Source organism: Sphingobacterium kitahiroshimense, from assembly GCF_025961315.1.
In the GTDB taxonomy this organism is placed as follows: Bacteria; Bacteroidota; Bacteroidia; order Sphingobacteriales; family Sphingobacteriaceae; genus Sphingobacterium; species Sphingobacterium anhuiense.
This window is the reverse complement of the sequence record NZ_JAOQNK010000001.1, coordinates 3402621-3633306: the sequence shown is the minus strand read 5'-3', so window position 1 is coordinate 3633306 and position 230686 is coordinate 3402621. Positions and strand designations below refer to the sequence as shown.

Sequence of the window (230686 nt, the reverse complement as noted above, 5' to 3'; positions counted from 1 at the left end):
GAAGTGGGGGATTAGCATATGGAGCCACTTATTCGGGGCCGATCGGTATCATTATCGATCCGACTTTTGATGAATCAAAATTCAGTGAGCTTCCTTTCCACTCATCACTTTGCGGTTCTTGCTCTGAGGTTTGTCCAGTTCGGATTAATATTGCTGAGCAAATTGGGCTATGGAGACAGCGCATGGTCAATATCAATGAATCTTCCAAAGCACTTCACTATGCGTTTGGAGCGGTAGAAAAAGTATTTGCTAATCCCAAATTATTCCGATTGGCAGAGAAGGCGGCATACTATGGTATGAAACTTACACCAAATTGGTTATTATATAACACCAAATTAAATGCTTGGGGTAAACACCGCGAATTGCCGGAAATTAAAAAAGAGACTTTCCGCGATTGGTATATTAAAAATAGATTGAAAAAATGAGTTCACTAGACGAAATATTAGCGGCTATCCGTCAAAATCTTCCTGCTCAAAAGGTTGCTTATCCTGAGTTGCCATCTTTTGAGAAACAGGGAACTAATCTGAAAGATCAATTTAAAGTAAACCTTGGGCTTGCCGGAGGAGAAAGCTATGACGTAGAAAGTATTGCAGAAGCGCAAGAAATCATGCTCAAAAACCTTCCTGATACACGGGTTAGTTGTTCTGCAGCCCCAGAATGGGAGGGTACCAAATCGCTTAATGCGATTGCACATCCTCGAGATCTAGACGACGTAGATTTAGGAATTATAAGAGCAGAATTTGGAGTGGCAGAAATGGGGATGATATGGCTTACTGAAAATTCATTGAAGGTAAACTCTCTGGGATTTCTATCACAGCATCTTGCTATATTACTTGATCCAGATGCGATTACAGAAAATATGCATACAGCATACAGCGATATTGATTTTCAAGCCTCTACTTATGGTTGTTTTGTTATGGGCCCTTCAGCTACCGCAGATATTGGAGCTTACTTGGTACGCGGCGCACAGGGAGCACGAAGTTTGACTGTTTTCTTTATAAAAGAAACGAAATAGTCATTATTTTATCCTACTCTAATCTTGATTTCTAATGTTTATCATTAAAGAATAATTGAATAAAAATCAAGGTACTGTTCAAAAATAATAAACCAGATTCATCTCTGAATCTGGTTTATTATTAAAAATTTCTTATTTCAAGTCTTTCAATATTTCTTGCACTGCGCGTTCCAGTTGCGGGTCTTTATCATTCGTACGATCTGCGATTGTGTTTTTAACCACAATATCCGGTGCTACACCTGATAACTCTAAATCTTGACCAGCTAAAGTATAACATCCCCAGGCTGGCACGCGATAACTAGATCCGTCTACTAAACCTTTTGCTGATGTAAAGATAATCCAACGATAGGTTTCATTTCCAATAATCTTACCTAATTTCAATTCCTTAAACCCTGCTGCGGTCATTTCTGCATCGCTCAGAGATTGTTCATTTATCAAAAGTACAATAGGTTTCGATGCTGGTGCAAAATTACTTTGCGGAGCCCGCTGACCGCCACGATACTGCCACTTCAAATAAGGTCTTTGTGACAGAAAACGTAACACCTCATCGTGCACATTACCTCCTGTATTGTATCGCAGGTCCAAAATAATACCATCTTTATTATTCTCTTGCTCGGCCATATCGATCAAAAAGCGTTGCAACTCCGGCCCTCCCATATTTTTCATATGTGAATATGCAATTTTGCCATTACTCCATTGATCAACTTTCCCTCGATTGCCTTTCATCCATTCGTCATAAATCAGGTCCTTAAAAGCGGTACTAGTTAAGGGCCGAATAAAAACTGAAATTTCTTTACCGCCACGTAGTATAGTCAACTGTATTTCCTCTGCAAGGGACGGCCATGTAAAATACTGATCGCGATCTTCTTTAGGATTTACTTTATTTCCATTAACAGCCATGATCTCATCGCCTTCTTTCAGATCTACTCCTTTACGGGAAGCTGGACTGTTGTCTATAATCTGTGCTATTTGATAAGGATTATCCTGATTGAATAAAACACCAATTTCATTAGTTACGTCCCCAAATGGTTTGCGCTCTTCTGCTCCCATCGAACTAAAGCCCAAATGTGAAGAGTTTAGCTCTCCTAACATATCATTTAATAATATCCGTAAATCACTACGGTCATTAATACCAGAAAGATACAGTTCATACTTCTTCTTCATTGCCGTCCAATCGATACCGTGGAAAGTACTATCGTAATAGTTTTCTTCTAGCCCAGCCCAAGTCTCATAGAACATCTGCTTGAACTCATTTTCCAGATCACGGTTAAATCTAAAATTGATTGTTACTGCATCAATTTTATTTTGGTCAAGGTTATATTTTTGAATTACTCCTCTATTAAGGATAAAATACTTACCTCCAGATTCGATAAACTGGTTAATTCCGTTGTCAACAACTTTTTCGGTTTTAATAACTTCAAAAGGTTCATAGATCGTTCTGTATAATCCGTACTTTCCTTCGTGATTGGATGAAAAGAAAACATAGTTTTTTTCTCCTTTTTGGATAGCAATGGGATCTGATTGCGTTCCAAAAGCAGGGCTTACTTGTTCAATACGGTCACGTAACCCTTTAACATCTATTGTAACCAGCACTTTTTTGTCGGTAGAAGAACTTGTTGCTTTTTCTTCTTTCTTATCCTTCGCCTTTGTTTTATTGTCATTCTTATTGTCCGTAATGGTATCTTTCTTTGCAGGCTGACTAAAGAGTTCATTGAATTTGCTAATGCGATAAGGTTCGTCAAAATTTTCCAATGCCATTCTAAAAATACTGGAGTTCTGCATGCCGGTAGGAAAGGACGGCTTTGTGCGGTTACTGGCAAAATAAATATATTTTCCATCTGGTGACCACGATGGGGAGGCTTCAGTGACACCAGTATTGGTCAGATTTGTTGTTTGACCTGAACCGATATGATGAACAAAAATATCTTGCTCAAAATTTCGAATAGCAGTAAAAAGAATATATTTCCCGTCTGGAGAAAAAGAGGGAGAGGAATTTTGAAATGCCCACAGTTCATCCTTAACAACAGTTTTACTATTTAAAGTTGTCAGATCTAAAAGACGTACTTCATCTCGCCCACTTAAATAAACAGCATGTGATTTATCAGCGTTGAAAGTTAACTCTCTATTATTGCGAAGATCTTGTGTCAACTGCTTTGGTTCTCCCAATCCGTCTGCGCTACGGGTGTACCAGTTCAGGTAACCTTGATGGGTCTGACTGTAAAGTAATGTTTTGTTATCCTTTAACCATTTCACCTCCATAACGCGCTGTCCCTGACTAGGCATCTGACGGATAAATTTACCTTCGCTATCGGAAACGAAGAGCTCGCCTCTCGATACAAATGCCATCTTTTTACCGTCAAGTGCTACATCAAAATAGCTGATGTTACCATTTACATTAAATTCCTTGCTCTTGCCTAATACCTGATTTCTGCTCAATGCGATAGTTGGCTGTGTAACCTTCTTTGATGCCACGTCGTATAAAAACAATTGATATCCTTTTTCAAAAACAATCTTTTTCCCGTTGGCAGCTACAGCAGGTCTCTTGATAGATTCCTTAAATGAAGTCAAAGCCACGGGTTTATCACCGCTCATCTGATACAGGTTATATTCGGCATTTCCTTGATCAGACACGAAATAGATCACACCATTTTGATCAACAGTAGGCCAGAAATCTTTACCATTGTAATCGGTATATTGCTTAAATGTTTTTGTTTTAGGATTATAAGATTTTATATCCGGATTGAATGCTCCTTTATATCGCTTACGGTTTGTTGAACTATATCCTTCCCAACTATCATTAAATAATAGTTCTCCAGATGGTGTGGTTACAACTTGACTTATATAATTGAAATAATGTGGAAATAGTCGCTTTGCAGTCCCCCCTGTAGCATCAACTTGATAACTACTCATCCGATTGTAGCGGGTTGATGTAAAATATAACGTTTTACTGTCCCAGCTCCAACTGTCCACTTCATCAGCACCATCGTGATGTGTAATTTGACGGATATCACCACCAGCTAAAGGCATGATATATACATCCATATTTCCATTCTGATTTACTGAGAATGCAAGCTGTTTGCCGTCAGGCGATATCCGTGGATTGATTTCATTGCCCTCCATACCTGTTAATCTCACTGCAACCCCACCTTCACTTTCAACTTTCCACAGATCACCTTCAAAACTAAAAACAAGGACTTTTCCATCAGGACTTAAAGTCGGATGGGATAAAAATGTGGGTTGTTGCTGCGCAAAAGCATACATGGTTCCACCTAAGGCAAGACAAGTGCCCAATAACAATTTTCTAATCATACTTTTCAAGGAGGCTAATCGATTAAATACCTGTATGCCAAAGTTAATCAGCTACTCGTTAGAAAACAATGAAATAATCAATCGTTATTAAAAAAACCTACCCCAGCATTAAAAACAGTTTTCAATATCACGTGTTCTTTATCAATGTGCACCCATTAATTTTAATATTTTTTGCATAAATACCAAAAGATGAAACATCATCACTGTCATTATTAATTTCTTACATGTACCTTTGCTGACACATCATTACAACAATGAACGCATCCTTAACCTACTCTGAAGAAGAGCTTTACCAAAACCGTAATCGCATTCGGATTGCTGTATCCTTATTTTATTTTTGCCAGGGCCTGGCATTTGCTTCTTGGGCAAGCCGTATTCCAATTATCAAAGAACGTCTGAATCTTACAGAAGGTCAATTAGGCACAATTTTATTGATGCTTCCTGTCGGTCAACTGGTCACCATGGCGTTATCCGGGAAACTGGTTACCACTTACGGCAGTGCTAGAGTACTACGAATAGTCGCGATTATTTATGCCCTTATTTTATGTTTAATAGGTTTTGCACAAAACGCATGGGAATTAGGAGCAATCTTATTTTTCTTTGGGGTAATTGGAAACATGTGCAACATAGCTGTCAATACACAGGGGGTTGCTGCAGAAAAGATTTTCAAAAAATCAATCATGTCATCTTTTCATGGAGCCTGGAGCATCGCCGGATTTACTGGTGCCCTCATCGGGTTACTCACTATGAATATAGCTGTAGACACCATTCCTCATTTTATCATTATTTTTGTTCTCATTGTGATTAATACGACCATCAACTACCGTTACTTGATTCCTGGTGTCGCTACAGAGGCTAAAAAAACATCATTTTTTTCCAAACCGGAAAGCAGTTTAGTACAATTGGGTATCATCGGCTTTTTCAGCATGGCCACCGAGGGTGCTATGTTTGACTGGAGCGGCGTTTATTTTAAGGAAATAGTTCACGCTCCAGAACAATTTATTATTGTTGGTTATGCGTCTTTCATGGTCATGATGGCGCTGGGAAGATTTATTGGGGATGCGGTCATCAGTAGGCTCGGTAGAAAAAGAACCTTACAAATTAGCGGTATATTGATGTTTGTCGGCATGATGACCTCTGTTATATTCCCTCTTTTTTACATTAGCACATTGGCTTTTATGATGGTGGGTATCGGTGTTGCGTGCAATGTCCCGACGGTATATAGTGTTGCTGGCCAGAACAAAAAGGTTACTCCAGGGGTAGCCTTGGCGATGGTATCTAGCATTAGCTTTCTGGGCTTCTTAATGGGACCTCCTTTAATCGGCTATATTGCAGAGCTGACAAGTTTACGATATTCTTACGGTGTATTTGCTTTCTTCGGTGTCCTCATGTTTATTATGGTAAGTAAACTGAAAGTTTTCAAGGAGGGATAACAGGTAAAAGAAAGATTATTCATTAACCATATGGCAGATGTGATAAAAAAAGAAAATGCGAGACTATTTAACAGTCTCGCATTTTTTGTTGTAGCCCCAAGCAGAATCGAACTGCTATCTAATGTTTAGGAAACATCTATTCTATCCGTTGAACTACAGGGCCGACAAAGCGTATGCAAATATTTCAAATATATTGCTTAATCCCAAACTTATTTATTAAAATGTTACTGAAAAAAGAGGAGAGAAAAAATACTGTGGGGGGAGAAGGATTCGAACCTTCGAAACCGAAGTAACGGATTTACAGTCCGTCCCATTTGACCGCTCTGGAACCCCCCCAGTATAATTTGTTGACTTCTAAAGAATTAAGATTTATTGTATCTCAATTTCCTTGTGGAACGCTACAAAGGTAGAATTTTGTCTGATAAATGCAAAATTTATTTAAAATAAACCTATCGAGAAAACTTATTGTACCCTTAATGTAAAAATAGATTTTAACGATAGCTCATTGAAAAAATCAATACTTTTTTAACCTTATTTGAGGTATCTTTGTATCAACAAAAAAAGAAAGATATTATTATGAGTTTCACAGGTAAAAGTTTTCCAAGCATCACAGTAGATGCAATCGATTATTTAGGCGATAATTTACAAATTAACGTTTTCGAAAAAGCAGTTCAAGAAGGTAAAAAAGTAGTATTGTTTTGGTACCCAAAAGATTTCACTTTTGTTTGCCCAACAGAATTACATGCTTTCCAAGAAGCTTTACCAGAATTTGAAAAACGTAATACAATCGTTATCGGTGCATCTTGTGATACAAACGAAGTTCACTTCGCTTGGTTAAATACAGCAAAAGATAACGGTGGTATCGAAGGCGTAACTTACCCAATTTTAGCAGATACTACACGTAACCTATCTTCTGTATTAGGTATTTTAGACATTAAAGAAGTAGAGCACCCTGAGTACGGTACTTTAGTTGAAGGTTCTGCAGTTTCTTACAGAGCTACTTATTTGATCGATGAAACAGGTCGCGTATTCCACGAATCTGTAAACGATATGCCATTAGGTCGTAACGTAAAAGAATATTTACGTTTAATCGATGCTTATGCTCACGTTCAGAATTTTGGTGAAGTATGTCCTGCTAACTGGGAAGAAGGAAAAGAAGCAATGCACGCAACTCGTGACGGTGTAGCTAGCTATTTAGCTGGTAACTAAAAACAATACTGAAAAGACTACATAGGTCTTTTTACAAAGGGGGTAATCCCTTGCCCCCTTTGTTTATTCATCTTTCTCAATAAATAAACAAAAAAATCATGGTACAGGAATTAGAAAACGATAATTTACAAGAAATTGTAAACAGTAATGATATTGTAATGGTTCAATACGCAGCTACTTGGTGTGGTAACTGCAAAATTATGAAACCGAAATTCAAAAAATTGGCGACTGAAAATGAAAATGTAACTTTCGTAATCGCTGATGCAGAAAAATTTCCGGAATCTAGAAAACTAGCAAATGTCAATAACTTGCCTACTTTTGCGGCTTTCAAGAATGGAAAATTGGTAAATCAAGTACAAACAAATAAATTTGACGCCTTAATCGACTTATTCAATGAAGCTTCCAGTAATTAAACATATCACCGAGTTTATCGAACAGAACGATGTTGACTATGTATTAGAGACCATCGAGACATTAGAATCCTTGGTAGAAGCTCCTTTAAAAGATGAAGAGCTTGATGTAATCGGTGAATTGATTTCAAATCTTTATGGTGCTGTCGAGGTTGATAAACTAATTAAAGAAGGAAATAGTAAAAAGGACGCTATGAACATGTTTATGAAACGTGTTTTAGGTTCAATTGATAAATAAATCTTTTAGCCTTTAGCAATAGCAACTACTGCAACAAGAACTTCATTTTTAATATGAATGTGTATAATCCGCTTTTTGTGGAAAACTTGTTCTAATTTAATGCTAAAGTCCAATAAAGATTGTACTATCTTTAGCGGTAATAAAGGTTACCACTTAAAGAATTTGCTATCCTGATGAACAAACTATAAAAGGGTAGATTTTAAGATAATATTTTAATTGTTAGAAACGGAAATTCTCCCTACAGAATTTCCGTTTTTTATTTAACCACAATATTAATTACCTTTAATCTATGTTAAAATCAATCCTATTTACCAACATATTCATTTGTTTAACCTTTCTGCCACAGGCTCAAGCTCAAAAGGCAACAAATAGCTGGAACAGTGCTGACATAAAATCAAAATTAGAAAAATTAAATGTTCTAGGGTCTGTTCTATATTTTGCAGCCCATCCGGATGACGAGAACACTAAATTAATAGCATGGTTAGCTCAGGAAAAACATTATAAAACGGGATATTTGTCCCTAACAAGGGGAGACGGGGGACAAAACTTAATCGGTACGGAACAGGGAATAGAACTTGGTCTGATTAGGACACAGGAACTTTTAGCAGCAAGAAGAATCGATCAAGGAGAGCAGTTCTTTACTTCTGCTTTTGATTTTGGATTTTCAAAAACGTCGGAAGAGACCTTTAATTTTTGGGATAAAGAACAAGTACTTCGAGAAGCGGTGTGGATCATTCGAAAATTCCGACCTGATGTCATTATAACCCGATTTCCACCTGATGCGAGAGGGGGACATGGTCATCACCAAGCTTCTGCAATATTAGCAAAAGAAGCATTTGTTGCCGCTGCAGACCCAACACGGTTTCCAGAACAGTTGAAACAGGTCAAGCCATGGAAAGCAACTCGTTTGCTATGGAATACGTACAATTTTGGCAATCAAAATACGATTAGTGATGATCAAATACAGATTGAAATAGGCCAATACAATCCCTTGATAGGCAAATCCTATGGAGAAGTCGCTGCCGAAAGTAGGTCATCGCATAAAAGTCAGGGATTTGGAAGTGCTGCTCAGGTTGGAAAGTCTACAGAATATTTTGAATACATAGCAGGAGAAGCAACGAATAAAGATCTTTTCGAAAATATTGACGATACCTGGTCAAGAATCCCTCATACCGCTGCTATCAGTACGAAAATAAAACAGATTAATGCTTCCTTTCAGCTCGACCACCCGGAAAAATCCATTCCTGACCTATTCGAAGCTCTGACACTGGTAAAGGCGATAGCGGATAACTACTGGAAAGAAATAAAAACAAATGAAATCAATGATTTAATCCTTGCCTGTGCTGGAGTAAGAATAGAAAGCATCGCAGCAAAGCCGCATTATGCTATTGAAGACACGATAAAGGTTACAAATCAACTGATTGTAAGAGCTGATGTTCCTGCGATACAGGTTGCTAAGATCAATGAAAAAAATATCAATCAAAATCTCGAAAATAATACCCTAACAAGTTTTACTAGTTCTTACCCTGCGCGGTTTAGTACACAACCATACTGGTTGGATGCTCCAAATCTTATAGGTCGATTCCAATTCGCAGACTTTAATAAAACTGGAGCCCCTGAAAATCCAGACTATCCAGCTGTTGACTATGAACTGGTCATCAATGGAAAGGCGCTTAACTATAAAAAAACCATCCAATATAAATTTACAGATCCTGTTAGGGGAGAAATCTACAATCCTATCGTGATTTCACCAGCCATAACCGCATCTACGGACCAGACGATCGTACTAAGTCAAAATAACACCCCACAAAAGGTAAGGGTAACATTTGTAAATGAAGGCAGTACAAAAAATAGAACAGAAAATGTTTCTCCTGTTGTCAACAAAAATTGGATCGTAACTCCAAATCTGGTTAAGCTCGAATATTCAGAAAACCAGCAACAAATAAGTCAGGAATTTACCGTTCAGGCACAGACCAAAGATACACGCCTAGATACACTTTCCTTCCGTTATGGCTCAAAGGAAAAAGTCAAAATAAACCGCGATATACATTATGACCATATACCAGCCATCACGTGGTTTCCTGATCTTACAGTAAAAGTCAGCAATCTGCAACTTCAAGTTCCTATCAAAAAAGTTGGATATCTGGTTGGAGCGGGAGATTTAATTCCTGAGTCTTTAAGAGCAATTGGTATTTCTGTAGATCTTCTAAATGAAACACAGGCTCTACATCAAAATCTCGCACAATATGATGCCGTCATAGTAGGAATAAGGGCTTTTAACGTCTTAAAATCGATGAATCAGATTAGTGCTAAACTAAATGAATATGTTAAAAATGGCGGTACAGTTTTGGAACAGTATAATGTAAACAACAAGTTGCTCTCTAATCAATTTGGTCCATATCCATTCCGTTTAGGCAACAGCAGGGTGACGGAAGAACTTGCTGTAGTAAAATTTGATGAACAAAATCCAATTTTTAACTATCCAAATAAAATCATCAAATCTGATTTCGACAACTGGATACAAGAACGGGGGCTATATTTTGCGGAAGATATCGACAGTCGTTATCAGACACCTATACAGATGCAGGATAAAAATGAACCCCTTCACAATGGATCGCTATTGATTACTAACTATGGAAGTGGTAGATTTGTCTATACATCATTGTCATTTTTCAGACAATTGCCTGCAGGAGTTCCTGGAGCTTACAGATTATTTGTAAATTTGTTATCAAAATCAAAATAAAACATACAATTCAATGGAAAATCAAGTTGAAAACAACGCATGCGCACCTAATCCAAAAGGATTAATCGTATTAATCGGTGTGATATTTGGAGCTTTAATTTCATTCACTGCAAACGAGACTTTTTTAAGTATCATAGGTGGAGCTGTTGTTGGTTTAATTATCGCAGCTTTCTTCAATAGCTTCCTATACGCTCAAACACCGCATGACAGATAGGGGAAATAACCCCTTAACACAAAAATGGAAGCGCTTTTATATTTTAGTAGCGTGTAGCCTGCTTGTGGTCATACTATTCCTTTACCTATTCACGAGCTATTTTTCATGAGTACGATTGATTGGATAGTTCTTGTTCTGACTCTTTTGATTATTGTGCTGTATGGCATGTACAAAAGTAGAGGAATCAAAAATATTGATGGGTATTTACTTGGTAATCAATCCTTACCTTGGTACCATGTCGGACTTTCGGTGATGGCCACTCAGGCGAGTGCCATCACCTTTCTTTCTGCGCCAGGCCTGGCTTACAGTTCAGGAATGAGCTTCGTCCAATTTTATTTCGGTCTTCCTTTGGCCATGATTGTACTCTGTATCACCTTTGTACCAATCTTTCATAAACTTCGCGTTTTTACAGCTTACGAATTTCTAGAGAAACGGTTTGATATTCGGACCCGTGGATTAACGGCTTTCTTGTTTTTGATCCAGCGCGGTATATCAACAGGCATCAGTATTTTTGCTCCGGCACTTATTATAGCCAGCATTTTACATATTAACCTTCCTCTCACCACGCTTTTAATCGGCAGTATCGTGGTGATCTATACGACATATGGTGGTACTAAAGCAGTTTCACACACGCAAATGCTCCAGATGAGCATCATATTTGGAGTGTTGCTTGTCGCCGGAATACTTGTTGTCAAACTCTTACCTACAGACATTGGTTTATATAAAGCGCTTCATATTGCTGGTAAATCTGGAAAAACAAATGCGATCGACTTTACATTTGACCTGAATAACCAGTATACTGTTTGGACAGGTATTATTGGTGGTTTCTTCCTACAGCTATCCTATTTTGGTACGGATCAAAGTCAGGTAGGCCGTTATCTAACGGGTTCATCTATAAAAGAAAGCAGACTTGGTCTACTAATGAATGGCTTGCTCAAAATACCTATGCAATTTTGTATTCTGCTCATAGGCGTTCTTGTTTTTGTTTATTATCAATATCACACACCGCCAATCTTTTTCAACCAGGTTGAAGTAGATAAACTAAAACAAAGTGAATATAACAGCACTTATACGGCTCTGGAAAAGCAACAGGATTTTATTAGTAATGAAAAGAAGGAGACAATCAATCGTTTAACTAAAGCCATTGATGATGAGGATCAATCTACAATAGACGAAGCAAGGCTTACACTCAAGAATTCAAATGAAAAACTAAACGGTATCCGTACAGAAGTTGTCGCATTAATAAAGAAGAATAATCCCGCTGCCGAAACAAATGACAATAACTACATCTTTCTATCTTTTGTAAATAATACTTTCCCTAAGGGCTTAATAGGTCTGCTTATCGCTGTTATCTTTCTTGCATCTATGGGATCTACAGCAAGTGCGATCAATTCTTTGGCTTCTACAAGCACCGTTGATATTTACAAGCGATTTATAAACCAAAATTCTAGCGATAAACAGGATCTATTCTGGTCACGTATATTCACGCTTTTCTGGGGTGTATTTTCTATCGCTGTTGCCTTATATGCGAGTAGACTGGGCAATCTCCTAGAGGCGGTTAATATCCTAGGTTCATTATTTTATGGTACTATTTTGGGCATTTTTATTGTCGCCTTCTATATGAAGAGGATAGGAGGGAAAGCCGTGTTTTATGCTGCAATAATAACTGAAGTGATTATTTTTACGATCTGGAAAATAGATGTCATAGCCTTTTTATGGCTCAATGTCATTGGCTGTATCTCGGTCATGTTCATCGCTTACTTATTAGAAAACTTGATACCAAAAAAAAGCCATTCAATCGAATAGCTTAATAATTTTGATATAGATTATAAAGAATACTTTTATCATAAATCGTGAGTTCTGGGCTCACATCGTTGACAACAAACTTCCTTTTAAATGCAATAATTGCCGCTTTCAAATTGCGTGTATCGTAACCAATGATTCTCAAGGCATCAATTGGGTTGAAGGTTTCTGGAGCTGTTACCAATTCTGCAGGATTATACCATATACCAAAACCGCGATCTGCCAATTTTTTCCAAGGAAAAAATACACTTGGATCATTTTTACGAGCTGGAGCAATATCAGCATGACCAATGAAATTTGCTGCGGGAATACCGTAATTAGCTTTTAATGTATCCAAGACAACCATTAACGCTTCAATCTGGGCATCTGGAAATGCTTCCTTTCCATTATTATCCAGTTCTATTCCAATGGAGATCGAATTCATATCTGTAATCGTTCCCCACTTGGAGAGTCCCGCATGCCAACCTCTTACATAATCATTGAGCATCTGAACGATTACACCATTACGGCTAATCACATAATGTGAACTTACCTTTGTGTGCTCAACCTGAAATGTTCTGATGGTTTGATCCAGACTATTTTGTGCTGTATGATGGATAATAACGTAGTTTGGTTTGCGCACATCATAGTGTATGGCCGTTTCCTGACGTATATTAGCATGTATGCCGGCCTTTCCCAATGTCCATACTTTGTGCTCTCCCAAGCTTAATTTGGGAACGGTATCGTGCACGATCACCTTTTGGATGATCGTATCTATCTTTATAGGTACAATTTGCTCTATAGATCCCTTTTTAGCCATGCCTGACTTACTCTTACATCCAATAATGGATAGAGCAAAACAAAGTATAAACGGAATCCAAAGATTTTTTTTTTCAAACATTATCGAGGTAACCTATAAACCAATCCTAATGCCAATGATTCACTTAACTGAACTTTTGAGATCACATCCGTATCATAAACTAAAATTCCGTTTAAGTTTACATTGATCGCTCGCGATACTTTAGCTGTCACTGTGACATCCAAACGATGTGAAGGGTCCGTTACTTTTTTATAATTCGCAAATAAATTATAACGTGCTTTCACATTCAATTTATCTGTAAAATTTTTATCCATATTTCCGGTGATCTGAAAAGCGAGGTCATTTTGAACAGTTTTACCTCCTTCAACACCATACCTTACTTGATCTTTATCAATTGGTGCACGATCTGGATATTTCTGACTATATTGCTCAACCGTTAGGGGTTTAATACGGTTATCCAAAATCAGAGTTTGGCGTGCAGTACCTGTACCAAAACGAATCGAATAAGAAGCGCTTGGCTTGTATTCAAAACCCAGCGATTCGGTTATGTACGCAGGAGCCATAAATGCATTCTCGATATAATCAATGGTATCTTTACCGTCAACTTGTTTATATTTATATCCTGCATCAAATTGAGATTCAAAGGTTAATGAAGTATAAAGTGCCCATTTAGCAGACAATTTATAAGACAATTTATTATCCCAAAAAATACGGTCGTTATTTTTCTTCGCGATTTGCTTATTATTTTTAATCTTACCATATCGCAAATCGATCTCAGTTACAAAATTGAAATTGTCTCTGGTATAATCTGATTTATGATTTGCAATTAATCCGACGGCTGTTGATCCAACTCCACCACCTTTCCAGTCGCCATTAAAGGCTGCCTGATTAATATTTACTCCAAAACTGGTCCAATGCTTCCAATAATCAACTTGTAATTCTAATTTTGGTACTACTGGACGAATATTTTTTAAGGAGATATTTTCTTGTTTATTCTCCGAAATAACTGAATCTGGCTTTACTCTAAGGTCTTTCAAATTAACCTGAGCGCTAACCGTACCACACGATAAGCCAATAATTAATAAGGCAAATAAGGATTGTAACTTCATATCAAGCAACTCTTTTTTTTCTTTTCTTAATTTAAGGTACTAAAATAGGATTTATTGTTGGTAATGGCTCAATAAAATATCGAGAAGGATTTTTTTGATACTTTTCATAACATTCTTTGATATAATTTGTCAGTTCATACTGTGTACAGCTAATGATGAAAAAGTAACTTGGTTTAAAGATCCGTCTAAATTTATTAAGCTCTTCTCCTTCTAAACCTGTTGTACGACTCACCAGTTGTTCTGAAAACTTATACTCGATAACATTATCTTTATAATCACTCTCAATCAATTTCTTTAATCTTTTTGCATTTTTAGCTTCTCGGCTAAACAGACTATAGATGGAGTTGATACTGAGCCCTGCACCATTTTGCCCTACTGAAAACAGATCTCCTGGATCAGAAAGCCGAAAGGCTTTCTCATAATCATTTCTTGCCTTTTTTAAAATCTCATCTGGATCTTTCTTTGCAACTACAGAAACTTCATCAATATAAATCGATTCACGCTTCAAATGGAACAGTATAACAGGAGAGGTATTTACAATGACGGTATCAGGATAGTATTCTCGAGAAGTCGCGATCAATGCATCTCCTTTGTCGGCCATAATAGAAAATTCCCCCTTACTATTGTTAAAGACTTCTTCGTTGGTCCTGGTGTTGCGGATTGTTACTTTTGATATACGTTGTTTGGTATTAAAATCGGAAACAATACCCTCTATACGCTTTTGTGCAAAAGCATCGGGTGCTAGTGCAAACAAAAGAATGAGTATTACGATATTTTGCAGAGTCTTCACTCTCGTAAAACTACGTTTTAGCTTATCAAAATAGAAATATTTAACATCTTTTGATGATTTACTTTGAAATTACCAATAGCTGCCCGATGGCTAAGTTTGTGTCAGTCAAGCCATTTAACTCTTTTATTTGATCAACAGTGATACCGTATTGTTTACTCAACGAGTATAATGTGTCTTTCCCTTGTACTTCATGAATACGCATTGCTACAGGACTCTTGATTTGCTCTGTTTGTACCACAGGAGCTTCGACTGCATTGTGTACAATCTCCCGCTCAACAACAACTTCTCTTTTCTCCTTCTCAACACGAGTTTCCACACGGTCATATTGGTAGAGTTCGTAACGTTCGATCATATCGATCAATAAATCTGGATATCGCGGGTTGGTGGCATAGCCTGCGACTTTCAAACCTTTGGCCCAGCCTTTATAATCGTTCTTATTGAGCAAGAATAAATCGGAATAACGTTTACGCAACAAGAATTCAGAATGATCTCTAAAAGACTGTTCCGGGCTTTCATAAACGCGAAAGCAGTCATTGATATTATCATCTGGGCGATTAATGGATTTTCCCTTCCATACACCTCCACATTTGATTCCAAAGTGATTATTGGCTTCGGTAGCGAGATAGCTATTGCCATTTCCAGATTCTAATAATGCTTGTGCCAATTTGATACTCGCAGGAATACCGTACTTATTCATTTCTGAAATAGCAATATCTTTATATTTCTCAACATAAGCATTTCCTGAAACAGCTGGTCTTAACTTACTAGGACGATTGGAAGAGGTAGAGCCTTGATGATTTTTGCTTTTATAGACGGTGTTTTTTTTGGATGAGCATGAACTAAAAAAAACAGTAAGGGCAAGTAGGATAAAAGCAATTTTTTTCATTTGATGAGTAGCATTACTTAGAAGCGGTGAGTTTCCTAGATATTGTGGTCGGATTTTTATCAAAACTATCTAAATCATACATTTCAATTGTTTTGATAACCTTAGCAGACCAATCTTTAGTTCTTGAATATCCTGCTTTTGCTAATGCACCTACCCAAGCTTTGTAGTTTTGTCCTCGATTTTCCTCAAATAAGGGAGTCGTGGTTTTCTTTCTTTTAACCAACGATATAAAGTCATTATAAGAATCAAGTACTGATTTATAACCTTTATATGCTGAATTAATCACTTTGCTATTATTTTTTCCTTTAATACCGAAGTGATTATTTAAATTTTTTGCAATCTTACTATTTCCATGTGCACTTTCATGCATTGCAATAGCTAAAATTACTGATGCTGGAACACCATGTTCTTGCATCATCTCTTGTGCTACGGGGCTGTATTTATCAATATAAAATTGATTGCTTTGAGCGGATGCAGTAGCATAACTACTGACGATCAAAATTAATACAGCAACATAGTTTTTTAATGTTTTAAAATTCATAAAGAATCATTTAGTCCACTAATTACTTTTTGCGTAATACAAAAAGTCCATCTCGAATCGGCAATAAAACCTTTTCGATGCGCTGGTCCTGAGCTAATTGTTCATTCAAATCTATGATTTGCTTTGTTTGATTGTCTGGATTTTCATCTAATACTTTGCCTTTCCACAAGACATTATCGATTAAAATCAGTCCTCCAGACGGGACTCTATCTAAAATTAATTCGTAATAGTAATGATTACGTTTTTTATCAGCATCTATAAAAACCAGATCAAAACTACCTTCGATCTTCGGAATTACTTCTGCAGCATCACCAATATGGTATTTAATTTGAGATGCATATTCAGATCTGTCAAAATATCCCTGTACACGCTCCTCCTGTTCTGCATTAACATCTACCGTATGTAAAATCCCCTTTTTAGACAAGCCTTCTGCAAGGCATAAAGTAGCATATCCAGTAAACGTACCGATTTCCAAAATAGTATTTGGAGCAGCTAATTTACTAAGCATAGCAAGCACCCTTCCTTGGTAATGTCCGGATAACATATGAGGCATTGTTTCCTTCAAATAGGTCTCCCTATTGACGCTTTTTAGCAACGGATTTTCTTCGTCACATGTGCGCTCTAAGTAAGATTCTAAATGCTCATTACAAATGTCCATAACAACAAAATTACTGAACATGATTTATAATCAGAAAAAATAAAATACAAACCGCTGATAATTAGGTAATTAATATTTGGTCAGATGTTACATAAAAAATCGCATCCGCCTTTATGAAGCATAATGACACTTTTAAAAAATCGTGATTTTTTAAATTCTTTGAATTTTTAAAGAAAAAAAAGTCCAATCATCATAGGAAGATTGGACTTTAAATTTTGTTATTTTTTTATTGAATTACGTCAAATTTGCAGTAATTAGTTTTAAGAATTCCGAACGCGTTACATCGTTTTGAAAAGCTCCTGTAAATGCTGATGTTGTAGTGACAGAATTTTGCTTCTGAATGCCTCGCATAGCCATACACATATGCTTACATTCGATCACCACAGCCACACCCTTTGCTCCTAAGGTTTCTTGAATACAGTCACGGATTTCATTGGTAAGACGTTCTTGAACTTGTAGTCGACGTGCAAAGATATCTACAACGCGTGGAATTTTGCTCAATCCAACGATATGACCATTAGGAATATAAGCAATATGCGCTTTACCAAAGAATGGCAACATATGGTGTTCGCACATCGAATACACTTCAATATCCTTCACCACAACCATCTGGCTATAGTCTTCCTCAAACATAGCACCTTGTAATACTTTAGCAGGATCAATATCATATCCATGAGTTAAAAACTGCAAAGCTTTTGCTACACGTTCTGGTGTTTTCAATAATCCCTCACGATTCGGATCTTCTCCTAGAGATTCTAAAATATCTGTATAATGAGCGGCAATACGACCAACTTTTTCTTGATTATATTGATCAATTTTCACGTAGCCGTCTAACTCTTCTTCTTCAAATGAGTGATTACTCATAGTAATTAAATAAATTAGTGTATAAGATTAGTCGCCAAAATATTCGACGTAATTATTTTCTGTTTCATGAAGGCGAATGCTGTGCAACTGCACTTTTTGTTCTTCAAATAATGGTTTCAATACCTCAAATATAGCAATTGCTATATTTTCTGTAGAAGCCATCTTATCTTTCATAAAATCAACATCAAGGTTAATATTTTTGTGATCGACTTTATTTACGATATTTTCCAAAATAATGGTTTTCATCAATTTTAAGTCAATCAGAAAACCTGTTGTTGGATTTACGTCACCTTTGACCGTCACAAACAAATCATAATTATGACCATGCCAATTAACATTTGAACAGTTTCCGAAAACATTTTCGTTTTTCTCAATGCTCCAATCTTCGCGGTAAAGCTTATGTGCAGCGCAAAAGCGCTCACGACGAGTGATATATACCATAATACCACAAAGATACGTGTTTGCAACCAAAATATCGCTTTCAACGAAATGATTACCATCACATTTGCGTAAATATTGATTAATATTGTACAAAGGTTATCCCACATGAAAACACTTATAGTAGCAGCAACTCGATTCGAAATTCAACCCTTCCTTGATCGTATTGCTGCATATCCGAATACCGACTATTTAATAACGGAAGTAGGTATGGTACAAACAGCTTATCGGCTTGGAAAACATCTTGCAAATAATCAATATGATCTTATCATTAATATCGGTATTGGTGGCTGCTTTAATCGATCATTACCAATAGGGGCGGTCGTTTCAATCGATCGCGAGATCTTCTCAGAATTAGGAGCAGAAGATGATGAGAGATTCATTCCGATTGATGAACTTGGATTTGGTAACGCTCATTATGTGGCCACACAAAATAAGACAACTAAGGAACTGGTGCATGCATTACCAACAGGGCTAGGTGTAACAGTTAATAAGGTGCATGGAAATGAATTAGAAATTTCGAAATTACTGATACAAATACCCAATGCTCTGATTGAATCCATGGAAGGAGGATCTGTTTTTTTAGTTGCATCTGAAGCAAAAATTCAAACCATACAGATCCGTGGAATATCTAATTATGTAGAGAAGCGAAATCGTGCCACGTGGAACGTACCGCTCGCTATCCACAATAGCAATGCGGTTCTTTTCGAAATTTTGTGTAAAATAGATAAAGTTTAATTTTTGAATTTTATTACTGTTTTCGCCATCCTGTTATTAAAAAATGACATAAAAGCAGATATTTAGCGATGAATAACCTTCAAAATATCAATAATAAATAGTAGATTTGTAATCTAAAATTTGACACTATTTTACAACTGATGAGAGAGATACAATTCAGAGAAGCACTTCGTGAAGCGATGAACGAGGAAATGCGTAAAGACGAAACAATATTTTTATTAGGAGAAGAAGTTGCAGAATACAATGGTGCTTATAAAGTGAGCCAAGGTATGCTGGATGAATTCGGAGCTAAACGCGTGATAGATACACCTATTGCAGAATTAGGTTTTGCAGGTATAGCAGTCGGTGCTGCGATGAACGGTTTAAAACCAATCGTTGAATTCATGACTTTCAACTTTTCTTTAGTTGCGATTGACCAAATTATCAATGCTGCTGCAAAGATTCGTTCCATGAGTGGAGGTCAATTCTCTATTCCAATAGTATTCCGTGGTCCAACTGGTAATGCAGGGCAATTGGGAGCACAGCACTCTCAAAATTTTGAGAACTGGTATGCAAATACTCCAGGATTAAAAGTTGTTGTTCCTTCAAATCCTTATGATGCGAAAGGTTTATTAAAATCTGCTATGATTGATCCAGATCCAGTTATTTTTATGGAATCTGAGGTTATGTATGGTGATAAAGGTCACGTGCCTGAAGAAGAATATTACTTACCAATAGGTAAAGCAAATGTTGTTAAAGAAGGTACTGATGTAACCATCGTATCTTTCGGTAAAATGGTTCCACGTGTTGTATTACCTGCTGTTGAAGAATTGACAAAAGAAGGTATCAATGTGGAAGTAATTGACTTACGTTCTGTTCGTCCAATAGATTACCCAACTATTATCGAGTCTGTTAAGAAAACAAACCGTTTGGTAATTGTGGAAGAAGCTTGGCCATTAGCGTCTATTTCATCTGAAATAACATATTCTGTACAACGTAATGCATTTGATTATTTAGATGCTCCAATCGTTCGTATTACAGCAGCAGATGTTCCTCTTCCATATGCAGCTACATTAATTGAAGCAGCTCTTCCAAGTGTTGCTAAAGTTGTAAAAGCTGTAAAAGAAGTTGCTTACATCAAAAAATAAAAGCATCTAATTGCTTAAATCAAAAAAGACCTTTGGTAATACCAAAGGTCTTTTTTAATTTAGGGGATATTTTACTAACTAATCTTAAATGATCAAGACCCTATCGCTCGCTTTTTTGTCGTTCTTTATTATTACGACATTAATTGCTCAAGACAAAGTTTTATTAAAGCTGAAACCCGATCTTAATAATCCCTTTTCACAAAAAATGCACATGACTATAGATGTCAATGCTGGTGCTCAAAGTACTATGATCGATGCAACCATGTTGTGCGAGACAACAAACACCAATGCTACAGACAGTACATTGACCTATGCAACGAAATATACAGCAATGATCATGGCAATGGATGCAGGAATGATGACCGTCAACTATGATTCCAAGAATCCGGAAGCCAATGAACTTTCCAAACAGATCCATGAAAAAGTTAAAACTTTGCTGGAGACCCCTATCGTGGCTGTGATGGGTTTAAATGGAAAAATAAAAGATGTCGAAGATTTACCTGATGATAATGATCTGTTTGATGCCAATATGCTCAAAGAAGCAGCGTTTGAATACCCAAATAGAGAATTAAAAGTTGGAGAACAATGGAAAGCAACAGCAAATAATAAGTCTCTAGGCCCAATAGAACAAACATACACCCTAAAAAGTATCTCAGCAGAGGGTATATCGATTACTTCAGAAGGAAGTATAACGGCAGAAGGCCAAACTGTCGGATCAATCACTGGCCAATACCTATTAAATCCTAAAACTCATTATTTAAAAGCGCTTACGCTCGAAACAAAAGTAAAAAATGAAGAGGTTGAAGTCACCAGCAAAATAGAAATCCTATAAACCACAAAAGAGCTGTCAATGACAGCTCTTTTGTGGTTTTATTGAACGTAAATGTTAAAATTACGCGTTAATTTCTTCTTTATATTGATCAGCAGTTAATAAAGCATCAACGTCAGCTACATCATTTAATTTGATACGAATAATCCAACCCTCTCCATAAGGATCTGAGTTTACTAATTCTGGTGATGCATCGATTGCCTCGTTAACAGCTAACACTGTTGCTGTAACAGGAATGAATAAATCAGAAACCGTTTTTACTGCCTCGATTGTTCCAAAGATTTCGTTTGCAGCCACTTCTTCACCAATTGTGTTGATGTCTACAAATACGATATCACCTAACTCACGTTGTGCGAAATCAGTAATACCAATAACGGCCTCATCACCTTCAACACGAATCCATTCGTGATCTTTAGTGTATTTTAATTCTGCTGGAAAATTCATTTTACTTTTTTTTAATCTTCTATTTAATTACGCCATGAAGTTACAAAATATATTTATATCACAAAAATCTTGTGTACTCTATCATATTTTGTTCCTACTTTTAAGGTATGAACTCAATGATTGAAAAGCTTTACAAAATCGCAAAAAAAGATAGTCGTTTTATAATAGGACTTATGTCAGGGACTTCATTGGATGGTCTTGATATTGCACTTTGTAGAATAAGTAATAGTGGTAAGTCTACACAAATTAGCGTGGATAATTTTATTACAATGGACTATCAGGATGAGTTTAGAAAATACGTAAGAGGTGTTTTTGCAAAGCGTACAATTGATCAACAGCTGCTCTGCGGACTTCATGCTTACGTCGGAAATGTACATGCAGCACTGATTAATCAGGCTCTTGAAAAATGGGGGATTCCACATTCAGAAATTGATTGTATTGCTAGCCATGGGCAGACAGTATACCACGCTCCACAAAGCCTTACAGATGATCAATTAATGCCCAACAGCACTCTTCAAATCGGGGATGGCGATCATATTGCTGTAAAAACTGGTATTATTACACTATCAGATTTTAGACAAAAACACATCGCTGCAGGTGGTGAAGGTGCACCTCTGGCGGCCTACGGCGATTACTTACTGTTTTCGGATAGGAAAGAAAATCGATTTTTATTGAATATCGGTGGCATTGCTAATTATACATTTATACCTAGCCAAGAAAGTGATTTGAAAGCTTTTGCAACAGATATTGGCCCCGGAAATACCATTATGAATCAGTTTGCAAAAGAAAAATTTGATATAGAGATGGATAAGGATGCAAACATCGCTACACAAGGAACTATCAATGAGGGACTTTTAAATGAGCTTTTAAAAGAACCATTTCTACAAGATGAATTCCCTAAAACAACTGGTCCGGAGCTCTTTAATTTGGATTATCTAAAAAAATGTCAGATAGCATCCAATAATCTTTATATGATTCCTGAAGATATCATGGCCACTTTAAATCAATTTACTGCAACATGCATCATTGACGCAATCCATAAGCTATCAAAAACATTAAGCAATGTACATATCTACATCAGTGGGGGAGGTTTACACAATCCGCTATTGGTCGCTAAAATCAAAGCAGGATTGCCTCATCATAAAGTCTCCTCATTTGGAATACTAGGCATTGATCCCGACGCTAAAGAAGCTGTGTTATTTGCCCTACTGGCTAATGAAACATTGGTTGGCGACCGAGACAATGTAAGTCAAATAAAAGATTCTCCTGCAGTCTGTATGGGTAAAATTAGCTTACCTCAATAACAACTAATCATTATCAATAGCTTCGTGTAGATACTGCTTCAAAGGAAGCATTGTTTTATATAATGCAATGATATTATTCAAAGCATTTTTATCAGTCAGAGCGCTATTGGATAAGCTTTTGTGTGCAACAAAGCTCTTTAATTTTAAAAATTCAATTGAAGGATGTGTTGCCTCATAACCAGCAGGGGGGCGTTTTAGTTTGTCTTCTTCTTCTAAAGTAAGACCACTTTTTTTCTGTAAATCTGCTATAATTGCATTAAATTTCTCTTCGTTATAATCTATTTCCTGACGAATAGCATCTAAATGTTTTTTTTCTGGTCTCCAGTAACCACAGGCAATAAATGAATTATCTGGAGAGATGTGGATATAATATTCTGGTCCGTCCAATTTACGGCCATCTTTGGAAATACCTGCACCGAACCAATTTTTATAGGGTGTTTTGTCTTTTGAAAAACGCGTATCACGATAGATACGAAACAAACATTTATTAGCCTGAATATCGGTCGTAATATGAGGATCAAATTGAGACAGGCTATTAATCAAATCAGCCACAAACAAACGAACATCAGCTAAAGCCGCTTCATAACGTTCTTTCTCTTCTGCAAACCATTCACGGGTATTGTTATTTTGTAAATCTTTTAAAAATTTAAACGTATTTTGATTAATATGTCCCATAAATATGATCTTAATTTACTAAAAACAAAAATAAATATACCAAAGGTCCAGCGATTAATAAACCGTCGAATCGATCTAATAAACCTCCGTGTCCAGGTAATATATGTCCAGAATCTTTCACATTTAAGCTTCTTTTAAGCATCGATTCTACCAAATCACCCAATGTACCAAATACAGCAATTATCATTGCTACAATAATCCATTGCCATTGCGGTATTGTTTCAAAATAATGTGCTAAACATAAAGATACAAGAACTGCCAATACAATACCACCAATAAAACCTTCCCAGGTTTTCTTTGGAGAAATTCGCTCAAAAAGTTTATGTTTTCCCAAGGATCTCCCAGCTAAATAAGCCCCTGTATCACTCGTCCAAAGTAAAATCATAAAACCCAAAGGTAAAAAATGATTAAATGAGCCACCTATATAGCCTAATCTTGTAAAACAATAAAAAGGAAATCCAACATACAGAATACCTAAAATGGTAAAGCCGATATCATTAAAGGGGAAATCACGCTTTTGATAAAGAGCTTGTATATAGATCGCTAAAAGAAAAGGGATGCATAACAAAATATACTTCGCCTCAAAAATGCCTAAACTATATAACGCTGTTGTACTAAATAAAACAACTGTAGTCAATATACCTAAAGCTTTACTTGGTCTACGATCTTCTGAGCTAACAATACCATAAAACTCATACAGACACCAGGCGCTTAATAAAGAAAAAAATCCAAGGAAAACTGCGTCGCCCAGCAGCATAGCCCCAACCATGACGATGATAAAGAAAAATCCTGTAATAGCTCTAGTTTTCATACTAATCTTCGCTTTCTGTCGTAGATTCGATTAAAACTAATGCCTGTTGCTCATCTTGTTGATTCACATAAAGCTCAATCTTACCAAATACAAGGTATGATGAGTCCTGCTTATTTAATACAATAGCAGGTATCCCGCTTTCTTCTAACATTTGTTTAACGATCTCAGCTTCTATTGCATTAGTATAAACTTTAATCTTCTTCCAGCCTTGCTCCATATGGGATTTTTTTAGTTGAACGATAATATAATACTACAAAAATAACAGTAAATATTAAGCTTGCAAGGTAAACCCAAATTGGTTCTTGTTCAAAGTTATTCATTTCTTCGAAAGGTATCCCTTTTCTTGTATAATAAAACGCTGTAATGGTGGCACTTGCATTATTAATAAAATGACCAAAAATAGGCAAATATATGTTTCTACTCCAGACATAAAGATATCCAAAAAAAGCACCAAGAAGCATTCTAGGAATAAATCCAAAGAACTGCATATGAAATGCACTAAAGATTATTGCTACTAACCAAATGACCACGTGCTTATTCCATATCCAACGTCCAAAAATGTTTTGTAAACAACCCCTAAAGACCATTTCTTCACCTACGGCCGGCACCACTGCTAAAATGATCAGATTGATCAATAAACCGCCCCAAGTTGACTCCTCTACAATTTGTTTAGTCATTATAGCGGCACTATCTTCACTAGCACGCATCCACTGCTGTACACCTTGAAGACTATCGGGCAATTGCATAGATTCATTCCAATACGCAAGCAATGACATCATAGGAATGAAACATAGCATGGCCGCAAAGACAAAAAGATATTGTAATGATGAAACCTTATTTATTCTTTCAAAATAGGGATGAATGCCTGATTCGCTACGATATAAGATCCAAGCTGGTAAAATAAATGTTGTAACACTACTGATCAGCAACATCCCTTTGAGTGCCACTGTATTTTCTTGAAAAAAAGATAAACTGAACGGACTCTCGGGAGACAAAATCTTCATAACCAATAGTGATAATCCCATCAATACCAATTGAATACTTACACCCAAAACGATCATGTAAAGCAATAATCTAAATAAAGATTTTCCGGGATTTATCTTTGTCACTAATTCTTCCATGTAGTACTTTTAATTTATTCTATAAATATATTACAATTAAAATTTATTACCTCAAAATCTTCTAAAAGATCTACTTTAAGCTATCATGCTACATCTAGAACAACGTCTATCTGGATATAGAAACCTGTAAACAAAAAAAATCCCGTTTCATTTAAAATGAAACGGGATTTCCATGTTTTTCAATTAATTAACCCGAATTGGATCAGCCGGTTTTTTCATGTTCTTGTAGGGATAATTTTTCATTTCTTCCAACAAGATCTGAACCGTTTTTTCCAATTGTGGATCACGACCTTCTATCAAATCCTTAGGTGTTTGTTCAACGAAAATATCTGGAGCAACACCTTCATTTTCGATGATATAATTGCCTTTCAAATCGTATACACCAAAGTTTGGTGAAGTGATTCTTCCTCCATCCAATAAAGGAGGATAACCGCTGATACCAACTAAAATACCCATAGTGGTACGGCCCACCAATTTTCCTAATCCTTTGTGTCGGAACATATAAGGCATCATATCTCCTCCGGAACCCGCATTTTCATTAATAATCATTGCTTTTGGCCCATAAATTCCATTACCTGGCGTATTGAATCCCTTTCCGTCCCGTATTCCCCATCCAGCGATTAAATCACGGGATAATAAATCGATAACGTAATCGGCAACCCAACCGCCACCATTATTACGTTCATCAATTAATACCGCTTTTTTATCCATCTGCGAGAAATAATAGCGATTGAAAGCAGTGTATCCTTCTCCACCGGTATTAGGCATATAAATATACGCGATCTGACCCTTGCTTAATTCTTCCACACGTTTTCTGTTGCGCTCCATCCACTCGGTGCTTCTTAAACTCATCTCATCAGAAAATGAGATTGGCTTCACCACATATTCTTTAGCTCCAACTAAACTCGGTTTTGTATTGACTTTAATGCTTACCTGTTTGCCTACAGTATTATCAAATAAACTGTACAAGTCCATATCGGCAGTAACTGCTGTACCATTTACTGCTACTAAATACATTCCCGATTTGATATTTAATCCCGGTTCAGACAAAGGCGCTTTAAATGATGGATTCCAATCTAAGCGTGTAAAAATTTTATCAAGCTTATAAAAACCTTTATCAATAGAATAATCAGCTCCTAAAACACCCACACTAACCGAAGGACCACTAGGTTGATCCCCTGGATAAATATAATTATGTCCAACAACCATTTCGCCCATCATTTCGTTCAATAAATAACCTAAATCAGAACGGTGACTTACATAAGGCAAGAACTTCTCATATTTCGTTTTTACAGCATTCCAATCTGCTCCATGCATATTTTCAACGTAGAAATAATCTTTCTGCATTGCCCATACTTCATCGAATATTTGTTTCCACTCAGCAACAGGATCAACTAATTGTTTGATATTATCCAATTTCAATACACCAGTTGTAGGACTTGCCACTTTTTGACCTGCTGTTACAATATTAATACCTGTACTGGTCTGAATAATCATTTTCTTACCGTCGGCACTGATAGCATATGAGCGGATACCTGCGACAAGATCTTTTTCTTTGAAATCTGTAAAATCATAAGCATAGAGTGTCCCATTCTTGACATATGTCAATTGATTGACGACAGATCCATTGATACCATAAATACCATCACCTAATGGAAGCGCAACAATTCGATTATTGATATTATCAAAATCTATTTCTGTAGGCTGTACCGCAGGTTTTGAAGCTTCTTTGTTTGGTTCTTCTTTCTTCTCGTCTTTTTTCTTTTTATTAGCCTTTGCTGTTTCTTTAGGCTTTTCCGACTCCTCTTTCTCTTCTTTTATCGTTTCTTCATCACTTTCATTTTTGAAAATAGATGGTGTTTTACTGGATAAAATGAATGCATATGCTTCATAATTAGCACGACGTTCCGTTGCTGACATATGCAGTCCCGAATTTGTTAGTCCTACATTTGTACTTGCTGTGAAAAAAAGATACTTACCATCTCGACTAAATGAAGTCGATCGAACCGCACTCATACCATCGGTAATCTGTGTGCTTTTTTTACTGTCAAGATTATATAAAAATACTGCCGAAACGGAATTTGGAAGTGTTTTAATGTAAGAAATCCACTTCGAATCAGGTGACCAACTTGGTTGGAAATGATTAAAAACACGTCCAGTCTGAGCACTTTCACTATCCGAATCTACCTTGACTATCTTTTTACTATCGATATCAATGTAAAATAAATTCAAGTGAGAATCGTTATAAAACAATTTCTTAGAATCAGGAGACCAGGTAGGTTCAAAATAAAAATTAGATTCACCTAAAGTATACATTAGAGGTTCATCTTTTCCAAATTGATCGCGTAATTGAAGTACATATTTCCCTTTTTCACTCGAAATATAGGAAACCCATTTCCCGTTCGGAGACCAGCTTGGAAAGCGGTCATGTGCGCCTGGAGAATTTGAAATATTGCGCGCTTCGCCTTTTTCTTTAGGTACAGAGAATATTTCTCCTCTCGCTTCTATAAGAGCACGTTGCCCGGTAGGGGAAATGTTCAAAGTGCGAATATCATCACGCATATTATCATAATGTGGTCTTTTATACAACGCATCATTACTCACATTAATTTTTAATGCTGTAGAAGACTTTGAATTGATATTGTAAATGTGTACTCTTCCTTCTTGTTCAAAGGTCAATTCCGATCCGTTGCCCGTTAATGTTCTGACATCATAGTCAGTAAAATTGGTAATTTTATCGATTTTTTTTGATTTGACATCGTACGAGAAAATATTGACAATTTTATCTCTGTCTGAAAGGAAGTAAACCTTATTATCCAACCATACCGGCTTAACGTCATTGCAGCGCTCTCCAGGGATTATTTCGATTTGATTACTCTTTGTGTCGAAAATCCAAATGGATGGCATACCACCGCCTCTATAGCGCTTAAAAGCAACACGGTCACGTTCCGTAGGATCTGTATTTTTTATATAAGCCCAATAGCGTCCATCTTTAGAGGGGCTACCCTGATAAGCCTCTGGCATAGGAAGCGATTTGTCCAATGTCAATCCAGTAACAAATGAAGAATATAAACGTGGACTTAATGCATAATTGTATTCGCGGGTTGTGGTATAATATACTTCATTATTATTTAGCCAGCCTCGCAGCACATCAGATGCGGGATGAAAAGTAATACGTTTAGGTTCACCACCTTCAATCGGCATGACATAAACGTCTGTATTACCATCATAATTACCCGTAAAAGCAATCTGTTTTCCATCCGGTGAGAAGATGGGGTTTTGTTCAACACCAGGATTTGTCGTTAATCTTCTTGGATTTGCTCCAGATTTATCCGAGATCCAAATATCACCTCCATATACGAAAGCAATATTTTCGGCACTAATACTAGGACTTCTCAATAACAAAGTTTCTTGTGCTTCTACTGAAAAAGCACCCGATAAAGCCATTAATAATCCTAAAAATCGAAGTTTAGGTTTTAACATATATTTAAAGATAAAATAGGGTTTTTATTGTGCTGTAAAAATAACCAATAATTTATCAATAAATTATGTATATCAATTAAGTTGCAATAAAAAAACCCCAATTAAAAAATTGGGGCTTAAATATCAATATAAGGCTGTTTTTTAGAAACCGTAGTCTTGTTCTATTTCTAAAACAACACCTTCGTCTACTAAAACACGTCCACAGTGTTCACAGATAATAATTTTCTTACGTTGACGAATCTCAGATTGTAGTTGTGCAGGAATTTTATTATGACATCCTGAACAGCTATCACGGTCAATTGAAACAACTGCTAGACCATTCTTGAATGAATTACGTAAACGGTAATAAACTTTATTTAAGCGTTCATCAATGTTAGCTTCCGCTTTTTCGGCTTTAGCCAACAAATCATCTTCATCTTTTTGAGTTTCAGAAGTAATTGTTTCCAATTCTTTCTTTTTACCTTCTAACTCACCTTTACTATACTCTAAATTAGATACTGTCGTATCGTAGTTTTCTGTTTTATTGCGAATTTCGAATTCAAATTCTTTAATTCTTTTTTCACAAACTTGGATTTCTAATCCTTGAATTTCAATTTCTTTCGAAATAGCATCATATTCACGATTATTTTTTACTTCGTTCAGTTGACTTTCATATTTTTTGATAGCCAATTGAGCGTCTTTAATCATGTTCTTACGCTTAACGATCGAATCTTCTAACTCATCTAAGTCTGTTCTGATCTTTTCGATACGTGTTTCTAAGCCCGCAATTTCATCTTCAAGATCTGCAACCTCGATAGGTAATTCTCCTCTAATTTGGCGAATTTTATCTACTTTAGTATGTATGGCCTGTAATAACCATAATGCTTTCAATTTTTGTTCTACGGTTTGTTCCATCAACAATAGTGTTTTATAGGATTTGTATCTACTTCTGTTATTAGGACTGCAAAGTTAGGAAATTTTTCTGTAATTATATCGAACAATAATTCTTGCGTAAATTGTTCGCTTTCATAATGACCGATATCTGCAATCACAATTTGATTTTCTGCATCAAAAAATTCATGATATTTATAATCGGCTGTAACAAAAAAATCCGCTCCAGACCGCTTTGCGGTATTTAATAAAAATCCACCGGCACCACCACATACGGCAACCCTTGACACAGGTTTACCTTGTAGAGCAGTATGTCTAATAACCTGCAGGTTTAAATTATTTTTTAAATAGGCTAAAAAATCCTGTTCAGACATAGGACTTTCTAAATTTCCAATAACTCCAGCTCCGACTTCTTGATTTTTATTTTCCAGTTTAAGCGTATCGTAAGCAACTTCTTCATAAGGATGTGATTCATACATAGCCAAAAGAACTTTACGTTCAATAGCTTTTGTATAAACAACTTCAATTCTGGTCTCTTCCACTCTTTCTTGTAGCCCAATTTCCCCAATAGTTGGTTGTGCTTCGCCATGAGGTCTAAATGTACCATAACCGGCAGTATTAAAACTGCATTGATCGTATTTGGTCCCAACTTTACCTGCGCCAGCATCAAATAGAGCTTCTCTAACCAATTCGACATGGCTTCGTGGGACATAGACCACAAGTTTATACAAAAGATTAGATTTAGGTTCTAAAATAGCCTGATTTTGAAGATTTAACAGGGAGGCTATCTTTGAATTAACACCACCTGTTATATTATCCAGATTCGTATGAATAGCATACAGCGCAATATCATGTTGAATTGCTTTTATAACAGTACGCTCCACGTAATTGTTTCCATTAAATTTCTTCAGACCTTTAAAAACAATGGGATGATGAGAAACAATTAAATTACATCCTTTAGCAATTGCATCATCAACTACCTCTTCAGTACAATCTAAAGAAATCAATATTTTTGAAAGTTCTTGATCCGGATCTCCCACGATTAAACCGCAATTGTCATACGACTCCTGTAGATCTAATGGTGCTATCCTTTCCAGATAAGCAGTAATTTCCTTAATCTTCATGTTTATTCTCTAATTCTTCTTGATCCCTAAAAGTATTATGTTGCTCTAATATACGCTTATAATTTTTGATATCAACCCAATAATTAATCATGGTTACAAAATGAAAAATAATAGCAACAACAGATATAAATGGGGGTAATGGAATATTTGTCGCCAAATATATCCAGCCATATAGTGAACCTTTCTTAAATGTCGGAGATTCATCTACAGCGATTTTACGATCAAAAAATTCATTAATTAACGAATCCCGTAAACGTCTTGCTACTTCAAAATTCCAATAAATATTAAATAAAGGAATAGCGATACCAAATACCTGATTAGGTTTTATACATTGATTTTCTTCTGACACCAATAATAATGTCTTTCTCATCGTATTGGCTAAAAACAGCCAAATAACAATACGAATAATATAAATTGCAATTACTGTATAGATAAACTCCGGCTTTGAAATTTCCTTCAATAACTGTTCTTGTAATTCTACTTGATCCATCTGTGCTAATTCTCGTTATGCAGTAAAGATACCAATTCTTTTAAATTCTTTATTCGTCGATTTTGATCAATTACCCTTAAAATGATATTTATATTAAAAGCTTTAACCTATTCCCAAATAGTGAAAGAGTGGGGGATTTATTAGATTATTATCCGACTGTATTCCTGCAACTTAGCAAGTTTTATGAAAAATAAAGTTCATATAAAAAATATATCTAATTAATAATCAGACGTGTATTTCAAAAGCATAGTATGCCGTATACAACTGAGATAATGATTGCAATCTACATGGAATCATTTAATACAACGCGTTTCAAAAACTATTCGTTATCAACAGATAAAATAACAGAGTAAATAAGTACTTACTCACCACATTTCACCCCATTTAAAACACCTCAGTGAGGTTTTTAATTTCAGTATGCGAACTTACCACACTAGGGTAGGGGAGACCATTACTAGTAAAGCAAAAATATAGCAGGTCTTTTATGAAAATCATCGGTTCTCTTTTTCCATTGATCAATAGTCAATGTTTTAATAAATTCAGCATCATCTGTGAGATCACATGCAACACAAAGTTTAGTTTGTCCTTTACATGTTTTTAATAATTCGGCCAGTAATTGATTATTTCTGAAAGGAGTTTCTATAAAAATTTGTGTCTGATCTTCCTTTGATGCCTGTAGTTCCAATTCTTTTATACGTCTTGAACGATCTGTTTTATCAATAGGTAGATATCCTTGGAAAGCAAATTTTTGTCCACTAAAACCCGAAGCCATTAATGCTAATAAAATAGAACTAGGCCCAACTAATGGCACAATCTTAATTCCTTGACGATGTGCTTCACCCACAATATCAGCACCGGGGTCAGCAACACCTGGGCAACCAGCTTCGGACATGAGACCGACATTTTTACCTGCTAATAAGCCCTTGAAAAAATCTTTAATGTTTCCTTTATCTCTTGCATGCTTACCATAATCATAAATGATCAAATCCTTTTGAGGAATCTTAAGACCAGCTTGTTTAAGAAACTTACGTGCTGTCTTCTCATTCTCTACAATATATTCATCCAAGCTATTTATTGTCTCCACTAAATAGGAAGTGAAAGATTTTGCTGATGCTTCCTCGCTAAGAGGAACCGGAATCAAAAATAGTGTACCTTTTTGCATATTTACAAACCTACTAAATTGTCTTTCATAACAGATGCATTTTTCAATATAATGTAAAACCTTATCATTTTTTTGAGTATTTAAACTCATTATTAGTAACTTAGTTGCATAGCAAAAAAACTATATATGACAACTCAAATAACAGAAGGAATAAAAATTTCAGTAGAATGCGTTTTTCAACCTGAATATTCTAATCCAGAAAGAGATCATTTTATGTTTGCTTATCTAATAAGTATAGAAAACTTAAGTGATTCAAGTATTCAGCTCATGAGCCGCTACTGGAATATTTTCGATTCAATCGGAGATCATAATGAAGTATATGGTGACGGTGTGGTCGGAGAACAGCCCATTATTGAACCAGGTCAAATGCATCAATATACATCAGGATGCAATTTAAAAAGTGAGATGGGCTATATGGAAGGTTACTTTAATATGATCAAATTGATAGACGCCTCTTCATTCAAAGTTGACATCCCTAGATTTAACTTGATTGCAAATTACGTATTGAACTAGATCATTATCACCTGCATTTCATCTTATCCAGATCTTCTCCAAAGATTACATATAAAAGGCGAAAATTACTTACTTTTGCGTGATACATTTGTGAGCGGAAATTATTTTCTAAATAATCAAATTCATATATCTTCCTTATTCATCGCAATTGATTTTACATGTGATAAAATCTGCTTGAATAACTTGGACATACTGTTGCTAGGGACCAACATTTAAAATCTCCTATTAAATGACCAACTGTCGTTTTATTCTTAATAAAATAATACGTTAGCAATGTGCTAACTTTTGCATATAATTTACTACCATCAAAGTTATTTATACTAGAGGGTAGACATTCATAGTTTTTAATACATAGAGGTGTATTGAAAAACACAGGAAAAACACAAATAGCTAGTAATCAGTAGTTTATGTTTTTCTTATGTGTAAATTATGCAATTTATTGAACAAGAAAAATTAGGAAATTAACGTGAGTATATTAGCAACTGAACAAGTAAGTCATTCATTTCATGATAGATGGCTTTTTAAAGATTTACATTTTGGACTTCTAAAAGGGGATCGAGTAGCCTTAGTAGGTATTAACGGAACAGGAAAATCAACCCTTCTCTCCATATTAGGTGGCAAATTAGAGCCTACCTCCGGAAAAGTTGTTAAAGAAAAAGGTATCAAGATTGGTTTTTTAGATCAAGATCCTAAATATGATGGATTAACCTCCATTAACGATTTTATATATTCAACTGACAACGAAGAACAGCGATTAATTAGAGATTATGAAGAGCTTTTGGCTATGCCAGAAATTGATCAGAATAAATTAGAAGATCTGACAGAAAAAATAACAACCCTCAATGCTTGGGAGTATGAGTATAATATTAAGACTATTTTGAATAGACTTAATATTGTCGATTTTCATCAAGATATAAAGAGTCTTTCGGGAGGACAACGTAAGCGACTAGCACTAGCAAAACTTTTAATAGACGAACCGGATGTTTATATTCTAGATGAGCCTACAAACCATTTGGATATTGAAACAATAGAATGGCTTGAAAAACTTTTGACAACAGGAAATAAAACTGTATTACTGGTTACCCATGATCGTTATTTTTTAGATAACATTTGTACAGAGATCAGAGAATTGGATAGGGGAAAGCTGTTTACTTATAAAGGAAACTATTCATACTTCCTCGAGAAAAAATCTGATCGCGAAGCGATCGACGCAGTAATGGTAGAAAGAAGTAGAAATCTATTACGTCGGGAACTAGAATGGATGAGAAGACAACCGCAAGCACGTGGTACAAAATCAAAATCTAGAATAGATGCTTACTATGAGCTTGAAGATAAATCCAAAGCTCAAAAAGCAAATGACTCTGTTCAGTTAAGTGTTAAAATAAGTAGACAAGGCTCTAAAATTTTAGAATTGGAACATGTCTCTAAAAATTATGGAGATAAAGTCATCATAAGTGATTTCTCTTATGTTTTCAAAAAAGGTGACCGTATTGGATTAGCCGGTAAGAATGGAACAGGTAAATCTACTTTTCTAAATTTAATTACCAAAAATGAAGTACCGACTAGTGGTAGTATTGCTGTAGGTGAAACGACCGTTTATGGATATTACAAACAAGGTGGTTTAGAAGTAAGTGAAGGAGATCGAGTTCTAGATGTTGTAAAAAATGTAGCAGAATATATTAAGATGGCAAATGGTGAAGTGATCACTGCTTCACAATTATTGACACACTTTTTGTTTCCTCCTGAAAAACAATTTGGTTTTGTAAGCAAGTTGAGTGGGGGTGAGCGTAAGCGTTTACAACTAATGCGCGTGCTGATGTTAAACCCGAACTTCCTAATACTCGATGAGCCATCAAACGATCTTGATATTGACACCTTAAATGTTCTAGAAGATTTCTTAATGAACTATAATGGCGTACTTATATTAGTTTCTCACGATAGGTATCTACTAGATAAATTGACAGAGCAATTATTCATATTTGAGGGAGAGGGAAAAATTGATATCTATAATGGTAATTATGCCGATTATAAAACAGAGCAGGATATCTTACTAAAAGAACAAAAACAGAAAAAAGATATTCCTGTTCAAAAGAAAGAAGAAGTAAAGGAAGAAAAGAAAAAGCTTTCATATAAAGAGCAATTGGAGTACGATAAACTGGAAAAAGAAATACAGCAGTTGGAAGAACTCTTGGTAGAAAAAAACAATACACTTCATTCTACGGGGGACCACGTACAACTATCAAGTATAGCAAAAGAAATAGAAGATATACAAAATAGTATAGACGTAAAATCTGAAAGATGGTTGAGTCTAGCAGAACTGATGTAAAAACAACACAATACGTTTCACGTGAAACGTATTGTAATAAATAATAAAAACTAAACAATCAATTCCAGCGTTTCACGTGGAACTTTGAAATAAAATAAGATGTTTAAAAAATATAACGTTATCGTAGTTGGTGCAGGACATGCCGGTTGTGAAGCCGCGGCGGCAGCTGCAAACCTAGGTTCATCTGTACTTCTCATTACAATGAATATGGGAGTAATCGCACAGATGAGTTGTAATCCAGCAATAGGTGGAGTAGCAAAAGGACAAATCGTAAGAGAGATTGATGCCATGGGTGGATATACGGGTATCATCGCAGATAAATCAACTATTCAATTTAGAATGCTTAATCTGTCGAAAGGACCTGCTATGTGGAGTCCCAGAACGCAGAATGATCGTATGCGATTCGCAGAAGAATGGAGATTACAACTGGAAGCTCTGCCAACATTAGATATGTGGCAAGATACCGTGAAAGAAGTGATCGTTAAAAATGGAAAAGCTTGCGGTGTCATCACTTCTTTAGGAATAGAAATAGAAGCAGATGCAGTAGTCCTAACAAATGGAACTTTTCTAAATGGTGTCATTCACATTGGTGAAAAGAAATTCGGTGGCGGGAGAACAGGAGAGAAGGCAGCAACAGGTTTAACAGAACAACTTGTATCACTAGGCTTCGAGTCCGGTAGAATGAAAACCGGAACACCTCCGCGAATCGATGGAAGAAGCTTAAATTATGCCTTGATGGAAGAGCAATGGGGCGATGATAATCGAGGTCGGTTCTCTTATACAGATACTCCATTACCGACAGAGCAACGCTGTTGCTGGATCACATATACCAATGATAAGGTACATGAAATGTTAAAAACAGGTTTTGAAAGATCGCCTATGTTCACAGGTAGAATTAAAGGTCTCGGCCCACGTTACTGTCCTTCGATAGAAGACAAAATCAATCGCTTTGCAGAACGTGAAAGACATCAGATTTTTGTAGAACCAGAAGGATGGACTACTAATGAAATTTATGTTAATGGCTTCTCCACTTCTTTACCGGAAGACGTGCAACAAAAAGCTTTACAATTGATCCCAGGTTTTGAAAATGCAAGAATGTACAGACCAGGTTATGCTATAGAATATGATTTCTTTCCACCTATGCAACTTGATCTAACTTTGGAAACACTCATTGTAAAGCATCTCTTTTTTGCAGGACAGATTAATGGTACTACAGGTTATGAAGAAGCAGCAGCGCAAGGATTCATTGCAGGTATCAACGCACATCAACGCATTAATGATGATAAAGAACTAATCTTAAAAAGATCTGAATCTTATATAGGCGTACTAATTGATGACTTAGTAACAAAAGGAACTGATGAGCCATACCGCATGTTTACTTCCAGAGCAGAACACCGCTTACTGCTAAGACAAGATAATGCAGATATCAGATTAACACCGATTGCCCATAAATTAGGATTAGTAGGAGATGAGCGACTGAATAAAGTAAATGAGAAAATTAAAAATTCAGATCATATTATTCAGTATCTTAAACAAAATTCAACAACAGTAGATAAGATGAATCCTATCTTAGACGAAGTTGGATCAAGCTTGATTTCACAAAAAACAAAATTGGTTAATTTACTAGGAAGACCACAAATCAATATCTATGACCTCGCGAAAGGTGATTCAGATTTTGGATCCTATTTAAACCAGTTTGACAAAGAGACAATAGAGCAGGCGGAAATCAAAGTCAAATATGAAAGCTACTTCGAGAAAGAAATGGAAATCGTAAACAGAATGAAAAAAATGGAAGATAGAGAAATCAATCCAGATTTTGATTATTCTTCCTTAGTTTCGTTGTCGATAGAAGCAAGACAAAAACTAGCTCAGGTAAAACCAAGAACATTGGGCCAGGCATCCAGAATATCAGGTGTATCACCATCCGATATCAGTGTTTTAATGGTACATATGTCATAATAATCTGATTTACAGTTACTTGTATAATAAATATTATCAATGCAAAATAAAGCGATATAAAGTATTATTATTTCATTTATGAGTCAACATTCAAAAAAAAATAAAACAAGCTTAAAAAGCATTAAAAGCACACTAATCACAAGGTTAGTGCTTTTAAGCTTGTTTTCTTCTCTGATTTTATTAACTGTGCAATGTGCAAGCATAAAGCAGCCAACAGGTGGACCGAAAGATTCAATTGCACCGGTTGTACTCAATGAGTTTCCTAAGAATTTCTCAAAAAATTTCAAAGAGAAAAAAATTAGCATCACATTAGATGAGTATATTAAACTCAATAATCAGCAAAAGGAAATCAGTGTTTCTCCTGATATGGATAAGCCACCACAATTTAAAATTAAAAAGAAAGTACTCGAAATTACCTTACCAGATTCTTTAGAACAGAATACAACCTATACCATCAATTTTGGAAAGGGTCTCGTTGATTATAATGCGAGTAATCCAATCATCAATTACAGTTATGTATTTGCAACAGGAGATCAGATTGATTCATTATCAATATCAGGAAATGTAACCAACGCTTTGACAAAGGAGAAAGAAAAGGAAGTCCGGGTATTACTAATTCCAGTCAGTCAGGATTCTATATTTGGCAAAAAGAAAGCCAATATTTTTGCGCAAACAGATACAATTGGCAATTTTAAAATAAGTAATCTAAGAGCTAATACCTATCGCATTTATGCACTAAAGGAAACAAATAATGACCGTATCTATAACGGCGCAGATGAACTAATCGGTTTCTTAAAAGACTCCATTGTATTGGACAAAGACCTAACGAATATTAATCTTCAAATATCAAAAGGTACACCACTTAAATTTAGAGTAGTTGACAAGAAAATTGAAAACACAGGACGAATACATTTAGTTTTCAATAGGGGTATTAAAAAGCCAAACTTAGTGCTACTAAATGATGATGAAAATGATAAATCAAAAATTGTTAAGTACTCGGAAGCACAGGATTCAGCGTTAATTTTTATTAATAACCTGGAAAGAGATTCTTTAAAATTTGTCTTATCAGAAAACAATACAGTACTTGATACCATATTGGTAAAGAAATCGAATCTGAAATTAGATAGATCAATTGTTCCAACAACTTCTCCATCTACAGGTAAAGTTGACCGCGTAAAACATCTAACAATATCATCTTTAACACCTATAAAATTAATAGATAAAAGCAAAGTAAAATTGATAGAAGATAGCATTGCTAAAACAAATTTTCAACTCCAATTGGATACTAATGTTGCCAATCTTTATCACTTAAGATACAATTGGAGAAAGCAAAAAAACTATGAAATTATTCTTGAAGAAGGCGCAATGCAAGGCTATTTCGGTGAAAAAAATAAAGAGAAAAAGCTGACACTCGCTTATGATGATAGTGATAATTACGGCGATATAACGTTTACTTTTACTGCCATTGACAGTGCAAGACAGTACATCGTAGAACTTATTGATGAGAAAAAAGAAAAAGTATTCCGAAGAGATATTCTCAATAATTCAATCGGGAAAGTAGCTTATAAAGAGTTCCCCGGTGGTAAATATTCCATCAGAATAATACGCGACGATAACAAGAATGGCATTTGGGATCCTGGAGAAGTTTATAAATCAACGCAACCAGAACCCCTAGTATATTTAAACAAAACCTTTACAATACGTGCTAACTGGGAGCAAAATGAATCGTTCAGTTTACAGGAACTGAACGACTTGAATTAATCAAACCAGGAACTATAAAGCACATAATTATGCGGTAACTGCTGTAACAATAACTTTTGTTCATCAGTTATCGCTTTTATTTTTTTAGCCGGCACTCCAGCATATAAATACCCCGATTCACATACTGTATTTTCCAAAACAACAGCTCCTGCTGCAATAATAACATGGCTTTCTAGCACAGCATTATCCATAACAATGGCCCCCATACCTATCAGCACATAATCATGTACAACACAACCATGTACCATCGCCTGATGGCCGATGTTCACATAGTTACCGATCGTTGTACCAGCCTTTTGATACGTACAATGAATAACAACCCCATCCTGAATATTGGTATAATTACCGATACGGATATAATTTACATCTCCTCTTACGACAGCATTAAACCAAACTGAACAATGCTCTCCCAGCTCAACATCACCTACAATAGTACAATTAGGCGCTATAAAGCAGTTATCTTTAAATTTAGGGCTAATACCCTTTACTGGTAATATGAAGGCCATAATTGTTCTAAAATAAAGTATCTGTTAAAGTATCAGCATGTTGCGGATAATCTGTTGTAAAATGCAGTCCCCTACTTTCTTTTCTTAACAAAGCAGATTTTGTCACAATGAAAGCCACCTGTATCACATTTCTAAGCTCACATAGTTTAACTGACAATTTAGTATGCCTATAAAAGTCTTCAGTCTCCCCATACAATAAATGCAATCGATTGAGTGCTCGTTCTAATCTAAAATCTGAACGTACAATACCAACATAATCACTCATCACTTTTTGACACTCTCGCAGATTATGTGTAACCAAAATATCTTCATTGGAAAGCTTTGCTTTTGAATCATCCCATTCTGGCACTCCTACTGCATAATCGGCTGTAGAAATCACTTTTGTAGCATCCAGGTAAATACGATGCGCATATACCAATGCTTCTAACAGGGAGTTGGAAGCTAGGCGATTTGCGCCATGTAAACCTGTCGATGAACATTCGCCACAAGCATATAAATTTTGAATACTGCTACGTCCAAAATCATCAACATAGATACCCCCACATAAGTAGTGCGCAGCTGGTGTAACAGGAATAAAATCCTTACTCATGTCGAGTCCAATAGACAAGCATTTCTGATAAATATTTGGAAAATGTTTAATAATATCCTCCTTCTCACGGTGGGTTATATCTAAATAAACATAATCAATTCCTGACTTTTTCATCTCGGCATCGATTGCTCGAGCCACAATATCCCGAGGTGCCAATGAAGCTCGTTCATCGTATTCAGCCATGAAATCATCCCCATTAATACGTCTTAGAATACCGCCAAAACCACGCACAGCTTCCGAAACCAAAAACGCTGGTGAGTCACTCGGATTATACAAAGCAGTAGGATGAAATTGCATAAATTCCATATTTCGCACCTTACCTTTTGCACGGTAAACCATGGCAATTCCGTCACCTGTGGCAATAGTTGGATTGGTTGTACTTGCATATATATGGCCAGCACCACCAGAAGCCATCACCGTAGTTTTGCTCAAAATCTTATCAACCTGATGCGTATTTGTATTGAATGCATAGATGCCAAAACACTTAATATCGCTCCTTTGCTTATCGACAAATTCACCTAAATGGTGCTGTGTTATTAAATCTATAGCGAAATAATGCGTCAACATTTCGATATTTGGATGCTCGTGTATTTTCTGCAAAAGAGACCTTTCAATCTCATACCCCGTGATATCTTTATAATGCAAGATACGATTGGCAGAATGACCTCCCTCCTTCGCAAGATCATAAAATCCGCTGTCCGATTTATCAAATGAAGTTCCATATGAAATCAATTCGTTAATACGTTCTGGAGCTTCCCGAACTACGTTTTCCACAATATTCACATCACATAAACCATCCCCAGCAATCTGAGTATCAATTATATGCTGCTCAAAGCTATCAGACTTATCCACAACTGCGGCCACTCCTCCTTGTGCGTATTTTGTATTTGATTCATCTTCGTTAGATTTTGTGACAATCAATACTTTACCATGATCAGCAGCTTTTAAAGCAAAGCTTAATCCCGCTATTCCAGACCCAATTACAAGGAAATCTACCTTTTTTTCTGACATAAAATCATATTACATGTGACCAGCACATTTTGACTATTCAAATTAACAAAAAATGTGGAAAACGTGTAAATAAAAAGTTAAATAAAAATGATAACTTTTTTTTTATTGTTGATATCTCCTATTTCTCACAAAATTCTTAAAAGTTATTAGCACAAAACTACTCGTTTATCAACATAAATTAACATCAAAAAAATTCACATTTTTTTATTGAAAACAAAATCAAGGAAAAATCAGATAATTAAAAATCAGGCCTTTAAAATGAAATTAATGTGAATAAATTGTTAATAACTTTATAAAATCTTCATATCAAAATAAAAAATCACACTTTTATCCCCATTTTCCACACACTAATAAACAATAAGACCTTTTTATATAAAAAAGATTATTATTTATTAAAAAAAAAGAATGTGGAATACGTTTGATTTTCTTTGTTTAGTTTTGTCAAGTTGAATTTGAGGCTTTGAGAATTTGATTATTGATTAGGTATTGAAACTGAAATCAAATATTCAATTCTCAAGGGCTTTATTTCTTTTGAAAATATTTTTAAACCCCTTTAGAATGCGATAAATCTTATTTTTTAATTTAAAAATCTAAATAATGAACTGTTAAACAGCTTAATCGGCTATTTTAGTGGCTTTAGATTTCAATATTTTGATTTTATTTTTTTATTATTCTAAATATTGAATCTTAAATACCTGAAATTTGCTTTTTTATAAATTGGTCTAGATTTAAAACGAAAAATTTTAGGTCATTTTACACTGAGATCCCTTTGGTCAGTCTTTTTTGTAATTTTGTATACAGCATTTTCAAAATTTTTAATTGAAATCTCTCCTAGAGATCTTAAATACCATCTTCTCAAAAATCATATTTTTGAAATTTGAGATTGAAAAAATAAATTTTTCAATTTTTTTTTGAAAATGTTATCACGATTAAAGTCGTTTAGCTTTTAATTTTTATAAAATTTTTTGGATTTTGTAAAAATTTGGGCTTTTAAAGTGGTTTATTTTATAAATAAGCTCGCTTAGAATTGAATATACTTTTTTATAAAAAATGAATTATTCTATATTGTAATTTCAAAGCCTTTAATTTGATTTTAGGCGCCTTGAGAATCTCTTATTTACTTCATCAGAATTTTATTTTCAAAAAATTCTATCTATGGGCGCTTTATTTTTTTTAAAAAATTAGCAGTCAAATATTTTTACATCATCTTACAGATCGTAATAGCCGATGATCATAGCCGGTTCCACTTTTCAGTAATTTTTTTTTTCGAACGTTATCTTTTGTATTTAAAAGCGCTTTACTTGCAATATTTGTTTTTTTAAAATTTTTCTGTTGATGTATAGGTTTTCTCAAGCGTTTATATTAAAAATTAAGTCCCTTACATTTAAATATTTGAAAACTTTATGAATAAATTTTGCTGTAATTTATTTGTATAGCTTCAAAATAGTTTAGCTTTGTCCTATTGATTTGCATTAAAATCATCTTTGATTTTTTAATTTATAGCATTTCATTAAAATTCTTTGATATTCTCACCATTCTATATTGTGATCAATACTGCGATATTTGATAATTTTAGAAGTGAAATTCCAAATATTCGATTCTAAGAGCCTTTAATTTGAATTTTGAGGCCTTTACAATTCGATATTTATATTTATGTGGACAACTATATTGAATATTTAAATCTCATATTGCTATACAGTGCTATTTAGATAGGTTTTTGTAGTCTTAAAATTCACCTTTTAAGAAATGTTGATAAGTCTGTTAATTAGCTTTATTGCAAGTATTTACACAAGAATTTTAGCCTTAATTTCAACTGTTATTAACACATAGTAAAAATACGCTTTATTGAAATGTTGATAAGTGTGTTAATTAGCTGAATATTAATATACTATTTGTAACTATCAGTTAGTTACGGTTGGAATTATAAACATCATTTTCTATTTGAAAGATTTATTGAAGAACTATTCTTAATTTTGTAACGTAAATCAAATTAAGAAGAAGAATTAATGGATTTAGTAAATTACGATATTGAAGCTAAGGGCTATATTGATGCTCCTATAGATCCTAGCTTAGATTTGATACAAGAGATCAAACGTCTTAAGGAAGAGAAAAACGCCGTCATTTTAGCACATTACTATCAAGAAGCGGAAATACAAGATATAGCTGACTATATTGGTGATAGTTTAGGTTTATCTCAGGAAGCAGCAAAGACCGATGCTGATGTGATTGTTTTCGCTGGAGTGCACTTTATGGCTGAAACAGCAAAGATACTTTCACCATCAAAAAAAGTATTACTTCCAGATGCTAAAGCAGGCTGTTCATTGTCGGATTCATGTCCACCTCATCTATTTGCTAAGTTTAAGGAGCAGTATCCCGATCATCTGGTCATCACGTATGTAAACTGTACTGCAGAATTGAAAGCGCTATCTGATATTGTCTGTACTTCTAGTAATGCAGTTGAGATTGTGGAGAGTCTACCGAAAGATCAAAAGATCATTTTTGGACCAGATCGTAATCTTGGGGCTTATGTAAAGAAGAAGACAGGAAGAGATCTTGTTTTATGGAATGGTGCATGTATGGTGCATGAGATTTTTTCTCAGGATAAAATAGATCGTTTAAGAGCTGAACATCCCGATGCAAAATTCATTGCTCATCCGGAGTGTGAAGATCATATTTTAGCAAGTGCAGATTATGTAGGTTCTACCTCTGGAATGCTGAAGTTTACAATCAATGATCCTGCGACCACATATATAGTCGCTACAGAGTCGGGAATTATCCATCAGATGCAAAAGGCTAGTCCAGGTAAAACTTTCATTCCTGCGCCTCCAAATAATGCTTGTGCGTGTAATGATTGTCCACATATGAAATTAAATACGTTGGAGAAGCTTTATAATTGCTTAAAGTATGAAAGTCCGGAAATAACACTAGATGATTCCGTGATTGCCCGTGCGCAACGACCTATTGAACGTATGTTGGAAATATCCGCACAATTAGGATTATAAAATAAAAAACAAAGACAGATATGTTAGAATTTGATAATACAGAAAGAACAAATTTAGGAGAGTTGGGTGAATTTGGTTTAATTTCATATTTAACGAAGGCTGTCGAGATTAATGAACCCAGTACCCTTAAAGGTATCGGGGACGATGCCGCTGTTTTAGATTTTTCAAATAAGAAAACTTTAATTTCAACAGATCTTCTGTTGGAGGGTATCCACTTTGATCTGCGTTATGTTCCTTTGAAACATTTAGGCTATAAAGCTGTACAGGTGAATTTGAGTGATATCTATGCGATGAATGGAACAGCATCGCAAATTACATTCTCAATCGGGTTATCCTCAAAATTTCCATTAGAAGCAGTTGAAGAAATCTATCAAGGAGCACTGATTGCTTGTAAAAAGTATAATGTGGATCTTATTGGCGGGGATACGTCAGCTTCAGTTCAAGGATTGGTTATTTCGGTAACGAGTATCGGTTTTGCTGATGAAGATCAGATTGCCTATCGATCAGGTGCACAGGAAGGCGACTTGTTATGTGTTTCAGGCGATTTGGGCGCTGCTTATGTTGGGCTACAATTACTAGAGCGTGAGAAAAATATCTTCTTGGAGAACCCGAATATACAACCAGATCTAGAAGGTAAGGATTATATCGTAGAGCGCCAGCTAAAACCAGAGGCTAGAAGAGATATTGTTGAATTATTAGCAAAAATCGGTATTAAGCCGAATGCAATGATTGATGTATCAGATGGATTGGCATCAGAGATTATACATATTTGTGAGGCATCTGATAAAGGTTGTAAACTTTACGAAGATAAAATACCGCTGGATTCGATGACTTATGAGACAGCTCGTGAATTTGGAATAGATCCAACCGTTTGTGCGTTGAATGGAGGAGAAGATTATGAATTATTGTTCACGATTCCACAAGCTGATTATGATAAAATAAAAGGATCGATGGATATTACTGTTATTGGGCATATTACACAAGCAAGTGAAGGATGTCAAATGATTTCTAAATCTGGAAAGGTCTATCCAATAACGGCGCAAGGTTGGAATGCATTTAAAGACTAAGGGTATTGTTACTATAAATAGAAGAGGCGATAATCCAGATTATCGCCTCTTCTATTTATAATGCTAATTCTTCTTCAATATCGATGTGATCGAATTCATCTTCACGTCTTTTTCGGATACTGAATTCGTTATAGCCGAAACCTATTTCTATTTGCAATAATTTTTGTTGAAGCATTTCAAGGATCGCGAGGAAATTGTAAACGAACTGTACCTTATTTTCAGAGTTTTTTAGAATATATTGAAAATCGAGTTGCCTATTTATTTCTATCAAATCTGCTATTGCCTTTTTTTGTTGATCTATACTATAAGGATGTTTTATAACAGTATGTTTTACTTCCGCAGGTCTATTAGCATATTGAAACATGACACGTTCGTATACCATCATCAATTTATACAGATCAAAACTGTTTAATTCTTCGCCTGTATTTGACTCCGGCCTAGCAAGTTTAATATCGTAATTGATATTACCCCGTTTATAAAGTTTAAGCCGCTCATTTTCCAATAATTTTAAATCCTCACAGGTATCCTTAAACTGCTTGTATAATATTAATTTTTGAATTAAATCTTCTTTAGGATCGATTTCATTTTCATCATCATCCAATTCCGGGCGTGGGAGGAGCATCTTAGCTTTTATACGCATCAGGGTCGAAGCCACAAAAATAAATTCACTGGCCATCTCCATGTCTAAAGCCTGTAATTTGTTGACATATGACAGGAAATCGTCGGTTATTTTTGAGATTGGTATCTCATGAATATTTAATTCATCCCTTTCAATAAAAAATAAGAGAAGGTCAAATGGGCCTTCAAACTGGGGTAACTTTATTTCGTATCCTTCTTCTACTTGCATATCAAGAGCAAATTTACATAATAATACAAACATTTTTATTTCAAACTATTAAAACTAAAAGCTTCTGCAACTGTTCATTTTCTAATACAAAAAGTATGATAAATACGAAAGTTGTGATAAATTAGTTGTTATTTTGTATCAATATTTTAAAGTAATTAGCAATACTATGCAGTTTGATGCTGGAGAATTATTAAGTAAAATCAATGATCCCTCTGATCTGAAAAAACTCAAGGATGACCAACTGGAACAAGTGAGCCAGGAATTACGTCAATATATCATTGATTTAGTTTCGGTTAATGGTGGTCACTTTGCAGCTAGTTTGGGAGTAGTTGAATTGACTGTGGCATTACATTATGTCATGAATACTCCCTATGATCAATTAATATGGGATGTAGGTCATCAGGCCTATGGGCATAAGATATTAACAGGACGTAGAGATTCTTTTCATACGAATAGAATTGTCGATGGTATTTCCGGTTTTCCAAAACGAGGAGAGTCCATTTATGATGCTTTTGGAGTAGGACATTCGTCAACATCAATCTCTGCCGCATTAGGTATGGCGGTTGCTTCTCAGATCAAAGGAGAAAAAGATCGTCAGCATATTGCGATTATTGGCGATGGTGCTATGACAGGAGGTATGGCATTTGAAGCTTTGAATCATGCAGGTATAGAGAAATCAAATCTTTTGGTTATTCTCAATGATAACTGTATGTCCATTGATCCTAATGTAGGAGCATTAAAAGAGTATTTAACCAGTATCACAACTTCAAAACGATATAATCGTTTCAGAGACGATATTGCATCTGTCTTATCCAAGATATCAGAGATGGGACCGAATGCTTTAGGAGCTGTTAAAAAGCTGGAAAAAAGCATAAAAGGGACATTGCTCAAGAATGCTAATTTATTTGAATCTTTAAATTTCAGATACTTTGGACCTGTTGATGGACATGATGTCAAAAAATTAGCAAAGACACTTGAAGATTTGCGCCATATCCCGGGGCCAAAGTTGTTACATTGCGTAACTGTTAAAGGTAAGGGATATGCATTAGCAGAAAAAGATCAAACCAAATGGCATGCCCCAGGTTTATTTGATAAAATAACAGGCGAGATAAAAAAATCTGTCAATGATAAACCGACAGCACCGAAATATCAAGATGTCTTTGGAAATACATTGGTAGAACTTGCGGAGAAGAATGATAAAATAGTGGGTATTACACCTGCTATGCCTTCTGGATCATCGATGAATATTATGATGAAAGCTTTTCCAGAACGATCATTTGATGTAGGAATAGCAGAACAACATGCTGTTACATTCAGTGCGGGTCTAGCAACTCAAGGGCTAATGCCTTTCTGTAATATTTATTCCTCATTCATGCAGCGTGCGTTTGACCAAGTCATTCATGATGTAGCCTTACAGAATCTTAATGTAGTATTTTGTCTGGACCGTGCCGGTGTAGTAGGAGCGGATGGTCCAACACATCACGGTGCTTACGATATTGCTTTTATGCGCTGTATACCAAATATGACGGTTTCCGCTCCAATGAATGAAGAGGAGTTACGCAATTTGATGTATACTGCTCAATTAGAAAATAAAGGTCCTTTTGTAATTCGCTATCCAAGAGGTAACGGCGTGATGGTCGATTGGAAAAAACCGTTTAAAGAAATTGAAATTGGAAAAGGCAGATTAATTCAGGATGGAGAAGCTGTTGCCATTTTAACTTTTGGAGCAATCGGTAACGAAGCCAGTAAAGCAATTTTGCAATTAGCTGAAGAAGGAATATATCCGGCTCACTATGATTTAAGATTTGCTAAACCTTTGGATGAAGAATTGTTACATAAAGTTTTTCAAAAATTTGAAAATATCATTACCGTTGAAGATGGCTGTTTGCAGGGTGGAATTGGGTCTGCTGTTCTAGAATTTATGGCCGATCATCAATACAGTCGTAAAGTTGTAAGATTAGGTATCCCTGATGCTATCATCGAGCATGCCGAACAAAAAGATCAATGGAATATAGCATACTACGACAGTGCCGCTATAATGGCCGAATGTCGAAAATTAGTAAAAGGTATAAAAACGGATACGATGGTTAGCTAAATTCGTTTGGTAAAAAAAATAAAAAAGAGGAATCATATCATCATGATTCCTCTTTTTTTGTTTAACTTTATAAAGATTCATCCGGCAGCAGTTCCCTTTTTTATAGTTTACTAGATTCGATCATTATTTTGCAACGTTATACGGATGGAATATTGCATGAATTATAGACCAAAAACTACTTTTTTTTAAAAAAAATAACAAAAAATTTGGAATGTTAATAAAAAAAAATAAGGCTAAAATTAGTTGCAAAAAAAAGCGATTTTTTTAATGTAACTAGTTGATTAATAATGAATTTAAATTAATTTTAAATTTTAGTTTTTTAGCTGATTTTTTTTTGTCATCTTCGTCTTAAGAGAAAGTTATCAACATTTTTTTGGTCGCTTATTGGAAATCAACTTATTAAGAATTTTAGAATGGAAAAAACGAGTACAAGTGTTTGGAATAATTGTCTTGCAATCATCAAAGACAATATACCAGCGCAAAGTTTTAAAACCTGGTTTGAGCCTGTGAAAGCAGTACGTTTGGAGGGTGACGTTTTGACTATTCAAGTACCTAGTTTATTTTTTTACGAATGGTTGGAGGAGCACTATGTTGGTATCCTTCGTAAGACTGTTAAAAAGTTTTTAGGTGAGCTTGGTAGGTTGGAATACAATATCGTGGTTGAGAAGTCATCAGCTTCAATTCCTTATACAACAAATATCCCTTCCAATGGCAATGGTGCAGAAGGTAAGAAACAATCTATACCTGTTCCTGTATCTTTAAATAAAGATATCAAGAATCCATTTGTAATACCAGGATTAAAGAAACTACAGGTTGATCCTCAATTAAATCAAAATTACACCTTTGATAATTTTATTGAAGGCGAGTGTAACCGTTTGGCGAGATCTGCGGGCTTTGCTGTGGCAAATAAACCTGGAGGTACCTCATTCAACCCATTGATGATTTATGGAGCTGTAGGACTAGGAAAGACTCACTTAGCACAAGCTATCGGTAATGAAATCAAAAGAAATCTACCAGATAAGTTGGTGATCTATGTTTCTTGTGAGAAATTTTGCCAACAATTCGTAGATTCACTTAAAAATAATACCATTAATGATTTTGTGAATTTTTATCAGGCAATGGATGTGATCATCATGGATGATGTACATAACTTCGCTGGTAAAGAGAAAACACAAGATATATTTTTCCATATTTTCAATCATTTGCATCAGTCTGGAAAACAAGTAATCTTAACATCTGATAAAGCTCCTAAAGATTTAGCAGGATTAGAAGAACGTTTATTAAGCCGTTTCAAATGGGGTCTTTCTGCAGATATTCAAATTCCAGATTTGGAAACAAGAATGGCTATTTTGAAAAAGAAAATGTATTCTGATGGAATTGAATTACCAGAAAATGTTGTAGAATATGTTGCAAATCAAATTGACAACAGTGTTCGTGAACTAGAAGGAGCTATGGTTTCTTTATTAGCGCAGTCAACATTAAATAAAAAAGAGATTGATTTAAATCTAGCTAAATCAATGCTTAAGAACTTTGTTAAAAACACGCATAAGGAAATTTCAATGGAATTTATTCAAAAGCTCGTTTGTGAGTATTTTGAAGTTCCAGTAGAAATGGTTAAATCTAAAGTTCGTAAAAGAGAAATCGTGCAAGCCAGACAGATTTCAATGTATCTCGCTAAGAACCATACAAAATCGTCATTGAAAACAATTGGTTCATTCTTCGGTGGTCGCGACCACTCTACGGTAATTTATGCTTGTCAGACAGTAGAAGATCTAATTGAGACAGATAAGAAGTTTAAAACGTATGTAAATGATATTATGAAAAAGCTAAAAGCTTAATATCATCCATACATAAAGATATAAGACAAAAAAGGGATTCTAATTAGAATCCCTTTTTTTATCCAAATTGGATAACGTTTATGAACAAGCTCTTATACTATTGTGTTGTTTCTTCTGTATTTTCTTTTTGCTCTTCCTTGACCGGCTTAGGTGCTACTTCTGGAATAACTTTAGCAGGTCTTTCTGCCACCACTTTTTTGAATAATTCTTTTTGATCCTCTGTTAGTAATGCATCAACCTTTGCATCTGCATCAGCTTGTAATTTAGTAAATTGTTCTGTTAATACTTCTTTAGTAGCCGTAGTATCCTGCAGTAAAGCAGCCTCAGCTTTTGCCTGATCTAGCGTAATTGTATAAGCGGCAGTTTTCTGCTCGTCTGTCAAACTTAATTTTTGCGTTAATTCCGTCGTTACCTGAGTAGCTGTTTCTTCTGGACTAGCTTGTTGGGCAAATGTTAAACTGAGTGCTAATAAAAACCCGATCCCTGTTAAAAATAATTTTTTCATGACTGTTATTTTTAGTGTAAATATTCAATTCTTAAATTCTACTACTAAAACTAAAAACTACTGCTTTTTATTGTATCAAATCTGTTACTTTAACAAAGTTTTAACAAAATTAACGTTTTAAGTTATTGAAAATCAGTTTTTAATAAAAAAAAGGTTCAACCGTGAAGTTGAACCTTTTGTCAATAATTATAATCAAATTAGTTTGATTTTTGTCTTTGTTGCCTACGTTCTAGCATTTCTTTTTGTAATGCGTCGTAAGATTTACTTTGTTCAGCATTTAAAAATGATTTGATTTTCACGTCGGTTGAAGAACGAAGAGGTTGCAATTTTTCGAAAGCTGCTTTACGGTCATCTGTATTCTTAAAAATATCTTGTTGCTTTTTGGATAGTTCCAAGCTATATACATAGATTGAATCTTTTTGACTTTGTGATAATTTTAATTGCTTATCTAATCTTTCTACCATATTTTTAGCTTGGTCTTCAGGAGATCGCTGCTGACCACCATTACGTTGTCTTTCTTGTGCCATAGCTGTTACAGCCAATAACATAAAAGCTCCCATTAAACTTGATTTTAAATTTTTCATATCATTTTATTAGTTTACTTATTTTTTATGTCAACTAGTTTAGTCGCCAATAAGAAGACAAATGATATTTAGTAAAGTTTAAGTGTTGTGAAAATTTAAGATTCATTAACACTTCTGTCACAGATAGATAGAAGTTGTTGTTCAATAATATTTCGATATTCCTGATCTTCAAATGCTATTTCGATGGGAATGTAAGCTATAGGTAAGCTCTCTACTAAAGCTAAGTATTCAGGAGTAAGGATTCTTTGTGCATCCTTTTCTGTAGTTATAATTAATTTACAAGGATTTTTGATCTGATTAAACTTCTGTTTGACTGTCAATATATCATTTGATGTATAGGCATGGTGATCAGAGAAACCAAGATGCTCTATACCTTTTACAAGCCCTGTAAGGAAATCTAATAAAGGTTTTGGGTTCGCTATACCTGTAAGTAATAATACTGTCGTATTGGCGTTCATTTCAATCCTATTTGTATTCAGATATACTAGCTCACCGTAGTGTATGGAAGTGAAAAAAATATTTGAAAGACCACTTTTACGTTCTAGTTTTCTTTTAATAATTGCTTTCTCTTGAAACGTAACTGAAGCAGGAGTTTTTGTAACCATAATCATATCTGCGCGTTTAGATTCTCCCGGAAGATCTCTAAAATTACCCATGGGAAGTACAAACATGGGATTGAGGCAAGAATGATAGTCGAATAAGAGTATTGAAAATGTAGGTTTTAGCTTACGGTGCTGAAAAGCATCATCTAGAATAATAACATCATGATTATCCATTAATTTTTCAACCCCTAAGCATCTGTCTTCACAAACAGCAACTGTAATATCTGAAAATTTATTTTTGAATTGTAAAGGTTCGTCACCTACTTCATCAGCAGTTGAAGAGACGTTAACATATTTAAAACCTTTGGTTTTACGTCCATATCCCCGACTCAAGGTAGCGATACATCTTTTATCTTTAAGGATTTTAATAATAAACTCCGTCATAGGACTCTTTCCTGTACCTCCAATGGCAAGGTTGCCAACAACGATAGTCGGTATGGAATAAGTTTTAGATTTTAGTATCTGGAGGTCAAATAATAGATTTCTCATCCAGATGATAAATCCGTATAGTATTGCAAAAGGGAATAATAGTAATCGAAGAGAATTCATTTTATTTGCTCATAATATTTAATCCAACGTCACTTATTTCTACAAGCGGATTGTCGCGCATATTCTGTTCAAAAGTGAATTGGTAAATACCGGTATCTGGGAACGTATAATTTTGATGAATAAGGCTACGCTGCGTATATAAAGAACCTGCGCTTTTTCCTATCCATTTTCCATCAGCTTCTGCTAATTTGAGCGCTTTTCTATAGCTGTATTCTTTAGTTTTGGGACCTTTTTCATGTACTAAAACAAAAAGGTTAGAATAAGGGTATTTTGCCGTGTGTCGAACATTTAACCAAACGTCATATTTTTTAGAGATATCTGAAATATGTATGTTAAAGCTTGGTTTATCAGAATGGAGCCATTCTTTGTTGTTAATATTGACATTTTTATCAATAATGGTATTGGAATCGCAAGCACCCAATAGTATTATCAGTATAAAGCCAATTAGAAACGCGTTGTTTTTCATTCTTATTTAAGTCTATAAAATTGGCGAGAATAGCTATTCTCGCCAATTAATGCAATAACTTATTATTCAGCTGAAGGATCAGTGTTATTGCCTTTATTTCTATTATTTCGATTCTTATTGAAACGTCTTTTTGGCTTACTTCCTGTACCTTCTTTACTTTGGGCAGAAGCAGTAGTTTTGTCTACATTTAAAACCTTTGTATTTTTATCCTGCTTTTGTTGCGGTTTCTCTAGCTTTACCGGTTGCGTTTTTACATTAGGTTCCGCAACAGTTTTTGCACGATTGTTAGGTTTGGATCTACCTTTATTATTTCTTTTTCTTTTGTTTTTTTCGTCCAGACGGGTTAAGCTATCTTGACCGACTACGTTCTCGTAATCATAATTAACAATTTTTTCCTCTTTGATCTCAGTATCAACAGTTGTAATCAACTCTTCAACTTTAATGCCCTGTTTATTCTTCTCGATTAGTTCTTTGACCTGATCCACAGGAAGTGCAATCCAGCTCTCTGCTCCAGGATAAGAGAACCACATCATTTTCTTGAAAATGTCGGTTTTTTGCAAATATGCATTTCCTTTCAAAGTTTCAATACGGTCTACATTATTAGGAATATCCTTTAAAGCATCCATATAACTATCCAATTCGTAATTTAAACAACACTTCAATTTACCGCATTGACCCGCTAATTTTAGTGTATTAAGCGATAGATTTTGATATCTAGCTGCAGAAGTTGAAACAGTTTTAAAATCTGTTAACCATGTCGAACAACATAATTCGCGACCACAAGAACCTATACCACCTAAGCGGCTTGCTTCTTGTCTCATACCAATCTGTCTCATTTCTATTCGAATACGGAATGACTCCGCCATTCTTTTAATTAACTCACGGAAATCCACACGACCTTCTGCTGTATAGTAGAAAGTTGCCTTTGTTTTATCACCTTGATAATCTACATCAGAAATTTTCATGGAAAGTCCCAATTCTAAAGCTAAATTACGCGCTTTATGCATCGTCTCCCATTCCAGATCTTTTGCCATATTGAATTTTTCAACATCGGCCTCAGTAGGTTTACGGTAGATTTTTTTGGTAACACTCTCTAAACTCACATTGTTTTTCTTTAACTGTAAGCGAACGAGTTCGCCAGTTAGAGAAACGTGTCCTATATCATATCCGCCTGTAGTAGGTTCTACAGCAACCATTTCACCTATTTCTAAATATAGATTGTCTGAATTGACAAAGAAATCCTTTCGGGATCCTTTAAATCGAACTTCTACAATGTCAAAAGGTTTATAGTTGGATGGCATATCCATATCAGATAGCCAGTCATATACATCTAATTTATTACATCCGCTAGTCATGCAAGAGCCATTATTTTGGCAACCTGCTGGAGTACCGCCCACTGTCGTCGTACTTCCACAACCTCCGCCGGATGAGCAACTGCCACATCCCATAGTTTTCTATATATATTGAGTTCCTTTCGGAAACGTTTTGTATTTAAACATTAATACTAATTGCAAAGATAAATCTAAAAATAATATTTTAGGATTTGCATTTCTTTCCACACTATAGTGTGTTGTTTCAAACAAATTAATTGTTTCTTCAATTTGTTCGATGGTATAATGAGTAGCAAACTTGTTTACAAAATCAAGTTCATGCGCGGATAGAAATACTAAGTTTGAAAGATCGAGTTTAATTAAAATAATCTGACGCATGATATTAATAGCATACATCAAAAACGTTTTTTGATTTTCACGACCTAATTTAGCCAATTCCTCCTCGCAAATGCTGATGATATTTAGACCAGAATCCTGAACAATAAGCCGTAACCATTTAACCAATAAATTGAAATGGTTGTTCGTCTGCGTATCGATCATATTTATAGCTTCCTGTACGTTACCGTCAGCTATAAAAGCAATATCTCTTGCTTCAGATTCTTCGAGGTTTTTATTTTCTATTAAATACGATGTAATCGCTTGATGACTCAATTTATTAATTTTAACGAGCTGTGTTCTCGAAATAATCGTGTTTAATATTTTATTCTGATTTTCAGCCACCAAAAGGAACAATGTTTTTTCTGGTGGTTCCTCAATCAATTTTAATAAGGCGTTACCTTCTTTTTCTAAATATTCAGGTAGCCACATAATCAAAACTTTAAATTCAGCCTCAAAAGACTTTAAACTTAATTTTTTGATTATTTCATGCGCTTCAGCAATATTGATGTTAACCTGCTTATTGTCGGCATCAAGTTGTTGTCGCCAATTTTCTAAACTTAGGTACGGATTATTCAAAAATGCTTTTCGCCAATTCTCAATAAATGTCGCAGCATTATCCTCCTTATGCTTCGCAATAAAAGGATAAGAAAAATGCAGATCCGGATGTATAAGTTTATTATATTTCCTACAGGATGAGCATAAACCGCAACTATCAAACTCGGCTTTATTTTCGCAATTAATAAATTGTGCGTAAGCTAAAGCTAAAGCTAGTGAGCCAGAACCTTCTGGTCCAAGAAATAATTGCGCATGACTCACACGGTTTTCACGAACTGTGCTGATCAGATGAGCTTTAACTAAATCATGTCCAATAATATCCCTAAATTGCATATACTACTCCTAGTCTATACAAATGTAATAAATAATAGACAGCATTTATTTATATTCAAAATATAAATGGGATATATGATGTCAATTTTATTGAAATTCAATTATTTACTAACCTGTAGCAAGATAAAGTTTATACAGTTAATTTTCCGCTATTTGGATATACACCTTCTAAAAATGTAGATTCTTTTGCGTAATATTGCAGATATAATTCATAATTTTAGGAAATGAGATTTATAGTATCCACATCGATTTTATTAAAACAACTTCAAGCTATTAATGGCGCTTCAAGTAGTAGTACAGTTCTACCCATTTTAGAGAACTTTCTTTTTGAAATAAAAGACAATACGTTAACGATATCTGCGACAGATTTGCAGACAAGCATGGTTACGTCATTGCAAATTGAGGCTAAAGAAGAAGGAAAAGTAGCGATGCCTTCTAAAATTTTAATAGAGACCTTAAAAACATTACCAGATCAACCAGTTGCTTTTTTTGTTGATAATAATACGCTAGCGATCGAGATCAGTGCCGGTGACGGTAAATATAAGTTGAGTGGTGAGAATCCTGAGGATTTCCCTAAAATTCCAGTAATTGACAATGCGCATACTGTTCATATGCCTGCTCCAATACTAGCAGAGGCAATTAGTAAAACAATATTTGCTGTTAGTAATGATGAGTTAAGACCGGCAATGTCAGGTGTGTTAGTTCAATTGGGAGATAAGGCCGTAACGTTTGTATCTACAGATGCACATAAACTGGTACGCTACAGACGTTCTGATATTGGCGTAGAAAAGCCTGCTTCATTAATTCTTCCAAAAAAAGCATTGTCTTTATTAAAATCATCTTTGCCATCAGAAGATATCAATGTTTCGATTGAATATAATTCGACAAATGCATTTTTTAGTTTTGGTAACATCAATTTAATTTGTCGTTTGATTGATGAGCGTTACCCAGATTACGAAGCTGTAATTCCGCAGGTGAATCCAAATAAGTTAACTGTTGACCGTTTACTATTTTTAAATACGTTACGTCGTGTTGTTATTTTTGCGAATAAAACAACGCATCAGGTACGTTTGAAAATCTCAGGTAGTGAATTGAATATTTCTGCTGAAGATCTTGATTTTTCTAATGAAGCTCATGAGCGCTTAGGATGTCAGTTTGAAGGGGAAGATATGGAAATTGGTTTCAACGCTAAATTTTTAGTGGAGATGTTAAACAATCTAGCTAGCGAAGAAGTAGTCATTGAAATGAGTACAGCCAATCGTGCAGGTTTGCTAATTCCAGCAGTAGCAGAAGAAAATGAAGATATTTTAATGCTGGTTATGCCAGTTATGTTAAATAATATCGGTTAATCGCACTGTTTTGGAAGTTATAGCGCATATCATTGATTTTGTTCTGCATATTGATAAACATTTACTTGAGATCGTAAATGATTATAAAACGTGGACATATCTCATCTTATTTCTGATTATTTTTGTTGAAACAGGAGTTGTTGTGATGCCATTTTTACCAGGCGATTCTTTACTATTTGCAGCAGGAATGCTAGCAGCACAGCCAAATGAACTTAATGTCTGGTTGATGATTGCTATCTTATTAGTAGCCGCGGTATCGGGAGATTCTCTTAATTATGCCATCGGGAAGCGATTTGGAATGCAGATGACCAAATTTAAACTATTTGGTAAGCAGGTAATCAAAGACGAGCAGATTCAAAAGACACATACTTTTTATGAAAAGTATGGTAGTAAAACAATTGTAATTGCACGCTTTGTGCCTATTGTCAGAACACTGGCTCCATTTGTAGGAGGAATTGGAAGAATGCATTATGGCACTTTTATAACTTATAATGTTATTGGAGCAATTCTCTGGGTCGTAGGGATTACATTAGCAGGATATTTTTTAGGTAATATACCGATCATCAGAGATAATTTTTCAAAAGTAGTGCTGTTGATTATCTTATTATCAGTATTGCCGATTGTCTTTGAAGTCTTAAAAGAAAAATTTAAAAGTAAGAAGGAAGCCTAAAAGCTTCCTTTTTTATTACAGGCAATTTTTTAGTATCATATCATAAAATAAGGTATTTGTAACCCAATAAGGTTCGATGATCAAAACAGTAAGTATTTGATTTTATTTAACATGCATTTTAAATGGATATTATCACAAATCTCATTGATTTTATTTTATATATTGATAAACATCTTATTCAAATTGTTCATGATTATCAAGGATGGACTTATCTGATTATATTCTTAATTGTGTTTGCTGAAACAGGTCTTGTTATAACACCATTTTTACCAGGAGATTCGGTATTATTTGCATTAGGAGCTATTATTGCTCTTCCAGAAAGTGATCTTTCTTTGTCTTTATTTTGGTTGGTGTTACTGACAGCGGCAGTTTTAGGAGACTTTGTTAATTATGAAATTGGAAAATATTTGGGACATCGAGTTTTCAGGTCAAAGTCTAAAATATTTAAACCCGAATATTTAATCAACACCCAGTCTTTTTATACTAAACATGGTAATAGAGCTATTATCTATGCCCGCTTTGTTCCAATAGTACGCACATTTGCACCCTTTTTTGCAGGAGTTAGCCATATGACTTATGTTAAATTTGGTACCTATAATATTTTTGGAGGGCTATTATGGGTCACTTTATTTTTATTAGGAGGATACTTTTTTGGACAAATCCCAATGGTTAGGAATAATTTCTCTTTGGTCGTCTTCCTGGTTATCATCATTAGTGCTGTGCCTGTGCTGGTACAGTTTTTTAATCATAAAAAATCTTCTACGGTCTAAACCTAAGATCCTTTTTTGAGTCTATTTTGTGAAAGAATTTCACACGAAGCATCTATTTATTTACATGAAGTACCTATTAATTTTCAGTTTAAGTCTACTATTTTCATTATCATCAGCACAAGTAAGAGTCGAAAAAAAGCAGGCAAAAGAAGCCTATCATCTTCTTAATGAAATCCGTAAAAATCCTGAACGGTATAAAAAGAAGCTCGGTCTATTCAATTTGAATAAAGTGACAAGAAAGTCACTGAATTGGAATAAGAGGCTCGCTGAGGTTGCCGAATCGCGGGCCAAGGATATGGCAAAGCGAAATTATTTTGACCATGTCAATCCAGATGGTATAGGTCCTAATTATTATATGCAGCAAGCAGGTTATGATTTGAATGCCAAATGGCTAAAAAATAAGCGGGCAAATAATTTTGAGTCTATTGCCTGGAATTGGCTAAGTGCTACAGATGCAATAAAAGGGTTAATTATTGGTAAAGAAGCGCCCGGTTATCATCATCGAAAACATCTATTAGGGATGGACGAATGGAATGCCTCTTTATATGATATCGGTATTGGTTTTGTTACTACAGGAAAGAAAGGACATCAAAAAAGTTATTTATGTGTCATTATTGCCAAGCATGATTGGTAAATTAATCAATTTATAGTCTTGATATTATGCATTATTGGAATGTTTCTTACCTTTGCATATGATAAAATCAATGACAGGATACGGCACAGCTGTAAAAGACAATGGAAAAGTTAAGTACAGCGTCGAGATTAAATCCTTGAATTCTAAATTTCTTGAATTAAATCTGCGTTTACCAAAAGCAGTTTCGGACAAGGAATTGACTTTACGTACAGAGTGCAGTAAACTTATTGAAAGAGGTAAGGTGAACCTTTCTGTAAACGTTGAATATTCTGATCAAACGGCAAAAGCATCGACAATTAATGCAGATTTGCTAAAAAAATACTATACTCAATTACAACAAATTGCTTTTGAGCTGGGAGATAAACAAGTTTCTCTTTTCGAATTGGCTCTTAATATGCCCGAAGTAATTGCTAATAATGATAATGAAGTTGATGAAGAAGAATCACGATTATTATTAGAAGCATTTTACGCGGCAGTAGAGCAATTTAATATTTTCAGAGCAGATGAAGGAGCAGTTCTTTCACAGGACCTGACAGATCGTGTTGAATTGATCTTAACTTATTTAACAGAAGTCGAAGCTGTTGAAATGGACCGTATTCCTTTAATACGCGAACGTATAGGCCATTACCTGGAGGAAACTGTAGGTAAGGAAAACGTTGATAAAAACCGTTTCGAACAAGAATTGATCTATTATATCGACAAATTAGATATAACAGAAGAGAAAGTTCGTCTACGCTCTCACTGTACCTATTTTCAAAAAGCTTTGAAAGCATCTGATTCTAATGGTAAGAAATTAGGATTTATTTCTCAAGAAATGGGTAGAGAGATCAATACGCTAGGATCAAAAGCCAACCACGCTGGTATTCAGCAGATCGTGGTAAAAATGAAAGAAGAATTAGAAAAAATTAAAGAGCAATTGCTCAACGTATTATAGGAATGGCAGGTAAGTTAATTATATTCTCGGCACCATCAGGAGCAGGTAAAACAACAATTGTAAAGAATCTATTAAGTAAACATGGTGATAAGTTGGAGTTTTCTATTTCTGCTAGTACACGCGAACCGCGCGGTGAAGAAATAGATGGCAAAGATTATTACTTTATATCAAAAGAAGACTTTCTACATAAGATTGCGAAACAAGAGTTCATCGAATTCGAAGAAGTATATTCAGGTACATTTTATGGAACATTACGTTCTGAAGTAGAACGTATCTGGGCACAGGGTAAACATGTTATTTTTGATATTGATGTGATTGGAGGACTTCGTTTGCGTTCAAAGTTTCCAGACGAAGCCTTATCTATTTTTGTGCAACCTCCTTCCTTAGAAGTTTTAAAAGCACGCCTGCGTGGTAGAGGAACAGACTCTGAAGAAAAATTGCAGGAACGTTTTGCAAAAGCTGAATCCGAATTATCCTATGCAGATAAGTTTGATGTGATTTTAAAAAATTATGATTTGGATGTTGCTGTTGTGGAAGCAGAGAAATTGGTAATGGACTTTCTGAATAAAAAGTAATGGCTAAAGTCGGATTATTCTTCGGGTCTTTTAATCCAGTTCATGTTGGGCATTTGATTATTGCCAATTATATGGCCAACTATACTGAGCTGGACGAAGTTTGGTTTGTGGTATCCCCACAAAATCCATTTAAAAAGAAAGAGAGCCTAGGTAATATGTACGACCGTTTAGAGATGGTTAATCTGGCAATTGAAGAGACCGAAAATTTAAAGGCAAGTTCCATTGAATTTAGTTTACCGCAACCCTCGTATACCATCGATACTTTAACACATCTGGCAGAAAAATATCCCACGCATGAATTTGTTTTAATTATGGGTGAAGATATTTTAGAGACCTTTTCAAAGTGGAAGAATCACGATATTATTTTAAGGGATTATCATATCTATGTTTATCCAAGACCTGGATATAATGGCGGTACAATGAAAGAACATCCGTCAATAACCCTGACACAAACACCGATGATGGAATTGTCTTCTACCTTTCTTCGACAAGCGGTGAAAGAGGGGAGCAATATCAAATTCTATACTCCGGATAAAGTCATTGAGTTTATCGAAAAAAAAGGACTATATTCATAAAAAAGGCGAAACTTAAGTTTCGCCTTTTTTATGAGCTTCAATCTTCTATAATAAATCCAACTTCCTGATCAAAAGCCTTTTTTTCTTCTTCAGATAGGTTCTTTTTCATAACACGGATGGTATATCCACCTTTTAGGACCCCTTTATCTAGATACATCCAATCAGAGATCCGTTGCGGATCTATTGTTACTTGATCACCATATTTTACAACCTTAGTTAGTTGCGGTTCATTATTAACGGTACCACGATATGATTTGCCATCTGAGGTTAGATTACCCACCCAGATATGTTCACCACCCCCATCTTCAGTATCGAATCTTACTTTGATAGCAAAACTCTCGTATCCTTCCTGGGGATCTTTAAAAGAAGTTTCAAAATTCTGAAACGTTTTATTTGCTTCGAGGATGGCCTGATTCATGGCTTGATCATCACCATTGAATTCGATGACATCATCATTCTTTATCTTGTCTTTAATCGTGTTTTGGCACGAAATAAATGAGAACGATACGAGTACGAGTAATAAAAAAAATAACTTGGAAATTGGACTGTTTTTTGAATGTAGCATTGTTTGTTTATTTGTATTAGCTTAGAAATATTATTTTAAGATAATCATAATTTAGTATTTACTGCAAATAGAAGAGAAATGACTAGTACTATGGTCTGTATTTTTATATAACAGTTTATTCATATCTTCAATAAATTTTAAATGGACAATTGGACTAACTTATATTAAAACAATGAAACATCATTTAATATTATTGATTCTCCTTTTTTCAGGCTTTATAAAATCATTTGCTCAGACGAACGAGGATGATGGAAGTTCTTATACTAGGGATGAAAAAGGATACGAATTGCGCACTAAAATGACTATACCGCCGTACGGACTGACGAAAATCAAGACGTTAATATCAAATATTACATTTAAAGAAGATCCAGAAGGAAGCTCTGATGGAGGTTTTGAGGCGATAAGTGCTTCGCAGTTTAATGGACTGAGCCTAAGAGAGAAATTTACTTATGTAATGATCCATGCAGAACTTTCTCAACAGAATTGTGCTATTCCAGAATATCAAAATGATCTTCAGAAACGCATTTTCGGACAGCTTGAAACGGGATTTAATGAGGCGAGCTGGAGCCAGAGACAAGCTGACTTTCTTCTTGAAAATCGAGACTCGGTATTGAGACTCATTCAAGAATCAGTTGGACGGAGCAAATGGATGGGCATTAACTACAAAGAAGCAATTTTAGAAATGAATGCTTGGAACATGATTCCTTTTATCATTACGTATGTTAAAAATACACCAAAGGATAAAGATGCACTAACCTTACTGATGCTATTAATGAAACGTGGCGAATATGAAGAATTCCTCAATTCAGTATCCTATCAGAAATTGTATGGTACAGATGCTGGTTATTATGCCTACTTGAACTATAATAAAGCAAATGAGGATTTAATTTGTGAGCGGGCAAATCGTTACTACAAAGTAAAAAAGAAATAATATGAAGCGAATAATTAGTGTCAGCCTCTTTATGATTTGTCTATGTACAACATTAGTTGCACAAGAGCATGTTTATGTTGAACCGACCCAGGCTGATCGAAACTATAGGGCATACCGCGAGCAGGAGACAAAGCCTGAGTTTGGTTTGAGAAAAGTTGAATCTTTAATCAAAAAAATTAAAGAACCAGAAGATGATGGCATGATTGCAGATTACATCGCGGCTATTTCTAAGGACGAATTTAAGCGATTGAATTTAAAAGAACAGTTTACCTATGTTATGATTCATCCAGAAGTATATAGTCAGGCTTGTATAGATGATATGACAAGTCGGGGTGAAGATCAAAAGATCTTTGGGTTACTTACCTTTCGTCTTTCAGGAGTCGACTGGAGCGCGGATCAATATAAGTTTCTCAAACAGAATCGCGATACAGTACAGACATTGATTTTTGAAACCATAGCTGTAAAGAAACATATGGGTGTCAATTTAAAATCGGCCCTTGTGGAAATATCTGCATGGGAAAGTATCCCGGCTATGATTCGCTATTATCAAACAAATAGGAAAGATAGGGATGTTTTGACGGTATTATCTTTAATATTAAAAAAAGAACAGTACACGCCTTACCTGAAATCTAAGATGTATGGAAAATTGTATTTGGGCGATGCTAATTATATGACATCAGTTCGTTTCAATACAGCAAACGAACAATTTCTCTTATCTACGGCACAGGAATATTATAATCAGAAAATTTCAAAATGATGAAGAGCATTCGGATATTATTGATTGGATTTTTTTTATACATGAATACTTCTTTTGCCCAAGAACAAAAGTTTATTGCGGTGGAGGCAGGTACTTATATTTTAGGTGATACAATCAGTTTGGATAATCCTAAAAGATCCGTTTCAATTCCAGCTTTTGCTATTGCTGAAGCCGAATTAACAAATGAAGCATTTGCTGCATTTGTTTCTGCTACGCATTATGTCACATTGGCAGAACGATTTCGTAATGCAATGGTCTTTGAACCCGGATTAGAAGAATTTCGATGGATACAGGATAGTACGGCATATTGGCGGTTTCCAAACGGAATAAGTAGAGGCGGGATTAAAGATAAAATGAATCATCCTGTTACCTGTATATCCTATCGGGATGCAGTAGCTTACTGCGAATGGGCAGGGGTTCGTTTACCCTCATTGGATGAATGGGAAGTAGCTTCAAGAGCAGGTTCGGAGACAAAGTATTTTGAAGGGGTAGATTTAGAAAAAATCATCAATTATGCCAATATATGGCATGGCAGAAATCATTTGGTAGCCGATACCACGGATGGTTATCTCTATACATCACCGATTAAAACATTTAAAGCAAATCCTTTAGGTTTATATGATGTATATGGTAATGTGTTTGAATTTTGTGAAGGCGCATTAGAACGTGATAAAGGTAGGAAAGTTGCCCATGCACGCGGGGGATCGTGGTGGTGTAGTAAAAATAGTTGCGTATCCTTTAATTCGCAATACATAGGTTCGGTCAATCCAAATGCATCTTTTAGTAATCTTGGCTTTCGAGTAGTCAAGAAAATGTAGAGAGATCTAATAAAAACAAATCTCTCTACATCTATTTGTTATCTACCCATCCAGCCACCATCTACGGTCAGAATTGTTCCATGAACATAGTTAGACGCTTCAGAGCTCAGAAATAATATAGGTCCTTTGAAGTCTTGAGGTTCTCCCCATCTTGCGGCAGGAATTCGACCTAAGATAGAAGCAGAACGCTCCGGATCATCGCGCAATGCCTCAGTATTATCTGTTGCAATATATCCCGGAGCAATAGCATTCACATTGACACCTTTGGAGGCCCATTCATTTGCAAAAGCTTTCGTGAGCGATGCAATCGCACCTTTTGAAGCCGCATATCCAGGTACATTGATTCCGCCTTGAAAAGAGAGTAAAGATGCTGTAAATATGATCTTTCCTGTTCCACGTGAAATCATGTCTTTACCTATTTCTCTGGTTAAGATAAACTGAGCATTTTGATTGATCTCGATAATTTCATCCCAATACTCATCCGGATGTTCTGCTGCGGGTTTGCGTAAGATATTACCGGCATTGTTGACTAATATATCAATGACAGGATGTTGTTCTTTTACCTTAGTAATAAATGCATACAAGTCATTTCGCTTTGAAAAATCACATTGATAGGCATGGAATTTTCTACCTAAAGATTCAATAGATTTTTGAACAGCAGAATTTTCTAGTTCTAATGTTGCAGATACACCAATTATATCTGCTCCAGCCTCAGCTAATGCCTCGGCCATAGCTTTGCCAATTCCTCTTTTGCAACCTGTCACAAGGGCTATTTTTCCTGTTAAATCAAATGATTGTAGTATGGACATTATTTTTTATAGCTAATGGTTAATGGTTTTTGTATTTGTTCTGATGCTTGTTGCAAATAAGCTTTCCAAGCATCCATATTTTCAATTTTTCCGGCTTTGTTGAAGGTTGCGCCAATATAATAAGTCAGGGTCTGATTATTTTTAGCCGCTATATTCCATAAAAATTGAGTTGGAGTATCAATAAAATCTTTCTTTACATGTGGTAAAATGATCGCTGTTCCCGTAATATTGCCTTTATTCTCTGGTTCCCAGTAAGCAAAGAAGTTTTCTTTTTTATAAATCGTGTAATTAGGATTTGCTTCTTTTCGCTTGGCGATACCCAATACGATAGGTGTCTCAGCAGCGGTTGCATTATGCATATTCACATTAATTCTACTTAACTGACTTTCAGCATCAATTGATATCTCTTTTTCAATACTGATCATCTGACCTTCTATTTCTTGAGGCTCATAAATTAATTTGAAAGTACTGCGTATAGGACCATTGTCCAGGACTTCTGATCGACGGTAGTGTTTTGTGTATTGAATTTGACCATTAAAGTATAGTGCCATATCACCTACCCCAAGGGTTTGTCCTACAGAATAATAGTCGAGACCTTTACCGTGATCGGCATGATAATCACCTGTTTTATACCACTCATCAATAATTAGATCGTTGGTCCGTTTTGACCAAAAATCAAAACCTTGTGCATCTTCAGAAGTCCCTTCTAAAGCTTTACCATATGCTCGAAAAGCTACAACATTGTTTTCCCATGCAAAATCATCTTTTCGTTCAGGAACATAGCGCGCATATGTTTTGCTTGCTGTCTTTACAGGTGCAGTGGCGGTAACAGCAAGTTCAATTTTTGCTTTCGGAGCAATGTGAACCGCAATCAGTACATTTTGAGGTGTTGATTTTCCGCGCTTTTCCAGTTGATAGATGACCGGTTTTTTCGATTCTTCTTCCAAAATCGAAAAAACGGTATCTTTTAGTTCAAAGTGCTGTTTAAATTTTTCGTAAGGAATACTCACGACTTCTTTTCTCTCAAAAGAAGAAGTATTGTGGATGAGTAATGAGCTCTTATTTTGGGCAGATAAACTAGATGTAATACCGAGTAATAATGCCACCGATAATAATGATTTCATAGTATTTATTTTAAATCTGTAATTGCAGATTTGTCCATATCGTCGTAGTCGAGGTTTTCTCCTGCCATTCCCCAGATAAAAGTATAGTTACTGGTACCTGCTCCAGCGTGAATTGACCAAGGGGGAGAAATCACAGCTTGTTCATTTTTCATCCAAATATGGCGTGTTTCATCTACTGGACCCATAAAATGTGATACCGCTTGACCTTCGGGAACTTCAAAGTAGAAATAAACTTCCATTCGACGGTCATGGGTGTGTGCAGGCATCGTATTCCAAACAGATCCTGGTTTTAGCTCTGTCATACCCATTTGAAGTTGACAGGTATCAACAATCTTATTCAGTAACATCTGATTGATTGTTCTATGGTTTGCTGTCTCAAGAGATCCGAGTTCAATTTTATTAGCCGACTCTTTCGTTACTTTTTTTGTGGGGAAGGTATGGTGAGCAGGAGTTGAATTTAGATAGAATTTTGCTGGATTCGAGGGATCATTACTATTGAAGTAAACATCTTCTACACCTTTTCCGATATATAAGGCCTCTTTGTAGCCTAATTCGTAGGTGGTACCATCAACTTCTACTTTTCCAGCTCCACCAACATTAATAATTCCAAGCTCTCTTCTGCTGAGAAAGAAAGGTTCTTTCAACAATGCTGGAATCGTTTCCAATTTTATTTTTTCAGCAACCGGCATGGCACCTCCAGCCATGTAGCGGTCATAGTGTGAGTAAGTAAAATGTATCTGATCTGCTTCAAAAATATTTTCTATTAAAAAGTTCTCTCTTAAAGACTTTGTATCAAGTGTTTTACATTCATTTGGGCTAATTGCGTAGCGCGACTCATAATTCATTTTCATATTCTAGCGTATTTAAGAAACATGCTAAAAATAACATATAAATAGATCATAAGCCACAATAATCTTCGCAATCGATATCGGAGACTTTAAATAAATATTGAAATGATATAAGACCAGATGGCTGTTGTCAATAGACTTAAGATAATTCCTAAGCCAATAATGAGATTGATTAATTTCGTGTTTAGCCTAAATTGTTGTACCACCATACTGGCTGTAATTAAAGTCGGCATAGCCGCTTCCATAATACTCACACGGGCGATATCCCCCTTAACATTGAGTAACAATGCGGCGATAAGAACAATCGCAGGCGCTAACATCAATTTATACAATAAGGTCATCGAAATTTGAGAAATCTCTCTCTTCATGCCTTTAAATTGCAACTGTAACCCCACAGAAAATAATGCCAAGGGCGCGACTGTAGATGCGATCTTATCAAAAAATGGTTCGGTAATACTCAAATCCACGTATTGTGCCAATACAAGGGCAAGTATGCAGGCGATAAAAGGAGGAAAAGTAACAAGTCTTATTAATAGGGCACCAACCTTAATCCCTTCATTATTGCTCCGGTCTCCCTTGATGGCACAAATAATCCCAACGGTAGACAATAGCATGAAATTTACCTGATCGCAAATAATAGCAATACTTAGATTCTGCTCCCCATAATAGGCAATAATTAAAGGAAAACCAATAAAAGAGGTATTGCTGTATGCCGACGACAATTCCAACGTACTTCTTGACCGCTGACTATAGCCTTTATAGCGACAATACAGTTCCATAAAGAGCCAACTCCCTGCAACAACAAGTATAGGGGATAGGACAGGGAAAAAAAGTTGCATACTCCAGGTGATCTGGGGAATATATTTAAAAGATACGGCAGGTAAGGCGATATATAAAACCCATATATTAATGCTTTTTGAAGCATTTTCAGGAATTAATCTAAAATGCTTAAATAGCATTCCAGCACAGACACAGAATATAATAAGTATAAAATTGACCATTTTAAATTGGAAAACGATATGAATGGTCGAAGTTACTCAAAAGAGAAATTGACTTTATATTTTTTAGAATATATATCGGATAAAAATCATCTTTTTTTAATGCAGTTCTGCTGGTAGATATAGGGCAATTATATTTTGAACATATTATAATTTCATGTAGTGATACTACAGGAGTAATAGAGGGTTTCTAGAGGGTTCATAGAGGTAAATCTATAGAAACCCTCTATAAAACCTAAATAATATCTGATATAAATCTCATAAAATATTTAATGAGATACCTATATGTGCATCAGATGTCCTTTAAAAAATATGAGTTAAGGTCTTTTTAATGTATAAAAAGAAAAAGCAATAGGTTAAAAGCTAACGCTTTTCTTTTTTTCTTCCTAAATTAGCATCATGACAAAGAAGAAACCAACCATCTTGGTTGTGAATGATGATGGCATTACAGCTCCAGGGATTAAAGTTTTAATTGAAGAAATGCAAAAAATTGGCCATGTGGTGGTCGTTGCTCCCGATAGCCCGCAATCGGGTATGGGACATGCCATTACGATCGGGCGACCTTTGCGTTTAGACCGTATTGATCTTTATGAAGGGGTTGAGATGTATAAATGTTCTGGAACTCCGGTAGATTGCGTCAAATTGGCCGTAAATAAGATCTTTAAGGGGCGTAAGCCTGATGTATGTGTCTCTGGTATTAATCATGGGCTCAATCATTCGATCAATGTTTTATATTCAGGAACGATGTCCGCTGCGGTTGAGGGAGCAATAGAAGGAATTCCGTCTATTGGATTTTCTTTAGATAATTTTGATTACGATGCAGATTTTTCTCATTGTAGATCCTACCTGGTATCAATCACCAAGCAGGTGTTGGCAAATGGTCTTCCAAAAGGTTCTTTGTTGAATGTTAATTTTCCTAAAGATGAAGCCAAAGGTATAAAGATCTGTCGTCAGGCAGGTGGACATTATGTTGAAGAGTTTGATGAGCGTGTCGATCCTAGAGATCGGGATTATTATTGGATGACTGGCAGGTTTGAGTTGGAAGATCGTGGAGAGGATACTGATTCATACGCATTAAGCAAAGGTTATGTTGCTATCGTACCCACACAGTTTGATATGACTGCCCATCATGTTATTCCTGAATTAAATTCTTGGGGATTCGATAGTTAATATGAAAAACAATTTAGGCATAGGGATTTTGTTGGGTGCCATTGCACCCATGATCGCTTATTTACTTTCTACCTATACAACGCTTTTTGAAAAAACGATATCGGAAAAGCCGATGTTAATTTATGCCATAGCGGTATTTATCAACTTATTGGTTATACGTTTTTTGTTTAAAGGAGAAAAAGGTGCCTTAGCAAAAGGAGTCTTGGTCGCTACATTTATAGCAACCATACTTTATATTCTTACACATAAATTATCCATATGAAATTGACATTGGGTTTTTCACCATGCCCGAATGATACGTTTATTTTTGATGCACTTATTCATCATAAAATAGATACAGAAGGACTAGAGTTTGACATTGTATATGAAGATGTCGAAACCTTGAATTTAAAAGCCTTTAAGGGAGACTTGGCCGTCACAAAATTAAGTTACCACGCTTTTGCTTATGCTGTTGAAGATTATGAGCTATTGGACGCCGGTAGTGCATTAGGTTTTGGAGTAGGACCCATGTTAATTACGAAAGATGAAGAGCTGGCTAAAGAGCTTCAAGAAATATTGTCATCCAAAACGGTATTAACGAAAGCACTAGCAGAATTACGGGTCGGTTATCCCGGGAAATATACGACAGCTAATTTTTTATTGGGTTTGGCATTTCCTGAATTGAAAAATAAAAAGGAACTTGTTTTTTCAGAAATTGAAGGTGCTTTGTTAGCCGGCGATATAGATTTAGGATTGATCATTCATGAAAACCGCTTTACTTATCAGGAAAAGGGCTTATTTAAAGTGGTTGATTTGGGCGATTATTGGGAAAAAACGACAAATTGTCCTATTCCTTTAGGTGGTATTGTTGTTAAAAGAAGTATTCCTCAAGATATTAAAGAAAAATTGAACCGCGTTTTGAGAGCGAGTGTCGAATATGCTTTTGCAAACCCGACATCAGGTCTCGAGTTTATCAAATCGCATGCTCAGGAGATGAGCATCGAGGTGATGTATAAACACATTGAACTTTATGTCAATAAGTACTCTGTAGAACTTGGAAAAGAGGGGCGTTCGGCGATTGAAATCATGTTTAAGAAGGCTCAGGATATGGGCTTTATCCCTAAAACGGAAAAGAATTTATTTTTGTCATAAAAAATAGTAAAAAATATAGATATAGTGTGTTAGATATGATATCTAATAACTAAATTTGCCCGATTAGTGTCAATTTGTCTGCAATTTTAGTTTGGAGTCATTATTGAATGAAAGTCATAAATTGAGATAGAAAAGAATATTATGTTAAAATTTTTAAGTAAATTATTTGGAAGTAAATCCGAGCGAGATATTAAGGCGGTCCAGCCAATTGTAGAAAAAATCAAATCGGAGTACGAACAACTTTCGCCGTTAAGTGATGATGAATTGCGTGGCAAAACCGCTGATTTCAAAAATAGAATAAAAGGATATTTAGCAGATATTGATAAAGAGATTTCTACTCTAAAGGCTGAAGCTGAAGATGATAATTTGGACATGTCACAAAAGACAGCGATATACGAAAGTGTAGATAAATTATCGAAAGACCGTGATAAAAAATTAGAAGAGGTTTTAATGGATATTTTACCAGAAGCATTTGCTGTGGTAAAAGAAACATCAAGACGTTTGGCAGAAAATAAACAATTAGTCGTTACTGCGACAGATTTTGATAGAGAACTTGCTGCGCAAAAGCAAAATGTGGTTATTGAAGGAAATCAGGCAACTTGGAAAAATGTATGGTTAGCTGCAGGAACTGAAGTAACTTGGAACATGGTGCATTATGATGTGCAATTAATTGGTGGTGTTGTTTTGCATCAGGGTAAAATTGCACAAATGGCAACTGGTGAGGGTAAAACATTAGTTGGAACCCTTCCTACTTATTTAAATGCATTAGCTGGTAATGGTGTGCATATTGTTACAGTGAATGATTATTTGGCACGTCGTGACTCGGAGTGGAATGCACCACTCTTTGAATTTCATGGATTGAGCGTAGATTGTATTGATAAACACCAACCAAACTCGCCGCAAAGACGTAAAGCTTATGCTTCAGATATTGTTTACGGTACGAATAATGAATTTGGTTTCGATTATTTGCGTGATAACATGACGCAGACACCCGATGCTTTGGTACAGGGTAAGTTACATTTTGCAATGGTGGATGAGGTCGATTCAGTTTTAATTGATGATGCGCGTACGCCATTGATTATTTCAGGTCCTATCCCACGTGGTGATCAACATGAGTTTTACCAATTAAAACCACGTATCGAACGTTTGGTAAATGCACAAAAAGCATATATCAATACGGTTTTGAATGAAGCTAAGAAAGCAGTTAAAGCTGGAGATATCGATCCAGAAAAAGGTGGTTTAGCATTATTTAGAGCTTATCGCGGTTTGCCGAAAAATAAAGCTTTGATCAAATACTTAAGTGAGGATAATCACCGTCAGATTTTGCAAAAAGTGGAAAACTACTATATGCAAGAGCAGAATAAAAATATGCCTAAAGCTGATGCTGAATTGTTTTTTGTAATTGATGAAAAAAATAATCAAGTAGAATTAACGGAAAAAGGTATTGAGCTTATTACTGCTTCGGGAGAAGATCCTTCATTCTTTATCTTGCCAGATGTAGGTTCTGAAATTGCGGATATCGAAAAAGCAGATATTCCTTTAGAGGAGAAAGCTGCTCGTAAAGAGGAGTTATTACGTGATTATTCTATCAAAGCAGAGCGTATTCATTCAATCAATCAATTATTGAAGGCATATACTTTATTTGAAAATGATGTTGAATATATTGTTGACGAAGGAAAAGTAAAAATAGTAGATGAGCAAACAGGACGTATCATGGATGGTCGCCGTTACTCTGATGGATTACACCAGGCAATCGAAGCAAAAGAAAATGTGAAAGTAGAAGATGCTACACAGACATATGCAACGATTACCTTACAAAATTACTTCCGTATGTACCACAAACTTGCGGGTATGACGGGTACAGCTTCTACTGAGGCTGGTGAGCTTTGGGAAATATATAAATTGGACGTTGTAGAAATTCCTACAAACCGCGTTGCTTTACGTGATGACCGTCAAGATTTTATTTACCGTACTGCTCGTGAAAAATATAATGCCGTTGCGGAAGAAATCCAAAAGTTAACTGAAGCGGGAAGACCTGTGTTGGTCGGTACAACTTCTGTTGAGATCTCTGAATTATTAAGCCGTATGCTTCAATTACGTAAGGTAAAGCATAATGTCTTAAATGCAAAATTACACCAAAAAGAGGCCGATATTGTTGCGGAAGCAGGTCAACCTGGACAGGTAACTATTGCGACAAACATGGCTGGTCGTGGTACGGATATTAAATTAACAGATGAGGTGAAAGCTGCAGGTGGTTTAGCGATCATCGGTACAGAACGTCACGAATCTCGTCGTGTTGACCGTCAGTTACGTGGTCGTGCTGGTCGACAAGGGGATCCGGGATCATCGCAGTTCTTTGTTTCTTTGGAAGACAACTTAATGCGTCTTTTCGCTTCTGAGCGTATCTCTAACATCATGGTTAAAATGGGTGTTGAAGAAGGTGAAGTGATGCAACATAGTATGTTGACAAAGTCAATCGAAAGAGCACAGCGTAAAGTAGAAGAAAACAACTTTGGTATTCGTAAGCGTTTATTGGAGTATGATGATGTGATGAACTCACAGCGTACAGTTATATACACAAAGCGTAAGAATGCATTGTTCGGAGAACGTTTAGACGTCGATTTGAACAATATGATTTTTGATGTTGTTGAAGAAATTGTTGTTGATGCTAAAGAAGGCGGTTCATATGAAGATTTTCAAATTGAAGTAATCCGTATATTTGCTGTAAATCCAGAGATTTCGGAAGAAGAATTCACAAGTCTAAAGATCGAAGCGTTAACAGATCGTTTGTTTGATCAGATAATCAATGCGTACCACACTAAATTAAATACGGTAGCGGCACATACGATGCCAGTATTGCAAAATGTATTTGAAGAGCGTGGTAATGTTGTCGAAAATGTTGTTATTCCTTTCTCCGATGGTCTTCGTGGCATTCAAGTTGCTACAAATTTGAAGAAAGCAATAGAAACAGAAGGAAGAGAAGTTTTCAAATCTTTTGAAAAAGGTATTGTTTTAGCATTAATTGATGAAGCTTGGAAAGAGCATTTACGTGAAATGGATGACTTAAAACAATCTGTTCAGAATGCTGTTTACGAACAAAAGGATCCGATCATTATCTATAAAATGGAAGCATTCAACTTATTTAAGTCGATGCTGGCGACCATGAATAAGGATATTGTAAGCTTTATCTTTAAAGGTGAGATCCCTGGACAAAATATGCAAAGTGTTCCAGAACGTTCTGTTCAAGCTGCTCCGGTACAGGTTAAAGCGACAAAAGCAGAGCTGGAATCTCCAATTGGAGTAAGTGCTGAGGATGTAGATACCCGTGATTTGGGCCCTACACAGCCTATCCGCAATGAAAATGCAATTGGCCGCAATGATGACTGTCCTTGTGGTTCTGGTAAGAAATACAAAAACTGTCACGGCGTTAATAGCTAGGCAGTGTTTTAAAAAAATATAATAATGCTTAAGAGAGGATTGATAGTTGTTTTTGCTTTAGTTGCTTTTACTTTTTCGAAAGTAAAGGCGCAACAAAATGAAAATGTAGTTGTCGTAAAAGATACATTAATTACGCTATTACAACACGTTAGGGCAAATATGGGTATCAATCCTGTCGAAAGCAAACCTGTTGCTGTACCAACTAAACCGACTGTAAGAAGCGCGGCTACGCGTACTACGGTTCGTGGTTTTAGGGTTCAGATATTTGCAGGCAGTGATCGTAACAGTGCTTTCTCAGAGCAGGCGCGATTTAGAAATATGTATAAAGATATTGATACCTATATTAATTACGATGAACCTAATTATAGGGTTAAAGTAGGAGATTTTAGGAGTCGATCTGAAGCAAATAATTTTATGAATTTGCTGCGTCAACAATTTAAGAACGTCTTCGTATTCTCTGAAAACGTTTTTGTTTACCAATAATCTTATTAAAATGGCAAGTATTAAAGATAAAGTTAATGCCTTAGCCCAACAGTTTTTTCAAGAAACAGTTCAAATGAGGAGACATCTTCATCAGCACCCTGAACTTTCTTTTGAAGAGTACAGTACTTCGGCATATGTCAAGTCTGTTTTGAATGCTATTGGAATTCCCTTTGAAGAAATGGCTGATACGGGTGTAGTTGCCTATTTAACGGGTGACATCGTTTCTGATGAAGTGATTGCTTTACGCGCTGATATGGACGCTTTGCCTATCCAAGAAGTGGAAGGCAGGACTTACGGTTCTCAAAATCCAGGTGTCATGCATGCCTGTGGACATGATGTGCATACCTCATCTTTGTTAGGTGTGGCCAAAATACTGCACGCATTGAAATCGGAATTTGGAGGAGTTGTAAAATTGATTTTCCAACCAGGAGAAGAACGTCTTCCGGGTGGAGCATCCCTCATGATTAAAGAAGGAGTTTTAGAAAATCCTATTCCTTCAGCCATTATAGGTCAACATGTTATGCCTTTTATTGAGGCAGGTAAAGTTGGCTTTAGAGAGGGGAAGTATATGGCTTCTTGTGATGAACTTTTTGTGACAGTAAAAGGTAAAGGAGGTCACGGTGCCCATCCGCATCAAAATATTGATCCAATTGTTATCACAGCGCATATCATAACGGCACTGCAACAGATTGCGAGCCGATTTGCCGACCCAAGAACCCCTACAGTTCTTTCTTTCGGAAAGATCATTGCAAATGGAGCTACAAACATCGTTCCTGACGAAGTTTATCTTGAAGGAACCTTTCGTACGTTTGATGAAGATTGGCGCGCTGAGGCTCATGAAAAGATGGTTAAAATGGCAACAGGTATTGCAGAGAGTATGGGTGCGGTTTGTGATTTTGATGTACGTAAAGGATACCCGTTCCTAATTAACAATCCTGAACTGACAAAAGCAGCAAGAGGTTATGCTGAAGAATATCTCGGTAAAGAAAATGTTTTAGATTTAGATCTTTGGCCTGCGGCAGAAGATTTTTCCTATTACTCGCAGGAAGTAAATGCCTGCTTCTACCGTTTAGGGACAGGAAATAAGTCGAAGGGTATCCAGTCTGCTGTTCATACGTCATCTTTTGATATTGATGAGGATGCATTACAATTGAGCATTGGTCTTATGGCTTATATGACATTAAGACGTTTAGGTCAGTAAAGTCTATGTCGTCACATCATATTGTTCGAGAAAGGCAAGAGCCGGCACTACTGATAACGGATATTTATAGTATTGACAAAGAGTTGGTTGGACAGCTTTTAGAATGGTCTCCAACGATCGTTACGGATGTCAACTCTTATGAAGCTGTTACTTCTCAGGCCTATAAGGTAGATATCATCTTCACTCCGGGGCTCATGGATTTCCCGCAGGAGCATGTAAAGGCTGTTATTTATGAAAAAAATTTTATAGCCAGTGCTTTGAGTTATCTTATTGAGGAGGGGTACAAAGCTGTAAATATATTAGGATCTGGATTTGATCAGACAGTATTGGAATATTTTGCACCAATGATTGATATTGTATGGTTGCATCACGAAACGAGAACTATCTTTGTTCAATCGGGATTTGAGAAATGGATGCCTGCTGGGGATGAGCTTTTTATAGGGTCTGTACTGAATGACTTGGAGACAAGTGGTTTGCAAGCGATTGGAGAAAATCACTTTAGAACAATTCAAGATGGTTTTTTTAGGTTAGAATTTTCATCACCAAAATATTGTTTATTGACAGAAAAATTATGAGCGCAGTAATTATTAAATCCGCAGGAAAAGATGAAGCGGCATTTATTAGTAAAATTGGACAGCAAAGTTATAATGAAACTTATCCTGCTATTCTAACGCAAGAACAAATTGATTTTATGTTGAATAAAAATTACACTGTTGATGCTATTCAGGCTTTAATGGACAGTGGTCAAGATTTTTATTTACTGTATGAAGGTGCTGTACCCAAAGGATTTGTTGCTGTTCAAAATAAGGAACAATCGATTTTGAGAATAGAAAAACTTTATCTGTTAGCTGAAGATAAGGGAAAAGGTTATGGAACGAAGTTCTTAAATTTTGTAGCTGATCTGGCTAAATCAAGAGATTTAAAGCTTTTAGAGCTAAATGTAAATCGGGGTAATCCGGCTTATCATTTTTATTTAAAGCAGAGTTTTGTTGTAACGGAAGTTGTTGACATCCCTTATTATGGTTATATTTTGGATGATTATGTTATGCAAAAAGACCTCACGCTTTAACGGTTTATTTTCGTAATTAAGTAGTATATTTGATATAAATAGTAATCATCATGAAAGAAGTAACAGTAGAAGAGCTTAAATCAAAAATTGATAATGGCGAAGATTTTCAATTAATTGATGTTCGTGAATCATTTGAATATGAGGTTTCTAATTTAGGAGGATTGAATATTCCTTTATCTGGAATCTTAATTGAAGTAGATAAAATCGCTAAAGATAAACCTGTCGTGGTACAATGCCGTTCAGGAAAACGTTCTGCGCAAGCAGTAATGATGTTAGAGCAACAAGGTTTTGATAATTTAGCAAATTTAAAAGGCGGAATCCTTGCTTGGAAAGAGGAGATCGATCCTGAGATTGATGTTTATTAATATACATCCATCAAGGTTATACTTTTCATATCGATAATCAATAACCGAATAGGTTTACAATAAACAATCGTATTTAATGAAAAACTTAGAGTATCAGACTAAACAAGCTTTTTTGTTTAGTCTTGCTTTTTATTGCATTTCAATAATATCAAAATTCTTTTATTTTGAAATTTTTCCTATTCTCTTTAGTATATCTTTGTTACTCTCTTTAATCTGGGTCGTATTGGTACTGAGAGAAATCATTTTTTCTGGTCGAATTTCAAATACAGAGCGGATGCTCTTGGCTTTATTTATTATATTTTTCAATATAGTAGCGGGTCTATTTTATTTCTTCAAATTTAGGGAGAAGGTAATTGCTAAAAAGTAATCTTATGACAAAAAATTTTATTTTAAATATTCTAATCAACTTACTGATAGTAGGTGCAGTTTATTATGGCTATAAGTCTTATGAAGCAGGAAACATTTTAGTCTGTGGTATTTCGATCGCGCTATTGGTCGTCTTTATTTTCTTTAAACGTGTACTTATTAAGAAAGTTAGGATTGATTTAAAGAAAGAGGAAGAGCGAAGAAGATTAGAAAAGAACAAGCAATAAAAAGGGGGGCTAATTTTTCAATTGCCCCCTTTTTATTATTACTTAACAAATGGTGGTTTTACCACTTTTGCTTTTATACTTTGGTTACGGATACTGATGAAGATTTCAGTGCCTTCTTTAGCGAAAGCATTATCTACATAGCCTAAACCGATTGATTTTTTCAATGTTGGAGATTGTGTTCCTGAAGTTACACGACCAATTTTGTTTCCTTCAGCATCTACGATTTCGTAATCATGACGTGCAATACCACGGTCAATCATTTCAAATCCTACTAGTTTTTTCTTGATACCAGCTTCTTTTTCCGCTTTTAGATTCGCCGAGTTAACAAATTCCTTCGTGAATTTTGTTACCCATCCTAAACCGCCTTCTAAAGGAGAAGTTGTATCATCAATATCATTGCCATATAAGCAGAAGCCCATTTCTAAACGAAGCGTATCACGCGCGCCTAAACCGATTGGTTTAATACCGTAAGCTGCTCCAGCTTCAAATATAGCATCCCAAACTTTTTGAGCATCTTCGTTAGCAACATAGATTTCAAAACCACCAGCACCAGTATAACCTGTAGCTGATACCAGCACATTTTCTACTCCAGCAAAGGTACCTTTAGCAAAAGAGTAGTATTCCATAGATGCTAGTTCAATATCTGTCAAAGATTGTAAAGCATCAGCTGCTTTAGGCCCTTGTACCGCAAATAGTGAAGTTTCGTCCGAAATATTTTTCATATCAACTCCAAAACTATTGTATTTGGAAATCCAGTTCCAATCCTTCTCTATATTAGAAGCATTGACAACTAAGAAATATGTGTTTTCGTCGATGCGGTAAGTTAAAAAGTCATCTACTATCCCCCCAGTTTCATTTGGAAGATAACCATACTGTATTTTACCATCATATAATTTAGATGCGTCATTTGAAGACACCATCTGAATAAGGTCTAGCGCTTTTTCTCCTTTTAGAATGAATTCGCCCATGTGACTAACGTCAAACACACCTACACCTGTACGAACAGTTTCGTGTTCATCATTGATGCCCGAATATTGAACAGGCATATTGAAACCTGCAAAAGGTACCATTTTCGCTCCTAAAGCGATATGCGTATCCGTAAGGGCAGTATTTTTGATCATAATACGATAAGTTTTATTTATTTACAAATTTACAAAATAAACATGGATTTTAGCCTAAAGATTAGCATTTATGCAATCGATTTACTGATCGATTGTCAAAGAATAAATCGTGGTTTCCATTTTATCATCATCTTTATCTTCGCAAAGAAAAAAAGTGATCTGATCTTCTGATTGCTCTTTTAAGGTAATGCCTTCAAATTTGTGCTTTCCCGGAATACGGATAGTTTCAATACTTTGAGAATTTTTACGATTAAATTTTCCAAGTATTGTGCCCGCAATTTCCCCATCTAAATAAGTTGAGTTTGATGCTTCGGCCGCAGCAATGAAATAAACGAAGTCACCAACCAGAATGGCATCGGTAAAACCTGCTTGTACTTGATCTATGAGCGGTAATTTGATCGCATCAAAACTGGATTTTTCAGTGTTGAACTTGTTGATTTTGAAGATTCCGTTTTGAGCTTTTTGACCATTACCTCTATTGAATAACCAAATCTCATCTTCCGTATGAATAACACCTTCAATATTAAAATTGTCCTGATCGACTAGAAATTTCTGCTGTAAGCGATGATATATTTTGGAAAAATCTTCGGTTAGAACCTCTTTTTGGTAGGTAATGCGAAGGTTACGGTTTGGCGTTGATCCTGAACCATAAATATAATATTTATCCTGATCGAAAGTTATGGATTCAAAATCTGGTTTTCTAGCTTTCGCTATATTCTCTAGATCTGATGTGTTTTTGTCAAGTTGAATTCTTGTTAGAAGTCGGTCATTTAGTCCAAAGTCGTACAAGTATTGACTGTTATCAGCGATTAGAAAAAGGTGATTATTTTGATGTACTAACCCTGACGCGGCACTGATACCGGTGATGGTTAGAAAAAAATCCAGTATGATATTCTTCATATTGAGTTCTCCATGTTTAAGATCTCGAGGACACGTTTAAATTCCGGTTGTAGTCCTGCGTTGATGATGATATTATTTTGTGTTTTGGGATGCTTAAATGTTATTTCAGAGGCATGCAACATCATGGTGTCCATTTCAAAATGCTCTTTCCAAAACTTGTTTTGTTTATTACAACCATGAGGGCGATCACCTATAATCGGGTGGAAGATGTGTGCGAAGTGCTTTCTTAACTGATGCATCCTTCCTGTTGTAGGATTTGCTTCAACTAAGCTATAACGAGATGTTGGAAATTTTCCTGAAGGAAAAGGAAGTTCTGTATGAGCGATTGTTTTGAAATCGGTTTGTGCTTCCTGTATTACCCCGTTATCTTTTTTCAGGGGATAGTCAATGTGCATCTCTTCGGGCGCATGGCCACGTAATATCGCTAGATATTTTTTATCGACCTGTTGGTTCTGAAATAACTGCTGCAATTCCTTATCCATATCCTTATTTAAAGAGAATAAGAGGATTCCAGCTGTTTTTCGATCAAGGCGATGTGAAGGGTATACCGTTTGATTAATTTGATCACGCAAGAGCTGAAGGGCAAATTCGGAAGCATCGCGCGCGATAGATGAACGGTGTACAAGTAAACCATGTGGTTTATTAATCGCAATGATATTTTCGTCTTGATATAATATTTCTAACATGTTGGATTAATTGTTCTTTATAGCATCGATTATTTCGGTCGCTTTTTCGTCAATCTTAGGGCTTAACCATATTTTTCCAAAAGCACCGACACCTATGGGGTTCTCCTTACCTTGCCATTTAATTTTTGTTAATGAAAAAAGATAGAAGTTTTCAACGAGAACGTTTTTCGAAACAAAATCTTCGACTGCATTATTTCCGAATAACTGCATGCCGATATCAAATAAGCTCTGTTCTTTTTTACCTAATTGATTTTTTAATAAATATTCGGCTTTTTCCTTCACAACAAGTTCATGTTGTTCCTTTTTCGGATTTGTCCATATTGCTGCAATAACAATGAAAATGATTACTAAAGCAAAAATTCTTTTTTTATTCATTTTTAAGAAATTGTGTATACAAAAATAGCGTTTATACATCCATATAAACGCTATTTTATGATTTTATATACATTCGGTTAAAAAAGTAATTGCCAAACCCATTCTCCGGCAATCCATAAAAGATAGATGGTGCCGACAAAAAAGAGGACAATGATCGATAGAATACCCAGTAGTAACCAAATCGCAGAACCTTGATGTTTGTTTTCGTAGTAATGCTCTTTCATCAATTTGATATTCTTGGTATTTGCCTTGTTAAAGAAATCAAATACATTTCCAAAAAGTGGAATTGCTCCTAAAATTGCATCAATTGAAATATTAATCAGCATTTTGACGACTAATTTAGAGCTCGCTCCATTTCTCCACATGACCATTACCAAAACGAATGACGTTCCAAAGCTGGCAATTGTTCCTGCAAAAGGAACAAAATTAAGAAGTGGATCAAGACCAAAGCGGAATCCAGCTATCTGGAAATTATTATCCATCAGCCAGGAGAGTCTTTCAACCCAACCGAAATCATGATCTCTTCTTTTTTCTTTGTCAGCTAAAGATAAATCTCTTTTCATTATAATATTTCAAAGGATGCATTTACCTCACTTGTAATTTTGATCGGTTTAATATCCAAGTCCAGATCATCAGCTACATCTGCAGCTTCCATGTTACTTGATTTGAATGAAGCCATGGCACGTGGTGAATTGAAATAAATCATTTGTGGACTTTCAGACAATAGAATTGCTTTTCCAACTTTTTGACCAGCAGCTTCAGCTAAAATTTTCGCATTTTCCATCGCATCTTTAACCGCTTTAACTTTTAATGTTTTTTCAAGTTCTTTCTTTTTTGAATAATCAAGTTCGCTGATTGCTGTATTCTGTATTCCGGCAGCATCAACACCATCGAACAAATCATTTAATTTATTCAATTGCGTTACTTTAATACGGTATTGACGAGAAAGTAAGATTTCAGTTTCTTTTTTCTTCTTTGTAGCATAGTTCGTACTGTAGATGTTTTGAATTGTAAAATCCTTTTTTTCAACCCCTACATTTGTTGCTGCTTGAAATAATTGCTTTTCAAGAGTTTCGATTGAAACCTTTTTCTTTGTGTTTCCGTCTTGATAAAATTCCTTTAAAGTAACGTTTATATAAATAATATCGGGTGTTACTTCTTCTTCCGCTCTTCCGATGGTTGTTACCATATCTTTATTTGTCATTTGTTGTGCTTGTAAAGTGTGTACAGATGCAAATAGCATTATTCCTAACAATAAATTTTTCATACTTTTTCTATTTTAATACTTGTTTTCAAAAATCGAACCATTGTTTGTTTCTATTGATGTAGACGCAGTTTGAGCCAAGTAGTTTAATGGAAAAAAAATTAAAAAGATAAAGGATTTTAATTTTTTTTAAATATCTTTAAGAAATTTAATACAATAAAACAATGCAAGAAGGAGTAGTAAAATTCTTTAATGAAACCAAAGGTTTCGGTTTCATCATTCCAAATTCAGGCGAGAGCGAAATCTTCGTTCACGTTTCTGGTTTAGTAGACAAAATTCGTGAAAATGACAACGTTTCTTACGAAGTAGAACAAGGTCGTAAAGGTCTTAATGCGGTAAATGTAAAAGTTATCTAATCAGATTTTAAGATATATTTATTGTAGAAAAGCCCGATTTCAGAACGAAATCGGGCTTTTTTATACACTTCTAATTATGAAATTTAATGAGTTTCGGGAGCCTTTTTATATTGTATGGAATCTAATTTCCATTTGTATGCTTCTTTTTTTAGTAGTACTGTTTGTTTTAGATAGTTCTTTATTACTTGTAGCTGCGCCGATTTGTCCATCAAAGCTAAAAGGGACGGAATGTATGCTATGTGGTATGACAAGGGCATTTTTAAAAATTAAAGAAGGAGATTTCTCACTGGCTCATCAGTTTAATCGTGGAAGCATAATTTTGTTTTCATTGATTATCGTAAATTCTATTATCTTTATAAGTGAAAAAATTATAAACCATAAGAAACTATGAGAATAGCAGGATTACTATTGGGTATTCTATCCTTAATCGGGATGTTAGTGGCATTTATCCCTTGTTTAGGTTGGTTAAACTGGCTTAATATTCCTTTTGCTGTAGTAGGTTTGATCGTTAGTTTGATTGCTTACAATGATGTCAATGTGCAACCAAATAATCAGCCAAAGACTGGCATTATTTTATGTGTCATTGCAATTGTACTTGGTGGGTTTCGTTTGGCTGTTGGTGGCGGTATTTTTTAAGATACCATAATCAAGATATTAAATACAGCTGATAAAGATTGATCTAAGTAATTGATTTAATTTTTATCAGCTGCTGTATTTATTTACGAATTATGAGAAGCGAAGGGGTCATTATTACCTCTGTCAGAAGGAGGGGGCGGAGGAATATGTCCGAAAGGATTCTGGTCTGCAAATGGGTTATCATTTTCGTCAGCTTTTGGATCTTCACCATATTCGTTAGGACCTTTATCTCCTTCTAAAAAGAAAAGATATATTAAATAAAAGTTGACGAATGGTATTAGACACAATAGGATCATCCATCCCGACTTATTAATATCATGAAGACGTCTAACTGCTACTGCTATACTTGGTATTATTAGCGCAAGAGAAACAATAATACTCAGGTAGTAAAAAACATTAGCTATGTAAGCAAGAATTCCAAGAATACAGGAGATGATAAAGTTAAATAACGCGAACATCCAGTATTCTTTTCTGCGGGCTCGACCATCGAAATTTGCATAGTTGTCGCGAACGACTTTCAGAAACCATTCCATAATGTTAAGTTTTAATTAGGTTTTTTTATTAAAGTATATCTAAAAGTAAGGAAATAAATTTCAATTAGATCATTTAATGAAAGATTTCTTCTAAGATATAGAGCGATTTTATTTCTCTGAAATTCGTGAGATGTAGTCTGTAGTAGTCGATTATTTTTTCTAAGAGTATCTGACGGTCTTTAGTACTCATTTTGATATCTTCGGAGGAGTTGAATTCTGTTGCCATCAATTTTCTAAAAAGCGTGGTGTGAGGTTCCTGTAATACATAGGGATGTTCGGGAAGCTGATTGGAGAAAGTGGCAGATTCCAAATTGAAATAGGGATAGTTTTTCGAAGCTTCAACAGGGTAAAAACCCAGAAAACGACTTAAGTTAATAAGAAATACCAAATGAAAATTTGCAAGATTTGTTTCAGAGTTATCAAGCCATAGTATCGCTTGATACAAATATTCGAATAGAAATGGATCTCCAGATTGCTCCCTTAAGATTTTATAGAGCACTTCATTGAGAAATATTGCTAATGAGCTTTTGACAATATCGTAAGGTATACTTTTTAAAGGAGGTACCTGCCTTGCTTCATTTATGCGATGCAGGGAATTGTTATCTTTAAAGGTTACAACCATATCTAAAGGATGTAAGGCCTGTAAGAACCCCGATCTAATTTTAGCTTTGGGTTTGCGGGCGCCATTCACAAGGTATGATTGCAAGCCAAAGTGTTCCGTATAAATTTGAGATACGACGCTACTTTCAGAATAATTGGTGGTTTTTAATACAATACCTCTAGTTTTATGAAGCATATTTATTTATCTTTTTTCTCTTTTCGCATTTCTATCAATGCATTTCTATCAATCTTGCGTATCAGGCGATAAATAATACGAAGAAACCCGACTCCAAAAGAAATTACCCCTAAAATCATAATAGGTTTATACCAATTATTTTGTAATTTCATTAGATAATAACTGACCAGGATGAGTATAATAGCAAGTATGATTTCTAATAGTCCTCTGCGTAAATATTTATTCATGATGTTTACAAGTGTGAATTGTTGAAAACTATTTTCTATGTTTAAGCAAATATAATATAATTAAATACATTATTTTTGCCTTTACCAAGGCCTGGATATTTATTTTTTTAAAAATAAATCCTTAAAATTGTTGCATTTAACAAAATAAATATAGATATTTGCACACTCTTTGCGAAAAGATATATTTAAATTAAGACAACAAAATAACATAATATCATGTCAAGAATTTGTGATTTAACAGGCAAAACAGCAATGAATGGATATAATGTATCTAATTCTAACGCTAAAACAAAACGTAAATTTTACCCAAATTTGCAAACAAAACGTTTCTTCATTCCAGAAGAAGATAGTTGGATTACATTAAAAGTTTCGACTTCGGCGATTAAAACTATCAACAAAATCGGTATCACTAATGCTATCGGTAAGTTCATAAAAAAAGGATCAATTTAATTGATTTTTCGCCTGTTGCATAAAATATCATTCATGAATTTCAATCCTAGCATTTTATAGGATTCAAAATAAAGTAAAACAATGGCTAAAAAAGGAAATAGAGTACAAGTTATCTTAGAATGTACTGAACACAAAGAAAGTGGTCTTCCGGGAATGTCTCGTTACATCACTACTAAGAACAAGAAAAATACAACTGAGCGTTTAGAATTGAAAAAATTCAACCCAGTATTGAGAAAAGTTACTGTTCACAAAGAAATTAAGTAATTCACATCTTAGTTGCTGTGTAAGCACTAAGTTAAAATATTAATACCATGGCAAAGAAATCTGTTGCATCGTTACAAAAAGGTGGCGGTAAAGAATATACAAAGGTTATTATTACTACTAAATCGACTAAAACGGGAGCTTATACTTTCAAAGAGGCGATGATTCACAATGATAAAGTAAAAGATACTTTAGCAGAGGCTGCAAAAAATAACTAGTAATTTTCCTTTTTTAAAGTTTTTCTTTAAAAAGAATTCAAAAAAATAGCCGTTTTGGTATACACCGAAAGGGCTTTTTTTGTTGGTTTCAAATATCTATCTTTGGCAATCGGTATTTTATACTGGTCGGAAGATAAATAATAATGAATTCATAAGCGGAACATATATCAATGGGATTATTCGATTTTTTCAAGAAGAAACAAGAAACTCCTGAAGCCCAAGAAGCTTTAGATAAAAGTTTGGAAAAGACTAAAGAGGGTTTCTTTTCTAAAATTACAAAAGCAGTTGTTGGTAAATCAACTATCGATGATGATGTTTTAGATAATTTGGAAGAAATATTGGTGACCTCGGATGTGGGTGTGACAACAACACTGAAAATTGTTGACCGTATTCAGGCGCGTGTTGCACGTGATAAATATGTTTCAACCTCAGAGTTAAATACGTTATTGAAGGAAGAGATTCAGGAATTATTAGCGGAAAACAACAGTTCTGATTTTGAAAACTTTGAGTACGGTAATCACAAACCATATGTTATCATGGTGGTCGGTGTAAACGGAGTTGGAAAAACAACAACAATTGGAAAACTGGCACATCAGTTGAAAGCAGCTGGCAATAAAGTTGTTTTGGGTGCTGCTGATACTTTTCGTGCTGCTGCCGTAGAACAAATCAAGCTTTGGGGTGAACGTGTAGGTGTTCGTGTTGTTGCACAGGCGATGGGATCTGACCCTGCTTCTGTTGCTTATGATGCAGTCCAATCGGCCTTATCTAACGGTGATGATGTCTGTATTATTGATACAGCAGGTCGTCTTCATAACAAGGTTGGCTTGATGAATGAGTTGGGGAAAATAAAAAATGTCATGCAAAAGGTTATTCCTGGTGCTCCACATGAAATTCTATTGGTTCTTGATGCCTCTACAGGACAAAATGCCATAGAACAATGTACTCAATTTACACAAGCAACTGATGTCAATGCCTTAGCATTGACTAAACTGGATGGTACCGCAAAGGGTGGGGTAGTTATCGGTATATCTGATCAATTTAAAATACCTGTAAAATATATTGGTGTCGGTGAGAAAATCGGCGATTTACAGTTATTCAACAAAAAAGAGTTTGTGGATTCGCTGTTCAAGTAATCCACATCCATTATATGAAAACAAAATATAGTAAGGCTGTAGAGCCAAAGTCAAAACCCCGTGTGAATGTGGTTACATTGGGTTGTTCTAAAAATATTCATGATAGTGAAGTATTGATGGGACAATTAAAAGGTAATCAAATAGAAGTTGTACACGAGGCTACTAATATTCAGGAGAACGATATTGTTGTTATCAATACCTGTGGTTTTATCGATAATGCCAAACAGGAGTCTATTGATACGATCTTACAGTTTTCAGAATTGAAAGATGAGGGCAAGATCAATAAGGTCATTGTTACAGGCTGTCTTTCTGAGCGCTATAAACCTGAGCTACAATCTGAGATTACAAACGTAGACGGTTATTTTGGTACAAATGACTTACCTGATTTATTAAAATCTATCGGTGCAGATTATCGTCACGAACTGTTAGGTGAACGTATGTTGACCACGCCTTCACACTATTCTTATTTTAAGATCGCCGAAGGTTGCAACCGTCCATGTTCATTCTGTGCGATTCCGTTAATGCGTGGTAAGCATGTTTCGAAATCAATTGATGATTTAGTGAAAGAAGCCAAATTCTTAGCTTCTAATGGAACGAAAGAATTGATATTGATCGCACAAGATTTAACCTATTACGGATTAGATATTTATGGAAAGCGTAACCTTTCTGACTTGATGCGTCATTTATCTGATGTTGATGGTATCGATTGGATCCGTTTGCAATATGCTTATCCTTCTGGATTCCCAATGGATATTCTTGATGCGATGAATGAACGTTCAAATATCTGTAATTACTTAGATATGCCATTGCAGCATATTTCTGATCGTATGTTGACTTCAATGCGTCGCGGTACAAGTAAGCAAAAACAGATTGATTTGGTTAATAAGATCCGTGATAAAGTTCCTAATATTGCTTTGCGTACAACGTTAATCTGTGGTTATCCTGATGAAACTGAGCAAGATTTTCAAGAGATGTTGGAATGGGTTGAGGAAACACGTTTTGACCGCTTAGGATGTTTTACTTATTCGCATGAAGAGAAAACACATGCGCATTCATTGGAAGATAATGTCCCTGAAGAAGTAAAACAGGAGCGTGTAGAAGCGATCATGGAAGTACAACAAGGAATTTCTTTTGAGATCAATCAAGATAAAATAGGAAATACCTATAAAGTATTAATTGACCGTGTGGACGGCGATTACTTTATTGGCAGAACAGAATATGACTCTCCAGAAGTTGATAATGAGGTTATACTTGATGCAAAAACAAACTATGCCCGAATCGGTGATTTTGTAAATGTTAAAGTGGACCGCGCTGAAGACTTTGATTTATATGGATCTATTGTCAAATAATAGCGATCCAATCGTTGCTTTTATTCGTAAACACTACATTTGTGCGCAGAGAAAATATTAATTGCTTATTTTGTATAGCAATTATGTATATTACTCTGTTTTTAGTGCAAATGTAATCACGAATGAAAGCAACTTATATAGACTACAGCGAAACCAACAGCTTTTCTAAGACACTTATTGCTTATTTAAATCAGGATGAAGCTTTAGTTCCCTTTATCGGGAATTGGCCAACTTTCGCTGGTTTTGAAAAGCAAATTAATGAAAAAAAACCTTTTCCTTCGCGTACGCTTTTAGTTGATCGATTAAAAGCACAATATGGCGATTTACTAGAATCCGCTCCTCACGTTGCAGCAAACATTGATAAATTACTTGCTGATAACGCATATACCATTACAACGGGACATCAACTCAATATTTTTACTGGTCCATTATATTTTATCTTTAAAATCATAACAGCTATTCGTTTAGCAGATGATCTTAAAGTCAGGTTTCCAGAGAAAGAATTTGTTCCTGTTTATTGGATGGCTACGGAAGATCATGATTTTGCGGAAATAAACCATACGAAATTGTCAGGCAAAAAAATCGTTTGGGATACTCCCGCGGTTTCAGCTACAGGAAGGATGGATACGGATTCTATTGTTCAGGCAGTAAAGCAGTATACCGGTGTTTTAGGGCTTTCTGAGCATTCTTGTAAACTTGCCTGTATTGTTGAGAATGCTTATCTCAAGCATGATAATTTAGCCGATGCTACCCGATATCTTGTACATGAATTGTTTAAGAAATTTGGCCTGCTTATTATTGATGCTGATGACAAAGCGCTAAAAACCGTTTTTAAACCGATCATAACAGAAGATATTTTAACTGAAAAAAGCTTTAAAGCAATAGAAGAGACATCTGAGTCTTTGGAAAAAGCCGGTTTTGCCACACAGGTGCATGCTCGTGAAATCAATTTTTTCTATCTGACAGATGAATTTCGCGAACGTATTGTTTTAAATGCTGATGGTCGTTATGAGGTTTTACATCAGGATATTTACTTTACAAAAGCGGAGCTTGAAAAGGAAATAGATACATACCCAGAAAGATTCAGTCCGAATGTGGTTATGCGTCCTATGTACCAGGAAATCATCTTACCTAATTTAGCTTATATTGGTGGTGGGGCAGAAATGGTTTATTGGATGCAGCTAAAAGCAAATTTTGATCAATATGGAATTGATTTTCCAATTTTAATACCACGTAATTCTGCCATGATTACTGAAGATAATGTGGTGTCTAAGATTTTTAGACAGGATCTTACTTTTAAAAGTATATTCCGGGATAGTGAAATTCTAAAGAAGGAATTTGTGCGTCGGCAAACGAAACATCGTTTAAATCTAAATGATGAATGGATGGAGTTAAATGCCATATTCGGAAAAATAAAGCTTCGTACGCACAAGATAGATCCTAGTTTATCACCAAGTACGGAAGCGATTAAAGCACGGTTAAAAAAAGCTATTAATAATCTGGAAAAGAAATTAATGCGTGCCGAAAAGCGGAATCATAAAGATGCATTGTCTAATATCGACCATATCAAAGAACGTCTGTTTCCCGGTGGTGGATTGCAGGAACGGTCTGAGAATTTTGGTCTTCTCTATGTTAAATATGGAGATACTTTATTCGATGAACTTTATAAGCATTTTAATCCATTGGATTTTAAGTTTACGATACTCTATTAAAAGTCAGCTCAAAGCTGACTTTTTTCATTTATAATTTGATAACACACAGTTCAGTTCTAGTTAACAGGGGGTGGTTAGATTTGTTGCATAACAATGTAACAAAATACTAGATGAAAGAATTTCTACTCACAACATGTTTAACTGTCATTGGTACTGGTTTGTATGCGCAGACAACTCAGGCTGGTTTTGCTGGAAAGATTACAGACGAGCACGCTAAAGGTGTTCAAGGCGCTTCTGTAGAGGTTCGAAATGAATCGACAGGCTTCACCACAAAAACATCTACCAATGCAAATGGCGATTATAATTTTAAAGAGCTACCATTGGGCGGTCCTTATATATTGAAAGTTTCCTATGTTGGATATGGTGAACAGGTTCGGACCGGATATAATTTAAATCAGGGTGATATTGTTCGATTGAATATTTCCATTCAAAATTCTTCAAATGTACTAGAGACAGTAGAGATTAAAGGTACAAATACATTAAAAAATCAGGTTGAAAATTTAGGTGCCGCAACTGCCGTCACGGCAAAGGATATCGCAAAATTGCCGGTTAATGGAAGAAACTTTACCTCTTTAATGGATCTATCACCATTGAGTAAAGGTGATAATATAGGTGGTCAGCTTGGTTCTTCGACCAACTTTACCATTGATGGTATGAACGCAAAGAATCCAACATCTGCCGGTTCAACAACAAGCAGAAGCGGGGCACCATTTTCGATTTCGATTGAAGCTGTCCGGGAATTTAAAGTGGTGACCAATCAATATGATGTGACTTATGGCAGAGCAGGTGGGGGTACTGTAAGTGCCGTGACAAAACAAGGAACTAATAAGACACAGGGTAGTGCTTGGTTGTATTCTCGGGCTGATTGGCTATCCAGTCCTAATGATATCAATGGTAAAAAGCGGATGAATGATTTCTCCACTTACCAATATGGATTCACTTTGGGGGGACCAATCATTAAAGATAAGCTTCATTACTTTGTCGCTTGGGATCATCAACGTGATGCTCGCCCATTAATTATAGCCGATATAACCTCTACTGCAGATGAAGAACGTTTTGGCATTACAAGAGACAATCTGGATAAGTTTGTTGACATCGGACAAAGAAAATATGGTATGGGCCAGGAGGCACAGACAGGTTCTTTTGACAAAATACGTCCATCAAATGCGATCTTTGGTCGTATTGATTGGCAAATTAATGACAAGAACCTCTTGACCATCCGTAACAATTTTACAAACGATATGAATAGGCTTGGCTTGCAGGATAATAAGGATATCATGATGTATGAATCTTATGGAAATGATAAAAATATTGACAATAGCTTATTAGCGACATTGCGTACAACGATTTCTCCTAAAATAACCAATGAATTAAAAGTACAGCACCTTTATACTTATCAGAGTAGTAGTCCAGGGGATCTTTTACCGAGTAAAAATATTCCGCGCGCAATTGTAGAGGATATAAAATCTACCACTGGTACTAAAACACTGCAATTGGGTGGACATCGTTTTGCTCAGGAAGCTTTTAAAAATAATGTATTTCAGCTTGTAGATAATATCTATTACAGTACAGACAATATAAATTATACTTTTGGTGTTGACTTAATGTATACGCATGCAAATTCAGTGTATGGTAGCGAAGTGAATGGACGCTTCCACTTTAGACCAAGCGATAACGGAAATACTGCTTTACAAAATTTTGAAGCAATGGTGCCGTACAATTATTATCGTGAAGTTCCATTGATGGCAGATCCAACGGTTGTCGGCAAAATATTTAATGCGGGTGTTTATGGACAGCTACAGACCAAATTAGCTAAAGGTTTGGATTTAGTAGCAGGATTAAGATTGGATTATGGACATTACCCAACTTCTCCTCTGAACGAAGATTTGTTAAAAGAAGTTGGTGTACGTACGGATCATAAACTGAAGTCTTTTGTAGCTCAACCGCGATTTCAGATGACCTGGGATGTGAATGAGGAACGGAAAGACTTTTTCCGTATTGGAGGAGGTATCTTTGCTTCGGATATCAACAATTATATGACGATCAATAATCTGACCTTTGATGGTAAGCATTTTGCGACTGTAGATGTGCGTGGTAAAGATGTGCCTAATCCTGATTTTATTGGATATAGAAAAGATCCTTCTTCTACGCCAACATTGGCACAATTTCAAACACCGACCATTAATACCTATGGATCTGACGCGAAGATTCCAGTGGTGTATAAGGCAAACGTATCTTATACGCATTTCTTTACAGAAAAACTCAAAGCGAGTCTTTCAGGATATATGAATTTGGGACGTAATAATTATATGTATGTAGATCGTAATATGGTAAATGATCCTTTCTTTAGATTAGCGAATGAAGACAACAGGGGCGTATATGTTCCTGCATCTTCTATCGTTGCTGGTGCTCCAGATTGGAAGCAGGGAAGGATTTCTAATAAATACGGACGTGTTTTGGAAATGAATTCTAAAGGAAAGGTCAACCAATTTGCAGTGGTATTGGATGCCAGTTACCAATACTATAAGGATGGATCTATTTCTGTCAGTTATACGTGGAATGACGTGAAGGATAATACTTCTTTCAATGGAAATGTGGCCAATACAGCAACACTGTCTTTAGCAGTGAAAGATGATCCAAGAGATTTAAGTGAGATGAGTTATTCCAATAATCAATTCCGCAATAAATTGGTTATATATGGTACTTTGCCAACATTTTATGGCGTGAGTGTAGGTGTTCGTTATTCGGGTATTGGAGGAACACGTTATAGTCTGTTGGCAGGAGGTAATATCAACGGCGATTTTGTCAGCAATGATAATGATCTAGCTTATATTTTTGATCCAAATAATCCAAGTACGCCAAAACGTATAGTAGATGGTTTAAATAACTTATTGGATAATGCTGCCAATCAAAGCCTCAAAGATTATATTAAGGAATATGAGGGTAAAATAGCAAAACGTAACGGAGGGATAAATGGTTTCTATGGCTTAATTGATCTTAGGGTCGCTAAAAAGTTCAATTTATACAAAAACCATGCTTTGGAGGTATCTGGTGATCTCTTTAACGTTGCCAACTTATTTAAGAAAACTTGGGGTGTAAATGAAGCCATTGGGAACCAGAGATTATATGCTTTGGGTGGAAAAGATACTGACGGAAATGCTTTACCTCAGTTTGATGCGACATTACAGCAGTATAATTATAGCGTAGCAAATACGGGAGTGATCTCACGTTCTGGAAATCCATATCAATTTCAATTAGGTTTACGTTACTCTTTCTAATATTTCAACTTATAAGAGGGTCTTTTCAAAATGAGAAAAGGCCCTTTTTTTATGATTTTATTTTGGTATGGGTGATAAGCGAACTGACATCGTGCATAACGAGCATTTGTTATCAGGAATTATGTCGGGTAAATTAGAATCTTGCTCTAGATGATGAAATTGAGCTTAAATTTTGTGTGCAGATGAGATCGCAAACGATTGTTTTGTATGGGTATTCTAATAATTATTTTTACAGACATAATCTGCTTTTTTTAGGACTTGAAAAAATGTATCTTTGCACATCCAAAAAGCAGCTGTTTTGCTATTATTTTTAATAAAACCAAAAAAGGTAAGAATCTAGCGAAAGGCACTAATTTTTTGCACACATGAGTAACATACATTTTCAAGAAAAATTTGAAGATCGTCACAACGGACCAAGATCGGTTGAAACGAGAGAAATGTTGGAATTTTTAGGCGTTGACTCGCTTGACCAACTTATTGAGCAAACTGTTCCTGCACAGATTCGTGCAAAACAAGCTTTACAATTGCCTGCTGCTTTAAGCGAAGTCGCTTATTTGAAAAGGGTAAAACAAATTGCAGAAAAAAATAAAGTTTTCAAGTCTTATATCGGACAAGGTTATTTTGATGTGATTTTACCAGGTGTTATTCAAAGAAACGTCTTTGAGAATCCAGGATGGTATACACAGTATACACCTTATCAGGCAGAGATTGCACAAGGTCGTCTTCAGGCTTTGTTAAATTTTCAAACGGTTATTTGTGATTTAACAGGATTAGAGATCGCGAATGCGTCTTTATTAGATGAAGCTACTGCTGCGGCTGAAGGTATGTTTATGCTTTATTCGGCTCGTAAAAACAAAGCGGCTAATGTTTTCTTGGTTTCTGAAAATGCTTATCCACAAACGATCGATGTATTAAGAACTCGTGCATTATCTTTTGGAATTGAACTTCGTATTGAAGCTATTTCTGAAGACAGTTTAACGGATGATGTATTCGCTGCATTTGTTCAATATCCTGCTGCAGATGGTTCAATTATAGATTATAAAGCTTTTACTGCTGTTGCGCATGCCAAAAACATTACTGTTTGTGCCGCTGCAGACTTAATGAGTTTAACGTTATTAACTCCTCCGGGAGAATGGGGTGCTGATGTTGTTGTTGGTAATTCACAACGTTTCGGTGTACCAATGGGTTTCGGTGGTCCTCACGCTGCTTTTTTCGCAACTAAAGACGCTTTTAAGCGTAATATTCCAGGCCGTATTATCGGTGTTACGACAGATTCTAATGGCAATTACGCATTGCGTATGGCATTACAGACTCGTGAGCAGCATATCCGTCGTGATAAAGCATCATCTAATATCTGTACTGCACAGGCTTTATTAGCAATTATGGCGTCATTCTATGCCGTATATCATGGTCCTCAGGGAATCAAGAATATTGCTAGCCGTATTCACGATTTGGCTCAATTGTTAGACCAAGCTGTTCAACAGTTGGGTTATACGCAATTGAACAAAAACTACTTTGATACTGTTCGTTTTGAATTAGGTGGTGAAGTTGCTGGATTAAAATCTGAGGCTTTAAATAACGAAATGAACTTCAATTATGTAGGTTCTGTTGTAGGGATCTCTATTGATGAGTCAACGACTTATGAAGACATTTTAACGATTGTAAAAGTATTTGCTAAAGTAAAAGCTAAAAATTTGGCTGATGTTGATTTCGAATCTATCGAGGCATCTTTAACATCAGCTCTTCCTGCTGATTTGGTTCGTACTTCTGATTACTTAACACACCCAGTTTTCAATAGCTACCACTCAGAGAGTGAGATGTTACGTTACATCAAATCTTTGGAAGCAAAAGATTTATCATTATGTCATTCTATGATTCCATTGGGATCATGTACAATGAAATTGAATGCTACTGCTGAAATGACTCCAGTTACATGGGCTAACTTCGGCGGTTTACATCCATTCGCTCCTGCAGATCAAACTTCTGGTTATATGCAGTTGATCGGTGAGTTGAATGATTGGTTATCTGAAATTACAGGTTTTGCTAAGATGAGTTTCCAACCAAACTCTGGCGCTCAAGGAGAGTATGCCGGTTTAATGGTTATTCGTGCTTACCATGAAAGTCGTGGAGACCATAACCGTAACATCTGTTTAATTCCTGCTTCCGCTCACGGTACAAACCCTGCTTCCGCTTCTATGGCTGGATTGAAAGTTGTGGTTGTTAAATGTGATGATCGTGGTAACATTGATGTTGAGGATTTAAAAGTAAAAGCAGCAGAGCATGCCGCGAATTTAAATTCATTTATGGTGACTTATCCATCTACGCATGGGGTATTTGAAGAACCTATTATTGAAATCTGTGAAATTATCCATGCAAATGGTGGACAGGTTTATATGGATGGAGCGAATATGAATGCGCAGGTTGGTTTAACAAGCCCTGGTCGTATCGGTGCTGACGTTTGTCACCTGAACTTACATAAAACGTTCTGTATCCCTCACGGTGGTGGTGGTCCTGGTATGGGTCCAATCGGTGTTGCAGCACACTTAGTACCTTTCTTACCTAATCACGAAGTGGTTGAAGTTTCTGGTCAAGAGGGTATCACTGCAGTATCTGCGGCGCCATTTGGTTCTGCTTCTATCTTAATTATCTCGCATGCTTATATCGCAATGATGGGTGGAGATGGATTAACGAACGCTACAAAAACTGCAATTTTAAATGCAAATTATATTAAAGCTCGTTTGGAAAACCACTACCCAGTATTATATTCTGGTGTAAATGGACGTTGTGCACACGAGATGATCTTAGATTGCCGTGCATATAAAAATGTGGGTGTTGAAGTTGCTGATATCGCAAAACGTTTGATGGATTATAGTTTCCATGCTCCAACAGTTTCTTTCCCTGTAGCGGGTACTTTGATGGTTGAGCCTACTGAGTCTGAGTCTAAAGCTGAATTAGATCGTTTCTGTGATGCTTTGATCGCTATTCGTCAAGAAGTTGCTGCGGTTGAAGCGGGTGATGTAGATCAGGTTGATAACGTATTGAAAAATGCGCCTCATACTGCATCTGTTGTAACTGCTGACGAGTGGACTAGATCTTATTCTCGCCAAACAGCAGCGTATCCTTTGGCTTATTTAAAAGATCGTAAGTTCTGGCCTTCTGTTGGTCGTGTAAACGATTCACAAGGAGATAGAACATTAATTTGTTCATGTCCTTCTATTGAAGAGTACGCAGAAGCTTAATCAAAAATATAATAAAATAAAAAAGCCTTCATCTAATACAGATGAAGGCTTTTTTTGTAAAAGATAATATTGAGCATGTCATCTTTAGGATCTTGCTCATGATGGATGGTGGACAGTTCAATACCTTAACTTTTTGAGGAAGTAAGATTAAATATAATTCATTTGTAGCGGGAGTAGAGAGAGGATTGTCATAGCTAAATGATGAATCTCAAAAAAGGTAAAAGAAAGAAGATGTCTTATATATGATGCAATTATAATTGTAAATAAAACAAATTTATCTAAGTTTGTTTTGTGTTTTAATGAAAATCCAAGTTCAAGTTTACATGACTTAACTAACGACGCGGATTGTCTTTTTTGTGCAGCATCAATAATGATGATATCATTTTTGTGAATAGCTTGCTGACGGAATGTTTACTGGACGGAAAAGCAAGATGTTGGAATACGTATTTATCATGCATAAATGAGATGAAGTGCTTCTGAAGTAATTATATTAATAATGAAAGTAAAATCAACAATAACTTTTTTAGTGATGACAGCGCTATTTGCTTCCTGTTCGACAGGTAAGTATGCCGCAACTGAGAAAGTCTATAAGAAAAAAGCAAAGTTACTTGCCAAAGAATATGCTACAAGTCCTGTTATCAACCAAGCTATCGGTAAATTACCGCTATCGGTTGAAAAAGAATGGATCGCATCGATAAACTTTGGGATTCGCAAACCAAACTATGTTGTGATTCATCATACTGCTCAGGATTCACTGGGACAGACCATACGTACCTTTCATTCTGAAAAGGCGGGTGTAAGTGCTCATTATGTTGTTGGCCGTACCGGTAAAGTGGTGCAGATGGTCAATGATTATTATCGTGCACATCATGCAGGAATTGGTAAATGGGGTAATGATACGGATCTAAATTCTTCTTCTATTGGAATTGAATTAGATAATAATGGAACAACAGATCCTTGGACAGATGCACAGATTAATGCACTGACCGAGTTACTTTCGTATCTTAAAGTGAAATATAACATCCCTCAAGCAAACTTCATTGGTCATATGGACTTAGCTCCAACTCGTAAAAATGATCCATCACGATTTCCCTGGAAGGTATTAGCAGATAAGGGTTTTGGTTACTGGTATGAAGAATATCTGGAAACTCCACCAATTGATTTTAATCCAAAACTGGCTTTGAGAATTATTGGTTACGATGTAAAGAATTTGGATGCAGCTATTAAGGCATTTAAACAGCATTACATCCAGACGAATGCAAATGTCGCTACGCTGAAGGAAAATGATCTGAAGATATTATATTCGATCTATAAAAAGTTCTTATAACAATAAAGAGCTCCAAATTTTGGAGCTCTTTATTGTTATTGTGACATCTATACCGTCTTAACATATTTGATATCGTAATTCTCAATGTCTATGATGTAGCCATTTTTAATTAAGAAATCAAATAATGGTTTGGCTTCTTCAGAAACGGCCATATTTTTTGTGGTGATAATCTTATTTTCTTTTTTCAATAAGTATGGGTATGCATATAGCTTGATATTCTTATTGAACATTCCCGAAATATAGGAAAGAAGTTCATTGGTGTAATGCTCCTTGTTGTAATTATCCGAATTAAAGATATTTCTTAAATTGGAAACGTTTGTCGCAATACCAATATTTTTTGGTTTGAAATTATTGATAAACTCAGCAAGATGATTATTTCTTCTGAAATTGCTGACGATGATATTATTGCCTGTTGAACATAGCTCTTCGGCACGGTGTGCAAATTCTTCGAGATCTTTATCGGTAATGATATGATCCTCTTCAAGTACATTGCCCATTAATACCTCTATCAGGACTACTGTGTTTTCTGATGTTGCGCCTGTGTTTTTCTTAAATTGATCTACAGCAAGATTGAATAGATCAAAGTTAGGTAGAGATTTTTGTCTATATTTCGTTCTTAGAAGAATGATATTCTTTTTGTAAAGGTAATCTTTGATCTGTGCGGCTTTGCCATCTGGTTTAAAGATTGCGGCCTTTGCAAAACCTTTAGCAATGAGGTATAAATTGATCAATCTTTCATTGACATTTTCAAACAACGGGCCAGTTACTTTTACAAGATCAATTTCTACAGAGCCTACAGATAGATTGTCGACTAATGACTCAATCATCGTCTGCACGTTATCGGTATAATAATTGGCTGCGAAAAGGAGGTTGACTCCAATGATACCCAATACTTTTTGTTGTAGCTGGTTGTCGCTATCTAGCAGTCTTACGTGTATAATGATATCGTTGGTAGGGCCGTCGACTTCGTGTTGAAATCTGACACCAATCCAACCATGAGGTTCATTTGTTTTTGTAAAGTTTAGCGTAGTAACGGTGTCGGCAAAAGCGAAGAACTTTTTGTTACAGTATTTTTCACCATGTAAGCGCTTGGTTAATAAATCGAACTCGTGTTTTAGCATTTTCGTTAAACGCGTGCGGCTTACATATCTGCCATCCTCTTCTTCTCCGTAGATGGCATCGCTAAAAGTCATGTCGTAAGCCGACATTGTTTTGGCGATTGTTCCAGATGCCGCCCCTGCATTGAAAAAGTTACGTGCAACTTCTTGACCCGCTCCAATTTCAGCAAAGGTGCCGTAAATCTCCGGATTCAGATTTATTTTCAGTGCTTTTCTTTTGGTTTCAAATATTTCTCTTACCATGGTACAAAGGTACAAAAAATGATAGCCTGCAGAAAAGGAATGGGAGGGAAGATGATATTTGATCAATTTATAACAAAAGGGTTATTTTGATATCAAAATAACCCTTTTGTTACTGGTCTGTATGAAATTTTAATTTAAATATGCTTAAAATATTTTCAATTTGTGAAAGGCATAAAATAAGGCTGAACTTTGAAGTGCCTGACCAAATTTATTTTGCAACAGCAATTCTTTTGCTTCTTCGATAGAAATCAAATAAACATCTATTTGCTCACTTTCATCTAGGTCTTGCTCCTGGATCTTCTTTCCTCCCTGCATGAGGTAAGTATGTGTAATATTTTTACTTGTAGCAGGGTTGGCATAAAGTTCCGCAATTTTTTCAATCTTGGTAAAAGAATAACCTGTCTCTTCAAGCATTTCTCGCTCCGCTGTAAATTGTGGATCTTCTCCTTCTTCCATCGTTCCTGCCGGTATTTCAAGAATAACCTCGCCTGCAGCGTGTCTATATTGTTTGATGACGATCAACTTATTGTCTTCCGTTATACCGACCATATTGACCCAGTTTGGATATTCTAGCACATAGTAATGATCATTAATACTGCCGTTAGGCAACTCACAGGTATCCCTTCGTAAGGTAGCCCAAGGTGCTTTCGAGATATATTCTGATGATAGTAATTTCCACTTTTCCATTCGTACGATTAAATAATATCGGCCATCATTCGGTCCACTTTTGTGGCTAACTCTTTTTGGAGCTGTTCATAGTGCGATTTAGCTGTTAATGGTGCTTTTACTGAACAATAAAATTTTATTTTAGGTTCTGTTCCTGATGGTCTCGCAGAAATAACATCACCATCTACAGTGATAAATTGTAAGACGTCCGATTTCGGGAGATCAATGACTGTTTTAGTACCGGTGGCTATATCTATGGCGACCGAATTTTCATAATCACGAACTTCTACAACAGCTATGCCTCCTAAAGATTTAGGCAAATTGGCACGCAGGTTACTCATCATTGCTTTGATTTCTTCTGCACCAGCTTTACCTTTTTTAGTTAATGAAACTAATTTTTCTTGGTAGCATCCAAATTCTTGATACAGGTCAAGGAGAACTTCATATAAAGATTTGCCTTTCGATTTGTAATAGGCGGTCATCTCTGCTAAGAATGCGCATGCATTTGGGGCATCCTTATCACGTACAAGACTTCCGACTAAGTAACCATAGCTTTCTTCTCCGCCAACTAAATATGTCGCTGAATCGCCTAATTTGGTCATTAGTTCGCCAATATATTTGAATCCAGTTAAGGTCTCATAGTAAGGTACATTAAAATGGTTGGCAATTTCAGCTTGAAGATTTGTTGTGACGATTGTTTTTACAACATAGGGATTGTTATTAAGTTGATTTTGTTCTTTTTTAGAACTTAATACATAATAAACAAGTAGACTACCGATCTGGTTACCGTTCAGTAATTGAAAACTACCTTTATCGTTTTTAACTGCGATTCCAACGCGATCAGCATCGGGATCTGTTGCTAGTACGAGATCAGCATCCAGCTCTTCACCTTTTCTCTTGGCCAATGCCATAGCATCTTCTTCTTCTGGATTAGGATAAATAACTGTTGGAAAATTACCATCTGGAGTGGCTTGTTCTTCTACAATGGAAACATTGTTAAATCCCCACGCTTCCAATAATTTTGGAACAATTGTAATTCCTGTTCCATGAATGGGAGAAAATACGATTTTAAGATCTTTTTGAGCTTCTACAGCCTCCGGGTGGATACTTAATTTTTTATTTTCATTAATGTAAATTTCATCAATTTCATCACCTACAGGTATAATATTTTCTGGAATTGGCTGAAATGATATTTGCGAAACGCTATGGATAGCATTAACTTCTGTAATGACATTTATATCGTGCGGAGCTGTTAATTGGCATCCGTCGTTCCAATAGGCCTTATAGCCATTATATTCTTTTGGATTATGTGAGGCGGTAAGCATGACCCCGCTTTGGCAGGCAAAGTGACGGATTGCAAATGATAGTACAGGTGTTGGACGCAGTTCATTAAATAAATATACTTGGATTCCATTTGCCGCAAATACATCAGCCACCAGCTTTCCTAGGCTTTGCGAGTTGTTGCGGCTGTCGTAAGCTACAGCTACTTTAATGACCTGATTTGGAAATTGCTTTTTTAGATAGTTTGCCAACCCCTGAGTTGCTTTACCGATGGTATACTTATTTATCCTATTGGATCCTACACCCATGATACCACGTAAACCTCCTGTACCAAATTCTAAATCTTTATAGAATGAATCTGTTAGTTCAGTTACTTCGTTGTTATCAATTAAAATTTGTAAAGCAGCTCTTGTTGCTTCATCGTATTCTGAGCTAAGCCATTGGTTGACTTTTGCTTGTAAATCCTGATCTAGACTATTCATTGTTATTGTGAATTTAAACTGTCAAAGTAAATATTTTTTAGGAATGTAATGCTTTTAATGTGAAATAAATCATTATTGTTAGGCATCACATCCACCATAAGCACGATCAAGTACCGTAAACATCCACTTACCATTTTTATTTGTGATGTGGAAGATAAGTGGAGCGTTTTTATCGGTTAGTATGATGCGGTAACTTTTAGCTTCTAAAGCTTTTAGTTTTTGAATTTCAGCATTTGATATTTTAGCATCCGAGATCTCGTTCATGAATTTTGCGGTATGCGATAGTTCTGTTGGATGTTGTTTGTTATTACAAAATAACCCTTTTTTATTCCAGGCCTCTTTTCCGCAGTCATATACTGGCAATTGCCCTATAGTAACCTTTCCTAAGAAATTGGTATGCGGATAAGGGTAATAATCGGGTATTGGATGATTGAAATCAAAAGCCACAGCATGTGTATAGATGGCTTGCACTCCAGGTCTATAGATGGTGTAATAACCGACCGTTTTGTCAATATAATTGTTTAACGCCTTGGAATCTTGTTTGTTAAATGCTTGAATAATATTCATTATGGCCGCGTCTAATGATTCGCCCTGTGGTGCTTGTTCTTGGATCGTATCTGTTGAATCTGATGGGATCGGCAGTGTATCTTTTGCTATCGTATCGATAGAATCCAGTTGACTTTCCTTTTTTTCAGCAGTTCTATTGCAACTGCTGAAAAGAAAAACTGCAATGAGCCAGACTCCCAATATTTTTTTCACCATGGTTATTATCATCTACTTGTGCGGATTTTAATTAATCCGAGTTAATTACAAAAATAGAACAACGGTTGCTTTATTCAAATACGTTGTACGTTAATCTTAAATTAATTGAATTATTTAGTTTTGTTCGTTAAATTGTGTATGATTGTTTTTAGAATACTACGAGTTGAGGGCTTCCACCATTGCTCTAATATTTTTTCAATCGTTTCTTCCTCTTTTGCGCCGAGGTTTTCTAGAAGTTCTTTTCTGAAGTTCAATTTGCAGGTTTTCCATGTTTCTTTATCAAACTGGGTTACTGATTTGATCTTGCGTAAAGCGGCGGTGTGAATTGCATTTGCTGGCACGACTTCATCAACAAGACCTACTGTAAGGGCTTCTTGTGGTGACAGTAATTTTCCCTCAAGTAAAAAGCGATAGGCATTCCCTTTCCCTAGCCAAAAGCTATAAAGGTGAAATATACTTTCTGGTACAATTAATCCAACTGGAATTTCGTTTAGGCCGATAATAAAATTTCCTTCTGCCATGATCCTATAATCACAACAGATTGCGATAACACATCCTCCTGCAGGGCTATGACCCGAAATTGCTGATACAATTGGTTTTGGAAACGAAGCTAGATCACGTGTTGTTTTGAAAAAGAGTGACCAGAAGGCTCTGATTTCGGTTTCATTGTATTCATATAATGTGATCAGATCTAAACCGGCGCTGAAAAAACCTTCTTTGCCATGAATGATAACACCTTCAATAGCCACATCTGATTTTAAATCGTGTATACAAGCATTTAGTTCTTCAAGCAGCACCGTATCCATTGCATTAGATTTTCCTCGGTCTAAAAATATGTTCGCGATACGGTCTTCCGTTTTGATTTGTATATGTTTCATATGTAATTATTTTTTTTTAAAAAGGCCATATGGAATATCCAACGTATTTTCATTGGTGTTTGTGCAGTTTGTACTATATGGATATTTCATAAGATTTCTGTTCTTGTAAATTTATTCAACCACATTTATATTAATTTCTTTCCTGCCTATCTTTCCATTGAAGTCTATACCTTCCAAAATTATTGTATATGGACCTTTTTCGTCCGAAGTATAAAAATCGAAGCTTGCTTTTCCAACTTGATCGGTAATGATGTTGGGTTCCCAGTGTATTGTCGTTCTTAAATCTGAAACTATTTTTGATACATTTTTTGCTTCGTAGCTGGGTTTATAAAATGTTCGACTCAGGTTAAAGCCTTTCGGTATAATGGTACGAATGCCTGTTGGTTTAAATGCAGTTGTAGCGCCATTGCCTCTTTTTGTTGTAATTACAATTAAACCATTGCCTCCATATGAACCATAGATTGCAGTATGATTAATGTTTCTCAGGACCTCAATACTCCCTACATCCGCGGCACTTAACATCGAGATCTGATCACCTTCTATGTACATGCCGTCGAGGACAACCTGCATAGGTCCGTTGCCTCGGGTATTGTAAGGTACGCCGTTCCTCCACATCACACCTGTGAGTCGTCCGACTAGACATTGTTCTAATGTACTGCAGTTTGACAGATCCTCTTCTGTAAGTACTTGATCGGCATTGCCTGGTCCATTTAAGTTACTTGAATTGGCAACGGCCTTTTTTATTGCTGTGCGGGTAATTTTAACTTCTTCGAGTTGTATGGAGCGCTGTTTGAGTCCAGCGGCTTCTAGCTGTGCAAAGTAGGCTTGTGCATTTTTTATATTTCCTAAGTATTTGGTGTTTATATTGTTCAGTACTTCAGGTAAATTTTTATTGATACCATTTGCTGGTTCCTCGATTTCATCAAGCTCAATGTCCAGTCTATTTTTATCTTTATCGGATTTTGCCGTCATAATGAATTTGATACTGTCGGTAAATAACAGGTCATCAAAAGAAAATTTTCCAGCTTCGTTCGTTAGCGTATCAATAGCGGCAGTCATATTGGTTGTAGGGATCAGAGTAACAGTTGCTTTTGGCACAACCGCTTTTCTACCAAGTTTTTTTATTGTTCCTGATATGGATATATTTTTTTCAAAATTATATTTTGGATCAGACATTTCATCTATTTTTGCCCAGTCTAATTTTCTCCACCCTTGTATCAGCATCAGATTATCCAGATCACTTTTTTTAATGTCTTTACTATCTGAAAAATAATAGTTGGGGTTTTCTATGAATCCATTTATTTCCGAACTTAAGAGCAAGGACGTATATATGCTGGATCTATAGGGAGTATCAATCTGGGTTTTATTGCTATTAACAACTGATGCTGATAATGAACCAACCCGAATGGAGTCTGTGGTGTTTCCGCTTAAAACGCTAATGTTTACTTTTTGACGGGTTCCATAGGTGGGTTTATCAGCGGTTGCTTCGATAGGAAGAATCTTATCAGCCCGATAGTTGAAAATCATTCGTTCTAGTAAAGGCTTTAGGGTTGCATCCAATATGGATAACTGTATAACTCCCTGAGGCAGATTTTGTCTGGGGATGGAAAAAAGGACTTCGTTTTTATTCAATTTTTGCTTGGAAACATGAAATGAATTTCCATTATATTGGGCGATAAGATAAATTTCTTGCTGATTGATTTGATCAGGGCTAGCATTAACCTGTACAAAGACCCTGTCATCAGTAAGATTGCCCACATTCATGTTTAGTCCTGACAGGCTGATTGACGGAAAAGGTGTTTCTGTTTTAGTGCCGTCGGTAAATGTCGCTATGGCTGTATATTTTAATTTTGCATCCAAAACAAAAGGATAGCTGACCATACCGAGCGGACTGGTTTCCATCTCGACTATCTTCTCCTTGTTGCTGTCCATAATGATGATGGTGCACTTTTCTCCCAGTCCTTTACTATTAAGAGCTTTAAAGCCTATTTTAGTGTGTAGTTGGTTTATAATGTTGCCTGATTCGGGTAGTATTTGCAGGCTGTTACTTGATTTATCTGCTGGAACGGTAAATGTTTTACGAATTATTATTCCGTCTATTGATTTAAAAGACAAATTAATGATTTCACCTGCAGGTATATCTTTAAGATCAATCAAAAGCTGACCCTGCTGATCTGTTTTTTCTCGTGAGGATCTTTGTTTTCCATTCTTGAGATGGGTTTTGTAGCTAATATTAATTTCTGGCAGGGGAACTCCTGATAATGTTTTTAGTTTTACTGCGTAGTATTTTTTCTCTCCATCGAAGATGATTTCATCTTCGGTCGTAATATTATCCGATCGACCATTATAGATGGGTAGTGTTTTGTCAAAGAAGTAGGCTGTACTATCATTTCTCATCCATTGTGTATAAGCACGGATACGATAGGAACCCTCGATAAGGGTATCTGATAAGGCTAGATCAGCAATGCCTAAGCCAGCGGTTAGGGGGATTTTTAAGGTATTTACTGTTTTATTATCTGGAGATATTAAATCAATATAGGCAACTTGGCTTACTCCGGATAAGAGGTTGTCTGGTGTAAGTGTGCAGTACAGCTTCATCCAAATATTTTCGCCAGCTGAATAGCTTTCTTTGTCCATATGAACATGGATTTTTTCTTTTGGATTTCTTGCAGCATAATTTCCTAATTTATCGATGAACTGTCGGATATCCGTTTGTCCTAATGACATAAAAGGAATTATGAATAATAAACTAAACAAGCTTGCCTTAAGATTCATACATTGAGGGTCAATAATTTGGAATAAATTACGAAAAATTATTAAATAATCCGTTGTTTAGAATTTGATATCAATGCAATTAGAAATTTTCTATCAATATTAGCTTAAAACAAATATCTTTGTGCTATGAATATCCTAATCATTGGTTCTGGCGGTCGTGAATCAGCCTTCGCCTACAAACTTTCGCAAAGTAAGCGTCTTCAAAATTTGTTTATTGCTCCTGGAAATGCAGGTACAGGTGCGTATGGTAAAAATGTAGCATTAAAAGTGACTGACTTTGACGGTATCGCAAGTTTTGTTCTTGAAAATGATGTTAACATGGTTTTGGTAGGCCCTGAGGAGCCTCTAGTAAAAGGTATTCATGATTATTTCTTGAACCGTGCCGATTTAAAGCATATACCTGTTATCGGTCCACAGCAAGAAGGTGCGCAACTAGAAGGATCGAAAGATTTTTCTAAGCAATTTATGGACCGTCATGGTATTCCTACTGCCGCTTCACGTTCTTTTGATAAAACAAATTTGGAGGAAGGTCTTGCATATCTGGAAACTCAAAAGTTACCAATTGTATTGAAAGCAGATGGTTTAGCTGCTGGAAAAGGGGTACTGATCTGTGAAACATTGGAAGATGCCAAGTTGGAACTGAAGGCGATGATCGCTGATTCTAAATTTGGTGCAGCGAGTGATGTTGTTGTTGTAGAAGAGTTTTTGAAAGGTATTGAATTGTCTGTTTTTGTTTTAACAGATGGTAACTCGTACAAAGTATTGCCTTCAGCTAAAGATTATAAGCGTATTGGAGAAGGGGATACAGGCTTAAATACAGGGGGAATGGGATCAATATCTCCAGTTCCTTTTGCTGATGAGGCTTTTATAAGTAAGGTTGAGGAGCGTATTATCAAGCCAACTGTTGAAGGATTAAAGAAAGATAATATTCCATATAAAGGATTTATTTTCATTGGCTTGATGAATGTTGACGGCGAACCATTAGTGATCGAATATAATGTGCGTATGGGTGATCCGGAAACAGAATCTGTTTTGCCACGTATTGAGTCCGATTTAATTGACTTATTAGAAGGTGTTGCTCAAGGTAATCTAGAAACACGCTCTTATACTGTTACTCCAAAAACGGCAGTAACTGTTATGCTGGTTGCTGGAGGATATCCTGGAAACTATGAGTCTGGTAAGGTGATTTCAAATATTGAAAATGTAAAAGAGTCGATTGTATTTCACGCAGGTACCAGCATGCAAGACGGTAATGTTGTGACTGCAGGAGGTCGTGTTATCGCAGTAACGACATTGCAAGATACGTTGTTTGATGCTTTGCAACAGGCAACTGCTGATGCTGGAAGAATCTATTTCGATGGTAAATATTTCCGTAGAGACATCGGTTTTGATTTGATTTAAAAAATTTTTCAATTTTTTTGGGAAGATTAATAAAAATATCTATATTTGCATCTCCAAACAGGGAAATATCCTATTGGAGATGCCAAATGGCCCGTTCGTCTAGGGGTTAGGACGTTAGATTTTCATTCTAGAAACAGGGGTTCGATTCCCCTACGGGCTACGAAAGCGACTTAAGAAATTAAGTCGCTTTTTTTATGTCCATGGTTTTCTAAAAAAACCTGTATGATTTTTTCTATCTGTATAAATGCATTTTTGCAAAGCGCAAAATGAATAGCAAAAGCTTAATAAATCAACACATAAATTCATGCTCAAAGAGTGTGCATGAACAAAAAATAATGCTGATGTTCAGGTGCTAGATCGACATGTTCCTTTGGCATTTGGTTTGCGTATTTAAAAGTGTGAATGTGCGATGTTCTACAGGTTCAGATCCTGGATTTAGAACCATTATGAGGCGTCAAGAGAAAGTGTCATAGCATTTTAGAATTCGTATTTGGGAATCGATGCTATGAAATATTTAATGGAATTATTTTTGGAATAAAATCAAACTTTTTGGTCATGCAAATGGCGAAAGGGATAGTTAGATTAGATAAGGAGGAAATATGATAGGTATTGTAGGAGGTGTTGGTCCTTTAGGAGGGCTTGACTTGTATAAGAAAATTATTGAGGAAACTATAGCGCTGTCAGATCAGGAACATTTACCCGTTATGCTTTATTCATTTCCGAACTTAATTGGTGATCGCTCAGAATATTTAAAGGGACATTCAACTGTTAATCCGGCTATAGCTTTAGCAGCAATCACAAGACAGATGGAAAGTGCGGGTGTTACTATTGTTGGTATTCCGTGTAATACTGCTCATGCAGATCCAATTTATGGGGTCTATGAACAGGAATTAGCTAAAACGAACCAAAAGATAAAAATACTGCATCTCGTTAAAGAGACGATTTCTTACATGAAGGCGTTATATCCAAAAGCAAAAGTTGGTATCCTTTCTACCACTGGTACGCGTAACAGCGGGCTTTATCGAGATTTGTTACTGAAAGAAGGTTTCGAAATTGTAGAACCAAGTGAAGATTGGCAAGAGCGGATACATGCTGCTATATATGATAAGGAATATGGAATCAAAGCGCAGTCAACTCCTGTGACCAACAAAGTCCGTCTGGAATTGCATAGTGCCATGGACGAGTTAAAAAAAGGAGGAGCAGAAATTATTGTCTTAGGATGTACTGAACTGCCACTTGCTCTTCCAGAAAATGATCATAATGGCATGACCTTAATTGATCCAAACCGGATATTAGCAAGAGCACTTATTTATGCTTTTTCACCGGATAAATTGAAATAATGCTTTATTATTTTGAGTACGGAAGTTTTCCCTGCGTCTTTTAAAGAAATTCTAGGAACAGATTTGTCAATCTGTCATGTCAAATAGTTCATTATTTTATTGATTTCTAGCTTGGTATGTTATTTGTGTGTTTGAACATATAATTATAATCAAATGCAAAAGATAATGCATAAATCAGAAAAACGTGGTCATGTTGACTTTGGATGGTTGAAAAGTGCCCACTCTTTTAGTTTCGGAAATTATTTCGATCAGGATAAGGTTAATTTCGGAGCATTACGTGTTTTGAATGATGATTTTGTTGAAGCAGGAAATGGTTTTGGACGTCATCCCCATGATAATATGGAGATCGTCAGTATCCCGTTAGCGGGTGTTTTGGCTCATCAAGACAGCATGGGAACCAGTCGTGATATCCAAACTGGTGATGTGCAAATTATGTCCGCAGGAACTGGCGTTGCGCATTCTGAATTTAATGGTAGTAAAGTAGATCCGGTTAAATTTCTTCAAATTTGGGTTATCCCGAGTGAAAGACAGTTGACTCCAAGTTATGATCAGAAGTCATATTTGGATTTAGATCGAAAAAATAAGTTTGCGACGATCGTTTCTCCCAATACAGCAGATGCCCAAGCGGTCTTTATTAATCAAGATGCTTATTTCAATTTAGCAGATATCGAGGTGGATACTACCGTTAATTATCAATTGCATAGTGAAGCAAATGGTGTTTACGTATTTGTTTTAGAGGGGGCCATCGAAATAGCTGGAGAGAAGTTAAATCGCAGAGATGCGGTTGGAATTTGGGAAATAAACGAAATCGATATGCTTGCTACAGCGGATGCTCAAGTTTTATTGATTGAAGTACCCATGTTTTAAATTTTGAGATACGTAGTAAAAAAGTGTCTGTATCTAAAGATTCAGACACTTTTTTAGTTCGATGCAACAGGTTGCTATTTGATTGACACCGTGTCAAAAACAATCGTTTCGTAATTATCCTTTTCATAAAGCACGCCGATTTTCTTATTGTTGATCAGAATAATATCTGAATAGGCGGCATAAGAATCTTTATAGCCCACAGGTGCTTTTGCCACTACATGGTTAAAATACCAGGTCTTTCCTTGATCTTTACTGATTCGTAATGTTAAATTATCTCTATCTTTTTGAGAGGCAGCATTGCAAACAGCTAGAATATAATTTTTACCTTTTTTCCAAGATAGGGTAGAACCTTGGTTAACAGGATCTGGTAGATTTTTATCATAGAAAGTGGTATCCCATGTTGCTCCACCATCATTCGAATAAGAAACAATACGGTTTCGTACATTTCCTTGTTGGTTTCTAGTATTCATATACAATCCTGTTTCGGAGATCTGTGCGGCCATCGTTTCATTTCCACCTTCAAAGCTTATTGTATTTCCGATTTTGAAAGTTTTACCATGGTCGTCGGAATAATAACTATGTGCAAAATAATCTTTTCCTGCAGGTTTTGGGTCTCCTTCTGAATGGTTTGCAGGAATGTATATACGGCCTTTATATTTTCCGGAATCAAATTGTAAAGCATGACCAGGTGTATTGGCGTAGGTTCTCCAATCCTCTTTAAAAGTATAATTAGGATTGAACGCGGGTTGATTTGGACGATGCACTGCAGTTGTAATGTTTGTCGGTGCAGCCCATGTTTTTCCTCCATCTGTAGAAGTGATATACCAGCATTCGCGAATTCCATTTCCTTTTCTGACATCTCCTTCGTGATTATTTCCTGTATTGTAGAATAAGAAAATTCGTCCTTTTGGATATTGTGGATCTAATAGATCAACAATAGGTGCGGGGTTGCCCGCCTGTAATTTATCTTGGTCTACAGCTATCTGCAGAGGTCCCCATGTTTTTCCATTGTCAGAACTGACTTTGTAAACGATATCGACATTTCCGTAGTCTCCGGCATGTTCAACACGGCCTTCGGAGAATGCAATCAGATTGTTACTTTTATCTTTGACAATCGCTGGAATACGGTAACTTTTGTAACCGTCATCTCCCGATTTAAAAACAGTCGTTTCTTGTGCTTGGATCATCGTCGATGATAGCAGGATAGAAAGCGTTAAAAATAATTTTTGCATGATATAATGTTTTGGTTATTAATTACTCTGTATAAATGTAAACATCCATTTTACTGGATTTTGCCAATCGGTTCCTTTAAAATCGCTGATCGGTAATTTGATTAAAATTTCATTCCAACCTCTTTTCAATAAAATCTTTGTTGGCGCTCTATAGGTGTAACCTTCATCTACTAGAGGAGTCTCTAAATCTCCTTTTGCACCGGCATGCTTCCAAATAGGCGGTTCGATCGTTTTATTATTGACCCAGACTTGGCTTCCAAGATCATCCCAAGTGTGTAATTGGGGTGTATTGCTTGCATACGATCGGGATAGATTGTTGAATCCGATCCAGAATAATTTGTGCTCGCTTTTTTCACTCCATATCTTGGTACGTGCGTACCAAGTTGTGTTCTCTTGTGGATTATTAAGGGCACCAGGTATGATGTCTGCCCACCAATGTCTCAGGATCACGGTACCTCCCGCTATTGTTTTTGTAACTGTTATATCAGGTGCAAATGGTTTCGATTCTATTGGAAATGTTTTTGCAAGATTGCCCTCATTTAGAAAGGGTCCGATCAGTTCCCATTTTAATCCTATTTGTTTGACATAGGGAAATGGTTTATCAGTAAAATAGCTGTTTTTATGATGGAGCAGCCTAGTTTCAAATGCTTTAAATTCCTGATAAGCAGGAAGACTTTCTTGCACAATATTACATGTCCAGCCAGCTATACCACCACCTCGCCAACTGCGTTCTGCAAATGTGACAAGAGCGGGATATATGGCGTTTTGGACAAACATATCCTGAGGTTCGGCTACTACACGATCTGGCCATGAACACAAGGTTGCTCCGATCAGATTTTTATGTTCCTTATCTTGTTCGCCAATTTTTCTATGAAATAAGGTCGTTACAGTTTCCAAAGGATCCATATGATTTATATAGAGATGTTTGGAATCGATAAATACATGGTCCCCTTGTTCTAGAATTTTTTTGGGGCCACCCATCCACAGTTGTCGAATGGTCTGTGGCATAAGGTTACTGCCTGGATCCCAGCCAATTGTTTTATAACCTAATTCTTCAACGTATTGTGTGATTTCAGGAATGAAGTTTTTGTTGCTGATTTTTACTTCATCACCTCCAATGTGCAGATAGGGGAGATCGGTATAGGTTTCTGAGAATTCTTTTAAAAGCTCCTTAATATATACCATACCAGAGTCCGTTTGCATGCCTACTCCAAAATATCTTTTGAAAGCATCACTGTGTCCTGGCATATCAATTTCAGGTAAAAGCAAAATATGGCGTAGTTTGCAATAATTTATTAGTTCTTTAAACTCTTTTTCTGTATAATGTTCACCTTTACCTCTGGTAATGTAAGATGGATCGGTAAGATCCGGGTATTTTTTGCTGGCTAAACGCCAAGCGATATCTTCTGTAAAATGAAAGTGTAAAATATTTAATTTATAACGTGCCATGATATCAACCTGCTCTTTTAGCATAGCAAGAGGTTGATAATTACGTCCGACATCAACTAGAAAGGACCGCCATGAGAATGCCGGTTTGTCATTGATCTCACAAAATGAAAGCTTTTTCTGTTGAATTGAAAATTGTCTTAATGTTTGTAGTCCGTAATAAATGCCTGCATTATTGTGTGCTTTTATGTGGATTCCTTTCTCATCAATTTTCAAATGATAAGCTTCCTTATTTTCGGATAAACCACTTAATAGCTCAAGTGTTAGGAGCGGCAGACTGTTGTTATGACCAGCTTTTTTAGTTCCTATTTTCCAATCTGCAAGAATGGTGTTGGCCAGTTGATATTCATTCGTTAGTGCTGTATTATTTTCATTTACAACAATCCCCTTCTTCAGATCAAGCATACCTTCCCCCAATTCCATGTTGATCGGTAATGGAATTAAGTTTTCTTGTGCAGACGAAATTGAAAAAAAACTGATGCTAAGAAGTAAAATGCTAAGGTATTTGAGTTTAAGATTCATTTTTATCTTTTAAGAAGTTTTTAAGGATTGTCCAACAATACCATTCCTGACGTGGAAGGTGGAATGGTCCTTTGAATAGATTTCCTTTCGCAGTCTGTGCAATTGAACCATCCCGATGGAGATATCCAAACCATTCGCCATGCTTCTGATCGTGAAATTTTTCATAGCCGTAGTGATGTATTTTTTGATGCATGTCGGCATACTTTTCGTTTCCTGTCAATAAATACGCGAGCAGCGTGGCAATGATAGTTTCGTTTTGAGGCCACCAGAATTTCATGTCCTGCCAATATTCTTGTACAGGTTTATTGTATAAATCTCTAAAATATAAAATACCACCAAATTCTTTATCCCAACCCCTTTCCCACATATAGTCGAGCATCTGACAGCCTAACTCGATGAGCTTTGGATCGTTGTTGCGGTATTGCGCTTCATGCAGAATAAACCAAGCTCCTTCTATGGCATGGCCGGGATTTAAGGTTCTGCCATCTATATGATCGATGATTTCTCCTTTCGGTGACACTTGCTCCATGACCACCTTGAGGTCGTGCTTTACGAAATTGGTTTCAATTTCTTTGATCCAAGTGGAAATGGCTTCATCACAGCGAGGGTCACCGATTGTGTCACGTAGTTGCTGTGCCGTATTGATCATGATCATCGGCGTTCCGATACCTTTTGAAGGCCTTGTGTCTGTAAACTTAGGAGCTAATTTGATTTCTCCGGAAGCATATTGGATGCATTTCCCAAAAATAGCACGAGCTTGTTCCGCAGCTTCTTGACTGCCTGAGGCCTTTGCATAGGCAGCAAAGGCAATAACGGCAAAAGTCTCTGAAAAATAATATCTTCTTTTACGGATCGCTTCACCATTTTTAGTGACATGGAAAAACATTTGACCGTCAGTATCAAAGCAATGTTTTCGGATAAAATCATAGCCTAACTTAGCCCCATCTAGCCATTCTTGTTTGGGTTCTACTGTGTTGTAGAGTGTTGCCAGTAACCAGGTTGCTCGTCCCTGAATCCAAACTGCTTTGTCATCATCAATTAAACTTCCGTCCTGATCGCGCATGAGTAAAAATCCACCGTCTTCATGGTCAAATGATTTTGGAAACCAAAATGGAACAGTATCTTCTAGAAGCTGTGTTTTATAAAATTTTTCGAGTTCTTCGAGTTGTGTTAAAGTATACATCGTTTTTAGTCAATTTTAAAACTGCATGTTGAAGCTGGTACTTCTGCCTCATTTTGCAAATTTGCGGTGCTATAGGGTGAATATGCGTATCGGATTTCAGTTATGATTTTATCGCTTGGCAAATCAATCGATACACAATTTTTTTGAATTGATATTTTTCCAGGCTGCAAGGTATATCCTTTTTCATCGATCAGGGTAAATCCCTGTAAAGGTTGATTATTGTTTGTTTTAAGTGATTTACAGTTTCTAAAGTAGACCTTGATCATATTGTTTTTTATGGTATAGTGGTCGAATGTTGGATAATCTGCATTGATTTTGAATTTGTATTCGTGAGCAAGGGCTAGATTCGCCAATCGGTTTCCGATAATGATCTTATTTTTAGGATGGACATCCGAAAGATCACCTACATCTGATGAAACAGCCATATAGGTGTTTTCAAGTTCTGTATTCAATTTGCGCTGACTGTCTCTGAATCTCGGCCATGAAGGACGTTCAATACTTGATAGTTGCACATAATAGAAAGGAAGGTCTTGCTTAAAATTTTGGCGCCATGAACTGACAAGTGTTTTAAATAATAGCTCGTGTAGTTCAATGTTATGGGCATTGCTTTCTCCTTGATACCACAAAACAGCTGTGAATTGCGTACGTAACCAATGCGACATACCGGCTTCAAAATTGTAGGCGGGTTCATAAGGGTGACGTTGATATTTTGCGGAGGACAGTGCCAGATTTTGATCAGATCTATTGCGGCAAAAATCCTGTATAAAATCGGATTTCCTCCAACTATGGATGTAGCTTGCTAGTAGATTATTTTGCTCTAATGTTGTACGGTCTATCCATGATTCGGTATTGGATCCAGGAACATCCAGTTCGACTATACCAATTGGAATATTGGTTCTAGAAGATACATGGAGCGCAAAAGCATAAGCTATTGCAGAGAAATTTGCCTTATTTTCTTGTGTTGGTAAAGTCCAGTTTCCACTGAAAAACTCTAATTTATTAATCTTTTCAAGTGTATTTAAGTCCCAGGATGTCGGATTGGTCTTGACGAAATTGTTATTTTTAAACAACCTTACTTTTGGTGCATTCATTTGAATTAAACTGTCTCCTCCGCGTGCATTTTTTAGCTCAAATGCCATATTGGACTGTCCAGATGCTAGATATACATCGCCAAAAAGTATGTCGTTAATTTTTAACTCTTCGTGTTCCGTTTGGATCTGAATATCATATGGACCTCCGGCACTTCTTTTGGGAAGAAGAATTGACCAATCACCATTTTTGTCGGACTGAGTTTGATAGGTTTTGTGATCGAATCTTAACGCTATTTTTGTATTGCATGATGCTTTTCCTAAAATAGGGTTTTCTCGGTTTCGTTGTAAGACCATATGATCTCCAAAGTTAGCCTTAACGGAGAGAGGTTGCACGCTTCCCTGTATCGCTTGGTTTACCTGTTTGGCAATTATGGTCGCTCCCTCAACATTTGGATGTATGTTATCTTCGAATAAATCGATTCTGCTCTTTAATTGTTCATTGATGTTGATCAGTTTAACTTGATTATTTTTGGCAATTTTTGGTATCAACGCAGTGATGGCTTGATGCCAATCCCTTGTACCGGACAAGAAACGTGTATGACCGCTGAAAATAGGGGTAAGGGTACAAATATATATGGAGACATCGGGATTTGATTTTCTCAGATTACTGATAAGTGTACTGTAATCCTGTTCAAATTCATCGCCATAGTTGGGCCAATTTCGAGGATCAGTGTCATTTACGCCCAATGCTATAATCGCAATGTCAGGATGAAATGCCAGTGCTTGTTTATATTCCTGGGTTTCGACATAGGGCTTATGTCCCTTGCTCAATAATGTGGCACCACTAAATCCGAAATTTTGGACGATAAAATTTGATCCTAATAACTCTTGAAGTTGTTGGGGATATGTTTTATTCTCCTTTTTTAAACCTAATCCTTTGGTGATTGAATCGCCAATGCATGCCACTCTTTTCTGAGCATACAATGCGATGGAGGAATACACCGTAATAGATGTGATTAAAATTATTTTTTTAGTCCAGCGAAGCATTTGATTTTGGCTTTAATACAACAAGTTGAATGATGACAACGACAAATACAATGACAGCCAAAAGAGCAAAATCTTTTCCTAGTTTACCTTCATCAGCTGACGCCCCCAATACTTTAGTAATAAATGCACCGGCCATAACACCAAGCATATTCATGATCCCATATGCTGTTGCACGGAATTTACTCGGAACAAATTGGCAAAGAATAGGCATATTATTAGCGTCGAACATGCCGAAGCCAAAACCGAACATTAATCCTGCGCCTACAACATGGTAGATATGTTGCCCATATCCGATTAAGAACATAGCCGGAATTGTTAACAATAAACCAATTGCAGATGTATAAATACGGCCCTTTACATTCTTTTGTATCCAACGGTCAGATAATATACCTCCAAAAATAACCCCTAAGAAAGAGGATATCGCGATTGTGATTGTTGATAATGGACCCGCTTGCGACATCGATATATTGAGGTTCTCTGAAAATAAAGTCGGTAACCAGTTTTTTGTCGCCCAGCCTGGTAAGCTTGGTATCGCAAAATAAAACAAGATGACCCAAAACGATATATTGCTCAGGAGCATACCTATAGCTTTGAAACTATTGATGGGTTTTTCTGTTTGTTCTGATTTTTTCGTTCTTACCGGAGCTTCTGCTAGAAAGAACATGAGGACAATAGCATATAATACTCCTATTAAACCAAATATTTTGAATGTACTGTGCCAAGAATAAGAACTTGCTAATGTTGCCCCGAATCCGCCTAATGCCTGGCCTGTATATAAACCAGTCATGTGAATACCAATTGCTAATGAACGCGATTTATCAGAATGAAAATCCGAGATGAGTGATAGTCCTGCTGGAATATAGATGGCTTCGGAAACGCCCATAATACCGCGAAGTATCATTAATTCCGGATAGGTTGTAGCATATCCCATTAATGAGGTGACTAATGACCAAACAAATAAAGAGCCTACGATAAGCCATTTGCGATTAAGTCTATCGGCCAGTATCCCTGAAACAGGGCTCATCAGTCCATAGATCCATAAGAAAATGGCCATTAATTGTCCAAAGACAGTTGCTGACTGTAATTCAGTGATATCGACCTGCATCGTCGGACGCATGGTCGATAGAATCTGCCTGTCCATGTAATTGAGTAATGCGACCACCCAAAGTAGGCCAACAACAATCCAAGGATAATATTTTTTATTTTGTATCATGATTTGGTTTATATTTAGATGTTATCTATTGGTACCTGTTAATATTCCTGCAGATCGAATACCTGCTTTAATTTCCCCCGATGGAATATAAACTTGTTGGTCATGAAAGACAGCAGTTGTGGTAACAGGTGATCCTGTCGGTAAAGTGCTGGCGACATGCCATTTGTTTAGTTGGTCATCATATTGCAATACATTTTTGGTAAAACCTGGATGATTGGATTGCACGATTGCTTTATCTTGTATTAATTTTTCTTTGCGATCTGGAGCTATTTCTTGTGCTATATCTAGAATTAACTGTTCAACTTTGTGAAAGGTGGAACCATTATCACCGCCAATTAAGAATAGGTTACCTTTATTATCTGCGAATCCTGTTCCTGCGGAAAGAGCTTCTGGCAAATCGGCGATCTGGATAATCTCTTTTGTTATTAAGTCAATTTTATAACAGGTTTTATATAATGTACTGATCGCATTAAGCTGTCTGGTACGCCCTCCAAATAGATAAAGAAAGTGATCTTTAACAAGTGCTACAGTATGTGTTAATGGATATGGAAGACGCATATACTCCTGCCATTTTTGATCGTATAGGTATATTTTATCTGAAACAAGCGCCGCATTTTCTCCACCTATTAAGTAGAGCTTGTTATCGTCTGCCACCAGGCTTGCATTGCTTAAAGGAATTGGAAGTTCGGGAAGCTTTTTTACTTGGAAGTTGTTTTGTTCTCCGTTCCAGCTATAGATCTGAAATTGTGAAGAAACTCCCATTTCATTTTCTCCACCTGCGGTATAAATTCCCTCTTCTTGACTGCAATTTGCGGCATATGCAGTAGAAGTGTTTAGCGAGATTGTATTTTTTAATTGTAAATTGTGATCTTTTATAGCATAAATGTATGCTGTATGCTGGTATTTTTTTATTCCTCCTTCCCAAGGCATCTTTTCTGGAAAATTTGCGCCACCAGCGATCAGTAAATGATTGCTGTGGATTCCTACAACAGGTCCTGCAACACCAAGTTGCACTTGACCGGTAATCGTTTTGGGTAGAGAGTCCGAAACAGACCAAGTGATCTCTTCTACATTTTTTGTTGTGCTATATTGCATAAATAAGAGTGTGCTTAAGATAAGAGGAATAGTTTTCATCATGTTATAAAGTTGATTTGAAACTTGAAAAATTTAGCGATGCAACATCGGCTTTAAATCTTTCAAAATCTTTTTCTGTCATATTGCGAACAGGTAATCTAAACGCTCCACAATCTAAACCTATGAGTTTCATGTAAGATTTTCCGACAGCAATACCACCATACTTTCCTAATAAAGTGATCATATCAATTGACTGTTGCTGTAAAGCATTTGCTTTTTCAAAATCTCCCTGATCAAATGCATCAATTAATGCTCGATAAAGAGGAGCAGCATAATTATAGGTGCTTCCCACAGCTCCTTTGGCACCAAGGACTAGTGCAGATAACATGTTTTCATCTCTGCCCCATAGCATATCATATTTGCGATTGGCAAAATTTAGACATGAGAGATAATCCATAAAGTCCTCATGTGTATATTTTATTCCTACAAAATTGGGAATTTTACCATCAATTGCTTTCAATAAATCGATCATTGCAAAATTTCCACCTGTTAATACTGGAATATGATAATAATAGAATGCTGTTTTAGGTGCAGCTGCTGCAATTTCCTCACAGCATTTCGCTAACTGTTCTACATTGGCAGGTTTAAAATAGAAAGGTGAAGTAAATGAAATGCCAAACAAACCGATCTGTTCAGCTTTTGTGGCAAGTAAACAACATTCTCTAATATTTGTTCCACCTACTAGTGTAATTACTTTAAACTCTTTATCACTGGCAGTTGCTTTTGCCCAAGCTTGCATAATAGCTACCCTTTCATCAAAGGTTAATGAAACACCTTCGCCCGTTGACCCACAGATAAATGCACCAGCTACCTGATTTTGTTTCAGTAACTGATAATAAGCAGGGATAGATTCAAGATTTAAATCACCATTTGCCAGCATTGGTGTGAAAGGCGCCGCAATTAAGCCCTGTAATTTGTGATTATTCATGCGTGTAAATATTTTTTTATAATTGGTCTTTAAATTATTTCCTTTTATCATTTGTGTGACATATTCGATAGGCTCAATTAATAACGTATTTTAATTTATTATGAGTTTACCCACGATATTGTTACTCTTGACGTCGTTAGCAACATATACTATTTTGATTAAAAGTACAATAAAGCATTATGTCATACATTTGAATGATTAAAATTATTCTTTTATCTCTACTATAGCAAGTAAATGATAAAAAAAAGTGTAACATTTGTACAGACTAAGATAGATGGTGAGAAATTATAATAAAAAGTCCGATGTTAGAGAAATTTGAGAGCATTGATACTTCAAGTTTAGTAGACAAAGTAGAAAATCATATTATTGATTTAATTAGAGCTCGTAATATTCAGATTGGAGAGTCATTGCCAAAGGAATTGGAGCTTTCTGAAAGTTTTGGTGTATCTAGAACTGTTATTAGAGAGGCTCTTTTACGGTTACGTATGATGGGGTTAATTGAGTCACGAAAAAATAAGGGAGCAGTTTTGACGAATCCTAACTTATTGACTCCTTTAAAAAAAGTTTTTCATCCGGCTATGCTGGATGATGATACGTTGAAAGATATTTTTGAAATGCGGCTCGCTTTGGAGGTCGGAATGGCGGAATTAATTTTTGACAGAGTAACGGCAGCTGATATTGCTGAGCTGGAAGAAATTGTTGAAATGGAGATGGGCAATAGTGACGGACGATCATTCCTTATACAGGAAGAAGTCGCTTTTCATGGAAAGCTGTATAAGATTTCAGGCAATAAGATGCTCATGGAATTCCAGGAGTTGTTACTGCCAATTTTTCAATATGTGCACGATGGTGGTTTATTGAATCAACAATTTTTTTCCAATGATTTTATTTCGCATAAGCAATTGATTGTATTGCTGAAAGAAGGAGATGTTTCCTCCTTTAGAGATGGGATGCGAAAACATCTCGATAATCATTATCATCGCTTATTGAAACACTAGTTATTCTTCTTCATTTTCGATAGGGGTCAGGTTCTTTAATAAAAGATTGACCTCTTCTTCAGTGGATGTTAACTGTGCTCTACAAATTTGAATCAATATTGATGCTCTTTTAATTTTTTCGGAAAGCGCATCAATATTTGTATTACCTGTTTCAATTTCCTGGACGATTTTTTCTAATTCTTCAAATGCGTCGGTATATGTATATTTATTTTCCATTTTTGTTAATTTTTTGAGTTACACTGATAATCTCACCATCCCAAACTTGCGTTGTCAATATATCGTTATTTTTAATCTGATCGACTGATACAAGAAGTTCTCCATTCACCTGTGTAATGGAATATCCTTTTTTTAGAAGTCTGACTGGATCTGCCAATTGGATCATTTTTTCAAGATGATCCAGGGTGGTAAATTTTTGACGGAAGATGTAGGCAATATTTATTTTTAAATCCTTTTCAAATGAGTTTAAATCGACTTTCGATTGCTGAATTGATCGCTGTGAAGACCATTTAATATCTGATGCAAGCGATTTTAATTTTTCATTTTCACCTTTAAAAATCGTTGTGGTGTTTTGCAGTATCCGCGTTGTCAGTTGATCTAAAGGAATGGCGAAATTATGAAATTTTTGAATTAGAAAATCAGCTAATTCACTTGGTGTGATGGCGTTTTTATAAGCAACCATCTCGCTCACAGTTAGATTGGTAGAATGACCGATGCCAGTTAAAACGGGAAGTGGAAAGATTGCAATCGCTTTAGCCAATAGATAGTTATTGTAGCTGGAAAGGCCAACTTCCCCTCCGCCACCACGAATAATGGCAACCGCATCGTAAGCATCGGAGCGCTCTGCAATGACTGATAATTGTTTGATGATTGACGGAACGGACTTGTCCCCCTGTAATAAGGCGGGATAAAGGGTTTGTTCTATTTTATATCCCCAAGGGTTTTGATTGATAATTTTATAGAAATCGGATAAACCCTTACTAGTTTCGACAGAAATAATTGCTAGCCGCTTGGGTAAAGTGGGAAAAGGTAGATTTCTATTTAAATCAAAAATCCCATCTTCTTTTAGTTTATTGATACTATTTATTCTTTCTTTTTCTAGTTCTCCTAAAGTGAAAGTGGGATCGATATCGACAATTCGTAAACTTAAACCATACATCGGATCATAAGAAATACTAGCTTGAAATAACATGGTAATTCCTTCTCGCAAAGGTTCCTGCGCAATTTTGAGAAACTGCGTGTTGATTCTTTGGTAATCTGCTTTCCATAAAATGGATCGGATCTCGGCCACAATCTTTCCTTCAGTCTTTTCGACAAGCTCCGGGTAGCAGTGTCCAGAATGAGAGTAATGATTGAGTTTATTCATTTCTGCTTTGATCCAATACAAACTCTTATAACGCTCAGCAATAGTTTTTTGGATGCTACGCGTTACTTCTAACAATGAAAAAATGGTTCTATTTTCTACTACCTCCGGCATATATCAAAGATAAGATTATTAAATGTAAATATTTTGATCATGCGTTTTTGTGCATGATTGTATTTCTTTTATTTGTACATTTACATATAAACCCTTTTTAAACAGATGATGATAAGTAGAATAAAACTTCTAATTGCAGGGATTTTTGCAGTAGGATTTCTCCAAATGAATCTTGTAAATGCGCAATATAAATCGACTATTAAAAATGAAACCGTTCTTTTTAATAATATCGATGCTGTACTTCCTTTAGGTAAATTGGACAAGTATACGATTACTGTTTGTACACAGGATTCTAGCTTATTCCGTGATTTTAATGATCAGATATCCCGTTATGCTGCTGTAACTTATGCAGGTTTGGGGAATTTTGATGAACAAGTTAAATATAGTAACCTTGTTATAGCGGCTGTTAAAGCTGAAGCATTAACATTTCCATTTATAGAACAGCTTGTTCAAGCAAAAATGAATAATAAGAAGATTATTCTTGCTGTGTTTGGAAAGGGGGATGTATTGTCTTTGCTGAATAATGTGAAAGTCCCAATTTTGTGGAATGATCATTTTTCTCGCGAAACGCAGAATAATGCAGCTATGACAATTTTCGGGGGGCTATCTGCTTTTAATAAACTACAGAAAACTTATTCCAGCAGTTTTATGAAAGGTATGGGTGAAGCGACTAGTCAGACTCGTATCCAATATGGAGTGCACGCGAATGATGAGATCAACATCGATCGATTAAGTAAAAAAATTGATGAAATAGCAACGGAAGCAATCGCTGAAAAGGCAACACCTGGTGCTGTGGTCATGGTCATTAAGAATGGTCAGGTAATATTTGAAAAAGGCTACGGATATCATACTTATAGTAAAAAAGAACCAACAACTATTCATAATATCTTTGACTTGGCTTCAGTAAGTAAAATTGCAGGTACTACTCCTGTAATTATGCGTTTGACCGAACAGGGAATTGTTGACTTAGATAAGCCTATCGGGGACTACCTTTGGCAAGCTAAGGCTACAAATAAAAAGGATATCCGATTAAAGAGTGTGATGTTACATGAAGCCGGATTTACGCCTTTTATTCCTTTTTATAGAAATTTGAAACCTGGCGATTTACAATCTTATGATTCACCGACTCATCATGTAAAAGTGGCTGATAGCTGTTATCTGGTCAATAATTATTACCGGGATGTCATGTGGCCTGAGATGTTACATTCAGAGGTGAAACCTGTAGGAAATTATGTATATAGTGATATCAGTATGTACGTGATGAAAGAGGTTGCGGAGCATCAAACTGCTATACCGATGCAAAAGTATGTGCAGGATAATTTCTATCGCCCATTAGGTATGAAGACAGCTGGTTATAACCCAAGGGATCGTTTTGCAAAACAGGACATTATTCCGACGGAGCAGGATACTTCTTTTAGAAAAGTGCTTTTGGAGGGATATGTTCATGATCAAGGAGCGGCAATGGCCGGCGGAGTGGCGGGGCATGCTGGTCTATTTGCTACTGCAAATGATTTGGCAATTTACGGACAGCTGCTATTAAATAGAGGTGAATATGGCGGAGAACGTTATTTTGAGACAAAGACAGTGGATCTGTTCACATCAAAACAATCCTTAACAAGTCGGAGAGGTTTAGGTTTTGACCGTTGGGATCCGAATCTGAAAAATGAGTATCCGTCAAAACTTTCAAATGCAACTGTTTATGGACATACGGGCTATACAGGTACTTGTATTTGGATTGATCCTGCTAATCAGCTGGTTTATATATTTCTGTCAAATCGTGTTCACCCTCAGGTTTCGACTAAATTATTTAACCTCAATATCAGAAGCAGGATTCAAGACGCTATTTATGAAGCCATAGCAGCAGGTAAAAAATAGTTCTTATGAAAAATTACATTTTACCATTGGCAATCGTGTTATCAGGGATTGAAATTGTGAAGGCACAGGATTATGAAACTATTCATCGAAAGATGATCGTTGTTGACGGCCATAATGATGTGATTATTACATCGGTCTTACCCGGTCTTGATATCAGTCAGCGGTTAACGGTAAACCATACTGATATTCCAAGATTGATTGAAGGTGGTATCGATGTACAGGTTTTTGCGGTATGGTCGGATGATAAAAAATGGAAATCGGGAGCATTTAAACATGCTAATGATCAAATTGATGCTCTTGAAAAAGTGCTGAACAGAAACCCCGATAAGATTGAGCTTGCTAAAAATAGTGATGACATTGAGCGTATTACAAAAAATGAAAAAGTAGCAGCGCTTATCGGTATAGAAGGCGGAAATATGATAGAGGCTAATATTGATTATTTAGAAGCTCTTTATCATCGAGGGGCCCGGTACATGACGCTCACTTGGAATTATAATTTATCTTGGGCTACTGCGGCCGCTCAAGAGTTCAAAACGACATCACAGGATGGTAAGGGTTTATCATCCTTAGGTAAGGATGTTGTTAGAAAAATGAATAAACTGGGCATGATGGTAGATCTATCACATGTTGGTGAAAAGACTTTTTATGATGTATTGGATGTCGCGACCAAACCGGTACTGGTGTCGCACAGTAATGCTTACAAATTAACTCCTCATTTCCGAAATTTAAAAGATGCCCAGTTGGAAGCTCTGAAGAAAAATGGGGGAGTGGTAGGTGTTAATTTTTACTCTGGTTTTCTGGATAAAAATTATGAAAAGCGTGTCAAAAAATTGTACAAGAAGCAATTTGGTCTTCAAGGCGATTATACCCTCTCTGCTTCTGATCAATATGGGATATTGTCTGTGGAAAATAAACATATTGCAGATGTGCCTTTGTCTTTACTCTTGGATCATATTGATTATCTGGTGCAAAAAATTGGTATTGATCATGTTGCCATCGGATCTGACTATGACGGTATAGAGTCAGCCCCTCGAGGATTAGAAGATGTAAGTAAATTACCGAATTTGACAAAGGCTTTACTGAAAAGGGGCTATGATCAGTCGGACCTTGAAAAGCTTATGGGATTAAACTTTTTAAGAATACTAAAAGAAAATGAAAACTAGATCACATAATGGTAGTTTGCATATCCATAGACACCCCCTACCTGTAGAATAACAATAATAAAAAAGGGAAGCAGAAAGCTTCTCTTTTTAGTTTTATGGCGAAATAGCTGCATGCCAAGAAACCCTCCTAAACTACCCCCAATGGCACAAAAGCTTAGCAGTGTTTTCTCCGAGATTCTATCGACTTTATTTACCGCTTTTCGTTTATCAAGATAAAAAAGTAAAAAAGTAAGAAGATTAACGAATACAAGATAGAAAATAATAGTCTGCTGCATAGTTTGTAAAGGTAATAATAGATTTCTTTTTTCTAAGATTCCTCTTCTAAGCGTGTTAACTCTTCGTAGTTATGATTCAATTTTTTGAGCAATCTTCTGTAAACGATTTTATAGTAAAATTTAAATATGGAAATAAAGAAATAGGCAACTAAAGTTATGCAAACAGCAAAGACAATGGTCATAAAGAAATTAGCTCCCCATTTTGTACTTACATCCATTCTACTTATTGTTAATTCTATAAAGGCTATCAAAAAGGAGTAGATAATAAAATAAATATTGAATTTTATGTATTTTTCAACATGTTTTCTAGTCATCATGATGTTGACTAATAAATTCTTGGTATTGCTTGTACTTGATATCGAGATATAGGATTTAAAAAAGTTATAAATGAAATAAGCTATTCCACTATAAAATACGACATCTGAAGCGTAGCCTATAAAATTAAAGAATGCTAAGTGCTCTCGATCTGATTCGGGCAATAGTAGAGATATGACAATGCCTAAAGTCAGCTCAATAAGACTTATAATAAATATCCATTTAACAATCGATTTAGAGCTTTTATGAAGAATAGCTTTGATCTCAGATTGATTGAGTTTCATGAAATTTTCGTTTTCCTTCCACTGTTTTTTAAATTGATCTAACTCATCCATTACAAAGCTCCTTTCTTTTTTAAAATCTCTTTCAATTTTGTTTTTGTTCTGTTCATTTTAACGCGAGCATTCACTTCGCTGATGCCAAGTGTCTCAGCGATTTCTGTGTAATCCCTATCTTCCAGATAAAGGTATATGAGTGCTTTTTCAATATCATTCAAATGGTGGATCGCTTCATATAAATATTTGAGCTGATCATCTTTTTCTGGATCGTATTCCTCGTATGATATTTTTTCTAAATTTTGGTCCCAGGGAATAATTGGTAAAGTCCTTTTTTTGTTTCTAAATAGGGATATCGCTGTATTTAGCCCAATTCGATATGCCCAGGTGCTAAATTTTGCCTCGCCTCGGAATTTAGGATAAGAATGCCAAAGCTGAATCGTTATTTCTTGAAAAAGATCTTTATGCATATCCTCTTGATCCGTATATATTTTACAGATTTTATGTACGATATTTTGATTTTTTTCTAAAAGGATAATAAACTCCTGTTCCAAATTCATATTCGATAAGTCGATAACTTCTGATTCTTGTTACAAAATATTGTAAGATTTTTTAATAACCTAAATGTTGCCGTTTAAAAAGTGGTAAATTCGTACAATGGCAAAGACAAAATCAGCATATTTCTGTCAAAGTTGTGGATTTGAATCCGCAAAATGGCTTGGGCAATGTCCTTCATGTAAGCAATGGAATTCTCTCGTAGAAGAAGTGGTAGAGAAATCAGGATCTAAAGTCCCTGAATGGCGCAGTACATCGGTAACATCGTCACCCAAGCGCGCAAATAAAGCGGCTGTTATTCATGAAATCGTCTATCAGGATGAATCACGTATCCTGACACCCGATCAGGAGTTTAACCGTGTCTTGGGGGGAGGGATTGTTCCAGGTTCTTTGGTTTTAATCGGTGGAGAACCGGGTATTGGGAAATCTACGCTCATGTTGCAACTGGCATTATCCATTCCGCAGGTAAAGACGCTGTATATTTCAGGAGAAGAGAGTGAGCAACAGATTAAAATGCGGGCGGAACGGTTGTCGCAATCATCTAATGCGAATTGTTATATCTTAACAGAAACGTCTACACAAAATATTTTTAAACAGATAGAAGTTGTGCAACCCAATGTAATCGTTATCGATTCCATTCAGACCTTGCATTCGTCGCAGATAGAATCTGCGCCGGGTTCTGTGTCTCAGGTTCGGGAATGTACAGCAGAGTTGTTGCGTTTTGCCAAAGAAACGAGTACTCCAGTTTTAATTGTTGGTCACATTACTAAAGATGGATCTATTGCTGGACCTAAAGTTTTAGAGCATATGGTCGATACTGTTTTACAGTTTGAGGGCGATCGGCATCACGTTTATCGTATCTTGAGAGCTGTGAAGAATCGGTTTGGTTCGGCCTCAGAGTTGGGTATCTATGAAATGCAGGGTTCAGGTCTGAGAGAGGTTTCCAATCCCTCTGAAATTATGATTTCGCAACGCGATGCTCCGGTTAGTGGGGTGTCTATCGCAGCAATGCTGGAGGGAGCACGTCCTATGATGATTGAGGTGCAGGCCTTGGTTAGTAATTCTGCTTTTGGAAATCCACAACGTACTTCCACTGGATTTGATACTAAAAGATTAAGTATGTTACTTGCTGTCTTGGAGAAACGTTTTGGTTTCAGATTGAGTGCGCAAGATGTCTTCTTAAATATTGCAGGTGGACTAAGAGTGGAAGATCCTGCTATAGATCTAGCAGTCATCGTCGCTATTATTTCGTCACAACAGGATATTGCTGTAAAAACAAACATCACTTTTGCTGGTGAGGTCGGGCTTTCTGGAGAAATTCGTGCTGTAAATCGAATTGAGCAGCGCATCGCTGAAGCTGAGAAATTAGGTTTTGAAGGAATCTTTATTTCTAAGTTTAATACAAAGGGGTTAGATCCTAAAAAGTATAATATCGCTATTCGTCCGGTTGCAACTCTTGAGGATGTATTCCGAGCTCTTTTTGGTTAACATGAGTTATAAATAGAAAAGGGAACGATTATTAATCGCTCCCTTTTCTATTTATTTTAATACTTCTTTCAGTTTCTTATTCAACTCCTCACCATGTATATTTCTGGCTATGATTTTTCCAGAAGGATCAATCAGCACATTTTGTGGGATAGCTTTGACGCCGTATAATGTTCCCACATCATTTTGCCAACGCTTTAGGTCCGAAACATGTTTCCAATGTAACTTATCGGTATGAATGGCCTTTATCCAAGAGTTTCTGTCTCTATCAAAAGAAATTCCTAATATTTCGAAGTTTTTATCTTTAAAGGTCGCATAGGTTTTGACTAAGTCAGGACTTTGCACCCGACAATCAGGACACCATGAAGCCCAAAAATCTAGTAGGACAAACTTCCCTCTGAAATCGGTTAATTTAATAGGATTTCCCGTGGTATCATTTTGCGTAAACTCGGGAGCTTGTTTTCCGATTTCGACTTTCGAAAGTGCTTCAAGATATGTTTTAAATTCCTGACCTTCTTGTGAATTTTTAACGTTTTTGCCTAAGGTGTTGTATAAGCTTTGTAATTCTTGATATTCTGGCGTATAGCCACCAACTCTTCTTAAATCTACCAATGTAGAAATAGAATCTGGATTGGCTTTTAAACGAGCGATATAATCCTCTTTAGTTAACTCTTTCTTCTGTGCTGCTGCTATAAGGGGTAAGCAAAATAAGAAGTATATAAAAAATTTTTTCATCATTATTTGAGCATTTTTATTACAAATATAATATAATCTATCGCTTAGGTAGATTATATTTGTTTTTTATACATTCTTTTTACAATTGATTGCGAACTTTTCCAAAATATTATCTTAGCATTTCTTTATTCAGACTATTATGAATTCAACCTTTCAATCTAAGCTTCCACGTGTGGGAACAACAATTTTCAGTAAAATGTCTGCGCTCGCGCAACAGTATGGTGCACTAAACCTGGCACAGGGTTTTCCTGATTATGATACTGATCCACATTTAATCACTCTTGTAAAGGATTATATGAATGATGGGTTTAATCAATACGCATTAATGCCGGGAGCCTTGCCCTTACGTGAAAAAATAGCCTTGAAAGTTATGAATACCCATCAGATAGAGGTCGACGTTCAGGATGAAATTACTGTAACAGCGGGAGGGACTCAAGCTATTTTCACTGCTATAGCTACAGTTGTTCATAAAGATGATGAGGTCATTATATTTGAACCAGCATATGACTGTTATGCCCCAACTGTTGAATTATTTGGAGGAAAGGTTATACCTGTTGTTCTTTTAGCACCTGATTTTACTATTGACTGGGATTATGTCAAAAGTCTAGTGAATGCCAGAACGAAACTGATTATTATTAACAACCCTAATAATCCAACTGGTCGACAACTGGAACTGGATGATATCGAAGCATTAGCTCAGATCGTAGCGTCGTCACAAGTATTTGTATTGAGCGACGAAGTGTATGAACACCTCGTATATGATGGCAGAAAGCCCTATTCTTTATTAGCGCATCCCTTGCTAAGGCAAAGAAGCTTTGTCATTGCATCTTTTGGAAAACTACTGCATGTAACTGGCTGGAAGGTGGGATACTGTATAGCACCCCTTGAATTAACGAGAGAATTTCGAAAAATCCATCAATACAATGTCTTTAGTGTCAATGGTGCAGTTCAAATGGCTATTGCCAAGTATCTGGAAGATTCACAAAGTTATTTAGGTTTAGGAGATTTCTTTGAACAGAAGAGAAACTTCCTGATTGCTGGAATATCATCTTCCAAATTTACCGTATTACCGAGCAATGGTACTTATTTTTTGAATGTTGATTACAGTTCAATTTCGGAGGAACAGGACCTCTTATTTGCTGAACGTATGATTGTCGAAAATAAGATCGGATTAATTCCGATTTCAGCGTTTTATACGGCAGATCCAAATCAGTATATTTTGCGGATTTGTTTTGCTAAAAGATCTGAAACGCTCATTCAAGCCATTGATTTACTTAATAATATTAGATAATACTTCAAATAAACGTTTTAGCAATCGTGTGCATTTGCATTTTTGCTATAAACGATTTAAAATCTTATAAAATATGGTGAATAAGCTACAATATTTTATAAATTTGTAATTCACCCTATCAATACTAATTCTAATAATGGCTAGATTAAATTTATTGGAAGAAACACGCTTTGAAAAAGTTCCTGTAAGTGTGTATCCTGATCCAAGCACAGCTTCCAAAGTTGTTGCAAAGCGTATTGCGGATATCATTCGCAAAAAGCAAGAGAATGGCGAAAATGCAATTTTAGGTCTTGCTACTGGTGCAACACCCGTTAAAGTTTACGCTGAATTAATCCGTTTACATAAAGAAGAAGGTTTAAGTTTCAAAAATGTCATCACGTTTAACTTGGATGAATATTATCCGATGCAGCCAGATGCCGCACAGAGTTATGTGACATTCATGAATAAGAATCTATTTGATCATGTTGATATTGAAAGAGCAAACGTTAATATTCCTGATGGAACATTAGCAGTAGACGCGATCAATGCCGCTTGTGAAGCTTATGAGCAAAAAATTACTGACTTAGGTGGTTTAGATATTCAAATTTTAGGAATTGGTCGTACAGGTCATATCGGTTTCAATGAGCCGGGATCTGCTCCTAATTCGGGTACACGTGTTGTCACATTAGATGATTTGACACGTCGTGATGCTTCTCGTGATTTTGGTGGTAAAGAAAATGTACCTCGTAAAGCAATTACGATGGGTGTCGGTACTATTTTTAAAGCTCGGGAGATCATTTTGATGGCCTGGAGTGGTAACAAAGCTGAAATCATTAAGAAAGCTGTAGAAGGTGAAATCTCATCAGAGATTCCAGCAACTTATTTGCAACTGTCTGATAATGTAGAATTCATTTTAGACACAGAATCAGCTTCGTTATTAACAAGATTCGATTTGCCTTGGTTGGCTGAAGATATTGAATGGACACCTGTTTTAATTAAAAAAGCAGTTGTTTGGTTGTCTTTAGAAATTAAGAAGCCTATTCTGAAACTGACAGAAGAAGATTATAATAATCATGGTATGGCTAAGTTGGTAACCCAATCAGGTCCTGCTTACAATATCAATATCCGTATTTTTAATGAATTGCAACATACCATTACTGGCTGGCCAGGTGGTAAACCAAATGTTGATGATTCACAAAGACCTGAGCGTGCTAATCCGGCTAAGAAAACTTCAATTGTATTCTCTCCGCACCCTGATGATGATGTAATCTCTATGGGTGGTACATTTATTCGTTTAGCAGATCAAGGACATGATGTACATGTTGCTTATCAAACGTGTGGTAATACAGCTGTTTGGGATGATGATGTTATCCGCTATTTAGAATTTGCAGAAGATTTTGCAAAAGAGATGGGAATTGATGCATCAAAAATTTCAACGTTGTATAAAGAAAGCCGTGAGATTTTTGAAACTAAAAAACCAAACCAGATCGATACAGAGATTGTTCGTAAGATCAAAGCATTAATCCGTAAAGGAGAGGCTATTGCTGGCGCTCGTTTTGTAGGTTTACCAGATACAAATATCCATTTCCAAGACTTACCTTTTTACGATAGACAGAAATTCTCAAAAGATGTTTCTTTCGAAGATGATATCCAGCAAACAATGGAATTATTACGTCAGGTAAAGCCACATCAGGTATTTGCAGCTGGTGATTTTGCGGATCCACATGGAACACACAAAGTATGTTTTAATATTTTGTTTGAAGCATTAAGACGTTTAAAAGCGACTGATGAGTGGACTAAAGATTGTTGGTTATGGTTGTACCGTGGAGCGTGGCATGAATACCCAATTCATGAAATTGAAATGGCTGTTCCATTATCGCCACAAGAGGTATACCGCAAGCGTTTGGCTATCTTTAAGCACCAATCACAGAAAGATCTTCCAGTTTTCCCTGGAGATGATCCTCGTGAATTCTGGGTACGTGCAGAAGATCGTACCAGCGAAACTGCAGAATTATATGATCAATTGGGATTAGCTAATTACGAGGCAATCGAAGCTTTCGTAAGATGGGAATTCTAATTATATTAAATAACTAATAAAAGGCTCTCCGTTTTAGGAGAGCCTTTTTTGTTTTATATGTAAGCACTTTTTCATCAAAGCTGATTCGGCCTCTTCATTCATATTTGCAAATTGTATTGATGATATAGCTTTAGTTGTACTGAGCTTATAATTTGCTAGTTTCCAGATGGGGCTTAGGTAAGTATAGATACTATTATGCTGGACTTATAGTGGATTATAGTAGTCAAGATACAAATCGGGATCCTATGGTTATCCTGCACAGGAAAAAGGCCATGATCATTGAAAATTTTTAGTGCATCTAATTGAGATTGCTTAAAGAATACAGAGCAATTCTAATTCTAAATCTAGATAGTAAGGTGATAAGTAGGCTATCCAATTGAATCTGATTGAATTTGGTAAAAAGCCAAAATATCTTTTAAAAGCAGTTGTAAAATGAGTCGCGTGTTTATAGCCGATTTTATTTGCAATGACAGCCACTTTATGATCTCCTTTCAGCAATAGTTCTTTCGCGTGGTTCATCTTATTTTTCAAGATGTAGCTTCGAATCGTCATTCCATACTGCTGTTTGAAATGCTGTTTAAGATATTGTTCATTGGTGCCAATGATTCTTGATAATTCTGGAATGGTATACGTATTGGATATGTTTTCGTCAATCAACTTTTTTGCTTTTTCAACCTTCTTTATCTCTTCTAATCGAAGATTAACGGTATCTTTTTCTTGGAGATTGGAAATGAAAGTAAGCTGTTTGAAAAATATTTCAAGTACTTTCGATTTCTGTTGAATATTCCTTAAGTAAGCAGGGCCATTGACTTGCAACAGTTCAACAACGGAAGAATGGATCGCCACATCTTGTATTGTATGCGGCGTGTAGATTTGAATTAACTGGAAAAACCTGTGCTCTTCAGTCCCTAAACGATCAATAAAGTCTTTACTGTAGATAATAAATAGGCACTTACTATTTATTGCTAATGATTTGATTTCGATTAAGGTATCCTTGGACAAGTATTTCAAAAAGCTGTATCCTTCCTGTAGCTTAAATGATTCAGTAGCTGACGTGGTATAAAAGCTCGTTTCTTTTGTTGCAATTATACTTACATAGACATCCTCATGGATCTTGAATTTACAGCCTTTGTAGGGACTTAACTCATCAAAATGGATATGTTCTGATATTTTTTGAAGATTGTAATTATTATCTAGTACAGTACTAATCATTTTAATTCAATAGTGCTATGATTTTTCGGAATACGTCATCGTTATTTCCAATAACGTCTTTTCTGTATTTAGAAGAGCTTTATATTTGCGACGCTGTATTTATTTAGACTCGTTCTAAGCGAATATTCGAAGTTAAGAATTAATCTCAATTAATGAAAATTTTTTACACAACCTTTGTGCTTTTTATCCTAGCATTATCTGCCTCAGCACAAACAGGTACAATTAAAGGAATTATTTATCTAGCCGACAGCACCGTCGTTTCACATGCTACTATTCGTATAGAAAACAGCAACATTGTGGCAGTATCTTCCGTTAAGGGAGATTATGAATTTAAAAATGTTCCTTATGGTGAGCAAACAATATCTGTAAGTTCTGTTGAATTCCACTCGAAGAGAGTTAAGATCAATGTTCATAAAAAACTACAGAATCTTCATATCTATGTGGACCCTAAAGGTGATCGTTCTTTAGATGAAGTCCGAATAGAAAAAAAGTCAGTAAAAAAAGAGATTGAGACAAGTGGTTTTGCCGTTGCGGTGATTGAAACTAAGGAAGCTTCTTTACGAAATCTAACAACCAATGAATTACTGGATAGAGCAGTGGGAGTGCGTGTTCGCCAGAATGGAGGAGAAGGTTCGCCAATTGAATATAACCTCAATGGCATGTCGGGAAGTACTATTGGACTATTCCTGGATGGTATAGAGATCTCCACTTACGGATCCTCATTCAATTTGAATAATATCCCACCTTCCATGATTGAGCGTATTGAGGTATACAAAGGCGTGTTACCTTCACATTTAACAGGGAACTATATCGGAGGTGCCATCAATGTTATCATGAAAAAAGATGCCTCTTCAAATAATATTACAGCCGCAGTTTCTTATGGTTCATTTAATACCTACAGGGCAGATATTGGTGGATTATATAGAAATCAGAAAAATGGATTTACAGCTAGAGTATCGGGTTTTTACAGTCATTCAGATAATAACTACGAAATGTGGGGCAAATTTTCGAAATATACCAGACCCGGTGGAAGAGTAGACCGTTATTATCGAGTTAAACGTGCAAATGATGAATTTAAAACTGTAGGCGGACGTTTTGAATTCGGTTTTACAAATGTCAAGTGGGCAGATCAATTTTTCTTAGGGTATAATATTTCCGATTCCCATAAGGAGGTTCCACATGGTATTACGATGACCAAACCCTACTTTGGTCGTTTTAATGACTATCAAGCTCACGTATTTAGTTTAAACTATAATAAGAAAAATCTATTTATTGATGGACTATCTCTTAATGTGAATGCTGTTCATAGTAAACGAAATACATATTTGCAGGATACGGTGAGTTTGAGATATAACTGGGACGGAACTTTATTGGTGAAGAATTCGGAAGGTCCACCGGAAACTTATGGATATGAACCCGGCAAGGGACAACAGGGCGACGCTGTTATTTCTGATATCGATCGGAATATTTCTAATGTTCGTTCAAATTTAGCCTATACCATCTTTTCAGGTCAACGGATCTCATTGAACCATAAATTTGAAAAAACGAATAGAGAAGATAAGGATTTGTTAAATCCAGCACGTAGCCGCTGGATCACTAATAATAATACAACAACTAATATCTGGGGCCTGAATTATGAATCTGAGCTCTTAGATGGTAAATTAAGAACCAATATATTTGGTAAATATGCCTTGTATCACACCGATCAGCGTACACCAACTGGCGAAAAGGATGGAACAATGGTGTATGAACATAACAAAATAAAGAGAAACAATAAAGGTTTTGGCGGGACCCTATCATATGAGGCTGTAAAAAGAGGTTTTATTATTGTCTCGGCCGAAAAATCTTTCATTATGCCTACAGATCGTCATGTTTATGGAGAACCTGAGAGCAACGTTTTGGCTAATCCGGATATTTTGCCTGAACGTGCTATTAATTATAATCTGGGCGCTCGATATGGAGCACTTGAAGTAGGTAAACATAAGTTGTCATTATATGGAAATATGTTTTGGCGCAACGGTTATGATAAAATTATTCAGCAGACTAGAACAGAGGAAGTCGTAGAGGGAAGAGAAGAACAGGTCGAGGATATTCAGGTAACGCAATTTGTTAATCTTTCTAAAACGCAGTCAATTGGATATGAGGCAGAGGTTAACTATGTTTTTGATAATCGGTTAAATGTTATGGTAAATTTCTCCAAATTCAATTCATTGTTTAAAGTGAAGTCGGATGAAATGGGCAATCCACATAGTTTGTATGACAAACAAATTCCTAATGAACCATTTTTCACTGTAAATGGTAATGTGCAGTATCGCATGAACAATATCCTTCAAAAGAAATCAGTGGTTAATTTATATTACAATGTGGGCTATGTGGCTCCGTTTAGTACCATTTGGATTGAATCGGAGTGGTTTACAACACCAACTCAACTCGCGCATGATTTAGGAGCAAGTTACCGTTTTCCTAGCGGTAAGCTAGTTGCGAGTTTGGACTGTAAAAATGTATTGAATGCTGAACTGTATGACAACTTTGGTGTTCAAAAACCCGGAAGAGCTTTTTATATTAAATTAAATTATACGATCAATAAATTTTAAATACAAAAATTCACATGAAAACGAAATTTTTTAAGACAGCGGTACTTGGTACTGCAATCGCAATCGGTGCTTTAACCTCTTGTAAAAAAAGTGAGGGTGTTGATGCTGGTCAACAGGCTTCAGGACCAGATGTGGCAGACCGTAAATATATTACATTAACAGGTGCATTTCCAGATGCTGAAGGAACAGCAGGAAATGGTGGTACGATGGCATTTGCGATCACGCCGGAACAAGCAAAAGATGCAAATTTTGAAGTGAATGTCTTTGCCAATGGATATGGCTTAAGATCGCAGCGTACGGCGCGGGTGCAGGGCTCTGTCAATGGAAATTTCTTATACAATATTCAATACACAGGTAATGACGGAGGAATTTTTAATAAATACAAAGTTGAAGGAGGTAAGAGCTTTGTTGATACACGTGAAGAAGTGAATACTGAACCTATTTTGGGTACAGCACCTCGTTGGGTAGTTGCAGCAGAAGGTATTGGCGTTGGTGTATATGCATCTTCTAAAGTTACAGGTTCGAAAGAGGGCGCAGGTGCAGATTTTGTTAATGTTGCAAGTACTGCAAAAATTGCTGTGTTGAATTTGAATGATCCTCAGATTACCCGTCAGACAGAATTTACAATTCCGTTTACTGCAGAGCAAACAAAAGCAGGTTATCAGATCGGTCGTATCGATGTGCCAATTTTGAATGCCTCAAAAACAAAAATCTTTATCGGCTGTAATTTAACAAGAACAGATGTAACTAAACAATCTACGGTTAATGGCGACGGAAATCAGGTATGGACGTCAGGAAAAAATGAATTGGGTACTGCAACTTTAGTTGTGGATTATCCTTCTTTAAACAATCCAAAATTGATTTATGCTGCTAATGGTAAAGCGAACAATCACTCATACCGTACTATGACGCAATACTTGGGTACTGATGGAAATATTTACCAAGCAACGGCTACTTCCGGATCACAAATTTTAAGAATAAACGGCTCTACAGGAACTTATGATAATGCTTATAATTTTGATTTAAAAACAGCTTTAGGAACAAGTAATAATGTTGCTATCCGTGCATGGAGACATGTGAAAAATAATATCGGTCTGGTTTTGTATACAGAAACAGGTGTTGATGGTGGTTACTTGGCTTTAATTGATTTAACGGCTAATACAGCAGTGAAATTGGCTACTGAAAACCAAACTAATATCGGATTCTCTGGCAGATCGGCTGATAAAGTAACTGGTGTAACAGCTATAACAGGAACTTTTGGTCAATTCCAGAATATCGGTGTGATCGGGGATCTGGCATATGTTCCGATGACTCCAAATGGTGTCGATGGTCATATTTATATCATTGATACAAAAACAAAACAGATCACAAAAGGAGCTAAATTAAAAAATCAATCAGGTAGTTTCTATTTAGGAGCTTACTAGGATAAACTGTATTTTAGTTATGAATTAGGAAAGGTATGATTACCTTTCCTAATTTTTTATTTTAAAACCATACCCTAAACAGTAAAATATGAAAGCAACAAAAGCGAAAAAATCTAATTGGCAGAAAATCAGAAAACTATTTAACGATCTACATCTTTGGTTTGGGCTTATTAGCGGTATCGTCGTTTTTGTCGTGTGTTTAACAGGAACTGTATATGTCTACAATACGGAGATTCGAGAGGCAGCAGCACCACAGTATTATCAGGTTGCTTCAGCTGGAAAGCAGAAGATAAACACTGATTCATTATTGCGTATTTCTAAAGATAATATCAAGGGTAAAGTTGTTGGTATTAAAATACCATTTGATCAGGAGCGGACTTTAGCAATTTTATATAATAAACCAAAAAAAGATATTGAAGGTAAAGAGTCTTCTGCAAAGGACAATGGACCGTCTATTTCTGTAGATAAGAAAGCAGGAGAAGGAAAAGCTAGGGTTGAAAAAGCTAATGATAAGTTGGCGGACTCCAAAAAGGAAGAACCGAAGAAAGAGGCTGGACGTAAACCAAGAGCAAATCAAATGATGGTTAATCCTTATACAGGTGAATTAATTGGTGATGTCGGAGAGATTAAAAATGGCACCAATGACATGATGCAGGTGATGTTCGGATTACACCGCTGGTTGCTCTTAAATGAGATCAAAGAACCAATTTTTGATGGGATTGAGAATAGAAAACTAGGTAGCTGGATCACAGGAACTGCTACTTTATTATTTCTATTGGGCGTCATCAGTGGAATGATCATCTGGTTTCCAAATAAGTTAAGAGGATGGAAAAATGGTTTATCGATAAAATGGTCAGGAAACTGGAAGCGAATCAACCATGATATTCACAATACACTAGGTTTTTATAGCTGTATCATTTTGTTTTTGATGAGTGTCACCGGACCATTTTGGTCATTTGACTGGTACCGCACAGGCTGGCAAAAAACTTGGGGGACCTATGAAGCGCCTTCCGAAAAGAAGGAGGAAAAGACTAAGCTTGTCTCTATCTATCCAATAACGGGGAAAAGAATAATAACGATTGATGAAACTTTGATTGCTATCAATAAAGTTCTTCCGTACGATGGTGATGTTACGATTAACTTTCCTAAAGATAGCACAGGAACAATTAGTATATTGAAGAATAAAGTGGGATTTTTTGCACCATCAGCAGGTGATAAACTTACTTTGGATCAGTATACGGGTGAAATTTTGGAAAAAGAAATTTTCGTTGAAAAAACTTTTTCACAAAGGGCTTCGGCATCTGTAAAAGCATTGCATATCGGAGATGTATACGGACCTTTTACCAAAATACTTTATTTTATTTCCTGCTTAATCGCCACCTCATTACCAGTAACAGGTGTATTTATCTGGATTAATAAGATGAAGAAAAAACCTAAACGCAAATAGCTATTATTTACGTATTCATAGTAGAAGCCAATCGATATCGATTGGCCTCTATTCGTTTTTTAGATACATATCGTATTTGTGACTATTGTAACTTTCTTACTTCTAAATGTAGAATTTTCAATAGTGGCACATGATCCTATATTTTTTTAATCTTTGCTAGGAAACATTTTTCCAATGATCATTTCTAGCACCGCTACTACAATTGCAAAGAGCGCCGCTGTCCAGAAACCGGAAACATCAAATTTAGATCCGAGTAATGAATCAGTTAATAATATCATAAGTACGGTAATGATAAAAGAAACTAGTCCCAGTGTTAACCAATTTAATGGAAAAGTGAACAACCTTAAAATTGAACCAACAGTGGCATTAACAAATCCAATAACAAGACCTGTTATGATAGCCCAAAGAAAGCTGGCAACATGTACTCCTGGAGATATGTAGGCTGCTAGTGCAATCACTACACCTGTAATAAGTAGGCTAATAATGAATTTCATGATATTTATAATTTTAAGTTAATCTTACAAAATTATCATCAAATGCGGTGCCAAATTCTACTCCTAAACGATCGTTTGCTATTCGTCTCTCCCAAATTAAACTTTTGGTACTTTAATCTGTTTAATATAATTAATTGCATATATGTTATGCTTGCATAATATAAATTTTGTAAATTCACATAAACAATTATAACAGAGACAATATGAAAAAGATGATCATGACACTGATGCTGGTATTTACGTCAGTATTAATTTTTGCACAATCTGACCCTATTATTGGAAAATGGCAGAATCCTAGTGGAGAGGGTAGAATAGAAATCTACAAAAAAGGTGAAAAGTATTTTGGTAAACTATATTGGTTGAAAGAACCAAATGATGCACAGGGTAATATTAAAAAGGACGTTAAGAATCCCGATAAAAGTTTGCAAAGCAGACAGGTTCAGGGCTTAGAGATTTTGACTAACTTTTCAAAAGATGGTAATGTCTATCAGGACGGTAAAATATATGATCCAAAAACAGGAAAAACCTATAGTTGTAAAATGACCTTACAGGGAACAGATAAGTTAGATATCAGGGGCTATGTGGGCGTCAGTTTATTCGGACGTACTGAATCATGGAAAAGGGTGAACTAAAGCTTTGGTAAAAAAATGGAAAGCGCTACTTATTTATAAGGGCGCTTTTTCTTTTAGGGTCTTTAATTATTAAAAACATTGTAAAATTAATTTAATAGCAGTAATTTCAGCAATCTAAATATTAACGATAGAATTGCTATGGCTGTTAAAATGTCCTATTCAGAGAATATAAAACTTGCTCTCCAATCCATTGTAGGCAATAAGTTGCGCACATTTCTGACAGCACTGATTATCGCAATAGGCATTACGGCACTTATAGGTGTTTTAACATCTATAGATGCGATTAAATCGTCTTTAACAGACTCCTTTTCTTCAATGGGATCCAATTCATTTAATATTCGGAATCGCGGTCTGAATGTCCGCATTGGAAATAGCGGTGAGCAGTCGAAGGTATATTCATCCATTACATACCGTGAAGCGGTCAGCTTTAAAGAACAATATAAGTTTGACGCCGTCACCTCGCTCAACGTGAATGTTTCATGGGCAGCAACCGCAAAATATAAATCAGAAAAAACAAATCCTAATATCGGTGTCATCGGATCAGATGAATCCTATTTAAAAACATCCGGATATAACTTGTCTATTGGTCGTAATTTTACGAATCAGGAAGTTTATAAAGGAAGTCCTGTTGTCATTATCGGTGATGAAATATATCAAAAATTATTTAAAGGCACCATCAATCCGATAGGTGAATTTATGACAATCGGTGGGGTGCGTTATCAAGTAATCGGAGTATTAAAAAATAAGGGATCAAGCGCTGGTATGGGCGCTGATAAGGCCTGTTTGATACCTTTGGTAAAAGCAAGAACAGTAATGGGTGGTGTTGAGCCTTCTTATACCATTACGATATCGGTTAATGATCCGGTCCGCTTAGAAGCCGCAGTAGGGGAGGCTACTATTGTGTTCCGTAATATACGTGGGTTGACAGCTAAACAAACATCTGATTTTGAAATCACGAAATCTGATGCGGTTGCGCAGATCTTACTTCAAAATATGGTTATCATTACAATGGGAGCAATCGTGATTGCATTAATAACATTAATAGGAGCTTCCATCGGTTTAATGAATATTATGCTGGTTTCTGTAACAGAGCGGACGCGCGAGATTGGAATCCGTAAGGCAATTGGAGCAACCCCTTCGGTGATACGTAAACAGTTCTTAATAGAAGCAGTTGTTATCTGTTTAATTGGTGGGGCAGCAGGAATTATATTGGGTATCGTTATCGGCAACCTGCTGGCATTACAATTGGGTGCATCATTTATTGTTCCTTGGAATTGGATCATATTAGGTTTTACTGTATGTGTTCTGGTGGGTATGCTCTCAGGCTATTACCCTGCATCAAAAGCTTCAAAATTAGATCCTGTAGAAGCATTACGTTATGAATAGTAAAATTGTGCAAACGGTTTCACATACTTTTGAGGCATTAATAACATAAACTTCATTTATAAGTGGAGTAAATGCTCTTATAAAATCTTATTATTGTAGAAAATTTTGAATTATTATGTATAAAACTCTTCAACCTGCATTGCAGAAAGAATTAGCAGCTATCAAAGAAGCTGGTTTGTATAAAGAAGAACGCGTAATTACTACGCCTCAAGGTGCTGATATTAAAGTAAGCACTGGTGAAGAAGTCATCAATTTTTGTGCAAATAACTATTTAGGATTATCATCACATCCTAAAGTAACTGAAGCAGCAAAAAAAGCAATTGATTCACATGGATATGGAATGTCATCAGTACGTTTTATTTGTGGAACACAGGATATTCACAAAGAGTTGGAAGCAAAAATTTCTAAATTTTTAGGAACAGAAGATACTATTTTATATGCGGCGGCATTTGATGCCAATGGCGGAGTATTCGAACCTTTATTAGGTGCAGAAGATGCGATCATTTCAGATGAATTGAATCATGCATCTATTATCGATGGTGTCCGTTTGTGTAAAGCACAACGTTTCCGTTATAAAAACGCGAATATGGCAGATTTAGAAGCTCAGTTACAAGCGGCTTCTGGCGCGCGTCACCGTATTATCGTTACAGACGGAGCATTCTCTATGGACGGTTCCGTAGCCCCATTAGATCAGATCTGTGATCTAGCAGATAAATATGAAGCATTAGTGATGATCGATGAGTCACACTGTACAGGTTTTATTGGTAAAACTGGACGTGGAACACATGAATTATATAATGTAATTGATCGCGTTGATATCATTACTGGAACGTTAGGTAAAGCATTAGGTGGTGCATCTGGAGGTTTTACTTCTGGTCGTAAAGAAATTATCGATATGTTACGTCAGCGTTCCCGTCCATACTTGTTCTCCAATACTTTAGCGCCAGCCATCGCAGGAGCTTCTGTAGCAGTCTTAGACATGCTAAGTGAAACGACAGACTTACGCGATAAATTAGAAGCAAATACAGCTTATTTCCGTGAAAAAATGACAGCAGCAGGTTTTGATATTAAACCGGGATTTCACCCTATTGTGCCTGTTATGCTGTATGATGCAAAATTAGCACAAGAATTTGCAACCAGAATGTTGGCAGAAGGAATCTATGTAATTGGTTTCTATTACCCTGTTGTTCCACAAGGAAAAGCACGTATCCGTGTTCAGATTTCGGCAGGTCATGAGATCAGTCATTTGGATAAAGCAATAGCAGCATTCATAAAAGTTGGAAAAGATTTAGCTGTAATCAAATAAAATACACATAGTTATATGAATTTATGATGCAAAATACTTATCTTTGCACCCTGAATTTAAAACAAATTTACTTGCTGGATGCAAAATATTAGAAATATAGCGATTATCGCTCACGTCGATCACGGTAAAACTACGTTGGTAGACAAAATCTTACACTTCACAAATCTTTTTAGAGATAATGATGGTACAGGTGATTTAATTTTAGATAATAACGATCTAGAGCGTGAACGCGGTATTACAATCGTTGCTAAAAACGTTTCTGTTCAATACAAAGGTGTGAAAATCAACGTTATTGACACTCCTGGTCACGCCGATTTCGGTGGTGAGGTTGAGCGTGTCTTGAAGATGGCTGATGGTGTTGTGTTATTAGTAGATGCTTTTGAAGGTCCTATGCCTCAAACTCGTTTCGTTACACAAAAAGCTTTAGCTTTAGGATTGAAACCTTTGGTAGTTGTTAATAAAGTAGACAAAGAAAACTGTCGTCCTGAAGAAGTATATGAAAATGTATTTGATTTATTCTTTAGCTTAGATGCTACTGAAGAGCAATTGGCGTTTCCAGTATTATACGGTTCTTCTAAAAATGGTTGGATGTCAACAGATTGGAAAGAGCCTAAAGAAGATGTATCTGAATTGTTAGATGCTATCATCTCTCACTTCCCACCATCTCCTTTTAATGAAGGTACTTTGCAAATGCAAATCACATCTTTAGATTACTCTACTTTCGTAGGTCGTATCGCTATTGGTCGTGTTGCACGTGGAACAATCAAAGAGAACCAACCTATTTCATTGATGAAACGCGATGGTAAAATCGTTAAATCTCGTGTAAAAGAGTTACATACGTTTGAAGGTTTAGGTCGTCGTCGTGTTACAGAAGTTGCTTGTGGTGATATCTGTGCTGTAGTTGGTATCGAAGGTTTTGATATCGGTGATACTATTGCTGATTTCGAAAACCCAGAGCAATTAGAGGTTATTCATATTGATGAGCCTACAATGAACATGTTGTTCACGATTAATAACTCACCTTTCTTTGGTAAAGAAGGTAAATTAGTTACTTCTCGTCACATCCATGATCGTTTACAAAAAGAATTAGAGAAAAACTTAGCATTACGTGTAGTTCCTACTGAATCTCCTGATGCATGGTTAGTATATGGTCGTGGTATTCTCCATTTATCTGTATTGATCGAAACAATGCGTCGCGAAGGTTACGAATTGCAAGTAGGTCAGCCACAAGTTATCTTGAAAGAAATTGACGGTAAGAAATGTGAGCCAGTCGAAGTATTGGTCGTAGATGTTCCTGCTGAAGTTTCTGGTAAAGTAATCGAATTGGTAACACAACGTAAAGGTGAGTTATTGATTATGGAGACTAAAGGTGAAATGCAACACTTAGAGTTCGAAATCCCTTCTCGTGGTATCATCGGTTTACGTAACAACGTATTGACTGCTACTGCTGGTGAAGCTGTTATGGCTCACCGTTTGAAAGGTTACGAGCCTTGGAAAGGTACAATCCCTGGACGTCAACATGGTGTATTGATCTCTTTAGATAAAGGTACTACAACAGCTTATTCTATCGATAAATTACAAGATCGTGGTAAATTCTTCGTTGATCCAGGAGTAGATATCTATGAAGGACAAATTTTAGGAGAGCATATCCGTGATAACGATTTAACAATCAATATCGTTAAAGCGAAACAATTAACGAATATGCGTGCTTCTGGTACTGATGATAATACGCGTATTGCACCAGCGATCAAATTCTCTTTAGAAGAATCAATGGAGTATATCCAAGGTGACGAATATATTGAGGTTACTCCTCAGTCTATCCGTTTACGTAAGATCTACTTAACAGAAGGTGAACGTAAAGTGAACAAAAAAGTTTAATGATCTCATTAGATTTAAAATAATAGAAAAAGCCTCCGATTTATCGGAGGCTTTTTTTGTAATATCCTTTTTTCATACAGTGATTATAAATTCTCCTTTATCTGTTTTGAAGAATTCTTTTTGGAATTCTTTTTAGATTTTCCAAATCATTTGGATCGTTAATAATCTGTCTTTTTTGTAATAAAATCAATGCAAAGTCGTGAATGTCAATATAAATTTCGATTTTTAATCAACCTTATTAAAAATTCCTATATATTATATTTTATGAAAAGAACTTATCTCACGTATATTTTCTCAAAAAGAGTCTTAGGTTATACCTTGTTTTTTAGCTTTTTTACGCTAGATCATGGATTTGCACAAAATCGATCACAGCAGGGATCGCAGGTATTAGAGCCTATTGTGCAAAAAATTGTAGCAGAAGCCAATAATAACTCTCAGCTGGAATCACTCGCGTTTGAACTGTTAGATGTAGTTGGTCCCCGCTTAGTGGGAACTCCAGGCATGACCCGTGCAAATGAATGGGCAGTTGCTAAATTTGAAAGTTGGGGCATTACAGCTCAAAATCAAAAATTTGGTGAATGGCGAGGATGGGAACGCGGTATTTCACATATCGATATGATTGCACCCCGTGTCAAATCATTGGCCGGAACACAGCTTGCATGGAGTCCGAGTACAAAAGGGAAAAGTATACAAGCGGAAGTTATTAGCCTACCAGATGTAAAGGATTCCTTATCATTTCATAAATGGCTTCCATCTGTTAAAGGTAAATTTGTGATGATTTCAATGCCACAGCCAACCGGTCGTCCGGATCATAACTGGGAAGAGTATGGGACCAAGGAATCCATTGAACGGATGAAAGTTTCTCGGGACTCTCTTGCAGTTTTATGGAACAACCGTATCAAAGCTTCTGGAGTATCTGCAAATTCTATCCCAGCCATGTTGGAAGATGCAGGTGCCGTAGGGATATTGACCAGCAATTGGTCAAAAGAATTTGGAGCGAATAAAATATTTGGAGCACGGTCATATAAGGCGCCATCGCTCGATATCTCCTTAGAAGATTATGGTATGTTATACCGCTTAACTGAAAAGGGAATCAGTACAAAGATCAGTGTCGAGACTGCTTCAAAGGATCTAGGAAACGTACCTTCCTTTAATACTATTGCTGAAATTAAAGGAAGTCAATTTCCGAACGAATACGTTATTCTTTCAGCTCACCTTGATTCCTGGGAGGGAGGTTCGGGAGCAACGGACAATGGAACCGGAACTATCGCTATGATGGAAGTCGCACGTATTTTGAAAAAGATATTGCCAAATCCTAAGCGAACTATACTAATCGGTTTGTGGGGAAGTGAAGAACAGGGGCTAAACGGCTCGCGTTCATTTGTCTTGGACAATCCAGAGATAATAGAAAATACACAAGCTGTTTTCAACTTAGATAACGGTACAGGCCGTGTTGAGCGAATTAATGGCTCAGGCTTTGTACATGCTTATGACTTTATATCCCGTTGGATGTCTGCTGTGCCTGCCCATGTTACAAAAGATATCAAAACAGAATTTCCGGGATCACCAGGAGGCGGGGGATCAGACCACTCATCTTTCGTTGCTGCTGGAGTACCTGCTTTTATGTTAAGTTCATTGTCTTGGGGTTACTTTTCAAATACATGGCACACCAATTTGGATACTTATGATAAGTTAGTGTTTGATGATCTCAAGTATAATGTAATTCTTACTGCTGTAATGGCATATAAAGCCTCTGAGGAAGCTAAGTTGGTTAATCGGGAGCAACGGGAACTCCCAGCGGGAACTGACGGTAAACCGGGTATTTGGCCTCCTATTAGACAGCCAAGGAGAACAGGAGTTGGATATTAGGTAACATTTGAAATAGATTCTTTATTAAGAATTTGTAAAATATTGGGCTTTTCTTAGTTCATGTTATTAATAAGGATTTTTAAATCCTTATTTTTGTTTTTATCTGTATGTCAGATTGAAACAAATTAGATTGGAATTTATAAATGGCGAAGACACAGGATAATAGTCCGAAAAATTATATTCAAATAAAAGGGGCAAGAGTCAATAATTTAAAGAATATTGATGTCGATATCCCTAAAAACAAACTGGTAGTTATTACAGGTATGTCAGGCTCGGGCAAATCTTCCTTAGCATTTGATACACTCTATGCCGAGGGGCAACGTCGTTATGTCGAAAGTCTCTCTTCCTATGCTCGTCAGTTTATGGGAAGGATGAATAAGCCTGAAGTTGATTATATTAAAGGTATAGCACCGGCAATAGCGATCGAACAACGCGTTATTACAAGCAACCCACGCTCTACTGTTGGTACATCGACTGAGATTTATGATTATCTGAAACTATTATATGCACGTATAGGCAAAACCTATTCTCCCGTATCTGGACAACTTGTTACAAAAGATACAGTCTCCAGTATTGTAGATTTTGCAACGGCTTTAGAGGAGGGAACATCTATTACCATTTATGCTCCACTAATTCCTACGAACGACCGTAAGTTAAAAGAGGAACTTTCACTTTTATTACAGAAAGGTTTTGTCCGTATCAAGTATAAAGGTGAGTTACAGAAAATAGAAAGTATCATCGATGACAAGAAAGTAGATAATAAAGCGATTAAAGAAGGTGAAATAGAAATCGTTACGGACCGTCTTCGTATCGACTCGGATGACGATACCTTAAATCGACTTTCTGATTCTATTCAAACAGCTTTATTTGAAGGAAAAGGTAATTGCTCGATAGCCGTAGGAGAGGAATTACATCATTTCTCAGATCGTTTTGAGCTTGATGGGATTTTGTTTGAAGAACCAACTGCTAATTTCTTCAGTTTTAATAATCCATATGGAGCATGTCGCCGTTGTGAAGGATACGGTAAAGTGATTGGTATTGATCCAGATCTTGTTATTCCTGATAAAAGCCGATCGGTATATGATGGTGCTATCGCACCTTGGCGAGGCGAGAAAATGGGTGAATGGTTACAGGCATTGATCAAAGTTTCATTAAAGTTTGACTTTCCTATCCATCGTTCCTATTCTGATCTAACAGCGGCACAAAAGAAATTGCTGTGGACGGGTAATAAATATTTTTCAGGTTTAAATCAATTTTTTCAAGAGCTTGAAGAGCAGACCTACAAAATCCAATATCGGGTCATGTTATCCCGCTATCGTGGTAAGACAGATTGTCCAGAATGTCATGGTTCCCGTCTTCGTCAGGATGCAACCTACGTTAAAGTTGGTGATAGATCCATTACAGATATCGTATTGATGCCTTTGGATAAAGCATTGGAGTTTTTCAAAGGATTAGAACTAAAAGGAAATGATCTTTTAATTGCGAAGCGGTTATTATCTGAAATTGAAAGCCGGTTACAGTTTTTATGTGATGTAGGATTGAGCTATTTAACTTTAAATCGCTTATCCAACTCTCTTTCTGGAGGTGAATCGCAACGTATCAATTTAGCGACTTCTTTAGGAAGTTCTTTGGTTGGGTCAATTTATGTCTTGGACGAACCGAGTATTGGTTTACACCCTCGCGATACACAAAGGCTTATAGGTGTTTTAAAATCTCTAAGGGATATTGGTAATACAGTCATTGTGGTCGAGCATGAACAGGAAATGATGGAGGCTGCCGATTATCTGATCGATATTGGTCCGGAAGCAGGAATAAATGGTGGTGAATTGGTATTTGCAGGCCACTACGATGATATCATTAAAGATAAAAAAAGTTTAACAGGTCGTTATTTAAGCGGACAAGATCAGATCGTCATTCCGGCTCAACGTCGTACATGGAACAATTCCATTACCGTTAAAGGAGCGCATGAAAATAACCTGCAGGGTATTGATGTGACTTTTCCACTCAATAATTTTACTGTTGTAACGGGTGTTTCCGGTTCTGGGAAAACATCACTTGTAAAACGGATTTTATATCCAGCTCTGCAAAAAGCGATCGGGAATTATTCCGGTGAGCAGACAGGAGTTTACGATGGAATTGAAGGAGATATTGATCGCGTTGAACAAATTGAAATGGTTGATCAGAATCCGATCGGTCGTTCTTCACGATCCAATCCGGTTACCTATGTAAAAGCTTGGGATGAAGTTAGAGCTTTATATTCAAATTTACCGGCTGCTAAAGCTGCAGGACTAAAACCCGCCGCCTTTTCATTTAATGTGGAGGGTGGTCGATGTGACGTATGCCAAGGCGAGGGAGAGGTCAAGATTGAGATGCAATTTATGGCCGATATTGTGCTTCCTTGTGAAGCTTGTGAAGGCAAACGTTTTAAACAGCATGTACTTGATGTCCAGTATAAAAGTAAGTCGGTTTCAGATGTTTTGGAATTGAGTGTTGATGAGGCTATTGTTTTCTTTGCTGATCAACCTAAAATCTTATCTAAACTTCAACCTTTGCAAGATGTTGGACTAGGTTATGTGAAATTGGGACAATCATCAAGTACACTATCTGGTGGAGAAGCACAGCGAATCAAACTGGCTTCATTCTTAATTAAAGGAAATAACAGTAAGAAAACCCTTTTTATATTTGATGAACCAACAACAGGTCTCCATTTTCATGATATTAAGAAGCTCTTGAAATCGTTTGAGGCACTGATCAATTTAGGGAATAGTATTTTGGTTATCGAACATAATATGGATATGATCAAATCGGCAGATTGGGTCATAGATATCGGTCCTGAAGGGGGAGATAAAGGAGGGAAATTAGTTTTTGCAGGACTTCCTGAAGATTTGGTCAAATGTAAAGATTCTTATACAGGGCAATATTTAAAGACTCATTTAACGAATTAATTTTACATTTATAGCCTAAACAAAATAAAAGACATGATTAAAAAAATGTTAATAATGATGTGCGTAGGGTTGAGTAGTTTGACAACCTTTGCACAGTCGCCAGAACGTCCGAAATTAGTCGTGGGTCTTATGGTTGACCAGATGCGCTGGGATTACCTATACCTATTCGCTGAACGTTATGGCGAAGGTGGTTTCAAAAGATTGTTGAATGAGGGATTTTCATGCGAAAATACGCTGATCAACTACATTCCAACGTATACTGCTATCGGCCATAGCTCTGTTTACACAGGATCAGTACCTGCTATACATGGTATTTCAGGCAATGATTGGATTATGGAGCAAACTGGTAAACCAATGTATTGTACTCAGGATGACAATGTTGTTGGTGTAGGTACAACAGAGGCTGAAGGAAAGCAGTCTCCACGCAATTTACTTGCTTCTACGATTACAGATCAATTGAAATTGGCGACCAATTTTCAATCAAAGGTTATCGGTATTGCAATTAAAGATCGTGGCGGGATTCTACCTGCTGGTCATTTTGCTGATGCAGCCTACTGGTTTGAATCTAAGTCAGGTAATTGGATTACGAGCAATTTCTACATGGATAAATTACCAAACTGGGTAACAGATTTTAATAAGAAAAAACTTGCTGAAAAATATTTAAAACAAGATTGGAAACCATCTTACCCGTTATCGACCTATACTTCAAGTATTGCTGATGATAATATTTATGAAGGAAAATTTGCTGGAGAGGCAAGTCCAACTTTACCAAGAGCAACTTCCAAATTGATGGCTACTGAAGGGTACGAGTTGATCAAGACGACGCCTATGGGAAACACCTTGACATTAGATTTAGCTAAAGCGGCTATAGAAAATGAAAAACTTGGAAATAACCCAACGAAAAGTACTGACTTTCTTTGTGTAAGCTTATCTGCTACTGACTATGTGGGCCATCGTTATTCCCTTTCTTCTGTAGAAATTGAAGATATCTATTTAAAGCTGGATCATGAACTTGCAGATCTCTTCAACTATTTGGATAAATCAGTTGGTAAAGGTAATTACACATTCTTTTTAACAGCAGATCATGCGGCATCTTATAATTCACGTTATTTCATGGACATGAAAGGGAACGGAGGATATTTTCCAGGTAGACAGATCTTAACAGCTTTGAATGATAATTTGAAAGCTAAGTTTGGTCAAGAAAAAATAGTTAAAAGCTTAATGAACTACCAGGTTCATTTGGATAATGAAAAGATTGAAACTTTAAAACTAGATGAAGAAGCCATTAAAACGGATATCATCAAGTATTTGAAAAAACAAGATGGTGTTGCATTTGTTTTTGATATGTCCAAAGGTGATGTTCTTCAAGCTCCACTAGCGATTCGCGAAAAAGCAATTAACGGATATCATATGAAGCGAAGTGGTGTTATTCAGATTGTTGTTGAGCCACAATGGTATGAGGGATCTCCTCGTTCTACAGGTACAACGCACGGTACATGGTCAAGCTTTGACTCGCATATACCATTAGTATTTATGGGATGGGGTATCAAACATGGCGTTTCTAATAAAGCTGTAAACGTTACTGACATTGCTCCAACTTTAGCCGCGTTATTGCATGTTATGGAGCCAAATGGCAGTATCGGTACCCCTATAGTAGAAGTGTTAGGACAGTAATATCGCTTTTAAATGCTATATTACAGGTAAAATTTGTTAGATTTCTGCTATATAAATTTACTGATTGAAGAGAAGAGGGTGGTAAAATTGTTTTATAAGCAATGCAATAAGATTGTAAATAAAACAATTTTATCTAAGTTTGTAGATAAAATTGAATAAATAATATGCTTTCTAAAAAGACAAAATATGCCATTAAAGCCTTAATGGTTTTAGGTAGGAACTACGGTAAAGATCCCATGCAGATTGTAAAAATTGCAGAGGAAGAAAACATTCCGAAGAAATTTTTAGAACAGATATTGTTGGAAATGCGTAATGCAGGGATTTTGTATAGCAAGAAAGGTGCAGGAGGGGGTTACAGTCTAAATAAAGCACCAGAAGATGTTTATTTATCTCAGGTGATGCGATTGATCGACGGACCTATTGCCTTATTGCCATGTGTCAGTCTCAATTTCTATCGTTCATGTGATGAATGTACCACAGAGCATGCCTGTGGTATACGCGATACTTTTGTTGAGGTTCGTAATGCAATGTTACAAATACTAAACGATACGAGTGTTGCGAGTCTAATAAACAAGGAAAAACAATTAAACCTAGACACTACAGAAGATAGCTAGATAAATTAAACTTTTTACTGAAAGGGCCGAATTATTTGATTAATTCGGCCTTTTTTATTTTTAACGAAAATTTAACAAAAAGCATACGACTTTATCGTATTAAAACTATATCTTTAGTTTTTAATATCATTATAAACCGTACCTAATGGCCAAATTCTATTGGAGCATATTATTATTATGCTCATTTATGCTGACCAATGCAACACATGCACAAACAAAAGTATCGGGAGAGATTGTAGATTCGAAGGATGGGGGGAAACTCGGTAAAGCGGCTGTTGTATTATTAAATGCGAAAGATTCCGTTCTTGTCAAGTTCGTGAGAACAAATGAAAATGGATCCTTTTCCTTTCCTAAAATTGATACAGGAACTTATCGGTTCATTGTCTCCTTTCCTCAATATGTCGATGTTGTCAAAGATGTTACTGTAGGTCAAGAGCCCATTGCTTTTGGAACTATTAAACTATCAAAAGCTGCATTGCTTTTAGAAGAGGCACAAGTGACAGGTCGAATCCCTGTTGTCATGAAAGGGGATACCATTGAATATGATGCAGGAAGCTTTAAAGTCGAAAAAGATGCTAAAGTGGAAGATCTTTTAAAAGTCTTGCCAGGTATGACCATGGATGCAAACGGAAAGATTACGGCTAATGGAAAAGAAGTGAAGAAAGTATTATTGGACGGAGAGGAGTTCTTTGGTGATGATCCGACGCTCATCACGAAAAATATTCGGTCGGATATGGTCAGTAAGGTACAGGTGTATGAAAAGAAATCAGACCTGGCAGACCGTACAGGTGTTGATGACGGCGAACGCACACAGACTATTGATATCAAGTTAAAGGCCGATAGTAAGAAAGGAATGTTTGGACAAGCTACCGTTGGTGGAGGTACCGATAACTACTATGGGGGCAAAGTGATGGTCAATAAATTTAAAGGGAGCCAGAAAATAGCTGTTTATGGTATTGCAGCCAATGATGGTATGGTGGGGCTTGGATTTGAAGATGGGCAGAAATATGGTGTAGGTGGGTCGGGGAACATGGAAGTTATGGATGGTGGCGGTATTATGATCACTTCTGGTGGTGACGGCTCCGATGGAGGTTTTGATGGAAGGTTTTATGGAGGTGGAGTGCCTAAAGCTTTGAATTTTGGGGCAAGTTACTCAGATAAATCTGCGAATGATAAACACAAGATTAATGCTAGTTATAGAAGGAATCAACTAAACGTAAACAACACAAGTACTAATTCTGCCCAAAATAACCTTCCCGAACAAGCGCGTATTGATAATTCGGTAACAAGTTCGGACAACGAGACTAAGACAAACGCAGGAAACCTGAGGTATGATTATAAATTGGATTCATTAACAGATATGACTGTGAAAATGGGGTTCAATAAGTCGCAAAGGGATAATTTTTCAGAAACATTTGCTGATCAAAAGACTTTGGAGGGGCAGGGAATTACGGAAACATATTCAAAAAATAATTCGAAAACAGACCAGGAGCAATACAATCTGGACGTTTTACTCACCCGTCGTTTTAAGAAGGTAAGAAGATCGTTGACTTTAGCGGTCAATACGAATTCGGATAAAAATGATGGCAATATAAATTATTTCTCAAGTACCCATTTCTTTAAAAACAATCTTACCGATACTATAGATCAGTATAAGAAAAATATGAATAGGAATACCAATTTAGGGGCCTCGATGACCTTTACAGAACCTATTTCTAAAAGGTTGACCGCTTCTCTGGGATATTCATTCCTAAATAATAAGTCGGAAACATTAAATCAATCTTTTGATAAGGATTCAATTACAGGAGAATATACGATACTAGATCAGGCAATCCTGAATGATTTTGATTTTACGAGTATGAAAAATGGATTGAGTACTTCACTCAATTATAAGGATAATAAGTTGACGGTCAATCTAAGTAATCAACTGGATTTTGAACATGTGAAGCGAGAGTACAATAATTTGGAAACTGTTCTTCAGCGTAATCAAACGTCAATTCGCCCAAGTTTATCGACTAATTATCAGATTACGAAAAGTAAAAGTATAAATTTCAGGTACTCGGGAAGGACATTGCAACCTTTATTGACGCAAATAGAACCTTTAAAACAAAACTCGCAGCAGCTGGTGACCTATCTCGATAATTTCGATCTAAAAGCTGGTTTTAGTAATAATTATAGTTTAAGTTTCAATTCCTATAAACAGTTGAAAGATCAAAGTGTCTATGCATATGTTAGTGCAACACAGGGAATCAATAATATATCCAGCAGGGTGAGGTATTATGAGGAAGGCCGCCAAGATATTCAGTATGTCAATATCGACAAGACAAACTGGCGCATATATGGACGATCTGGATACCGATTTGTTGTGCAGAAAAAATGGGGACTGAATTTGGATTTAGGAACTAATGTGGAATATAGTAGTCAATATAGTTACTTATCATTAGGAATAGAGGAACCTCGGTTAAATCAGAATGAAACTTGGAGTTTAGCCCCTAGTATTGGATTAAGTCGTTATAAGGCTAATAAATTAGATTTTTACATAGACATTAATCCTGGAGTTGAAAAGCTAAATTCTTCCTTACAGCCCCAATTGAGTAGAACAACTTTTACAATGAATTCGTATGGTAACGTAACCTATTATTTACCAAAAAATTTTAAAATAGGCCTTAACGTTAATCAAAGATATCAGAGTTCAACACAAACCTTGCAGTCTATTAATATCGTCAATATGAATGGATATATTTCTAAGAAATTCTTTAAAGATAAATCATTAGAGGCACAGATCTATGTTAACGATATCTTGAATAAGAACAGTGGTATTAACCGTTATCAGGATGGAACATCTTTTATCCAGTCGAGTAATGAGGTACTACACCGCTATGGAATGTTGAAGGTGATTTATAATTTTACAACCATGAAAGGAGGAAAATAAGATGAAAAAATATATTGTAGTATTGTTTTTATTAGTGGGCTTTATGAGGCATGCGTCTGCCCAGTACGCTTTTTTTCCGAGCAGTGGTGCCGTAACTTTTGAGCGGAAATTTCATTTACATAACTATTTGAAACGAAATTTCTTGAATAAACCCGATCTGGATGGTTGGGATAAAATTAGTGTAGATGCTGCCATAAAATCCGGGCCAGTAGAAATCATCACGCATCATAGTTTGAAATTCTTTGATGATGAAACCGTTTTTGAAACTATTCAAGAGGATTACCCGCCGAATTATCGTAATTACTCCTGGTACAGTCCGTTTATAAATGATTCTAAGACCTATATCAATGTTAAAGATAATAGTTTCTTAAAACTACTTCCTTTTGGAGATGAAGAATTATTAATGAAAGATTCGTTACCTAATGTGAAGTGGAAGTATACGGATGAATATCGAAATATTGCAGGCTACGATTGTCGTAGGGCGAATGGTATTATTCAAGATTCAATTTATGTGGTGGCATTTTTTGCAGGACAGATTCCCATTCCAACAGGTCCAGAACTTATTCATGGTTTACCTGGGATGATTTTGGGTGTATCCATACCGAGCATGAACATTAATATATTTGCAACAAAGGTTGAATTAACCAATACGCCAGTTTCCAATGTGCTTACCAAGAAAAAGAAAGTGGTAGCGGAGCCTAAAACTGCGATTGTCGCAAAACTAAAATCTTCAGTTTATGATTGGATGGACGAAAAGGAATTCAATAAAAAGCTGAAAGCGATATTATTTTAAACAAGAAAGGGAACTCATCGTTCCCTTTCTTGTTTAAAATATAGCTCCTTATCGAATGGTACTACCCGGTTTGATTGCCGAGATTGGATTTACAAAATCCAAACGGCCATCAGCATCCTCAGCCATTAAGATCATCCCTTGAGAGGTGATACCTTTGATATCGCGAGGTTCCAGATTCACTAAAATAGATACCTGCTTACCGATGATTTCTTCCGGAGAGAAGAATTCTGCAATCCCAGATACAACCGTACGTTGATCGATACCAGTATCAATTTTGATTTTTAATAATTTCTTTGTTTTAGCGACTTTCTCTGCTTCTAAGATCGTACCCACACGAATATCAAGTTTCGTAAAATCTTCGAAAGCAATATTTGCTTTAGCCGGTTCAGTTTTTACATTTGCCGCTGCATTTGCAATTTTTGCCTGAGCCAATTTGTTCAATTGAAATTCAACCTGCTCATCCGTGATTTTTTCGAATAATAGTTGCACTTCACTCAATTGATGACCATCAGCGATTAAATCCGCTTTACCTGCATTTGTCCAATTTGTACTTGGGAAATCAAGCATTTCGAAAAGTTTTGTAGCAGTTTTCGGAAGGAAAGGCTGTGCTAATACCGCTAAGTTTGCGACTATTTGTGTGGCCACATTCAGAACCGTTTTTACACGTTCCTCATCCGTTTTGATTACTTTCCAAGGCTCTTCATCTGCTAAATACTTATTTCCTAAACGAGCAACATTCATAAACTGTGCTAATGCCTCGCGGAAACGATATTGTTGTATAGATCCAGTGATCGCATCAGGGAATTTTGCTAATTCAGCAAAAACATTTTGATCTACTTCATTTAACGCAGAACCGCTAACTACTTTACCATCAAAATATTTGTGAGAAAGTACCATGACACGGTTGACAAAGTTACCAAAGATAGCAACCAGTTCATTGTTAACTCTAGCTTGGAAATCCTTCCATGTAAATTCACTATCAGATGTTTCAGGAAGAATAGAAGTCAATACATAACGTAATTCATCTTGTTTTCCTGGAAACTCTTCTAAATATTCATGTAACCAAACAGCATGGTTACGAGAGGTCGATAATTTGTCGCCTTCAAGATTTAAGAATTCGTTAGCAGGTACGTTATCCGGTAAAATATATTCACCATGTGCATGTAAAATTGCGGGGAAGATGATACAGTGGAATACGATATTATCTTTTCCGATGAAATGGATTAAGCAAGAGTCATCTTCAGGATTTTCTTGTTTTTTCCAATAATCTTCCCAGTTTTTACCATGATCAATAGCCCATTGTTTGGTAGCAGAAATGTAGCCTATCGGAGCATCTAACCAAACATAAAGTTTTTTACCAGCAGCCTCTTTAAGCGGAACATCTACTCCCCAGTCCAAATCGCGGGTCATAGAACGAGGTTGTAAACCCGATTTCAACCAAGATTGGCACTGACCAAAAACATTTGATTTCAACACGTCTTTTTTACCTTCGATCAACCATTTCTCTAACCAAGGTTGGTATTTATCTAGGGGCAAGTACCAGTGTTTTGTTTTTCTTAATACCGGTGTTTTTCCGCTCAATGTCGATATTGGATTGATTAAGTCTGTTGGACTTAACGAAGTACCACATTTCTCACACTGGTCACCATACGCACCTTCCGACTTACAGTTAGGGCAGGTACCAACAATATAACGATCAGCTAAGAATTGATGAAAATCTTCATCATAGTATTGTTCCGAGAATTTCTCAACAAATTCACCTTTATCGTACAAATTCGTAAAGAATTCTTGAGACAACGCATGGTGGATAGGTTCGGAAGTACGGTGATAGATATCAAATGCAATACCGAACTCTTCAAAGCTCTCTTTAATTTGTGAATTGTACTTATCAATAATTTGCTGCGGTGTAATACCTTCTTTTTTCGCACGGATGGTAATCGCCGCTCCATGTTCATCAGAACCACAGACATAGACAACGTCTTTATCGTTAAGACGTAAATAGCGAACGAAAATGTCGCCAGGAATATATGCGCCGGCCAAGTGACCAATATGCAAAGGACCATTAGCATAAGGCAATGCAGATGTAATGGTGTAACGTTTTTTGGATAAATTACTCAATGCTATACAGTAAATTAGTAGTTAGCGAAATAAAAAAACACTATAAATGTTTGTTTCTTTGACAAAGATAATTCAATTTGCGGTATTAAAATAAAGATTATGACGAAAATACCTGAATTTCTTAAAGCAGGCGATAAAGTCGCAATTGTCTGTCCTGCAAGTTTTATTCGTGGAAATATAGATGCCGCCGTTAAAATTTTGGAATCATGGGGCCTGGAGGTCCTTTTGGGAAAGACTGTCACAGCCGCTTACCATCAATTTGCGGGCGATGATCATGAAAGAGCTGCCGATTTGCAATGGGCTTTGGACGATGAGACTATCAAAGCTGTTTTTGCGGCAAGAGGTGGATACGGCTGCGTAAGGATTATTGATCAACTTGATTTTTCGCTTTTTCAAAAACAGCCTAAATGGCTTGTTGGGTTTAGTGATATTACTGTTTTACATAGTCATATTCAACAGCAATTTGCCATTCCTACCATACATGGGCAAATGCCAAAATCTTTTGAAGCAGGTACCAAAGCATCTTTAGATACATTGAAGGCCGCTCTCTTCGGGCAGTCGGTAGACTACAGCTATGAGCAGAAAGAATTTCCAAATAGAGTAGGAGAAGCAACAGGAATACTAATTGGAGGAAATTTAGCTATTCTACTATCTGTACTGGCATCTGAGTCAGATGTAAATTACGATGGTAAAATCTTGTTTATCGAAGATGTCGGAGAGACTTTCTACAGTGTCGACCGTATGTTATGGGCATTGAAGCGGGCTGGGAAATTCAAAAAACTGAAAGGGCTGATTATCGGTGGTTTTTCCGGAATGAAAGATGCTGATCCTTCATTTGGACAGTCTGTCTCTGAAATTGTGATGGACAAAGTAAGGGATGCAGATTTTCCAGTAGCATTCGCTTATCCTGCCGGTCATATTGATGATAATCATGCATTAATTTTTGGGAAGAAGGTGAAATTAAAGACCACAAAAAATAAGGTTTCATTAACATATATCGATTAAATATTATGGCACTATTTCAAAATTTAGGAAAATATAAAGATTTCGGTTTATTGATCATGCGTGTTGGTTTAGGCGTGATGATGATTGTGCATGGCTTCCCGAAAATGATGGGCGGAGTAGAGACATGGACCAAGCTAGGAGGATCTATGGGAGTATTAGGCATTCATTTCTTACCTGTTTTTTGGGGATTTATGGCCGCCGTTGCCGAAGGAGTAGGAGGTTTGTTTTTATTGATAGGCCTTTGGACTAGACCAACTTTACTTTTTTTAGCATTCACGATGATTGTTGCGGCCCTTGTTCATTTCGGAAAAGGAGATGGCATTAAAGGTGCCTCCCATGCCATTGAATTATGCTGTGTTTTTATTGGTCTATTATTTATCGGTCCGGGAAAGTATTCTGTTGATAAGAAATAAGACAGTTGAACTTATTGTAACAAGAGAAGAGGCTTAACACATCATGCGTTAAGCCTCTTCTTTTGTTCTGTGAACGTTCTATTTTAGTATGTCGAAACAATCCCCAAGTCTCCGATCGGAGTGATTACTCTAAACTTGTAGGTCGACTTGCTATTAAACGGAATAGCTCCTTTATATTCTTTTGATTTTAAAGTAGGTTCCGTGTTATCTTCACTGTAGTAAATTTTAAAACCTGGGTAGTCGGTGTTGGCTGTTAACTTTCCATCGATCAATTTTACTCCCACAGCAGGTACACGATAATGATACCCTTTATTTAATTTATCTAATTTCTTCAATTCATCATTACCTAACTTCTGCATAAATCCAGCATAGCTTTTTTGGTATGTCTGATGATCAAAATTTTCGCCATTTTCCCAGCTTTGCTCCGGAGCCCATCCACGATCGGCAACTGCCAATAAGCGTGGAAAAATCATTTCTTCAAGACGCGTATCGTTATTTATTTTTTCAGACCAAAGTCCAGCTTTAACACCCAAGAAGTTTGCTTTGCCTTTTTCCGTTAAATGCACCTTATTTTTTGCGAAATCTTTCGGTAACTCGTTTCCTGAATTGTCTTTGAACAGGTTAATAAAATAGTTTTCCGGAGCAAACGAGTATGTTTTGTTAATATCAACCAATCCTACCCAGCTATGTCCCGGCTCAGCAAAGTTATGGTCCCAGGTCATGTCCAGATAGTTGTTATAGGCAGAAGTAAAGACAACTTTGTAACCTGCATTCGCTAGGCGGTACGCTAAATCTTCCTGTCCACCACCGATCAGGTTATTCCAGACGTTTAAGTTGATGTTATGGTCTGCTAGTGCTGGATTTACATCCATTCCCTTTCCGAAATTTTTCATCCCCATTTCTTCCCAACCTGACATGATCAAACCTTTAGAGTGGCATAATTCATTAATACGGTTAATGTAATATGGCCACACATCATGCACGGATGTGATGTTATTTTCTTTCATGAAAGCTTCGATCTTTGGAGATTTTTCCCAGACGCCGGCAGGCGTTTCATCACCACCTAGATCGATGATCTTTAAAGGTACTCCGGCTTGTTCATGCATTTTTTTCACTTCATCGATTACCTTACTTAAGAAATGGTACGAAGAAGGTAAGGCAGGATTTAAAACGTTGTCGTTCCAGTTCTGTGCAGAGTTGTAAACCGATAGGTCTTCCGGATCATGTAATAAATATTCTTCCGCACCTTTAAGGTCTCCTGCTTTTTTAAGTTTATTGTAACGCGCTTCCATTGATTTTATCGCAGCACGTGCATGTCCCGGAGTTTCAATTTCTGGAATGACATCAATATGTCTTGCCGCGGCATAACGTAAAATCTCGATATAGTCCTGCGTGCTTAGATATTGTTTTTCTTTTGCTACCGCTCCAGATCCATAGGCCGGTTGTATGGCTTTTCCATCTTTAAAGTTGGCAGAGCGTACACTACCGACCTCAGTCAATTCAGGTAGTCCTGGAATTTCTAAACGCCAGCCCTCATCATCGATGAAGTGGAAGTGAAATTTATTCAGTTTGTACTGCGCCATTGCATCCAAAATACGAAGTACCTCAGCTTTGCTATGGAAATTACGTGCCACATCCAGCATGAGACCACGATACGGGAAACGGGGCTGATCTTTTACCTGAGCATATGGGAAATTCAATGATTTATTCGTCGTGCTCCATGCTGCGGCAGGAATTAAAGATTTTAATGACTGTAAGCCGTAGAATGCACCCGTTGCGGTACTTGCTTTAATTTCGATTCCTTTGCTATCAATATTCAATGTATAAGCCTCATCTTCAAAGCCTGCAGTTTTAACGATCTTGATTTGAGCGTCTTTACTCGTGCTTTTCTGTGCCTGTATTCCTGTTTGTTCTTTTAAGAACTGTATGAATAAACCCGCTTCATTATTAAAATCATTATCGCTATTGATTGAAACGGTATTTGTCAATTTAAATGACTTTGTTTTATCAAAGCTTGCTTGCGCCGGTAGCGGAAGAATATCTTGCTGCGAGCCTTTAGAAAGAAGTTCATTGCTCGCAAACTTCTGCTCTAAATAGGCTTTACGCTGTTCTGCCGTAAAGGTATTGCGCTGTGCTTCATAGTTTTTGATGTCCGCATAAGTGTCTTTACCATCATAGCTTACGTAAAGCCCGATTGGTCCATCTGTATAATTTATCAGGCCACCGAGTGTTGTAAAATTGATTTCAATGGTATCTTTGGGCTGTAGCGTTAAATTGTTTTTTGCAAATTCGATCTGGAATAAATCTCCATTACGATGTGACAACTTAAAACGGGAATCAACAGATTTTGCGTCTATTCCACGGATGAAATTAAACCATAGTGACCAATCTTTAAGTGCAATTTGCTGACTGTCTGTGTTTTTAATGATTAATTTAGACGTCGGGTTTTTCTTTAAACTTATTCCTGTTGGAACTTCCCAGCGTACTGAAATCTTATTTTCAATGTTTGCAGGAGACTGGGCAAAGAGATTTGCTGTCAACAATGCCATTGTAGTAGACAGCCAAATGGACTTTTTATACGGTTGATAACTCATGAATCTATAAGTTGTTTAGTTTGTTGTGTGATCTAAAGATACAATTTTTAGAGAAATAAATAATTTTTCATTTTTATTTTGAAATATTCAATAACCTTTCTATATTTGCACACCGAAACACAAAAAGGCCCGTTCGTCTAGGGGTTAGGACGTTAGATTTTCATTCTAGAAACAGGGGTTCGATTCCCCTACGGGCTACAAAAAAGCGACTTCAAACGAGTCGCTTTTTTTTATGCGTTTAAAGTTTTTAATTTTTATCATTTAAGCGTTCTAAACCAATGTAATGTTTTTTTGTGCCAATTTTTATTCTCTTACTATTTTTCCTTATATAATTCTCAATAAGCTTATAATATGCGATCAGTTCTTCTGTAGCTTTAAATTCTTCACAACTATTTACATGAATAAATTTACCATATATATCTATTTCTGAACGCTTATATTTAACAGTTGCATCTTCTGAAAATCCACGATAAAAAAATAAATCTATATAAGGTCCTCCTTTACGTTGATTAATACTGTATTTATTGCCTTCTTCTATATATCTATTTTCAGTAACTAGCAATCTCTCAATTTGAAATGAATCACTAATTAGAAAAAAATGAATTGTTTGAGATCTTAAAAATAGAACAATTAACATCGGAAGAATCAGGGAACTAAGAGGTATCAAACAAGAAGTACTTGCCGCAGAACAGGGCATCAGCCAATCGGCAGTGTCCATAATCTAGAAGAGTGAGTCTATTGACGAGAACAAGCTGCAGCGCATAGCAAAGGTACTGGGCGTCAGTGCAGAGGCCATCACAAACTTTAGCGAAGAGGTGTTATTTTGTACAAATTGTGCAAACGGTATTTTATGGTTATTTTTTATTGGTAATAGCAAATATAGCCTCACTAGTTTAATATCGTAAAAATTATGATAATAATAGTTAGTCTAATGATTTTCGCAGAACTTTAAGAAATAGATGTTACACAAATGGAAAGAATAGAGATAGCTGAAACAAATTCACGATATCTGACGTTATCCTAAAATTGGGAGAACGTTATATCCATCTTAAAAAAAACTGCAGATAAATCTAATATACCAGTGACTAAGCTTATGGATTTTTAAAACTGAAACTCTAAAAAGCTTTAAAGTATGCGGGTACTAAAGCGAGCGATCAAATAAATCTTGATCGCTCGCTTTATTTATCAATTTTCTATTTTTGTTTGCTCCAGTTAATCGGGAGGAGGTCAAAGTGATGCTAAGATTTATGATTTAATCTTTACTTATTATTATCAAGTATATTTTGAATAAATGCATCTGAAGCCAAGGCTTTTACTGTATTTTTATTTAAAATTCCCTCATGCATTTTTAATATATATTCAGAAGCTTTAAACCATTGAATAGGTATTCCATCTATTTCTTTATCTGGTAAATAAGAATATGATAAATTCAATTTTTCAATGCTGATAACAAATTTCTTTACCTCATCGGCGTAATTTTTCAATTGAGATACGCTGAGGCTATCTTCAATTTTTTGTGACAGCAAGGGATCTTTATACAGTCTAGACTCAGTAAGCTTGATGACTTCGATAAAAGAAGCGACGGATGAATCATCAAAACCATCCCACCAATAATCACGTAATTTTTCATTTTCAGTGTCAAAATAGACTTTCCGTTCTTCTGTTGACATTAAGAAGCCAGGGCGTTCATAACTTTCTTTTGGAATGTCGCCCCAAACAGAGGACCATCTGGTTGTTTTAGAATAATAAAAATCTCCAGTAAAATCACTCTCCATATATCTGTGAATTGTTAAGCCAAGTGTCAAATAAAAGCCGTTTTCTAATTTTTTCGAAAAGAATCCCTGTGCGCCAGAAATTGATTCTTTAAAGTAGGTATAACCTAATATTTGTAAAGGAGCTTTGACTTTTGAAGTCAATTTTGCTTTTGTTAATTTCATGAATTATTCTTGTTTTTCTTTTTAGGTCCGATATATTTATCGTGCCCTTTTTTATAATCCGGATTAGTAGGGTCATACAATATTGCTCTATGTTTGGTTTGATTGTTTTTATTAAGTATGTCTTCGCGCTTTTTTCCAGAAGCAATGCCCGATTCAGTATCAGACTTAATAATTACAAGTTTCCATCGGCATCTATACCGTCCTTCCTAACATTTGTTCCGTCATCCAGTCTCATTTTTTTCTCTACTTTTTCACCATTATCTTTAATTTTCTTCTGCTCCTGCCGATGTGCTTCTTGACCAATTTTAGCTTTTTCTCTAAGTTCTTTTGTATTGGATCTATCTTTTTTGTCTTTACCGCCGTGAAGGCCTCAATACTTTTTGTATACATCATGCGGCATCTTTTTTTCCAGACTCAGATCGACCACAAGCTTTTTGAATTGGGCATTCTTCTCTTTTAACTGCTGTAGTTTGCTTAATTTAGAAACACCTAAACCACCGTTTTTTCTTACAATTAAAAACGTCTCCTGTGAAACTCACATTTGCCTGCATATTTCTTCCGCTCTGGTACCGTTCTAAACTGTTGGATTGCGGACGCTATCTCTTCTTCAGTAAACTTTGATTTTTTCATGGTTTTTCCTCCTATTTAAAATTAGTAATTCATCACCGAATTCTCTTCTTTTAAAAAGTCCTATTTTCTGGAGAGGATATTAATAAAGTTATAAACTCTGATTTTATCTTTTTTGTTCGTTTTCTTCACTGAAAAATTCTTTTTTTACGGTTTTCATTGGCCTTACTTTAAAATAGATATCGGATATTTATTGCATTTCTATAAAATGGAATCATTCCAGATGGAAGTAGAGCGAAATATATTTATCTTAAATCATCAATTTCAATGTAATTTTAGATATATGGATTATAATTATTTTATTTCTAATCAAGAGTGGATAGAATTTAGTTATCCTAGTAATTTGGTTTATGTTGAAGAGTTAGAGGGAACTTACCTTTTCTATACTGAACAAACAGGAAGTTTTAGAATCACACCATTAGAAATACAATCTATTAATTTTAACACGGACGACTATTTAGTTGATTTATGTAAAGAGAATAATGGGACTATACTGAAAAATGATGTCGGGCACAAATATCTTTATTATATCTCTTCATCGGAAAATAATGATTCTGCTTTAAAAATTTTTAACTGGATCTTCGCAGATGATAATAAGATAGTCTATTGTAGTTACACAATTGATGCTATCAGCATAGCTGCCCCGGAGATAGTCGAAGAACATAAGGAAATTAATAAAATAATAGCAAATTTACAGATCGGAAAAATAATCCGTATAGGATAGTTTTAGATTATTATGTTTTAATAATCACATCTATATAATCGATTATATTTTGTAAATTTAATAATTATGATAAAGATTCTCTTACTTATATTCTTCTTAATAACCACTCCTACTGTTTTTCATTCGAAAGCTCAGACAAAAAAAATCGATAATTGTGATTTTTTTGATACTGTAGTAAACAACCACAACCAAATTTTTCAGTCTTCAGGTATTCCTTCAGCTATCGAAATGGTTCTAAAGAATTGTAAAGCAGTTGGTTTTAATTTTTATGACTTACAAAATGAATGGCAAAACAAAACTGATGGTTCTTTCCGTGACTTTGACAATAAAGAATTTTATGGAATTACGTTTTCCCAAAAATTTAATTTACCTCGAAATGCAGATTTCCCTATAGATAGTCTTTTTCAAACTATAGAAGATGAATTGAAGTCTGGGAAAAAGGTAATTATCGCACTGCAGGTGGAGGCGGGATGGCCTATTTTTGTCATCAATAAACAAACTTCGGATGGAGAATTTGTTTCATACAGCAAACTTGGAAGCCACACATTAATCCTTCGAAATATAAAAGAGATTATAAAAAAGTCAAACGGTACAGAAATCATGACTTATAGTACTCTTCCTTTGAAGTGAGAGGTAAGCATCTTGTACAGTATATACTTGTTGTTAGCTTGATCCAAACAAAAAATAAAAGCAGATATATTTTACAAAATGGAGTAGAAAGATTTTTGTAAAAGACTATAACCAAATATATTTTTTAGTACAAACATTAAAAAGAGTGTGTTAGGGAGGGTACAATATGTACTAGACCAAGATTTCGATTATTTAGCACAGTCTTATTGTGTTTGATGAAAATATGAATTATAAAATAAGTTTTGAATATGAAAAAGATACTCTTTGGTTTAGTTATATTAATATCCACATCTATTAGTTTCCATTCGAAGGCTCAAACACAAAAAAATGATAATTTTGATTTTTTTGATGCCGTTATAAACAACCACGATCAAATCTTTCAATTGTCTTGTATTCCATCAGCTGTCGAAATGATATTGAAGTATTATAAAGTTGTAGATTTTGATTTTTATGACTTACAAAATGAATGGAAAAATAAAACCGATGGTTCTTTCCGCAACTTTGACAATAAAGAATTATACGGAATTACTTTCTCCCAAAAATTTGTTTTGCCTCGCGATGAAAACTTTCCGATAGACAGCCTTTTTCAAACGATAGAAAATGAATTGAAGTCTGAGAAAAAAGTAATTATTTCACTTCCGTCGGATGAAGGCTGGCATATGTTTATCATCTGCAAACAAACTCCGGATGGAGAATTTGTATCATATAGTAAACATGGGAGCCATACATTAATACTTAGAAATACAAAAGAAATTGTGAAAAAGTCTAACGGTACAGAAATCATGACTTACACTGTGTCCACGCATTTGTAGCGAAGAGAAAATGTTACTTTCTGATAATAGATTGCTTTATTGATAAATCCTAATCTCAACGTCTGCATGATAAGGAACTTTAAACGTGATATAAAAAATCAGGTTGCGACAAAAAATTGGGTTTAATTGTTGAAATTTTGTAATGCAAAAGCCTTTTAATTATTGAACGCTTCTTTAGGTATTCTGAGATAAATCCATATTATTTGAGATTGGCTTAGCCTTATTACTTCATTCTGCGATGTCGTATATGTAGCACATCGTTGTCATACTAATCAATTTAAATTTAAGATGCGCGTACGGGGAGTTTGATTATGTAATAAATCACATACATGGAAGTTATATGGGTGAATTATATTATTTTTGGAATTTATGCTATTAATTAGCATAGAAATTAAACTTAATTTAATGATGAATAAAAAAATTATATATGGTTTATTAGGGGCAGTTATTTTAAGCGGAAGTTTAAAATTGGGGTATGCTCAGCAAAAGAATTTTGAAACCGCTACGGTATCAACCCTTCCTTCTATATTTCCCTCACCTGTGTTTATGGAACTTCAAGGCGAGAGCTTCCCTATCGGACAGACCATTACTTTAGTTGCATTACCAGAGGTTAGTGAGTATACTAAGGCTACAGTAGTGAAGATGCTGAACAAGGCAGGAGTGAAGAATGTGAATACAACCCAAAAGATTCCAAAGTCAATTCGAGGTACAGTAGTGGTTTTAGGGGTGAGCAAAAATGGAGAAGGAAAAGCTCTTCTTAACAACAACCAGGCAATTTTAGATGCTCATAAAGAAGGTTACGTAATTTCTAGTGGAAAAAAAGATCAAGGTTTTTTAATATCACTAATGGGGCATGATGCGCATGGTCTATTTCATGCCACACAAAGCTTCGCACAGTTAATCACAAGCGCTTTCTTTCCATCACTATTGATTCAAGATTACCCAGCTCAGCCTATCCGCGGTTCGGTGGAAGGGTTCTACGGGAAACCCTGGACTATGTTAGAGCGCGAGCAACATTTATTATTTTTATCCTCTGTTAAAGCCAATACCTACGTGTATACGCCAAAAGATGATCCTTACGCTAGAGATAGATGGAGACAGCCTTATCCAGCGGACACATTATCAGAACTTGGCCGTATAGCAAAGATTGCAACCGATAATCATATCAACTTTGTTTATGCAATATCGCCTGGTCCAACGATTTGTTTTTCATGTAAAACAGATTTTGATCTATTAAAAGACAAAGTAAATGCGTTAAGAAGTGTGGGTGTGCGTAGTTTTTATTTGGCATTAGATGATATTGAGTATCAAAAATGGAATTGTAATCAAGACTCGATTACTTTTGGAAAATCTGGCCCCGAAGCTGCCGCGGTAGCACAATCTTCATTATTAAATAAATTGCAGGACTATATCAAGGGAGTAGATCCTGAGGCGCCAAATTTAATTATGGTTCCCACCGAGTATTATGATGCCAAAGAAACTCCGTATAAAGCCGCATTACGTAAAAATTTAAATCAAGATATCGTTGTTCAATGGACAGGAACTGATGTCGTTCCGCCATCAATTTCAATAAATGATGCAAAAGCGGCTACTAAGGTTTTTGGAAAACCAACATTGCTCTGGGATAATTATCCTGTAAATGACTATGCAGAATCTAAAGGAAGGCTTCTTTTAGCTCCATATGATAGAAGGGAAGCAGGGTTATCAAAACAGCTTGCCGGTATTTTGTCCAATCCAATGAATCAGGAAGCTGCTAGTAGAGTGGCAATATCGGGAGTGGCTGCTTTTGCCTGGAATGATCAAGATTACGATGCTTCTCGTACTTGGACATTTGCTGCGCGTCAATTAGCTGGAAATAATCCAAAAACCACTCAGGCATTATTGCTGTTTTTCGATACCCAGCACTTAGCCCCAACATTTGGAACACACCCTTGGCAAGTGCAAGCACCAGCATTAAAGTTAATTTTAGATAAGTTTAGAGATGCTCTTTCTTATGGTAATAAAGATGACCGTGCGCAGGCTATTAAAAGTCTAATAAATCATGCTCATGAATTTAGAAATGCTCCAAATATTATTCGTTCAGGAACAATTGATAAAGGTTTTGTCCGTGAAGCTGGACCATGGTTAGATGCGATGGCAATATGGGGAGAGGCTTTAGAATCTGTTGTCCTAGGTTTGCAGGAGGTAGAAATGGGTAAAAGTAATAGTATCGGTTATTTTGATAAAGCTGATGAACTCGCTAAAAAGGCGGCGGTTATTCCATCAACACCAGGTGCGACTCGCTTTGAAGGGCCAGTTAAAATTGCAGACGGAGTGTTGGATGTATTTATTAAGGATGCACCAAAATTACTTTATATAGCAAAAGGTAGTAAGTAGATCATACTTGTTGGTCAGATTAATCAAACGAGAAGATTTTTCATCGGCGCATTAAAAGAACAGCTAAAGTTAATTCCTTTAGCTGTTCTTTTTTAATGAAAGATTTGATGCTATATAGTCATATCACTGCTATCTAGGGAAGTTTACCAGAAGTAGCAATCACGACACATTCAACAGTTCATTAACTTCTCTAAAAAGATAATAAGAATAAATACAGTGTCAATATATATTTCTATCACGAGCTTAACATTTGCTAGACTGTAAAGACTTTAAGAGTTTTATTATTTTATCAATTTTAAGTCTCTGGCTATTTCTTGAGTAAATTTGGACAATGGACGCTTCAGCATATCTTCAGGTTTATCATAATTGCCTATAATCAATCTTTTAATCATGCTTTGATCGGTAAATAATTTATTGAAATTATCAACCAATGTTTTATTGTACGGATTATTGTAAACTTGTTTTTTTTCGATTAGTTCCTGAACAAGATCCTTTTGTGCATTATAAACATTCTTAATATTGAACATTTTGTCATATTCTTCCAAATTGATAGTTTTATTCAAATGCGAAACGGTAATCACAATATCATCAATATTACGGGTTTTTTCATACTTAAGTAAGCTTGAACTATTTACACCAAATGTCAAAAGATCTAGCTGGTCATCCTTACAGTAAAGATTGAAATCAGTTTGATCATCACTCTTCGACATGTTGCAATTGCTACATATCGGATATAAATTATAAAAAGAAGTGCAAAGGAAAGGATATTTCGACTTCGGAAATTTATGGTCCAATTGTAGTAGTCCCTTTAACGAAGTTTTTGTTTTATTGATTATAAGTGTAAGTTGTGAATGGCAATAAACACACGTCTTAATATTAGACTTTTGAAGAAATTGAAGCATCTCTTTATCGCGCAACGCCCCGTACTTCATAGCCTTAACAACAGCTTTCCAAAATTTTTCTGGGATTTTGTCCTCATGGATAACAGTACGAAAATCTAGAATCCATTGCTGCATTTCATCTTCATCAGCAGCTAGGATATTATCGTAATTTATTATTATTTTCTGGATATAGGTTATAGCTATACTATTCTCTATACCAAATTTCTTTTTCTTTCCTCTGATCTTTGACAGAGCAGTTAGTCCAGTTATGGGATCAACAAAATCTGTTCTTCTGGTTTTGAATAGAGCTTTGTTGAACGCAAGTACTGAACTGTGGAACTGCTGATCAACTTTTATTCTTCTCATTTTCCAGTTGTTTTATTCTTTCCATTAAAGTCTTAACGAGGTCATCCTGCGCGGGCGGAAACTTTTCCTTATGTAAGTCAAGAAGTCTATCTCTGATAAGGGGCTCACCAATGCTCTTAATGAAACTTAGCGCTGTTGGCTCAGTCCATAATTCCTTTCTTAAATCCTCGTCATGTTTATAATCTATCAGAGTGTAATAACTGATCAGATCATTAATGTTTTTTCTAATGTAATCACCCATAAAACTTTTGAGAAAAAAACTCTCTGACAGCAGATGGTGAATGTTAGCTCCCAAAGTTCTGATCTTAATATTTTCATCGCTACCTAAAAAAAGAATATTCTCTGCAGGAATGTCCGACAGGATAAAAGGTGAATGCGTTACAAAAAGAATGTTCAAACCAGAAATGCGCTTAAATTTAATCAGTTTCAGATAGCTCAAAAAATAATCTACGTAATTTTTCTGCATTTCCGGATGGAAATAAAGCTCAACTTCATCGAATATGATATTGGCAAATCGGTAAGGAATAAGTCCAGAGTCACTGGTTATTGAATCGATATTCTTAAGATGGTAGATGATCGAGTTTATAGAATAGATTTTTTGCTTTTGTCCCGAGGAAAGCGAGCTGAAAATGATCCCGCCTGTAAGGACGACTTCGGACTTAAATATTGGAGGTGGAAGAAAATGAATAATATCAAGTCTCTCATCATTTGCCCTTGATCTTGAGTTATAGATGTCATTGGATAGAGAATCCAAAGATATTTCAAAACTGGCTAGACGAACTTTTTGATGTTTTTGGACATGATCGTATTCCAAGTAGTGGATTGCCTGGAACAATTTATGAGTTACATGTGTGTAGTTTGTAGCTAAACGATCCAAATAAGTTTTAAGATTTTTGAATTCATTTTTTACGGGATCAAAATAGGAGTTATACTGCGAATAGGTAATCGAGATGGTTATCAGTTTTTTCAGAATATAAACCCATGCCGCCTGTTGGTAGGTCAAAATCCTATCAGGAAGTTCCTTAGGGTAAATTGATTTAATATCGAATGAAATTACGAACTGTGTTAGCACATCTAACCAATACTTTTCCAGATCCTTCCGCATGATCACAGTATTGCCTTGTTTATATATCGTCTGTATTTTTTGCCGATCTAACGATATTTCAATTTTTTGTGCATATTTATCCTTGGTAAGTTTTCGAACGTTTTCTATACCTAAATTTTCGTCTTCCTCACCAGTTTGCATCAAAAGGTTGGCTAGTAGCCTTGATGCCAATAGATCATTTTCCCTGTTAATGTTAATATTTCCTGCATCGCGAAATGGTGTTAAGGTAATTGGCACTTGGTATTGATCATTTTTATCGAACATATTCTTGATCCACTGTCCCACCTGCATGGAATTTAATCCATACTGAGCATAATTTACTGCTATAGTGTAAAAAAACTGTTCGAAGCTGAAATGTTCTAAATTTATCGGTTTCGACGAAATATATTTGAACTGCTTGTCATCATAAGAGAAGCGCTCAATTGTTATTTCAGCTCCAAGCTTGATCTTGTATAGGCTTCCAGATATTACAAAAAGATCCATGTGTAGCCCGTCGACAAAACTTAATCTTCCTGGAATCGCCTTACTCTTGTTTGCCAAATTGTTTAAGGCCATAAAAATCAATTCACAGATCGTAGATTTACCTGAACCATTTTCGCCAACTATTGCAGAAATATTGATGGACAAATCCTGCTGATGATAAATCCGCAAATCTTTTTCAGGAAAAAAGAGAACACTGTTCTCTGTGGGATTGTAGGAAAAAGCTTTATAAAAGAAATATTCGCCTGAATCAAGCACTTTCCGGATTTTCCTTGGAGTCAGTTCATGAAGATAGATTCCAATAATCCTACAGTCAGAAAAATCTTTGGTAGGGGTTTCCGGCACCTGATAATTAATTATTTCAGGTTTTCGCGATTTCGGCTTTGAGATTTTTGAAATTGAAACACGCTGATAAGTATCAACATTTAAGGGAGTGATAAAACCTAAAGCAGTAATGCTTAGCTCTCGGTAACCTTCGATAAGCGGATTATTCAGTAAGGCAAGATACTCATGGAAATTCTTTGGTTCTGTTAAAATCAGCTCCCTTCCCATGAGATAGTTAACTGTATTTTTGTCAAGTGGAAGAAAGGTGTCTGATTTAATCCAAAACAGAAAAATAGTAAAAGTAGGTAAATCTATGCCATACCAAAATTTTAATCGACCAAATAGCTTTTGAGAAAGAGCAGATTTGCCTTTTTGCATAATCTCAAAAAAAACTTTCCAAATTTCAGCGACTATTTTAGTATCCCTTGGTGCGTTGATATAGAACATTGATGGTGTGGGACATCCAAGAAAGTCAATATTATCATAATTGAAGCTAGAACCGAGGATTTTGAAAATAAGATTTAACGTTTTTATACGCTTTTTGTCAGTAAGAGTACTGTCATTGAAGCTCGAAAATAAATGGATTGGATCTATAGTATTGTTTTGACTTTCCGAAATGCGGTCAAGCCAAGATTGGTTTTCTTCTACAAATTCAGGGTGAGATAACAGAATACTAAATAGCGATCCACTAGGCTCCTCATGTGTTTCAAAGATAGTTAAGATTTCTTCGGCCAGCTGGGTATAAACCTCAAACCACTGTGCATTTATCATATAATTTTAAGAGTTTCTCAATTGTCTTGAAAGATAGGTAATTTGTACTAAAAAATATTTACAAAAGTATTTTATCGATACAAAAACATCACACTGTTCACAACCATTGTTTTCCCACGTGACGAAATATGTAAACTCATTCCTTTATACATCTTTCTGGCCCGGCTGGCGCCAAAGAATACAGAATCATATACTCAAAAAAATCGTTCTCTGGACAATTTCTTATAAAAAAATTGGTAGAAATAGGTGTTTATAGAAAATGGATTTATTTCAACGTGTTGATTATAAGTAAATTAAATGTTTGTTTCTTGTTAAACTTTTTTTAACTTTATGCATTCTATTAAAAAGAATTAATATATAAGGGCAGCGTGACAAATTTTTACTATAATGGCAAAATACAGTGATTTTATAACGGAGCTTGTCCAAGATAAATGGGCTATTCTTGGTAGCGATATTTCAGCAGCATTGATAGTGAAATATGGTATAGAGCCGGATAATGCTAGAAAAATTATACAGCGAGCCAAGGTAAAAGGTATAATTGTCTCCAGTACCCCATTGACATTTGGCAAAGGACAGTTTCTTTATATCCAGCCAGGAAACTATTTTGGTTTGAAAATGGTTAAGGATGCCAGTTCGAAAACAAGAAAACCACTTTTTCGATTACTTGAAATATTAGATATGTTTGACATGATCAGTTTTTATGAAGGTTTAAAAATCACAGCCTCTCCTGAAGAAAAAAGCAGTAGCAAAATTTCGCTACTGATCGACATGATCAAAGACCTTGAAAAACTTGGCATAGTATCTACAAAATCTGATGGCTGGGATAATAACTTTGTCTTTAGAAGGGAAGCATTCCCTCCTGGGGTAGATCGAGAAAAGGAAATAGACCTTGCAATGGATAAACATTTGCGCTCGATGAAACTGGATGCCGTTTTGATACCAGATATTATCAGGTGGCTTCGCAAGACAAATCTTATCGATTCTGGTGCTACATATAGAAATGTCATTAGCCCTGCAAATGGCGTTAAGATTAACGAAATATTTTGGGATGCGTTTGCATATACCAAAACAACCGGCATAAATCCGAATCGCGCGTCAGAATCGAACCATATAGAAAAGCAGACACTTGTTATATTTGACGTGGTTATTAGCAGAAAATATCTACAAGCTGATCTAGATGGGTTTCTAGCCCGTATTCAAATCACTCTGAATTCAGTAAAAGAAGGTCAACGAAAAGTACTCCCTATAATAGTTTTCAAAGAGATTGAGGAAATAACGTTGTATAGAGCCAAAATGTTGGGATTCTTAGCATTCGATATCAAAACTATATTTGGAACCAATGTTTCATCTGTAATCGAAAATTTCAGAAAAATTTTTGCTGGGCAGGAGCCAAAATTGACAGACATTGAGCCAGCGCTCCTCGCTATTGACCAGAGTGGACATACTGATGAATTAAGATCCATAAGAGGTGCTTTATTTGAAGCGCTCATGCATCTAGTCATTAAAAGATTTTATCCAAATGCACAGGTACTACAATCTCGAAAACTAAAAAGTGAATGGAAAAATAAAATTAGAGAATTCGACCTGATATTAATTTCTTCGCACCCTAAGGAAATACTACTAGTAGAACTCAAGGGATATACTGGAAAATCATTCATATCTCTTGGAGATTCAGAAACCAAAGATACTCTTAAATATTTTTTCGAAGGAAGTCTTTCTGTCGCTCAAGATTATTACAGTGCCGATAATTCACTTAATGATTATAAAATAAAAACACTCTATATAACTACTGGTAGTTTCCATTCTGATACAAACCAGTTTATCTCCACCATTAATAAAAGCGCTTTCAAGTCCTCTCAATTTGATGTCTGTATTGATGGAAATGGTTTGGAGCAGCTATTAGCAGATGAAGGCTTTGATCATGAAAAAAACATTATCAAAAAATATTTCCTCAAAAACCATGGAAGCGATGAAAATCATTCAAATTTATTAGAGGAGCTTGGTTTATAGTTTTTCTTAATTCTCAATGATTTTAAAAATTACCAATTATAAAAAAGCAATTGTTTTTATTAGAAATTTTAAAATAGCTTTAAACCTGACGGACCTAAAGTTGATGCAAAGAAAATTCCTTACATATTTATCAGAGATCAAATGAAGAACGAAGAAGAGCGTATCTGGACCAAATAAGCAATTGTGTATGGTAGTTATTGAATACAAATTACGAGGTCGCATGCCGATGACATAACATAGCTTATGCAACTTTGATTTACAGTCAATTTTAGCGTTAATGAGTAAAGAAAGCATGATTTCGTACTGTGGAAGAGAGGTTTCGACTGTGGAGAAAAGCATTTAGATAGATGTCGAACTGATTTAGATATGTAGATGGGGACGGTGTAAGTACCCCATTTTTCCTACAGCTAGAATTGGACTTTTCTAATTTACGTTACTAATTGATTTATTTGTTGTTTGTGTCTAATATTTTTTGATAATTCCGTTGGTGTAAGATTGCCAAGTCCTTCGTGAGGCCTGTTGTTATTATATTCATGCATCCATATTTGGGTATGTTCTCGGACTTCTGCCAGGTTGAAAAATAAATAAGCATCCAAAATTTCTTTTCGATAACTTCGATTAAAACGTTCGATATAACCGTTTTGCATAGGTTTGCCGGGCTGAATAAATTGAATCGCGATGCCTTGACTTTTACACCAGAGATCAAAATGATGACTGGTGAATTCGGGGCCATTATCTACACGCAGACAGAGCGGCTTACCTCGCCAGTCTATGATTTGTTCCAGTGCCCGGGTGACCCGTACAGAAGAAATAGAGGTAGCTACTTCGATACACAATATTTCACGGGAACAGTCATCCATCACATTAAAGGTTCTAAATCTGTTTCCGCTTGCCAAGCTATCGCTCATAAAGTCCATGCTCCATTTTTGATTAATGCTGACCTGTTGTTCCAAAGGTTGTTTCTCCCGAACAGGAAGCCGACGTTTGACACGTCTCTTCTTATTCATATTGAGCAGCTTATATACCCTGTATACTTTCTTATGGTTCCAGGGTTTACCTTCTCTGCGCAAGTAGGCATATAGTTTTCGAAATCCATATACAGGATGTTTGGAGGACAGATCATTTAATGCTGCCATCACGGCACTGTCGTCTTTCTTGCTAACATAGTAATATTGTGAACGGCACATACCTGTCAATTTACAGGCTCCGGCGACACTCAAACCGTGATCTAGGACAATTTCCTGAGTTAACTGTTTTTGTTGCCGGAGCCCCAACCTTTTTTTGTGATGACTTCTTTTAGGATATCATGGTTCATACTCAGCTCGGCAAACATCTTTTTCAGGCGTGCATTTTCTTCTTCAAGTTCCTTCAGGCGCTTGACATCAGATGCTTCCATGCCACCGTAACGGCTTTTCCAGTTATAAAAGGTGGCTTTGCTAATCTCAAGCTCCCGGCAGATATCATCCGTCTTTCTACCTTCTTCTCCCTCTTTGAGAGCTCTTACAATCTGTGTTTCTGTAAAACGTGTCTTTTTCATCTTATTACTTAAATCTAAACATTTATGTCCAGTTTTAAGCTGTTTGATTTTTTGGGACACTTACAACGGTATATCGGGTAAATGTAACGGACCAGTGACCGTGTGGTTTCGTACTATGGCGAAAAGGTTGCGACAGTTGACAAAAGGTTTGAAGTTAGAAGATAGTGATTCGGAAGCGTAACGAAATGACGTGGCACCCGGGGAAATGTAGCAAAAAGGTCTTTGAGTGATCTTGTCTCTTGGCGAAATGCTACATGTCTTTGGAAAATTCGTTCATCCATAGTGCGAAATGAGGATTTTTATGAAATTAATCTTGTTCTATTTGATTAAAATGATTTTTTAGCTAAAATCTATTAATACAGACTTACTATTTACTCCAATCGTTCATCTATAAAGAGTTCAAATTTGATCGTTGTTTAATATCGATTAATCTTTTAGTACTAATTGTGACATAATATTTTTTTTAGGTTCAATAACCACAAAAATATCTGATGATTATAAAGGTTTAAGCTAATATATATTTGAGTAGAACAATTTTCTAAATTTAAGATTTGCAATTCGCGATTTGCAAATTTAAGTCTTAAAATTTTGTAATCGTCTGGCGTTGAGCATCCATAAATCATAACTTTAACCTAAGGAAAAGACGTGAATATTTTAATAGGTTCTTATTTTAGACCGCGAAGCTTGAACATTTTTAGTTAGTGGCAAAGCTTAAAGAGCAGGTAAGATTTTGATATCTTACTAATTGTTGAGAGTCCGCCTGTTTTATAGGAAGGATTAGACAACTGCGATGATCACGTTTAAGTGTATCAAATTTCGGAATTTACAATATTCATGGCAAACCCTAATAGAATTTAAATGTCTAAATAATTATTTTTTATTAACTCCGATCTCTTCGATGATATATTTTAGGATATCTATTAAGTTATAAACAAAGAAAGAAAATAAGAAAACTAGGAAAACAGCAGAAATTTTTATATATGTATTTTTAAAACTTATTCCTGATAAAAACTCTTCAAGCTTTCTAAAGGAGAATCGAGCAATTGATAAAACGAAAATTAAGAATAATATAAGGACTATTCCTATGGAAGTGAATATTAGCACTATATTTTTAATGTCTAATTTATTCCCTATGTTAATACTTACGTTAAAAGCGGCAGAGGCAAATATAATTATTGATGAAAAAATTCCTAAAATTTCAATATACTTCGCATCCTTCTTTTCATACTCTTTTTCTATTTTTTCTACATTCTTTATTTCTAAATAAAGTTGGTCTATTTGATGTAGAATAGATTTGTAAGTGAACACTTTCTGGGAATACTCTGATAATTTATCTTTATATTTTTGATTATCTAAGGGTAAACAAAAGCCAGAGCTAATAAAAAGTCCATTTACATTATTATTGGTTATAAAAGACTCTGATATAGTTGCTTCGGAAAAACTCAAAGGAAATAAATAGCTATAATTAAATCCTGACCAACTTATATTTTTCTTATATTCATTGAGAATTTCGTCAGCCTTATCAATATACTTTTTCAATAAAGATACATTCTTTTCGTTTTTTTCTTTTAACAACAGTAAATCAATCTGGGTCGTAATGTATTTAAGCAACCTTGATTCTCCAAAAAAATTATTTACTTTGAAGGTCTTTAGCTTATCCTTAACGTATTCATATTCTTTAACAACTCTTTCAAAACTTAAATCTTCTGATAATAAAATTTTCGAATATCTATTATTTATACAATACAATTTAGTTGATGCTGAAACGTGTTTACTATAAGCAGATTTGTCATTAATTGCTATGCTATCTAATAAAGTTGATAGATTATCTAAATTTTCTTCTATATCTTTATAATATTTGATTTTAGCATGCAAGGCATGATTAGCTCCAATTACATCCAAATTATTATAAAAATTTTCGATTAGCGAAGCATTATTTTCAGGCGTGTAAATATAATGACAACTAGCATAATTCGCATAAACTTTAAGTCTATCTGTCTTTAGTTCATCGAAGGTAGAATCCGCATTAACTATATTCTTATTTTGAATTAATTTAAGTTCATTTCCGTGATCTGAATAGTTTTTTTTAAATCTAAGCAAAAGCTTTGTCTTAAAAAAAATGACCTTTTCGAGAAGAACTGGAATAAATTTGATTTTCTTGAATATTTTTAGATTGTAATACTTTTTTAATTCATTTTCATAAAATTCTAATTTAGAATATGATTTTTTATTTGCTTCTAAGAAAAAGTCCAAAATAAAAACCTGTTTATTTATGCCTAGAATTTCATAACACATTTTTGTTTTTTTAAAATCAAATAACTCATCATCCTTTGAATGTTTTGACAAAAGTGTTAAAGAAAAATTTTCAATCTTTTCTACATCTAGATTTCTATTAAAAAGAATATCATTAGATTTTTTTTCAAAAAAGGAATACACCCTCAATTTAAGGTCTGCAATTTGTTCCAAGCAATTACCTAGAATTATTAAGGAATTGAAACAAACATTTTCATCTATCGGATTAATTATAGTTGGATTATCCAGAGTAAATTCTTGATATAAACTCGAAATATAGTCTAATTCCGAAAAGCAAGATTCTAATACTTTATCAAATTCTAACTCATCATTAATAAAGTCCCCAGCTAATATGGAGCTATTTATTTGTTGGAACAAATAATCTAGTACTCTATTATTATAAATGCCAATAAATTTAGAATTATAACTAGACAACACATATAAAAGCTTGTCTGAAACAAATTTTAAAGATGTGAAAACATTGTTAATATGCATTTCTCTATATGAAATAATATTGATTATCAGTCTTTATTTCAATAAAAGGAATTGCAGTGTTATCATTTGAATAGTGATTGCTCCAGCACTTCCATCTATGAGAAAGTTCTACTAGATTAAATGCTGAATAATTGATAATATTAGGGTTAATAGTCATTAGACTATTTAAAGCAAGATCTATAGATCGAACAATTTTACTGTCCAATCCTTGAGACATTTCACTCTTAATTTCCTCCAAACTTCTATACTCGAAAAAATTAGTGCCTCGATTATCAATTTTCACATAAGTTAGAGTATTATTTTGAGATTTTAAAGTAGAATAGATAGTGTGCTCTACTGGCCCATATTGATACGCTTTAAAATCATTAAATAATGATTCCCCTAAAACAAAATCTGATGGTATATTAGATTGAGCAGCAACTGCAAAAAACAAAAGTTTTTGAGTTTTTAGAACACTAAAATCATTCTTTTGCCCGCCAAATTTAGTTAGGGCATGAATCAAAAAGTATTCAAAATATTTCAATTTAATCTCGCTCATTTTTACATTATATAATTGCTCTACCGCAATATAAGATTTTTTTACACAAAAAAGTCTGCAAAGATAAAAAATAATTAAATAGTTGCAATTAGAAAATAATTATTACTCAATACTAAAGTACAATTGTTTACTTGATTAACGATAATATCTATTTAATTACGCTTAAGATTTATTTTATTTCTTGCTTTATTAGTTATAAAATTCAATTTCTTTTATTTCAAAAATCTAAGAGCTTATTCATTTTAATGTTGGATTTATCTGCAATTTTTTTTAAAATAGAAATTGTGGAGTTTGTTTCTGCTCTTTCTATTCTTCCCAATTGCCTAACATCAATTTCACAAAGCTCGGCCAAAAATTCTTGAGACCAACCATTATCTTCTCTGATTTTTTTTATCTGTTTACCAAGTTCCTTCAAATATTGTTGATCTCTGTATTGTTTTTCACCCATACTAACAATGTCAAGAATTATTTGAAAATATATTAGGACTTATTTGTCCTTTTGGTAATTATTATTATATTTGTATATCATTAGTAATCAGAATATGACATAATGTATTTATAATTATTTTAATAAAGAGTCTCGTAGATCGAAGTTGACACCCAAGGCATCGAGACAGCAAGGTTTTACCATTCCCCTAGTTTTGCTATATTTGAAGATATTGGCAGGGGATGGTCTTGCTGTGAAGCCTTTTGCCCTTGGGTGTCAATCAAGATCGCAAATTGTGGAGCGGACCATCTCCCTGCTATATTTATCAATGAGACTCGTTATCCCAATAAAACGAGTATGAGTAAAAAACAACAATCAAAAAACATTATCACCGCCCCCGAGTAGCTCGGCCGGCTTCGCCAAATATGATTTGGCCCTTACAACTGCGGATTGCGTGACGCCCATTTATAACCTTTTGATTTCTTCTTTCAAACGCGATCTGAATCATTTATTAACTATTAACTAGTCTTTGTGACCATTGAGTCATATTAGACCCTGAAGCATCTGATTTCTATCGGACAGGGGATGCTATGCTTATAGGTTGCGGTTTTAAAACTCTTAAAAATCTTTGATGTTTTTAAGCTGTTTTCAAAAAACCATTAACAAATAAATTATGAAAGCAATAAAATTACTGACGAAAGTCAAAACATATGTACCCTCCATCTACCGGGCACTGGCCAAGTACGCTTGCAACTTATACCGCAAGTGTACTAGCCAAGTGCTAAAACAGAATTCTTTACTTTCTGGAAACTTTATTCTAATCAAATTGACACCAACTTCTAAGTTTCTTCGACTGGGCTTCGACTTGGCCTCGGGATTTCATCGGGCCCAGTCGATGAAATCCCGAGGCCAAGTCGATGAAAACTCAAGTGGAAGGAGAAAATGGTTAGAAGAAAAGGTGAAGAAAGGTATCCCCAATATAGGAATGCCCCTAGAAATGCAAGCATACGATCTTAAGATTGGTACTAAGGCTAACCTATTTGACTATGTGTTCAATATCTGCTGTATACTTTTTCCTAACCGGGTTCGGACCTTGTTTTACCTCCGGCCGTCGTTGCACCGTATGTGTACCGTACCTCTCCCGTCCCTGCACCAGGAAAAGGACGGTGCAGGTGTTTTGCAAGTACTTTGCAACTACAGGGAAACTTACTACAGTGGTAAAAGAAGGTTAAAAGAAAGTCCGAACAAGATTCGAACCGATGGCTTTGCTTTTTTTATGATTTTCTTGAAAAATGTACTTGCTAAAATCGGTCTTGCTGTACTGTCAGTGTACAGGTTATTCACTAACGCCCTACTGAAGTGGTACCGAAAAGGTACTGGAGATGTACTGAAGAGCTACCAAATAGGTACTAAGGCCAGTAGCTTGGCTACGGATGTGACGGCGAAAGCTGGTGAAGTGCTGAACTTCAATGGGCGAAGAGTAGATCAAGCGTCCGTAATGCGTTGCATATGCATAGATAAAGCATGGATAGTGCGTAAAACGGTATCCGTTTACACACTATTAACGCACTATCAACGCTTTATGTATGCTTCATCCATACTTGATCTATACGCTAAAGGTGCTTCATTTCAAACAGGCGTTTTTAAGCGTCTGAAATTCTTAAGCTGCGTTAAGATGTGTTTTTGTTTTAATAAACTGGCAAATCGCTTAAAAATCCAGTTAAATAACATGTTAAGTAGTGTTCACGATGCTGTCAGTGAGTGGGTTGTTTATGAGTTTCGAAAATTGATGGGTATTTCTTTCAACGCATTGAAGAATATAAGGACTTATTCTTTACTAGTCCTTATGTTTTTCAATCTTCTTGATTGTTTTTTAATGGAATTGAAGAGCATCAGAACTTATTCGCTATTAGTCCTGATGGTTTCTATGTTTAGTTTATCAGCTCAGACGCCCCGCAAGGACAGCGGGGCTGATGGGTTATCTCATCTTATGGCGCTAAAGCCCGGAGACAAGATCCCCGATGCTGTTTGGAACCAAACATTGGAACTAAACTATTTTGATGGTAAAAAGAAAACAATCAAGTTTTCAGATCTGAAAGGAAAGTTGATCATATTGGATTTTTGGTCTACAGGATGCCCTGCTTGTATTGCAGGAATGCCAAAGTTTGAATTGATACAAAACCGTTTCGATCAGGATGCAATTGTAATTTTTGTGAACAGTAAGCGCAATAAAGATACACCTGAGAAGATAGAAGCAAGGTTCAAAAAATATAAAGCTGACCATAATTATTCTCCATCGTTACCAACACTTTTGGATGATACTATTTTTACAGCACTGTTTGAGCATAACTCCATTCCGCGTTCAGCTATTATAAATAAAAGGGGTGAATTTATAGGAACATCTTATAGTGATAATCTTTCAGACAGAAATATCAGCAAAATGATCAAAGATGGTACATTACCATTTCAGAGCATGGGTAATATTATAAATAATAAATTCGAAAATATCCCCTTATTGGCTGATACCGCAGGTTTTGACTATATGTCGGTACTCTCAGGTTTTAGGGTAAATTACAATCCTATCTATCCAAATGTACATTATATTAATGGGCAGACCCTTTATCAAGTTGGTAATTATGCCTTGAGATTGATGTACCAGCACGCTTTTTTAGATGAAATAAAAGATTCTGAATCAAAAAACTACGTGTTTGATCCAAATGTGGATGAAATGTCTATCAAGAAATTATTTGACTTACAGAATCAAAAATACTGGTACCAGTATTTTTCAAAGGATTCGATCGCCCAGCAAGTTGTGCACGAGCATTTTCGAAAATCACTTATTGACAATTTCCATTTGGATGTAGTAAGAAAAAATGAAGAAATAGGAGTGTATAATCTTAAAATAGATCGCCATGATAATGCACTGTTAACGAAAGGAGGTATGCCTATATTTTGGGTATATGAAGGTAATAGGAATCTGGTTATACAGAATACAAACCTCAATGGTATTGCAAATTTCTTAAGACCGTATCTGGACCAACCGATCGTAATCGAAGATCCTTACGGTCAGCATGTGGACCTTATTTTGCCAGGCAATTTTATTGACCTAACTGTTTCTGAAAGGATTGCTCTACTGAAATCAAAGGGCATTATCCTCAACTACGAAAAGCGAAAAATGGAGTTTCCTTACTTTTATTTATCAGCCAAATAGTAAATCTAAATTATGAATAAAAATATTTTTATACTGATTCTGAGCCTGGTAAGCTTTCAAAGCATGGCGCAGAAAAAAAATTGGGTACAGGGTATAATTTTTTCAAAAAGTTCAGATAAAGGATTAGTGGGTGCATCTATTAAAAATCATACCCTGAATAATTATGCTGTCAGTACACTTGAAGGGAAGTTTTCAACAGAGATCAGTTCGTGGAATGATTCCTTGACGATCTCATGTATAGGATATTTAGACAGAACGATCACGGCTTCTTATTTTCAAAATGAAAGTATATTGGAAATGGAACCAAAGATAAATTATCTGGATGAAGCTGTGGTTAATACCGGTTATCAGACTTTAAAATCCAATGAGGTTACAGGGTCTGTTGATGTGCTGGATGAGAAGATGTTGAATCAACAGGTCGGTACCAGTATCCTCCAACGTCTGAATAATATAACCACTGCCATTCGCTTTGATAATCAAGCAATCCAGAATACAGATTTACAGAAACTTAATATTTCAGTTAGAGGATTAAGTACCATTAATGGAAATCTCGATCCTTTAATTGTATTGGATGGTTTTATCTATGAAGGTAATATGGATAATATTGACCCGAATGGCATTGCAAGTGTTTCCATATTAAAAGATGCTGCTGCAAGTGCAATCTGGGGGGCACGTGCTGGAAATGGGGTTATCGTGATTACCTCTAAAAAGGGAGTATATAACACAGAGTCAAAAACAGACATATCAGTGTCTTCTAATCTGATCTGGAAGCAAAAACCTAATCTGCATGAATTATATCAGTTGGACAATAGGAATTTTATGGAAGTTGAAAAATTTTTATTTGACAAAGGTTACTATACTTCTAATTTACAATATATGCCACATCTAGCTGTCACACCTGTGATTGATATATTAGATAGAAGAAAGCGTAACTTGATAACCCTTTTAGATTCGACACAGGCTATGGATCTGCTGTTAATGCAGGATGGCAGAGGTAATTTTATGGACGCATTCTACCAGGTTCCATTTGTCAATCAGCATAGCTTGAACATCAGGGGTGGGAGCAACCGTTATACGTATTCTTTTGGAGCAGGCTACACAGAAAATAAATCTGAGCTTGACGATTTTAATAGAAAGCTGAATATCCAGCTTTCCAATAGTTTTAGGCCAACTGACAAGATACAGATTGATCTGAATGTACTCTATACCAATCAACATAGCAATATTGGGAGACCGGACTATGGCGCATTAACTTACAATGGTAAAAAGGTCCCGTATGATCTTTTTTTTGACGAAATAGGAAATGAGATTCCTTTTGAAAAAGATTATAGAAAAATTTATTTAGCTGACAAGTTTAGTAGAGGTTATTTGGACTGGAACTATTATCCGCTCTCCGAAAACAAGTATGCCCAAAAGAATTCTTTGGCAAATGACTGGTTCTCTAGTCTCAATCTCAAATATAAGTTATTTACATTTTTAAACTTAAATGTAGGCGGTCAATTTCAGAATCAACAAATATTAACGGATGATTTGAGTACTGTACAAAGCTATGATGCGCGCAGGCTGATCAATCAATATACGACGATCGGGACTGAAAATATGGCTTCTGTATATAATATTCCTGTAGGAGGAATCAAACGAAATAATTTAGGGGATACTAAAAGCTATACTCTACGGGCACAAGCTGATCTTAATAAAAAAATAGGTTCGCATCATTTGATAGGTATTCTTGGTGCCGAAATCAGGGAGCATAAGGCGACCGGTAGTTCATATACTGCCTATGGCTATCATGATTTGCCTCTTTCCAGCAGTCCTGTAGATTTTACCCGTAGGTTTACATTGATACCGGACCTATCGAGCAGAAGTATACCTGGAGCTCCGCAATTTTATAAAAACTTGAATCGCTTTGTCTCGATGTACAGCAATTTGACTGATAAATTTTTAGATAAGTACGGACTGTCTCTAAGCATCAGAAGAGATGGTGCAAATATCTTTGGTGCAAATGCTAATGATAAATGGTCTCCACTATGGTCTGTAGGTACTTCTTGGGATGTATCTAAGGAAAGTTTTTTTAAGATAAAAGTGATAGACTTTATGAAAATGCGAGCCACTTATGGATTGAGCGGTAATGTGGACCTAAGAAGGTCGCCAGATCCCATTGCTTATGTTGGGGTTGCTAATTATAGTAATTACCCCATGCTTCAGATCAGTAATCTCAACGATCCTAGTTTACGATGGGAAAAAGTTGGAACCACAAATATAGGTGTCGATCTCGGTGTTCTAAAATCAAGGATTTCAGCACGGATCGACTATTATATCAAAAACGGTAAAGATCTTTATGGGCAAACAGAATATGATTATACGACTTGGGGAAAACAGGGAACTATAGTAAAGAATGTTGCTTCTATGGTAGGAAAGGGGATGGATATCGAGATCAATTCGAAAAATCTAACTGGAAAATTTTCTTGGGATAGCAGGTTGTTAGTCAGCATAAACAGAAATAAGACTACTTCCTATTTTGATAAAAATAAGGGTAGCATCAGTTCATTTCTAAGTGCAGGAAATACAATTACACCAATTGTTGGAAAACCATTGAACGCTTTGGCAGCATATAAATGGATGGGATTAAATAATCAGGGAGAGGGGCAAGGAGTTTTGAATGGTGAGCTGAGTACAGATTATAATGCGATCCGCAATGCCGCGAATGCCGGTAATGCGGATAGTGAAAGTGTGTTGTACATTGGATCGAGCAAACCGCAGGTATTTGGAAACATCATCAATACGTTTGGTTGGAAATCCTTGTCGCTTTCCTTAAATATGAGTTACAAAGCTGATTATTATATTCGTAAACCGGTCACATCTTATTACTCTCTTTTTGCTCAAGGTACTGCGTATCCTGATTTTGAAGACCGTTGGCAACAAGCCGGTGATGAGTCCAGCACTCATGTACCGGGTATGAGGTATCCATTAGTATCAGGTTCTGATGAGTTTTATCAAAATTCAGATATTAATGTTTATAAAGGAGACCATTTGCGTTTGGAGTATATAAATGCATCGTGGCGTAAGTCATGTATTATTGGCGGACGAAAAGTAGATATAGGATTATCTTTCAATGCTTCAAACCTTGGAGTTATATGGAAATCAAATAAGATTGGCTTTGATCCTGAATTTCCTTATAGATTGTCACAACCTAAAACATATTCCCTTGGACTCAATATCTCTTATTAAAATCGCTGAAAATGACATTTTCGCCATTTTGCGCGTTTTGCAAACTCGAATTAGTTGTAATTCTAAATGAAAAAGTGAATATATATGATACTTATAAAAAATAATATAATGAAAGTGACGGTAGGATGTCTGATCCTATTGCTCGTTTCTTGCAGTAAATATTTGGATATCCAGTCCAACCATGGACTCGTGGTACCAAATAAACTTGAAGATCTGCAAAAGTTGATGGATGATACGGGTATAATGAATCTTTCCTATTCCTCATTTGGAGAGGCATCTGCCGATGATTATTATTTGAAGCAGCCGATTTTCGATAATCTGATCGACTATGCACAAAATACCTACATCTGGAAAAATTATTACAGAAACTATCCTAATGACTGGTCTTCGGGTTACAATGCAGTCTATAATTGTAATCTTGTGCTGGATCGGCTCAAGTCTATTTCGGTAAATAGTGTAGATGAATCATTTTACAAAGAAGTTAAAGGTTCGGCGCTCTTTTATAGGGCAAGTCATTATCTGTACTTGTTGTGGACTTATGCGCCAGCATTTATAGAAGGAAAATCTGAGGATGATTTGGGTATTGTTTTACGTAATTCTTCTGATTTTAACGAGATCTCGAATCGTTCTACTGTCGTAGCATGTTATTTAAAAATTATCGAAGATTTGAATGCATGCATAGATCTTTTACCGGAGAAGTCTGCACATACCCTACGCCCCAATCGATATGCAGCAATGGGGATGCTTGCACGTACGTATTTGTCAATGCACAACTACGATCAAGCTTTGCTTTATGCTGACAAAGTACTAAAAAAATATCCAGAACTGATGGATTACAATAACCTGTCTGAGGTAAATGTAGATGCCTCCTTTCCATTTACGATATTTAACAAGGAAACTGTATGGTATGGAGAACTGATGTCCAGTAGCAACTTGACGAGCTCTCGTGCTTTGATCGATACGTTACTATACCGATCATTTGATAACAACGATCTTCGAAAGAAGGCCTTTTTTAAAGTTGCACCTGATGGTACAGTAACATTTAAAGGGAGTTATTCAGGTTCAGCAAAGATGTTTACCGGTATAGCTATTAATGAGATGTATTTGATACGTGCAGAGTGTAATTTGAAATTAGGCAATAGGGAAAAGGCTTTGGATGCTTTGAACTATCTGATGAAAAAACGCTACAAAACGGGAATTTTTAAACCTTACAGTTCAATTGATGAAAGGGAAGTGCTAACAATTATATTAAAAGAGCGTAGAAGAGAATTGATTTTTAGGGGCTTGCGGTGGATGGATCTAAAAAGGCTTAATGCAGAAGGTGCAGAAATTGTTATACAGAGGAATGTTAACGGAGAAATACAAACGTTGTTGCCAAACTCCAACGCCTATGCACTTCCATTGCCAGACGATATTATACGCTTGGCTGGGATAGAGCAAAATCCACAATAGAAATATTTGATAATAAAGAAGGAGCCCCTACCTTTGTCACTTACAAAAGTAGGGACGCCCTTCTTACCTTTTTTTAATCCTTATTGATTGGATTAAAAGGACTGCTACTAGATCCTCCTGTCCGGGAAGGAATATAGTTGCTACCCGTTGTGTTTGTCGCTCCAAGTTGTATTTTGGAGGGATCTAACTGATTTGAAGCATTTAGATCTGACTCATCAACAACTTGAGCACAAGCCATAACGTTTTCTGTGTTACAGTCTTGACCATTTGTGGTGGTTGTCCAACGAGACTCGTCCTGCACTTCCGTTGGACTTTGGGAATTTCCATGGAAGAAAATAGTGACAGGGCTTAATTTTTTCCCTGAATAAACCTCAGCACTTTTAAATGCTGAAAAACCGAAAATCATGGCTCCTCCTAATATCATGTAGCCATAATTGTTTAAAAATTTGTTTAGCATATTGCTATCCTCCTTTCTGTATTGCAGACCAATAACTGGTTAGTAATTGTACCGGCCTGCAAACCTTTGGTAAAAAATTGTCGGTACGGTTCTAAGTACCGATCATATGTGGACGCCAGTAAGCCTTTTAAGGGGCTCATGACGGTATTATGCTCTTGATAATATAGGCTGTCCGGTGTATGCCAATGATTTATTGCCCGGATACGGATTGTACTATTGTAGGTATAGGAACCAATGGCAAGAAAGCTGATCAACAGTAGCGCACTGCTGGTTTTACCATCTAAGCCTGTCTGGTGCGTGTGTTTAATGGAAGATTCATTTAAAACCCATCCAAGTATCGATAAAGCTAGGATAACGCTGTTTATCACTAGATGGGTGTTCCAAGAGACGTTGCTCAAAAAGCTGCTGCACATACAGGGTTTCTGCTCATATACATCTAATACACCTAACGCGATATAGACTGTAAAGACTGAAATAAGTAGGATTGAAGCTTTCCAGCCCCAAGACTGTACCTTCTGTGATGGAAATGCTAACAATAAGCCTAGACTTACTTCTAATACCGGCAGTAACCAGAAAAGTACAGGTGCAAAATAGCTGATAATTGGCTGCTGTGTAAGTGCGATCTTAAAAGCATTGAGCTGCCATACTTTGTCTATACCGACATAGATCCAAAAAAGGAGCATAACTATTCGTAGTAGCCCATATATTATATTGATGTTTTTATTAGTGTCCATAGCGTCAATTATTTATTTATGCTGTTTTACTATTTATTTCCTACCCTTTACTATTTATAGCAGTCGTTTTACTATTTATTTTTAAAAACAGGGCGCCACTGTCCTTTACTCCCCGTTGTGACGGGGCGACCTGTTTAAGCGTCAGCTTCTGCTTATTCGTACGCTTCAAAACAAAGATAAATCGGAAAAATGCTGACCGTAGGGGTAGTGAAAGCTTGTTTTTATAAGGTGATGTACGCTTTAAAGGGCTTTTGAATGGGTTGGGGGGTAGTGGATAGGAATTTGGACAATTTTGCCTGCTTGATGATTTCGGGCATCTGGATCAATTAGGCTACTTTTTTCAATAATATTTGGCAAGAATCGTAGGGGTAATGGGGGTATACCCCTACTTTTTTCATTTTTTTTGTATTTAACTGCGTAAATCAGGAAATTTTTTATGTAATTCTTTCCGCATGACCATTAATATTTGATCAATGTTTGCGGCAGCTTCATATTCTGCAGTTTTATCACTTTTAGTTAGGCTATGTATTGAAAGTAATTTTCCATCCTTGGTTTTGATCAATTTAGAGAATTCATAAGCCACTTCTTTTTTTTCTGAAGATTGCGTAATCCCGGCTTTGACACAGAGATCCATCCAGAGCGTAAGCTCTTTGCCATTTAAGTTGCTATGGAGGTATTGTTCAGTTTGATCTGAAGCTAAATTGTTTGTCCGGCTGGTTTCTGTTTGTACATATTCGCACATCAGTTTGAGTAAACTGGTGCTATTGTTATTGTAAGCAAAGCCCCGAATACAGGAGAAATGTTTGGGAAAGCGTAATAGTCCTTCCATAAAGGATGGATCGTCCATATACATTTCTTTCCAGCGGTTGAAAAATCCCATATGGTTAAAATTGAAGTTGATCATCAATACCAAAAAGCGAAATTGCCAGTTTTTATTGCTGCGGTCGTCTTTGGCCAGTTGGTGCAGTGCATCCACAAACTGGATGATATAATCTTGGTGCCGATATTGGATATAAGGGATTTTACCTTCTTCAAAAAGGCTGTTAATCGCGGAAAGGATTTCGTCCAGGTATACCTGAGGGATCTGCTTGTTTGCTAATCTGTCAAATATGCTGTGGATATGGTTCTCGACATATGTCCTGATCTTGTTGCGATAATGACTCGGAAGCGCTGTACTGGGATCTATATCGTTTTTAAACAGAAATTCAATCCGCTCGAGCAGTTCTTCTAGTGCTGATAAAGCACTGCGATCTTCTATATTTCGATCCAAACAGAAGCCATTGAGTTTCTGGTGCAGACGAAGTAATTGCGTGTGGTATAAGCGTACCGCCTGACGGGCGGTATCGACGCTACCCGCCTGACGATAGGCGTGCAAGGACTCAGAAAAATTATCGGAACAAGCTACTGAAATGGAATATAACCGAGATGGTATTTCCTTCGCGTTTAGACGTCCGAGGGTTTCTACCTGTAGTGTAAGGGACTGTAGACTTACGATCATTTATACCTCCTTTTGATATCTTTATGGTACCAGGGCCAGCCATATGCGCCTGGGTGCACCTGCAATATAAGTGTATCACCTTCTTTGCTGCGCTCATGCAACCTGGGATTGACATCCATAGAAACATGATGATCTTTACCTTCAAGATGGAATGAAAACCATAGTTCATGGATATCACAACAGGCTGGGCATTTTTGGATCACGACTGCCGGAATATGTACCGATTTTGCATTTGGTATATGTTGACAGTTATTCAAGATCAGGATCATACGTATATACCAGGTGCAGGCAATAATCATGATCGGAAATTGAATACAGCAGATCTTGATCAGGTTTGTGTTTTTATAAAATAAGAAATATGCAAGGCTGCATAGACCTAAAGCTACGGCTATTCCATATTTTAAAGCGATCCAAAAGGGCTGTGAAACCAATAGCAACTTATAGGGCAGACGATCAAAAACTGAAATACTGCTGATCATCATGCAGATAAAAAAAATAAAGAAAAGCTGCATCACGACCTGATGATTGCGAATCTCCAAACAAGGAATCAGCAAAACAAGGATGCCAATACTGTAAACCTGTAAATAGAATGTTGATGCTAAAAATAGTCCATACAATGTGACTAAGACTGCTAGTGTAATAAGTATATAATTGCGACTGAACAAGCTGAAATTTTTGTTTATTATTCTCATAAGCAGCGATTTATATCATTTGTTTATTGTGAATTAAAATTACCCATAAACACAGCTATTATGTTTAAATGTTATATATATTTCAATAAGAGCATATTTTTTACATTAAGAGTCTTCTTTTCCCAATAAGGACCGGAATTACAACAGCGAAGGGAGTTATTTTTTTGATTTAAGATACTTATTGCCACTTTCTGACAAATAGGTTTGCTACGTTTTCCTAATTAAGTATACTGCTTATCGAAATATTGGCTAAATTTAGATAACGAAAAATTCTTACTGACAAGAAATTTCATAATACACTGATATCATAGCTGTTTAATAATTTAGCAGCTATGGGGCAGTGTGCGATTAAAACTATTAATTATGAAAAGTAGCCAATTGATCATGTATCCCAAGGGTACGGAAGTAGACGTGCATTATCCAGATTTTATTTGGTTATGTATTGCTTCTTTTGCCTTTGGCGGTGTATGCTGGTATCTGGGTTACCTTGGAGCTGCTGCTGCCTGGCTTGAAAACACCTCGGTCGTTGTGAGCTATCTGTTTTATGTATTGATCGTATTCCTAGCTTTCTTTTATATCCGGGCATTGATCATCGTACTTGATAGAAAGCAGAACTGGTTACTGAATCCACAAAAACGTTTTGCTACCCAACTTTTCACTTGCTGTTTACTGCCTACACTATTTTTATTTGGGGTGATTAGACCTGTGGCTATACCGAAGGATGAGTGGCTCTGGCTTCCGCTATTGGTGATTTTTGGCGGGGTCCTGTTCTTGAATATCTTGTATACAAGCTGTTTTTTTGTTGCTCTCGATCATAAAAGGAGGTGCTCTATTCTTGAATTAGAGCGGATGGTACTACATCGGGATCTAAAGATTTCAATTCTAAATGAACAGTTACAAAGCATGTCATCGATTGAAAATGAGGCCGAAGAAATTACTGTGGCAGAGGGGGCTGAAAAGGAAACGGATCTAACGGAAGAAATAGATCTTTCTCGGGTAAAATCAATCGATCCAGAGCAGGAGGAATTTTTACTCAACAACAGATTTCTCACTCAAAAAATTATGTATTCCGAACTGGGCCTATTTGCATTTGAAAACAATAATAATACGCCGATCGTACAGCTTTACCTAAAGACGGATATGGGTGAGCCTATAGCCTGTGAGCAACGGAGCTTAAATGAAGTGGTACGTGACACAAATGGATTTGTACAGAAGATAGGCCGCTATCATGCAGTAGCTGCCGATATGATTCAATCTTGCAATCTCTTAAAAGGGGGAAGGCTTCGGATTGTACTGAAAGTTGCTTTCGAAGGGAAGGTCGATTTTGAGGTATCAGCAAAAATTGCTAGACGTATCAAGGGCTGGGTCATGCTTCAGGTGCCTATTGAAAAGGAATAATTTACTGAAATATAAACGTTTTAAAATAACGGATTATGGAAACATTAAAGGGGAGAAGATGGAAATGCCGTGCAACTGGAAAAGTTGGATTTCCATCAATGATCGAAGCACAGGGGGCAATGCTCCAATTTAAATTCAAATCACGGATTAGAAACAAGACGGACGGTAAGCGTATCAAACATCGGATGGGAAAATATGCTTGCAAGAGAGCTTATTATTGTAAGCTCTGCAGGGGATATCACATCACCAAATGGGATACCACTCATTTTAATAATTACAAAACGAAAGTTGAATCTTGGGAGATAAAAGATATTCATGGAAGTTGGAATTATTTAATTGAATAGTCTTGTGAGCGGGATTTTGTTATAAGTTTGGCAAAAAATAGCGTAAGTTGCCAAACTTATATTTGATTGTTATCAGGGATTTAATTTTAAAGGCTATTATAGGATTATACAGTGACCAAATAAATATCGCCATCATATTAAATAAGCTTATATTTATCGAATGAAAAAATATTTAGTACTTATAAGTCTATTTTTTTTCTCCGTACTCTCAGTAAGAGCACAAAATGCTAAGCTAGTTGGAGAGCGGGAGATTTCAGTTTATAAAGTTATAGCTAAGACATGTGATGGAACTATCAAAGGTATTTTGCAAAAAGCTACACCCGATCAGGTGGAGATAATGACTGATAAAGGGATCAATGCAATTAAGCCAGAGTCCCTTAAGTCCTTAAAAATTAAATTTGACAAAAAGAAAAATGTTCCCGTTTTTAGGCATATAGCACAATCGGCTGTTGACGTAATCGCTGATCCAAAGTATACAAACACAGTAAATAATACTGGAAAGAATGTATATGGCAATCAGATTGCGATTGATGAGCAAGAAACACCATTAGGAGATAGATTATTAGTGGGGAGCGCAATGATGGCAGGTGCAGTTCTTGGGAATGAGCTGGTAAAACTTGTTCCTCCGGCGACCATTGAAACATTCAAAATAGCTTATTCCAAAGAAAAGTATAAAAATCTGTATGACGATCTTTTAATGTATACTGTCGACATACAGTCCTCATATGAGTATGAACTTTTAATGAAGGAAAAGTTAATAAAAGCAATGAATAAAAATATAGCAAATTAAGGATTCTATAGACCTCCAGTGATTAAATTCCTGTAATTATCCCAAAAATGGATATTTCCAAGGTGCCCGATAAGGTCTTCTTAATAATTTGGTTGCTTCAGGATCATCAATGCATATTTTTTTAATAGGGTCGTAGACCAATGGTCTGTTTAATAACATGGATAGATTGGCGAGAATACAACTTGCCGTTGAGATATGTCCTTCTTCAATATCAGCAATAGGGAGATGGTCATTTTCAATCGCAGATAAAAGATTCAGCATATGTTGACGGGTAGCAGGAGCGGTGTGCAGTTCGATTCTGGGTTCATTGAGATCTGCTGGAAATTTTTCTTTCTCATAAACCACATCCATAGCAATGCGCTCTCCTTTACCAACCGGAATAAACTCATATTTCATGACACTGCCTTTTAAAGTACCTTTTTCTCCATAGATAACAAATGCCCAAGGGTATTCTGGATCTGCAGGAGTTCCCCAGGACCGCATCTGCCAAACGCAGTTTAAGTCAGGATATTCAAATATAGCAGTCTGTGTATCTGCGATATTGGATTTTCCGCCTTTTTGTACAAATATCCCGCCTGTTGAAGTAATCTTTTCCGGCCATTTAAGTCCTAAAAGCCAACGAACAGTGTCGAACATATGCATACCCATATCGCCGGTAATACCATTACCATACTCCATGAAAGTGCGCCACCAGCCACCATGTGGTAAACCATCATAAGGACGCAATGGAGCCGGGCCTGTCCACATTTCATAATCCAGAAAGTCAGGAACAGGTTCTACTGCAGGATTTCCATTTTTACGCATATGATAATAACAGCACATCTCGACATGTGATATTTTACCAAGCAGTCCTTGATCTATGATGCTTTTTTTAGCATCTATAAGGTGGGCTGTACTTCTTCTCTGTGTACCTACCTGTACTTTTTTATTGTGTTTTCTTGCTGTGCTCAGTATAGCTTCGCCTTCAAGAACATCAATGCTAATGGGTTTTTGGAGATAAAGATGTGCCCCTGAACGTATGGTGTCGATTGCTTGTTGCGCATGCCAGTGATCGGGAGTTCCGATGAGTACCAGATCCAGTTTATGTGCGTCGAGCATTGCTCTGTAATCTTTGTAAAGTTTTGGTACTTTTCTGGATATTTGGCGTTCACTGATCAATTTTCCAGCTTCTTCCAGATGTTTGCTGTCCACATCACAGATTGCTACAACATCAATATCGCGTACCTGCATGAGTCTAAATAGATCGCTTTTACCGTACCAACCTGCTCCAATCAATCCGACCCGCATATTTTTAAGTGTACTTGCAGAGGAAACCCCTTTTGCTTGTAGAGCAGATAAAGTTAAAACAGCAGTAGCACCTTGAATAAATTTTCTACGGTTCAGGTTGAAATTAGGCATAATTTGTTGGTTTAGGGTTTATTAAGAGAAAACAAAGAACTTATCAAAATGTTTATTTTATTATTATTTCGCAATAAATTTACTGGTAGGTTTTATAGTTGCGGGTTCCGTTTACGATTATAGTTCGCGTTGGATATTTAACGTCATTTTTAAAATGAGTATGGAGATAAAACATTGGAGTTTTAGGTTATGTAAGATAAAAGCTAAAGAGATTTTTTACCTTACATATTCTCTTTAGCTTTTTTATACAGATCCTTAATTAATGTTTATCTTTTATAAACCGTCTTACCTTCCTTGATTGTTTCTAAGACCTGAACAGAGCGTAATTCTTTCGGATCAATGGTCAAAGGATCTTTATTTAATATAACAAGATCTGCAAGTTTTCCTGCTTTTAATGAACCCTTTATATCCTCTTCTTGGTATTGATAAGCGGCATTGATGGTGATCGCTTTTAGCGCATCGATAACCGGTATACGTTGATCTGCACCCAGGACCATACCCGAGCGTGTTATTCTATTGACAGCAGAATATACACCTGTTATCAGATCCGGTGGCGTTACAGGAGCATCATGGTGTATGGTAAATGTGATACCAGCATTTTTTGCAGCGTTTGCAGGACTTATAAAAGCAGCTCTTTCAGGCCCGAAGACACTGCTGTAGTGCCAATCACCCCATAAGTAAACATGCCCAGAGAAGTATGAAGGTATGACACCCACTTCTTTAATTTTGGCAATATGGTCAGGTCTGCTATTTTGCACATGAATGAGTGTGGCACGGATTTCTGGTTTATAAATACCTTCTTCTTTTAATTTTCCTATTATACGCAGTGCCTGATCAATAGCGGCATCGCCGTTCACATGTAGCTGAGCGGTGATGTTTTTTGAGAAAATCGTTTTTAAATCTTCATAAAGAACTTCATCCGTAAAAATTGGGAAGCCTTTATAATCTTTGTTTTGTCCTTCAGGAGGAACTAAGTAGGGTTGTGTCAACCAAGCTGTTTTTCCTTGTGGAGAGCCGTCATCCGAAAATTTGAAACCTCCAAATTTGAGGTTATTTTCATATTTCATGTAATGTGGTAAAAATGATTCCCACTCCTTTTTGTTGGCTTCAAAATCAGGAAAATAAACGATATCTGCCTTTATTAGCTTCTTGGCAGCTGCTTCTCGAAGTAGGGTAAGTCCTACACCCATAGTTCGGCCATCACAAATCGTGGTTTGTCCATAACTAAACCATTCATCCTGTGCCGCTAAAAAATCTTTAAGGGACTGTGATAAACCATCTGTTTCGGTCGGTTTTGGTAAAAGTGAGGTTAACTTTATTAGTGCCGTGAAACTGGCATTTTCTTCCAATTTCCCATTTAGACGATGGGTTTTTGGATCGCGTCCGTAATGTCCTCCCTGCGGATCTTTAGCATCTTCAGGAATCTGTAGTAACTTGAACATAGCCGTATTGATAACGCTGGCATGACCTGAAGTGTGAATCACGATTATGGGATTTGTTGTACTTACAGCATCCAGTTCAGCACGTGTCGGATGTCTATGCTCACTAATAATCGCGTCGTCATATCCATTCCCCATCACTGGAGTAGTTGGATCCAGCTGATGTTTTTTGATATAATCCTTTAGTGTGGTCTGCAGTTCTGCAATACTGTTTACAGTACCGTAAGGAGTTGGAGAAAGGTCAACAGCCTGAGACATGCCTGCTCGCGAAGTAACATGACTATGTGCATCAATAAATCCGGGCATTAACGTTTTGTTTTCTAAGTCTACTTCAGCGGTTTTAGAACCAGCATAATTCATGGCTTCTTTCTTCGTACCTGCAAAAAGAATTTTCCCATCCTTAATAGCAAGTGCTTCCACTTGAGGATTACCGTCTTCCATCGTTAAGATGGGACCTCCGTAATAGAGGATGTCCGCATCATTCTTAGTGCTTTTACAACTTGTAATGATTAAAGCAAGCAAGATGAAACTTATATTGTATTTCTTCCACATAGCGTTGGTATTAGTAAATTAACTTTTTCTAAACCTTTATTGAATTTAATCAATAGTTTCTACTATAAACTGTTTTTTGCTTTTAAAGTTTTAAAAATTATGGCTGAAGCACAATAAAACAGAGGTACAGTTGGAGAAGAGAAGAGGCTCTTAATTTCATGATAAAAAACTATAAAGCAAAGGGGCCTACAGATTAACTGTAAGCCCCTTAATGTATGCTTTTTACCTTAAATATTCATCTTATTTCCAACCCCCGCCAAGGTCACGATAGGTATTTGCGACAGTATTCAACTGATCTTTTTTTGTTTTAATCAGCTCTAACTTTGCTTCTAATGCATCTCTCTGGGTCATCAGTACTTCGAAATAATCAACCCGGGCAGATTTAAACAAATCATTAGAGATATCATTTGATTTTGTTAAAGCTTCTACCTGCTGTGATTTAAGATCATAGCTTTTTTGCAGATTGCTGATCTTGGAAAGATGGTTTGAAACCTCAGCATAAGCACTTAATATCGTTTGCTGATAGTTGTACATCGCTTGTAACTGCAATGCACTGGCCTTGCTAAATTCAGCTTTAATACCATTTTTATTGATCAAAGGCATGGCAAGCTCTCCAGCAAGAGAATATAACATAGACTCGGGCATTTTTACAAAATAGGAGGGTTTGAAGGCCTCTAAACCTAAAGTTGCAGAAATGTTAAAAGAGGGATAGAATTCTGCACGGGCAACTTTAACATCCAATTTTGCAGCCGCTAGATCCAATTCTGCTTTTCTGATATCTGCTCTATTGGCTAATAACTGGGAAGGAATACCACTATGAACTGCAGGTGATATCATCGTTAGAAAGCTGTTCTTATCCCGTGGGATCTTTTGCGCAAATCGTCCCAATAAAAGATTAACCCTATTTTCAGTTTCCTGAATATCCTGCTTAATCTCGTACGCTAAGCTTTGCGAATTGAGCATTTCAGCTTTGAATTTCTGAACCGCAAGTTCGGTTGATCTTGCGGCCTCTTTTTGTGCTTGGATAACCTCTAATGCACTTTTTTGGAGCTTGATAGTTTCTTGTACGACGTCGAGTTGGTTATCTAAAGCAAGTAACTCGTAGTAGCTGTTGGCCACTTCAGCAACTAAATTTGTCAAAACAAAGTTTTTCCCTTCCATCGTGGAGAGGTAGCGGGCTATAGCGGCCTTTTTTTGATCATGCAATTTACCCCAGATGTCTATTTCCCAGCTTCCGGTAAGAGCAGCTTCATAATTCATGAGCGGATCAGGGAATTTCTTTCCGGGTGCGATATCAGTACTCGCATCCCCTGCACCCTGACTTGTATAGCGTCCAACTTTTTCGACACCGCTTCCGATTCTCGCTTCAACAGTAGGAAGTAATTGTCCCTGTTTAAACCGAACTTCGCTCTTCGCAATTTCTATCTCTTGCAAAGTGATCATAAGCTCCTGATTGTTTTTCAAAGCTGTATCAATCAGACTGCTCAGGTAATGATCTGAAAAGAAGTCACGCCATGGCGTAACAATCATGTTTGAACTGTCTTGAGATGAAGCTGTCGAGTCATTAAACGCTACAGGAAGTACCTTGTTCTCTTTTACAATTGGAATAGCGGGTACTTTACAGCTTGCGACTATAAAGCACATAACGGCTATTCCGATCCACTTTCTTATCTTAATATTATACATTGTGATCGATTTCTTCTGATAATGGATTCTCGTCTTCGTAAGACGTTAATTTACTTTTCGACGCAATTTTTCCGAAAATATAGTATAGTCCGGGTATGATGAGTAGACCAAATACGGTTCCTATGAGCATACCGCCGGCGGCAGCACTTCCTATGGTTTTATTTCCAATAGCTCCAGGTCCTGTAGCAAATACCAGCGGAATAAGACCCGCAATAAATGCAAAGGATGTCATCAAGATCGGACGGAATCGCACCCCAGCTCCCTCGATTGCAGCAGCAAGAACCGAGCTGCCGGCATTGTGCTTTTGTACCGCAAATTCAATGATCAGTACCGCATTCTTACCGAGTAAACCAATGAGCATAACCATGGCTACCTGCGCATAAATGTTGTTTTCAAGACCTAATACTTTCAGTAAGAAGTATGCGCCAAAAATACCTGCAGGTAAAGAAAGTACAACTGCAAGTGGCAAGACAAAGCTTTCGTACTGCGCTGCTAAGATCATGTAAACGAAAGTAAGACAGATCAGAAAGATATAGACCGCTTCGTTTCCGCGGGAAACTTCATCTTTTGAAATCCCTGCCCATTCGATACCGTATCCTCTTGGAAGGGATGCTTTGGCTACTTCAGTAACAGCCTTAATCGCCTCACCACTGCTATATCCAGGGGCTGCAGAACCGCTGATCTCTGAAGAGTTGTACATGTTGTGTCTTGTAATTTCGGAAAGACCATATACTTTTTCCAATGTCATAAATGCCGCATATGGAACCATCTCATCCCGATTATTTTTCACATACAGTTTCAGGATATCATCCGGCTGTGCGCGATATTGCGGCAATGCCTGTACCATGACCTTATACTGCCGATCATATTTGATAAAACTGGTTTCGTAATTACTTCCTACCAATGTGGATAGTGTACTCATCGCATTGTCGATCGTAACTCCTTTTTGTTCGGCTTTTTCGTTGTCGATATGCAACATAAACTGAGGGAAACTAGCGCTGTAAAAGGTAAAGACAGATGCCAGTTCGGGGCGTTTACTCAATTCTTTTACAAGATCTTTACTTACAGTTTCCATTTTTTTGAAGTCACCAGAACCTGCTTTATCCAAAAGGCGCAATTCAAATCCACCTGCGGCACCGTATCCGGGTACTGCCGGAGGTCCAAAAAATTCAATCGTAGCTCCGGTAATATCTTTTGACTTTTCTTCGAGTTCGTGCATCACGTCCTGAACAGAGTTTTTACGGTCTTCCCAACTCTTTAAGTTGATCAGACAGGTTCCAGTATTAGCTCCAGTACCTTCAGTTAGAATTTCATAACCCGCCAGAGAAGAAATCGATTTTACACCTTCAATTCCCATACCTATTGCCTGAAGTTTTTCGGCAATTTCATTGGTACGTTCTAGGGTAGACCCTGGAGGAGTTTGAATAATGGCATAAAACATGCCTTGATCTTCATTTGGAATGAAACCAGAAGGTAGGCTATTGTTTAAAAAGAAGATCGCAGAACAAAATGCTGCCAAGAGTACGAATGTGACCAGTCTTTTATTAACAATCTTACGAAGTAGATCTTGGTAACGATTAGCTCCTTTTGTGAAAAGATTATTGAAGCTTGTCAAGAACCTATTTAATGGCGTTTTTTTCTTTGGGTGTCCATGTTCATTTTTTAGGATCATGGCACAAAGTGCAGGTGTAAGTGTTAGCGCAACCACACCAGATAAAATAATGGCTGTGGCCATGGTAATGGAGAACTGCTTGTAAAAGATACCAACAGGTCCTGACATGAATGCTACTGGAATAAATACTGCCGCCATAACCAGTGTGATGGCTACGATAGCCCCGCTTATCTCATGCATCGCTTCTTCCGTCGCTTTGAGAGGTGACAGATTTTTTTCCTCCATCTTGGCGTGTACAGCCTCAATGACGACAATGGCATCATCAACCACAACCCCAATAGCCATGACCAGTGCAAATAGGGTAATGAGATTGAGGGTAATTCCAAACATGGACATAAACGCAAATGTGCCGATCAAAGAAACTGGAACTGCCATGGCAGGAATAAGGGTAGATCTCCAATCTCCTAAAAAGAGAAATACCACAATACCAACGAGGACGAAGGCCTCAAGAAGGGTATGGATGACCTTTTCAATTGATGCATCCAGAAATTTGGAAACATCATAACTGATCTCGTAATCCATGCCTTTTGGAAAGCTCGTTTCTTTGATTTCTGCTAATTTGCTTTTTATGTTTTTAATAACATCACTCGCATTACTTCCATAAGACTGTTTAATAACAATTGCTGCGGAAGGTCTACCATTTAGCGTAGAATAGATATCATACATCGAGCTTCCAAATTCGACATCAGCAACATCTTTTACACGCAGTACTTCACCGCTAGGATTTGATTTCAGGATGATGTTTTCATAACCCTCTTTGGTATTGAATCGACCTGGATATTTAAGTACATATTCAAATGCTTGTGATCTCTTTCCAGAGCTTTCGCCCGTTTTACCAGGAGAAGCTTCCAAACTTTGTTCATCAAGTGCTTTTAGTACTTCATCAGCAGATATTTTGTAAGCCAGCATACGATCTGGTTTTAACCAGATACGCATGGCATATTCTCTGTTACCTAGAATGTCGGCAACTCCTACACCATCAATCCGTTTCAGCTCGGACAGGATATTGATATCACCGTAGTTGAAGAGGAAGTTTTGATCGGCTTTGGGATCCTTACTGAATAAATTGACGTAGACGAGCATGTTAGACTCTTCACGGGTTATTTTTACACCTTCTCGAACGACTAAAGGCGGTAATTTATTGATAACAGAGGAAACTCTATTTTGTACATTGACCGCAGCGAGATTGGGATCTGTTCCCAGGTTGAAAATAACCTGAATAGAAGCCTCTCCGTCATTACCTGCATCTGAGGTAATGTATTTCATGCCGGGTACACCATTGATCGCACGCTCTAGGGGGATCAATACCGATTTTACCATCAGCTCGCCATTTGCTCCGGGATACTCCGCCGTTATGTTTACTTTAGGTGGAGAGATGGACGGAAATTGCGTGATGGGCAGTTTGAGCATCGACAATATTCCAAGAAACACAATAATCAAGGAAATGACGATGGACAGAACTGGTCTATGAATGAATTTATTAAACATCGTTAATTTTTTAGAGGTGAATTATTGAGCGTGTATTTGCAAATGGGACATAACCTCCTGCGGCGCTACAAATTCGAATTTTATCTTATCGTCATCTTTAACCTTCTGAACGCCATCGATCAATATTTTATCTGTGGGCGCCAGTCCCGAAGAGATAACATATAGATCAGGAAGGTCATTGCTAATGGTGATGTTTCGAGATTTAACAACTCCATTTTTGTCAATGACAAAGACATAGGTTTTATCCTGAATCTCATAAGTAGCTTTTTGTGGGATTATCAAGGCATGTTTCAGCGGTACAAGCATTTGTACACGCCCTGTCTCGCCGTTTCTAAGAAGTTTATCTGGATTTGGAAAGCGTGCCCTAAAAGCAATACTTCCTGTTTCATTATTAAATTCGCTCTCTATGGTTTCTACTTTTCCTTTGTATTTCAGTAACTGATTGTTTGCAAGAAGTAAATTCACTTCATTGTTGGCTCTATTTTCCGTATTCGTCTGGTAGTCGAGGTATTCAGATTCCGATACATTAAAATAAGCATACACCTGACTGTTGTCGGATAAACTGGTAAGAAGTTCACCTTCGTCGACCAAACTACCAAGCTTCAAGGGAATCCGGTTGATGGTTCCTGCGAAAGGAGCCCGAATCTCGGTTGCCGTTACATGAAGTTTTGCCAATGACATTTCTGCTTTGGCCTGATCAACTTTCGCTTGTGCCAACGCCAATTCATTTTTAGAAACGATGTTCTTATCTGCTAATGCTTTCGTATTTTCAAGTTCTATTTCTTCCGCTTTAACTTGTGCCTGCGTTTTGAGATACTCAGCTTCGTAGAATTTAGGCATTATTTTAAATAAAAGCTGACCCGCTTGTACAGTCTGGCCTTCATCGACATAAATCTGTTGTAAGTATCCTTTTTCAAGACCTCGGATCTCGATATTACGGATCGATTGAATCTGGGAGACATAGTTTTTAGAGAGGGTGGTATCAATTAATATTGGATTGGTTACTTGATACTGGACGTTCTCAATCTTTTCTTCTTTTTTTTGGGAACAGCTTGTTAGGACCAATAAGGCATACAGACCTATAAGCATGCCTGTGCTAATTCTTTTCATGGATGAAATAGTTATTAATATATTGTAATAAATTGGGTAATATTCCAGGACGGAAGAGGCTCTTCAGAACACAATGCTAAACAACAGTACAGATAGCGATTGGAAAATATACCATGCTATCATGCCTATTTAAGCTATTTTTTTAATGCTGAAGAATGGGAGATATCACAGGCGAAGGACGCGCTGTAAAATGTATTTGTTTGTAGAAGTAAAATGCTGTGTCTTAAAAACCGATAGGAGGTTCTTTAAATTTTTAAGAACAAAAATCAGTGCCAGTGCATAACTGAGCAAAGCAATGTTTTTGAAAACAGTAATCGTATGCGATTCAAAAACAAGTTCATCCTCGACATCATCTTCTGTCATTTCATATGTGCGTTCATTTAACGCTTTACTGAAGATGGAATGGATATTTGAACTTTTTATTTTTGTTTCAGGAGACTTGCCTAGGAAGGAAGAAGCAGACCCTGTGCTAGTATGAAAATGACTGTTGGTCAAAACAATTCCATCTCCCTGTAAGAGGAATAAATTGAAGATCAGGACCAGTAAATACAGCGCTCTCATATTTGCGGTAAAAGTAGTATCAAGAACGACATGTTACACCATATTAACACTTTTTAACTGTCAGCTTTTTGTAAAAAAATAATCTTATGATTTCGAGATAAAGTATAATGTAGGGTTATCCGTTTAATATGCTGTGGGATTTTATTCATGATATCAAGTCAAAGATTGAATTTCAGATTCTATATTTCCGCTTTATCATCATTCTAGATCGTGGTAGCTGGATTTATAAGTGGATCACGATCATGGCTTCAAATAAGGAAGTTTCCAGTAAATGAATTTGTATCGTGTCATTCAATAATAACAGTAAATAATACAAATTTATCTAAGTTTGGTTGAAATGAAGATCGGTAAACGTTTAAAGATAGTTCTTGCTAGTGTAATTATATTAATTGTAATGGGTAATGTTTATTTAATGAGGCCTCTTTTTGGAGGAAAAATCACCGGAACACGTCTGGAACGTGTTATGAAGTCTCCGAATTTTAGGGATTCGCAGTTTCAAAATTTGGAACATACGCCATCATTGAAAGAGGGCGAGAGCTTTGTCGGAGCGATGTATGCTTTTTTATTTAAAGATCGTGCTATTCGAAGCCCTAAGATGCCACTTCCGGTTATGAAGCAGGATCTTAAAAATTTACCCGATGCAGATTTGCTTATCTGGTTTGGACACTCTTCTTATCTCCTGAAGATTGACGGTAAGATCATTGTTGTAGACCCCGTCTTTTCGGATAATGCTTCTCCTGTTCCAGGGAGCAATAAGCCTTTCAATCTATCTTATGTTTATCAGGCTGATGATTTTCCGCCGATTGATCTTTTGTTAATTAGCCATGATCATTATGATCATCTGGACTATAAAACCATGATACAGTTACGTTCTAAAATCAAAAATGTGATCTGTGGTCTTGGCGTTGGCGCCCATTTCGAGCGATGGGGATTTGCTGAAAATCAGGTTACGGAATTGGACTGGTATGATGAGACATCTTTTGAAAAGGAGTTTAAGATAGTTGCCACACCTGCACGTCATTTTTCAGGAAGAAAGTTTAAGCGTAATACAACACTTTGGACATCATTTGTTTTACAGACAGAAAAGTATAAGCTGTTTTTAGGTGGAGACAGCGGCTATGGGAAACATTTTAAGACTATTGGCGATAAATATGGCCCTTTTGATTTGGCGATCCTGGAAAATGGTCAGTATAATGAAACATGGCGTTATATCCATTCCATGCCCGACGAACTTTTAAAGGAGGTTGTTGATCTTCAGGCTAAACATTTTCTACCAGTACATTCTGGCAAGTTTGCATTGGCACTGCACGACTGGAAGGAACCGCTTTCTCTGGTCAGTAAGTATGCGGAAGAGGCAGAAATTCCTGTGTTAACACCCAAAATGGGAGAGATTGTTTATTTGCAACAGCTAGATAAACGATATGATAAATGGTGGGAAGGGCTTAAATAAGCTTATTTCTTATTCTTTTCAGCTATCCACAAGGATAAGTATTTCGTGCTTAATAAAGAATGGTGGAGCAGCAGCTGTCCCATAAAATTCTGTTGTCGATGGGCCTGAAGCTGTGCTTTGATGAAACGGATGGTCATTAGAAAATCGTCTTCAAACCTCGTGCGTGAATAGCGCTGATTAATGATGGTGATACCGCTTTGCTGTGCTTCTAGCCAGATTGTTTTATTGTTATAAAGTTCGATTGCTTTTTCAACAAATAGTTGCGGTTCATTTGCGATAAACCCGTTCCATGGCAGGTCTCCCGACATTGCTTCAGCTCCAATAGTTGTTGTAACGGAGGGGGTTCCTGTTTGCATAGCATCTATAAATTTACCTTTAACACCGGCACCAAATTGAATAGGAGCTAATAGGACACGGTGTCTGGACATGGTATCTTGGGCATGGTCTGCTCTTCCATGAACAAAGAATCGTTCCTTAGGATTGTTAAGTTGAAGTACCTTTTGACTTGGATAGGCACCGTAGATATTCAGATTTACTTTAGGAAGCTGCTTCCTGAGCAAGGGCCAAATTTCGGTTTTTAAATACTGTACGGTGTTCCAATTCGGCTCATGTATAAAGTTGCCGATAAACATAAAGTCAGCACGGTTTTCATAAGTCTTCCAGCTTGCTATACATGCTTCATCAATTTCTTCTTCCAAAAAGGGGAGGTAATAGAGGATGGATGGATTGATCGCAAACTGATTCGTCAATAATTGCATCTCAAGTTCGGAGATAATGAGCGAGATATCCGAGCGTAAGATTGCGGCAACTTCCCTTTTCGCAATATCGGAATACAATAAGGTTTGATCAAACTGTTCGCCATTTTTAGCATTGGACTGGCGGGCGTGTCTTAAGAAGTGTAAATCTTCGGTATCGAGTATTCTGACAGCATCTGGACACTCTTGTGCTACTCGCCAGCTGTATTGCTCCTCGGTCATAAAGCGATCAAAAACAACAATATGAGGTTTAAGATCTCGAACGAAATCATTGAAGCTAGCATCATTGAGTTTGATCTCCACTTCATTAATACCCATAGCGACTAGATCTGCACTATATGGAGATTTAGATGCGGCACTTGCAAAGGTGATGGTGTTATCATTTTTTTGAAAACTTTTTAGTAGCTGTACCATACGAAATCCAGCCGCAGAAGAACTTGGTTCCGGCCAGACTAAACCTATAAAAAGTATTTCTTGTTTTTCCATCGATGGAAATTTACGCAAAAAGCACAATACTCTATTCATTATATTTTCAATTGCTTATTTTTCATCTTGTAATATTATTTACAAAAAGAAACTTAGCTCAAAAGGATAATAAAAGGATGGTGTTGAATATATTTTTTCTACAATGTGATTCTTGCCGTTATCAGGCTATCTGTTGTCATATGGAGATAAATTTATCTACGTTTAAAACAATGGTCACAATTTATTTATTTAAAGAGGGTAAATACTCGTTATATTTATCATAGATAAAATAGCATACTCATATGAAGAAATCATTGCTAAGTGGTATCCAAAAGCTGTCTCCAAAAACGTACTGGAAGGAGCTATTGGCTATTTTTATTGTATTGTTGGCCTTTGTTTTTTTTAGAAGCGAACGTAAAGAAATAGCCTCCATAGGTCCCCAGCTGGCTTCAGCAGATTTTAATTGGTTAATAGTTGGGTTTGGAATCACTTTATTATATATTTTGTTACAAGGAGTGATGTATATTTTTAGTTTCCGATCTATCGGATTGAAACTGAATCTATGGGATGCGGTTGAACTCTTTTTAAAAAGGAATCTACTGAGTGTATTCCTTCCGGCCGGAGGGGTCAGTTCATTGGCCTATACCACTTCGCAGTTACGAAAGAAACAACTTAACTCGACCAAAATTCATCAATCAGGCGCCATATATGGGTATGTCGGGTTACTGACTGTTTTTATTATTGGTGTCCCTATTATTCTGTATACTGTTTTTGATCATAAAAACTTTGATAATGCCTGGATATCTTTGGTCGTACTTGGTTTGTTACTCGGTTTATCCTTTCTGTTTTTCTGGTCGATTAGAGTAAAAAATGGATTGTATAGATGGCTGGAGATTAAATTTCCGAAGCTGATCGGTAATATTCATGAGCTGTTTTCGGCACATATTCACAAAGGATATCTATGGATGACCATTCTGGTTTCTGTCGCTATTGAGTTCTGTGGTATTGCCCATGCATTTATTAGCATGTATGCGCTGCAGACACATGTTTCGTTTGAAGCTGCAGCTGTGGCCTATACCATTACAGTCGTTCTGATGATGGTTTCTCCCTTTTTGAGAGGTTTAGGTGCTGTAGAATTTACGATGTTATATATCTTTACTTCTTATGGTTATAGTAAAGAAGAAGGCTTAGGGCTGACAATTATCTATCGGTCATTTGAATTTTGGTTGCCCTTAATTTTTGGAGTTTTTTCTTTTATCTGGCGTGGAAGGCAGATCATTGCACGAATTTTACCCGCCATTGCTATTTTCTTTTTAGGGATCATCAACCTCATCTCGGTAGCAACCCCGCCATTGGTGGAACGGATGCGGCTTGAAAAATATTACCTTCCTATCGAAGCGATGCATGCATCTAAGTTGATGGTATTGGTTTTAGGACTTGGGTTGATGGTGAGTGCCGCTTATCTGATTAAGGGCTACAGATCGGCTTTTTGGATTGCTCTCATATTTTCTTTTCTATCCTTACTAGGACATATTGGTAAGGCACTAGATTATGAAGAAGCATTGGTGTCCTTGTTTATTATTGTTTTACTGGTTACGAACCAAAAGCAGTACCGGATTAAAACCAATAAAAATTGGATGCGTATCGGTTTTGCGACCTTTTTCATTGCCTTGACAGGGGTGTGTTTGTTTGGGTTTGTCTGTTTTTATGTGATTGACAAAAAGCATTTTGGCGTTGATTTTACCTGGCAGCAGTCTATATATCATACCATGCAGAGTTTTTTGTTATTTAATGACGAACTCAACCCGTTAACAACTTTTGGTCAGGAGTTTTTGAATATTACACACTTTCTGGGTCTGTTTTCATGGATGTTGTTGATCTATACTTTCTTGTGTCCTAGGATTATTCATGAAGAAGATCATGAGCAGAACGTACTGGATAAGGCGAAGCGTTTACTCAAATTGTATGGAGGGTCGCCGATGGATTATTTCAAAATTGCTCCAGATAAACAATTGTATTTTTCTGAGCGGACAGATGGTTTTGTCTCTTACCGTATCAGTCAGGCTTTCGCGATTGTTTTAGATGAACCTGTATGTGCATTTGACGATAAAGATGAAGTAATTGCAGAGTTCGAACTTTATTGTACCTCTTTGGGGTTAAAGTCCGTGTATTACCGCGTTGATGAAAACAGCTTGCCTTATTTTCTGGAGCTTCGAAAACGGAAGATCATTATAGGGCAGGAGGCCTTGATGGATGTTGCATCATTTTCTTTAGAAGGTAAGAATAGAAAATCGCTTCGAAACTCTTTAAATAGCTTAGAAAAAAAAGGGTATGCGACTGTTTTGCTAACCGCCCCGCAGTCGGATGCGATTGTAGCTGAACTGAAGGCTGTTTCTGATGAATGGCTTATGGTGTTCGATAAGAAAGAAATGATCTTTTCGCAAGGACAGTTTGAGGCAGCAACAATTGCTGAACAAGATGTTATAGCGGTAAAAGATGATCAAAATAAGATTGTCGCCTTTTTGAATATTATACCAGATTTTACTGAAGGGGAGTGTACGTATGATCTTATCCGTAAAGTGGAGCATGCTCCCGGAGGATGTATGGATGCTCTAATTATAAATCTGGTTGATTATGCCCGGAAAAAAGGTGCTAAATATATCAATCTGGGAATGGTACCGATGAGCGGTATTGAATCTCCAGATAACCCTGCAGAGCAGATTATGAAATTTGCAGCCGACAAAGTGGGCTCTTTTAAACACTATCAGAGTTTGAGAGATTTTAAAGAAAAGTATGCGACGATCTGGGAAAATAAGTATTTAATTTTTGGCAATGATTTTGACCTATTACAGTTGCCTCAAGCTTTGTCTAAAGTAATGAAGCCAGATAATGAATAGGATACAGATGGTACGCAATAAGTTCGGGTTATTTATCCTCTTGTTTTTGTTAAAATTAACAGTAATGGGGCAGCAGAAAGATATCCCGCTTAAGATTTGGAACAATAATGCGAATAGCCCTATTGTCCTTTATCTAAGTGGTGATGGTGGTCTTAATAGTTTTTCAACGAGTTACTGCGAGCTCTTGGGGAAACAGGGATATACAGTTGGAGCTGTAAACTCGAAGAGCTTTTTTTGGGATAAGAAATCCGCAGATCAGATTGCGAAGGAACTAAGCAGCAATCTTGAAAAATTATTGGTAGGTAAAAAGAATCACCTCGTTTATTTTGTCGGATATTCCTTTGGTGCGGATGTTATTCCTTTTTTGGTTAATAAATTAACCGCAGAATGGAAGGAGCGATTGCAGGCTGTGGCACTTCTGGAACCATCAACTTCTACAGATTTGGAGATCCATGTTTCAGACCTGTTTGGGAGGAGTGAGGTTAAAAGAAGTATGGATGTTGTTGCCGAGATCAATAAAATGGTCAATGTTAGAACGGCTATTTTGCTTGGTGAAGATGGAGTGAGTTTCCCGATTAAGAATATTCGGTTAAAAAATTTAGAAACTATTTATATGAAAGGGAATCATCATTTTGATGGTCATGTGGCAGATGTCGTAAAAGCAACAGTAAAGCATTTTGCATTAAAGTAATCTGTCTAAAAAATGACTTATAAAATGGTTATGCTTATTCACTTTTTTATGTGTTGTCGCTGAAATGGATTCACAAAGATTGTTCTGCCATCTTCTTTAAAGGCATAGTAGTATTATTCAGTTAGCTTCTGGATTCATTTGTAGTAGATTGTTGAACATGTACGCTCATTTTCTTTTAGTTTGATGGCTGTACTGTCATCATGTTTTCAAAAAAGTATTTTCTAGTTTTTTCTTGTTGTAGATCAATTTTTAAGAGATAGAAAATTGATAAGTTTGTTTAATCTTAAAAAAGAATAATATGGAATTAGGAATAGGAATGTTTGGCGATTTGCATATTGATCCCAAAACAGGGCAAATACAATCTTCACAGGAAAAGTTACATCAGATTATTGAACAAATAAAATTGATGGATGAAGTAGGGCTGGATTTTTTTGGAATGGGTGAGCATCACCGTCCGGACTATGCTGTTTCAGCTCCAGAAATTATATTAGCGGCAGCCGCTTCTGTTACTAAAAATATAAAATTAGGGAGTGCAGTTTCCGTGTTAAGTTCTGCAGATCCTGTTAAACTTTTTCAAGACTTCGCGACAGTTGATGTTTTATCAAATGGACGTGCGGAGATTATGGCAGGTAGAGGATCATTTATTGAATCATTCCCTTTGTTTGGTTATAATTTAAATGATTATGGAGCATTATTTGAAGAAAAATTGGACCTATTGGTCAAACTAAATAATCAGGATACGATTAATTGGACGGGTAAATTTCGTCCCACATTAGTAAATCAACAGATCTTTCCAAGACCTGTTCAACCTAAATTACCAATTTGGGTTGCGGTAGGAGGTACAACTTCATCTGTTATTCGCGCTGGGAAATTAGGTTTACCCGTTATGTTTGCTATTATTGGAGGAACGTACGAAGCTTTTAAGCCACTGGTAGAAATGTACCAACAAGCTTATGCCGATAACGGTCATGATATGGCTAATTTTCAGGTAGGTGTACATATGCATGCTCTTTTTGGTGATCATTCACAACAAGTTGCCGATGCTTACTATCCTATTTATGCAGCACAAATGAACCGCATAGGCGGCGATCGTGGATGGCCACCATACCAACGGACTCAATATGACTTTGGACGTTCATCACATGGTCATTTAATTATTGGAGACGCGGACTATGCTGTAGATAAAATCTTAAAAATACAGGAATCTTTAGGATTGACGCGCTTTTCTGCACATATGGATGTTGGTGCACCAAATCATCTTGATATGATGAAAGCAATTGAGGTTTTTGGAACAAAGATCGCTCCTCAGGTTAGAGCTGCTCTTAATAAGGGATAATAAGACCTTGGTTAAAGTAGTATTCAACATTTTTATATCGGAGAGATATGCTTAACTTTGTGTTTTAAAAATAGAGAGGACAAAATGTTAGGATTGAAATTGTTAACGGATCCAAGGTGGGCAAATATTGCAGAAGGAAATTTAGAAGAGATTCTGACTGATCATGCTTGGTGCGAGCAAAAAGCAGCTTCAAATGCTATTTCATTAATTATGTACAATTCGGAACATGAAGAATTGGTACATGAATTGACAGCGATTGCTATTGAAGAAATGCAACATTTCCAAATGGTCATTGATATTATTAAAGAAAGAGGCTATACATTGGGTAAAGAACGTAAAGATGATTACGTGGGACAACTGATGAAATTCAATAAAAAGGACGGTTCCCGTAACATGGCTTTTATAGATCGTTTGTTATTTGCAGCCATGATTGAAGCTCGAAGCTGTGAACGCTTTAGAGTATTGTCTCAAAATATAAAGGATGAGGAATTAGCGAAGTTTTATCATGATCTAATGGTTTCTGAGGCTAATCACTATACAACGTTTCTTAATTTCGCACGTCAATTCTCAACGGATGTCGATGTTGATAAGCGTTGGAAAGAATGGTTGGAATTTGAAGGAAATTTGATCCAATCGTATGGAACGAAAGAAGCCATACATGGATAATAAATAGTAATCTATTGTGCAAGAGCCCCATTTTTCTAATAAAAATGGGGCTCTAAGTTTATATTAGTGCTGACCGCCGCTCTAAAATGCAGTTGTCCATCCAAATTCCCTTTAGCTGGGCCGCTTTTTGCTGCGTGCCTAATAATTTAAATCCGAATTTTTTGTGCAACAAGATACTTTTATCATTTTCAGGAAAAATAAAGGACATGATCGTCCATATGCCCGCGTTTTCAGAAGTGTCAATAATATGCTGCATCAATACTTTGCCAATTCCTTTGCCTTGATGACCCTGATCGATATAAATACTTAATTCGGTTACACCATGGTAGCCTGTTCGCTGTAGTACAGGAGATAATGCTACCCAACCGATTATAGTATTGTTCTCAATGGCAACAAAGCGCATATTTTCGAGATGATCTTTATCCCAATCTTTCCAAGAACTAGTTTTTGTCGCTAAAGTGATGTTTCCTGCATCGATTGCCTGCTGGTAAATGCGGGCAACATCGGGATAATGCTTGTGTTCTAGTTTCTGTATTTCCATCTGTAGCGTGAGCTTAAGGTATTATATTCTAATACTTCTTTTGAAGTTGATCAAAACTGATGATTCAAAACTAGGAAAAGTTTTGCATCCATTCGAGCGGGAATGTATATTTTATCTGTGATCTAAATCTCGTATGCACACATTATAAACTTGTTTTTCATTTAGTTAAGAAGATTTTTTTTAAAGTTGGTCAAGAACGATGTTGGCTCCGTTAACATTTGTATCCCGTTGATAACAAGTAATAATTTATAATTCAGCGAGTTCTGATTTTTATGACATTATAAAAATAAGTTTTTTATAGAAATAACCTTACCTTTGCGCTGTGACTGAGAAAAGTAAAATAATTGATATTCGTAGTCTGTCGATAGATCAGATTAAAGAGAAGCTTACTGAAATGGGTGAGCAAGGGTTCCGTGCAAAGCAAATTTACGAATGGATTTGGGCAAAATCCTGTGTGGATTTTGATTTGATGAGCAACCTAAGTAAACCTTTAAGGGAAAAGCTAAAAGAGAATTTTGTTATTCGTGCTGTTAAAGTCAAACAATCACAGGTCAGTTCTGATAGAACGATCAAAAGTAGTTTTACTTTGTATGATGGAAATGTGATTGAGGGTGTATTGATCCCTGCTCCAGAACGTATGACTGCTTGTGTGAGCTCTCAAGTTGGATGTAGTTTGACCTGTAAATTTTGTGCCACGGGTTATATGGATCGTAAACGTAATCTGAATGCAGATGAAATTTATGATCAAGTTGTTTTGATCGCAAAACAAGCCGAAGAGAAATATCAGCAACCATTGACCAACATTGTTTATATGGGGATGGGTGAACCACTCTTGAACTATGCGAATATGATGAAGTCGGTAGAGCGTATTACCTCGCCAGATGGTTTGAATATGGCGGCAAAACGGATCACAGTATCTACCGCTGGTATTGCTAAAATGATTAAAAAATTAGGGGATGACGAAGTCCGATTTAATTTAGCATTGTCTTTACATGCCGCAAATGATAAAAAGCGTAATGAGATTATGCCCATCAATGAGCAAAATACATTAGAAGCATTAGCAGATGCATTGAAGTATTTTTATGCGAAGACAAAAAGTCCAATAACCTTTGAATACATCGTTTTTGATAATTTTAATGATGAGCTGGAGGATGCTAAAGAGTTAGCAAGATTTTGTAAAAATGTTCCTTGTAAGGTTAATATTATTGAATACAATCCTATTTCTTTAGCAAGTTTTGTCAATGCCGATGCCGATAAGATTGAGGTATTTGCTAATTATCTGAAAAATCAAGGTATTATTACGAATGTGCGTAGAAGCCGTGGTAAAGATATTGACGCCGCTTGTGGTCAGTTAGCAATTAAAGATAAAGAAGCTCAAGAGGCTTAACAATAAGGGATTATACTATACCTCTTCTCAATAATATTATTGATGATAGAGACTGTGATAAATTTGTTTTATTTATAATTTTAATTGTAAATAGAACAAATTTACTTAAGTTAGTATAGGCATAATCAAAAATGAGAAACCAATTATTTCTTTATTTATCAGACTTTTTAGCCTTATTTTTCCCAAAAATTTGTGCAGGCTGTGGCCATGTTTTAGTTAGTCAAGAAAGGTATATCTGTACTTCTTGTCTATTTCATTTACCGATCACAGATTTTCATTTAGATCTTAATAATCAAGTTGCGCGCCAATTGTGGGGGAAATTTCCATTTGAGCATGCTTCGGCTCTATTTCTGTTGCAGCAGGACTCGCGGGTAGAGCGAATACTTTATCAAATCAAATATGCCAATCAACCTCAACTTGCATATTTCCTTGGAAGGAAATATGGTGAGACGCTGTCTAACAGTCACACTTTTCAGGATATTGATGTCATTGTGCCCGTTCCTTTGCATAAAAAGAAGTTGAAGAAAAGGGGCTATAATCAATCCTTTTATTTAGCAAAAGGCCTTGGTATTGCATTGTCAAAACCCGTTTTGGAACATGGATTAACGCGAGTTGGTGAAGGGGCAAGTCAAACCAAAAAATCAAGATTGGAACGATATGACAACGTTCAAGATGTGTTTTTTTGCCCAGATGAAACTATGCTAGCAGATAAACATGTGCTCTTGGTAGATGATGTATTGACCACAGGAGCTACATTAACCGCCGCCGCGGAAAAACTTGTTGCGGCGGGTTGTCGCATTTCTGTACTGACCTTAGCCCGAGCTTAGCATATCTCAGACAACTACTTCGCCGTTAAGTTCTAAGCAGTATTTGATCTAGAATGTTAAATATTTGATCTGTTACTTTTTACGTCTCACGTAAAAAAGCAAGTAAGCAAAACCCGACATACCAATGCCTACACTATCTGCGAAGAGATCCCACCAATCACCAGATCTATAGGTGAATATATACAATTGCAATGCTTCAGTCAGTAAGGCGAAAAGGATACCTAAAATACTTACAACAATAACGGGAAGCCATTTTGTAGGGCGACCTTTGAACTGAACCAATACACCATTATAAATTAACGTACAAAATACGAAAAACATACCTGCGTGAACGAGCTTATCCATCCCCGGATAGGAAGGAACTTTCTCAAAACTTTGTCCTGGCATACAACACAGTGCTATAACCACTACAGCCCAAAGCATTACCCACTTATAATCTAATAATAATCTTATCATGCACTCCTTATAATCAATTTTCGTGCTAAAATAGTGATAAATATAAGAAAAGTGAAATAATGTATTTAGACGTATATAAAAATTATTTATCTGATTTACAGCGTTTTAATTTTATTTTTGAAATTTATATAGTACTATGTATTGCATAGTACATAATAAAACATATATCTTTGTATTGTTATGATAGCTGAAAATACACAAATACAGATGCGGAAAGGAATACTGGAATATTGTATTCTTTCTATTATTTCCCGAGGGGAAATATATGCGTCGGATATCATCAGCGAACTGAAAAAAGCACAGCTCTTGGTTGTAGAGGGAACTTTATATCCTTTGTTGACTAGGCTTAAAAATAACGGTTTGCTGAGTTATATATGGAAGGAATCAACTTCTGGACCTCCACGTAAATATTATGAAATCACAGCAGAAGGAATACAGGTTCTTGAGCGATTGGATGTTACATGGAAAGAACTGGTTTTTGCAGTGGAGACATCTCTAGCGGACAGAATTAATACAATTGACAAATCAATATAACCTATAAATACCATGAACAAGACTATAATTATCAATATAAATAGTATCGTTTTTCATATAGAAGAGGACGCATATGATGTGTTGCGCAATTATATGATTGATATTAAAAAGCATTTCGGAAGTTCGGAAGACAGCAAAGAGATTTTGGAAGATATCGAAAATCGTATTGCAGAGATGTTTACAGAGAAGATTCAACTTGGAATCAAAGAAGTACTGAATATGGATGATGTCAATGCCGTCATCGCACAGATGGGAAGTGTGAGTGATTTTGAGATCAACGATACGGATCAACAGTATTCAGATCAAAAAACAAATCAGGCATACAGCACTTTTCGTACGGGTAAAAAGTTGATGCGTGATCCAGAAGATAAGGTAATCAGTGGTGTGTGTAGTGGTCTGGGACATTATTTTGGCATAGAGGCTCGATGGATTAGACTTTTATTTGTGTTATTCGTTGTAATCTTCGGTTCAGGATTTCTGGTGTATATTATCTTGTGGATTGTAATGCCAATCGCAATTACCAGAGCAGATCGTATGGAAATGCGCGGAGAGTCGCCTAATATCCAGAATTTTAAACGAAGTTTTGAAGAGGAATTGAGCGGTCTAAAAGAGAATTTCTCTGGTGCCGGCAACACATTCAATAGAGGTGTAGAAAATGCTGGAACAGCATTTGGAGAGATCATTAAAATCTTTGCAAAAGTGATCGGTCTGATCGTTGCTTTTTCAATAGGCTTAAGCTTAATATCGCTGTTAATTGCCTTGATCTTTTTTAGCTTGGGTATAGCAGGCGTAACGGACCGAGGGATTATTGAACCGTTAAATTTGATCGATCCTCAGCAGGCTCCATGGGCATTAACGGCAGCATTCTTGGCAATTGCAATTCCATTTGCAGGTTTATTTTACCTCATTATTCGCTTGTTGTTTGACCGCAAGCCGATGAATAATTACTTAACGACTTCTTTATTTCTAGTCTGGTTAATTTCTTTAGGTAGCATTATTTATTATGCAGGTTCGGTGGCTAAAGATTTTAGAGAAGAAAGTATGATCGTAGAAGAAAAACCTTTGGCTCCAAGATCTATCTATCGTATCAATGCCCGTGATGTTCGTGTCATCAAAATAAATGGAGATCACGGCCGTTCAAATCTAAAAATCAGAGGTACTAACTTATCCGAATATCTTCAGGATGATATCCGAATTCGATTTGAAAGGGTAGATTCAACGCAAATGCCTTATATCAAATATGAGTATTCGGCAAAAGGAGCTAATTATAATTTGGCAACTAAACGTGCGTCTGCAATCAATTATAAAGCCGTTCAGGATAGCGCGAACATTATTTTTGATAGCCACTTTAAATTAGGTGAGAAAGAATTATATAGAGATCAAAAAGTGAATGTTACGATCTACCTTCCTGTTGGTGCAAAAGTAATGCTGAACAGGGATTTAGAGCGCAATTATGCCGATATATCTTACTGGGAATGCTATGATCGTTATGAAAATCATGATATCAAAGAAACGGAATGGGTGATGACAAATTTGGGTTTGAAATGTGCTCTTCCTGAAAAATCTGAACCTGAAACTGAATCGGATGATGTGACGGACGAAAATGTGATAACTGTAGACACAGCAGTTATCAGAAAAGATACCATTATCAGTATTTCTCCTACTGGTGTGGTGGTTGAAACAAAAGGAAAGAAAAAATAAATAATAGGTGCTAAGCACCTATTATTTTAATAAAACTCGCAAACTGTAACATTATACGATAACCGCATACTAATTATTCATTACACCTATTTTGAATATAACAACCTAAACAATACAATGAAAATGAAACTAATATTAACAATCTTATTTGCAATCAGTAGCCAACTGCTTTGGGCTGCTATTGGAATATCGGGTAAGATCGTAAATGAAAAAAATGAACCTATGGGCGCAGTTACAGCCTATCTGATCAATAGTACTAATGATATTATCTTAAAAACAGCAATTACGAAAGAAGATGGGCAATATGCTTTTGAAAATGTTGCTGCAGGATCTTATTATGTGGAAGCAAGAATGATCGGGTACAGTGTATCCCGATCTGCAGTTATTGCTTTTAATAAAACACAGCAACAGCTTGCAGATTTGAAATTGAGTCCCAGTACAAATGCCTTAGCTGAGGTGACGATCGAAGGCAAGAGGCCATTAGTCGAAAATAAACAAGGGAAATTGATTTTAAATGTCGAGAATTCGCCTTTAGCTGCGGGTAATAATGGACTCGATATCGTACAGCGCGCTCCTGGAGTTAGTTTGGACAACGACAATAATCTGCAGTTAATGGGGCAGTCTGGAGTAAAGGTTACTATCGACGGCCGACAAACTTATATGACTGGAGAACAATTGACTACGCTTTTGAAAAGTACTGATGGAAATCAGATCAAATCTGTTGAAGTAATCAAATCACGTAGTGCGAGGGACGATGCAGAAGGTGCTGTGGGAACGATCAATATCGTGATGAAAAAAAATAAGATGGAGGGATTTAATGGTAATTTCTCTGCCACAGCAGGATTAGGACAGAAGTTTAGAGGTAATTCGGCCTTATCTTTAAATTACAAAAAGAATAATACAACCTATTTTGGATCTTATTCTTATAGTGATGATAAATATGTCAACAGACTAAATATAGAGCGTATCATTTCTAATGACGGCATCGAGACTTTATTTGATCAAAAATCAAATCTGCATATTAAAGATCGTACGCATACATACAAATTTGGCATAGAGCAGAAAACTTCCGATCGGAATGTGATGTCTTTACAATTTAACGGAAGCAATAATGTGGAGCTTAATGATAACGATAGTAAATCTCTCATTGGACCTTTAACGACAATTGATTCGACGTTGATCTCTATGACACAGTTCAAAGAGGGTTTTAATCGTTATTCACTTAATTTCAATAATGAGTTTAAGATCGACTCGACAGGTAAAAAATTGGTACTGGATTTAGATTGGAGTAAATTCAAAAATAGTAAAAAGGCTGATTATGATAATAGATTGTTTAATCAAAACGATCAATTGATACGTGATCCAGAACTATTGCGAAGTGAGATGCCAATAGGAATTGATATATACGTCGCAAAACTGGATTATAATCAACCGCTGAATAAAACCTCGAATATAGAAACCGGCGTGAAGTATTCAAATGTGAAATCTGATAATAATCTTCTGTTTGAAGAGCAACTGGATAATGTCTGGACAAATATCGTCAATAGATCAAATCATTTTGTTTATAAAGAGCAAATTGCCGCAGGTTACTTTGATTATGATAACCAGATCGGTAAATGGGGTATTAAGGCCGGTTTAAGAGGGGAATATACCCTGTCTGATGGACACTCCATTACAGAAAATAAACAGGTTAAACGTAATTACTTTGATCTATTCCCATCAGCTAATTTGAGTTACGATGCGCATGAAAACCATATTTTCTCTTTGGGATATTCACGTAAAATCACAAGACCTAATTATCGTCAACTTAATCCTTTTGATTACTTTATCGATAAGTACACTTCTGAGCGTGGTAATCCTTACTTAAATCCACAGTATGCAAATGAGTTGAATTTGAATTATACTTTATATAAGAAATATACGGTTACATTAGGTTACAATGCGCAGACCGATGCTATCGTGGAAAGTATGGGCCAAGATTCAATTAAGAAAACAACTTGGGTAACGCGTGAAAATCTAGGGAAAAATAATTCGGCATTTTTGAATTTAAGTATGCCAGTTCAGATTGCAAAGTTCTGGTCTTCCTACAACAATATCACGGCTGTATATATGAATTTTGATGGAGCTATTGCAGGAGCGGTGGTTAACAATTCAAGTTTCCTTTTTCAGGTGAATTCAATGAGTACATTTAAGCTGTCACCTTCATTGTCTGCAGAGATGAATCTACGCTACTTTTCACCTTTTACTTATAACATTTATAAATTGGAAAGTCGTTGGGATGCACAAATTGGCTTTACTAAAAACTTTAAAGACAAAAGAAGTTCGCTTAAACTCGCAGTCTCCGATGTCTTTAATACAAGTAATCAAAACCTATCAACGAATTTCTCATCTTTCAATACAAAGATTCGACAGAATCAGGACCGAAGAGTGGCACGTTTAACCTACTCTTATAAGTTTGGAAATTTGAAAAATGTGAGTAAGAAGAAGAGCACAGATAATGAAGAAAAACAGCGTGCCCAATAATAGATAGTTTCAATGTTTATGTAATATGTTGACCGTAAGTATGAAAATACTTGCGGTTTTTTTTTGCAATATCATCACTCAGATGATACCTGTTTACAACAGTATTCGGATAATCTCACTATTCTATCTCGCTATTAAATATAAGTTAGGGTAAATATAAGATGGCTTGCTGCTATTTTGAGAGAAAATTAATGAGCTGATGTGTGCTTGATACATGGTCAATTTAAGATATGTAGGGAGTTCGTGTTGGTAGACTTATTTCAGATTGAAAAAAATACAGGAGGGATATTCTATCCCTCCTGTAAATAATATGCTAATATTGAATTTACGGAGTATCTCTCAAGGTTGATTCCACTGTTTGTGTTATTTGTTATAATTCTACAATTTTCATTTTAGGAACTAATGCTTTCATTCCTGCCCACGCAATAAGATAAGCGACCGCACAAAATGAGAAGATAATGAAATATCCAGCTGGTTCACCTTCAAATCCCATGAATTTCAGTTGAGTTTCTTTAGCATAGTCAAAAAGAACACCTGATATTTTATTAATAATAAAGGCTCCTAAGCCTCCTGCTAATCCTCCGATACCGGTAATAGTGGCAATAGCTTTTTTCGGAAACATGTCTCCAACAGTAGAAAAGATATTTGCAGACCAGGATTGGTGTGCAGCACCAGCAATTCCAATAAAAATGACAGGAACCCAATAGGAGATATAACCTAAGGGCTGTGCAAATAAAACGATCAAAGGAATAAATGCGAAAATTAACATCGCTTTCATTCGACCTTCATACGGATTCATGCCCTTTTTTTCGACAAATAGGGTCGGAAGATAACCTCCGTAGATTGAGAATAAAGTAATGATGTATAAAACAAAAATTGCTAATTGTCCTTCTGTATCAGATGATTTTATATTATAAACAGCACTTAAATAGGCAGGCATCCAAAATAGGAAAAACCACCAGACACCGTCTGTCATAAATTTTCCAAAGGCAAAAGCCCAAGTTTGTCTATGTTTAAAACACTCCAAAAAAGATACTTTTAATTTCTCATTAGATTTTTGTTCTTCGGTATGATGAGCTGAATCCTGTAGAATATAGCGCAGCTCACTTTCATTAACCTTAGGGTGCTCTTCTGGTTTTTTGTACATGAATACCCAAAATCCCATCCATACAAAACCCAAAGCACCAATAATAATAAAAGACATTTCCCATCCATAATACTTTGCAATGGTTGGGATCGTGATGGGAGCCACCAGTGCACCAATAGTCGCACCGGCATTAAATATACTGGTCGCTAAAGCCCGGTCCTTTTTTGGAAAGTACTCTGCAGTTGCCTTTATGGCGGCAGGAAAGTTTCCAGCTTCACCTATTGCTAATACAAAGCGGGCAAAAATAAATAGGGTAACACTCGTACTGATTACTAAACCGACATCATTAATTGTTCCAATTACTGCTTTAGACTCCTCAAAATTTAGAAACCAGTTACCTGTTAACTGGCCCGCAGTAGCGATACCACAAAAAGCATGAATAATAGCACCAACTGACCAAATGCCGATCGCCCAAAGAAAGCCTTTTTTTGTATCCATCCAATCGACAAACCGACCTGCAAAGAGCATACTTACGGCATAAAAGATTGAGAAAAGTGCTGTTATATTACCGTAGTCATTGTTTGTCCAATGAAATTCAGGGCTTATAAAATCTTTCCATGTTAAGGATAAGACTTGTCTATCTAAATAATTTATAGTGGTGGCAAAAAATAGGAGAGCACAAACACTCCAGCGGTACTTTGTTGGTTTATTATTGTTCATATTTGGTTTACTCTATTCTTTCTATTTTGATAATAGAAATATAAGTTTGTTGTTACTGTAACTTTATGAATCTATATGATCATCTTTATGCAACTGGATCAGTGCTGTATGTGTCGAAGAATTATAATAGATATATTTTAAAGTTAATGCTTATAATAATAGGTAGAGCAAAATCAGCATCTTATTTTTACGCAAACGTTTTCAGAGATTGATTAGATTTATACCAGCATTTTGTGCCTAATGGTAAAAACAGGAAGCATGATCAGCTGTTGTCTTACGGTTGCGTACTATAATTGTGTCAATCCATCTGGATCATTTCGTACATCCTCATTTTCACTGTTATATCAGCATAAATTATAAGGAATCAGTTGACATTCCCATTAATTTCCAAAATAGTCCCACAATACTCATATATGTAATTATTTGGATCTCCATCTTTTGAGTATGCGCATGTTTATGCTGCAATTAGCTCAATAGCCTACGTTGATTGGGATTAAGGATTATTTGAAATTTTTGTGCTTATTTATAGAACTCTAAATTATTATATTTGTTTGATGATTGCTACTATTGAGGTAATCAAGTAAAAGTTTTTAAGAATGGAACTGCAAGCACTGTATAACTTATTCAAACAACACCCCAGTGTATCCACGGATACACGAAATATTCTACCTGATTCGATTTTTTTTGCTTTAAAGGGATCAAATTTCAATGGAAATGAATTTGCGGAGCAAGCCTTGATTTCGGGTGCCGCTTATGTCGTCATTGACGAAGAGAAATATAAAAAAGATGATCGATTTATACTTGTAGAAGATGCTTTAGAAACTCTCCAAGCGTTAGCACATGTTCATCGTAAACAATTGAATATTCCTTTTATTGGTGTAACGGGCACTAATGGTAAGACAACGACGAAAGAGTTGCTGCATGCCGTTCTGTCCAAAAAATATAAAACTTATGCTACAAAAGGAAATTTAAATAATCATATTGGTGTTCCATTGACTTTGTTGGCGATAGACGATGATATTGAAATTGCAATCATCGAAATGGGAGCTAATCATATTGGTGAAATTGATTTTTTATGCAGGATTGCCGAACCCACTCATGGTCTGATTTCAAATGTAGGTAAAGCACACTTAGAGGGATTTGGTTCCTTTGAAGGGGTAAAGAAAACAAAAGGTGAACTCTATGACTGGTTGGAAGCTAATCAAGGAACGTTATTTTTACAGGGAGATAATCCTTTTCTTAAAGAAATGGCAGAGCAACGGCATATTAATAAAGTAGTTAAATATGGTTTTTCCGAGTCAAATGCTATTATTGGAAGGCTGATTAAAGCAGATCCATTATTACAGATTGAATGGCATCTTCAACAATCTGAAGAGATCTTTCATGCCGATACGCAGTTAGCAGGTTCTTATAATACGGAGAATTTTTTGGCAGCGATAGCTCTTGGACATTATTTTCATGTGCCTCTTACCCTTATTAATAACGCTATTTCAGAATATAAACCAACAAATAACCGTTCTCAGATAACAAAGACAGATCGTAATACAGTGATCTGTGATTATTATAATGCTAATGCAACGAGTATGGAAGCGGCATTAACAAATATGCGTATCATTGAGGCTACTCATAAAGTTGTTATACTGGGAGATATGTTTGAATTAGGTGAAGAATCTTCTTATGAGCATAAAAAAGTGGTGGAACTAGCGAAAACCATTTCTGGAGCGCGTTTGATCTTTGTCGGTAAAGCATTTTATGAGCATCAAGATGTAGGTGGAGAATTTTTCGAAACAACAAGTGATGCGAAAGCCGCTTTATTGAGCAATCCGATTTCGCATGCAACAATATTACTGAAAGCATCCCGTGGAATGGCTTTTGAAAAGCTGATGGATGTTTTATAGATTTTTGAAAAGATATTAGAAAATAAAAAGGAGCTGATCGGCTCCTTTTTATTTTCTAATCAATTTACTATTGAAATAATAGATCGACAATCTGTTTGGCTTCGTTTACATCATGCACACGAAGTAACTGTACACCCTTAGTCAGGAGAAGTGTATTGAGAACTGTTGTTCCATTTAGCGCTTCTTGTGGAGTTAGACCAAGTTTTTTATAGATCATTGACTTTCGGGATATACCACCAAGTATAGGAAGCCCATAATAGTGAAGTTCATCTACCCGATATAGCAACTCGTAGTTTTGTTCAATTGTTTTTGCAAAACCATAACCCGGATCCAGTATAATATCTTTGACGCCCAATTTTCTTAATGTAGCAATCTTCTCACCAAAAAATGTAGCGACATCTGTGACGATATCCTGATAGGCAGTTAATTGTTGCATATTTTCGGGAATGCCACGCATGTGCATCAAGATATAAGGCACTTGCAATTTTGCAACTGTCGGGAACATTTCCGGATCAATTGTACCTCCGGAGACGTCATTGATCATATGTACGCCGGCATGTACGCAGGCCGCAGCAACATCGGCACGGAATGTATCTATTGAAAGTATCGCATCAGGAAATGTGTTTGAAATAGCGTGGACAGCAGGTAGTGCTCGATCTAGTTCCTCCTGTGAAGTAATTAACGTGGCTCCAGGTCGAGAGGAATATGCACCGATATCAATGATGTCGGCTCCAGCATCTAAAAGGGCCTGAGTCTTGATCAGTATTTGTTCAATATTCTTATTATTTTGCCCACCATCAAAAAAGGAGTCCGGAGTAACATTTAAAATTCCCATGATGACGGGACGGTCAAATGTCATGATGCGACCTTTTAAATTGATGGATTGCGCAGGGGTAGTTTTGATCATTTTCATCTTGTACAAATGTATCAAGCTTATTTAATAAATGCTAAAATTAAAAAGAGGTCAATTTTCGTTAATGAAAATGACCTCCTTTAATTTATTAAACGATCTATTTAACAACTAATACGCCATCAGCAACAAAAGTGATTTCGTTTGTCGTATCTTTTACTTTGGCATAACCATCTACAATCACATTTTTACCAACTAAATCAGCAGGTACAAAATAACTGTAATCAGTAAAGCGTACTGTAATAGGCTCTTTGTCACCCGTTCTTTGAAGTGTCAAGAAGCACCCTTTTTTGGTGCAGACCTGAATAACTTTTCCAGTGACTTTACCGGTGAATTTAGGTGATTTTTCTAATGATTTTTCAAGTTTGTCAACTGTAATAGCATTAGACTTATCCACTTTTTTACCATATTGTACACCAATTTCTGCAGGAGTAATTTCTTTTTGTTGAGCTTGGCCGTTCCAAGAAATACCAAAGGCTAAAGCAACAAGTAATAGTAATTTTTTCATACTGATCTTATTTTCGTAGAAATTCAAACTTCCCGCTAGGATCTAACTTCATCACACTTGATGACTTCCCGTCACTTTTAGTATGTTGTCCAAACTGAACAACATAATCCACTTGATTTTTAATCTCTTCAGAGATATCATCAAAACATTTTGGCGAATCTTCGCCACTAATATTCGCAGAGGTAGATACCAACGGTTTTCTAAAACGTTGTAAAAGCTGTTGACAAAAGTCGTGATTAACAATACGAATTCCGATTGAACCATCTTCTGCTATAACATTTGGAGCTAAGTTTTTAGCTCCAGAGTACACGATAGTTAATGGTTTCTCTGTGTATTCAATCAATTGGTAAGCTACTTCTGGAATTTCAGTAACGTAACTTGCCAATTGATTGTCATTATGTAGTAGAATAATAAGGCTTTTTTCCTTTGCTCTTCCTTTTAACTGAAAAACCTTCTCCACAGCCTCAGGATTTGTGGCATCGCAACCAATACCCCAGATCGTATCTGTTGGGTATAAAATCAAACCGCCATTTTTGAGAACTTCTAAAGCTTGATTAATATCGTTTCTATCTACAAATTGACTCATTTTTTATTTTAATTAGGAAATTATACAGCTACGTTGTGATCACGTAAAGCATCATTTAAAGATGTTTTCTTGTCTGTAGACTCTTTACGTTTACCAATGATAAGTGCACAAGGAACTTGATATTCACCAGCAGGGAATTTTTTGGTGTAAGAACCAGGGATAACAACCGAACGAGCAGGTACATAACCTTTGTATTCCACTGGCTCAGGGCCCGATACATCAATAATTTTAGTGGATGCCGTTAATACCACATTAGCACCTAAAACAGCCTCAGTTTCAACACGGATACCTTCTACAACGATTGCTCTAGAACCAACAAAAACATTGTCTTCGATAATAACCGGAGCAGCTTGTACCGGCTCTAATACACCACCAATACCTACACCGCCACTTAAGTGAACATTTTTGCCAATCTGTGCACAAGAACCCACAGTAGCCCAAGTATCGACCATAGTGCCTTCACCAACATATGCTCCGATATTGACATACGAAGGCATCAAAATTACACCTTTAGCTAGATATGCACCTAAACGAGCAGATGCTCCAGGTACAACACGAACACCAATTTCTTTGTAGTTCGTCTTTAATTTCATTTTATCGTAGTAAACGAATGGACCTGCAGAAGACTCACTCATTTCACGGATCGGGAAGTATAAGATTACAGCTTTTTTAATCCAGTCATTAACATGCCATCTCGTACCGATTGGCTCAGCGACTCTCAATTCACCAGCATCAAGTTTTAAGATCACAGTACGAATTGCTTCCGCATATTCTTTATATTCTAGAAGTTGTCTATCCTCCCAGGCATCTTCGATAAGTTTTTTTAATTGTTCAGGCATCTTTTATAATTCAAAAATTATCAGTTCTTTTTATTGAAGACAAATATGTTAAAATTTGTTCAATTTATAATGGATAATGAGCAGATTTTAAGTCAATATGACTATTTTTGTACAAATGGCAACAGAAACTGAAAAACTTCGAATCGATAAATATTTGTGGTCAATACGTCTTTTTAAAACACGTAGTCTGGCTACCGAGGCCTGTAAGGCTGGGCGGGTAAAATTGAACGGGCAGAATATTAAGCCTTCCTACGTTGTTAAAGTAGGGGATATCTATCAGGTTCAAAAAGGAATCGAACGTAAGATCGTAAAAGTTCTAGGACTTCTTGAAAGAAGAGTTGATGCGAAGACGGCCGTACAGTTTTATGAAGATCAAACTCCGGAAGAGGAGACAACCGCTTATAAATCGGCATTCCATGCTCCAATTTTAACTCGAGATCGGGGAGCTGGCAGACCCACTAAAAGAGACCGTCGTGAGATTGATGATTTGAAAGAAGATTGGTGGGAAGATGATGGACAAAGTAAATAAATACATATAAAATAGAAAAAGCTACTTAGTAGCTTTTTCTATTTTATATAAGTGACAAGATCATCGAAATCAATATCTCCGTGCGATGCATTGAAAAGGCATGCTTTGCCTTTTATAATCAAGAGCTGCGGCGACTGATGTTCGATATGCCAAATGGAAGCAATCTGATTCGAAATTTCTCGGAAAGCTAATAAATCTAAATAATAAACATCGTAAGACTTATCTGTTAAATTAGCAAAGCGTTCAAAGTTTTTCTTCGCCATACCGCTAATGCCACAGGTAGTACTGTGTTTAAAAATTGCAGTGACCTGCTCACTACCCAATATTTCCTGTAGTTGGTCTAAACTATTAAGAGGAATCCAGTTAATCATATTATAATTCAGTAAATTTTGAAGCTTCTACGTGTTCGAATGTAGAAACAGTTGTAAATGTACAGCTTTTCTTTTTATTGTTTAGTGCGATAAACGAAGTTGGAAGCTTTAGGCCAGAACCTGCATCTTTATATTGATCAACCTGATAATTGACCATACTTATGGTGTTTTCAAAAGCTTTTATCTCACCCGTATTTTCATTGATGAGTAAATTTCCTTTTATAGGACCGTCATAGAAACTCCCATCATAGCTAACAAACATGCTCAACAATTTCTCATTATTCAAAAGTTTTACTTTTATATCAGTGAAGTTTATACCTTTTAATTCTGTTATTAGTGGCAATAACAAGAGCTTTAGGTCTTCATTGACCTGTTGCTGAATGTCGCGTTGCAGAGCCGTCTCTATGGTTTTAATCTCAACAGCATTAACAAAGAGTTTAAGGGGCTGCTTGCGTTTGAAATTGAATAAATAAACCAGCTTCTCATTTTTTGTTGATTGTCCTTCAAAGCGGCATTCTCCAGTTTCTCTATTCCATAATAATGATCTGTCGGAAGAGCTGTTAAGCAGATTCGCATTATCATTCCCTGTGCAGGAGAATAAGAGAAATTTAGTATTCTGCCAGTTTTCAATTCCTCCTATGGAGGATTCCAGCTTCATTTGTATATTACTTTCTTGTGCTATTCCCAAGACAGCATTCATTTGCATGATGATGTATAAGAAAGCAATTTTTAGTATAGTCTTCATTATATAAAATATAGATCTTTATAAAAGATAAAATCGACTTCAATATCTTATACAAGACACTGAAGTCGATCAAATACTATAGTGATAACAATATTATCTTATTCTTGTTTGCATTTCGCTAGCCAAGTTTTGATCTGAATAGCTTTTGTCTGGCTCTCGTGTTTAGAGCTCTTGTTTTTTTTAATTAAAAAAAAGACATATTAATACTGCGCACTAATATGTGCCATCTGAATAGCAGTGATTGCTGCTTCTTCACCTTTATTCCCATGCTTGCCACCCGCTCTGTCCAATGCTTGCTGTTGATTGTCAGTTGTCAATACCCCAAAAATAACAGGCTTGTTGTATTTTAATGCGACGTTACTGATGCCATTGGCAACCGCGTCACAGATGAAATCAAAATGACGTGTTTCTCCTTGAATCACACAGCCTAAGCAAATGATTGCATCAAATGAATCATCGCGTAACAAAATATCTGCACCCGTTATTAATTCAAAACTACCCGGTACTTCGATGATTTTTATATTTTCTTCTTGTGCTCCATGCTTTTCTAGACCAGAAATTGCACCATTTAAAAGAGCCCCAGTTATTTCCGCATTCCATTGTGCAACAACAATTCCAAATTTAAAAGGATTTGCGTTTGCAACTGTAATGTGTGAAAAGTCCGATAAATTTTTAATACTACTTGCCATATGTAGAACAAACTTAGATAAATTTGCTTAGAAACACAATATAATTGCGCTCATATCAACGTAAATTTATGCATTGGGAATTGTTTCCAGGAAATGCTTTGTAGTTATTTCAATTATAATTGGAGTGATGTTATTGCACCGTATTTTAGCTGTCATAATAGCTCATATGAGAAATATATAGCATAAAAAAAAGGCTGCCTTTTTGGGCAACCTTTTTTTTTATGTATTTGAGTCAATTCTACAAATGCGCTTGAACACGGCCGATAAGACCATCGATCATAGCTGCTTCTTGACTTTCAGGGAAATCAGTCTTTATTTTTTTATACGTTTCTTCAGCTTGCTTGAACTCATTCTGAGCTTCGTAAACTAAACCTAATTTTTTCAAAAATAATGGAGTAGTATAAGAGTTAGCCGATTTATCAGCTGCTTCTTTGTAAAATCCAGCTGCTTTCTTATAATCTTTCAATTCTGAATGTACGTCACCTTTCAATCCAGTAACCAATGGGTCTAGAATTGGACTTCCGGTTGCCGAATAATTTTCTAAAGCTTCGATCGCTTCATTATACTTTCCTTGACGTAAATATAAGCCACCTAGGTATGCATTTGCAATGTTTGCAGATTTTGTATTTGAATATTCATCTGAAATTTCTTTAAATCCTGCAAAAGAACCGTCTCCTTCAATAGCGCGATTTTGTAATGAATCTATTGCAGCATATTCTTCAGCTTTAAATATTTCGTTCGCTGCTTTCTCAGCTCTCGGTTGTAGATAAAGTTTTTGATATCCAAAATACAATATAATTAACACAAAAATACCACCGACGATAAAAGTGATGCTTTTTTGATTGTCCTGAAAAGATGAACCTTGTGAAGGTTTATTCGCTTGTCCAGCGTTATTTTGGTTTTGATTTTTAGACATTATGATTCAATGAAAAAATATAGATTGCAAAAATACAATTTTACGGTAAATATGCAAGCTTTTGTAATTATAATAAACGTTAAACTCTATTAATTAAGTCTTTCTCTGCCTCAATTTCTTTATCTATCTGTTCGTAGATTGAATTTTGGCTTTTAAATTCTGGCACAATCCTTTTCATTTCTAAAACAACATTATGCTTATTTTGCTGTTTAATACCGGTTACTAAGTTCTCAAGGTGATGATTAACCTGTTGAAAATCGTTTTCCCGAACTTTTGCAATCATAATTTTTTTATGATGCGTTGGCATTGTGTTCTCTAAATCATTCAGAAGCTCCTCGTAAAGTTTTTCTCCGGGACGTAAGCCTGTGAACTTAATTTCGATATCTTGATTTGGAATAAAACCAGAAAGTTTGATCATTTTATTCGCTAATTCGATGATTTTAACAGATTTGCCCATGTCAAAAACGAAAATCTCACCACCTTCTCCCATCGATCCAGCCTCTAATACCAATTGGCAGGCCTCTGGAATTGTCATAAAATACCTCGTTATTTCGGGATGTGTAACGGTTACGGGACCTCCTTTTTCAATTTGATCTCGAAAACGTGGTATAACAGATCCATTTGAGCCTAATACATTACCAAAGCGCGTCGTAATAAACTTGGTTTTAGCATTGACATGCTCATTACTTTGTAAAAAGTGGTTGAAGGATTGGACATATATCTCAGCAATCCTTTTCGTTGCACCCATAATATTTGTCGGGTTTACCGCTTTGTCTGTTGACACAAACACGAATTTTTCCGCACCATATTCAACAGCAAGATTTGCGATATTTTTAGTGCCAACAACATTTGTGTGTACTGCCTCTAAAGGATGGTTCTCCATCATCGGAACATGCTTGTAAGCTGCAGCATGATAAACATAATGCGGTTTGAAAGTTTCAAACATGAGCTTCATACGGTCAATACTACGTACGTCACCAATAAATGAATGATAAACCTGTAATGGAAACTCGTCCTGTAAATCCAGCTGTAAGTTATGCAAAGGTGATTCTGCTTGATCGCACAAAATAATCATCTGTGGTTCAAATTTGCCCAACTGCCTCGCGATTTCACTTCCAATAGAACCAGCAGCACCGGTTACCAGAACACGCTTGCCTTTTAACTGATTTAAAATGTTGTCATTGCTTATCTTTATTGGAGCTCGTTCAAGGAGGTCTTCAATTTTTATTTTTTGAATCTGATTTGGATTTAACTCCCCATTCATGATTTTCTTGACAGAAGGTAAAGTCAATATGGTCACCTTCTTCTCAAGGCAGATGTCAATGATATCATTTTTAGATTCTAAGGGGATATTGTGAGAAGCAATGATGACCTCTTCAATGTTCAGATTGATAATAACCTGTCCTAGTTTCTTCGGGTCAAAAATTTTAATTCCATCAATTACTTTTCCGATTTTTTGTTCATTGTCATCTAGATAACCGACAATGGCATTTTTGGAACGTGTATCGTGATCTAACGTTCTTTTAACGGCAATACCAAGGTCGCCAGCGCCGTAGATCAACGTATTGCGTCTGTCACTTCTTATATTTTTTGTATAAACAAAGAATATTTTAATAAATGTTCGGTATGTCGTGAGCAATAAGAAACAAAATAAGGCATATAAAATAATGAGTGAGCCAGGTAGAGTGTGTTGATCTCCAGTTGCGAGTAATACCGTTTTGATAACGAAGAAAACAAGTACTGCGAATACAATTGCTGTAAGAATTCGAATGGAATCAACAGCACTGGTATAGCGTATAATGCCCGTGTGCATCTTAAATAAATAAAAGGAAGTTGCTGTGACACCCATTGCATAAATCAGTCTGATCGCAAATTCAGATGTATTTATGAAAGCAAAATCAAAACTGTAATAGATGATATTTGCCAAGGTAAAGGCAAATATTGCCGTAAAGATATCTAATACAAAAATAATCCAACGTGGAACAATATTAAGTTTATTAAACATAGTTTTGTTTTAGTGCTTAGTTGGACAAATGTAACTTTTTTTCTAAACAGGTAGGCATATAAGTGCTTAATTTCTTTTGCTTAGCTTAAATAAAAGTAGTAAATTTAAAAAGTA

General features: G+C 36.2%; 195 protein-coding genes, 4 tRNA genes and 1 pseudogene (1 of these 200 running past the window's edge). 102 read left to right on the top strand and 98 right to left on the bottom strand.

What is annotated here, in order from left to right:
• Together M2265_RS16100 and M2265_RS16095 are read left to right on the top strand one after the other, a co-directional pair.
• Positions 1-425: the end of a lactate utilization protein B gene (locus M2265_RS16100; RefSeq protein WP_132771772.1), read on the top strand. The gene continues 961 nt to the left of window position 1, outside the view; the window shows 425 of its 1386 coding nt (coding positions 962-1386); its start codon lies beyond the left edge, outside the window; the stop codon is at positions 423-425.
• Positions 422-1015 carry a LutC/YkgG family protein gene (locus M2265_RS16095; protein ID WP_132771771.1) on the top strand — a complete coding sequence of 198 codons (594 nt, stop codon included), beginning with the start codon at positions 422-424 and terminating at the stop codon, positions 1013-1015. Before M2265_RS16100 ends, M2265_RS16095 begins: the two co-directional genes overlap by 4 nt.
• 132 nt (positions 1016-1147) lie before the next feature.
• On the opposite strand, the gene M2265_RS16090 is transcribed toward M2265_RS16095, so the two are convergent.
• On the bottom strand, positions 1148-4324 hold the full coding sequence (locus tag M2265_RS16090; RefSeq protein ID WP_132771770.1) for a S41 family peptidase: 3177 nt from the start codon (positions 4322-4324) through the stop codon (positions 1148-1150).
• A 254-nt stretch (positions 4325-4578) separates the two neighbouring features.
• Between M2265_RS16090 and M2265_RS16085 the strand changes: the two genes are divergently transcribed.
• Positions 4579-5757: an MFS transporter gene (locus tag M2265_RS16085; RefSeq protein ID WP_132771769.1), complete on the top strand. Its 1179-nt coding sequence runs from the start codon at positions 4579-4581 to the stop codon at positions 5755-5757.
• Between the two features lie 91 nt (positions 5758-5848).
• Here M2265_RS16085 and M2265_RS16080 read toward each other — a convergent pair.
• A tRNA-Arg gene (locus M2265_RS16080) sits at positions 5849-5920 on the bottom strand.
• Between the two features lie 92 nt (positions 5921-6012).
• A tRNA-Tyr gene (locus M2265_RS16075) sits at positions 6013-6093 on the bottom strand.
• Between the two features lie 240 nt (positions 6094-6333).
• Between M2265_RS16075 and M2265_RS16070 the strand changes: the two genes are divergently transcribed.
• From M2265_RS16070 to M2265_RS16045, 6 genes and pseudogenes are all read left to right on the top strand, one after another.
• The gene (locus tag M2265_RS16070) at positions 6334-6966 is read left to right on the top strand and encodes a peroxiredoxin (RefSeq protein WP_021189264.1); all 633 of its coding nucleotides are present in this window, start codon (positions 6334-6336) and stop codon (positions 6964-6966) included.
• A 98-nt stretch (positions 6967-7064) separates the two neighbouring features.
• Complete coding sequence (locus M2265_RS16065; protein ID WP_021189265.1) at positions 7065-7379, top strand: thioredoxin family protein; 315 nt, start codon at positions 7065-7067, stop codon at positions 7377-7379.
• The gene (locus M2265_RS16060) at positions 7360-7614 is read left to right on the top strand and encodes a DUF6952 family protein (RefSeq protein ID WP_021189266.1); all 255 of its coding nucleotides are present in this window, start codon (positions 7360-7362) and stop codon (positions 7612-7614) included. Before M2265_RS16065 ends, M2265_RS16060 begins: the two co-directional genes overlap by 20 nt.
• A gap of 289 nt (positions 7615-7903) precedes the next feature.
• Positions 7904-8437 (top strand): annotated as a pseudogene (locus M2265_RS27025) (PIG-L family deacetylase); the annotation flags it as partial.
• A gap of 1933 nt (positions 8438-10370) precedes the next feature.
• Positions 10371-10571 carry a hypothetical protein gene (locus M2265_RS16050; RefSeq protein WP_021189267.1) on the top strand — a complete coding sequence of 67 codons (201 nt, stop codon included), beginning with the start codon at positions 10371-10373 and terminating at the stop codon, positions 10569-10571.
• Between the two features lie 105 nt (positions 10572-10676).
• Positions 10677-12377, top strand: a complete 1701-nt coding sequence (locus M2265_RS16045) for a sodium:solute symporter (protein ID WP_132771767.1) — start codon at positions 10677-10679, stop codon at positions 12375-12377.
• A gap of 1 nt (position 12378) precedes the next feature.
• Here M2265_RS16045 and M2265_RS16040 read toward each other — a convergent pair whose 3' ends face one another.
• The 8 genes from M2265_RS16040 to M2265_RS16005 form a co-directional block, all read right to left on the bottom strand.
• The gene (locus M2265_RS16040) at positions 12379-13173 is read right to left on the bottom strand and encodes an N-acetylmuramoyl-L-alanine amidase (RefSeq protein WP_206368617.1); all 795 of its coding nucleotides are present in this window, start codon (positions 13171-13173) and stop codon (positions 12379-12381) included.
• A gap of 80 nt (positions 13174-13253) precedes the next feature.
• Entirely contained in the window at positions 13254-14282 is a 1029-nt protein-coding gene (locus M2265_RS16035) for a DUF3078 domain-containing protein (protein WP_021189270.1), read from the bottom strand.
• 31 nt (positions 14283-14313) lie between these two features.
• A complete protein-coding gene (locus M2265_RS16030; RefSeq protein WP_132771765.1) occupies positions 14314-15072 on the bottom strand; it encodes a hypothetical protein in 759 nt (252 codons plus the stop codon).
• A gap of 58 nt (positions 15073-15130) precedes the next feature.
• Complete coding sequence (locus M2265_RS16025) at positions 15131-15958, bottom strand: glucosaminidase domain-containing protein (protein WP_132771764.1); 828 nt, start codon at positions 15956-15958, stop codon at positions 15131-15133.
• Positions 15959-15971: 13 nt separating this feature from the next.
• On the bottom strand, positions 15972-16499 hold the full coding sequence (locus tag M2265_RS16020; RefSeq protein WP_021189273.1) for a glucosaminidase domain-containing protein: 528 nt from the start codon (positions 16497-16499) through the stop codon (positions 15972-15974).
• A gap of 22 nt (positions 16500-16521) precedes the next feature.
• On the bottom strand, positions 16522-17157 hold the full coding sequence (locus M2265_RS16015; protein ID WP_132771812.1) for an O-methyltransferase: 636 nt from the start codon (positions 17155-17157) through the stop codon (positions 16522-16524).
• Between the two features lie 234 nt (positions 17158-17391).
• On the bottom strand, positions 17392-18021 hold the full coding sequence (gene folE / locus M2265_RS16010) for a GTP cyclohydrolase I FolE (protein ID WP_132771763.1): 630 nt from the start codon (positions 18019-18021) through the stop codon (positions 17392-17394).
• A 27-nt stretch (positions 18022-18048) separates the two neighbouring features.
• Positions 18049-18462 carry a 6-pyruvoyl trahydropterin synthase family protein gene (locus M2265_RS16005; protein WP_031287841.1) on the bottom strand — a complete coding sequence of 138 codons (414 nt, stop codon included), beginning with the start codon at positions 18460-18462 and terminating at the stop codon, positions 18049-18051.
• A 105-nt stretch (positions 18463-18567) separates the two neighbouring features.
• Between M2265_RS16005 and mqnB the strand changes: the two genes are divergently transcribed.
• The 3 genes from mqnB to M2265_RS15990 all read left to right on the top strand — a co-directional run bounded on the left by mqnB (position 18568) and on the right by M2265_RS15990 (position 21156).
• On the top strand, positions 18568-19197 hold the full coding sequence (mqnB, locus tag M2265_RS16000) for a futalosine hydrolase (RefSeq protein WP_132771762.1): 630 nt from the start codon (positions 18568-18570) through the stop codon (positions 19195-19197).
• A 140-nt stretch (positions 19198-19337) separates the two neighbouring features.
• Positions 19338-20324 carry a pyruvate dehydrogenase complex E1 component subunit beta gene (locus M2265_RS15995; protein WP_021189278.1) on the top strand — a complete coding sequence of 329 codons (987 nt, stop codon included), beginning with the start codon at positions 19338-19340 and terminating at the stop codon, positions 20322-20324.
• 88 nt (positions 20325-20412) lie between these two features.
• Complete coding sequence (locus M2265_RS15990; protein WP_132771761.1) at positions 20413-21156, top strand: DUF6263 family protein; 744 nt, start codon at positions 20413-20415, stop codon at positions 21154-21156.
• Positions 21157-21216: 60 nt separating this feature from the next.
• On the opposite strand, the gene gcvH is transcribed toward M2265_RS15990, so the two are convergent.
• Positions 21217-21597, bottom strand: a complete 381-nt coding sequence (gene gcvH / locus M2265_RS15985; RefSeq protein WP_021189281.1) for a glycine cleavage system protein GcvH — start codon at positions 21595-21597, stop codon at positions 21217-21219.
• A gap of 116 nt (positions 21598-21713) precedes the next feature.
• Here gcvH and M2265_RS15980 point away from each other — a divergent pair, with 116 nt between their 5' ends.
• Entirely contained in the window at positions 21714-22901 is a 1188-nt protein-coding gene (locus tag M2265_RS15980; RefSeq protein WP_317166849.1) for an anhydro-N-acetylmuramic acid kinase, read from the top strand.
• A gap of 3 nt (positions 22902-22904) precedes the next feature.
• On the opposite strand, the gene M2265_RS15975 is transcribed toward M2265_RS15980, so the two are convergent.
• From M2265_RS15975 to M2265_RS15935, 9 genes are all read right to left on the bottom strand, one after another.
• The gene (locus M2265_RS15975) at positions 22905-23576 is read right to left on the bottom strand and encodes a DUF2461 domain-containing protein (RefSeq protein ID WP_132771759.1); all 672 of its coding nucleotides are present in this window, start codon (positions 23574-23576) and stop codon (positions 22905-22907) included.
• Positions 23577-23586: 10 nt separating this feature from the next.
• The gene (locus M2265_RS15970; RefSeq protein ID WP_132771758.1) at positions 23587-24387 is read right to left on the bottom strand and encodes a phosphatidate cytidylyltransferase; all 801 of its coding nucleotides are present in this window, start codon (positions 24385-24387) and stop codon (positions 23587-23589) included.
• Position 24388: 1 nt separating this feature from the next.
• A complete protein-coding gene (locus tag M2265_RS15965) occupies positions 24389-24604 on the bottom strand; it encodes a DUF2007 domain-containing protein (protein ID WP_021189284.1) in 216 nt (71 codons plus the stop codon).
• Positions 24579-25508, bottom strand: coding sequence for a CPBP family intramembrane glutamic endopeptidase (locus tag M2265_RS15960; protein WP_132771757.1), 930 nt, complete (start codon positions 25506-25508; stop codon positions 24579-24581). Before M2265_RS15960 ends, M2265_RS15965 begins: the two co-directional genes overlap by 26 nt.
• A 183-nt stretch (positions 25509-25691) precedes the next feature.
• A complete protein-coding gene (locus tag M2265_RS15955; protein ID WP_132771756.1) occupies positions 25692-28991 on the bottom strand; it encodes a S41 family peptidase in 3300 nt (1099 codons plus the stop codon).
• A gap of 141 nt (positions 28992-29132) precedes the next feature.
• Positions 29133-29885 carry a zinc ribbon domain-containing protein gene (locus M2265_RS15950; protein ID WP_021189289.1) on the bottom strand — a complete coding sequence of 251 codons (753 nt, stop codon included), beginning with the start codon at positions 29883-29885 and terminating at the stop codon, positions 29133-29135.
• On the bottom strand, positions 29885-30985 hold the full coding sequence (locus tag M2265_RS15945; RefSeq protein ID WP_021189290.1) for a Nif3-like dinuclear metal center hexameric protein: 1101 nt from the start codon (positions 30983-30985) through the stop codon (positions 29885-29887). The genes M2265_RS15950 and M2265_RS15945 overlap by 1 nt, the downstream gene beginning before the upstream one ends.
• Positions 30975-31475 (bottom strand): hypothetical protein, encoded by a 501-nt coding sequence (locus M2265_RS15940; RefSeq protein ID WP_021189291.1) that lies wholly within the window; start codon positions 31473-31475, stop codon positions 30975-30977. The genes M2265_RS15945 and M2265_RS15940 overlap by 11 nt, the downstream gene beginning before the upstream one ends.
• A 454-nt stretch (positions 31476-31929) precedes the next feature.
• Positions 31930-32637 (bottom strand): SAM-dependent methyltransferase, encoded by a 708-nt coding sequence (locus M2265_RS15935; protein WP_132771755.1) that lies wholly within the window; start codon positions 32635-32637, stop codon positions 31930-31932.
• Positions 32638-32763: 126 nt separating this feature from the next.
• Here M2265_RS15935 and apaG point away from each other — a divergent pair, with 126 nt between their 5' ends.
• The 4 genes from apaG to M2265_RS15915 all read left to right on the top strand — a co-directional run bounded on the left by apaG (position 32764) and on the right by M2265_RS15915 (position 39196).
• Complete coding sequence (apaG, locus tag M2265_RS15930) at positions 32764-33150, top strand: Co2+/Mg2+ efflux protein ApaG (RefSeq protein ID WP_021189293.1); 387 nt, start codon at positions 32764-32766, stop codon at positions 33148-33150.
• Positions 33151-33616: 466 nt separating this feature from the next.
• Entirely contained in the window at positions 33617-35476 is a 1860-nt protein-coding gene (locus M2265_RS15925; RefSeq protein ID WP_132771754.1) for an ABC-F family ATP-binding cassette domain-containing protein, read from the top strand.
• A gap of 99 nt (positions 35477-35575) precedes the next feature.
• Complete coding sequence (mnmG, locus tag M2265_RS15920; RefSeq protein ID WP_132771753.1) at positions 35576-37435, top strand: tRNA uridine-5-carboxymethylaminomethyl(34) synthesis enzyme MnmG; 1860 nt, start codon at positions 35576-35578, stop codon at positions 37433-37435.
• Positions 37436-37621: 186 nt separating this feature from the next.
• Positions 37622-39196, top strand: a complete 1575-nt coding sequence (locus tag M2265_RS15915) for an Ig-like domain-containing domain (RefSeq protein WP_232789371.1) — start codon at positions 37622-37624, stop codon at positions 39194-39196.
• On the opposite strand, the gene M2265_RS15910 is transcribed toward M2265_RS15915, so the two are convergent.
• Both M2265_RS15910 and nadB read right to left on the bottom strand, forming a co-directional pair.
• A complete protein-coding gene (locus M2265_RS15910; RefSeq protein ID WP_132771751.1) occupies positions 39193-39702 on the bottom strand; it encodes a gamma carbonic anhydrase family protein in 510 nt (169 codons plus the stop codon). The genes M2265_RS15915 and M2265_RS15910 overlap by 4 nt on opposite strands.
• 7 nt (positions 39703-39709) lie before the next feature.
• The gene (nadB, locus tag M2265_RS15905; RefSeq protein WP_132771750.1) at positions 39710-41302 is read right to left on the bottom strand and encodes an L-aspartate oxidase; all 1593 of its coding nucleotides are present in this window, start codon (positions 41300-41302) and stop codon (positions 39710-39712) included.
• A 2006-nt stretch (positions 41303-43308) separates the two neighbouring features.
• On the opposite strand from nadB, the gene nadA reads away from it, so the two are divergent.
• Both nadA and thiL read left to right on the top strand, forming a co-directional pair.
• Complete coding sequence (gene nadA / locus M2265_RS15900; protein ID WP_132771749.1) at positions 43309-44304, top strand: quinolinate synthase NadA; 996 nt, start codon at positions 43309-43311, stop codon at positions 44302-44304.
• A gap of 20 nt (positions 44305-44324) precedes the next feature.
• Complete coding sequence (gene thiL, locus M2265_RS15895; RefSeq protein ID WP_021189297.1) at positions 44325-45371, top strand: thiamine-phosphate kinase; 1047 nt, start codon at positions 44325-44327, stop codon at positions 45369-45371.
• Positions 45372-45426: 55 nt separating this feature from the next.
• On the opposite strand, the gene M2265_RS15890 is transcribed toward thiL, so the two are convergent.
• On the bottom strand, positions 45427-46251 hold the full coding sequence (locus M2265_RS15890) for a segregation and condensation protein A (RefSeq protein ID WP_317126558.1): 825 nt from the start codon (positions 46249-46251) through the stop codon (positions 45427-45429).
• 133 nt (positions 46252-46384) lie between these two features.
• Between M2265_RS15890 and dxs the strand changes: the two genes are divergently transcribed.
• Together dxs and dnaA are read left to right on the top strand one after the other, a co-directional pair.
• Positions 46385-48313 carry a 1-deoxy-D-xylulose-5-phosphate synthase gene (dxs, locus tag M2265_RS15885; RefSeq protein WP_132771748.1) on the top strand — a complete coding sequence of 643 codons (1929 nt, stop codon included), beginning with the start codon at positions 46385-46387 and terminating at the stop codon, positions 48311-48313.
• Between the two features lie 413 nt (positions 48314-48726).
• Complete coding sequence (gene dnaA / locus M2265_RS15880; RefSeq protein ID WP_132771747.1) at positions 48727-50151, top strand: chromosomal replication initiator protein DnaA; 1425 nt, start codon at positions 48727-48729, stop codon at positions 50149-50151.
• Between the two features lie 97 nt (positions 50152-50248).
• Here dnaA and M2265_RS15875 read toward each other — a convergent pair whose 3' ends face one another.
• The 6 genes from M2265_RS15875 to M2265_RS15850 form a co-directional block, all read right to left on the bottom strand.
• Positions 50249-50656: a hypothetical protein gene (locus M2265_RS15875; protein ID WP_021191448.1), complete on the bottom strand. Its 408-nt coding sequence runs from the start codon at positions 50654-50656 to the stop codon at positions 50249-50251.
• Positions 50657-50853: 197 nt separating this feature from the next.
• Positions 50854-51240 carry a hypothetical protein gene (locus M2265_RS15870; protein ID WP_132771746.1) on the bottom strand — a complete coding sequence of 129 codons (387 nt, stop codon included), beginning with the start codon at positions 51238-51240 and terminating at the stop codon, positions 50854-50856.
• Between the two features lie 95 nt (positions 51241-51335).
• Complete coding sequence (gene lpxK / locus M2265_RS15865) at positions 51336-52391, bottom strand: tetraacyldisaccharide 4'-kinase (RefSeq protein WP_132771745.1); 1056 nt, start codon at positions 52389-52391, stop codon at positions 51336-51338.
• A gap of 1 nt (position 52392) precedes the next feature.
• Positions 52393-52857, bottom strand: coding sequence for a gliding motility lipoprotein GldH (locus tag M2265_RS15860; RefSeq protein ID WP_132771744.1), 465 nt, complete (start codon positions 52855-52857; stop codon positions 52393-52395).
• A 62-nt stretch (positions 52858-52919) separates the two neighbouring features.
• On the bottom strand, positions 52920-54305 hold the full coding sequence (locus M2265_RS15855) for a stage 0 sporulation family protein (RefSeq protein WP_206368615.1): 1386 nt from the start codon (positions 54303-54305) through the stop codon (positions 52920-52922).
• Positions 54306-54311: 6 nt separating this feature from the next.
• Positions 54312-55454 carry an ATP-binding protein gene (locus M2265_RS15850; protein ID WP_132771742.1) on the bottom strand — a complete coding sequence of 381 codons (1143 nt, stop codon included), beginning with the start codon at positions 55452-55454 and terminating at the stop codon, positions 54312-54314.
• A 224-nt stretch (positions 55455-55678) separates the two neighbouring features.
• Between M2265_RS15850 and dnaN the strand changes: the two genes are divergently transcribed.
• The 7 genes from dnaN to nadD all read left to right on the top strand — a co-directional run bounded on the left by dnaN (position 55679) and on the right by nadD (position 60961).
• Entirely contained in the window at positions 55679-56803 is a 1125-nt protein-coding gene (gene dnaN, locus M2265_RS15845) for a DNA polymerase III subunit beta (RefSeq protein WP_021188232.1), read from the top strand.
• Positions 56804-56813: 10 nt separating this feature from the next.
• Positions 56814-57473, top strand: coding sequence for a DedA family protein (locus M2265_RS15840; RefSeq protein WP_021188231.1), 660 nt, complete (start codon positions 56814-56816; stop codon positions 57471-57473).
• Positions 57474-57595: 122 nt separating this feature from the next.
• Positions 57596-58243 carry a DedA family protein gene (locus M2265_RS15835; protein WP_132771741.1) on the top strand — a complete coding sequence of 216 codons (648 nt, stop codon included), beginning with the start codon at positions 57596-57598 and terminating at the stop codon, positions 58241-58243.
• Between the two features lie 64 nt (positions 58244-58307).
• Positions 58308-58877: a CAP domain-containing protein gene (locus M2265_RS15830; protein WP_132771740.1), complete on the top strand. Its 570-nt coding sequence runs from the start codon at positions 58308-58310 to the stop codon at positions 58875-58877.
• 58 nt (positions 58878-58935) lie between these two features.
• Positions 58936-59811: a YicC/YloC family endoribonuclease gene (locus M2265_RS15825; RefSeq protein ID WP_132771739.1), complete on the top strand. Its 876-nt coding sequence runs from the start codon at positions 58936-58938 to the stop codon at positions 59809-59811.
• A 2-nt stretch (positions 59812-59813) separates the two neighbouring features.
• Entirely contained in the window at positions 59814-60386 is a 573-nt protein-coding gene (gene gmk / locus M2265_RS15820) for a guanylate kinase (protein ID WP_132771738.1), read from the top strand.
• Positions 60386-60961: a nicotinate (nicotinamide) nucleotide adenylyltransferase gene (gene nadD, locus M2265_RS15815; RefSeq protein ID WP_021190413.1), complete on the top strand. Its 576-nt coding sequence runs from the start codon at positions 60386-60388 to the stop codon at positions 60959-60961. The genes gmk and nadD overlap by 1 nt, the downstream gene beginning before the upstream one ends.
• A 37-nt stretch (positions 60962-60998) precedes the next feature.
• Here nadD and M2265_RS15810 read toward each other — a convergent pair whose 3' ends face one another.
• Positions 60999-61526 (bottom strand): YegJ family protein, encoded by a 528-nt coding sequence (locus M2265_RS15810; protein ID WP_132771737.1) that lies wholly within the window; start codon positions 61524-61526, stop codon positions 60999-61001.
• A 172-nt stretch (positions 61527-61698) separates the two neighbouring features.
• Here M2265_RS15810 and M2265_RS15805 point away from each other — a divergent pair, with 172 nt between their 5' ends.
• From M2265_RS15805 to M2265_RS15795, 3 genes are read left to right on the top strand one after another with little or no spacing between them, the layout of a single operon-like run.
• On the top strand, positions 61699-62457 hold the full coding sequence (locus M2265_RS15805; protein ID WP_132771736.1) for a hypothetical protein: 759 nt from the start codon (positions 61699-61701) through the stop codon (positions 62455-62457).
• A gap of 1 nt (position 62458) precedes the next feature.
• A complete protein-coding gene (locus M2265_RS15800; RefSeq protein WP_132771735.1) occupies positions 62459-63214 on the top strand; it encodes a hypothetical protein in 756 nt (251 codons plus the stop codon).
• Positions 63211-64032, top strand: a complete 822-nt coding sequence (locus M2265_RS15795; protein ID WP_206368613.1) for a formylglycine-generating enzyme family protein — start codon at positions 63211-63213, stop codon at positions 64030-64032. Before M2265_RS15800 ends, M2265_RS15795 begins: the two co-directional genes overlap by 4 nt.
• A gap of 38 nt (positions 64033-64070) precedes the next feature.
• Here M2265_RS15795 and M2265_RS15790 read toward each other — a convergent pair whose 3' ends face one another.
• From M2265_RS15790 to M2265_RS15775, 4 genes are all read right to left on the bottom strand, one after another.
• Complete coding sequence (locus M2265_RS15790) at positions 64071-64841, bottom strand: SDR family NAD(P)-dependent oxidoreductase (protein WP_132771734.1); 771 nt, start codon at positions 64839-64841, stop codon at positions 64071-64073.
• Entirely contained in the window at positions 64841-65965 is a 1125-nt protein-coding gene (locus tag M2265_RS15785; RefSeq protein ID WP_132771733.1) for a DUF4861 family protein, read from the bottom strand. Before M2265_RS15785 ends, M2265_RS15790 begins: the two co-directional genes overlap by 1 nt.
• A 5-nt stretch (positions 65966-65970) precedes the next feature.
• Complete coding sequence (gene kduI, locus M2265_RS15780; protein WP_021189180.1) at positions 65971-66816, bottom strand: 5-dehydro-4-deoxy-D-glucuronate isomerase; 846 nt, start codon at positions 66814-66816, stop codon at positions 65971-65973.
• An 86-nt stretch (positions 66817-66902) separates the two neighbouring features.
• Complete coding sequence (locus tag M2265_RS15775; RefSeq protein ID WP_132771732.1) at positions 66903-67814, bottom strand: AEC family transporter; 912 nt, start codon at positions 67812-67814, stop codon at positions 66903-66905.
• 396 nt (positions 67815-68210) lie between these two features.
• On the opposite strand from M2265_RS15775, the gene surE reads away from it, so the two are divergent.
• The 10 genes from surE (at position 68211) to M2265_RS15725 (ending at position 77261) form a co-directional block, all read left to right on the top strand.
• Complete coding sequence (gene surE, locus M2265_RS15770; RefSeq protein WP_021189178.1) at positions 68211-68981, top strand: 5'/3'-nucleotidase SurE; 771 nt, start codon at positions 68211-68213, stop codon at positions 68979-68981.
• A 1-nt stretch (position 68982) separates the two neighbouring features.
• Positions 68983-69243, top strand: a complete 261-nt coding sequence (locus M2265_RS15765; protein WP_132771731.1) for a hypothetical protein — start codon at positions 68983-68985, stop codon at positions 69241-69243.
• On the top strand, positions 69240-70112 hold the full coding sequence (locus tag M2265_RS15760) for a menaquinone biosynthesis family protein (RefSeq protein WP_132771730.1): 873 nt from the start codon (positions 69240-69242) through the stop codon (positions 70110-70112). The genes M2265_RS15765 and M2265_RS15760 overlap by 4 nt, the downstream gene beginning before the upstream one ends.
• 141 nt (positions 70113-70253) lie before the next feature.
• Complete coding sequence (gene secA / locus M2265_RS15755; protein WP_132771729.1) at positions 70254-73550, top strand: preprotein translocase subunit SecA; 3297 nt, start codon at positions 70254-70256, stop codon at positions 73548-73550.
• 24 nt (positions 73551-73574) lie between these two features.
• Positions 73575-74033, top strand: a complete 459-nt coding sequence (locus tag M2265_RS15750; protein WP_021189175.1) for an SPOR domain-containing protein — start codon at positions 73575-73577, stop codon at positions 74031-74033.
• A 10-nt stretch (positions 74034-74043) separates the two neighbouring features.
• A complete protein-coding gene (locus M2265_RS15745; protein WP_132771728.1) occupies positions 74044-75234 on the top strand; it encodes a M20 metallopeptidase family protein in 1191 nt (396 codons plus the stop codon).
• Between the two features lie 5 nt (positions 75235-75239).
• Complete coding sequence (locus tag M2265_RS15740; RefSeq protein ID WP_132771727.1) at positions 75240-75809, top strand: thiamine diphosphokinase; 570 nt, start codon at positions 75240-75242, stop codon at positions 75807-75809.
• Positions 75806-76303 (top strand): GNAT family N-acetyltransferase, encoded by a 498-nt coding sequence (locus tag M2265_RS15735; RefSeq protein WP_021189172.1) that lies wholly within the window; start codon positions 75806-75808, stop codon positions 76301-76303. Before M2265_RS15740 ends, M2265_RS15735 begins: the two co-directional genes overlap by 4 nt.
• A 50-nt stretch (positions 76304-76353) precedes the next feature.
• A complete protein-coding gene (locus tag M2265_RS15730; protein WP_021189171.1) occupies positions 76354-76668 on the top strand; it encodes a rhodanese-like domain-containing protein in 315 nt (104 codons plus the stop codon).
• 371 nt (positions 76669-77039) lie between these two features.
• On the top strand, positions 77040-77261 hold the full coding sequence (locus M2265_RS15725) for a DUF6358 family protein (RefSeq protein ID WP_132771725.1): 222 nt from the start codon (positions 77040-77042) through the stop codon (positions 77259-77261).
• A 38-nt stretch (positions 77262-77299) separates the two neighbouring features.
• On the opposite strand, the gene gcvT is transcribed toward M2265_RS15725, so the two are convergent.
• The 6 genes from gcvT to M2265_RS15695 all read right to left on the bottom strand — a co-directional run bounded on the left by gcvT (position 77300) and on the right by M2265_RS15695 (position 81610).
• The gene (gene gcvT, locus M2265_RS15720) at positions 77300-78379 is read right to left on the bottom strand and encodes a glycine cleavage system aminomethyltransferase GcvT (RefSeq protein ID WP_183918386.1); all 1080 of its coding nucleotides are present in this window, start codon (positions 78377-78379) and stop codon (positions 77300-77302) included.
• Between the two features lie 84 nt (positions 78380-78463).
• On the bottom strand, positions 78464-79282 hold the full coding sequence (locus tag M2265_RS15715) for a DUF6929 family protein (protein ID WP_132771723.1): 819 nt from the start codon (positions 79280-79282) through the stop codon (positions 78464-78466).
• Positions 79279-79968, bottom strand: a complete 690-nt coding sequence (locus M2265_RS15710; protein ID WP_132771722.1) for a pseudouridine synthase — start codon at positions 79966-79968, stop codon at positions 79279-79281. Before M2265_RS15710 ends, M2265_RS15715 begins: the two co-directional genes overlap by 4 nt.
• A 6-nt stretch (positions 79969-79974) precedes the next feature.
• Positions 79975-80343 (bottom strand): DUF4359 domain-containing protein, encoded by a 369-nt coding sequence (locus M2265_RS15705; RefSeq protein ID WP_021189168.1) that lies wholly within the window; start codon positions 80341-80343, stop codon positions 79975-79977.
• 77 nt (positions 80344-80420) lie between these two features.
• Positions 80421-80906 (bottom strand): DUF4112 domain-containing protein, encoded by a 486-nt coding sequence (locus M2265_RS15700; protein WP_021189167.1) that lies wholly within the window; start codon positions 80904-80906, stop codon positions 80421-80423.
• A complete protein-coding gene (locus M2265_RS15695) occupies positions 80906-81610 on the bottom strand; it encodes an SIMPL domain-containing protein (protein ID WP_021189166.1) in 705 nt (234 codons plus the stop codon). The genes M2265_RS15700 and M2265_RS15695 overlap by 1 nt, the downstream gene beginning before the upstream one ends.
• Before the next feature lie 161 nt (positions 81611-81771).
• Here M2265_RS15695 and M2265_RS15690 point away from each other — a divergent pair, with 161 nt between their 5' ends.
• The 3 genes from M2265_RS15690 to M2265_RS15685 all read left to right on the top strand — a co-directional run bounded on the left by M2265_RS15690 (position 81772) and on the right by M2265_RS15685 (position 82599).
• Positions 81772-81963 carry a cold-shock protein gene (locus M2265_RS15690; protein ID WP_038695072.1) on the top strand — a complete coding sequence of 64 codons (192 nt, stop codon included), beginning with the start codon at positions 81772-81774 and terminating at the stop codon, positions 81961-81963.
• A gap of 76 nt (positions 81964-82039) precedes the next feature.
• On the top strand, positions 82040-82354 hold the full coding sequence (locus tag M2265_RS27020) for a DUF2752 domain-containing protein (RefSeq protein WP_132771721.1): 315 nt from the start codon (positions 82040-82042) through the stop codon (positions 82352-82354).
• Positions 82351-82599 (top strand): hypothetical protein, encoded by a 249-nt coding sequence (locus M2265_RS15685; protein WP_132771720.1) that lies wholly within the window; start codon positions 82351-82353, stop codon positions 82597-82599. Before M2265_RS27020 ends, M2265_RS15685 begins: the two co-directional genes overlap by 4 nt.
• Before the next feature lie 83 nt (positions 82600-82682).
• On the opposite strand, the gene M2265_RS15680 is transcribed toward M2265_RS15685, so the two are convergent.
• The 3 genes from M2265_RS15680 to M2265_RS15670 form a co-directional block, all read right to left on the bottom strand.
• On the bottom strand, positions 82683-83132 hold the full coding sequence (locus tag M2265_RS15680) for a DUF805 domain-containing protein (protein ID WP_132771719.1): 450 nt from the start codon (positions 83130-83132) through the stop codon (positions 82683-82685).
• A gap of 73 nt (positions 83133-83205) precedes the next feature.
• On the bottom strand, positions 83206-83928 hold the full coding sequence (recO, locus tag M2265_RS15675) for a DNA repair protein RecO (protein WP_021189162.1): 723 nt from the start codon (positions 83926-83928) through the stop codon (positions 83206-83208).
• A gap of 2 nt (positions 83929-83930) precedes the next feature.
• Positions 83931-84155 (bottom strand): hypothetical protein, encoded by a 225-nt coding sequence (locus M2265_RS15670; protein ID WP_021189161.1) that lies wholly within the window; start codon positions 84153-84155, stop codon positions 83931-83933.
• A 216-nt stretch (positions 84156-84371) separates the two neighbouring features.
• Between M2265_RS15670 and rpmB the strand changes: the two genes are divergently transcribed.
• From rpmB to M2265_RS15625, 9 genes are all read left to right on the top strand, one after another.
• The gene (gene rpmB / locus M2265_RS15665; protein ID WP_132771718.1) at positions 84372-84605 is read left to right on the top strand and encodes a 50S ribosomal protein L28; all 234 of its coding nucleotides are present in this window, start codon (positions 84372-84374) and stop codon (positions 84603-84605) included.
• An 81-nt stretch (positions 84606-84686) separates the two neighbouring features.
• Positions 84687-84869 carry a 50S ribosomal protein L33 gene (rpmG, locus tag M2265_RS15660; RefSeq protein WP_002998409.1) on the top strand — a complete coding sequence of 61 codons (183 nt, stop codon included), beginning with the start codon at positions 84687-84689 and terminating at the stop codon, positions 84867-84869.
• Positions 84870-84916: 47 nt separating this feature from the next.
• Positions 84917-85084: a DUF4295 domain-containing protein gene (locus M2265_RS15655; RefSeq protein WP_021189159.1), complete on the top strand. Its 168-nt coding sequence runs from the start codon at positions 84917-84919 to the stop codon at positions 85082-85084.
• A 170-nt stretch (positions 85085-85254) separates the two neighbouring features.
• Positions 85255-86217 carry a signal recognition particle-docking protein FtsY gene (ftsY, locus tag M2265_RS15650; protein WP_021189158.1) on the top strand — a complete coding sequence of 321 codons (963 nt, stop codon included), beginning with the start codon at positions 85255-85257 and terminating at the stop codon, positions 86215-86217.
• Positions 86218-86231: 14 nt separating this feature from the next.
• Positions 86232-87566, top strand: a complete 1335-nt coding sequence (rimO, locus tag M2265_RS15645) for a 30S ribosomal protein S12 methylthiotransferase RimO (RefSeq protein ID WP_021189157.1) — start codon at positions 86232-86234, stop codon at positions 87564-87566.
• A 122-nt stretch (positions 87567-87688) separates the two neighbouring features.
• A complete protein-coding gene (gene bshC / locus M2265_RS15640; protein WP_132771717.1) occupies positions 87689-89278 on the top strand; it encodes a bacillithiol biosynthesis cysteine-adding enzyme BshC in 1590 nt (529 codons plus the stop codon).
• Positions 89279-89388: 110 nt separating this feature from the next.
• A complete protein-coding gene (locus M2265_RS15635; protein WP_021189154.1) occupies positions 89389-92556 on the top strand; it encodes a TonB-dependent receptor in 3168 nt (1055 codons plus the stop codon).
• Between the two features lie 365 nt (positions 92557-92921).
• A complete protein-coding gene (gene gcvP, locus M2265_RS15630; RefSeq protein ID WP_132771716.1) occupies positions 92922-95795 on the top strand; it encodes an aminomethyl-transferring glycine dehydrogenase in 2874 nt (957 codons plus the stop codon).
• A 496-nt stretch (positions 95796-96291) separates the two neighbouring features.
• Entirely contained in the window at positions 96292-97122 is an 831-nt protein-coding gene (locus M2265_RS15625) for an N-acetylmuramoyl-L-alanine amidase (RefSeq protein ID WP_021189152.1), read from the top strand.
• A 47-nt stretch (positions 97123-97169) separates the two neighbouring features.
• Here the strand turns inward: M2265_RS15625 and M2265_RS15620 are convergent, their stop codons facing one another.
• The 6 genes from M2265_RS15620 to M2265_RS15595 all read right to left on the bottom strand — a co-directional run bounded on the left by M2265_RS15620 (position 97170) and on the right by M2265_RS15595 (position 105279).
• On the bottom strand, positions 97170-98483 hold the full coding sequence (locus M2265_RS15620; RefSeq protein ID WP_132771715.1) for a nicotinamide mononucleotide adenylyltransferase: 1314 nt from the start codon (positions 98481-98483) through the stop codon (positions 97170-97172).
• 144 nt (positions 98484-98627) lie between these two features.
• On the bottom strand, positions 98628-99170 hold the full coding sequence (locus M2265_RS15615) for an NUDIX hydrolase (protein WP_021189368.1): 543 nt from the start codon (positions 99168-99170) through the stop codon (positions 98628-98630).
• Positions 99171-99178: 8 nt separating this feature from the next.
• Positions 99179-100912: a phospho-sugar mutase gene (locus tag M2265_RS15610; protein WP_132771714.1), complete on the bottom strand. Its 1734-nt coding sequence runs from the start codon at positions 100910-100912 to the stop codon at positions 99179-99181.
• A 78-nt stretch (positions 100913-100990) separates the two neighbouring features.
• On the bottom strand, positions 100991-101674 hold the full coding sequence (locus M2265_RS15605) for a hypothetical protein (RefSeq protein WP_132771713.1): 684 nt from the start codon (positions 101672-101674) through the stop codon (positions 100991-100993).
• Positions 101675-101784: 110 nt separating this feature from the next.
• Complete coding sequence (locus M2265_RS15600; protein ID WP_132771712.1) at positions 101785-102552, bottom strand: enoyl-CoA hydratase/isomerase family protein; 768 nt, start codon at positions 102550-102552, stop codon at positions 101785-101787.
• A gap of 111 nt (positions 102553-102663) precedes the next feature.
• On the bottom strand, positions 102664-105279 hold the full coding sequence (locus M2265_RS15595) for a carboxypeptidase-like regulatory domain-containing protein (RefSeq protein WP_132771711.1): 2616 nt from the start codon (positions 105277-105279) through the stop codon (positions 102664-102666).
• A gap of 174 nt (positions 105280-105453) precedes the next feature.
• Here M2265_RS15595 and purD point away from each other — a divergent pair, with 174 nt between their 5' ends.
• From purD to M2265_RS15575, 4 genes are all read left to right on the top strand, one after another.
• Positions 105454-106728: a phosphoribosylamine--glycine ligase gene (gene purD / locus M2265_RS15590; RefSeq protein ID WP_132771710.1), complete on the top strand. Its 1275-nt coding sequence runs from the start codon at positions 105454-105456 to the stop codon at positions 106726-106728.
• A gap of 88 nt (positions 106729-106816) precedes the next feature.
• Positions 106817-106888: transfer RNA gene (locus tag M2265_RS15585), tRNA-Glu, on the top strand.
• Between the two features lie 439 nt (positions 106889-107327).
• Complete coding sequence (locus M2265_RS15580) at positions 107328-108068, top strand: aspartate/glutamate racemase family protein (RefSeq protein WP_132771709.1); 741 nt, start codon at positions 107328-107330, stop codon at positions 108066-108068.
• Positions 108069-108233: 165 nt separating this feature from the next.
• Positions 108234-108935 (top strand): pirin family protein, encoded by a 702-nt coding sequence (locus M2265_RS15575; RefSeq protein WP_319801176.1) that lies wholly within the window; start codon positions 108234-108236, stop codon positions 108933-108935.
• A gap of 74 nt (positions 108936-109009) precedes the next feature.
• On the opposite strand, the gene M2265_RS15570 is transcribed toward M2265_RS15575, so the two are convergent.
• Genes M2265_RS15570 through M2265_RS15540 form a run of 7 tightly spaced genes read right to left on the bottom strand, consistent with a single transcriptional unit; the run spans position 109010 to position 118671 of the window.
• A complete protein-coding gene (locus M2265_RS15570) occupies positions 109010-110167 on the bottom strand; it encodes a sialidase family protein (RefSeq protein ID WP_132771707.1) in 1158 nt (385 codons plus the stop codon).
• 18 nt (positions 110168-110185) lie between these two features.
• Positions 110186-112135 (bottom strand): family 20 glycosylhydrolase, encoded by a 1950-nt coding sequence (locus M2265_RS15565; RefSeq protein WP_132771706.1) that lies wholly within the window; start codon positions 112133-112135, stop codon positions 110186-110188.
• Positions 112125-113318: an AGE family epimerase/isomerase gene (locus tag M2265_RS15560; RefSeq protein ID WP_132771705.1), complete on the bottom strand. Its 1194-nt coding sequence runs from the start codon at positions 113316-113318 to the stop codon at positions 112125-112127. Before M2265_RS15560 ends, M2265_RS15565 begins: the two co-directional genes overlap by 11 nt.
• Before the next feature lie 5 nt (positions 113319-113323).
• Positions 113324-115396 carry a GDSL-type esterase/lipase family protein gene (locus M2265_RS15555; RefSeq protein ID WP_132771704.1) on the bottom strand — a complete coding sequence of 691 codons (2073 nt, stop codon included), beginning with the start codon at positions 115394-115396 and terminating at the stop codon, positions 113324-113326.
• Positions 115380-116609 carry an MFS transporter gene (locus tag M2265_RS15550; protein WP_221197955.1) on the bottom strand — a complete coding sequence of 410 codons (1230 nt, stop codon included), beginning with the start codon at positions 116607-116609 and terminating at the stop codon, positions 115380-115382. Before M2265_RS15550 ends, M2265_RS15555 begins: the two co-directional genes overlap by 17 nt.
• Before the next feature lie 21 nt (positions 116610-116630).
• On the bottom strand, positions 116631-117746 hold the full coding sequence (locus M2265_RS15545) for a hypothetical protein (RefSeq protein ID WP_132771703.1): 1116 nt from the start codon (positions 117744-117746) through the stop codon (positions 116631-116633).
• 1 nt (position 117747) lies between these two features.
• Positions 117748-118671 (bottom strand): dihydrodipicolinate synthase family protein, encoded by a 924-nt coding sequence (locus tag M2265_RS15540; RefSeq protein WP_132771702.1) that lies wholly within the window; start codon positions 118669-118671, stop codon positions 117748-117750.
• A 302-nt stretch (positions 118672-118973) separates the two neighbouring features.
• Here M2265_RS15540 and M2265_RS15535 point away from each other — a divergent pair, with 302 nt between their 5' ends.
• Complete coding sequence (locus tag M2265_RS15535; protein WP_132771701.1) at positions 118974-119669, top strand: FadR/GntR family transcriptional regulator; 696 nt, start codon at positions 118974-118976, stop codon at positions 119667-119669.
• Here M2265_RS15535 and xseB read toward each other — a convergent pair whose 3' ends face one another.
• Together xseB and xseA are read right to left on the bottom strand one after the other, a co-directional pair.
• On the bottom strand, positions 119670-119885 hold the full coding sequence (gene xseB / locus M2265_RS15530) for an exodeoxyribonuclease VII small subunit (RefSeq protein ID WP_132771700.1): 216 nt from the start codon (positions 119883-119885) through the stop codon (positions 119670-119672).
• Complete coding sequence (gene xseA / locus M2265_RS15525; RefSeq protein ID WP_132771699.1) at positions 119875-121143, bottom strand: exodeoxyribonuclease VII large subunit; 1269 nt, start codon at positions 121141-121143, stop codon at positions 119875-119877. The genes xseB and xseA overlap by 11 nt, the downstream gene beginning before the upstream one ends.
• 105 nt (positions 121144-121248) lie before the next feature.
• On the opposite strand from xseA, the gene M2265_RS15520 reads away from it, so the two are divergent.
• Both M2265_RS15520 and M2265_RS15515 read left to right on the top strand, forming a co-directional pair.
• On the top strand, positions 121249-123018 hold the full coding sequence (locus M2265_RS15520; protein WP_243655465.1) for a serine hydrolase domain-containing protein: 1770 nt from the start codon (positions 121249-121251) through the stop codon (positions 123016-123018).
• 5 nt (positions 123019-123023) lie between these two features.
• Positions 123024-124181: a dipeptidase gene (locus M2265_RS15515; protein ID WP_132771698.1), complete on the top strand. Its 1158-nt coding sequence runs from the start codon at positions 123024-123026 to the stop codon at positions 124179-124181.
• Here the strand turns inward: M2265_RS15515 and M2265_RS15510 are convergent.
• Genes M2265_RS15510 through M2265_RS15500 form a run of 3 tightly spaced genes read right to left on the bottom strand, consistent with a single transcriptional unit; the run spans position 124178 to position 125606 of the window.
• Positions 124178-124456, bottom strand: a complete 279-nt coding sequence (locus M2265_RS15510) for a DUF1294 domain-containing protein (RefSeq protein WP_132771697.1) — start codon at positions 124454-124456, stop codon at positions 124178-124180. The two genes, M2265_RS15515 and M2265_RS15510, sit on opposite strands and share 4 nt — an antisense overlap.
• Positions 124457-124488: 32 nt before the next feature.
• Positions 124489-125106 (bottom strand): hypothetical protein, encoded by a 618-nt coding sequence (locus M2265_RS15505; RefSeq protein ID WP_132771696.1) that lies wholly within the window; start codon positions 125104-125106, stop codon positions 124489-124491.
• Positions 125106-125606, bottom strand: coding sequence for an RNA polymerase sigma factor (locus M2265_RS15500; RefSeq protein WP_132771695.1), 501 nt, complete (start codon positions 125604-125606; stop codon positions 125106-125108). Before M2265_RS15500 ends, M2265_RS15505 begins: the two co-directional genes overlap by 1 nt.
• 97 nt (positions 125607-125703) lie before the next feature.
• On the opposite strand from M2265_RS15500, the gene radA reads away from it, so the two are divergent.
• The gene (gene radA, locus M2265_RS15495) at positions 125704-127089 is read left to right on the top strand and encodes a DNA repair protein RadA (RefSeq protein WP_132771694.1); all 1386 of its coding nucleotides are present in this window, start codon (positions 125704-125706) and stop codon (positions 127087-127089) included.
• Between the two features lie 51 nt (positions 127090-127140).
• Here radA and M2265_RS15490 read toward each other — a convergent pair whose 3' ends face one another.
• On the bottom strand, positions 127141-127824 hold the full coding sequence (locus M2265_RS15490; RefSeq protein WP_243655464.1) for a peroxiredoxin family protein: 684 nt from the start codon (positions 127822-127824) through the stop codon (positions 127141-127143).
• 136 nt (positions 127825-127960) lie between these two features.
• Here M2265_RS15490 and M2265_RS15485 point away from each other — a divergent pair, with 136 nt between their 5' ends.
• Positions 127961-129112, top strand: coding sequence for a methionine aminotransferase (locus M2265_RS15485; protein WP_132771693.1), 1152 nt, complete (start codon positions 127961-127963; stop codon positions 129110-129112).
• A gap of 136 nt (positions 129113-129248) precedes the next feature.
• The gene (gene nagB, locus M2265_RS15480) at positions 129249-131168 is read left to right on the top strand and encodes a glucosamine-6-phosphate deaminase (RefSeq protein ID WP_132771692.1); all 1920 of its coding nucleotides are present in this window, start codon (positions 129249-129251) and stop codon (positions 131166-131168) included.
• Positions 131169-131480: 312 nt separating this feature from the next.
• Here the strand turns inward: nagB and M2265_RS15475 are convergent, their stop codons facing one another.
• A complete protein-coding gene (locus tag M2265_RS15475; RefSeq protein ID WP_132771691.1) occupies positions 131481-132380 on the bottom strand; it encodes a helix-turn-helix transcriptional regulator in 900 nt (299 codons plus the stop codon).
• Between the two features lie 152 nt (positions 132381-132532).
• Here M2265_RS15475 and M2265_RS15470 point away from each other — a divergent pair, with 152 nt between their 5' ends.
• From M2265_RS15470 to M2265_RS15460, 3 genes are all read left to right on the top strand, one after another.
• The gene (locus M2265_RS15470) at positions 132533-134974 is read left to right on the top strand and encodes a TonB-dependent receptor (protein WP_132771690.1); all 2442 of its coding nucleotides are present in this window, start codon (positions 132533-132535) and stop codon (positions 134972-134974) included.
• 14 nt (positions 134975-134988) lie between these two features.
• A complete protein-coding gene (locus M2265_RS15465; protein ID WP_132771689.1) occupies positions 134989-136398 on the top strand; it encodes a hypothetical protein in 1410 nt (469 codons plus the stop codon).
• 88 nt (positions 136399-136486) lie between these two features.
• Positions 136487-137845, top strand: coding sequence for a PepSY-associated TM helix domain-containing protein (locus M2265_RS15460; RefSeq protein ID WP_132771688.1), 1359 nt, complete (start codon positions 136487-136489; stop codon positions 137843-137845).
• 146 nt (positions 137846-137991) lie between these two features.
• Here the strand turns inward: M2265_RS15460 and M2265_RS15455 are convergent, their stop codons facing one another.
• On the bottom strand, positions 137992-138339 hold the full coding sequence (locus M2265_RS15455; protein WP_021190846.1) for a phage holin family protein: 348 nt from the start codon (positions 138337-138339) through the stop codon (positions 137992-137994).
• A 203-nt stretch (positions 138340-138542) separates the two neighbouring features.
• Between M2265_RS15455 and M2265_RS15450 the strand changes: the two genes are divergently transcribed.
• From M2265_RS15450 to M2265_RS15405, 10 genes are all read left to right on the top strand, one after another.
• Positions 138543-138971, top strand: a complete 429-nt coding sequence (locus tag M2265_RS15450) for a DUF2147 domain-containing protein (protein WP_132771687.1) — start codon at positions 138543-138545, stop codon at positions 138969-138971.
• 138 nt (positions 138972-139109) lie between these two features.
• The gene (locus M2265_RS15445; protein WP_132771686.1) at positions 139110-140357 is read left to right on the top strand and encodes an ABC transporter permease; all 1248 of its coding nucleotides are present in this window, start codon (positions 139110-139112) and stop codon (positions 140355-140357) included.
• 115 nt (positions 140358-140472) lie between these two features.
• On the top strand, positions 140473-141663 hold the full coding sequence (gene kbl / locus M2265_RS15440; protein ID WP_132771685.1) for a glycine C-acetyltransferase: 1191 nt from the start codon (positions 140473-140475) through the stop codon (positions 141661-141663).
• Positions 141664-141741: 78 nt separating this feature from the next.
• Positions 141742-143541, top strand: coding sequence for a translational GTPase TypA (gene typA / locus M2265_RS15435; protein WP_132771684.1), 1800 nt, complete (start codon positions 141742-141744; stop codon positions 143539-143541).
• Between the two features lie 264 nt (positions 143542-143805).
• Complete coding sequence (locus M2265_RS15430) at positions 143806-145410, top strand: M20/M25/M40 family metallo-hydrolase (protein WP_132771683.1); 1605 nt, start codon at positions 143806-143808, stop codon at positions 145408-145410.
• Between the two features lie 143 nt (positions 145411-145553).
• Positions 145554-148355: an excinuclease ABC subunit UvrA gene (uvrA, locus tag M2265_RS15425; RefSeq protein ID WP_132771682.1), complete on the top strand. Its 2802-nt coding sequence runs from the start codon at positions 145554-145556 to the stop codon at positions 148353-148355.
• A 54-nt stretch (positions 148356-148409) separates the two neighbouring features.
• The gene (pafA, locus tag M2265_RS15420) at positions 148410-150029 is read left to right on the top strand and encodes an alkaline phosphatase PafA (RefSeq protein WP_243655463.1); all 1620 of its coding nucleotides are present in this window, start codon (positions 148410-148412) and stop codon (positions 150027-150029) included.
• Positions 150030-150193: 164 nt separating this feature from the next.
• Positions 150194-150643: an RrF2 family transcriptional regulator gene (locus M2265_RS15415; RefSeq protein WP_021190852.1), complete on the top strand. Its 450-nt coding sequence runs from the start codon at positions 150194-150196 to the stop codon at positions 150641-150643.
• A 145-nt stretch (positions 150644-150788) separates the two neighbouring features.
• The gene (locus M2265_RS15410) at positions 150789-153575 is read left to right on the top strand and encodes an outer membrane beta-barrel protein (RefSeq protein ID WP_132771680.1); all 2787 of its coding nucleotides are present in this window, start codon (positions 150789-150791) and stop codon (positions 153573-153575) included.
• A gap of 1 nt (position 153576) precedes the next feature.
• A complete protein-coding gene (locus tag M2265_RS15405; protein ID WP_132771679.1) occupies positions 153577-154368 on the top strand; it encodes a GLPGLI family protein in 792 nt (263 codons plus the stop codon).
• Between the two features lie 48 nt (positions 154369-154416).
• Here the strand turns inward: M2265_RS15405 and metG are convergent, their stop codons facing one another.
• Positions 154417-156486, bottom strand: coding sequence for a methionine--tRNA ligase (metG, locus tag M2265_RS15400; protein WP_132771678.1), 2070 nt, complete (start codon positions 156484-156486; stop codon positions 154417-154419).
• A 99-nt stretch (positions 156487-156585) separates the two neighbouring features.
• Here metG and M2265_RS15395 point away from each other — a divergent pair, with 99 nt between their 5' ends.
• Both M2265_RS15395 and M2265_RS15390 read left to right on the top strand, forming a co-directional pair.
• Positions 156586-157491 (top strand): S66 peptidase family protein, encoded by a 906-nt coding sequence (locus tag M2265_RS15395; RefSeq protein ID WP_132771677.1) that lies wholly within the window; start codon positions 156586-156588, stop codon positions 157489-157491.
• Positions 157492-157496: 5 nt separating this feature from the next.
• Positions 157497-157904: a DoxX family protein gene (locus M2265_RS15390; RefSeq protein ID WP_132771676.1), complete on the top strand. Its 408-nt coding sequence runs from the start codon at positions 157497-157499 to the stop codon at positions 157902-157904.
• Between the two features lie 83 nt (positions 157905-157987).
• Here M2265_RS15390 and M2265_RS15385 read toward each other — a convergent pair whose 3' ends face one another.
• Entirely contained in the window at positions 157988-160498 is a 2511-nt protein-coding gene (locus M2265_RS15385; RefSeq protein ID WP_132771675.1) for a family 20 glycosylhydrolase, read from the bottom strand.
• Between the two features lie 126 nt (positions 160499-160624).
• Here M2265_RS15385 and M2265_RS15380 point away from each other — a divergent pair.
• Positions 160625-160696 (top strand) — tRNA-Glu (locus M2265_RS15380).
• A gap of 49 nt (positions 160697-160745) precedes the next feature.
• Here the strand turns inward: M2265_RS15380 and M2265_RS15375 are convergent.
• Entirely contained in the window at positions 160746-161216 is a 471-nt protein-coding gene (locus tag M2265_RS15375) for a hypothetical protein (protein WP_132771674.1), read from the bottom strand.
• A 541-nt stretch (positions 161217-161757) separates the two neighbouring features.
• Positions 161758-162435, bottom strand: coding sequence for a hypothetical protein (locus M2265_RS15370; protein WP_132771673.1), 678 nt, complete (start codon positions 162433-162435; stop codon positions 161758-161760).
• An 835-nt stretch (positions 162436-163270) separates the two neighbouring features.
• On the opposite strand from M2265_RS15370, the gene M2265_RS15365 reads away from it, so the two are divergent.
• The 4 genes from M2265_RS15365 (at position 163271) to M2265_RS15350 (ending at position 167604) form a co-directional block, all read left to right on the top strand.
• Positions 163271-163786 (top strand): DUF3805 domain-containing protein, encoded by a 516-nt coding sequence (locus M2265_RS15365; RefSeq protein WP_132771672.1) that lies wholly within the window; start codon positions 163271-163273, stop codon positions 163784-163786.
• Positions 163787-163852: 66 nt separating this feature from the next.
• Positions 163853-164416: a hypothetical protein gene (locus tag M2265_RS15360; protein WP_132771671.1), complete on the top strand. Its 564-nt coding sequence runs from the start codon at positions 163853-163855 to the stop codon at positions 164414-164416.
• Positions 164417-164664: 248 nt separating this feature from the next.
• The gene (locus M2265_RS15355; protein ID WP_132771670.1) at positions 164665-165228 is read left to right on the top strand and encodes a hypothetical protein; all 564 of its coding nucleotides are present in this window, start codon (positions 164665-164667) and stop codon (positions 165226-165228) included.
• Positions 165229-165633: 405 nt separating this feature from the next.
• Positions 165634-167604 (top strand): beta-N-acetylhexosaminidase family protein, encoded by a 1971-nt coding sequence (locus M2265_RS15350; protein WP_132771669.1) that lies wholly within the window; start codon positions 165634-165636, stop codon positions 167602-167604.
• Positions 167605-167885: 281 nt separating this feature from the next.
• Here M2265_RS15350 and M2265_RS15345 read toward each other — a convergent pair whose 3' ends face one another.
• Both M2265_RS15345 and M2265_RS15340 read right to left on the bottom strand, forming a co-directional pair.
• Complete coding sequence (locus M2265_RS15345) at positions 167886-168851, bottom strand: hypothetical protein (protein WP_132771668.1); 966 nt, start codon at positions 168849-168851, stop codon at positions 167886-167888.
• Complete coding sequence (locus M2265_RS15340) at positions 168832-171531, bottom strand: AAA family ATPase (protein ID WP_132771667.1); 2700 nt, start codon at positions 171529-171531, stop codon at positions 168832-168834. Before M2265_RS15340 ends, M2265_RS15345 begins: the two co-directional genes overlap by 20 nt.
• A gap of 387 nt (positions 171532-171918) precedes the next feature.
• On the opposite strand from M2265_RS15340, the gene M2265_RS15335 reads away from it, so the two are divergent.
• Positions 171919-173541 carry a hypothetical protein gene (locus tag M2265_RS15335; protein ID WP_132771666.1) on the top strand — a complete coding sequence of 541 codons (1623 nt, stop codon included), beginning with the start codon at positions 171919-171921 and terminating at the stop codon, positions 173539-173541.
• Between the two features lie 428 nt (positions 173542-173969).
• On the opposite strand, the gene M2265_RS15330 is transcribed toward M2265_RS15335, so the two are convergent.
• From M2265_RS15330 to M2265_RS15315, 4 genes are all read right to left on the bottom strand, one after another.
• Positions 173970-175078, bottom strand: a protein-coding gene (locus tag M2265_RS15330; RefSeq protein ID WP_207902475.1) for an IS3 family transposase whose coding sequence is annotated in 2 segments (ribosomal slippage) — positions 173970-174817 and positions 174817-175078 — 1110 coding nt in all. Because the reading frame shifts where the segments join, the coding sequence is not laid out codon by codon here.
• Between the two features lie 870 nt (positions 175079-175948).
• Positions 175949-177865, bottom strand: coding sequence for a hypothetical protein (locus M2265_RS15325; protein ID WP_132771664.1), 1917 nt, complete (start codon positions 177863-177865; stop codon positions 175949-175951).
• 4 nt (positions 177866-177869) lie between these two features.
• Positions 177870-178403: a type II toxin-antitoxin system antitoxin SocA domain-containing protein gene (locus tag M2265_RS15320; protein ID WP_132771663.1), complete on the bottom strand. Its 534-nt coding sequence runs from the start codon at positions 178401-178403 to the stop codon at positions 177870-177872.
• A gap of 217 nt (positions 178404-178620) precedes the next feature.
• Positions 178621-178851, bottom strand: a complete 231-nt coding sequence (locus tag M2265_RS15315) for a helix-turn-helix domain-containing protein (protein WP_132771662.1) — start codon at positions 178849-178851, stop codon at positions 178621-178623.
• A 652-nt stretch (positions 178852-179503) separates the two neighbouring features.
• Here M2265_RS15315 and M2265_RS15310 point away from each other — a divergent pair.
• The 3 genes from M2265_RS15310 to M2265_RS15300 all read left to right on the top strand — a co-directional run bounded on the left by M2265_RS15310 (position 179504) and on the right by M2265_RS15300 (position 186721).
• The gene (locus M2265_RS15310; protein WP_132771661.1) at positions 179504-182041 is read left to right on the top strand and encodes a TlpA family protein disulfide reductase; all 2538 of its coding nucleotides are present in this window, start codon (positions 179504-179506) and stop codon (positions 182039-182041) included.
• Positions 182042-182104: 63 nt separating this feature from the next.
• Entirely contained in the window at positions 182105-185269 is a 3165-nt protein-coding gene (locus M2265_RS15305; RefSeq protein WP_165905950.1) for a SusC/RagA family TonB-linked outer membrane protein, read from the top strand.
• Positions 185270-185353: 84 nt separating this feature from the next.
• On the top strand, positions 185354-186721 hold the full coding sequence (locus M2265_RS15300) for a RagB/SusD family nutrient uptake outer membrane protein (protein WP_132771659.1): 1368 nt from the start codon (positions 185354-185356) through the stop codon (positions 186719-186721).
• Between the two features lie 73 nt (positions 186722-186794).
• Here M2265_RS15300 and M2265_RS15295 read toward each other — a convergent pair whose 3' ends face one another.
• The 4 genes from M2265_RS15295 to M2265_RS15280 form a co-directional block, all read right to left on the bottom strand.
• Positions 186795-187145, bottom strand: a complete 351-nt coding sequence (locus M2265_RS15295) for a hypothetical protein (protein ID WP_165905948.1) — start codon at positions 187143-187145, stop codon at positions 186795-186797.
• 26 nt (positions 187146-187171) lie between these two features.
• Positions 187172-187912, bottom strand: a complete 741-nt coding sequence (locus M2265_RS15290) for a MauE/DoxX family redox-associated membrane protein (RefSeq protein WP_132771657.1) — start codon at positions 187910-187912, stop codon at positions 187172-187174.
• Between the two features lie 409 nt (positions 187913-188321).
• Positions 188322-189410: a hypothetical protein gene (locus tag M2265_RS15285; protein ID WP_132771656.1), complete on the bottom strand. Its 1089-nt coding sequence runs from the start codon at positions 189408-189410 to the stop codon at positions 188322-188324.
• Entirely contained in the window at positions 189407-190102 is a 696-nt protein-coding gene (locus M2265_RS15280; protein ID WP_132771655.1) for a hypothetical protein, read from the bottom strand. The genes M2265_RS15285 and M2265_RS15280 overlap by 4 nt, the downstream gene beginning before the upstream one ends.
• A gap of 363 nt (positions 190103-190465) precedes the next feature.
• Here M2265_RS15280 and M2265_RS15275 point away from each other — a divergent pair, with 363 nt between their 5' ends.
• From M2265_RS15275 to M2265_RS15265, 3 genes are all read left to right on the top strand, one after another.
• Entirely contained in the window at positions 190466-191500 is a 1035-nt protein-coding gene (locus M2265_RS15275; RefSeq protein ID WP_132771654.1) for a hypothetical protein, read from the top strand.
• 35 nt (positions 191501-191535) lie between these two features.
• On the top strand, positions 191536-191844 hold the full coding sequence (locus M2265_RS15270) for a hypothetical protein (protein WP_132771653.1): 309 nt from the start codon (positions 191536-191538) through the stop codon (positions 191842-191844).
• A gap of 160 nt (positions 191845-192004) precedes the next feature.
• The gene (locus tag M2265_RS15265) at positions 192005-192634 is read left to right on the top strand and encodes a hypothetical protein (protein WP_132771652.1); all 630 of its coding nucleotides are present in this window, start codon (positions 192005-192007) and stop codon (positions 192632-192634) included.
• Between the two features lie 36 nt (positions 192635-192670).
• On the opposite strand, the gene M2265_RS15260 is transcribed toward M2265_RS15265, so the two are convergent.
• From M2265_RS15260 to M2265_RS15235, 6 genes are all read right to left on the bottom strand, one after another.
• A complete protein-coding gene (locus M2265_RS15260; protein WP_132771651.1) occupies positions 192671-194032 on the bottom strand; it encodes a Gfo/Idh/MocA family protein in 1362 nt (453 codons plus the stop codon).
• Between the two features lie 266 nt (positions 194033-194298).
• Positions 194299-196023, bottom strand: a complete 1725-nt coding sequence (locus tag M2265_RS15255) for an amidohydrolase (RefSeq protein WP_132771650.1) — start codon at positions 196021-196023, stop codon at positions 194299-194301.
• 240 nt (positions 196024-196263) lie between these two features.
• Entirely contained in the window at positions 196264-197709 is a 1446-nt protein-coding gene (locus M2265_RS15250; RefSeq protein ID WP_132771649.1) for a TolC family protein, read from the bottom strand.
• Positions 197702-200869, bottom strand: a complete 3168-nt coding sequence (locus M2265_RS15245) for an efflux RND transporter permease subunit (protein ID WP_132771648.1) — start codon at positions 200867-200869, stop codon at positions 197702-197704. Before M2265_RS15245 ends, M2265_RS15250 begins: the two co-directional genes overlap by 8 nt.
• Before the next feature lie 21 nt (positions 200870-200890).
• Positions 200891-201979, bottom strand: a complete 1089-nt coding sequence (locus tag M2265_RS15240; RefSeq protein WP_132771647.1) for an efflux RND transporter periplasmic adaptor subunit — start codon at positions 201977-201979, stop codon at positions 200891-200893.
• A gap of 165 nt (positions 201980-202144) precedes the next feature.
• Positions 202145-202540, bottom strand: a complete 396-nt coding sequence (locus M2265_RS15235; RefSeq protein WP_132771646.1) for a hypothetical protein — start codon at positions 202538-202540, stop codon at positions 202145-202147.
• A 337-nt stretch (positions 202541-202877) separates the two neighbouring features.
• On the opposite strand from M2265_RS15235, the gene M2265_RS15230 reads away from it, so the two are divergent.
• Positions 202878-203990 (top strand): MBL fold metallo-hydrolase, encoded by a 1113-nt coding sequence (locus M2265_RS15230; protein WP_207902474.1) that lies wholly within the window; start codon positions 202878-202880, stop codon positions 203988-203990.
• A 2-nt stretch (positions 203991-203992) separates the two neighbouring features.
• Here M2265_RS15230 and M2265_RS15225 read toward each other — a convergent pair whose 3' ends face one another.
• A complete protein-coding gene (locus M2265_RS15225; RefSeq protein WP_132771645.1) occupies positions 203993-205231 on the bottom strand; it encodes a glycosyltransferase in 1239 nt (412 codons plus the stop codon).
• A 281-nt stretch (positions 205232-205512) separates the two neighbouring features.
• Between M2265_RS15225 and M2265_RS15220 the strand changes: the two genes are divergently transcribed.
• The 4 genes from M2265_RS15220 (at position 205513) to M2265_RS15205 (ending at position 210800) form a co-directional block, all read left to right on the top strand.
• Positions 205513-208107 (top strand): phosphatidylglycerol lysyltransferase domain-containing protein, encoded by a 2595-nt coding sequence (locus tag M2265_RS15220; protein ID WP_132771644.1) that lies wholly within the window; start codon positions 205513-205515, stop codon positions 208105-208107.
• On the top strand, positions 208100-208798 hold the full coding sequence (locus tag M2265_RS15215) for an AcvB/VirJ family lysyl-phosphatidylglycerol hydrolase (RefSeq protein ID WP_132771643.1): 699 nt from the start codon (positions 208100-208102) through the stop codon (positions 208796-208798). The genes M2265_RS15220 and M2265_RS15215 overlap by 8 nt, the downstream gene beginning before the upstream one ends.
• 298 nt (positions 208799-209096) lie before the next feature.
• Positions 209097-210134: an LLM class flavin-dependent oxidoreductase gene (locus tag M2265_RS15210; RefSeq protein ID WP_021189383.1), complete on the top strand. Its 1038-nt coding sequence runs from the start codon at positions 209097-209099 to the stop codon at positions 210132-210134.
• Positions 210135-210218: 84 nt separating this feature from the next.
• A complete protein-coding gene (locus M2265_RS15205) occupies positions 210219-210800 on the top strand; it encodes a tRNA-(ms[2]io[6]A)-hydroxylase (RefSeq protein WP_021189384.1) in 582 nt (193 codons plus the stop codon).
• 58 nt (positions 210801-210858) lie between these two features.
• On the opposite strand, the gene M2265_RS15200 is transcribed toward M2265_RS15205, so the two are convergent.
• Positions 210859-211341, bottom strand: a complete 483-nt coding sequence (locus M2265_RS15200) for a GNAT family N-acetyltransferase (protein ID WP_132771642.1) — start codon at positions 211339-211341, stop codon at positions 210859-210861.
• Positions 211342-211663: 322 nt separating this feature from the next.
• Here M2265_RS15200 and rlmN point away from each other — a divergent pair, with 322 nt between their 5' ends.
• Together rlmN and M2265_RS15190 are read left to right on the top strand one after the other, a co-directional pair.
• Positions 211664-212728 carry a 23S rRNA (adenine(2503)-C(2))-methyltransferase RlmN gene (rlmN, locus tag M2265_RS15195; RefSeq protein ID WP_021189386.1) on the top strand — a complete coding sequence of 355 codons (1065 nt, stop codon included), beginning with the start codon at positions 211664-211666 and terminating at the stop codon, positions 212726-212728.
• Between the two features lie 131 nt (positions 212729-212859).
• Positions 212860-213555 carry a ComF family protein gene (locus tag M2265_RS15190; protein WP_132771641.1) on the top strand — a complete coding sequence of 232 codons (696 nt, stop codon included), beginning with the start codon at positions 212860-212862 and terminating at the stop codon, positions 213553-213555.
• A gap of 72 nt (positions 213556-213627) precedes the next feature.
• Here the strand turns inward: M2265_RS15190 and M2265_RS15185 are convergent, their stop codons facing one another.
• Complete coding sequence (locus tag M2265_RS15185; RefSeq protein WP_132771640.1) at positions 213628-214011, bottom strand: VanZ family protein; 384 nt, start codon at positions 214009-214011, stop codon at positions 213628-213630.
• Positions 214012-214191: 180 nt separating this feature from the next.
• On the opposite strand from M2265_RS15185, the gene M2265_RS15180 reads away from it, so the two are divergent.
• The 3 genes from M2265_RS15180 (at position 214192) to M2265_RS15170 (ending at position 218769) form a co-directional block, all read left to right on the top strand.
• Positions 214192-214545: a PadR family transcriptional regulator gene (locus M2265_RS15180; protein ID WP_132771639.1), complete on the top strand. Its 354-nt coding sequence runs from the start codon at positions 214192-214194 to the stop codon at positions 214543-214545.
• A 12-nt stretch (positions 214546-214557) separates the two neighbouring features.
• Complete coding sequence (locus M2265_RS15175) at positions 214558-216246, top strand: PspC domain-containing protein (RefSeq protein ID WP_132771638.1); 1689 nt, start codon at positions 214558-214560, stop codon at positions 216244-216246.
• A gap of 123 nt (positions 216247-216369) precedes the next feature.
• Positions 216370-218769, top strand: a complete 2400-nt coding sequence (locus M2265_RS15170; RefSeq protein WP_237682854.1) for a TonB-dependent receptor domain-containing protein — start codon at positions 216370-216372, stop codon at positions 218767-218769.
• A 370-nt stretch (positions 218770-219139) separates the two neighbouring features.
• Here the strand turns inward: M2265_RS15170 and M2265_RS15165 are convergent, their stop codons facing one another.
• Positions 219140-220576, bottom strand: a complete 1437-nt coding sequence (locus M2265_RS15165) for an MFS transporter (RefSeq protein WP_132771636.1) — start codon at positions 220574-220576, stop codon at positions 219140-219142.
• Positions 220577-221172: 596 nt separating this feature from the next.
• Here M2265_RS15165 and M2265_RS15160 point away from each other — a divergent pair.
• Positions 221173-222474: a UDP-N-acetylmuramoyl-tripeptide--D-alanyl-D-alanine ligase gene (locus tag M2265_RS15160; RefSeq protein WP_132771635.1), complete on the top strand. Its 1302-nt coding sequence runs from the start codon at positions 221173-221175 to the stop codon at positions 222472-222474.
• Positions 222475-222541: 67 nt separating this feature from the next.
• On the opposite strand, the gene folP is transcribed toward M2265_RS15160, so the two are convergent.
• The 4 genes from folP to M2265_RS15140 form a co-directional block, all read right to left on the bottom strand.
• Complete coding sequence (gene folP, locus M2265_RS15155) at positions 222542-223387, bottom strand: dihydropteroate synthase (protein ID WP_132771634.1); 846 nt, start codon at positions 223385-223387, stop codon at positions 222542-222544.
• Positions 223388-223484: 97 nt separating this feature from the next.
• Entirely contained in the window at positions 223485-223892 is a 408-nt protein-coding gene (locus M2265_RS15150) for a DUF4920 domain-containing protein (protein ID WP_132771633.1), read from the bottom strand.
• A gap of 7 nt (positions 223893-223899) precedes the next feature.
• On the bottom strand, positions 223900-224478 hold the full coding sequence (locus M2265_RS15145) for an L-threonylcarbamoyladenylate synthase (protein ID WP_132771632.1): 579 nt from the start codon (positions 224476-224478) through the stop codon (positions 223900-223902).
• Positions 224479-224498: 20 nt separating this feature from the next.
• Positions 224499-225317 (bottom strand): 2,3,4,5-tetrahydropyridine-2,6-dicarboxylate N-succinyltransferase, encoded by an 819-nt coding sequence (locus tag M2265_RS15140; protein ID WP_132771631.1) that lies wholly within the window; start codon positions 225315-225317, stop codon positions 224499-224501.
• Between the two features lie 115 nt (positions 225318-225432).
• Between M2265_RS15140 and M2265_RS15135 the strand changes: the two genes are divergently transcribed.
• Positions 225433-225846: an RNA-binding S4 domain-containing protein gene (locus tag M2265_RS15135; protein WP_021191880.1), complete on the top strand. Its 414-nt coding sequence runs from the start codon at positions 225433-225435 to the stop codon at positions 225844-225846.
• 38 nt (positions 225847-225884) lie between these two features.
• Here M2265_RS15135 and ytxJ read toward each other — a convergent pair whose 3' ends face one another.
• The 5 genes from ytxJ to M2265_RS15110 form a co-directional block, all read right to left on the bottom strand.
• Positions 225885-226217: a bacillithiol system redox-active protein YtxJ gene (gene ytxJ / locus M2265_RS15130; RefSeq protein ID WP_132771630.1), complete on the bottom strand. Its 333-nt coding sequence runs from the start codon at positions 226215-226217 to the stop codon at positions 225885-225887.
• Between the two features lies 1 nt (position 226218).
• The gene (locus M2265_RS15125) at positions 226219-226962 is read right to left on the bottom strand and encodes a hypothetical protein (RefSeq protein WP_132771629.1); all 744 of its coding nucleotides are present in this window, start codon (positions 226960-226962) and stop codon (positions 226219-226221) included.
• 200 nt (positions 226963-227162) lie between these two features.
• Positions 227163-227651, bottom strand: coding sequence for a 6,7-dimethyl-8-ribityllumazine synthase (ribH, locus tag M2265_RS15120; RefSeq protein ID WP_021191877.1), 489 nt, complete (start codon positions 227649-227651; stop codon positions 227163-227165).
• 238 nt (positions 227652-227889) lie between these two features.
• Positions 227890-228567 (bottom strand): tetratricopeptide repeat protein, encoded by a 678-nt coding sequence (locus tag M2265_RS15115; protein WP_132771628.1) that lies wholly within the window; start codon positions 228565-228567, stop codon positions 227890-227892.
• Positions 228568-228646: 79 nt separating this feature from the next.
• On the bottom strand, positions 228647-230572 hold the full coding sequence (locus tag M2265_RS15110) for a polysaccharide biosynthesis protein (protein WP_132771627.1): 1926 nt from the start codon (positions 230570-230572) through the stop codon (positions 228647-228649).
• Between the last annotated feature and the right edge of the window lie 114 nt (positions 230573-230686).

Bases quoted from the DNA above. Each gene is read 5' to 3' on its own strand.
- M2265_RS16095 (WP_132771771.1), top strand. From the start codon at position 422: ATGAGTTCACTAGACGAAATATTAGCGGCTATCCGTCAAAATCTTCCT.
- M2265_RS16090 (WP_132771770.1), bottom strand. From the start codon at position 4,324: ATGATTAGAAAATTGTTATTGGGCACTTGTCTTGCCTTAGGTGGAACC.
- M2265_RS16085 (WP_132771769.1), top strand. From the start codon at position 4,579: ATGAACGCATCCTTAACCTACTCTGAAGAAGAGCTTTACCAAAACCGT.
- M2265_RS16070 (WP_021189264.1), top strand. From the start codon at position 6,334: ATGAGTTTCACAGGTAAAAGTTTTCCAAGCATCACAGTAGATGCAATC.
- M2265_RS16065 (WP_021189265.1), top strand. From the start codon at position 7,065: ATGGTACAGGAATTAGAAAACGATAATTTACAAGAAATTGTAAACAGT.
- M2265_RS16060 (WP_021189266.1), top strand. From the start codon at position 7,360: ATGAAGCTTCCAGTAATTAAACATATCACCGAGTTTATCGAACAGAAC.
- M2265_RS16050 (WP_021189267.1), top strand. From the start codon at position 10,371: ATGGAAAATCAAGTTGAAAACAACGCATGCGCACCTAATCCAAAAGGA.
- M2265_RS16045 (WP_132771767.1), top strand. From the start codon at position 10,677: ATGAGTACGATTGATTGGATAGTTCTTGTTCTGACTCTTTTGATTATT.
- M2265_RS16040 (WP_206368617.1), bottom strand. From the start codon at position 13,173: ATGGCTAAAAAGGGATCTATAGAGCAAATTGTACCTATAAAGATAGAT.
- M2265_RS16035 (WP_021189270.1), bottom strand. From the start codon at position 14,282: ATGAAGTTACAATCCTTATTTGCCTTATTAATTATTGGCTTATCGTGT.
- M2265_RS16025 (WP_132771764.1), bottom strand. From the start codon at position 15,958: ATGAAAAAAATTGCTTTTATCCTACTTGCCCTTACTGTTTTTTTTAGT.
- M2265_RS16020 (WP_021189273.1), bottom strand. From the start codon at position 16,499: ATGAATTTTAAAACATTAAAAAACTATGTTGCTGTATTAATTTTGATC.
- M2265_RS16015 (WP_132771812.1), bottom strand. From the start codon at position 17,157: ATGGACATTTGTAATGAGCATTTAGAATCTTACTTAGAGCGCACATGT.
- folE (WP_132771763.1), bottom strand. From the start codon at position 18,021: ATGAGTAATCACTCATTTGAAGAAGAAGAGTTAGACGGCTACGTGAAA.
- M2265_RS16005 (WP_031287841.1), bottom strand. From the start codon at position 18,462: ATGGTATATATCACTCGTCGTGAGCGCTTTTGCGCTGCACATAAGCTT.
- mqnB (WP_132771762.1), top strand. From the start codon at position 18,568: ATGAAAACACTTATAGTAGCAGCAACTCGATTCGAAATTCAACCCTTC.
- M2265_RS15995 (WP_021189278.1), top strand. From the start codon at position 19,338: ATGAGAGAGATACAATTCAGAGAAGCACTTCGTGAAGCGATGAACGAG.
- M2265_RS15990 (WP_132771761.1), top strand. From the start codon at position 20,413: ATGATCAAGACCCTATCGCTCGCTTTTTTGTCGTTCTTTATTATTACG.
- gcvH (WP_021189281.1), bottom strand. From the start codon at position 21,597: ATGAATTTTCCAGCAGAATTAAAATACACTAAAGATCACGAATGGATT.
- M2265_RS15980 (WP_317166849.1), top strand. From the start codon at position 21,714: ATGATTGAAAAGCTTTACAAAATCGCAAAAAAAGATAGTCGTTTTATA.
- M2265_RS15975 (WP_132771759.1), bottom strand. From the start codon at position 23,576: ATGGGACATATTAATCAAAATACGTTTAAATTTTTAAAAGATTTACAA.
- M2265_RS15970 (WP_132771758.1), bottom strand. From the start codon at position 24,387: ATGAAAACTAGAGCTATTACAGGATTTTTCTTTATCATCGTCATGGTT.
- M2265_RS15965 (WP_021189284.1), bottom strand. From the start codon at position 24,604: ATGGAGCAAGGCTGGAAGAAGATTAAAGTTTATACTAATGCAATAGAA.
- M2265_RS15960 (WP_132771757.1), bottom strand. From the start codon at position 25,508: ATGGAAGAATTAGTGACAAAGATAAATCCCGGAAAATCTTTATTTAGA.
- M2265_RS15955 (WP_132771756.1), bottom strand. From the start codon at position 28,991: ATGTTAAAACCTAAACTTCGATTTTTAGGATTATTAATGGCTTTATCG.
- M2265_RS15950 (WP_021189289.1), bottom strand. From the start codon at position 29,885: ATGGAACAAACCGTAGAACAAAAATTGAAAGCATTATGGTTATTACAG.
- M2265_RS15945 (WP_021189290.1), bottom strand. From the start codon at position 30,985: ATGAAGATTAAGGAAATTACTGCTTATCTGGAAAGGATAGCACCATTA.
- M2265_RS15940 (WP_021189291.1), bottom strand. From the start codon at position 31,475: ATGGATCAAGTAGAATTACAAGAACAGTTATTGAAGGAAATTTCAAAG.
- M2265_RS15935 (WP_132771755.1), bottom strand. From the start codon at position 32,637: ATGCAAAAAGGTACACTATTTTTGATTCCGGTTCCTCTTAGCGAGGAA.
- apaG (WP_021189293.1), top strand. From the start codon at position 32,764: ATGACAACTCAAATAACAGAAGGAATAAAAATTTCAGTAGAATGCGTT.
- mnmG (WP_132771753.1), top strand. From the start codon at position 35,576: ATGTTTAAAAAATATAACGTTATCGTAGTTGGTGCAGGACATGCCGGT.
- M2265_RS15910 (WP_132771751.1), bottom strand. From the start codon at position 39,702: ATGGCCTTCATATTACCAGTAAAGGGTATTAGCCCTAAATTTAAAGAT.
- nadB (WP_132771750.1), bottom strand. From the start codon at position 41,302: ATGTCAGAAAAAAAGGTAGATTTCCTTGTAATTGGGTCTGGAATAGCG.
- nadA (WP_132771749.1), top strand. From the start codon at position 43,309: ATGGATTTAGTAAATTACGATATTGAAGCTAAGGGCTATATTGATGCT.
- thiL (WP_021189297.1), top strand. From the start codon at position 44,325: ATGTTAGAATTTGATAATACAGAAAGAACAAATTTAGGAGAGTTGGGT.
- M2265_RS15890 (WP_317126558.1), bottom strand. From the start codon at position 46,251: ATGTTTGTATTATTATGTAAATTTGCTCTTGATATGCAAGTAGAAGAA.
- dxs (WP_132771748.1), top strand. From the start codon at position 46,385: ATGCAGTTTGATGCTGGAGAATTATTAAGTAAAATCAATGATCCCTCT.
- dnaA (WP_132771747.1), top strand. From the start codon at position 48,727: ATGGAAAAAACGAGTACAAGTGTTTGGAATAATTGTCTTGCAATCATC.
- M2265_RS15875 (WP_021191448.1), bottom strand. From the start codon at position 50,656: ATGAAAAAATTATTTTTAACAGGGATCGGGTTTTTATTAGCACTCAGT.
- M2265_RS15870 (WP_132771746.1), bottom strand. From the start codon at position 51,240: ATGAAAAATTTAAAATCAAGTTTAATGGGAGCTTTTATGTTATTGGCT.
- lpxK (WP_132771745.1), bottom strand. From the start codon at position 52,391: ATGAATTCTCTTCGATTACTATTATTCCCTTTTGCAATACTATACGGA.
- M2265_RS15860 (WP_132771744.1), bottom strand. From the start codon at position 52,857: ATGAAAAACAACGCGTTTCTAATTGGCTTTATACTGATAATACTATTG.
- M2265_RS15855 (WP_206368615.1), bottom strand. From the start codon at position 54,305: ATGGGATGTGGCAGTTGCTCATCCGGCGGAGGTTGTGGAAGTACGACG.
- M2265_RS15850 (WP_132771742.1), bottom strand. From the start codon at position 55,454: ATGCAATTTAGGGATATTATTGGACATGATTTAGTTAAAGCTCATCTG.
- dnaN (WP_021188232.1), top strand. From the start codon at position 55,679: ATGAGATTTATAGTATCCACATCGATTTTATTAAAACAACTTCAAGCT.
- M2265_RS15835 (WP_132771741.1), top strand. From the start codon at position 57,596: ATGGATATTATCACAAATCTCATTGATTTTATTTTATATATTGATAAA.
- M2265_RS15830 (WP_132771740.1), top strand. From the start codon at position 58,308: ATGAAGTACCTATTAATTTTCAGTTTAAGTCTACTATTTTCATTATCA.
- M2265_RS15825 (WP_132771739.1), top strand. From the start codon at position 58,936: ATGATAAAATCAATGACAGGATACGGCACAGCTGTAAAAGACAATGGA.
- gmk (WP_132771738.1), top strand. From the start codon at position 59,814: ATGGCAGGTAAGTTAATTATATTCTCGGCACCATCAGGAGCAGGTAAA.
- nadD (WP_021190413.1), top strand. From the start codon at position 60,386: ATGGCTAAAGTCGGATTATTCTTCGGGTCTTTTAATCCAGTTCATGTT.
- M2265_RS15810 (WP_132771737.1), bottom strand. From the start codon at position 61,526: ATGCTACATTCAAAAAACAGTCCAATTTCCAAGTTATTTTTTTTATTA.
- M2265_RS15805 (WP_132771736.1), top strand. From the start codon at position 61,699: ATGAAACATCATTTAATATTATTGATTCTCCTTTTTTCAGGCTTTATA.
- M2265_RS15800 (WP_132771735.1), top strand. From the start codon at position 62,459: ATGAAGCGAATAATTAGTGTCAGCCTCTTTATGATTTGTCTATGTACA.
- M2265_RS15795 (WP_206368613.1), top strand. From the start codon at position 63,211: ATGATGAAGAGCATTCGGATATTATTGATTGGATTTTTTTTATACATG.
- M2265_RS15790 (WP_132771734.1), bottom strand. From the start codon at position 64,841: ATGTCCATACTACAATCATTTGATTTAACAGGAAAAATAGCCCTTGTG.
- M2265_RS15785 (WP_132771733.1), bottom strand. From the start codon at position 65,965: ATGAAATCATTATTATCGGTGGCATTATTACTCGGTATTACATCTAGT.
- kduI (WP_021189180.1), bottom strand. From the start codon at position 66,816: ATGAAAATGAATTATGAGTCGCGCTACGCAATTAGCCCAAATGAATGT.
- M2265_RS15775 (WP_132771732.1), bottom strand. From the start codon at position 67,814: ATGGTCAATTTTATACTTATTATATTCTGTGTCTGTGCTGGAATGCTA.
- surE (WP_021189178.1), top strand. From the start codon at position 68,211: ATGACAAAGAAGAAACCAACCATCTTGGTTGTGAATGATGATGGCATT.
- M2265_RS15765 (WP_132771731.1), top strand. From the start codon at position 68,983: ATGAAAAACAATTTAGGCATAGGGATTTTGTTGGGTGCCATTGCACCC.
- M2265_RS15760 (WP_132771730.1), top strand. From the start codon at position 69,240: ATGAAATTGACATTGGGTTTTTCACCATGCCCGAATGATACGTTTATT.
- secA (WP_132771729.1), top strand. From the start codon at position 70,254: ATGTTAAAATTTTTAAGTAAATTATTTGGAAGTAAATCCGAGCGAGAT.
- M2265_RS15750 (WP_021189175.1), top strand. From the start codon at position 73,575: ATGCTTAAGAGAGGATTGATAGTTGTTTTTGCTTTAGTTGCTTTTACT.
- M2265_RS15745 (WP_132771728.1), top strand. From the start codon at position 74,044: ATGGCAAGTATTAAAGATAAAGTTAATGCCTTAGCCCAACAGTTTTTT.
- M2265_RS15740 (WP_132771727.1), top strand. From the start codon at position 75,240: ATGTCGTCACATCATATTGTTCGAGAAAGGCAAGAGCCGGCACTACTG.
- M2265_RS15735 (WP_021189172.1), top strand. From the start codon at position 75,806: ATGAGCGCAGTAATTATTAAATCCGCAGGAAAAGATGAAGCGGCATTT.
- M2265_RS15730 (WP_021189171.1), top strand. From the start codon at position 76,354: ATGAAAGAAGTAACAGTAGAAGAGCTTAAATCAAAAATTGATAATGGC.
- M2265_RS15725 (WP_132771725.1), top strand. From the start codon at position 77,040: ATGACAAAAAATTTTATTTTAAATATTCTAATCAACTTACTGATAGTA.
- M2265_RS15715 (WP_132771723.1), bottom strand. From the start codon at position 79,282: ATGAAGAATATCATACTGGATTTTTTTCTAACCATCACCGGTATCAGT.
- M2265_RS15710 (WP_132771722.1), bottom strand. From the start codon at position 79,968: ATGTTAGAAATATTATATCAAGACGAAAATATCATTGCGATTAATAAA.
- M2265_RS15705 (WP_021189168.1), bottom strand. From the start codon at position 80,343: ATGAATAAAAAAAGAATTTTTGCTTTAGTAATCATTTTCATTGTTATT.
- M2265_RS15700 (WP_021189167.1), bottom strand. From the start codon at position 80,906: ATGAAAAGAGATTTATCTTTAGCTGACAAAGAAAAAAGAAGAGATCAT.
- M2265_RS15695 (WP_021189166.1), bottom strand. From the start codon at position 81,610: ATGAAAAATTTATTGTTAGGAATAATGCTATTTGCATCTGTACACACT.
- M2265_RS15690 (WP_038695072.1), top strand. From the start codon at position 81,772: ATGCAAGAAGGAGTAGTAAAATTCTTTAATGAAACCAAAGGTTTCGGT.
- M2265_RS27020 (WP_132771721.1), top strand. From the start codon at position 82,040: ATGAAATTTAATGAGTTTCGGGAGCCTTTTTATATTGTATGGAATCTA.
- M2265_RS15685 (WP_132771720.1), top strand. From the start codon at position 82,351: ATGAGAATAGCAGGATTACTATTGGGTATTCTATCCTTAATCGGGATG.
- M2265_RS15680 (WP_132771719.1), bottom strand. From the start codon at position 83,132: ATGGAATGGTTTCTGAAAGTCGTTCGCGACAACTATGCAAATTTCGAT.
- recO (WP_021189162.1), bottom strand. From the start codon at position 83,928: ATGCTTCATAAAACTAGAGGTATTGTATTAAAAACCACCAATTATTCT.
- M2265_RS15670 (WP_021189161.1), bottom strand. From the start codon at position 84,155: ATGAATAAATATTTACGCAGAGGACTATTAGAAATCATACTTGCTATT.
- rpmB (WP_132771718.1), top strand. From the start codon at position 84,372: ATGTCAAGAATTTGTGATTTAACAGGCAAAACAGCAATGAATGGATAT.
- rpmG (WP_002998409.1), top strand. From the start codon at position 84,687: ATGGCTAAAAAAGGAAATAGAGTACAAGTTATCTTAGAATGTACTGAA.
- M2265_RS15655 (WP_021189159.1), top strand. From the start codon at position 84,917: ATGGCAAAGAAATCTGTTGCATCGTTACAAAAAGGTGGCGGTAAAGAA.
- ftsY (WP_021189158.1), top strand. From the start codon at position 85,255: ATGGGATTATTCGATTTTTTCAAGAAGAAACAAGAAACTCCTGAAGCC.
- rimO (WP_021189157.1), top strand. From the start codon at position 86,232: ATGAAAACAAAATATAGTAAGGCTGTAGAGCCAAAGTCAAAACCCCGT.
- bshC (WP_132771717.1), top strand. From the start codon at position 87,689: ATGAAAGCAACTTATATAGACTACAGCGAAACCAACAGCTTTTCTAAG.
- M2265_RS15635 (WP_021189154.1), top strand. From the start codon at position 89,389: ATGAAAGAATTTCTACTCACAACATGTTTAACTGTCATTGGTACTGGT.
- gcvP (WP_132771716.1), top strand. From the start codon at position 92,922: ATGAGTAACATACATTTTCAAGAAAAATTTGAAGATCGTCACAACGGA.
- M2265_RS15625 (WP_021189152.1), top strand. From the start codon at position 96,292: ATGAAAGTAAAATCAACAATAACTTTTTTAGTGATGACAGCGCTATTT.
- M2265_RS15620 (WP_132771715.1), bottom strand. From the start codon at position 98,483: ATGGTAAGAGAAATATTTGAAACCAAAAGAAAAGCACTGAAAATAAAT.
- M2265_RS15615 (WP_021189368.1), bottom strand. From the start codon at position 99,170: ATGGAAAAGTGGAAATTACTATCATCAGAATATATCTCGAAAGCACCT.
- M2265_RS15610 (WP_132771714.1), bottom strand. From the start codon at position 100,912: ATGAATAGTCTAGATCAGGATTTACAAGCAAAAGTCAACCAATGGCTT.
- M2265_RS15605 (WP_132771713.1), bottom strand. From the start codon at position 101,674: ATGGTGAAAAAAATATTGGGAGTCTGGCTCATTGCAGTTTTTCTTTTC.
- M2265_RS15600 (WP_132771712.1), bottom strand. From the start codon at position 102,552: ATGAAACATATACAAATCAAAACGGAAGACCGTATCGCGAACATATTT.
- M2265_RS15595 (WP_132771711.1), bottom strand. From the start codon at position 105,279: ATGTCATTAGGACAAACGGATATCCGACAGTTCATCGATAAATTAGGA.
- purD (WP_132771710.1), top strand. From the start codon at position 105,454: ATGAATATCCTAATCATTGGTTCTGGCGGTCGTGAATCAGCCTTCGCC.
- M2265_RS15580 (WP_132771709.1), top strand. From the start codon at position 107,328: ATGATAGGTATTGTAGGAGGTGTTGGTCCTTTAGGAGGGCTTGACTTG.
- M2265_RS15575 (WP_319801176.1), top strand. From the start codon at position 108,234: ATGCATAAATCAGAAAAACGTGGTCATGTTGACTTTGGATGGTTGAAA.
- M2265_RS15570 (WP_132771707.1), bottom strand. From the start codon at position 110,167: ATGCAAAAATTATTTTTAACGCTTTCTATCCTGCTATCATCGACGATG.
- M2265_RS15565 (WP_132771706.1), bottom strand. From the start codon at position 112,135: ATGAATCTTAAACTCAAATACCTTAGCATTTTACTTCTTAGCATCAGT.
- M2265_RS15560 (WP_132771705.1), bottom strand. From the start codon at position 113,318: ATGTATACTTTAACACAACTCGAAGAACTCGAAAAATTTTATAAAACA.
- M2265_RS15555 (WP_132771704.1), bottom strand. From the start codon at position 115,396: ATGCTTCGCTGGACTAAAAAAATAATTTTAATCACATCTATTACGGTG.
- M2265_RS15550 (WP_221197955.1), bottom strand. From the start codon at position 116,609: ATGATACAAAATAAAAAATATTATCCTTGGATTGTTGTTGGCCTACTT.
- M2265_RS15545 (WP_132771703.1), bottom strand. From the start codon at position 117,746: ATGATGAAAACTATTCCTCTTATCTTAAGCACACTCTTATTTATGCAA.
- M2265_RS15540 (WP_132771702.1), bottom strand. From the start codon at position 118,671: ATGAATAATCACAAATTACAGGGCTTAATTGCGGCGCCTTTCACACCA.
- M2265_RS15535 (WP_132771701.1), top strand. From the start codon at position 118,974: ATGTTAGAGAAATTTGAGAGCATTGATACTTCAAGTTTAGTAGACAAA.
- xseB (WP_132771700.1), bottom strand. From the start codon at position 119,885: ATGGAAAATAAATATACATATACCGACGCATTTGAAGAATTAGAAAAA.
- xseA (WP_132771699.1), bottom strand. From the start codon at position 121,143: ATGCCGGAGGTAGTAGAAAATAGAACCATTTTTTCATTGTTAGAAGTA.
- M2265_RS15520 (WP_243655465.1), top strand. From the start codon at position 121,249: ATGATGATAAGTAGAATAAAACTTCTAATTGCAGGGATTTTTGCAGTA.
- M2265_RS15515 (WP_132771698.1), top strand. From the start codon at position 123,024: ATGAAAAATTACATTTTACCATTGGCAATCGTGTTATCAGGGATTGAA.
- M2265_RS15510 (WP_132771697.1), bottom strand. From the start codon at position 124,456: ATGCAGCAGACTATTATTTTCTATCTTGTATTCGTTAATCTTCTTACT.
- M2265_RS15505 (WP_132771696.1), bottom strand. From the start codon at position 125,106: ATGGATGAGTTAGATCAATTTAAAAAACAGTGGAAGGAAAACGAAAAT.
- M2265_RS15500 (WP_132771695.1), bottom strand. From the start codon at position 125,606: ATGAATTTGGAACAGGAGTTTATTATCCTTTTAGAAAAAAATCAAAAT.
- radA (WP_132771694.1), top strand. From the start codon at position 125,704: ATGGCAAAGACAAAATCAGCATATTTCTGTCAAAGTTGTGGATTTGAA.
- M2265_RS15490 (WP_243655464.1), bottom strand. From the start codon at position 127,824: ATGATGAAAAAATTTTTTATATACTTCTTATTTTGCTTACCCCTTATA.
- M2265_RS15485 (WP_132771693.1), top strand. From the start codon at position 127,961: ATGAATTCAACCTTTCAATCTAAGCTTCCACGTGTGGGAACAACAATT.
- nagB (WP_132771692.1), top strand. From the start codon at position 129,249: ATGGCTAGATTAAATTTATTGGAAGAAACACGCTTTGAAAAAGTTCCT.
- M2265_RS15475 (WP_132771691.1), bottom strand. From the start codon at position 132,380: ATGATTAGTACTGTACTAGATAATAATTACAATCTTCAAAAAATATCA.
- M2265_RS15470 (WP_132771690.1), top strand. From the start codon at position 132,533: ATGAAAATTTTTTACACAACCTTTGTGCTTTTTATCCTAGCATTATCT.
- M2265_RS15465 (WP_132771689.1), top strand. From the start codon at position 134,989: ATGAAAACGAAATTTTTTAAGACAGCGGTACTTGGTACTGCAATCGCA.
- M2265_RS15460 (WP_132771688.1), top strand. From the start codon at position 136,487: ATGAAAGCAACAAAAGCGAAAAAATCTAATTGGCAGAAAATCAGAAAA.
- M2265_RS15455 (WP_021190846.1), bottom strand. From the start codon at position 138,339: ATGAAATTCATTATTAGCCTACTTATTACAGGTGTAGTGATTGCACTA.
- M2265_RS15450 (WP_132771687.1), top strand. From the start codon at position 138,543: ATGAAAAAGATGATCATGACACTGATGCTGGTATTTACGTCAGTATTA.
- M2265_RS15445 (WP_132771686.1), top strand. From the start codon at position 139,110: ATGGCTGTTAAAATGTCCTATTCAGAGAATATAAAACTTGCTCTCCAA.
- kbl (WP_132771685.1), top strand. From the start codon at position 140,473: ATGTATAAAACTCTTCAACCTGCATTGCAGAAAGAATTAGCAGCTATC.
- typA (WP_132771684.1), top strand. From the start codon at position 141,742: ATGCAAAATATTAGAAATATAGCGATTATCGCTCACGTCGATCACGGT.
- M2265_RS15430 (WP_132771683.1), top strand. From the start codon at position 143,806: ATGAAAAGAACTTATCTCACGTATATTTTCTCAAAAAGAGTCTTAGGT.
- uvrA (WP_132771682.1), top strand. From the start codon at position 145,554: ATGGCGAAGACACAGGATAATAGTCCGAAAAATTATATTCAAATAAAA.
- pafA (WP_243655463.1), top strand. From the start codon at position 148,410: ATGATGTGCGTAGGGTTGAGTAGTTTGACAACCTTTGCACAGTCGCCA.
- M2265_RS15415 (WP_021190852.1), top strand. From the start codon at position 150,194: ATGCTTTCTAAAAAGACAAAATATGCCATTAAAGCCTTAATGGTTTTA.
- M2265_RS15410 (WP_132771680.1), top strand. From the start codon at position 150,789: ATGGCCAAATTCTATTGGAGCATATTATTATTATGCTCATTTATGCTG.
- M2265_RS15405 (WP_132771679.1), top strand. From the start codon at position 153,577: ATGAAAAAATATATTGTAGTATTGTTTTTATTAGTGGGCTTTATGAGG.
- M2265_RS15395 (WP_132771677.1), top strand. From the start codon at position 156,586: ATGACGAAAATACCTGAATTTCTTAAAGCAGGCGATAAAGTCGCAATT.
- M2265_RS15390 (WP_132771676.1), top strand. From the start codon at position 157,497: ATGGCACTATTTCAAAATTTAGGAAAATATAAAGATTTCGGTTTATTG.
- M2265_RS15385 (WP_132771675.1), bottom strand. From the start codon at position 160,498: ATGAGTTATCAACCGTATAAAAAGTCCATTTGGCTGTCTACTACAATG.
- M2265_RS15375 (WP_132771674.1), bottom strand. From the start codon at position 161,216: ATGGACACTGCCGATTGGCTGATGCCCTGTTCTGCGGCAAGTACTTCT.
- M2265_RS15370 (WP_132771673.1), bottom strand. From the start codon at position 162,435: ATGAAATTAACAAAAGCAAAATTGACTTCAAAAGTCAAAGCTCCTTTA.
- M2265_RS15365 (WP_132771672.1), top strand. From the start codon at position 163,271: ATGGAATCATTCCAGATGGAAGTAGAGCGAAATATATTTATCTTAAAT.
- M2265_RS15360 (WP_132771671.1), top strand. From the start codon at position 163,853: ATGATAAAGATTCTCTTACTTATATTCTTCTTAATAACCACTCCTACT.
- M2265_RS15355 (WP_132771670.1), top strand. From the start codon at position 164,665: ATGAAAAAGATACTCTTTGGTTTAGTTATATTAATATCCACATCTATT.
- M2265_RS15350 (WP_132771669.1), top strand. From the start codon at position 165,634: ATGATGAATAAAAAAATTATATATGGTTTATTAGGGGCAGTTATTTTA.
- M2265_RS15345 (WP_132771668.1), bottom strand. From the start codon at position 168,851: ATGAGAAGAATAAAAGTTGATCAGCAGTTCCACAGTTCAGTACTTGCG.
- M2265_RS15340 (WP_132771667.1), bottom strand. From the start codon at position 171,531: ATGATAAATGCACAGTGGTTTGAGGTTTATACCCAGCTGGCCGAAGAA.
- M2265_RS15335 (WP_132771666.1), top strand. From the start codon at position 171,919: ATGGCAAAATACAGTGATTTTATAACGGAGCTTGTCCAAGATAAATGG.
- M2265_RS15325 (WP_132771664.1), bottom strand. From the start codon at position 177,865: ATGCATATTAACAATGTTTTCACATCTTTAAAATTTGTTTCAGACAAG.
- M2265_RS15320 (WP_132771663.1), bottom strand. From the start codon at position 178,403: ATGAGCGAGATTAAATTGAAATATTTTGAATACTTTTTGATTCATGCC.
- M2265_RS15315 (WP_132771662.1), bottom strand. From the start codon at position 178,851: ATGGGTGAAAAACAATACAGAGATCAACAATATTTGAAGGAACTTGGT.
- M2265_RS15310 (WP_132771661.1), top strand. From the start codon at position 179,504: ATGAAAGCAATAAAATTACTGACGAAAGTCAAAACATATGTACCCTCC.
- M2265_RS15305 (WP_165905950.1), top strand. From the start codon at position 182,105: ATGGCGCAGAAAAAAAATTGGGTACAGGGTATAATTTTTTCAAAAAGT.
- M2265_RS15300 (WP_132771659.1), top strand. From the start codon at position 185,354: ATGATACTTATAAAAAATAATATAATGAAAGTGACGGTAGGATGTCTG.
- M2265_RS15295 (WP_165905948.1), bottom strand. From the start codon at position 187,145: ATGATATTAGGAGGAGCCATGATTTTCGGTTTTTCAGCATTTAAAAGT.
- M2265_RS15290 (WP_132771657.1), bottom strand. From the start codon at position 187,912: ATGGACACTAATAAAAACATCAATATAATATATGGGCTACTACGAATA.
- M2265_RS15285 (WP_132771656.1), bottom strand. From the start codon at position 189,410: ATGATCGTAAGTCTACAGTCCCTTACACTACAGGTAGAAACCCTCGGA.
- M2265_RS15280 (WP_132771655.1), bottom strand. From the start codon at position 190,102: ATGAGAATAATAAACAAAAATTTCAGCTTGTTCAGTCGCAATTATATA.
- M2265_RS15275 (WP_132771654.1), top strand. From the start codon at position 190,466: ATGAAAAGTAGCCAATTGATCATGTATCCCAAGGGTACGGAAGTAGAC.
- M2265_RS15270 (WP_132771653.1), top strand. From the start codon at position 191,536: ATGGAAACATTAAAGGGGAGAAGATGGAAATGCCGTGCAACTGGAAAA.
- M2265_RS15265 (WP_132771652.1), top strand. From the start codon at position 192,005: ATGAAAAAATATTTAGTACTTATAAGTCTATTTTTTTTCTCCGTACTC.
- M2265_RS15260 (WP_132771651.1), bottom strand. From the start codon at position 194,032: ATGCCTAATTTCAACCTGAACCGTAGAAAATTTATTCAAGGTGCTACT.
- M2265_RS15255 (WP_132771650.1), bottom strand. From the start codon at position 196,023: ATGTGGAAGAAATACAATATAAGTTTCATCTTGCTTGCTTTAATCATT.
- M2265_RS15250 (WP_132771649.1), bottom strand. From the start codon at position 197,709: ATGTATAATATTAAGATAAGAAAGTGGATCGGAATAGCCGTTATGTGC.
- M2265_RS15245 (WP_132771648.1), bottom strand. From the start codon at position 200,869: ATGTTTAATAAATTCATTCATAGACCAGTTCTGTCCATCGTCATTTCC.
- M2265_RS15240 (WP_132771647.1), bottom strand. From the start codon at position 201,979: ATGAAAAGAATTAGCACAGGCATGCTTATAGGTCTGTATGCCTTATTG.
- M2265_RS15235 (WP_132771646.1), bottom strand. From the start codon at position 202,540: ATGAGAGCGCTGTATTTACTGGTCCTGATCTTCAATTTATTCCTCTTA.
- M2265_RS15230 (WP_207902474.1), top strand. From the start codon at position 202,878: ATGAAGATCGGTAAACGTTTAAAGATAGTTCTTGCTAGTGTAATTATA.
- M2265_RS15225 (WP_132771645.1), bottom strand. From the start codon at position 205,231: ATGGAAAAACAAGAAATACTTTTTATAGGTTTAGTCTGGCCGGAACCA.
- M2265_RS15220 (WP_132771644.1), top strand. From the start codon at position 205,513: ATGAAGAAATCATTGCTAAGTGGTATCCAAAAGCTGTCTCCAAAAACG.
- M2265_RS15215 (WP_132771643.1), top strand. From the start codon at position 208,100: ATGAATAGGATACAGATGGTACGCAATAAGTTCGGGTTATTTATCCTC.
- M2265_RS15210 (WP_021189383.1), top strand. From the start codon at position 209,097: ATGGAATTAGGAATAGGAATGTTTGGCGATTTGCATATTGATCCCAAA.
- M2265_RS15205 (WP_021189384.1), top strand. From the start codon at position 210,219: ATGTTAGGATTGAAATTGTTAACGGATCCAAGGTGGGCAAATATTGCA.
- M2265_RS15200 (WP_132771642.1), bottom strand. From the start codon at position 211,341: ATGGAAATACAGAAACTAGAACACAAGCATTATCCCGATGTTGCCCGC.
- M2265_RS15190 (WP_132771641.1), top strand. From the start codon at position 212,860: ATGAGAAACCAATTATTTCTTTATTTATCAGACTTTTTAGCCTTATTT.
- M2265_RS15185 (WP_132771640.1), bottom strand. From the start codon at position 214,011: ATGATAAGATTATTATTAGATTATAAGTGGGTAATGCTTTGGGCTGTA.
- M2265_RS15180 (WP_132771639.1), top strand. From the start codon at position 214,192: ATGATAGCTGAAAATACACAAATACAGATGCGGAAAGGAATACTGGAA.
- M2265_RS15175 (WP_132771638.1), top strand. From the start codon at position 214,558: ATGAACAAGACTATAATTATCAATATAAATAGTATCGTTTTTCATATA.
- M2265_RS15170 (WP_237682854.1), top strand. From the start codon at position 216,370: ATGAAACTAATATTAACAATCTTATTTGCAATCAGTAGCCAACTGCTT.
- M2265_RS15165 (WP_132771636.1), bottom strand. From the start codon at position 220,576: ATGAACAATAATAAACCAACAAAGTACCGCTGGAGTGTTTGTGCTCTC.
- M2265_RS15160 (WP_132771635.1), top strand. From the start codon at position 221,173: ATGGAACTGCAAGCACTGTATAACTTATTCAAACAACACCCCAGTGTA.
- folP (WP_132771634.1), bottom strand. From the start codon at position 223,387: ATGAAAATGATCAAAACTACCCCTGCGCAATCCATCAATTTAAAAGGT.
- M2265_RS15150 (WP_132771633.1), bottom strand. From the start codon at position 223,892: ATGAAAAAATTACTATTACTTGTTGCTTTAGCCTTTGGTATTTCTTGG.
- M2265_RS15145 (WP_132771632.1), bottom strand. From the start codon at position 224,478: ATGAGTCAATTTGTAGATAGAAACGATATTAATCAAGCTTTAGAAGTT.
- M2265_RS15140 (WP_132771631.1), bottom strand. From the start codon at position 225,317: ATGCCTGAACAATTAAAAAAACTTATCGAAGATGCCTGGGAGGATAGA.
- M2265_RS15135 (WP_021191880.1), top strand. From the start codon at position 225,433: ATGGCAACAGAAACTGAAAAACTTCGAATCGATAAATATTTGTGGTCA.
- ytxJ (WP_132771630.1), bottom strand. From the start codon at position 226,217: ATGATTAACTGGATTCCTCTTAATAGTTTAGACCAACTACAGGAAATA.
- M2265_RS15125 (WP_132771629.1), bottom strand. From the start codon at position 226,962: ATGAAGACTATACTAAAAATTGCTTTCTTATACATCATCATGCAAATG.
- ribH (WP_021191877.1), bottom strand. From the start codon at position 227,651: ATGGCAAGTAGTATTAAAAATTTATCGGACTTTTCACACATTACAGTT.
- M2265_RS15115 (WP_132771628.1), bottom strand. From the start codon at position 228,567: ATGTCTAAAAATCAAAACCAAAATAACGCTGGACAAGCGAATAAACCT.
- M2265_RS15110 (WP_132771627.1), bottom strand. From the start codon at position 230,572: ATGTTTAATAAACTTAATATTGTTCCACGTTGGATTATTTTTGTATTA.